The following is a 230,686-nucleotide window of genomic DNA, read 5'->3' on the forward strand; positions in this document are numbered from 1 at the left end:
CCGAACTGAAAGGGCTGAAAATCATAAATGGTTCTGCATCCCTTCAGAGGGACGCTGAAGGAAATGTGGAAGTCTGGATCGATGGCAAAAAAATAGAAGCGAAACAGGTTATCATCACGGCAGGGTGCTGGGCTGGTGAACTTACCCGTCAAATTGGCATACCAATTGAAGTGAGAGGCCAAAAAGCTCAAATCGCCCATATGAAGGCAGCAGATGAGGAAACTGCTACATGGCCCGTCGTCATGCCTCCAAATGACCAATATATGCTGGCTTTTCCTAATGGAAAGATAGTGGCAGGCGCAACCCATGAAGATGAACAGGGTATGAATGGCAAGCCGACGGCAGGCGGCATAAATGAGGTATTGAATAAAGCGTTAGACATCGCACCTGCATTGAGTGATGCTGAATATATCGAGACTAGGGTCGGTTTTCGGCCATTCACTGCCGGTTTTTTGCCGGTGATTGGAAAGCTGCCGGAAGTTTCGAATGTTATATTTGCCAATGGCCTTGGCGCATCAGGTTTGACAGTTGGGCCATTTTTAGGGAAGCAGCTGGCTCATATGGCACTTGAGGAAGAAATGGAGATTGACGTATCAAACTATTTAGTTGAAAATACGCTCCATTAATTTACAGATAGAATAGTAGGGATGGAAATGAAACTGGTTTCTTGGAATGTGAACGGATTACGGGCTTGCGTGAAAAAGGGTTTTCTCGATTACTTTGCCGAAGTAAATGCAGATATTTTTTGTGTGCAAGAGACGAAATTGCAAGAAGGGCAAATTGATTTGCCGGTGGAAGGATATTATCAATATTGGAACTATGCCTTGAAAAAAGGGTATTCCGGTACAGCTGTTTTTACAAAGGAAAAACCCCTAGGGGTCTATTATGGCATTGGTGAGGAAGAGGACGAAGAGGAAGGACGCATTATAACAGCGGAATTCGAGAATTTTATTTTGGTGAATGCCTATGTTCCCAATTCGCAACGTGATTTGGCGCGTCTTCCATTCAGATTGGCTTGGGAGGATAAAATAAGGGAGCATCTGACAAAGTTAATTGAACGCAAGCCGGTCATCTATTGCGGCGATTTGAATGTGGCCCATCAGGAACTGGATATAAAGAATGTGAAATCCAATATCGGCAATTCTGGATTCACATACGAAGAACGAAGCAAGATGGACTTGTTGCTGGAAGCAGGTTTTATTGATTCATTCAGGCATTTTTATCCGGACAGAGAAGGGGCTTATACGTGGTGGTCGTACATGAATAAGGTGAGAGAACGAAATATCGGCTGGCGCATTGATTATTTTCTTGTTTCTGAACAACTACAGAAGGCGATGAAAGGTGCCGGCATCGACCACCATATTATGGGGAGCGATCATTGTCCCGTTATTCTGGAGCTGGAAATATAAAAACGGCAGACAACATATTCTAGTTGTCTGCCGTATTATTGGTTGTAAATAAGGATTAGTTATTATAGTTGTTGCCGTCTTGTTTAGCGCGGGCTTCTCCGCCTTTGCGGCCGATTTCTTCATAGAAATCACGGTCATGATTTTTAGCAGTAGCTTCTCCGCCTTTACGGCCAATTTCTTCGTAGAAATCACGGTCGTGTTTTTTAGCAGTAGCTTCTCCGCCTTTGCGGCCAATTTCTTCATAGAAACCGCGGTCGTGGTTTTTCGCAGTAGCTTCTCCACCTTTGCGGCCCGCTTCTTCAAGTGACATTTTTCCTCTGTTTTCGTTATTATTTTCGTTGTTTCTAGCCATTTTACATCGTCTCCTTTGTTTAAATTTGTTGTTGTATCTTACACTTCTTATATAGCCTGATATGAGTTTTCTAAACTACTTTTTTGCATCAAAATGACGTATAGCCTATTTGTTATTTTTGTGATGAAAAAGTTACGAAGACGTAATGTTTACCGATTGTTTTTCGAAAAATAGAAAATCATCTTCTATTTATTACCCTGTTGAAATTTCGATTTCACATGTTATACTGAAAACATTCTAAAACATCCACTCATATAATCGCGGGGATATGGCCTGCAAGTTTCTACCGATTTGCCGTAAACAAATCGACTATGAGGAAGCAATGGGAAGAAGGCGTGCCTTTTGGTATGTCCTTTATACTTCGTTCGGCTATAAGCCCGGAGGCCCTGCTCCACTCATGTCATGAATGGATGCACGGTCAACGGGCTTTTTTGTTGATTGTGAAACAAATAGGAGGAAGTATACGTGAAGAAGCTAGAAGACAAAATCAGCATGGATGGCAAAGTATTGTCAGATCAAATCTTGAAAGTCGACTCATTTTTGAATCACCAAATTGATCCTGTTCTTATGCAAGAGATCGGGAATGAATTTGCGGAAAAATTCAAAGGGGAAGGGATTACGAAGATTGTTACTTTGGAGTCCTCTGGAATTGCACCCGCGATGATGACTGGACTGGTATTAGGTGTTCCAGTAGTGTTTGCAAGAAAGAGAAAGTCTCTCACTTTGATCAACGAACTATATTCGGCTAGCGTTCACTCCTTTACTAAAGAAGAGAAAAATGAAATCTCAGTATCCAAAGATTATCTGTCGCAAGATGATCATGTCCTTTTAATAGATGACTTTCTGGCGAATGGCCAAGCTGTCGAAGGGCTTTTGTCTATTGTCGAACAGGCAGGGGCAAGTTTAGCCGGAGTTGGAATCGTGATCGAAAAAGGATTTCAGCCAGGCGGCGAGATGCTACGGAATCGCGGCATCCGTGTGGAGTCATTGGCTATTATTCAGTCGTTGGAAAATGGTAAAGTCACCTTTGCAGAGGAGTCAACTCTATGAAATCCGCGTTGCTTGGATTCCAACATTTACTTGCCATGTATGCAGGAGCGATTCTCGTTCCCTTGATTGTCGGAGATGCAATTGGCCTCACGCCAAAACAGCTGACATATTTAGTGTCAATCGATATTTTCATGTGCGGTATTGCAACATTGCTTCAAATTACGACAAACCGTTTCTTTGGAATCGGTTTGCCAGTTGTCCTCGGATGTACATTTACAGCGGTCGGTCCGATGATTTCAATCGGAGCAAAATATGATGTTTCTGCAATTTATGGGTCTGTCATCGCTTCAGGTTTGATTATTGTATTGATCAGCCGGTATTTTGGGATGCTAGTAAAGTTTTTCCCGCCGGTTGTCACAGGTTCTGTTGTAACGATCATTGGGGTGACACTCATTCCAGTTGCCATTAACAATATGGCTGGCGGTTTGGATTCACCTGATTTCGGCTCCACTGCTAATGTTTTATTGTCATTTGGCACTTTGTTATGCATTATTTTGATCTACAAATTTTCAACAGGGTTTATCCGTTCGATATCCATCTTGCTTGGGCTTGCAGCTGGAACAGTAGCGGCAATTTTCATGGGAGTAGTGGATTTTACAAATGTCCATGAGGCATCCATGTTACATGTCGTCGTACCATTTAAACTCGGTATGCCTTCATTCCATTTGCTTCCGATCATTACGATGACACTCGTGGCCATGGTTTCCCTTGTTGAATCGACGGGCACATATTTCGCATTGAGCGATATTTGTGAGAAGGAAATAACAAAAGAGGATTTGGCAAAAGGATATCGTTCGGAGGGGTTGGCATCCGTTATCGGCGGGATATTCAATGCGTTTCCGTATACGACATTTTCTCAAAATGTCGGCCTTATGCAATTATCAGGTGTGAAATCAAGAAAAATCATTTTGATTACCGCCATCATGCTAATTTCTCTAGGATTAATGCCGAAAATCGCTGCGATCACGACAGTGATTCCGACATCTGTTCTAGGCGGAGCGATGGTAGCAATGTTTGGCATGGTCATTTCACAAGGAATTAAAATGTTGAGTAAAGTGGTCATGGAGTCACAGGAAAATGCGATGATCATTGCATGTTCAGTAGGTATTGGACTTGGCGTCTCTGTCGTGCCAGATTTATTTAGCATGTTTCCTGAAGAAGTTCAAATATTAACTAGCAACGGTATTGTGACAGGAAGTTTGACAGCGATTGTTCTCAACATCCTCTTCAATATGCTGCCAGTTAAAAAGAATAAAAAAGTGACGCGCCCTGCTGTAGAAAAAGAGGCTGAAGTGGCTCATTTGCAATAAAGAGAGTTCATAACCGGAAAAGGCGAAGGAAATCAGTTGATTTCCTTCGCCTTTTGTTTTTTTTAGCTTCCTAGACTTGCTGCTTATTTGCTGCTGTCTGTATCGGTGCTAGTATCAGTATCCGTGCCAGTGTCGTCAGTTTCAGTATCTGTTCCTGTTCCGTCTGTATCAGAATCCATATCCGTATCCAAATCTACGTTCGTATCAGTGCCTGTACCATCATCAGTTTCAGCTGGCGGGTTATTTACATCCAGGTTTGTATCATCGTCGTCATCATCACCGCATGCTGCCAGCATGGAAACAGATAGTAAAGCTGCCGCGCCTAGTTTCAACCACTTCTTATCATTTGTAATTGTAAATTTCATCGTAATCTCCTCCGTAATCCTTAGTTAGTAATTGTAGTAGATGTTGCTATTCTATTGGATACCCACAATTACTAACCTTAATCATTACAAAAGTATTTCGGAAAGATTACAAACTGCAAATGCAATATTATCAGACTCTGTGTTCCTGATAGTGATCCAGTCTGACGGAATTTCTCAACTCTTCGAGAACTGTGTTGTCCATCTCTTTTTCATATGCAACGATCGAATCGAGCAATTGTTTTTTGGAACTGGCTCCAACGAGTACACTGGATACAGCTGGCTCAGTTAGGTTGAAAGCAATCGAGGCTGCGTGAATATCTTCTGTCTTCTCATTTAGCACGGTAAGTGTTTCATATAGATCATTAGCTGAATATGTGCCGAAACCATCAGACTGCTCTGCGCGTTGTAAACCATCCATCGTCAGGAAACCTTTAGCCAGCGTACCTCTCGTAATAACTGACACGCCAAAGTCCGAAATCAGCTTGAACCATTCTTCTGGACGTCTGTCGAGGAGGCTGTATTGTATCATTACAGAAACCGCAGCGCTTTTTTTGAGGAAGCGTTCAATGACATTGGGGCGTATCGATGAGATGCCGTATTGTCTAATAACCCCTTCTTTTTTTAACGTTTCCATCGCATCGATTGTATCGTCTGCATCGTCTTCCATTGTACCTCCGTGCAATTGATAGAGATCAATATAATCTGTACCGAGACGCAGCAGGCTGTCTTTAACGGCATTCATAATATGTGCTTTGGACGGGTTCCATGTCCAGCTGCTGCCATCAGAATTCATTTGATTGCCCACTTTGGTCGCCAGAATAATTTGATCCCGTCTTGATGAAAGTAAATTGCCGAGAAGCTGTTCGTTGTGGCCGCCATCATAGAGGTCGGCAGTATCGAAGAAATTTATTCCTGCCTCAAAAGCGGTCTCGATAATTTCCGTGGCTTCCCTTTTGTCTTGTGGAAGGGACATGCAGCCAAGTCCGAGTTCTGAAACATACAAATCACTATTTCCCAATCTTCTTTTTTTCATTAAAAGCACCTCCCGTTTTGTTCATGTTACAATGTCATTGTAAAAAGTAAAAGCAGCATGCTTGATGACTAAGAAAGGTTGTGAGAAACGGTGGGTCATACTGAGAAGACGGTTGCCAGCGAGACGATTTTTGAAGGAAAAGTCATTTCTCTTCGTGTGGAGGACGTAGAATTGCCTGATGGAAAGCTGGCGAAAAGGGAGCTCGTGAAACATCCTGGGGCAGTGGCTGTTTTAGCAGTTACAGCGGAAGGCAAAGTGGTCTTTGTGCGTCAGTTCAGAAAAGCGCTTGAGCGGACACTGGTAGAAATACCGGCCGGGAAAATTGAACCCGGTGAAGACAAGCGGATTACGGCTATCCGGGAATTGGAGGAAGAAACAGGGTATCGAGCAGAGCAATTCGAATACATTCAATCCTTTGCGACTTCGCCGGGATTTGCGGACGAAGTCATTCATTTATATGTAGCAACGGGTCTGCAAAAAGTTGAAAATCCGGCAGCGGGTGATGAAGATGAGTTTATTGATATTTTGGAATGTACGATAGAAGAAGCCGAACAGTTGGTGGCAGATGGGGAAGTTTTCGATGCTAAAACGCTATATGCAATTCTTTATGCGAAAAAAATGAAATAGGTGGGTTATTTAAGGTTGGACAAGCATAAGGTGTACAAATGAAACGGAGGTGCATCTCGTGGTCCGCTCCTTATCTCTCATCCATTTATTCGTCATACTGTCCATTGGTTATATCGGAGGTGCTTTGCTTTTCCGGGAAATTAGTGTAGAAGCATCAGAAAGCTTATTATATTTCCTAGATAGAAGGATCATTGATCAGGAAGCGTCTATTTTATGGACATTGCTGTCGGTTGTATTGTTTTTCGCTGTCGCTTATCTTTTCTCGATCCAGCGGAGGACTCGTCCCATTGTTTTGCTGATTGGCGCATTGAAGGGTGTTATCTTCGGATTATCATCCTCTTACTTGCTTTCAACAGGTATGGGCATGTTCCAGTATGCTGTTTGGTGGTTTCCTTTCCAATTCATCATATGCTTTCTGCTATTAATATATTGTGTGGTGCTAAGCCCTCCATATTTTGAGAGAATGCATTCCCGCAAGCGTCGGAATTTACGTCCGCTGCCTGTTTTGCTTACATTTTTTGTTTGTATTCAAATTGTGGAGGCGCTTATTTACCAAATCTTCATTAAATAGATCGTCATCCTGTCCTGGTGTTTTCCTTTCTGTTGTCACACGGATTGACCATTTGCTATAATGGTTTCAGTGTTGAGGGGGGCGTCGTATGGAAAGCCGGATAGAACGGATAAAAAAACAACTGCACGGGGCCAGCTATAAGTTGACGCCACAGCGGGAAGCGACCGTTATGGTCCTTTTGGAAAACGAAGAAGATCATTTAAGTGCAGAGGACGTATTTCTTCTAGTAAAAGAAAAAGCACCTGAAATTGGCCTTGCTACAGTTTACCGTACATTGGAATTGTTAACCGAACTGAAAATCGTCGATAAAATAAATTTTGGAGATGGGGTCTCGCGTTACGATCTGCGCCAGGAAGGTGCCTCTCGTTTTCATCATCATTTAATATGTCTTGAATGCGGTAAAGTGGACGAAATCCAAGAAGATTTATTAGGAGATGTCGAGAAGATCGTGGAAAGCCGATATGGCTTCAACGTAAAAGATCATTGGCTTACATTCCACGGCATATGTAAAAGATGCCGAACTGCAGGCCCCGACAAAAAGAAGTGATATGGGATGGCGCTATGCTATCCCTTTTGTCGTTTCGTTCTGTATTTCCCTTAGCGTATACATAGTGGACAAGGCTCTTGTTTTCCACTGGAGCAAGTAAAGCTCCGTGTGTGCGACTCGAGGACAAGCCTTCATTTACTTTAAGAAAAAAGGAGGGATACCATTGGAAACAGCCGGAGCCATTTTGAAAGATGCCAGATTTGCTCTAGAGGACTATTTACATTTCCTGCGGGTAGAAAGGCAGCTTGCGAAAAACACTCTCGTATCCTATCAACGAGATTTGTTGGATTATATCCTCCATTTGGAAGGGCAGGGGTACGAATCAATTGAGCAGATTGACCGGGCAGTTATCCTTCTTTATCTTCAGAAGCTAAAAGACCTTGGAAAGTCAACAAGAACCATATCGCGACATATTTCTTCAATCCGCTCCTTTCATCAATTTCTCGTAAGGGAGAAAGTATCGACGCATGACCCTACTGTCCATTTAGAAATGCCGAAATTGGAACAGAAATTGCCTCGTGTTCTTTCAATATCTGAAATTGATGCGCTAATCAATTCACCTGACTCCTCGAAACCACTGGGAAAACGGGATGTCGCTCTACTCGAATTGATGTATGGGACAGGAATGCGGGTCAGCGAATTGATTGGACTCAATATGGAAGATCTACATTTGTCCATGGGGTTTGTCAGGATCTTCGGGAAAGGTTCAAAGGAGAGAATTGTCCCGCTGGGGGCAGGAGCGATCCGGGCTTGCCAAATGTATGTGGAGACGGCTCGCCCTGAGTTATTGAAGGGGAAAAAGGCCGATGCACTGTTTTTGAACATGCGGGGCACACGGTTGACCCGCCAAGGCTGTTGGAAGATACTAAAGGGCCATGCAGCAGAGGCAGGTATCCAGCAAGAACTGACCCCCCATATATTACGTCACTCGTTCGCGACTCATTTAATTGAAAATGGGGCTGATCTGCGGGCGGTGCAGGAAATGTTAGGTCATTCGGATATATCAACGACACAAATCTACACACATGTCAGCAGGGCTAGATTGAAGGATGTCTACGTCAAGTACCATCCGCGTGCCTAAAATAATCTATGGGTGGATGAAGCGATGCTTTTAGGAGAAGGATATATTCGTTATGAAAGCGATTTAACGTGAAATAGGTGGGCAGTATGTATTTACTGAGGAGGATGTTATTATATGGAAAACAAGAAATTTGGAAGAATACACCTGATCGTACTTGACTCTGTCGGTATCGGAGAAGCGCCAGATGCCGCGGAATTTGGAGACGTTGGAGCAGATACGCTCGGTCATATCGCGGAGCGGATGGGCGGATTAAATATGCCTAATATGGCTGAAATGGGATTATCCAATATTAAAGAGATTGAAGGGGTTCCAGCAGTGGAATCGCCTACTGCTTTCTATGGAAAGATGCAGGAGGCTTCTGTCGGCAAAGATACGATGACAGGTCACTGGGAATTGATGGGTCTCAATATCGATAAGCCGTTTAAAGTCTATCCGGAAGGCTTCCCGGAACAACTCATCAACGAGCTAGAAGAAAGAACAGGCCGCAAGGTGATCGGAAACAAACCGGCAAGCGGTACGGCTATTATAGATGAGCTTGGTGAGGAGCATATGAAGACAGGGGCAATTATTGTTTACACATCGGCTGACCCTGTGCTGCAAATAGCTGCCCATGAGGAAATAATACCAATTGAAGAACAGTACCGCATTTGTGAAATTGCAAGGGAACTGACACTGCGACCAGAATTCCTGGTTGGACGCATCATTGCCCGCCCGTTCGTTGGCCAGCCGGGTAATTTTACTCGGACTTCCAATCGGCATGATTATGCACTGAAACCGTTTGGCCGGACTGTGATGAATGAACTGAAGGATGCAGGTTATGACGTCATAGCAGTGGGAAAAATCTCTGATATTTTTAATGGCGAAGGCGTGACGAGAGCTGTCCGTACAACTAGCAATATGGATGGCGTCGATAAGCTCGTGGAAGAAATGAAGCAGGACTTCAGTGGACTGAGCTTCACGAATTTAGTTGACTTTGATGCGTTATTCGGCCACCGGAGAGATCCGATCGGCTATGGCAATGCGTTGCAGGATTTCGATGCCCGGATGCCGGAAATTCTCGGTGCGCTCCGGGAAAATGACTTGTTAATCATTACTGCGGACCATGGCAATGACCCCGTCCATAGCGGCACTGACCATACGAGAGAATATGTGCCTTTATTAGTCTATTCGCCTTCCTTTGCTTCAGGCGGCGAATTGCCGCTACGTAACACTTTCTCGGATGTCGGGGCGACGATTGCGGAGAATTTTGGCGTCAAACTGCCTGAGTTCGGTGAAAGCTTCTTATCTTCATTAATTGAAAAGGTGTGATTTGATTGTTCAGGATGGTGGATATTATTGAAAGGAAACGAAATGGAGAAGTCCTTTCAAAAGAAGAGATTACATTTTTTGTGACAGGCTATACGAATGGTTCCATTCCAGATTATCAGGCGAGCGCTTTTTTGATGGCGATTTACTTCTCGGGAATGAATGCCGAAGAGCAAGGCTACTTAACGATGGCGATGGTCGAATCAGGCGACCAGATTGATTTGTCTGCAATTGAAGGAATCAAAGTCGACAAGCATTCAACTGGCGGTGTTGGAGATACGACGACGCTGATCCTTGCACCGTTAGTAGCGGCATGCGGTGTTCCGGTAGCCAAGATGAGCGGACGTGGACTTGGCCATACTGGCGGGACGCTAGATAAACTGGAGTCGATTGAAGGATTCCATATTGAGCTGACAGAAGAACAATTTGTCAACCAGGTAAATCAATTGAAACTGGCGGTGATCGGGCAAAGCGGCAATCTGACACCGGCAGATAAGAAACTATATGCCCTTCGGGACGTCACTGCGACTGTGGAAAGTATTGCACTAATTGCCAGTTCAATCATGAGCAAGAAAATCGCAGCGGGAGCCGACGCGATTGTTTTAGACGTCAAGACAGGCGAAGGCGCTTTTATGAAAACGTTGGAAGACGCTGAGAAGCTTGCCTCCGCCATGGTTGCGATTGGAAAGCAAGTGGGCAGAGAGACGATGGCGGTCATCTCGGATATGAATCAGCCCCTCGGCTATGCGATCGGCAATGCGCTGGAAGTGAAAGAAGCGATCGATACGCTAAAAGGGGAAGGACCGGATGATTTGACGGAACTATGCGTCACTCTCGGTTCCAAAATGATCATGGCAGGCGGAAAAGCATCTTCCATGGAAGAAGCGAAAACAATGCTGGAGAAAGTCATTGAAGACGGCTCAGCTCTTAAACTTTTTAGCGAAATGATTGCAGCACAAGGCGGCAATCCTGAAATTGTACACAATCCGGATCTAATGCCGAAAGCGGACTACCAAATTGAAGTGCCTGCACCTGCAGCCGGTTATATTACCAAGATGGAAGCAGACGAAATCGGTGTTGCGGCGATGCTACTGGGTGCCGGTAGAGCAACAAAAGAAGATGAAATTGACTTGGCAGTTGGAATTGTCTTAAATAAAAAGATTGGTGATCAAGTGGAAAAAGGGGAACCTCTTGCGGTCATCCATTCCAACCGGACAGATGTCACAGCTTCACTTGAGATGCTTCAAAAGCATATTCATATCGGCCAGGAGCAAGTGGATAAACCAACATTAATATATAAAACGATTATAAACTAAAGAATAATTGGAAACTGTGAAGACACATTGTGTGTTTCACAGTTTTTCTTTTTGTACAAAAATCCACGCTTCGACACCAATCTCATTTATTGCATACTGCCAATTGCTGCAAATGAATGGAGTTTCATGGCCGCATTATTGTTTCTAAATAGCGGCTGCCAGCTGCAGACATTCAATAAGTTCCAATTTCTTTCCCAACATGTGTAAAAGATTTAGGAAATGGACATGCTTGAATACGTAACAGATTCGTGTCGAAATTTAGAAGGTTGGAAAGTAGTATGACTAGTTCTGTCACGTGGAAGGATTTCGCCTGACGGATGTTGAATGTTCCGCTACAGGGAGGGATTCAGCATGGCTGAGATTAATACTATTGATGGAATTGTTGTGGTTACATTATCTGGAGAGTTGGACAATCATGAAGCAAACCGGATCCGTTCGACGATCTCCTCTTCGATTTATGCCGGACAAGTAAGAGCGATTATCTGGAACTTGGAAAGGTTAGCATTCATGGATAGCGCGGGGATCGGCCTGATTCTCGGAAGAATGCGGGACCTGGTGCCGTATAACGGAGAGACCGTCATTCTGAATCCGTCAGCCACGATGGAGAAAATATTCAATTTTTCCGGTTTAGGTTCAATGATCAGACATTGCACGGTGGAGACTGCACTAGGTGAAATCGGAGGGGTTTTACATGAGAAATGAAATGACATTATCTTTTGTCGCAATTGAAGAAAACGAGGCGCTGGCTCGAATGGCGATGACCTGTTTCATAACGCCGCTTGATCCGACTCTTGAAGAGATTTCAGAGTTTAAGACTATCGTATCGGAAGCGGTGACCAATGCGATTATTCATGGGTATGAATGTGATGGCACGAGCTTGGTGACAATCCATGCAGTGATGGATGAAAACAAAGTGACAATGACCGTGCAAGATGAAGGCAACGGAATATTTGATGTAGAGCAGGCGATGGAGCCTATGTTCACGACCAAGCCAATGATGGAAAGATCCGGAATGGGTTTTACGATCATGGAAAGCTTCTCGGATCAATTAACAGTCGAATCTACGGTTGGGCATGGAACTGTAGTGAAGTTCGAAAAAACATTTTCTCCGGTGACGGAAGCAAGCAGTATGAGGTGACCTATGGACGTTTCCCTTGAAAAACAAGACACGCTGCTGACTCAGGAAAAAATGAGGTTGCTCATCCAAGAATCACAAAATGGCAATAAAGATGCACGTCGGCTGATGGTGGAAGGAAATACGAGGCTCGTCTGGTCTATTGTCCAGCGCTTTGCTTCTCGAGGAGCAGATTTGGAAGACCTGTTTCAAATTGGCTGTATCGGACTCATGAAATCGATCGATAAATTCGACCTCTCGTATGATGTAAAATTTTCTACGTATGCCGTGCCAATGATAGTTGGAGAGATCCAGCGTTTTCTTCGTGATGATGGAATGGTGAAAGTGAGCCGATCCATCCGGGAGCTCAGTTTTAAAATACGGCATGCGACGGATAATTTCATAAAAAACCATGGAAAATCACCATCCATTTCCGATATCGCGGAAGTGCTCGATGTTACAGTTGACGAAGTTATTCTAGCTTCGGATGCACTGCGAGATCCGGCGTCGCTTCATGAACAATTATATGAAAATGAAGGGGACAGCCTCACGTTGATGGATCAATTGCGTGACGACCGCTCTGAGCGCGTCTTTGACCATATTCCACTGCGTGATGTCGTTTCCAAATTGAGCAAGCGGGATCAAACGATCATTTACATGCGTTATTACTTGGACTATACACAAAGTGATATTGCTGAACGGATCGGAATTTCACAAGTGCAGGTATCCCGCCTGGAAAAGAAAATCCTGGCCCAGTTAAAAAATTGGATGGGACCAGTACTTTCTCAGTCGGAGGAGCCAGAATTAAAAGTGAGGGCAGACTAAAGAATGTCAAAATTATTCGAATCGACTAAAGAAGGCGAGCAGTGGTTCCAGGAATTGTTTGGCGTAGAAGAGACATATGACGCCACAGCAAAAACGGTTCATCTTTGGGGAATGAAAACATTAATATTTTATATTAATGGCCTTGTTGACGGTTCGATTATTACCACTCTTTTAACAGAGATGCAGCAAAATTATGAGACGGGAGAAGCCCATCGGGAAGATCCAAAAGGATTTTTAACTTATTTTCCGTACCATGCATTGACAGATGCCAAAGACCGCGATGAATTTTTGACTGCTATTTTGAGTGGCCAAGTGGGCTTTGTCATGCCAGATGGATTCGCATTTATTGGAGATATCCGAAGTTATCCCGGCCGACAGCCAGAAGAGCCGGATACCGAAAAAGTAATCCGTGGATCGAGAGACGGATTTACGGAGAATATCGTATTAAACACCGCTTTAATCCGGAGAAGGCTGCGAACGGAAAATCTCCGTTTCGAGATGCATCATACATCTGCAAATGGCAAGACCGATATCGCTATCGCTTTCATTAAGGGTGCGGTAAGTGAAGAGCATCTGAATTACGTAAGAGAACGGTTGGACAAAGTGAAACATGACGGGCTGACTATGACAGATAAGGAATTGGAGGAGTTTTTGTTTAAACAAAGATTTCATCCAATGCCATTTGTCCGTTACACGGAACGTCCCGATATTTGTTCAGCCCATTTGCTGGAAGGCCATATCGCCATTATTGTGGATACATCTCCTTCCGTCATAATGGTGCCGATCACTTTATTTCATCACTTACAGCACGCGGAGGAATACCGGCAAGCACCGTTCATTGGAACATTTGTCCGATGGCTGCGGTTAATTGGTACGGCAGCCAGTCTGTTCCTTCTGCCTTTTTGGTACTTATTAGCCAGCAGGCAGCATTATTTGCCTGCCGCCTTAAACTATATTGGACCGAATGATGCAGGGGAAATTCCCTTGTTCGTACAAATACTTATTGCTGACGTAGGAATCGAAATATTACGGATGGCAGCCATTCATACTCCTTCTCCAATGACAACGGCCATGGGATTGGTCGCTGCCATTGTAATTGGACAAGTGGCTATCGATGTCGGTTTATTTACGGCAGAAGTGGTCCTTTATGTGGCTGTCTGTGCCATCCTGACGTTTGCGATTCCTTCTTATGAATTGAGTATAACGACGAAAATATTCCGCTTGTTCCTCTTAATATGCACCGCCATATTTGGCGCTCCAGGATTCTTCCTTGGAGTCGCGGTTGTCTTTTATTACTTATGCTCTTTGCATCCAATGCGCATGCCATACATGTGGCCGCTTGTCCCATTCTTCCCGAATGCGATGAAACGGGTGCTGATCCGATATCCGATGACGAACGATGCGCCAAGGCCGTTCATTACCGATTCTCCGAATCGAAATAGGCTATCGTAGATTGCTTCTTCCCTCTCTATTATGGTAAAGTTTCTCTATGGTTTACTAAGGAGAAACGAAAAGACGGGAGGAATGTGATATGCATCTTTACGGAACGCAATCTGTTAATGAAAAAGGACATTTGACGATTGGCGGGGTTGATACAGTGGACGCTGCTCATACGTATGGCACCCCGCTCGTCATCTATGATATTGAATTGTTTAAGGAACGGGCGGCCGCATTCATTGATTCGTTCAAGAAAATGGGGATTCCTGCGCAAGTTGCTTATGCGAGTAAAGCATTTTCATCTATCGCGATCTATGAAATTGCTGCTGAACTCGGCCTCTCACTAGACGTGGTATCGGGCGGAGAACTGTATACTGCAGTGGCGGCTGATTTTCCACGGCAACGGATTCATTTTCACGGCAACAACAAGAGCTACACAGAACTGCAATTTGCATTTGACGAAAAGATCGGCTGCATCGTCGTCGATAATTTTTCAGAGATTGAATTGCTGAAGGAAATTGCGGAGTCCAGACAACAAAATATGAATGTTTTGTTGCGCGTAACGCCTGGCATCCATGCATCCACACATGATTATATTACGACTGGGCAAGAAGACTCTAAATTTGGTTTCGATTTGAATAATGGACAGGCAGAGGATGCATTTTTGCAGCTGTACAATCATCCCTATCTTACGATGTTAGGCATGCACTGCCACATTGGTTCTCAAATTTTTGAAACAGATGCATTTCGTCTGGCGGCGGAAGCATTGATGAATAAGATGGTCGAGTGGCGGGAGCGTTTTAAGTTCATTTGTCCCGTATTAAACCTCGGCGGCGGTTTCGGCATCCGTTATACGGAGGAAGATGCGCCACTGCATCCTTCTCAATATGTTGAAGAGATGGAATCCGTCATTCTTTCTATGACAAGGAAGCATCAGTACCCGCTTCCGGAAGTCTGGATTGAACCGGGGCGTTCTTTAGTCGGGGATGCAGGTACAACACTCTATACGGCAGGAAGCCGAAAAGAAGTACCAAATGTCCGCACTTATGTGGCAGTGGATGGCGGCATGTCCGACAACATCCGGCCTGCGTTGTACGGTGCGAAATATTCAGCAGCAACGGCGAATAAAATGCTGGAGCCGCACACCGATAAAGTTACGATTGCCGGGAAATGTTGTGAATCAGGAGATAAGCTGATTGAAGATGCATATCTTGCTGAGCTGGAGGAAGGCGATCTGGTAGCAGTATTTTGTACAGGCGCCTACACGTATTCGATGGCAAGCAATTACAATCGTCTTCAACGGCCGGCAATTATCTTCTGTGAGAATGGGGAACATCAGCTTGTTGTGCGCCGGGAGACTTATGAAGATATTATCCGATTGGATATTCCACTTCAGAAGGTTGGGCGTGAGGAGAGAATATGAGACGCCGTAATGTCATGCTTTTTCTTTTCATCATTTTGGCAGCGGCCATATGGGGTGTCGTGTACTGGTACTTTATTGCCCCTTTTGCCGGACCGAATAAATGAACGTTCTCGCTCATTGAAAAACCTTTGCCATTCTTGTACGATAAAATGAACTTAATAAATTCCATAATCTGTTTGTAGGCATCCTGTAAAACATCTTAGAAAGGGGTTGCATGATACGAAGCGGATCCTGCAGCACTCTTCCTGCCATTCGGCGTAAGGGTGAGTATAGTTCGTGTTCGGTCATTTCTGTTGACCCCCGATTGCTGACCGGGGTTTATTTTATCTGTAGAAAAACAAAGGATTTTTGAAAAGAAGGGATTCAATTGATACTTTTACGGTATAAAAAAGCATATGAGAAAATCGCCATGGGATTACTGTCCTATATGCCGGGTGAGAAATCCGTGAAAAAATTGCAGGAAACGATGCAACAATATGAAACGGATGAACAATCCCAGTTATTTCTATTGAAAGATCATGACGATTATATCGGTGTGATAGGGATTGAATTGGAAGATGACGCCTACACGGTCAAGCATCTTTCTGTCAATCCATCCTACCGGGGAGAAGGAATTGGCACAGCAATGGTGTCCAAGCTGCATGAACTTTTTCCGGATTTGGAATGCAAAAGCACTGAGCAGACAGAACGATTCATGAAAAAGTGTATGGAAAAGGAAGGAGCAGATTAATTTCTGCCCCTTTTCTTTTTTTGTCTGCTTATGAGAATATCAGTCCTGTCTCTTAGCATATGTTTATGAATGATAGCATTGCTGTTTGCAGACAACAGATCCATTTGAGATGCAGCCGACGTAGTACTTGTGAGCAGCGTGCCGGAGTGCAGAAGAAGTGGAAATGCGCTAAAAGGTTTTTCCGCGCGAACGGACTCGATCGAATGCTTCAGATCGTGCAAAAGCTGTTCAAAATCAATTTCTCGGCGGAATAAAGGAGGGAATGCGAGCATTCGTCTTTCTGCTTTGACGAGTGTGCGGATAGCCCCCTTGAAATTGCCCCGCCGCCAATGATATAAACCGGTTGCCAGAAGGATGAAAGCGGTGAGGGGATGCTCTTTGTCAGCTCCAGGAATGGATTTCCAATATTCCTCAAGTACTTCATGACATTCAAAGTAATCTTGATTCCGGTTGAAATAAACAATAAAATGTATAAACAGTGGATGATGGTATGGGTGCATTGTACTTCTCCCTTCCGGTACATCTATCAATTTCGTAATTAGGGTGGGATGGGCATATGGCCTATAAAGTGAAGCTGGAGGTTTTTGAAGGGCCTCTTGATCTATTATTGCATTTAATCAACCGACTTGAAATAGATATCTATGATATCCCGATGGCGGAATTGACGAACCAATACATCGAACACATACATACGATGCGAGTCCTTCAATTGGATGAATTAAGTGAATACCTAGTATTAGCAGCGACATTGATTGAAATCAAGAGTAAAATGCTTTTGCCGGTCCACGAGGAAGATGGACTGGACGAACATCAGGATTTCGAGTTTGAAGAAGATCCGCGGGAAGAATTGGTTGCCCGGCTGATGGAGTATAAGAAATATAAGGAAGCGGCAAATCAATTAAAGGAATCTGCTGACGAACGGGCTATTCATTTCACGAAAATGCCCGAAGATCTATCTAATTACGGGGAAGTGGCTGCTCCTCCACCAGATGAACAGCTGAATGTGTTTGATCTGATTGGAGCGTTTCAGAAAATGCTACAACGGAAACGGCTGCGGGTGCCGCTTACCGCCAGTATCAGCAAGGCGGAGTTATCCGTAGATGAGAAAATGGATGACATTGTCGCCATACTGAAGAAAAAAGGCGGGACTTGCTATTTTGATGAACTATTTGTTGAAGGGGATCTGACGGATCTGGTCGTTTCTTTTCTGTCCTTGCTCGAGTTGATGAAGCGAATGGACGTGCTAGTTTGGCAGAATGAAAACTTTCAGCAATTAACAATTTCTTTTGGACAGGAGGGCAGCGGAAATGAATGAAGACGAAGTGATGCTCGGAAGAATTGAAAGTTTACTATTTGTTGCCGGTGATGATGGGCTAGCACCCGATCAAATAGCAGCAATTATTGATTCCACGAAAGCGAACGCAGAAACGCTGCTCGATCAATTGCAGGATCGATATGAAAATCGCCAGGATGCTGGGATCACCTTGCGGAAATATGGAGGGAGGTACAGATTAGTCACAAAAGGAGAATTTGCAGGCGACATCACCAAGATGCTTGAAAATCCTTCCCCTAAATCCATGACACAAGCTTCAATGGAAGTGCTGGCCATCATCGCTTATAAACAGCCTGTCACCCGTGTGGAAATAGATGATTTGCGCGGGGTCAAGTCAGAAGGCCCGTTGCAGACACTGGTTGCCAAAGGGCTCATTATGGAAAAAGGGAGACTGGAAGGGAGCGGCCGTCCAATTCTCTATGGGACGACCGAGCTGTTTCTGGACCGTTTCGGACTGGAGTCGATCGACGGCCTGCCGCCGCTGACCGAAGTAGAGGAAGGGGAGCAGGAAGATACCGATTTATTCATGACGAAATTCCAAGAAGCGTTTAATATGCAAGAAGATGAAGGGGGAATCATTGATTGAGGCGAGCATTTGCTGTCGTGCTTTTTCTAGTTGTTCTTTTTGCTGCAACACCGAAGGAAGCGGCCTCTGGGCAGGCGTGGGCGGTCATTGACGCAGAGACGGGAAGACTATTGCAAGGCCACAACGAGAATGCGAGATTGCCGATTGCGAGTTTGACAAAAATTTGGACTGCCTTCACGTTTGTCGAAAGCGGGGCTTCGGGCGATATTACCATTTCACCGGAAGCAGCTTCTGCCGAGGGCTCGTCCATCTATACAGTACAAGGGGCCAAGATGCCAAGTGAAGCATTGCTGCACGGACTTATGCTAAGGTCAGGCAATGACGCGGCCTATGCCCTTGCGGAACATGCGGGGGGATCGTTGGAGGGCTTTGTCGATATGATGAATGAAAAAGCCCTTTATTATGGGCTGAAGGATACGAAATTTATGAATCCATCAGGTCTTCACCATGATGAACATCTATCAACAGCTTATGACACAGCAAAAATGCTTTATTTCGCCATGCAAAATGATGAATTCAGGAAAATCGCCTCTTCCAAGTCCTATATTTACAAGGGAAAGGATGGGGATGTTCGGAGCTGGAGCAACAAACATCGCCTCATTCATACTAATCCCGATGTTATAGCGGGAAAGACCGGCTTTACGAAAGTGGCAGGCCGTACATTGGCCACTTACTTCGAGAGGGATGGAAAGAAAATAATTATCGTAACTTTGAATGATGGAGACGACTGGAAGGATCATACGGATCTCGCCAATCAGACATTCAAAGATTATGATTTAGTGACGGTCGCCAAGAAAGGGAAATATTCCATACTGCCAGGCGTTGAAGGAGAATTGGATGAACCGATCAAAGTACTTTTATCGCCAGATGAAAAAGAACGGATCACTCATTTTGTCAGGATCCCTCGCGGTAAAGAGAAAATCAGCACCGGCTCATGGACAGTTTCCTTTGATCATCAGCCAATCATCACAACCGATATTACTATTCATCAATAATAATAAAATGAACATCTAATCAATATTACTTACTTAAATACGTCATAATTATGACAAATTCCGTAAGACTGCCTTCTTTAGGTCAGTCTTCTTTTCATTTTCATGGAAGTGTGACATAATTTTTTGAGGAAAGAAGGAAGGTGACGAAGTTTGGAAAGACTACAAAAAGTATTGGCACAGGCAGGAGTTGCTTCTCGCAGAAAAGCGGAGACACTCATACTGGAAGGTAAAGTGAAAGTGAACGGAGTTGTCATTAGGGAACTGGGTACGAAGGTTTCCAAATCCGATTCAGTTGAAGTGGAAGGCGTAGAGCTGGTTAAAGAACGTAATGTTTATTATTTGCTTTATAAACCTCGCGGCTATATCTCGACGGTTGAAGATGACAAAGGAAGAAAGACGGTACTGGACTTGCTTCCTCAAGTCGAGGAACGTATTTTCCCTGTCGGCAGGCTGGATTATGATACATCCGGTGTCATTCTGCTCACGAATGACGGGGAGTTTTCGTACTTGATGACGCATCCGAAATTTAAAATCCATAAGACATATGTCGCAAAGGTAAAAGGCATCCCGAACCGGGAACTGCTGAAAAAACTGGAGCGGGGCATTGAACTCGAAGACGGAATGACAGCCCCAGCGAAGGTGAAGATGCAATCGGTAGACAAAAAAACAGGTACCGCCATTGTTGAAATTACCATTCATGAAGGCAGAAACCGGCAAGTGCGCCGCATGTTCGATGCAATCGGCTGCCCGGTTCTGAAGTTGAAGAGGGAGTCATTTGGCACGTTGACGACATATGGCATGAATGCGGGCGAAGCACGCGAATTGACCACCCATGAAGTGAAACAGCTGCGGGTCCTGGCGGAGACAGGCAAAATCGGTAACTGAGTTTCCCTAAATGTTCACAAAGCTATCACGACTTCAACTTTTTTAACATGTTTCATTTGTTATAATCGAATTTAGAACTCATTTATCGTTAGGAGGCTGAACAGTGGCCAAGGCGAATAAAAAAACGAAACGCTTGATCATCAGAGCTGTCGTCCTCATATTGCTGGCATCTGCAATAATTTTTTCCATTGTTTCAAAAGACAAAGTGAAAGTACTGGAAGTAGGGGACAAAGCACCTGACTTTGAGCTCGTTGACTTGGAAGGCAATAAACACCGCCTGTCTGACTATGAAGGACAAGGAGTGTTCCTGAATTTCTGGGGAACTTGGTGTCCTCCTTGTAAAAAAGAGATGCCATTTATTGAAGATTATTACAAGGAATTTAAGGACAAAGGGGTTCACGTGTTATCCGTTAATGTCGGAGAACCAAAACTGAAGGTGGAATCATTCCGTAATCAATACGATTTGACATTCCCAGTCTTGATTGACAAAACAAAAGATGTGAAGGAAGCATACAATATCCAGCCGCTTCCAACGACTTTCTTGATCGATAAAAACGGCAAGATCGTCAAAATTCTAAAGAGTGAAATGTCCAAGGAGGAAATCAAGTCGTATATGGAAAGTATCCAACCCTGATAAGGAGTACGTTAGCTATGAGTAAAATCAAATGTCAATGCGGCCATGAAAACCCATTCGGCACTATCTTATGTGAGTCTTGTGGCCGGCCATTGACCGAAGAAGCAGAAAAAAGTCAAGTTGTCGATATGAGATATGAAGGATCGGCCAGGAGATCTCAGACGTATAACAAGTCGATCATTGATAAGATCTGGAATTTTTTCTCGAGCGTCAAAGTTGGGGTCAGTATTATTGTTGCGGTATTAGTAACCTCTGCAATCGGTACCATTTTTCCTCAGAAGCTATATGCGCCAGTCACTTCGGTCAACGCCACGGACGCCGAATACCTGGCTTATTATGAAAAAACGTATAGTATTTTCGGGACACTCTATTACAAGCTTGGATTTTATGATATGTACAACAGCTGGTGGTTTAAAATCCTTATCGGCATGCTGGGAACATCCATCATCATCGCAAGTGTAGACCGTGTCGTTCCGCTTTATAAATCGTTAAAAAAGCAAAGGACGAAACGTCATGTGTCCTTTATGAAACGCCAACGGATCTTTGGTGAAGGCAAAGCAGCCAATCCAGATGAGTCATTGAAAAAAGCAGAAGCTGCCCTGAAGGAAATGAAATATAACGTCAAGACGGAAGACGGAGCCATTCTCGCTGAGAAGAACCGTTTTTCACGCTGGGGCCCATACGTAAATCATACCGGACTTATTATTTTCTTGTTTGGCGTCTTATTACGGGGAATTCCAGGTTTCTATGTGGATGAAACGATGTGGATCCGTGAAGGGGAACTCCGAAATATTACCGGTGCGCCAGGCTATTTCTTGAAAAGCAATGATTTTAAATTAGAAACGTATACGAAAGAAGATGCTAATGCTGTCTTTGGGGAAGCTCTGGATCGCAATGGACCGATCGTGAAAAACTTCCAGACAGACGTAACACTGTATAAAGAAAAAGAAGGTTCCTTGCCTGGTTCTGAGGACTTGGAGTTTGTAAAGGACTATTCGATTGTGGTTAATAAGCCGCTTAAGTTTGATGGTTACAATGTTTTCCAAATGGATTATCGATTAAGTGAGTTGAAATCCATGACGATGCAATTGATTGAGAAATCGACTGATAAGTCATTCGGGCAGTTTACAATCGATTTGGATGATCCAAAAGGAACGTATGAGTTAGATAACGGCGCGAAGGTTGAATTACTGGAGTATTATGCCGATTACGACGGTATTAAAGACGGTGAACCAGTTTCCAAATCACCGATTCCGAATAACCCTGCATTTATCTTTAAGATGACAACGCCTGAAAAGCCAAAGGGAGAAAAAAGTTTTGTTGCGATTCAACAAACATTGGAAACCGAAGAAAATGCGTATAAAGTAAAATTTGTAAGCGCAGATACTCGTGATATTTCGGGCTTTACAATACGCAAGGACAAAACATTATATATCCTGCTATTAGGCGGAATCATTTTTATGATTGGTGTCATTATGGGTTCTTATTGGAATCACCGGAGAATTTGGATTCAAAAAGGGGCAGATCAGCAACTCTTAGTGGCGGCCCATACGAATAAGAACTGGTTTTCTCTGAAAAAGGAATTAAACGTCGTGAAAGATACATCAGAGTTGCCTGCTTATGTGGATCGACAAGACAAAGAGTCGAAAGATGAGCGACAGGAAGGAGCTGAATCATAATGGGATTAGCTAATATAAGTGCAACTTTGCTTGAAATTTCCTTTATAGCATATTTAATTGCGACCGCTTTCTTCGGAGGAGCGGTCAAGGGAGCAAAATCGGAGGCTTCCTATAAGAACAATAGATGGGGGACCATCGGAATCTTCATAACGATCATCGGATTCCTGACACATGTCGGCTATTTCATTACGAGATGGATAGCAGGGGGACATGCCCCGGTTAGTAATATGTTTGAATTTACTACAGCGTTTGGAATGATGTTGGTCGGTGCTTTCATCCTAATCTTTTTCTTGTACCGCACACCGTCTCTCGGACTTTTTGCTTTGCCGATTGCGATTTTAATCATCGCTTATGCTAGCATGTTCCCGAAGGAAGTAACGCCTTTGATTCCTGCTTTGCAAAGTCATTGGCTAACGATTCACGTTATTACTGCAGCGCTTGGTGAATCCATCTTGGCTATCAGTGCCGTTGCAGGTTTGATTTACTTGCTGAAGAACATTGATATGTCTAAGAAGTCCAGACAACGTTTCTGGATCGAGTTTGTCATGTTTGTCATTATGTTAGTTATTGGATTTGTCTTATCTTCGAGTACATTCAAATTGGCCGGCTATGAAGCCGAATTTGATTACATCGATAAAAACGACAAACCTGCTTCCATCGTATACAATTATCCGCCGCTTTTCGGGATGAATGAATCGGTAGCCAAATCGCCTGATACGATGAAACCATGGGTGGAATTACCGGCTATTCTAAATGGTAAAACATTAACTACATTTGTTTGGTCTCTGTTCATTGGTTCTATCCTCTATGGGCTGCTCCGTCTAATTGTAAGGAAACGGCTTGCCGAGTTCGTCCAGCCGCTTGCGAAGAGAGCTAACTCACAACTCATGGATGAAATCGGGTATCGTTCTGTTTTAATCGGTTTCCCAGTGTTTACTTTGGGAGCGTTAATCTTTGCGATGATCTGGGCACATGAAGCTTGGTCAAGATTCTGGGGTTGGGACCCGAAAGAAGTATGGGCCCTCATCACTTGGCTGTTTTACGCAGCATTCCTCCATCTCCGCTTATCCCGCGGATGGGAAGGAAAAAATTCAGCTTGGCTGGCGGTGATCGGTTTCATCATCATCATGTTCAACCTGATCTTCGTAAACTTCATTCTCGCCGGATTGCATTCCTACGCGAAATGAGTAAAAGGACTGTGCAGTGTAAAAACTGCACAGTCCTTTCAGACTGTAGACAAACTCGAGAAATTACGGAGTTTGCCTACAGTCTTTTTTCTTTTACAATGGAAGTAATAATAGAAAATGTTGATTTCCGCTACGACTAGACGCTTTCCGCGGGCACGGCTTCAGCCAATCGAACAGCGAAGGGTTCGATTTGCCTTAATTTCTGGGTTTTACAGAAATTAAGGCAGCACTTATGCTCCAAACGCTTTGCTTTTTGTCGCAAAAGCCGTTCTTCGTGACGGCTTTCGCTGCGCTCCGTCCAGGGTCTTCAGCTCGTGCTGTTCCCCCAGGAGTCGCCAGCCTCCGCTTCAATCAACAGTGTCTCTATAATAATGGTGAGGTGATGGATATGATGACGAAGAATCAGATGAATCAACGCGAACAGTTAGACATACTGACCATTGAACAGTTGGTGCCTCATGATCATCTGGTCCGTAAACTGGATGCGGCCATTGATTTTTCGTTCATCTATCCATTAGTTGAAGACCTGTACTCGACAGTGGGAAGACCTAGTATCGACCCTGTTGTGCTGATCAAGATGACATTCATTCAATATACTTTCGGCATCCGATCCATGCGCCAGACGATCAAGGAAATTGAAACGAACATGGCATACCGTTGGTTTCTCGGCTTGGGCTTCCATACAGAGGTGCCCCATTTCTCCACATTCGGAAAGAACTATATCCGTCGTTTTGCAGATACGGATTTATTTGAACAGATCTTTTATCGGGTACTGAAGGAAGTGGCAGATCGTGGGCTTCTCAGCCCGGAACACGTCTTCATCCATTCCACCCATGTAAAAGCGAGCGCAAACAAGAGGAAATTCGAAAAGAAAGTCGTTCGTAAAGAAACGCGTGCTTATGAGAAGAAGCTCCAGATGGAGCTCAACATGGACAGGGAGGAGAAAGGGAAGAAACCGTTCCCTCTGGATAAGTTTGAAAAGGAAGAGTACAAGGAGATAAAAGAGTCCACAACAGACCCGGAGAGCGGCTACTATGTAAAGGACGAACGGACCAAGCAGTTCGCCTATTCTTTCCACGCAGCCACGGATGAAAAGGGATTCGTACTTGCCAATATGGTGACCCCAGGTAATGTTCACGACAGTCATCTACTTGAGCCGCTGGTACGGAAAATCATACTCGAGGGGATGCGACCTGTAGCTGTTGCCGCCGATGCAGCCTACAAGACACCTGCGATTGCGAACTTCCTACTTGAGAATCAGATACTTCCCGTGCTTCCTTATAAGCGGCCGATGACCAAGAATGGTTTCTTCCGAAAAAACGAGTATGTCTATGACGAATACTATGACTGCTATATTTGTCCGGACGGACAAGTCCTACCATACCGGACGACCACAAAAGAGGGGTACCGTCAGTACGCCTCGACACCATCTATTTGTGCATCGTGCCCGGTGATCAGTCAATGTGCACAAAGTAAGAATCAGCAGAAAATCATTCAACGACATATCTGGCAGGATTACCTAGATGTAGCCGAAGATTTGAGACATCACCATGAGATCAAAGAAATATACGGGAAGCGCAAAGAGACGATTGAACGTGTCTTTGCAGACGCCAAAGAAAAGCATGGCATGCGGTGGACAACCCTACGGGGGCTAAAAAAATTGTCCATGCAGGCGATGCTGACTTTTGCTGCCTTGAATCTTAAGAAGTTGGCCAGCTGGACATGGAAAACGCCAGCCATGGCGTAATCAGAAGGAAATTAGAACAGTAGTAGGGCTCATTCTCGCAAAAAACATTAAAAAAACAGGAAAAGGGTTGGAAATCAATTTGATTTCCAACCCTTTTGTCTACAGTCCTTTTTTATAATGAAAGAACCAATAAAAATTTGATTTCCGCTAAGACTGGATGCTTTCTGCGGGCAAGGTTTCAGCCAATCGAACAGCTCTTGCTCCAAACGCTCTACTTTTTGTCGCAAAAGCCGTCCTTCGTAACGGCTTTCGCTATGCACCGACCAGGGTTCCCGCTGAAGTAGCCAGCATTCGCTCTAATCAAAGGTTTTTTTAAATAATAAATGCAGTGATCAGGCATGGATCTGTTTGAGCACATTTTCTATCGGTTGTAAAAGGAGATTGATTACCAAGGTGTGCTAAAGTCAGTAAGTCTCATAAGGTTGAGGTCAATGTATGTATACATTTCTCAAGGTTGCATTTCTCCTTATTCAATTACAACATTTTGTATAATATTGAATCTGCCGAAGCTTTGTAACTGGATATGCTAATAGCAATTCAAATAAACAAGTATTTGCAAGGTTTATTTAGTTATTCATAAGCACCTGTTGCTTGGAGTGGAGGCGCTCGACTCCTGCGGGAATAGCATGAGCCTTGAGACCCCGCAGGAAGCGAAGCGGACGAGGAGACTCAAGCCATGCCCGCGGAAAGCGAGCGCCGAAACGGAAAGCAACAGCCTGTACATATCCTCAGTATTGAAAAAATAGCGTATAAACTATCTATAAATATAACCGTCTATCTGCAGTTGAAATAAGAATCTCCCGGGATTAATTCCCCTGTAGAAGAAAACCCGGATTTTAACTACAGCCTTTACAGTAAAAAGCAGACACAGCACAAAGTTTACCCCCCTGCTTGATAGGCAGTAATCAAAAAAGGGTTATATACCGAATGTCCGCCGTTAGAAAGGAACACTATCAAATCTTGTTCACACCTTGTAGCACAACGGTTGTCCGAAGCTTTTCTTTTTCCTTCGTGACTTGTACAATGGAGATAGCAGCAAGATGAAAGGGGTTTTAGCCAGTGGAAGAAAATGTTAGGTTATTAGTCGTCGATGACGAGGAAAGAATTCGCCGTCTTTTAAATATGTATCTATCGAGAGAAGGCTTTCAAATCGATGAAGCGATGGACGGGGCGGAAGCTCTTGAAAAATTTGAAGAGAATCGTTATGACTGTATATTGCTAGATGTGATGATGCCTGAAAAGGATGGCTTTGAGGTATTGCAGGAAATTCGGGATAAAAAGGACCAGACACCAATCATCTTATTAACAGCGAAAGGGGAAGAGTCCGACAGGGTAACCGGATTTGAGACGGGGGCCGATGACTATATTGTCAAACCGTTCAGTCCTAGAGAAGTGGTGCTTCGTGTCAAAGCGATTTTGCGCAGATCGAGTTTCCAAAACGCAACTTCTTCTTCGACCGCGTCCAAGGATCTTGTCGTTTTCCCTCAGCTGACGATCGACCACGATGCACATCGGGTAACAGCAGAAGGAAACGAAGTGAACTTGACGCCGAAAGAGTATGAGCTTCTCTATTTCTTGGCGAAGGCGCCTGATAAAGTCTTTGATCGGGAACAATTGCTGAAAGAAGTTTGGCATTATGAATTTTTCGGTGATCTTCGTACGGTCGATACGCATGTGAAGCGCCTGCGCGAAAAACTGAGCAGAGTATCTGAGCGTGCCGCAAAAATGATTGTGACCGTTTGGGGCGTCGGCTACAAATTCGAGGTACCAAATGATTAAGATATGGAATTCAATCGTCGGGAAGCTATGGGCAACCATATTGCTTCTCGTTTCATTTGTATTATTCATTGTGACCGTTCTGCTCCTTGAATTCCTTGATAACTTTCATACAAAGCAAGCGGAGGATTCGCTTAGAAGGGAAGCAGCCACTATTGGGAAAATCATTGTAGATCACGATGATGAAACTGCGATGCGGCTGATCATACAGGATGTGCTCGGAGATGAAACAAATGCGTTGATCGTTGATTCCAACAAGGACGTCCTTTATTCGTTTCATAACGGCTTGAATGAAGAACGCATTGAACGAAAGATTTTAGATGAGCCGAATTTATTTCAATCGGGACAAAAGGATGGGAAGTCCGTTAAGGAAATGATTCTGCCCTCCTTACGGGAGCAAGATGTGATGGAGAAGTTTCTTGTATTGACATATCCCTATTATGAAACGGGAAATGTCAAGCAATCGATTGTTCTCTATCAGAGCCTGGATGCCGTTCACCGAACGACAAAAAGCACAACCCATATTGTTTTCTTATCAGCGTTTATCGCTTTTGTTTTGACGACATTCTTCGCTTTTTTCCTATCTACCCGGATTACTTCCCCGTTAAGAGGTATGAAACAGGCGGCATTTGAATTATCCAAAGGGAACTTTGACACCCGGCTGCCGGTCTTGCAAAACGATGAAATTGGGCAATTGGCAACCGCTTTCAACCAGATGGGGAAACAATTAAAATTCCAAGTAGAATTGATTAAACAGGAGAAAGGCCAGCTTTCCAGTATCCTTACTTCCATGACAGACGCTGTCATTTCGTTCAATAGCGATTATTCGATCCTGCTCCATAACCCGCAGGCAGAGCGAATTTTGCAGAAATGGTACCAGGCTGCAAATGATTCCACCAAGATCTTACCGCCTGAGATTGTTCATATGCTGGAACATGTTATCACGTTTGCCGAGGAAGTAGAAGAAGAATTAGAGCTGAACGGCCAATTTTATGGGGTTTCCATCAGTCCTCTTTATAGTGAGAACAGTATTCGAGGAGCTGTCGCCGTGTTCCGGGATATGACAGACCAGCACAAGCTTGATAAACTCCGTTCCGATTTTATCGCCAATGTATCGCATGAATTGAGAACACCGATTTCCATGCTGCAAGGGTATAGTGAAGCGATTCTGGACGGAGTCACTTCCAGTGATGAGGAACGGAATGAAATTATGCAGATCATCCACGATGAATCCAAGCGGATGAGCAGATTGGTAACTGATCTGCTCGATTTGGCAAGGATGGAATCAGGGCATATGCGGCTCTACAAATCTCCTGTCGATGTTGTTCATTTCTTGGAACGGATCGTCAATAAGTTCATGCAGGTGGCGAGGGATGCGAACGTGTCGCTCACGCTCCAACCGGTGGAGGAAATTGAAATAGTTGCAGACGAGGACCGGCTGGAACAAGTATTCACCAATTTAATTGATAATGCCATTCGCCACACGCCGGATGGAGGAGAAGTTACGATCTGTGTCGAAAAAGGGAAAGATATAATTGAAATTGCGGTTTCCGATACAGGAAGCGGCATTCCAAAGGAAGATCTGCCTTATATTTTCGAACGATTTTATAAGGCGGATAAAGCCCGTACTAGAGGGAAGGGCGGTACCGGCCTCGGCCTTGCGATTGCGAAGAATATTATCGACTCGCACGGTGGAGAAATCAGTGCAGAACTTGGACCGACTCACGGGACGATCTTCCGATGTGTGTTACCGATTGATCCGGAAGAAGTGTAATGTTTTATTCAAAGATGAAACGGATGAAACTTTTCATCTTGAATTACGACTAATGTATTGAACGGGGGGATTTTGTGGATGACTCCGTTTTCCACAGGCTATATGATCAATACCATCAAGACGTCTTCAATTTTTTAATCTATTTGACCGGTGATCGATCCCAATCAGAGGATTTGATGCATGAGGTTTATATTCGTGTATTGAAAGCGTACGCAGGCTTTGAGGGGAAGAGTACAGAAAAAACCTGGCTCTTTTCCATTGCCAAAAACGTCGCTATCGACCATTTTCGCAAGAAGACTGTCCGTCAAAAACATGTTTTTGATACGTTCGATTGGGAAAAGAGCGAATTGATGTCTTCTGCCCGGTCCCCAGTTGAAATTGCCGAGATGAATGAGGAAATGAAACAAATGCTTAACGCTTTGGACACTTGCACGGGAGATCAAAAGATGGTTATCGTCATGAGATATTTTCAAGATTTCTCGATTGCAGAAACGGCGGAGGCGCTTGGCTGGACAGAAGGAAAAGTAAAAACGACGCAGCACAGGGCGATTAAAACTTTGCAGAAGAAGTTACAAGCTCTTTCGGCAGAAGGGGGAAGATGAATGGCGAACAATAATTGGAACGACGACAAACTAGAAAAACTCCTTCATTCCATGCCGAAAATGGAAGACCATCGATCTGCTGAAGACATTTTAGCCCGGTTAAAGAAAGATGAGCGACTGATAGAACCCAAACCACGGAAACGAAAAGTACGTAAATGGGTGCCAGCATTCATTGCCATTGCTGCCATGCTTGTCGTCGGTTTGTTAATACCTTCCATGCTTAGGCAAAACGAAGGAGCACTGAACAGTGAAACGGAGCAGGCAGAAGTCGAGCTCTTCAATCAGAAACGTTCGATGGATATGTCAGACGATCAAGGGCAAACCAGTGAAGCGGCTATGGATAGTGCGGAAAAAGCAGATAAGCTTTATACAATGGCCTCTGCGATGGATAGCCATATAATGTTGCCAGATGAAATGGTTAATCAATACCCGTTCCATATCGGCCTCATCCATTCGGCTAATGTGATTCCTGTTACCGTTCTACTACCAACAGAACAGGTGGAGAACGACATGAAGGACAAAAAACCTGACAGTGTCGCCTTGTATAATCAGTACGCAGCAAAAGTGCCTGAAAGCGAACTTGGGTTTGATGACTATCATCCATACAAAGGAAAGATTTATGAGTCTGGCGATACGGTATTAAATGAAGTGCCGGCCGATCACGGCTATGATCTTGCGGAAGCGACGATTGCTAACTATTTCGATTCAGCGAAGGAGACATTTACAGATAAGAAGTTCTTCCAAGTCGTGGATGAAACAGGCAAGCCGTCTGAACTCGGTCCAGTTGGAAAGGCAGCGCCAGTGCCTCTCGACAGGAAATTGCCATATTTTAAATACCTAATGCCATCAGGTGGGGTCTATCTGATTCCATATGAAAATGGTGACACCAGTACAGTATCCGATGCGCTGCTTGCCATGAAAGATCCACAAAATGATATTGTTGAGAGTGTTGTACCTGCTCAATTGGACTACGATGTTGCAATGGAAAAAGACGTTGCCATCATTTCGTTTACTAAACAGCTTGATTTCGATTCGATTGATCATGCGGTTTTAAATGAAATGATTGAAGGGTTCATGCTGACAGGAAGCAATTTCAATGTATCCATTCAACTGGACAATACCATTCAAAGTCAATTTGGAAAGTATGATCTTACAAAACCGTTGCCTATTCCGGTTGGTGCCAATCCAATTATACTGCCTGAGTAACAGCTTGAGATGATCTTGTAAACTGGAATGTTTACAAGATCATTTTTTTTGTATACAATAGTGATGTAATAAAATATTGATTCATCTTCGGGGCAGGGTGCAATTCCCGACCGGCGGAAATGGAAGGTCACTTCCTAGCCCGCGAGCGTAACAGCTGATTCCGGTGAGATTCCGGAGCCGACAGTATAGTCTGGATGGGAGAAGGTGAAGGTATGGCCGTCTTTTTGTGTTGTCCGCAAAAAGAGAGGTTATTTAAGTATGGGTCCAAGTCATTTTTTGATTTTTGGATACCTTTATTTAAACTCGCCTTCCCCTGAAGCAAACGCTTTAGGGGATTTTTTATGACAACACAATATTCGGTTCAGCCTTTCCTCTTTTTGAAGTGAATCGCAAAAGGAGAGAGGAACAAATGAGCAACAAAAAATTGCGAAAGATGATTCTCATCGCAATGCTTGGGAGCATTTCGACTGTATTGATGCAGTTGAATTTCCCATTGCCAGCATTACCACCATTCTTGAAGGTCGATTTCAGTGAAATTCCCGCTGTATTGGCAATCATGACAATGGGGCCGATAGCGGGTATTTCGGTAGAGTTATTGAAAAATGTGTTGTATTGGTTTATGTCCGGAAGTCCTACTGGAGTTCCAGTTGGTGAAATTGCCAACTTCACAACAGGCGTCCTGTTCATTATGCCAATATACTATATTTTTAAAAGAGTACAATCGACAAAAGGTTTGACAGCCGGACTTATTATTGGAACGGTTTCCATGGCTGTCGGCATGAGTGTATTGAATTATGCGGTCTTTTTGCCAATGTATTCGTATTTCTTAAATATGCCACCATACGTGGGAGATGCCATGTTCGATGTCATCGTCAAAGGCATTTTACCATTCAATCTTATAAAAGGCGCTTTGTTGATGGTTGTTTTCCTGCTCTTGTATAAGAGCCTGCATAAATGGATTTCCAAGCAACAGCATCAATTAATGGCGTAAAACAAACAAGCCGGCGAACTGGATCATACCAGTTTGCCGGTTGTTTTTTTCATAAAAAATTCGAAAGCTCCTGGAAGCTTTCGAATATCTTATCAGTCCTCGTATTTCAATGGATCGCCTTCAAACGGTGCGTCCGCCACTTTAATGGAATCGGTCGGGCATCCGTCAAATGCATCTTCCATATCCTCCAGCAGTTCTTCTGGAACTTCTGTATTCCCCATGTTATCATCAAGAATAACGTATGCGATTCCTTCATCATCGTAGTCATAGATGTCTGGTGCTGCTGCGCCGCATGCACCACATGCAATACATGTATCTTGATCAACAATTGTATATTTTTTGCAAGTAGACATTGATGTTCTCTCCTCTTTTCTCCGCGCTAACTATCATTGCTCCCATACCATTCTAAATCTGTTTCGGGTAGTTTTCAACAATAAAACATCTTAAAAGGGGAAATGGGCATGGAGTTATCTTTACTCATCTTGTTCATGGTGTCAAAAATGAATGGCGAACGCTCGAAAAATGCATGTTTGCATATCTTGCGTGGAAAAAGATCCGGTCAAACATTACAAGACGTCCAATATTTTAATTTGAAGCCGTTCTTTTCAATCCTTTCTAAATTGGATGCGGAAACATATGAAACTCAGCTTCATAGGTTACTTGCAGACTACTATGTAAAGGAAGCTGACGGAAGGCTCTATGTTACCAAAACAGGCTTTCAAAAGGTGAATGAACTGGATCCTTGCTATTTTAACGGATGGGATTATCGTGGAAATGAAATCGTGTTCTTTAATCGGCTGGCACTCGCCATTCAAACGATTTCTTATTTCAAGGAAGGGATCAAGTCGTTCATGCCAATCCAGACTGATCGGGAAGTTCAAATTTTCGTCAAAGGAATGGCACGGCATCTCCCGCTTGAGAATAAAGAGTTTCCAAGTAAGATTGGCGTCGAGTTAAAGAAAGCACTTCTGGCAAGCGGGATGAAAGATATGCAAAAACTGATACTAGTGAGTCGGCTGTCGGGCTTTTCTATTACAGGAAGGACATGGGATCAGTTAGCTGAAGAATTACAGATGTCGCCTCTATCCGTCTATTTGGAGTTTATCGAGGGGTTGCATAGACTGCTGGATGTCATCCATGGAGAACATGCATATCCATTTTTATTACAAGCAGCTGAAGGAGTAAAAAGTTCATTATACTTGACCGACTCTGCCTATCAAACGAGACAGCTATTTGCGAAAGGGATGAACGCCGAGCAGATTGCAACAGTCCGGAGGCTGAAAATGAGTACAATAGAGGATCATTTTGTGGAAATGGCCATTAATGATAAGACTTTCCCATTAACAGACTTTGTTACATCCAAACAGGTGAATGAGGTAGTTTTAAAAGTAGAGGAATTGGGGACTAGAAGATTACGAATGTTAAAACAAGAGTTTGGCGAATTGAGTTATTTTCAACTTCGCCTCATACTAGGCTCCAAGTTGGGAGGCGGAAAATGACAGACCTGCAGAATTTGCTGTATGAGAAATTTGGCTACCGTGATTTTCGGCCTGGACAGGAAAACGTGATCCGATCGGTATTGCAAGGTAAGGACACAATCGCTATCTTGCCGACCGGAACAGGCAAGTCGCTTTGTTACCAACTGCCTTCGTATTTGTTAAACGGCAGCACGCTCATTATATCTCCGCTTGTTTCATTGATGGAGGATCAAGCGTCTTCCATGAGGAGGAATGGTGAGAAAAGAGTAGCGGCCTTGAACTCATTTTTATCATTTCAAGACAAGAACCGGATCCTCTCCCAAATCCATTTGTATAAGTTCATTTTCGTTTCACCTGAGATGTTATTGCAACGAAAGGTGGAAGAGCGTCTGAAACAGCTGGATTTGTCCTTTATAGTAGTGGACGAAGCTCATTGCATCTCTCAATGGGGGTTTGATTTCCGTCCAGACTACTTGCGGATGGGAGAGGTGCTCGGGAGAAAACGGCCGCCTGTTTTGGCACTTACGGCGACTGCAGATCGAAAGGTCATAGATGACATTGCAAAGTATTTACATATGGAAATGCCGGTTGTGGAGAGGCATTCCCTGGACAGGCCCAATATTACTTATGTCGTAGAGCAAATAGCATCTGATGAAAAAACCGCTTGGATTGAAAACCGAGTGGAACAGACGGCCGGACCTGGCATTATCTATGTTGCTTCAAGAAAGAGAGCGGATGAATTGGCATCGACTCTATCCGGAAAAGGGTTTTCCGCAGCTGCGTATCACGCAGGCAAGGAGCAGGTGGACCGGTCGCTTATCCAAGAGCAATATATCCGGGGCGAGGTGGAATGGATTTGTGCTACCAATGCATTTGGCATGGGAATCCATAAGGATGATATTCGCCAAGTAATACATGAACACCTTCCAAACACGATGGCATCGTACATTCAAGAAGTAGGAAGGGCAGGACGGGATGGGAAGCCTGCATGCGCTGTTCTTCTGTATGCTCCAGATGATGAAAACATCACGAGGTTCATTATTCAAAATGATATGCCCGACCGGATCAGTGTCCAAAACTATACCGAGTGGCTCCAAGCAGGTAAAAGTCCAACAGAAGCCGCTGCAATGGCAGGTATGTCAGAAACGGCACAACGGGTCGTCGACTTTTATCTATCACAGATGCCAGTTGAGGAAGTATGCACAAGGCTGGACGAATTAAGGCAGAATAAAGAGATAGATTTACAAAAGATGCTAGAGATTGTCCACTACCAAGTGTGTATTCGAAAAAAGATATTGAACGCCTTCGGAGAAGGGTATGACAACAGCCGGGAACAGTGTTGCTCCATATGTGGCTTGACTGAAATGGATTGGCTGCGGAAAGTGGCTCCAACAGAACCGCAACGTAAAATGACCTATGCGTGGGAAGAAAGAATTGACGTTCTTCTAGGAATATAAGACTCTTGTACATTTACATTTACGACATGATTCGTCATAATATAAAGAAGAGCATGAGGCGATAGGAGAAATTGTCGATGAAAAATAATGATTATCAATATGAATTTGAAGAGCATAGAAAAGAAATTGAAATGGACAAGGAATCGATTTCCGAACTGCCGTCACGTTCAGAAGTTCATGGAAGAGGCAGACGTTCTAAAAAGAAGTCCAATTTCACTTTGATCAATACGATCTTAGGTGTCTTTACATTAATTCCAATTGTCATTTTTGGCTATGTTATTTATAATTTCTACAATCAAGATGACAAATCCAATACTGCACAAATTGAAGATAATGGTTTTCAGTACGATGTGCATTCGCCATCTCCTGGAAGCGGTGATTCGTCCAAGCCAGCTGGAGCTGAGGATGAGGATAAAGAAGATGGCAATACTGACTCAAAAGGTCAAGCAGATGGCGACAAGGAATCTGGACAAAACCAAGCTTCTAAAGATCAGACTGCCGAAAAGCCTGTAAAACAGGAAACGCCGAAACCGGAAAAACAGCCTGAAAAGAAGCCTGAGAAAAAACCTGAGAAAAAGCAGGAAAATACCCAAGTTGCCAGTCAACAATCCGGCAAGGTCCATATTGTAAAGAAAGACGAGACCCTATACAGAATTTCGGTCAATTATTACGGCTCGGATATCGGTGTTGAAAAAATCAAGCAAGCGAACGGACTTTCTTCTAATGAAATACGGGTCGGGCAAAAACTGATCATTCCGTAATGCCGTTGCATTTACTAGTTGTAAGCAGCGTGAAGTGAAAACTCGAAAGGGGCAAAGTCGAAACCGCTTTGCCTCTTTCTTATGGCAGGTGTGAAATGAAGCGATTATTGAAAGGAACCGGCATTTTTACACTGGCGGTGAGCGGCATGGCCTTTTGGATGTTCATGACGGCACGCCAGAGAAATGTAAGGCTTCACATAATGGATATTGCCGGGGGAACCCATCGACAGAAAAAATTATCTGTTTTTTTTATTTCTGATATTCATCGGCGGGTGATCGATAACCGTTTAATCAAGAAAATTAAGAAGCATGGGGATATTGATGTTGTTATCATTGGAGGGGATTTGGCCGAAAATGGGGTCCCCATCAAACGTGTTCAACAGAATGTCGAAAAATTGGCCGCTTTAGGCAAGGCCGTCTATTACATTTGGGGCAACAATGACAGGGAAGTTGGAGAAGAGGCCATACGTCAAATTTTTGAAGCATGCCATGGCCATATTCTGGACAATGAGAATGCTCCGATTCCCGGACATCCAGATTGGATCATTGCCGGAACAGATGACCCTTCCAGCAAAAATGTCGATATTAATGCAGCGCTGCGAGGACTTGATCAAGACAAGTATTCCTTATGGGTCACGCATACCCCCTCATTATTCCGTAAAGTCAGGGAACAGACGAATCCGACTGTCCTGCTGGCAGGACATACACATGGCGGACAAATTCGTCTGGGGCCTTTCGGACTGCATGACAAAGGGGTTTTTACGATAGATGGCCAAACAGCCCAGCTTATTAGCAATGGGTATGGCACGTCCCTGCTTCCACTGCGATTTGGCGCACCTCCCGAATGTCATATTTTACACATACATTATGGACTGAAAGATGGTAACTGAAGGAGTTGTCAAACATGGTCATAAAAAAAGATGCAATTATTGTCGGGGGAGGTCCATGCGGATTATCTGCGGCTATCGAGTTGCAAAAAATTGGATTGGATATCGTCATTATTGAAAAAGGGAATATAGTAGAGTCAATCTACCGGTACCCTACACATCAAACTTTCTTCAGTTCGAGCATTAAGCTGTCAATTGGTGATATTCCGTTCATTACAGCGAAAGAGAAGCCGAAACGTTTGGATGCACTTGTGTACTATCGGACGGTTGCTGAATTAACGAATTTGCCGATTAACAGTAATGAGACTGTGGAACGCATTCAGAAGGTCGGGGAAGGATTTAAGGTTTTTACGAGTTGTGGCGAGTATGCTTCCGATTATGTTGTCGTGGCGACCGGCTACTATGATAATCCAAATCAGCTGGGAATACCCGGAGAAGAATTGCCGAATGTCTTCCATTACTTTAAAGAAGGGCACCCGTATTTTCGAAAGAAAGTGGTCGTCATTGGCGGTAAGAATTCAGCTGTGGATGCAGCGCTGGAACTTCAAAGGGCAGGCGCAGAAGTCACGGTCGTTTATCGGGGCGACACATATTCACCAAGTGTGAAACCGTGGATTTTACCTGGTTTTGATAGCCTTGTAAGGAATGGATTAATTCAAATGCACTTTAATTCTTCGGTAATAGAGATTACTGAGGATACGGTCACAATCGAAAAAGAGGGAGAGCAATTTGTCATCGATAACGAATATGTCTTCGCGATGATCGGGTATCATCCGGATCATGATTTCTTGCGGCGTGCAGGCATTCAAATTGAAGATGCAAGCGGTCGACCTCTTTTTGACCCGGTCACCATGGAAACGACTGTCGATGGGTTATATATTGCAGGCGTCATCGCAGCCGGAAACAATGCCAATGAGATTTTCATTGAGAACGGTAGAGAACATGGCGGGCTTATCGCAAGAGATATTCAATCAAAAAGAGATGCCGGTAACATGTAATCTGCATCTAAGGATGGATTAGTAAAATAATTGTAAACACACATCTTGTTCCAATGGAAACATGATATAATGGCGGGAAAGGGGGCCCGGTCATGATTATTTTGCTTACTGTGGCAATAGCGCCTGGCTTGGCGCTTTTCAGTTATCTTTATTTACGTAAACAAATCGCTACAGAGCCATCCAAGACGTTATTTCACACATTCATATACGGCGCCGTCATGACTTTCCCGATCCTGTTTATGCAACATGTTTTTGAGGAAGAACATGTATTTTCTAATGAATTCATTCGAAATGCGGTGTTTACAAGTTGGCTTGAGGAATTTTTCAAATGGTTGATCTTGCTGATCGCCATCTTCAGGCATGTTGAATTTGAAGATGCGTATGACGGCATTTTATATGGGGCGAGTGTTTCCTTAGGGTTTGCGACTGTCGAGAACATCCTGTATTTGCTCACATTCGGTCTGGATACCGCCTTTTTGCGTGCATTACTGCCTGTATCAAGCCATGCGTTATTCGGCGTCGTAATGGGCTATTATTTCGGAAGAGCCAAATTTACAACGCGTTCTAATAAAAATGGCATGCTACTCTTTGCACTGTTTGCTCCGTTCATGCTTCACTTCATATACAATGGCATACTGGCCGTTAACGATTTCTCCTTATACTTGATCATTCCGTTTATGCTGTTCCTCTGGTGGTTCGGTTTGACGAGAGTAAAATACGCTCATACGTTTGCTATGCAGCAGTTCCGGAAAAAAGCTCAACTTTAGTAATGAACCTGGTTGTCTTCTGACAATCAGGTCTTTTTTTATTCCCTCATAATTTGATTAATTTTGGACCACACTGACAGAAAGGAGGAATCACCAGTGAAAAAAAGCATTTTAAAAACTATTGCTCTCTTCATGCTGATCATGGCTCTCTGTGGTTCATCGATGGACTCATCTCGCGCGTTCACAGCACGGGACTTGGGGAGGGGCTCAACGGGTGACGATGTAATTGAGTTACAAGCTAGGCTTCAGTATATCGGCTTTTATAAAGGAACGATAGACGGGAAGTTTGGTTATGGCACTTATTGGGCGCTCCGTAATTTCCAAGATAGCTATGGACTGCCTATCGACGGAATCGCAGGAGCTAACACGAAAAAGAAACTTACTTCTGTTTCAGAGTACAACGAGAAATTCGTAATGGACAATTTAGCAAAGGGCAATCAATTTACGCATTACGGAGGGACCCCGCTTTCCGCTCAAGTAAAACAAGGGGGAGGCAAAACCGAAAAAGCCCATCTTCCCTCTAAATACTCAGAGCAAGATTTGAAGCTGATGGCTAATGCGGTGTACGGAGAGGCCAGAGGTGAACCGTACGAAGGCCAGGTTGCCGTGGCGGCAGTTATCCTAAATCGTGTCGAGCATCCCGATTTTCCAAACACAGTTGGCGGCGTCATCTTCCAGCCGGGAGCCTTTACAGCTGTCTCTGATGGACAAATTTGGCTGACGCCGAATGAACGGGCAAAGGAAGCTGTACTTGATGCGCTCAACGGCTGGGATCCGAGTGAGAACTCGATCTATTACTTTAACCCGATCACAGCGACGAGTAAGTGGATATGGTCCAGGCCTCAAGTCAAGAAGATCGGCCTGCATATATTCTGTCACTGATCGCACTTCATTTTAAAGGAGGTTTGGCATATTGCTGAGATCAAGTGTTTCGGCGAATTGCATAGTATATGAAAAAAATAATATTTGTATTATCATTTGCGCTCGTCGCTTTGGCTGTCTTTTCGTATGATAAGGCAAAAGAAAATGACAAACTCGCTCTCGCTTTAAGCGGACAGTACGCAAAGCGGATGTCGGATGCTTCGGAAAAACTGGATGAATTGAATATAGCGATAGAAAAGTCTTTGCTTTTCAATGAATCCGATGGTTCAAAAAAAGCACGGGAGGATATTTGGCGACTGACTTCTGATATTCGGGGCTCGATTGATTCCCTTCCGTTGGATGCGAGTTTTTCCACTGCATGGAGTAATTATTTAAGCAGAGTCGGCAGTTATGCAAAAGAGGCGGACCGTTTGTCGAATTCAGGCGATTTCGAAAAGGTGATGGGCAAAGCATCTAAAAATCTGCAGCTGATGTCTACGGATTGGCAAGTTGCTACAGCAGGTCTGGTGGATGGCCGCTATTCTATGAATGAATGGGTTGAGCGGTTGGATGCGAAGAATTCAGATGTTGATTGGTCGCAAAAAGGGAATTCAGTAAAGCAATATACAGAGAGTGATTTCCCGTTAACAGCGAGCGAATCGGATGCCATGAAGAAAAAGGACTTGCAAAACATTACTGATCCAGAAGTTTCAAAAGATGAAGCGGTTTCGATATTCAAACAAGTGTTTCCGCAGGTGACAAACGATGTGATTGGCGTGGAGAAAAGCCAGCCCGGTGCACCGTATCCATTTTACCATATCCGTTTTGCATCGAATCAGACTGTCGGTTATATTGACATTACAGAAAAAGGCGGACATGTTCTATCCTACTTGGCAGATCGGCCAGTCGGAGAACCTGCTGTTTCATTTGATGATATTAAACAGAGAACCGAGGAATTTCTTGAAAAGGCGGGCTACCGGGATGTCGTATTTGAGGAAGCCAGAGAAAATTCAAATGCCTGGCATTTTGTCTATGTAAGAGTCGAGCCTCTTCACAAGGCGAAAGTTTTCTCAGATGTCATCCACATCAAAGCGGCTAAAGATACTGGCGAAATCGTTGGATTAAATGCAGCGGAGTATATCCGAAAGGAAAAACTTGAGGATCAGCCAATCGTGAAAATTAACTGGAAAACCTTCTTCCATAATGGTGTCAAAGTAGAGAAAGAAGAACTGGCATATGTTGAAAATGAGCAACTAAAGCAAAGGCTGGCTTATTTCTTAACTGTCACCAAGGAAGACGAAACTGGCATCGGCACGTACCAAGTTCTCGTAGATACAGAAACGAAAGAAGTCATCAAGACAGAAAAACTTTTCTGATTTTCAACAATTGATCATTGGAAAACGCACCTCACCGTGACATAATAAAAGAAGCATGAGTAAATGGTAGGTGTTGATGGAAATGAGACTTTCGATCGGTTCATCGATTATTATCGATAAAGATCATACGGAGAATAGTGATAAGTATAAAAGCAAGGTAGTTGACCTAGGACAGGATTATTTCATGATTGATTATCCGATTCATATGGAGACAGACCGTACTGCTTTTTTCATGGATGGAACACAGCTCTTGGTGACATTTATAGACCAGCAAAAAATGTCGTATGCCTTTCGAACTGAAGTAAAAGGCAGGGTAAATCGGGGGATACCGATGTTGCAGCTCTCCTATCCAGGTGACCATGAGCTGGTCAAAATCCAGCGCAGAGAATACGTCCGAGTGGAAACGCCGATTGATGTAGCAGTTAATGACGGCCGTGGTTTCGATCAATATGTTGCGGAAGATATCAGTGCTGGAGGAATTGCACTGCATCTTGGACAAAAAGAAGAATTTGAAGAAAATCAACAACTTTCTTTGTTTATTGCACTCCCTTTTCTCAATGACGACATCTATTATGTGCGTACAGAAGCGATAGCTGTCCGGACTTGGGATAAAGACGGCAGAAGGCTGGCTTCGCTGCAATTTGTCGAAACGATGGATGCAGACCGTCAGCATATTATCCGTTTTTGTTTTGAACGGCAATTACAAAGAAGGAAAGAAGCATTATAACCTTTATAGAGTTGGAAGAAACAGTGGGGAAAGTCCTTTTTGAAGGGACTTTTCCCACTTCGTTATGTTACAATGTTTTCGAATTGAATTCGGGGGTAGAAGATATGTCAAAAGGGATAAAGATTGCAATTGATGGACCTGCAGCTGCAGGGAAGAGCACAATTGCCAAACGTATAGCAGAAAAAATGGATTTTACGTACATTGACACGGGTGCCATGTACCGTGCATTAACACATAAAGCACTTGTCAATGACATAAATATTACTAGTGATCATGAACTGACTTCACTTTTGGAGCAGACGGAAATTCGCCTTCAGCCATCTCCTGCTGGCCAGATCGTTTTTATCGACGGCTTGGATTGCACAGAGGAAATTCGCTCTCCTCGGGTTACAGCGAATGTATCAGAAGTTGCTGCACACGAAAATGTCCGCCATCTTATGGTCGATAAACAGCGGAAGCTCGCACTTGCAACAGGTGTTGTCATGGATGGACGGGATATCGGGACAGCCGTTTTACCGGATGCCGAACTGAAAGTATTCATGACGGCATCTGTAGAGGAACGTGCTTTACGGCGCCATTTGGAAGACGAGAAACGTGGAATCCATACACCTGTAGAACTATTGAAGGCACAGATTGCCGAACGGGACAGGGCTGACAGCGAGCGAGTAGTCTCGCCGCTCAAAAAGGCAGAAGACGCCGTCGTCATCGATACAACTTCTATGACAATAGATGAAGTTGTAGAAGAGATCATCGGGCTCGCTGAAAAGAGGATGAAGAAATGAACTTATATCCTTTCGGCAAATTTCTCGTTAGCACGATCTTTTTCCCTTTATACCGGATCCAGGTGATCGGTAAAGAAAATTTTCCAGACGAGGGCGGGGTGTTGCTTTGCGCGAATCATATAGATAATTTTGATCCGCCGGTTGTGGGCATCACTTGTCCTCGCACCGTTCACTTTATGGCGAAGGAAGAGTTATTTAAGGTCCCGGTCTTAAAAAGTATTCTTCCCAGCGTTAATGCGTATCCCGTCAAAAGAGGAATGAGTGATCGGGAAGCGTTTCGCACGACATTGAAGTTATTGAAAGAAGGAAAAGTTGTCGGTTTATTTCCGGAAGGGACGAGGAGCAAGACAGGTGAACTTGGCAAAGGGCTAGCAGGCGCCGGCTTCTTCGCATTAAAAGGAAATGCAGTGGTCGTGCCTTGCGCTATCGTAGGATCGTACAAGCCGTTTAAACGTTTGAAGGTCATATATGGAAAGCCGCTCGATATGACCGAATACCGGGAAAGAAAAGCGTCTGCCGATGAAGTGACAGAAGTGATCATGGATGCCATTCGGCAATTGCTCGAAAAAAATAAATAAAATGGCAAGGGTAATTTTTTGTTTTTACTCACCGATTCGAATAATATAGAAGTAGGATTCATTATGGAGGAGGACTACATATGACTGAAGAGATGAATTTGGATGCAATGAACGGATACAAAGAAGGTGACCGTGTCACTGGCAAGGTGACAAAGATCGAAGATAAATCCGTAACTGTAGAAATTTCAGGCGCTCCATTTGATGGCGTCATCCCGATCAGCGAGTTGTCCAGTCTTCATATCGAAAAAGCGGGAGATGCTGTTTCGGTTGGGGATGAACTTGAACTCATCATCACGAAAGTGGAAGAGGATAACTATGTACTTTCAAAGCGTAAAGTAGATGCGGAAGATGCATGGGGAGATCTTGAGGAAAAATTCAACAACAATGAAACAATCGAAACAGAAGTGAAAGATGTCGTCAAAGGCGGTTTGGTTGTCGACCTTGGGGTCAGAGGATTCATTCCTGCTTCCTTGGTAGAGGATCACTTCGTTGAGACATTTGACGATTATAAAGGGCGCACGATGACGTTTAAAATTGTTGAAATGGATAAGGAAAAGAACCGTTTGATCCTTTCCCATCGCGCAGTTCTTCAAGAAGAAAAGTCTCAGAAAAAAGAGGAAGTGCTCGATGATCTGAAAGAAGGAGACGTGCTGGAAGGAACTGTTCAGCGCATCGCCTCATTCGGAGCATTCGTCGATATCGGCGGTGTGGATGGATTGGTCCATATCTCACAATTATCGCATGAGCATATTGAAAAAGTATCTGATGTATTGAAAGAGGGAGACAAGGTGAAGGTCAAGGTCCTTTCTGTGGACCGCGATTCTGAGCGGATTTCCTTATCAATCAAGGACACGCTGCCTGGACCATGGGAAGATATTGAGGAGAAGGCTCCAGTCGGCTCCGTATTCGAAGGCACAGTGAAGCGGCTCGTTTCCTATGGCGCATTTGTTGAAGTGTTGCCAGGCGTCGAAGGCCTTGTCCATATTTCCCGTATTTCACATGAGCATATCGGTACACCGCATGAAGTGTTGGAAGAAGGCCAAAAGGTGAAAGTGAAAGTCCTTGATGTAAACGCAGATGAGAAACGCCTCTCCTTAAGCATTAAAGATTTAATTGAAAAGGAAGAGGAAGAATCATATGGCGATTATGAAATGAAAGAGGAAACAGGCTTCTCCTTGAGTGATGTCATCGGTGATCAACTGAAGAAATTCTCAGAATAACGAATGGAAATCCCATTTGGACACAAAATGTGAATAACATTCTGGATGATGATGGTGCTTTTATAGGCATCATCATCTTTTTTCTGTATAATGTCTAGAGATAGAGTCGGAAGGATGTTTTAATTATGACGAAACCAACAGTGGCGATTGTCGGCAGACCAAATGTCGGGAAATCGACAATCTTCAATCGGATAGTAGGAGAGCGGATATCAATCGTGGAAGACGTGTCTGGCGTGACACGCGACCGTATCTACAGCTCTGCAGACTGGTTGGCACATGAATTTAATTTAATTGATACAGGCGGCATCGATATCGGCGATGAACCGTTCTTAGAGCAAATTCGCCTGCAAGCGGAAATTGCGATTGATGAGGCAGATGTCATCATTTTCCTTACAAACGGACGCGATGGCGTAACAGATGCGGACGAACAAGTCGCTAAAATGTTATATAAGACAAAAAAGCCTGTTGTATTGGCAGTCAATAAAATCGACAACCCAGATATGAGGGAAATGATTTATGACTTCTATTCATTAGGATTTGGTGATCCGTATCCGATTTCTGGATCTCACGGGATTGGTCTTGGGGATTTGCTTGACGCTGTTGCAGCCAGCTTCCCGGATCCCACGGAAGAGCAGGAGGACGATGATGTCATTCGCTTCTCGCTGATTGGGCGCCCGAATGTCGGCAAATCCTCTCTTGTCAACGCATTGCTCGGAGAGGAACGAGTCATTGTCAGTGACGTGGCTGGAACAACTCGGGATGCCATCGATACTTCGTATGAATATGAGGGACAGAAGTATAAGATTATCGATACGGCAGGCATGCGTAAAAAAGGAAAAGTATACGAGAGCACAGAGAAATACAGTGTATTGCGTGCATTGAAGGCGATTGACCGATCGGATGTCGTCCTTATCGTCTTGAATGGCGAAGAAGGATTGCGTGAACAGGACAAGCGTATTGCAGGCTATGCAGAAGAAGCGGGCAAAGGTGTTATGTTTGTTGTGAACAAATGGGATGCGGTCGAGAAAGACGAAAAGACAATGAACCGTTTCACGGAGGATATCCGAAAAGAGTTCCAATTTCTTGAGTATGCGCCAGTTGCCTATGTATCAGCTAAAACGAAGCAGCGTGTACGCACTTTGTTCGATACGATCAAATTGATTAGTGAAAATCATGCACTTCGCATCCAATCCAGCGTACTCAATGAGGTAATAGAGGATGCTGTTGCCAGGAATCCTGCACCATCCGACAAAGGCCGCAGACTGCGTATATACTATGTCACACAAGTGGCGGTCAAGCCTCCCGTCTTTGTCGTTTTTGTAAACGAACCCGAATTGATGCATTTTTCATATGAACGATTTTTACAAAACAGGCTTCGGGAAGCTTTCGGATTCGAGGGTACTCCGATCCGGTTGATTACAAGAGCACGAAGCTAATGGTTCATATGGTTGAGAGGATGGTTTGAATGGAAAAAGTTTCTGTAATCGGTGCGGGCAGCTGGGGAACTGCGCTCGCTTTTGTCTTAGCCGATAATGGACATGATTGTTTAATCTGGGCAAGAAGAGAAGAACAGGCAACTGAAATTAATGAGCGCCACACAAATGAGCGCTATGTGCCTGGCATTTCTTTGCCCACTGCATTGCAAGCGACTTCAGATTTGAAAAAAGCGGTCCGCCATGCTGAAATTCTAATCATTGCAGTGCCGACAAAAGGGATACGCGGAATCTGTGAGGAAATTAATGGCATGGTGGAACAATCTAAATTGTTTGTCCATGTTTCAAAAGGTATTGAGCCGAACTCCTTAAAACGTATTTCTGAGATGCTTGAAGAAGAAATCAATCCTGAGAATCGGCAGGCGATTGTTGTATTATCCGGACCAAGCCATGCGGAAGAAGTGGTCTTGCGACACCCTACGACGGTCACTGCCGCCTCGGATAATCTGGAAGCTGCGGAAAAAGTGCAAGACCTTTTCATGAATCATCATTTCAGGGTCTATACAAATAATGATATGCTCGGTGTTGAGCTTGGAGCCGCTTTGAAAAATGTCATCGCTTTGGCTGCAGGGATCACTGACGGCTTAGGCTATGGGGACAACGCAAAGGCGGCTCTCATAACAAGAGGGCTTGCAGAAATCACACGCCTTGGTGTCAAGATGGGGGCCAATCCTTTGACGTTCTCTGGCTTAACAGGGCTTGGCGATTTAATTGTCACCTGTACGAGCGTGCATTCACGAAATTGGAAAGCCGGTCATATGCTCGGCGAAGGCAAGACGCTTGAGGAAGTCACTTCTGGTATGGGAATGGTTATCGAAGGAGTGCGCACGACGAAAGCGGCACATCAGCTGGCGCAGCAAATGGACGTTTCCATGCCGTTGACAGAAGCCTTATATACAGTGCTGTTTGAAGATACTCCGGCTAAAGAAGCGGTTGATAAACTGATGAACCGGATGAAAAAACAAGAAATTGAAGACATTTTCGGGTGAAGCTCGGATGTCGCAATAATTGGGGAAATAGATTTTACTGGATGAAAGGATGAATCACCTTGTCCTCACTGGATAAAATGTGGCTGTCGTTCTATGCAATGGGTTTCATGGCCATTTCCATGGGTCTCATTTTTGTAAGCCGGCATAAGCTTTCCAATCGGCTGCTGAAGTTTTTATTTGCAATTGTAGCGTATGCTTTACTGATCTTCTCATTTTTCGCAATGATTTATCTCGTGTTCAGCGGTCCTACCGGAGGTGCGCGATGAAGAATTTATCAAAAGGGATTCTATTGACAGCAATCGTAACAGTTACTGTTCTATTATCAGGCTGTATGTATCCTGGAGATGAAAAGGCCGCCAAAGAGAATCCGTACGAGGAGCAGCTGCAGTCTGTCCAAAAAGCGGTAGAATCCTATCAGAATAATAATGGTGGATTATTGCCGATTAAGACGCGTGAGCAAGAAACGGATCTCTACATCAAGTATCCTGTTGAGTTTTCGAAGCTGGCTCCCGCTTATATGGAGAAAATTCCATCCAATGCCTATGAGGTTGGAGGCATCTATCAATATGTGCTGACGGATGTGGAAGAGAATCCTACCGTGAAATTGGTTGATTTACGAGTAGCGGAACGAATCCGTGAATTGAATTTGCGAAAACAGATTTTAGGTAAAATATTTTTCAAAGATGAAGTCGGAGAATTTGTATTCGAAATCGATTATGAAAAAATGGGCTACGACGAGCCGATTCAAATTCCAAGCCCTTACTCCGATGCACAATTACCTCTCGTCGTCGGAGGGGATGGCAACTTTTATATCGACTATTCCATCGACTTAGGACGTATTATTGAAAATGAAAAACCGGATATCAAACCAGGCGAAGATATTCGTCATTTGTTATCCGACCATTATCCAGTATTGCCTGCCTATTCGCTTCCATACACGGTGAATGAAGAGAATCAAGTCATCTTTTTGCGCAAAAAAAAATAGGTTGATAAAACGTTTCGTGCTTTTAGCATGAAACGTTTTTCTTTTACATAAACTAGAATGCGCAAAAAAAGGAGGGCTACGTATGAAAGAGGAGTTGTATGAAAATCTGGCTAGACGTACGGATGGGGATATCTATATAGGAGTGGTCGGCCCTGTTCGTGTGGGGAAATCGACGTTTGTGAAAAGGGTGATGGAAGAAGTCGTCATACCGAACATGCTCGATGCGGGAGATCGTGCGAGAGCACAGGATGAGTTGCCACAAAGCTCTCCTGGCCCTATTATTATGACATCAGAGCCGAAATTCGTTCCTGCCCAGGGAACGGCAGTGTCCATTGGGGATGGAGAACTGACATTTCAAGTAAGATTAGCAGATTGTGTCGGCTATGTCATTGATGGCGTAAGAGGGTATGAGGATGAAGATGGGCCTAAATACGTCCATACCCCGTGGCACAATGAGCCGATTCCATTTGAGGAAGCTGCGCGGATCGGTACGGATAAAGTAATACGTGATCACTCAACAATTGGCATTTTGGTGACAACAGATGGGACAGTCAATAATATTCCCAGGGCTGCGGCGGAGGTTGCAGAAGAAGAGATTGTCGCGAAGCTGAAGGATATCGGGAAACCGTTTGTCATCGTACTGAATTCGAAAATGCCTGCACATGACCGCACGGTCGCTCTGAAAGAGCAATTGATTGAACGTCATGGCGTTCCAGTTATTGCAATCAGTGCAGATCAGCTAAATGCCCAGGAGATTCAGCTGATTTTGAAGGAAGCGCTTTTCGAGTTCCCGATTACGCATATCGACTTGCAGAAACCGGATTGGATGGATGTGCTCGGTGCTGATCATGAACTGAACTCCTCAATTGATAATGTAATCAACGAAGGGTTTCTGGAAGTATCGAAGATTCGTAAAGTACAAGAACTGGCGGAACGCCTAAAAGATGAAAAATATGTACGGCATGCAGAAGTGGTTGAAGTCGACGCCGGCAAAGGGCGGGCTACTGTTAACATTGAAATGGACGAACAGGCATTCCAAGAAGTTTGCGAATCAATTATGCAGCGTGAAATGAGAACGAAAAAGGATTGGCTTGTCTTCGTGCAGGATGCAGTGAAAGCGAAAAAATCCTACGATATGTATGCAGAGGCCATCGAGACAGCCAAACAGACAGGGTATGGTGTTGCGCTTCCAACCATTGCCGACTTCCAGCCGTCTCCGCCGGAATTGATTAAACAGGATAATTTCTACGGGGTACGGATGAAAGCGTCCGCGCCTTCGCTCCATATTATCCGTATTGATATGGATGCTGAGTTCTCTCCGTTAATCGGTTCGGAGTTCCACAGTCATCATTTGCTCAAGGAACTGAAGAACGCCTATTTGCACGACCGGGATGCCCTGTGGCAAACACAGTTATTCGGGACGCCTCTCCATGAGGTAATGAAGGAAAGCATTCGGTTCAAAACTTCCTCTGTTCCGCCTAATGCCCGAAAACGATTGCGGGAAACGATTGAGCAGATGGTCAATAATGGAAACAAGGGCATGATTACATTTATCGTCTAACATGAAGGAAAATGCTGAATTGTAACGTTTTTAAATGGGAAAAACATACAAAAAGACGTAAAAAGATCCGTTTCTCACGGGTCTTTTTGCTATTTTGGACAATTTAACCGAAAGTAGCGGGATAAGGCTAAGAATATTGTTGCACCGCGGTTTTTAGTATGTTACTCTTTTTACAGTGTTGAAAGAACAGCGGAGGGCGGCGTTTTGCTGTGACAGGCGTTATATAAATTGAAGGCGCTTTATTCCGGATGTTTATGATCAACGGACCTGTAGAGCTGTCACCCGTAGCTGGACAAGCAATAACATTTCCTTTGAGAGGAGGTGAATAGTGTGAATAAGACAGAATTGATCAACTCAGTTGCTGAAACTGCAGGTTTGACGAAAAAGGATGCTACTAAGGCAGTGGAAGCTGTATTCGATACAATCCAATCGGCACTTGCAAAAGGTGATAAGGTACAATTGATCGGTTTTGGTAACTTCGAAGTGCGTGAGCGTGCAGCTCGTAAAGGCCGTAACCCACAATCTGGTGAAGAAATCGAAATCGCAGCAAGCAAAGTTCCTGCATTCAAAGCAGGTAAAGCACTTAAAGACGCTGTAAAGTGATCTTTTAGTTTACATAGGAGTCCGTTCCTTCTGCTCGTTCAGCGAGCAAAAAGGACGGGCTCCTTTTATGTGTCTGTCTTCGGATTTTCGATGAAACCCTGAACTGTACGGAAATGAGGTAGTATGCTACTATCTTTTAAGGGAAGTATTAGTTTGTGTTGAGGAGGATGCGTAGTATGAGGGAAGTGGATCACGAAAAAATAGAAAATGCTGTGACGATGATCCTGGAAGCAATCGGTGAAGATCCTTCTCGCGAAGGGCTGCTTGAGACGCCTAAACGGGTGGCCAAAATGTATGCCGAAGTTTTTGAAGGTCTGAATAAAGATCCGAGACAATATTTTGAAACTGTATTTCATGAAAATCACGATGAAGTCGTGTTAGTGAAAGATATTCCTTTTCACTCGATGTGCGAGCATCATCTTGTTCCGTTTTTCGGACATGCCCATATCGCATACATACCTAGAAATGGAGTTGTCGCAGGGTTAAGCAAACTGGCACGTGCAGTAGAAACGACAGCCAGAAGACCGCAGCTCCAGGAAAGAATTACATCAACTGTGGCAAACGCTATGATGGAAATGCTGAATCCGATCGGAGTGTACGTCATTATCGAAGCGGAACATATGTGCATGACGATGCGTGGCATAAAAAAGCCGGGTGCTAAGACGGTTACGACCGTGGCAAAGGGTATTTACGAACATGATGATGTGAAAAGAGCCGAAATTCTGTCGCTGATCAAATCGGTTTGACGCCTTTGCGATACACTTTGTTTGTATGATATGATATACCTTACATGAATGGGGAGTGGTAATATGACGCAGCCTGACTTTATTATCATAAAAGCGAAAGAGGACGGTGTGAACGTCATTGGTCTGACGAGGGGGAACGATACGAAGTTTCACCATACGGAGAAACTCGACAAAGGTGAAGTGATGATTGCACAATTCACCGAACATACGTCGGCAATGAAAATTCGCGGGAAAGCCGAAATTCATTCAGCACACGGAGTTGTATCCAGTGAGGGGAAAGAGTGAATTAGACTTGACTGATTCGCACGACCGTCTATGAATGGAGATTCGAAGATGGAAAGAGCAGACATGCAATATGTAAAAGAATATGTAAACGAAGTGGAACAATCCATCTACGAACCGACTGTCTATCGACATTTTTCTGGAACGATAGTAGATGAAAAAAAAGCATTTTTCCTGTTGCTCCCTCTATTGAACGGAGAGGCGTGGTCCAGTCATCTCCAAACATCGGCCATTGCGGTAGGAGCGGTCCATGCAGCATTTGATGTCCACGATCGGATTGATGTTATGGATGCGACGCCGAAAAGCCAGCAGCTGCTCGTGCTTTCCGGAGATCATTTTAGCGGTATCTATTACCGTTTACTTGCATCACTTCCGGATTTTCCGTTTATTAGATCGTTGTCTAGTACAATCGGCCTGATTAATGAAACGAAGACGAATATGATGAAAAAACCGCCCGTCGGATCGGATCAAGTAATCCACAAGATCGCAATCATTGAAGCGGGCTGTATTATTGATTTTTATCAACGATATGGTTTTACTCCATATATGGAAATCGTAAAATTGGTCTTGCCGCTAGTATGGATTGGAGAGCGACTAAGCGGAACAGTCGGTGTTCAGGAACGGGTAATCGGCCAAAATATACATGAGCCGGATATGGAGCGTGCCTATAGTGAATTGATTCAACGGGCAGAGCATGCGCTGGAAAATGCATCTTTCCTCTCCATATCCATAAAAAATAAAATAACCGAAATGATAATTCCTTTCGCTGAGCATGCCGATTCGAATAGGAGATGAATGACGAGTGACGACATCAAAGGAACAAAAAGTGCATCATGTATTTGAAAAAATTTCGGGCGAATATGACAAGATGAATTCGGTCATTAGTTTCAACCAACATAAAAAATGGCGCCAGGACATCATGGCACGCATGAATGTCGAACCGGGTTCTGCGGCTTTGGATGTTTGCTGCGGTACGGCTGACTGGACCATTGCCTTAGCAGAGGCGGCGGGTCCAAACGGACAAGTCATCGGTTTGGATTTCAGCGAAGGCATGCTGGCAAATGCCAAACCGAAAGTAGATCATTATCCAACGATCCAATTGCTGCATGGGAACGCAATGAAGCTGCCATTTCCCGACAATACTTTCGATTATGTGACAATTGGCTTCGGTTTGCGCAATGTGCCTGATTATCCAACGGTGCTGGCCGAAATGAGACGTGTGCTGAAACCTGGAGGCATGGCAGCATGCCTGGAGACCTCACAGTCCGAAATTCCGGTATACCGTCAAGTATTCCGTTTTTATTTTAAAGCGATCATGCCGATGCTCGGCAAATTGTTCGCTAAAAGCTACAATGAATACTCATGGCTGCAGGAGTCGGCAGATGATTTCCCTGGCGTAAAAGAGCTTGCACAGCTGTTTGTGGATGCCGGATTTAGGGAAGTCTCGTATAAAAAATATAGCGGTGGTGCCGCTGCAGGACATATCGCCTATAAATAATGAGTGCAGGGAAGGTAATCGTTTTGGAGAAATTGAAGTTATTATCGCTTTATGCAGACTTCCGGAAGGATCTCGCTTATATTGAAAAGGAACTTGAGAAATCCGTCGATTCCTCTTCGCCGATTATCAGGCAAGCGTCCCTCCACCTGTTACGGGCAGGTGGCAAGCGAATCCGGCCGATTTTTGTCATCCTTGCATCCAAATTCGGCGATTACTCATTGGAACGTGTTTCAAAAGTGGCCGTTTCACTTGAGTTGATTCATATGGCCTCGCTTGTCCATGACGATGTTATTGATAATTCCGACATGCGACGCGGTTTTGAGACGGTGAAATCTAAATGGGATAATCGGATCGCCATGTACACGGGAGATTTCATCTTTTCAAAAGCGCTCATTTCCATCGGTGAAATCGAGCATGCAGGCGTACACCGCCTGTTGGCCGAAACGATGCTGGAAATTTGCAAAGGCGAGATCATTCAAATTGATTACCAGCAGAAATTAGATCAATCATTGCGTGACTATTTGCGACGCATCAAAAGGAAAACAGCGCTGCTGCTCTCCTCAAGTTGTGAATTGGGGGCGCTCGTGTCCGGTGCGGATTCTTCTCTCGTAAGGAAAATGCGCCGTTTCGGCTACTTTGCCGGGATGGCCTATCAAATCGTAGATGACATACTAGACATCACTGCTACCGACGAGCAGCTGGGCAAACCGGCCGGAAGCGACCTGATGAACGGCCATGTCACCTTGCCGATCCTATACATAAAAGATGATCCGGATTTCAAACCATACATGCTGAAATCGTTTGACGGCTCGTTAACCGAACCAGAACGAGGCGAAATGCTTTCTTATATCCGAAATTCCGGAGCAATCGAAAGAGCGCAAGCGATAAGCGACACGTATCTTTCAAAGGCTGTAGCTGAGCTGGAAGCATTGCCGGACGGGGATGCCAAGAAAGCCTTGCTTCAAATCGCCTCCTTCATAGGAAAGAGAAATTATTGACAATTATGCTGGCAGTTGAAAGATTGTGATCGTGGTGGTACGATCAGTAAGGAGAAAATCCGATACATACACAAAGGAGTGTTATCAATGGAAAGAACATTTTTAATGGTTAAGCCTGATGGCGTACAACGTAATCTAATCGGTGAAATCGTTAGCCGTTTCGAAAAGAAAGGCTTCACATTGGTCGGCGGTAAACTTATGCAAATTTCACAAGAGCTTGCTGAACAACATTACGGAGAACACAAAGAGCGCCCATTCTTCGGCGAACTAGTTGATTTCATCACTTCTGGTCCAGTTTTCGCAATGGTATGGGAAGGCGAGAACGTCATCTCAACAGCTCGTCTTATGATGGGAGCTACAAACCCGAAAGAATCTGCACCAGGAACAGTTCGCGGCGACTTCGCTGTAACAGTCGGCAAAAACATCATCCACGGTTCTGATTCACCAGAATCTGCTGTCCGTGAAATCGGCTTGTTCTTCAAAGACGAAGAGCTAGTTTCTTATGACAAATCCATGACTAGCTGGATCAACTAATTACTTTTCAAAAACAGCCTGGCGGCTTATTGCGCTATGGCTGTTTTTTTTGTTGACTGGTTTTTGAGGTGGCTGATTGCTCGTGATTTGGAGGCGAGAGATGGATTTAGTGTTTGTGCGAGTTATATCGGATGCTGACGGTTGTTCCCTGAGTATGGCCTACTGGCGGCGGGATATATTGGCGTTGGATTTCGACTTACTGGCGTTCAGCGGGATAATCTGGCGTTCGTTTCGCTTTACTGGCGTTTGGCGGGAGTTATTGGCGTTCGTTTCGATTTATTGGCGTTCAGGAGGAGTTATTGGCGTTCGTTTCGATTTATTGGCGTTCAGGAGGAGTTATTGGCGTTCGTTTCGATTTATTGGCGTTCAGCCAGAGTTAATGGCGTTCGTTTCGCTTTACTGGCGTTCAGCGGTAAATACTATCATTCATTCCAATCAACCACTCATCGCCATCCAACTCAGTTAATTAATCACCATATTCTGTTCCCATCCCTAGTGATCCCAGATTATTTTGGCGCATTGCCAATACTATTTGGCGCCTATCCAGTTTAATTTGGCGCACATTCCGGTAACACGGAGTGCCTTTCGACAAACGGCTGCATCCAGCCAGCCCCCACACCTTGCATAAGTAAAACCTGTTAAAAGTTTAGACACATGCGTTAACATTTCAATAAAATAAATAATATTTGCTACATATCGAGCGTCTTTTTCGATATAATAGGTACAACTTATGAACGGAGGGTCTCAGTTGGCGGATTATGATGAGTTCATCAAGAACATCAAACGAAAGACAGGTATTGATCTGTCGTTATATAAAGAGGCGCAGATGAAGAGAAGGCTCACCTCGCTATACGAGAAGAAAGGTTATCGGAATTTCTCCGATTATTACCAAGCCATACATACTGATCATGTGCTGCTGGATGAATTTCTGGATCGCATGACCATCAATGTTTCCGAGTTTTATCGGAATGGGCAGAGATGGGATGTGCTGGATAAGAAGATCATTCCAATGCTATTACAAGATAAAAAGAAGTTGAAGATTTGGAGTGCGGCTTGTTCTACTGGTGAAGAACCGTATTCGCTCGCGATGGTCATGTCCGGCCATGTTCCGCGTTCTGATATTTCCATTCTCGCAACGGATTTGGATAAAGGTGTGCTGGAACGGGCAAAAGTCGGCCTGTACTCCGATCGCTCGCTGAAAGAGGTTCCTAAACCGGTACTGCAAAATTATTTTGTGAATGAAGGACAATATTATCAAGTGAAAGATGAAATCAAACGAACGGTCTCCTTCAAACAACATAATTTATTGAATGATACATACGGCTCTGATTATGATTTGATTGTTTGCCGCAATGTAATGATTTACTTTACAGAAGAGGCAAAGGATCAAATCTATATGAATTTTTCCAAAGCATTGCGGCCAGGCGGCATCCTCTTTGTAGGAAGTACGGAACAAATATTCAACCCTTCCAAATATCATTTTGAATCGGAAGATACGTTTTTCTACAAGAAAATATAAAAGCTCAGTTTCTTCAATAAATATCATCCTATCCGGACTTTTCCGGATATTTTTTTATAATAGCCTATAGTCAAAAAACCTTTCGTTTGGTAAAGTGCTATAAACGGATACTGTATCATCCAGAGATTAGATTAGCTGAGGAGGAATTTGGAAATGAGATTTATTACTGCTGGTGAATCACATGGTCCGCAACTGACGGCCATCATTGAAGGGCTTCCTGCCCAAATGGAATTGCAAGAAGAGATGATCAATAAAGAATTGAAGAGGCGGCAAGGCGGGCATGGCCGCGGCCGCAGAATGCAAATAGAAAAAGATAAAGTCGTCATCTCATCAGGTGTGCGCCATGGGAAGACGCTTGGTTCACCTGTCACATTGACGGTCGTGAATGATGACTGGAAGCATTGGACGGGTATTATGGGCATCGAGCCTTTGCCTGAAGATGTTGACCCGCGTGATATAAAACGTCGTATCACCCGGCCGCGTCCCGGCCATGCGGACCTCGTAGGCGGCATGAAATACGGACATCGCGATTTGCGAAATGTTCTGGAACGTTCTTCTGCCCGCGAAACGACGATGCGCGTAGCTGTCGGCGCGGTTGCAAAACAATTTCTAAAAGAACTCGGCATATATACCGTTTCACATGTGACTGAAATTGGTGGTGTTAAAACGGATCCCGTTGCCTATGCCGGCCTTTCTGCTGATAAACTGCGGGAAATCGTTGAAAATGATCCAGTTTACTGTGCGGACCCATCTGCATCTGCCAAGATGGTTGAAGCAATTGATTCTATCAAAGAACGTGGAGATACACTTGGTGGTGTCGTCGAGGTAATCATCGAAGGCTGTCCTCCTGGAATTGGAAGCTATGTGCAATTTGACCGGAAGCTGGATGGCAAACTGGCTGGTGCGATGATGAGCATCAATGCGTTCAAAGGGGTCGAAATCGGTCTCGGATTCGAAATGGCGAAAATCCCAGGAAGTGAAGTGCATGATGAAATCGCATGGAGTGAGGAAGAGGGATACTACCGAAAATCCAATCGTCTTGGCGGCTTGGAAGGCGGAATGTCCACTGGCATGCCGATCGTTATTCGTGGCGTGATGAAGCCGATCCCGACGTTATATAAACCGCTGGAAAGTGTCGATATCGAAACGAAGGAACCATTTGTTGCGACAATTGAGCGTTCTGATCCTTGTGCAGTTCCCGCTGCATCTGTCGTAGCAGAGCATGTGATCGCAACGGAATTGGCGAAAGCGATTATGGAGGAATTCCGTTCGTTCACGATGGAAGGGCTCAAGAAAGAGCTGGACGAGTACAGAGAATATGTAAAGGGGTTTTAATATGGCGAAATTAACAATTAAAATTCCTGGACATATATATGACGTTCATATCAGCGAGCAAGCGTATGACCTACTTTCTACGACCTATGCTGATCAACTGAAAAAAGCGGACAAAATCGGCATCATTGCAGATGAAAAAGTGGCTGGCCTTCACTTAGAGAAATTAACAGCCTCCATTCAATCTTTAGGAGTGAACCCCGTCGTCAAGATTGTTCCGGAAGGGGAGGCAAGTAAAACGCCGGCTGTCTTTTTTGATTGCCATAGCTTTTTGCTTCAAAATCACTTTACGCGTAATTCTCTGCTTATAGCATTTGGAGGAGGGGCCTGCGGAGATTTGACCGGTTTTGTTGCTGCCACTTTCATGCGTGGAATTGCTTATATCCAATGTCCTACAACCATTTTGGCGCATGATAGTGCGGTTGGAGGAAAGACGGCCATCAATATGGCAGAAGGGAAGAACATGGTTGGGTCATTCCACCAGCCGGCAGCCGTCTTGTTCCACACACCGATTTTGCAAACATTGCCTGCAAGGGAAATCCGTTCGGGCATGGCGGAATTGCTCAAGCACGCCCTCATTTCTAATGCTTCGTGGTCGGAAGAGCTTCTAGAGAACCCACAGTTTGTTTCCCCTTCGGCAGAATGGCTTTCTGTTGAATTGATGAAAGGGATCGAAGTGAAAGCAAACATTGTGGAGGAAGACCAGTTTGAGCATTCAACGAGAAAGTTTTTGAACTTCGGCCATACATTCGGCCATGGCGTGGAGGCAGTTTGCGGCTTCGGCGGGCTGAGCCACGGGGAATGTGTCATGATCGGCATGGCGTACAGTCTAATCCTTAGCGAGCGTCATGGGTTACAGCCGGCTGGCATGGCGGATCGTCTGATCGAATTTGCACAACGTAACGGTTACACGTTCGAACCAATCCATCAGCATCCATTTACACAATTCATGGACTATATGGCGAAAGATAAAAAAGCAACATACGGTCAGTTGAACTTCGTCCTTCTTCAGGAAATTGGCAAACCGTATGTAAAACCTATTGCAGCAGAAGAATGTGAGTTGGTATTTGAAGAGTTGAAGAATAGAACGGGGGCAGGCAGGAATGACAGTTAGAGGAGTCAGAGGAGCGACAACAGTTCATTGCGATGATATAGATGCGATATTGAAAGAGACAGAAGCACTTGCTCTAGAAATGGCGAATGCGAATCAGTTCCCACCGGAAGATATTGTATCTGTCATTGTTTCCACGACGCCAGATATAAAATCCGTATTTCCGGCAAAGGCGATACGATCCATCGATGGATGGAAATACGTCCCTGTCATGTGTACGCATGAAATGGACGTGCCAGGCTCTATGCCGCAATGTATCAGAATATTGATGCATGTCAATTTGGAAACACCTCAAAAAGATATCCGGCATATTTATCATAATGATGCAATAAAGCTTCGTCCGGATTTACAGACGAATTAACTGGAGGGATACATATGAAGTGGAAGACAGTATTGGAAGAGATGAGACCGTATAAACCGGGAAGATCAATTGATGATGTGAAACGTGCGTATGGACTGACCAATATAGTGAAACTGGCGTCCAATGAAAACCCTTATGGCACGTCTCAGCAAGTTTTGGATTACTTGGACCAAAATCCGCTTCAATATGAAATCTATCCTGACGGCCATTCCAGCCGACTGCGCAAAACGCTGGCGGAAAAACATGGTGTATCTGAAGAGTCCATCCTATTCGGCAATGGTTCGGATGAAATCATTTCGATTATTTGCAGAGCTTTATTGGATGAAGGTAAACATACGATTATGGCAACACCAACATTTCCCCAGTATGCTCACAATGCCAAAATCGAAGGGGCGTCCCTAACCGAAATCCCATTGCTAGATGGACAGCATGATTTGGATGCTTTTTTGGATGCTGTTACGAAAGACACGGCAGTCATCTGGATTTGCAATCCAAACAATCCGACAGGAAATCTAATGCCTGCTGACAAAGTTGCAGATTTCTTAAAGAAAGTGCCGGAAGATGTGCTCGTCGTTTTGGATGAAGCCTATTTTGAATATATTACAGATGAGCAACATGTCGATTCGATCTCGCTGCTAGAGCAATATAAAAATATTATTGTGCTGCGCACGTTTTCAAAAGCATATGGGCTGGCTTCCATGCGTCTTGGCTATGGAATCGCAGATCCGGCAGTTGTAACGCCGTTAAATAAAGTGAGAAATCCATTTAACAATAACTCGCTTGCAGTTGCAGTAGCTGAAGTGGCGGTAATGGATGAGGAATTTATTGAGAAATGCCGTTCATTAAATGATCAACAGAGGAATCGGTTTGCGAAATTTGCGGAACAACATGATCTTCACATGTTTGATTCTCAAACTAATTTTGTGTTGATACAAGTGCCGGCAGATGCAGATGAGGCATCTGAATTCTTTCTCCAGCAAGGTTATATTGTGCGGAGTGGCAATGCATTGGGCACGCCTGGATATATTAGGGTAACAATCGGCACCGAACAACAAAATGACGGGTTTTTTGAGGCATTCGATGAGCTCCTGAAAAAAGGTGGTTCTCATGAAGCGTAACGTTGCAATCATTGGTTTAGGGCTGATCGGAGGATCACTGGGATTGGCCCTGAAAAGGAATCCGGAACTATATATTACCGGGTTTGACCGTTCGTATAAAACCGCAGATGAAGCCTATCGTCGAGGAATTATTGATATGATCGCACCATCTGCCGAGTCCGCTTGCGAACAAGCGGATTTTGTCTTTTTCGCAACACCGGTAAATACTACTGTTTCTATGATGAAGGAAGCGAGAGGTTGGGCATTTAAGGAAAATGTCATCATCACGGATACCGGAAGCACGAAGTTTCCAATCATGGAAGCGGCAAAAGAATTAGAGGATAGAGGCATTGTAGTCATTGGTGGACACCCGATGGCAGGCTCGCATAAAAGTGGCGTGAGTGCGGCAAAAGCACATTTATTTGAAAATGCCTATTATATACTGACTCCGCGTGAGACGACGGATTCTTCCAAAGTGGATTCTCTAAAGGATCTCTTAGCATCGACCAAAGGAAAAGTCGTTGTGCTTGAAGCGGAACAGCATGATCGGATGACGGCTATTGTCAGTCATTTCCCGCATATTGTTGCTTCATCAATGGTTGGACTGCTTGCAAAACAGGAAGCAGGACAACCTTTTGTGAAAAATTTGGCGGCAGGCGGCTTCAGGGATTTGACGAGAATTGCCTCCGCAGATCCAATTATGTGGAGAGATATCACAATACAGAACAGAGATGAGCTTTTACATCAGCTCGATGGCTGGATGAAAGAAATGGAAGATGTCCGATCCATGCTTACTTCAAATGAACCCGAACGGATTTTTGATTTTTTTGCAGAAGCAAAACAATATCGGGATCATTTGCCTTCTACAAAGGAAGGTGCAGTTCAAGGTGCCTTATACATGCCGTTTGATCTGCATATCGATGTGCCTGACCATCCAGGTGTGATTTCGGAGATCACTAAAATCCTTGCAGACGAGCGGATCAGTTTGACGAATATCCGGATTGTCGAGACCCGGACGGACGTGTACGGTATATTAGTCGTCAGTTTCCAAACTGCTGAGGATCGTAAGAAAGCGAGACAAGTACTTTCAAAAGCAACAGATTATAGTATGCATATCATTTGAGAAGAGGGGTCGTCAATATGGAGACGAAAACAGTGGAGTTCACGAATCCAACGTTACGTGGAGAGCTGAAGGTACCAGGAGATAAATCGATTTCCCATCGTGCCGTCATGTTAGGTTCAATTGCAGCTGGCAAAACAACAATAGCTGGTTTTCTCCCGGGAGAAGATTGTCTTTGCACAATTGATATTTTTGGCAAATTAGGAGTGACGATCGAGAGAGAAGGGGACCAGGTTTTCATCGACAGTCCAGGTATTGATGGCTGGAAAACACCGGACGGACCGCTCTATGCAGGGAATTCCGGAACGACGGCCCGTCTTATGCTCGGAATATTGGCAGGATCAAAAGTGGAGTCTACTTTGACCGGGGATGCCTATTTATCAAAGCGTCCGATGAAAAGAGTGATTGCACCACTTGAAAAAATGGGAGCACGCATTACAGGTGAAGGAGACGCTAATTATTTACCTTTGACAATTACTGGCCATCAGTTGAAAAGCATACAGTATGAAATGCCAATTGCGAGCGCTCAAGTGAAGTCAGGCATTTTATTTGGAGCGCTACAAGCTGAAGGGGAAACATGCGTAATTGAAAAGACAGGTTCACGGGATCATACAGAACGGATGCTCCGCCAGTTCGGAGCAGAGATTGAGACGAATGACAAAGAAATCCGGTTAAAAGGGAAGCAAGCATTGAAAAGCTGTGATGTTATCGTTCCTGGTGATATTTCGTCTGCCGCATTCTTCATGGCCGCTGCTGCGATTGTACAGGAAAGTGAGATATCCTTCATCAACGTTGGTTTAAATCCATCCCGCACAGGAATGATAGATGTGATGAGACAGATGGGCGCGACAGTTGAAATTGTTGACCAAAAAGGGGAAAATGGTGAACCGTACGGAACGGTCATTGTGAAAAGCGCCAAACTTCATGGAACTGAAATCGGAGGAGACATGATTCCCCGATTAATCGATGAGTTGCCGATTATTGCTTTGATGGCGACACAAGCAACTGGCAAGACAGTTATCAAAGATGCAGAAGAATTGCGTGTAAAAGAAACGGATCGGATTGCAGCCGTCACCTCCGAACTGAAGAAGCTGGGAGCCACAGTCGAGGAAACGGAAGACGGCATGATCATTACCGGACCGAGCAAGTTGTATGGGGCAACACTTCAATCCTATGGCGATCACCGTATTGGCATGATGTCGGCCATTGCTGCTCTTGTTTCGGAAGGTCCGGTTCAAATTGAGGATCCTTCTTGCATCGCGGTCTCTTATCCAAACTTCTTTGATGACTTATACCGATTGTCCGGCCGTTCCTAAAAAGTGCGATGTCCCGCATGTATACAAAGCGAAAGAACAGGTGAAAATATGGGTCAGTTAGAGAATTTAATGCAGGCAGCCAGAGAAGGCAATCTAGAAGATCTGCGGCTGCAGATTGAACAGATAATCAGTATGTTTCAGCAAGGAACCGAGGAACCAGAAAATCTCTATGATTTGGCTGGGATGATGATGGACTATGGATATGTGGAATTGGCTGATACATTATACGAAGAATTGCTTCAACTGATGCCTGAAGAAGGGCAATTGAAAATCGACCGGGCGGAAACACTCTTGGAAATGGGTAAGGAAGATGAGGCGTTATTACTTTTAACTTCCATCACACCCGATGAGGATGAATATGTCCAAGCCTTATTGTCTCTAGCGGATTACTACCAAATGTCTGGCATGTCCGAAGCCGCGGTAATGAAAGTGAAAGAGGCATTAGCCCTTATGCCGGATGAACCGGTACTTCGTTTTGCCTACGCTGAATTATTATTGGACGGCGGGAAATATGTCGAGTCGGCATCCCTCTATTCTGGTTTGAATGACGAAGGGGTCAACGATATCGGTGGAATCCGAATCGTTTCCAGATTGGCTGAAACCTATAGTGCCGGTGCTGCATATGAAGAAGCGATTCCCTATTATGAACAGCTGCTTAAAGACTCATCGGCACCTGATGATCTATTCGGAGCGGCCTACGCTTATTTCCAAGCAGATCAGCCAAAACGGTCCACTCAATTGATGGAACAATTACTTGAGCTCGATCCTGACTATTTCTCTGCCTATATGCTGGCAGGCCAATCTTATGCCAGGTTAGGTGACGACCAGAAGGCGTATGAATTATTTGTACGAGGTATCACTAGAGATGAATTTGATAAAGAACTGAGATTGGCAGCAGGAAAATCCGCATTGAAACTTGGGAAGACTGATGAAGCGGAAGAGCACCTAAGTGAAGCCTTAGCGTTAGACCCGGAATATATCGATGCGCTAATCGCTTTAGCTTCTTTATACAATGAGCAAGAAAAAGATGAAGAACTTCTTTCACTATTGGCCGAAACGGACGAAGCACAAATGGATCTGCCGATGTTAACAGCTTTTAAAGCATATGCTTTGGAGCGGGTGGAACAATTCGATGATGCATACGTATCTTATAGTGAGGCATATGTTGGAATGAAAGATGATCCGATTTTTCTTGATCGGTACGCACATTTCCTTTTAGAAGAAGGAAAACGGAGCGAAGCCATCGAAATAGTAAAGCAACTAGTAGCAATCGAACACCATGATGAATGGGACGCATTTCTTGAATTGTCAAATGACGAGGAGGTGTGATATGACAGCCATGATTCCTGTCGCTGCCAAAAAGGATTTTGTACGGTGGTTTCTAAAGCGCTACAAATTAAAGCGCCGGGAATGTGTTTGGATTTTGAATTATCTTCTAAGCCATGAACAGCTTCTTCAAAACGTCCACTTTACTGACGAAGCACATTATTGTCCAAGAGCAATGGTGATCTCCACGACCAATTCAGAAAGTATTCCGTTTCGTTTCTATAAAGGAAACTTGATGACGGCTGATGCCGAGAAGTCGTTTCATGATTTACGTCTCCATCCGGAAGAAAAAATGTTTATTCAATTAAACTTTCCAAACAGTCATGCGTGCCCTCAATATGCGATGGTGCGGGAAGAGAACCCGTACCTTCCCGATGATTTGCAGGTCAGTGAACGAGACCGAAAAATTGCGGAACAGCTCCTGGAAGAAAGCGCTGCAACCATGTCATTGGAAATGTTAATGAGAAGAGTGGATGAAGCACTCGATGAGAACGACCGCGAGCGGTTCCTCGTCCTGTCTTCTATGTTGAATGAAATGAAAACTTCCAAACAATAATGACCCCATCCACCGATGGGGTCATTTGACTTGATGGAACCATTAGCAATCCTTGGATACTTTGTGAAGGACGGTATTGTCTGGCTCATGTTATGATGGGCATGAACAACTGATATTAGGGAGAGATAGTCTATGAATTGGACCGGAAAAGATATGGATACATATTTACAGCAAAAAGAATACATCGATACGCTTGTTATTCCCCTGATTAAGGTCGAACCGGCATTGGAAAAGATGAAGATGAGTGCATCAGCTGCAGAGTTCACCATGTTGCTGTCTTCGATGATCGAGACTCAATTCAAGGGACGGATGATGTTCGCCCCTCCGTTTTCCTATACTTCATCGACAGTTATTACTGAATTGAAGGCAGATTTACTAGACTCTTTTAAGGAGTCGCCATTTAAACATATCTTCTTTCTGACAACCGATCCTGCATGGGTTTCTTCTGAGGACAATGGACAAGTAATCTGGCTGCCTTCGATTCCTGTGGAAAGTATGGATGTCCAGCTTCGCCAAACGATCTTGGAGGACCAATTGCGGCAAGTTTTGCCGAAGTTCACTGAAAAATGGGCTTCTGCTTAACGTTTTCCACGCCAGTTGTGATATGCTTGAAAAAAGTGAATTCAACTTGAATTTCAAGCAGTTGTAGAATTGCGTTAATGATTGTTTGATGACATTTCAGTCTTGCCATTTTTCAAAATTCATCATTTGTTCACAAACTGTTTTTCCTGTCGAATGCATGATTGAATTTACGGCAATATTGATATATCATAGATATGTCCTAGTATTACAATTAGCAATAGTATGTCCGTTGGACTGATTTTGGAGTTAGAGGAGGGAAACTGATGAGCAGCAAAGTGTCAAGACGCCAATTCCTAAGCTATTCCTTGATGGGCGTCGGTGGATTCATGGTTTCGGCAGCAGTGATGCCGATGGTCCGCTTTGCGATCGATCCGGTATTGCAAGCGAAAACTGACGGGGATTTTATTGCAACCTCGCAAAAAGTGGATGAATTGACTGAAGTGCCAGTGCGTGTCGATTTTACGATCAAAGATCGGAAAGATGCATGGTACAAATCCGACGTCTCGAATACCGCTTGGGTCTATAAAGAAGGCGATACAGTCATCGCGCTTTCTCCTGTCTGTAAGCATCTTGGATGCACAGTGAACTGGGAAGGGGACAATCATAAGAACGAATTTTTCTGCCCTTGCCACGCTGGACGTTACGAGAAAAATGGAAAGAACGTAGCTGGAACTCCGCCGCTAGGTCCGCTTGATGAATTTCAAGTCCAAGAAGTGGATGGCTTCGTTTATCTTGGAAAAACTGTTCCAAACACATTAGTTTAAAATGTAAGGGGGTACGACCGAAGTGCTAAATAAAATTTATGATTGGGTTGATGAACGGTTGGATATCACCCCTATATGGCGTGATATTGCTGACCATGAAGTACCTGAGCACGTAAACCCTGCACATCATTTTTCTGCATTCATTTATTGTTTCGGAGGTTTGACATTTTTCGTAACGGTCATTCAGATCTTATCCGGTATGTTCCTTACAATGTACTACACTCCGGATATCGAAAATGCATGGAAATCCGTCTACTACCTTCAAAATGAAGTTGCATTCGGTGAAATTGTGCGTGGGATGCACCACTGGGGAGCGTCGCTTGTTATCGTTATGATGTTCCTACATACGCTGCGTGTATTCTTTACAGGTTCTTATAAGAAACCTCGTGAACTTAACTGGATCGTCGGCGTGCTTATTTTCGTCGTCATGTTAGGTCTTGGTTTCACAGGTTACTTATTGCCATGGGATATGAAAGCGTTATTCGCTACTAAAGTAGGTATCGAAATCGCAGCATCCGTTCCATTCATTGGTGAGCAGATCAAGATCCTGCTTGCGGGTGATTCAACAATCCTAGGTGCACAAACTTTGACACGTTTCTTCGCGATTCATGTATTCTTCTTGCCAGCTGCTTTGCTTGGGTTGCTTGCAGCGCACTTTATCATGATCAGAAGACAAGGTATTTCTGGACCACTATAAGATTTAGATGTTGTTTGTCTTATATTTAGAATAAGGAGGGGACAAAATGCATCGCGGAAAAGGTATGAAATTTGTTGGGGATTCCCGGATTTCTGCAAATCGGAAACCCAATGTCCCAAAAGACTACTCAGAATATCCTGGTAAAACAGAAGCTTTCTGGCCAAACTTCCTATTGAAGGAGTGGATGGTTGGAGCTGTTTTCCTTATCGGATATCTTATTGTAACGGTTGCCCATCCGTCTCCGCTTGAGCGTCAAGCCGATCCGACGGATACAACGTACATCCCTGTTCCTGACTGGTATTTCCTATTCATGTACCAGTTACTGAAGTATGAATTTGCTTCCGGACCATACAACGTCATTGGAGCTATTATCATACCAGGTCTTGCAGTTGGAGCATTGATGTTAGTTCCATTTATGGATACTTCAAAAGAGCGTCGTCCATTCAAGCGTCCGCTTCCTACTGGATTCATGCTTCTAGCTTTCGCAGCTATTTTCTATTTGACTTGGGAATCTGTCGTGAACCATGACTGGGAAAAAGCGAAAGCACAAGGTGCAATCGTGGAAGAAGTCGAATTTGACGAGAACTCAGAAGGATATCAAATTTATGCGGGATCGTCTTGTATTGGTTGTCACGGGGATGCGTTCCAAGGTGGCGTTGGACCTGCGTTGGTCAATACTGGCTTAACTGCTGATGAAATTGCAGATATTGCTCACAATGGTATTGGTACGATGCCAGCAGGACAATGGACAGGATCTGATGAAGACTTGCAAGTCCTTGCTGAATTCATCGAAGGTTTAAACAAAGAATAATTAAAAAGAGTCAGGAAACTGACTCTTTTTTTATTATCTTATGTTGATTAAATGAGCGGGATCGCGTAAACAATTGCTCTATATACATATAATGACGGTTTGGAGAGATGTCATTGACTACGCTTAAAGATATGCTGTGGCTCATATTGTCAAATAGATCGTTTTTGTGGATTTTGCTTTTCGTCAATATACTTGGTACGGTATACGGGTATGATTGGTACATGTGGCAGCTCGAAATAACAAAGCCGATTTTTTGGATCTTCGTGCCGGATAGTCCAACCGCCAGCTTGTTCTTTTGTATTGCTCTTTTTGCTTGGCTGATCGGCAAAAACTTTAAATTGATTGAAGCGCTGGCGTTAATTACGCTAGTGAAATACGGTGTTTGGGCCGTGGTCATGAATTTGCTTACATTGGCAGAAACCGGATCGATCGGATGGGCCGGCTGGATGTTGGTCGTTTCCCACTCAGCCATGGCGCTGCAGGCTATCCTCTATATCCCGTTTTACCGCTTTCAATTTAAGCATGTGGTCATCGCAGCTATTTGGACATTGCATAATGACGTCATCGACTATGTATTCGGGCAAATGCCGATTTATCATGATTTAATGCGTCATATGGACCGAATCGGCTACTTCACCTTTTGGTTGTCCATTGGCTGTATATCCATAGCCTATTATGTTTGGAAGAAAAGAACCATCCTTGTAAATGGATAGACGTAATAGTTGCGGACGGCCTTTATGCCATATAAAATAGTAGTATAGAGAAAGGGGAGGAAACGAAGATGTTTTGGATTTATCTGGGCGTCATCATGTTGCTGCCGCTTTATGCTCAGTTTAAAGTGAAAAGTACGTATAATAAATATGTAAGAATACGCTCGACTTCCGGTATGACAGGAGCGGAAGTGGCTCGCATGATATTGGATCATAATGGTCTCCATGACGTGAAAGTAGTGGAGAGCAAAGGATTCCTAAGCGATCACTACAACCCACTTACGAAAATTGTGGCGCTTTCTCCACAAAACTATCATGAAGCTTCTGTAGCGGGAACTGCTGTAGCAGCCCATGAAGTTGGCCATGCTATACAGGACAAGGAGGCATATGCTTTCCTTCGATTCCGCCATCGGTTAGCACCGGTTGCTAATATCACATCAAATGCTTCTTGGATTTTCATCATGATTGGTTTGTTTGTAACGAGCTTAAACTCTTTATTAGGTATCGGTATCCTTTTGATGGCTGTCGGTGTGCTGTTTCAAATCGTTACATTGCCGGTTGAGTTCAATGCTTCCAGCCGTGCGATGAATCAAATCGTTGAACTGGGCATTATTCGGAATGAAGAAGAGCCACATGCAAAGAAAGTGCTAAGTGCAGCGGCGATGACATATGTTGCGGCAACTGCAGTAGCTGTGCTTGAATTGCTCCGTCTCGTGTTGATTTTCACGAACCGGAACGATTAATCGCAGAAAAACCGTCCTTACGAATCGTAAAGACGGTTTTTTTGACTACTTTTCTAACGGTTGCTTCTGATCGTCGAGTGTAAATCCTTCCCCTAACACATCATGGACTTCCGTTACGGAAACAAATGCATGAGGATCGACAGAGTTGACGATATTTTTCAAACGCATTAATTCATTTTTTCCGATTACACAATATAAAATTTCACGGTCGGACTTTGTGAAATGCCCATATCCTCTGAAGACCGTGACACCTCTTTCCATATCGACAGCGATTTTAGTGGCAATCGCATCCTGATGGTCCGATATGATAAAGGCTCCCCGCGCAGCGTAGGCACCTTCCTGTACAAAATCGATCACGCGGGCCCCGACAAAGAGAGCGACGAGTGTGTACATGACAGAACGATGGTCCAGATAGACGATCCATGAAAGCAGAATGACGCCCGCGTCGAACATGAACATCGTGCGCCCCATGCTCCAGCCTCTGTATTTATGGCCAAGCCGGGCGATGATATCCACTCCGCCGGTAGTTCCGCCAAAGCGGAAGATGATTCCGAGGCCGATGCCGATAAAAACACCGGCAAACAGGGCAACAAGGAACATATCTCCTTCCAAGTGAATGTTATATTGGTATTTCATGAAAACCTTTAGAAATACCGAAACAGACACAGTACCGATAACCGTATAAATAAAAGATCGACGGCCGAGCAGCTTCCAACCGAGCAGGAACATCGGAATGTTCAAGACGAGGTTCATGATGGCGGGGTCCCATTTAAATGCAAAGAGCAAAATGAGGGTAATACCCGTAAATCCTCCCTCGGCCAACTCATGTTGAATGTTGAAATGAACCAGTCCAAAGCTGAATATGGCAGCTCCGAGGATGATGAAAATGATATTTTTTAGTTTTATGCCGGCCAACAACCCTTGTCCCGCCTTTCCTTTTGAATACTATCGATATTATTATCAATGATTCCTCAAATTTTGACAACAGTCCCCTGAATGAATACGATATCAAATGGAGGGAGTAGACGCAAATGGAACAATTGAAAACGATGAAACAATTGCAGGATGAAGTACACCAATACATAAGCGGTTTCAAGGAAGGCTATTTTCCGCCAATGGAATTGCTGGCACGCATGACCGAGGAATTAGGCGAACTTTCCAGAGAAGTGCAGCATGTGTATGGCATGAAAAAGAAAAAAGAGACGGAAGCCAAAAAATCTTTGGCTGAAGAGACGGGCGATCTGTTGTTTGTCCTCATCTGCTTTGCTAATGCGCAAGGGATTGATCTGGAAGATTCCCTTACAACAGTTTTAAATAAATTTAAACATCGAGATGCGGACCGCTGGACGAAGAAGGAGGAATTGGATTGACAATCAAAGTAGCAATTGCAGGTGCGAGGGGAAGAATGGGCACTACAGCCAGAAAAGCGATTGAGGAAGCGATGGATGCGGAGGTAGTTGCCGCTCTGGATTATAAATACGGCGGGAAATTCATCAACGGATCTTCCATTGGGGAAGGCCCGGACGGAATTCCGATCTATACCTCTTTAGCAGAATTGGCAAAAGACGTTCAACCGGATGTGTTGTTAGATGTGACGGATCCTGACGCCGTCTTTCATAATGTGAAAGAAGCTATCTCGCTTGGCATCCATCCAGTAGTAGGAACTTCTGGTTTAAGCGAGGAGGAACTGCACTCCATTTCTGAGCTGGTTGATGAAACGGGCGTTGGTGCCATCATCGCTCCTAACTTTTCAATTGGCGCTGTCTTGATGATGAAATTTGCAGCACAAGCGGCGCGATACTTAGGTGATGTCGAGATCATTGAAATGCATCATGACCGGAAATTGGACGCGCCATCCGGAACTGCGGTAAAAACTGCGAACATGATAAAAAGCATCAGACCGATCCATATCCAGGGGCATCCGGAAGAACAGGAGCACTTGGCAGGTGCAAGAGGCGGAGATGTGGAAGGCATGAAAATCCACAGCGTTCGGCTGCCTGGACTGCTTGCCCATCAGCAAGTTTTACTTGGCGGTGAAGGCGAATTACTTACGATTCGCCATGATTCATTTGACCGGAATAGTTTCATGCCGGGAATTATTATGGCCATCCGGCATGTAGCCGGCAGTACCGGCTTAATTTATGGCTTAGAAGAGATTTTAGACTAAAGCAAGCGTTCCAGCTGCTTTTGAGAGGGGTGTTGTCATTTGAGAAAATTAAAAGTGGGAGTCATCTGTTATCCTTCACTTGGTGGATCGGGTGTCGTAGCGACAGAACTAGGATTGAAAATGGCGGAACGAGGCCATGAATTACATTATATTACATCGAGCAAGCCATTCAGATTGCTGGACATTCATCCGAATATCCAGTTCCATGAAGTGAAAATAGATGGGTACGCCGTATTCAAATATCCACCGTACGACATTGCTCTTGCCAATCGGATTGCGCAAGTAATCGAGTCGGAACAGCTGGACCTTTTACACGTACACTATGCGGTGCCTCATGCGATTTCGGCTGCGCTAGCAAAGGATATGGCGAATTCGGATATCGGAGTCATTACAACATTGCATGGCACAGACGTAACTGTACTTGGCCACGATCCTGCTCTCCGAAATACGGTGCGCTATGGCATCGACAAATCCAATGTGACAACAGCCGTATCCGCGTCATTGCGGCAGGAGACGCTGGAACTGATTCAGCCAACGAGTGAAATAATCACAATTTACAATTTCATAGATGAAGAGAAATACAAGCCGGTGGATGCACCTGGACTAAAAGAGGAACTTGGGATTGGCAAAGACGACAAGGTGCTTATCCATATCTCGAACTTCAGAAAGGTAAAGCGAATCCCGGATATTATTGAAAGCTTCCGCCTGATACGCCAGAACGAAAAGGCGAAACTCCTGTTAGTCGGTGAAGGACCCGAATGGAAACCGATATTTGACTTGGTTAAAGAGCATGGGCTTTTGAAAGACGTCATCTTTACAGGGAAGCGGGATGATTTGCCGGAGCTTCTCTCAATCAGTGACGTCATGCTTCTGCTTTCTGAAAAGGAAGCATTCGGGCTTGTCCTGCTAGAAGCATTTGCATGCGGGGTCCCTGCGATCGGCACAAATATTGGCGGCATTCCGGAAGTAGTAGAAGATGGGGTGAACGGTTTTCTTGTTGAGCTTGGCGATACAGAGAGTGTTGCAGAAAAAACACTTAGCCTGTTACAGGACGCCTCATTGCACGAAGAATTTAGGCAGAATGCGTTGCAAACTGTTCCAAGGCGTTTTGATTCGGCCTCTATCGTCGAACGTTATGAAAGCCTTTATTATGAAATGGCGGGAAGGAAATGAACTATCCATTTGGGACAAGTGCCAGCAGAGGAGTCGTGTCTAAGCTGCTCACTGCCGGATATGAAGCGGTTTTTGTCGGTGGTGCGGTGAGAGATCTTTTATTAGGAAAAAAGGCATCCGATATCGACGTAGCTACGTCTGCCACTCCTGAAGAAGTGAAGGAGGTTTTTCCGAATACTGTAGATGTCGGAATTCAACATGGCACCGTTCTTGTTCTGTTTGAAGGTGAACCGATTGAAGTAACAACCTATCGAACGGAAGGTACCTATTCGGATCATCGCAGGCCAGACGAAGTGACATTTGTCAGATCACTCGAAGAAGATCTAAAACGACGTGATTTTACGATGAATGCGATGGCCTTGTCATTGGACGGGAGACTGATCGATCCTTTCGGAGGGAAACAAGACATCGACAATCGTTTAATCCGGGCAGTTGGAGCAGCAGAGGAACGATTCAAGGAAGATGCCCTCCGCATGTTCCGAGCAATCCGTTTTTCTTCCGTTCTTGGCTTTGCCATTGAAGATTCGACTTGCGGTGCAATCGGTCTTTTGGCGCAGGAGATCCAACATATCGCAGCTGAGCGGTTAAAGGCCGAGTGGGACAAGCTTTTCCTCGGCAAGGAACCGACAAGGGCATTCGAGTACATTCGTGAGACTGGTATTGGTACGCATTTGCCGGCCTATCCGGAAACGTTCAGGGCAGCCTCCTGTATGCATGGTCCTTTTCAAACCTCGATGGAAGGCTGGGCGACTTTGATGATGGCGGGTGATTTGGAACCTTTGCAGCTGACCCGTGCCTATAAAATGTCCAATACGGAAAAAACCTTTTTGCGATCCATACATGCGGTACTCCAAACGAGGGAAGCGCAATTTTATTCCAATATCGATTATTATCGATGGGGGGAGCAGGTGCTCCTTGCAGCGGAAGCAATTTATCAATGTCTGCATCCGGATAAGCCGTTCCTCGGCACGGACGAAATTCGGGAAAAGATCGCTGCATTGCCGATCCGGTCAAAACAAGAGCTGGCCGTGACAGGGACGGACCTGCTCAATTGGTCCGAAGCAAAGGGAGGCCCATGGGTCGGCGAATGGCTGGAAACAATCGAACGGGCAGTCATTCTGGGTGACTGCAGGAACGACAGTGAAGAGATAAAGGGATGGTTTCTCCATGAGTTTACGAGGCAAAGATGAAATTTTAAAACAGTTGATGATGAGTGGCGGGACACCGGTTTCTGGTCAAGACATGGCAGACCGAATGGGCGTTTCCCGTACTGCCGTTTGGAAGTATATAAAGGAATTGGAGTCCGACGGCTATCAGATCGGCTCAGTACGAAAAAAAGGATATTACTTGGTGGATACACCAGATGTTGTGAATGCAGCGGCGATTCAACGTCACTTGAAGACAAACGATTACGGCAGGCATATCCAGTATTACGAGAGCTGTCCTACGACACAGTCCATTGCCCATGAAGAAGCGCAAAATGGGGCTGCTGACGGGACGTTGATCATTGCAGAGGAGCAGACAGCCGGAAAAGGCAGAATGTCACGCCCCTGGTCTTCATCGCCACGAAAAGGGATTTGGATGAGCTTAATCATCCGGCCATCTCTCATGCCTCAGCAAGCACCGCAAATGACACTAGTGGCGGCTGTTGCCATTGTCCGGGCAATGGAAGAGGTGGCCGAAGTCCAGCCGACAATCAAATGGCCGAATGATATTTTGATAAACGGCAAGAAAATGACCGGCATCCTTACAGAATTACAGGCGGATATGGATCGAGTCAAAGCGATCATTCTTGGAATGGGCATCAACGCAAATCAGGAAGAAACTGACTTTCCCGATGAATTAAAAGAAATTGCCACGTCGCTACATTTGGTAACCGGCGAAAAGGTCGATCGGTCCCGTTTGGTTGCAGCTATCCTTTATTATTTGGAGTTATATACAAAAATGTATGTAAAGAATGGATTTGCGCCGATTAAATTACTTTGGGAGAGCTATTCCAATACAGTTGGCAAACGGGTCCGTGCCGTTATGTTGAATGAGACGATTGAGGGAACAGCGATCGGCATTTCCGAAGAAGGGCTGTTGGAGCTGAAACTGGATGATGGAACAATCCGGGGAATTTATTCCGCAGATATTCAAATGGCAAAATAACGGTATACAACGATTATGCGTTTTGTTATAGTTAGGCTGAAGGGCAGTATCATCACCGAACTGCACCTGTAACCGGCATGTCTTGAAATTTTATAAGTTCTGCCTTGATCTTGAAAAAGACAGGGACGGAGGAAACCATTACTGCTTACAACACAACCCTTCTGTCCTTTTTTGGATTGGAAGGGTTTTTATTTGTTATTGCAGACAACAGCATAGATATTCAACTTCGGTTTTCTCTAAGAGACAGTTCGAACGCATGGCCTTCAGTGTTGAACTTAATCGAGAGGGAGATGGTAGTAAATGAAGAGCACGGCAGATTTCTTGAAAATGAAGCAAAATGGAGAAAAGATCGTGATGCTGACTGCGTACGATTATCCATCTGCGCAACTTGCAGAGGAGGCGGAAATGGATGTTCTTCTCGTTGGCGATTCACTCGGCATGGTCGTTCTTGGTTACGACTCTACCGTTTCTGTGACGGTAGAAGATATGGTCCATCACGGCAAAGCGGTACGTAGAGGAGCAAGGGACACTTTCATTGTCGTCGATATGCCGTTCGGGACGTACCATGGCTCGGAAGACCGCACCCTTCAGAACGCGATGCGTCTGTTTCAGAAGACGGGTGCGAATGCACTTAAGTTGGAAGGGGCCGGCAAGGTGATTGACGGCATTCGGCTGCTCACTTCAACAGGTATTCCGGTTGTAGCGCATCTTGGCCTGCTTCCACAATCTGCCGCTGTCATTGGTGGTTATAAAGTGCAAGGAAAAACGGCTGAAGCAGCGCAACAACTGATTCGTGATGCGAAAGCTTGCGAGGAAGCAGGCGCCTGCATGATTGTCGTGGAATGCATTCCACACCAGCTTGCGGAAGAGCTTGCAAAAGCGGTGTCTGTGCCGGTCATCGGCATTGGTGCAGGAAGTGCGGTGGACGGCCAGGTGCTTGTTTTCCATGACACGGTCCAATACGGAAAGCACCATGTGCCAAAATTCGTTGAAGCGTATGCAAACATAGGTTCCGAAATAACCGATGGACTAATGGCATACAAGCGCGCTGTCAAACAAGGTGAATTTCCAACAGCCAAGCATAGTTTCACAATGAAAGAAGAAGAGCTGGCTGCCTTGTACGGTGGAAATTGAAAGAGAAGAGGACATAGACGATGGAAGTAATTACCACTAAAAACGAACTGATAAAACACCTGGATCGAAATAATCGTAACGGAAGGTCAATCGGCTTTGTGCCGACGATGGGTTTCTTGCATGAAGGACATTTATCCTTAGTTTCCAAGGCGAAAGCAGATAATGACATCGTAGTCATGAGTATCTTTGTCAATCCGGCGCAATTCGGGCCAGGGGAGGATTACGAAGCATATCCAAGGGATTTGGAGCGGGATATGGCGCTTGCCAAAGATGCGGGGGTAGATTTTTTATTCACACCGTCCGCTAACGAAATGTATCCTACCGACGGAGGAATCCGTATTCTGCCAGGCCAGCAGGCGGATGTTCTGTGCGGCGCATCGAGGCCAGGCCATTTTGATGGAGTTTTGAAAGTCCTATTAAAGCTGTTCAACATGGTGGATCCTGACCGGTCTTATTTTGGAATGAAAGACGCACAGCAGCTTGCCATTATCGAAACATTTGTCCGTGACTTTAATCTTCGGACAGAAATCGTGCGTGTTCCGACGGTGCGAGAGTCAGACGGTCTTGCCAAAAGCTCAAGAAATGTCAATTTAAGTGAAATAGAAAGAAGCGAAGCGCCGGGCATCTACAAAGCGCTGCAGCTCGGCCAACGAATGGTCGGCACAAATGCACCCCATGAAATTGAAAAGGCGATGGCCGAATTTATTACGAATGAGACATCCGGCAAAGTCGATTACGCCAAAGTGCTGTCGTATCCAAATTTAGGCGAAGCAACGGATGAGGACTCGGAAATCATCTTAGCTTGTGCTGTGAAATTCTCCAAAACAAGATTGATAGATAATATTATTATGTCAACAAAGGATGATACTTCATGTTCAGAATGATGATGAATAGCAAACTGCATCGCGCAGTTGTGACCGAAGCAAATTTAAATTACGTTGGAAGCATTACGATTGATCAGGATCTATTAGATGCAGCCGGATTGCTTCCGAACGAGAAAGTGCATATCGTCAACAATAACAATGGCGCGCGATTTGAGACGTATATCATTGCAGGTGAACGCGGCAGCGGGGTCATGTGCGTAAATGGTGCAGCAGCCCGCCTCGTCCAGCCGGGGGATATCATTATTGTCATATCGTATATTTATGTTTCGGATGAAGAAGCAAAACATCATGCGCCTACCGTCCTCATTATGGACGAAAACAATGGAATTAAAGAAAGGATTGTAGAAAAACCAAGCATGACGGTATAATGGGATGCTTAGAGGATGTCAGGCTGTGTGTAAGCCTCCAATTGACGGATTTACCTGGCAATTAGAGGCGGATTCCACAAGGCCGGTCCTCTTTTTTTAGTTTTAATACAGCAAAATCCTCTATTCAGAACCGTTTGTATGGTACAATCCGTGTAGTATCCAAACAGGAAGATGATGATGGAATGACAACACATACATATGCGGTCGTCGATTTGGAAACGACCGGCCATTCACCTTCAAGAGGCGATCGGATTATCCAGATAGCTATTGTTTTGATCGAGGATGGAAAAATAACAAGCAAGTATTCACGATTTGTTAACCCAGGCAGGGACATTCCGATCTTTATCCAACAATTGACCTCGATTACAGAGGATGATGTAAAGGATGCACCGTTGTTTGACGATATTGCATCGGAAGTGTCGGCGCTGCTCGAGGGTAAAGTTTTTATTGCCCATAATACGGACTTTGACCTGTCCTTTCTGCAAAGTGAATTTACACGATGCCGTGTAAACAAATGGTCTGGTAAAAAAATTGACACGGTTGAATTGGCGAAAATCCTATTTCCGACTTCGCCGAGTTACCGGCTCCAAGATATTGCGGAAGAACTGGGCATATCTTTGCCTGCAGCTCATCGTGCGGATGATGATGCGGAAGCGACAGCCCATTTGTTTTTAGCTTGTCTTAGCAAATTGAGAAAGCTGCCTGCATTAACATTGAAACTGCTCCATCGCAGATCATTTTCACTCCGATCTGATATTTCCATGCTGATGTACCAGGCCTTGAACGAGAGCAGTGATCAAGAACTTCCAACTCAGCTTGCTGTTTTTCGGGGAATTCCTTACAGACGAGAAAAAGCCTATTCGGTGTTTACCAAAGCTGCAGCGAAGGCTTTTCCTTACAAGGACGACAAGGCAAAGTTGGAGCTTCTGGGAAAAGTGTTCCATCCAGTGGATAAAAGGGAATCACAATTTCAATTTATGGATGCTGTTTGGGATGCCTTGGAGTGTAAACAGGAAATTGCAACTGAGGTACCGACGGGCATCGGTAAGACGATGGGCTATTTATTTCCGGCTGCCATGTATGCCGCGAAAAAGGGCAAACCCGTCGTCATTAGTACGGGAACGAATCATCTGATCGACAAAATGGCTGTTGAAGATTACGACAAGATCAGCCGGATGATGGAAGCCGATCTTCGCATTGCTGTTCTAAAAGGCAGGGAACATTATATTTCATTAGGGAAGCTGGAGGAACTGATGCGGATCATCGATGAATCATACGATGAGACATTTGCAATCATGCAAATTCTCGTCTGGCTCACCGAAACCGCTACGGGTGACTTAACAGAACTGAATGTGTCCGGAGGTGGTCAATTGTTCCTGGACAGGATCCGGAAGCAATCTTCTGTTCTCCCGCAAGATGAACAAACTGCCGATTTTCACAATCGGATGTTGGCTTCGTGTCCACATGCAGATCTGATTATCACCAATCACTCGACGCTGTTATCCGATAGCTATCGCGATAAAAAAGCATTCCAATCAATTGGAGGGTTAATAGTCGATGAAGCCCATCAGATGATACAAATCGCCAATCATTCGAATGAAACGGTCCTTTCCTATACGAATTGGAAATATGTCATCGGACAAATTAGCTCAGACGCGGAGGGACAGCTTCTTTTCGAAGTCGACCGTCTGCACAAACGTTTTGGGACATTCAGCCAATATGCTAAGGATCAGCTATTCGAATTGCATGATGCGTTCATGCATGCGTTCGATGATGCGATCCGTCTGTTGACGGAATCACCGAATGAGCAGCCTAACAGCGCCAGGAGCAATCGCATTGTGGTGCCGCTGGCTTCCTTGCAATTAGATAGCCAGCCGTTAGCGCGTGTCGCAGAATCGATGTATCAATACTATAAATTTGCGGAGTCCTACCCGAGTGCTTTATCTGCTGTCCAGGATCAGATGACAGACAAAGAAAGGGCTTATCTATCCGAATGGGCCTACTGGGTTCGGGAATTAGCGATCAAAGCAGGGGATTGGGTCGAAATTTTTCTCGATGAAAAAAGGGAGAATTTTGCGATCTGGCTGGAAAAAGATCGACGCAGCATCCCAGGCAGCTTGACTGTTGTGAAAAGCCCGATCGACGGTTCATCCCATATTAGCCAATTTATCTCTGAATTAAAGAAAGAGCATGTCGGGATTGTATGGACTTCAGGCACAATGTCTGTCCAAGAGGACAAACGTTTTGTATTACGCCAGCTCGGCATAGAAGAGAATGTTCCGCTCATGACATTTGAGGCGCCGCCTCATTTTTATGATGGTGCGAATATCTTCATTGTGAAAGATATGCCCGACATCCAGCAGGTTGCGCAAAGCGAATATGTAGAAGCCGTCGCGGATGCCATCGTTCAGACGGTTATGGCGACAGGCGGCAGGCTGTTCGCGTTATTTACCTCACTGGATATGTTAAGGCAGACGTATGAATTGATTTTGGAAAGTGAGCTGCTTTCCGAATATGCGTTAATTGCTCAGGGGGTGAGCTCTGGCAGCCGCATGAAGCTGCTGAAATCATTCCGCCAATTTGAGCAGTCCGTCCTTTTTGGGACGAATAGTTTTTGGGAAGGAGTGGACGTTCCAGGTGATGCATTATCAGCAATCATCATCGTTCGGCTCCCATTCACTTCGCCCGATGATCCAGTATTTAAAGCGAGAGCGGACAAATTGACGGATTCGGGTATTAATCCTTTTACCGGCTATGCATTGCCAGAGGCGATCATGCGATTGAGGCAGGGGTTTGGCCGTTTAGTGCGGTCTTCTGGGGAAAGAGGCTTCTTCATCATTTTGGATCGAAGGATTGAAACAAAGTCGTATGGCAGACGTTTTCTTGATTCCTTGCCTTCCGTTCCCATAAAAAAAGTGTCGCTTGAACGTATGGTGAACGAGCTCGAAGATTGTTATAATGAATAAGAATCCAAAAGAGCTTATGGATTGAATAATTAATTGCGAGATGTTTCCGAGACAGGATGTGGAAGTTTTTGCTGAATTGGATAAAATTTATAACCGCTTTTTTGCTTGCACTCGGAATCGCCATCTTTATCCTTGTTTTCTATAATGCGAACAAACCGTTTGCTACAGTCGGGGATAAAAGCGCTGAAGTCGCTTTGTCCTCAGGGAAATTGGCCACTGCCGAACGGTCCGAAACGTATAATGGAACAACTTCTCTCGTTACGGTGTATGGTAAAGATGAGGCAGGTAAAGAAAAGGCCGTCTTCATCAGCACCGATAAGGGGGAAGTGGTTGGCGAAGTCGCACTTGCAGATGGCATCTCACCCGATAAAGCAATTCAGGCAGTTAAAAAAGAATTGAAAGTGGATAAAATTCTCCATGTAACGTTAGGCTTGGAGGAAGACCACCCGATATGGGAAGTGGCATTCCGAAGCGAAAACGGCAAGTTGAATTATGTCTATGTGTTTTTTGAAAACGGACAGTGGTGGAAGCGTATCTTGAATCTTTAAGGCATAAGGGAGCGGATGAAATTGACAAAGGAATTGGCATCAAGAGTTAGTACATTAACCCCTTCAACAACATTGGCCATTACAGCGAAGGCAAAGGAAATGAAAGATGCCGGAATCGATGTGATTGGTCTTGGAGCGGGTGAACCGGATTATAATACACCGGCAAACATCCTAGAAGCGGCGTATGAGTCGATGAAAGACGGAAAGACGAAGTATACGCCTTCCGGAGGCCTTCCTGCTCTTAAGGATGCCATCATCGATAAGCTGCAAAGAGATCAAGGGCTTGCTTATGTCCGGAACGAGATCATGGTAGGCGTCGGCGCCAAGCATGTCCTCTATACATTGTTTCAAGTTATCATTAATCCTGGTGACGAAGTCATCATCCCCGTTCCGTACTGGGTCAGCTACCCGGAGCAAGTCAAACTTGCCGGCGGTGAACCTGTCTTCGTAGAAGCGGGAGCGGATGCGCACTTCAAAGTGACGGCTGAGCAAATTCGGGCAGCCATCACGGAAAAAACGAAGGCGGTCATCGTGAATTCGCCAGGAAATCCGACCGGCATGATCTACTCGGAAGAAGAGCTGAAACAAATAGCTGAAGTCTGCAAAGAGAAGGATATTTGGATCATTTCGGATGAAATTTATGAGAAGCTGATTTACGGAGATGCGAAGCACACATCGATTGCCCAGCTATCTGAAGATGCAAAACAACGGACTTTTATTATTAATGGTGTTTCCAAATCTCACTCCATGACAGGGTGGAGAATTGGTTATATTGCCGGCGATAAAGAAGTCGTTTCGGCGATGACAAACTTGGCAAGCCACTCTACATCAAATCCGACGACCACTTCCCAATATGCCACAATCGAAGCGTATAATGGGCCACAAGATGCTGTAGAGAAAATGAGACAAGATTTCGAATCACGTTTGGAAAAGGTATATCCGCAACTTGCTGCGATTCCAGGTTTTAAAGTCGTAAAACCTCAAGGTGCATTTTACTTGCTGCCTGAAGTATCGGAAGCGGTTAAGAAAACAGGCTTTTCAAATGTCGATGAATTTGCTTCCGCTTTATTGACAGAAGCAAAAGTCGCAGTCATTCCTGGTTCCGGTTTCGGTTCTCCGGATACCATCCGCCTTTCGTATGCGACATCGATCGATTTAATTGAGGAAGCAATTAAACGGATGCGTGAATTTGTTGAAAAGAACTGGAAATAATAAAGCAAACTAAAACTGCAATAGTATTTGGAGGTCCTTATGAAAACAATTATGATACACGAGATGCCTGATCATGTAGGCGAAACAGTAAAAATGGGAGCATGGCTTGCCAACAAACGTTCCAGTGGTAAAATTGCATTTTTGCAGCTGCGTGACGGCTCCGGCTTTGTCCAAGGCGTTGTAGTGAAGGAAGAAGTGGGAGAAGACATGTTCGCAAAAGCGAAGTCTTTGACGCAAGAAAGCTCCCTATATATTATCGGAGAAATAACAACGGATGAACGTTCTTCATTCGGATATGAACTGCAAGTAAAGGAAATTGAAGTGATTCATGAAGCCGTGGATTATCCGATTACACCAAAGGAACATGGCACTGAGTTCCTAATGGATCACCGCCATGTGTGGCTACGTTCCAGAAAACAACATGCTATCATGAAAATCCGTGATGAAATCATCCGTGCCACATATGAGTTCTTCCATATGAATGGTTTTGTGAAGATTGATCCGCCAATTTTGACGGGATCATCACCAGAAGGTACATCTGAATTATTCCATACTAAATATTTCGATGAAGATGCGTATCTATCCCAGTCTGGCCAGCTTTATATGGAAGCTGCTGCCATGGCGTTAGGAAAAGTATTCTCATTCGGTCCTACGTTCCGTGCCGAGAAATCAAAGACTCGCCGCCACTTGATCGAGTTTTGGATGATTGAGCCGGAAATGGCGTTTGTTGAGCATGCAGAAAGCCTTGAGGTTCAAGAACAATTTGTTACGCATATTGTCCAATCCGTTCTTCAAAACTGCCCGCTTGAACTGGAGCGGCTCGGACGCGACATTTCCAAACTTGAAAAGGTGCAAGCTCCGTTCCCACGCATTACATACGATGATGCTATTAAATTCCTTCATGAAAAAGGATTTGACGACATCCAGTGGGGCGATGATTTCGGTGCACCACATGAAACAGCAATCGCGGAACACTATGACAAGCCGGTGTTCATCATGCATTACCCGATTGGCATTAAACCATTCTATATGCAGCCGCATCCGGACCGTGATGACGTTGTCCTATGCGCCGACTTGATCGCGCCAGAAGGCTATGGCGAAATCATTGGCGGATCTGAGCGGATTCATGACTATGAATTGATGAAGCAACGGATCAAGGAGCACAATCTGGACGAAGCTGCCTACGAATGGTATTTGGATCTTAGTAAATATGGGGCGGTTCCGCACTCCGGCTTTGGACTTGGTTTGGAGCGGACGGTCGCATGGATTTCTGGCGCAGAGCACGTCAGAGAAACCATTCCGTTCCCACGTTTATTAAATCGTCTTTACCCATAATAAAGAGAGGTGTTCTGACAATGCAACAGGAAGAACGGCTCCGTACTTGGATTGAGCAGGGAAATGTAACCATTTCCCAGCTTTTTTTTCAGCGTTATAAATCACTCGGCATAAAAGATGTGGATGCCATGCTTATCCTGCAGATGCTTTCATTTCAATCGGCAGGTGTCATGTTTCCAATCCCGCCCGCATTTGCAGAGCGGATGCAGCTAACTGAAAAAGAAGTGACGGATATTCTTCAGCATCTCATGCGTCGAGGTTTTCTGGCGATCGAGCAAAGTGAGGATGAAAAAGGGGTCCTTCATGAGAAGTTCTCCCTGCTTCCACTATGGAGCCGCATCATGGAGCAAATCGCTATAGAAGAGGGACAGGCAGAAGAGCAGAATAATTGCAATGAAGAAGGAGAAATCTTTACGCTGTTTGAACAGGAATTCGGCAGGCTTCTCTCGCCGATGGAATGTGAAACCATTTCCATGTGGCTTGATCAAGATGGCCACCGAGTCGAGGTCATTCGAGCGGCACTAAAAGAAGCGGTGCTGGCGCAGAAATTGAGTTTGCGTTACATCGACCGTATTTTGTTCGAATGGAAGAAAAAGAATGTGAAATCACTGGAGGATATCGAGCGAAATGTGAAGCCGTTCCGTTCTTCGATCGGACGGCCGATGCCCAAGCGCGAGGCAACTTCGGGTAAAATTCACTTTTACAATTGGTTGGAAGAACGGGAATAGGGTGATGCTGACATGTTAACAAAAAAACAATGGGAAGTATGCCTGGACGAAATTGCCAAAATGTTCCCGGATGCCCATTGTGAGCTAGTTCATAAAAACCCTTTTGAGCTGGTCATTGCAACGCTGCTCTCCGCACAATGCACGGACGTGCTCGTCAACAGGGTGACAGCGGATCTTTTTCAGAAATATAAAAAACCAGAAGACTATCTGGCGGTACCGCTGGAAGAATTACAAAATGATATCCGGTCCATTGGTCTCTTTCGAAATAAAGCGAAAAACATCCAGGCGCTGTGCAAGCTGCTAGTAGATGAATACGGCGGAATTGTCCCGGGAGATCGCGACTTGCTAACGACCTTTCCTGGTGTAGGAAGAAAGACCGCCAATGTCGTCGTTTCCAATGCATTTGGCATTCCCGCATTAGCCGTCGATACCCATGTGGAGCGGGTAGCAAAAAGGCTCGCCATGAATCGCTGGAAAGACACGCCTCTTCAAGTAGAGGAAAAGCTCATGCGCTGGACGCCGAGAGAAAGATGGTGTGATGTCCACCACCAACTCATCTTTTTCGGACGTTATCATTGCAAGGCCCAAAAGCCGAATTGTCCCGAATGTCCACTTCTCACAATGTGCAGAGAAGGGAAGAAACGGATGAAAGAGAATGAGTGACAAGATGGAGGCTGCAAAAAGCAAGGTGGACAATGCGATAATAAAATGGTCATCGTTGCAGGAAGCCATCCAACAAGGTCGAGCGGAGAAAAATCCATCCGTCGAACAATGGATGAGACAAGCCATTCAATTATACGAAGAAATGCTCGCCGTATATTGTGGTGCAGTGGATGAAAGAAGTGCCATTGAACCGATGAACGGCAAAGAGCGGATTGATTTCGTCAAATTAAAACTGCGCACTCCACAAGCATTCCAGCAATTACAAGCGCTTTTTAAGGAAGCTGCCAAAAAGGCAGCCAGTCTCCATGCACGGAGCAAAAGAAGTGAATAGTGAGAAGACCGTCAGCAAACATGTTTGCTGTACGGTCTTTTTTTTAAGCGGATGGATGGTCCAGCATTTGATTCACAATAAAAAGAAGGGGGCTGTTCAGTTGAATCATAAACTGGACAGTTTTAAAAAATTGTTGGCCGGGAAAGAGGAGAGCGGCTGGTCAGTGGATAGGAGAGGTAAATAATATACGAGCGGTTAGCCGGGATATACGAGCGGTTGACGAAAATACGAGTTGAAGAAATTGCGGGATGGCCAGCGATATGTTGGATTGCAGGAAGGAGAGGATGTTGGAATAATCGAGCTGTAAACGAAAATACGACCAGTTGCAGATATTGTGGGGAGGCCAGAGATATAGCTCATTGCAGGACGAAGAGAATGTTGAAATAAACGAGCGGTTAACAAGCAGATACGAGCGGTACGCCGGAAGATACGAGAGGTTACAGAAATATATGAGCGGTTGGCAGGTTATACGAGCGGTTGGCCAGTGGAAACGAGAGGTTGTAGGAATATACGAGCGGTTAGCCGTGATAATCGAGCGGTTGTAAAAATTATGACTTGACGACGGACATAGCCGCAATCGATCAGTGCTCAATGGAGAACAAAAAGATAGCAGAAATACGTGAGCAGGCACTCTATGTTCAAACAAGCAGAACTATAAAAAAAATCAGGTGGAGAAAACGAAATGTTTTCTCCACCTGATGTGATTGGGCTTCGTTGATTAACTAACAAATGATCTAACAAGCAAGAACCAGTTAACAGATCATTCGCCGCTGTCCGATCCATCCTCGGTACCTGGATTTCCTCCAGTTTCGTCAGTTCCTCCCGTATTCGGGTCGCTGCCGCCTGGGTTGCCGCCAGGATTTACATTACCGCCGGTGTTGGATCCGGAATTCCCACCGCCACCGGTATTGCCATTCGTGCCGCCGTTATTACCGGTATTGCCGTTATTGCCATTATTTCCATTGTTCCCGTTGTTGCCGCTGCCGTTGTTTTCTCCTTCACCATTTTCTTGGTTGTCGGAGCCGTCTTGATTTTCATTGTAGTTTTCGTCAGGGTTTTCAGTATTATCTTCTACTTGCTCTTGAATAAAGAGGGAAGTGGAAGCTGGATCACTTACTAGTTCACCGGCGATCGCCACTACAGAAAATTCATACGTTCTTCCAGCCTCTACACCAGTTAATGTGACAGAGTGGTCAGATGTCGTTGTCAATTCCTCCGCTTTGCTTCCGTCTACGGAAACAGATACTTTAAATTGAACAGGTACATCGAGCAATTCTGGGTCTTGCGGATTATGAGACCAGCTGATAGCGATGGAATTGGAATTCGCATCATAATCTGCAGACAATCCGTTTGGCGCTTCGAGTTCAGTCACTTGTTCTTCAACGACTTCTGTCGGCTTCGTGCCTTTGACGAACAGTTCCCGGCTCGTCATACTGCTTGGCGTAGAAGCGGCTGCAAGTACAATCGGATTGGAGCCTTTAACAATGGTTGCTTCCTCAACTGAATTCGGCTGTTTGAAACGTGCTGTCTCCTTACCGGAAGACAATTCACCCATGACTGTACGGAAAAGATTTTGCGGTACATACCGTCCTTTATCATACGTCTTGATCGGTGTATTGTAGTTTTTATAACCGCCCCAAACGGCGATTGTATAATTTGTCGTATAACCTGCAAACCAAGAATCCGGAACGTCTGTATTTTTCAGGTTATGCTTATTTTTTGTATCAGACGAATAGTTAGTCGTTCCAGATTTACCCGCGATATCAAGTCCGCTGACATTTGCAGTTTTACCTGTACCTTGGGTTAGAACATCCCTCAACATATCCGTCACCATGTAGGCAGTCGAGTCTTTCATTGCATTGACTGGATCCGGCGTCATGTTACGTTCTGTCTTGCCGTCACGCATAATGATTTTCTTCACGGCATGCGGTTTTGTATAAATCCCGCCATTGCCGAACGCTGAATAAGCACCCGCAATTTGAACTGTTGAGAAATCATATTCTCCGCCGCCGATTGAATGGGCGGAATTCAATTTTTCATAAGGGAGACCCAGTTTGCGGGCAAAATCACCACTCTTTTGTGTCCCGACTTCTTCAAAGATTTTTACGGCCGGAATGTTACGAGAGCGATAGAGCGCTTCTCGGATGGTAATCGGTCCCGCATATTTTCCATCAACATTTCGAATCTGTTTGTTTGTTCCTTTGTATGTGTACGGTTCGTCGACAACGATTGTACCCGTCGACCAGCTGAAGTTTTCGATAGCCGGTCCATAGGAGAGAATAGGTTTGATAACCGATCCAGGTTGTCGCGGATTATCAGATGTTGCAAAGTTCATATTTCGCCCAGAGTAATTACGACCTCCGCCAACAGCAACAATTGCGCCTGTTTTCGTATCCAATACTGTCATGGCTGCCTGCATCTCTTCAGATTCATAAATGCTGTTGTTATTGATCGCATTTTCTACCGTTTCTTGCGCTTTCGGATCAAGGGCAGTCTGGATTTTGACGCCTTCGGAGAGCAAGCTCATCATGCCAGCTGATTCCAACTCATCTAGAACTAGATCGACGTAAGCCGGATACTTCGATTCGGCATAATCCTGACGCTGGTCATCCGGTAAAAGGTGCGCAGTGACAGGAATGGCTTTTGCAGCTTCCATTTCTTCTTTTGTAATCTTCTTATGTTTATACATAAGATGAAGAACTGTATTGCGCCGTTTTTCCGCACGCTCCGGATTTTTGAGCGGATTGTACCCATTTGGAGATTGCGGCATGCCAGCTAGCAAAGCCATATCCGAAAGCTCCAGTTCATTAAGCTCTTTGCCGTAGAAATATTCGGCTGCGGTGCCAATCCCGTAAATACGGCCGGACATCAGGATTTTATTGAAATACATTTCAAAGATTTCTTCCTTGGAATATTCTCGTTCCAATTTAAATGCAAGCCATGCTTCCTGCGCTTTCCGTTTTAATGTCTTTTCATCAGAAAGGAAAGAGTTTTTAATGACTTGCTGGGTTAATGTAGAGGCACCTTGAGATCCAAACCCGCCTCTGAAGTTAGCCAGAACCGCTCCGCCCAGCCGGTAAAAGTCCATTCCGTGATGTTTAAAGAAACGAACATCTTCGGTAGCGAGAATCGCATCCCGGAGTTCTGCCGGAATTTCGTCATACGGTACAAACTCCCGCTTTTCCGCTCCAAACTTCAGAAACACATTTCCGTCCATATCAAGCAGTTCAGACGTCAAAGGATCCTTTAATAGGGACTCATCGAGTTCCGGGGCAGTGCTTGCATAGTACGCGAACAGCACGGCGCCTCCAAGGAACAAGGCAAACCCTACTGCGATCACAGCCAGAAAGATCTTTTTAATAATATGTTTTGGCCCTTTCGACGGACCTTTTTTTCTGCCTTTTCTTTTTTCGGCAGATTGCTGCTGTCTTCGAGCAGATCTTGAATTCACATTCTCACTCATTCTATTTCCTGCCTTTCAGTTGCTTCCTTTTGAAGTCGATTTAACCACAGACGGACAGCTTGCAGATAGTCAAGCCTAGGATTAAAACCTGCTTGGATTTCTATGGACATTTCTTCCATTTCTCCAAGTGTTATAGATTTTCTTCCGCCTGCTATCTTCCTTTCCCATTTTTCTACGAAATACTCATAGGGAACGACAAAATATCGATCAAGTGAGCTGAAATGAATGAGCAAAAAGGCAATTCCGCCTTGTTCATGCACTCTTTTCATATGTTCCACTTGATGTTCATGGATATTTTGCAGCGGAAAGGAAGTCAAACTCTTTGTTTCCTTCGCTTCGAAATCGATATGTTTCCCGTTCCAAACACCATTGTAATCGGTAGTGGATGGAGTACGGAAATAGGCTTCCGTAATAACAGCTGCGCTTCTCGCAGGATAGTTCACGTTGACGACTTGGATGGGCACCGGTTTTTTATGGATGACAGCAATGCCGTGGCTTACATAATATTCATTTGTCTCATTCAACTCATCCTCCAGCGTTTTACCGCGGTTCCCGAAAGAATGATTCACTTTCCGTGGTCCATTTGATTGGCTGGAAGGTGTATATTTCCTTCCATTCGGATAGCGTATTGTCAAACTTACCACCTCGCATTACCTATCATACCACAATGATTGGACGGTTTTGTTCTTGAAAAGTTGCTGTTAAGTTCTAACTGTCGTGGAAAAAAGAATACGTGTTCGTTAGGAGTGGTGAATCGAACATGTTTTTGATAGACTGGAAGAAAAGGCTCAGATAGGATGAAAGCAAATGACAAGTATCAAATCTAGGACTGAACAGCTCCTCGTCGTCTGTGAAGAATGTTTGGAGCGGCATGCCGAAATGAGAAGGCTGGACCTGGAGCCAGATTTTTTTAATGAAGTTAAACCATATGCAGACGAGCAATTCGAATTGCTTGATACATGGAAAGATGAGATTCTAACATGGATTCGGCGGGATCGACCGAAATATATTCACTTGCAGCAAATCCTTGCGCTTGATGATATGATGAGGCAATTTATTGTCCAATCATTTTATCAGAAGACAGGGAAAAAGCGTTTCGTCCAATCCATTCAATCGGCTCGTTATACATTACAGACCGTAATCAAAGCACTAGAAGAGCGAGAGGAAGACCCATCATGAAGACGGAGAACAAGACAATTGCAGATGTAATAGAAGAGTTGAGGAAAGATCCGTCATTCGGTGAGAACATCATTCATTACCGGAAGATTGAGGGGAAAGATGCTACGTATGCAGAATTTCCCGAAAATCTGCATCCTTCTATTGTAAAGGCGCTTGAAACTAGAGGCATTCGCAAATTGTACAGCCATCAGAGAGAGGCGTTCGACCTTGCTTCACGAGGTCGCTCGATCACTGCGGTTACGCCGACCGCTTCCGGCAAATCATTATGCTATCATTTGCCAGTGCTTCAAAGCATTTTGGAAGATGAAGCATCACGAGCGCTTTATCTGTTCCCGACAAAAGCGCTGGCACAAGACCAATTAGCAGAATTGCACTCTTTAATTGAAGCAAGCGGCGAAACGATTTTAAGTTACACCTTTGACGGAGACACAGCGCCCGGTCTACGGACCAAGGTACGCAAGTCCGGACATATTGTCTTGACCAATCCGGACATGCTCCATTCCGGCATTCTTCCTCATCATACGAAGTGGGTCTCTCTCTTTGAAAACTTGAAGTATATCATCATCGATGAATTGCACACATATAAAGGAGTGTTCGGCAGCCATGTGGCGCATGTGCTCCGCCGATTAAAACGGATATGCAACTATTATGGAGCGGACCCTGTTTTCATTTGCACTTCGGCGACGATTGCCAACCCGAAGGAACTGGCAGAAACATTGACGAATACCGAGATGAAACTGATCGCAAACAACGGGGCCCCTTCCGGAACGAAGCATTTTGTTTTTTATAACCCGCCTGTCATCCATCCGACGTTCGGGATTCGGAGAAGCGCTGTATTGGAAGTGAGGGATTTGGGTGCCTTTTTATACAGGGAAGGCATTCAGACAATCATCTTCGCTAAAAGCAGGGTGCGGGTTGAAATGCTCGTTACTTATATGAAGGAATTGACGAAGAAAAAGCTGTTCGATGAAACAGTGATGGGGTACCGGGGCGGTTACTTGCCTTCCGAAAGGCGGAAAATCGAAAAAGGGCTGCGTAACGGGGACATCCGGACAGTAGTCAGCACGAATGCGCTGGAGCTTGGCATCGATATCGGCCAACTGCAGGCTTGTATTATGACCGGGTATCCGGGAAATATCGCAAGCGCCTTTCAGCAAGCAGGACGGGCGGGGAGAAGGCAGGACGATGCGTTAATCCTTTATGTAGCGCAATCCATAGCGCTTGATCAGTACATCATTGATCATCCGGACTATCTCCTCGGCCAGACGCCGGAGGAGGCGCTCATCCATCCTGACAATATGCTCATCTTAATCGATCACTTGAAATGCGCCTCTTTTGAGCTTCCGTTCTCGTTGACGGAAACGTACGGAGAATTCGAAGTGCAGGACTTGCTCGCGTTTTTGGAGAGCGAAGGAATTCTTGTCCAGACGTCTGACAAGTGGCACTGGATGACCGACCGTTTTCCTGCCAGTGAAATCAGTCTCCGGTCCGCTTCCCAGGAAAATGTCGTCATCATCGATAAGACAGTGCCGAAAGGGACGAAAGTGATTGGAGAGATGGACCGCTATAGCGCCATGACATTGCTCCATGAGGAAGCGATATATATTCACCAGGGGACCCAGTATCAAGTAGAGAAACTGGATTGGGAGGAAAAAAAGGCTTACGTGACTGAAGTAGATGTCGATTATTTTACGGATGCGAATTTGGCGGTCGAATTGAAAGTGATGAATGAGGATAAAACCGAAGCTGCCGGTGAACTGGTGACTTCTTACGGGGATATCGCCGTGCTTGCGATACCGACCATTTTCAAGAAGATTCGTTTTGACACCCACGACAACATCGGTTCCGGTCCTATCTCATTGCCGGCAGAGGAACTTCACACTTCATCGACCTGGCTCTCATTCGAAGCACCAGAAGGATGGAAAGAATCCGATTTGACAGATGCCATGACGGGCGCAGCCCAAGCGATCCACTCTTTTATCCCGATTTTCGTCAGATGCGACCGAACAGACATTCATGTCGTCCCGCAAGTGAAAGCGACGCATACAGGAAAACCGACATTTTTCATCTACGACAGTTATCCTGGCGGCATTGGACTGAGTGAAAAGCTGTATGATCGATGGGATGAGTTGCTGGATTTAGCGGCAAATCATGTCTCGTCTTGCCGTTGCGAAGCAGGGTGTCCGGTTTGTATCGGAGCACAGGAGGCCGGTGTGAAATCAGGGAAGAGGCGAGTCGTTGGATTGCTCGAGGACCTGGCTCGTAAAGAAAAAGGGAAAAACACTTCAAGTCATCTCTGAGCATCTGGACAGCCTTGTCCAGGGAATTGGGGGGATTGTAGTTGAAGCAATGGATTGTCACTTTAATATTTTTGATGTTCTTCGTCCCATATGTTTATCTTTATATTCGGCAAATCATTAAAATGAACCAAACGGTCACTTTTCCTGTCACGGAAGAAGACGTAAAGGGTATTCGGAGACAGCCGAAAGCACCTATTGCTTTGCCGATCATCTCTCATCAAAAAACAGGACTTTATTTGAATGGTATTCTCATTTGTCTTGCGCTCTTTTTGGAGAGCTTCAAAATACTTGGCTATTTTATGGATTGGACATCCCTCAGCTTTATTCTCCCTGGATTGGTCAACTATAACCAAAGTTGGAATGTCTTTGCTTTTATTGACGACGGGGTGTTATGTGGTGGAAGGTTTCTTCCATGGAAGAGAATTCAATCCTATGAATTCGAGCCGATAGACAAAGATCACCGTTATTATGGATATGTTTCTGAAGTGAACAGCGGCTATGAGCTGGAGATCAAAACAAAGTTGTCTTCAGTTAATTGTATTGTGACTTCGGAAGCAGCAAAAGAAAAGTTATCAGGGATATTGGATTCTCAATTATTGAGCATAAAATAATTATCACGTATCAGCTTTCTAATAGAGGGAGATATGTTCACTGGATGAACATAGTCTCCTTTTTTTCGTGTTTAATATATAAATTTCTTTAATTTTGTCTTCCCCTCATATGGATACCCCATATTGTGTCACCTAAGCATTCACAATAGTTTCTTAAATGACTATTTTGCATGACATTAAAGTACATCAATCCACTTCAGCTTAAGACTATAATAAATAATGGAAACATTATCTAATTGTCTTCGTTACTATATAGTATTGGAAAATAAAACAAATAAAAGGGGGGCGGGTCATGTCCTTGGAATTTATTTCTTCACAATTGCTTGTGATTGCATTATTTATCTTAATCATTCATTCAATTGAAACCTTAGTGTATTCAGTCCGTCTATCGGGAGCAAGAGTGAAACTGTTAGCATCTGCACTTTCCTTATTTAATGTGATGATTATGGTATCAAGGCTGGCGAATATGATGCAGCAACCCTTTACAGGCAGCTTGATTGATAATGCACCAAAGGAAAATGCCCTAGAATTAGTTGAAAGCCAATATCGGTTGCTAATCGGTTCTGCAACCGTTGGCACGATCATTGGTTTACTTTTGCTACCGACATTCATTGCTGTTTTTTCGAGAGCCATTATTTTTCTAGCTGAAGAACGAGGTTCAATTCCGGCGCTGTTAAAAAAGGGATTTACCTTTTCGTATATCAAACGTGCAAAAAAGCATATTCATTTCCCTAGGTTAGCATATTTGAAAGATATGAATTGGCGAGATATACCTATTCAATTATTTTGCATTAATATCTTGATCACTGCCATTTATACAATCGGTGTTTTGTCCGCACTCTATGCAGCACTGCTTGCACCTGAACGGGCAACAACTGCTGTGATGGCGTCTGGTTTAATTAATGGGATTGCTACGATTCTGCTTATCGTGTTTATTGACCCGAAGATCTCAATCCTGGCAGATGATGTCATTAACAAAAAAGGGAACTATGTTACTTTGAAAAGTGCCTCGATATTGATGGTGACATCAAGATTGGCAGGAACCCTTTTAGCGCAGGTCTTATTCATACCGGGTGCAAAGTATATTGCCTGGTTTACGCAGTTTCTTATGTAGTTTCGTAATAAGGTCGAGAGGTATTGCACAGATCCTTACACTACTAAATTAATTGGATCTACAAAGTAAAACACCCTCATCACTGCAATTAAGTAGGTTCATCATTTGTTGAACATAAATGAAAACACCTTAGCGGTTAGTGCCTGTAAAGACCCAAACAGTCTATCACCATAACTATCCTCCCGATTAGTGCCCACTTAAAACGAGTCCATCTGTTCATCTGACTTCAGTTTCGTTTCAAATAAATCAACCTGCCATTCCAATAGATTTGTCTCCAACATCCCTCTACTCTATAATGAATGATAATGTTCTATTCATTTTGAGCATTTCATTGAGGTGGTACTATTAAAATTCTACAATCTTTCATACGATATAGAGTTCCATATGATTCCGGCTTTCTGGTGGATGGCTCAGTTAGGGGGAGATTTCATGTCATACGAGCAAAAGTTGATGCAGATGAAGAAGCTGTTGAAAAAGAATGATGTGGTTAAGGAGGAAGCACCCGTTCAGCCAAGACGGATTGTGCCTCCAGCCCCTGCCTATGAAGATCAATGGCTGTCAGCAGGACTTGAAAAAGAACAAAATGACTTTGGAATCGTCTATAAACGTGTCGTCACATATGGAGCGCATCATTTGCATGGCAGTTACAAGCTGTCTGATTTGAGGCAGACAATGGCGCAATGGGGTACAGAGACCGCAAATCATCCGCTTTGTCCGGACCCTTCGAAACCGATTGTCTTTTTTGATACGGAAACGACCGGGTTGAAAGGGGCTGGAACGCTCATTTTCCTTCTCGGCTTCATGGAGGAGGCGGGGGACGGGTTCCGGTTAACGCAGTACGTGCTGCCCGGACCAGATCATGAAGCGGCCTTCCTTTACGCTTCCGGTCTTTGGGACAGAAAGCTTTCACTCGTTATGTATAACGGGAAGAGCTTCGACATGCCTCAAGTCGAGACGAGATGGACGATGAACCGCACCCATCTCCCCCCCCTCGTTAAGCATGATGCCATTGACCTTTTGCACGGATCGAGACGAATTTGGAAAGATGAGCTGGATTCCTTTAAGCTGACGGCGATTGAACAGTCGCAGCTCGGTTTTTACCGGAAAGGGGACATTCCGGGTCATATGGCGCCGATCATTTATCAGGATGCGGTGAAAAGCGGCAATGCCGAGTTGTTGATGAAAATTCTTGCCCATAATGAATGGGATATACTCTCACTCGTCACGCTGTATATCCGCTCGACTGATCTGTTGCTTCAAGAGTCACTTTCCGAGAGCGCTATTTCTGCAACGAATATCGGGAAATGGTATGCCGATCTGAAGTCGTTCGGCAAAAGTAGGGATTTCCTTGAGCGAGTAGTGGCGGAACATGGACTGCGCCATCCGCTAGCCCATTACCACTTCGGCTTCGTATTAAAAGGAGACGGCCACTTCGAGGATTCAGTGAAAGCATTTGAAGTAGCTGCAGAACATTTGCGAGGGCGGGAGCGAATTATTGCACTCAGCGAAATGGCGAAATTATTTGAACATCGAATACGAGATTTTGAGAGAGCACTGGCAAGTACAGAACGGGCTCAGCTAGTATTAAATAAAGATCCGGAGCTCAGCAGGCGCTTTCGAGAACGGATGAAAGAGGACTTTGGGAAAAGGGAAATTAGATTGCTCGGAAAAATATTTCCCGGGCAAGCGCAGTAACCGACAAAATACGGACAACCATTACTTCTTCTTAGGACATGGATGTACAAATTATGCTATAATGTCCGTACGTAATCATGAATGGAAGGGCGTCGTCGCATGGAAATAAAATTGGATTCCAAAACGATTCTTGAAAAAGAATTCAAAACAGGGATGCGTGGTTATAATCAGGAAGAGGTCGATCTGTTCCTGGATCAAGTCATACAAGACTATGAAGCATTCAAGAAAACAATTTCCGAATTGCGTGTGGAAAATGAAAGATTAAAAGAGGAGCTGGCATCGCAGCAAAAACGGCCTGCCACACAAAACACGGGTACGACAAATTTCGATATCCTTAAGCGGATTTCCAATTTGGAAAAGCATGTGTTTGGCAGCAAATTGTACGATCATGAGTAATCCCAGACAATGACATTGAAAAATAATGAAAAATGAAGTATACTAACGATACCATATGAAGAATTCAGGTAATCGCTGCAACACCTGTTGTAGAGGAAAGTCCATGCTCACACGGTTCTGAGATGACCGTAGTGTTCGTGCTCGGCGAAAAAATAAGCCGGGGCAGCGTTTTTACGCTGACGGCGGGAAGAAATCCTACGTTCCCTTTGGGAATATGGATGACATTCCCTGAAAAGTGCCACAGTGACGTAGCCGGCTTGGAAACATGCCGGGTGGAACGAGGTAAACCCCGCGAGTGAGAAACCCAAATTATGGTAGGGGCGCTCTTCGAAAGGAAATGAACGGACGAAGGGACAGACCAGGTCTGTAGATAGATGATTACCACCCTAAGTACGAGGCGAGAGCCGTTTGAGTACACGGGAACAAAACATGGCTTATCGGATATTCTATGGGATTAGTTGTATACTCAATGCCCTCCTGTACTGGAGGGCATTTTCATTTTTCATGAAATGTTTCGGCCATATGCCAGCATTCAGTTTTTTATTCAGGTGAATGAAATCGTTGGCATTACATATTCACGGACATGCTATAATAGATATTTGGCGTAGCGTGTATAATAATGACGAAGACGCTCGTGCGTCGGGAATGGAGCTGAACATGAATGAGCTTATATAATCTTGTCGCCACTTCTGCAATGGGACTTGAATCGATTGTTGCGGATGAAGTGAAGGCACTTGGATATGAAACGAAAACTGAAAACGGGAAAGTTTATTTTTCGGGTGACGCGACAGCGATCGCCAAGACGAATATGTGGCTTCGGGTCGCGGATCGCGTCCGTGTCATTGCCGGAGAGTTTACAGCCACTACGTTTGACGAGCTTTTTGAGAAGACGAAGTCAATTGAGTGGGAAAAGTTCCTGCCGGTGGATGCTGCTTTTCCTGTTGCAGGGAAATCAGTAAAATCGACGCTGTATAGTGTGCCGGACTGTCAAGCGATTGTGAAAAAAGCAGTGGTGGAACGGTTGAAAACGGCTTATAAGCGTATCGGTTTTCTTGATGAATCGGGTCCGCTTTTCAAATTGGAAGTTTCCATTTTAAAGGATAAGGTGACGATCACCATCGACTCGAGCGGGGCAGGTCTTCATAAACGGGGTTATCGTGTTGGACAAGGGGAAGCTCCGCTGAAGGAAACGATGGCTGCTGCACTCGTTAAACTGACACGCTGGAATCCAGATCGTCCGTTTGTCGATCCATTTTGCGGTTCTGGGACTATCGCTATTGAAGCTGCGATGATTGGACAGCAGATCGCACCAGGCTATAACCGGGAATTCAGCAGTGAACAATGGCCTTGGATTGATTCAGCCATTTGGGACCGCATCAAGGAAGAAGCCGAAGACTTAGCCAAGTATGACCAGCCTTTATCCATAACTGGCTCAGACGTCGATCCGAAGATGGTTAAAATCGCAAAGCAAAATGCGATGGAAGCCGGATTTATGGACATTATTGAATGGAAACACCGTGACGTGAAAGACTTGGAAGTTGAAGGATTGAATGGTGTACTAGTGGGGAACCCTCCATATGGAGAGCGACTTGGCGAAATTGAGGAAGCGGAAGAATTGGCTCGCGTTGTCGGTCATATAATGGAACAGTATCCGTCCTGGTCGGTCTATATGCTGTCTTCACTCGAAAACTTCGAGGAGATGTATGGCAAGAGGGCGACGAAAAAACGGAAACTGTTTAACGGATTCATACGTACTGATTTCTATCAATTTTGGGGTCAGCGCAAATAATGAAACATGTCTGGAAGGGGCCGTGCCTCTTCCTTTTCCTTGTACACGGAAAGGGGAAATCGAATGAACCGGAAAATACCGTTTTCATTAACAAAAGATAAATCTTTTTATGAATCACTGAATGACTGGATGGGTGACGTCCTGTACGACGAGTTGACGGAAAAAGGTTTCGAATGCCGGGACGAACAAATTTTCATGGCATTTCAGATCGAGCAGGCATTAAAAGCGAAAAAAGTGCTTCTTGCTGAAGCGGGCGTCGGAACAGGAAAGACGATTGCCTATTTGCTGCCGGCTCTTGCTTATGCCCGATATACAGGAAAGCCGGCGCTTATTTCCTGTGCAGATGAAACATTGATTGACCAGCTCGTTAAAGAAGAAGGGGATATTCGCAAGATCAGCGATGCCCTGCAGGTGGAAATTGACGTCCGGCTCGCCAAAGCCCGGGATCAATATTTATGTTTGAAACGACTGGATGAAACGGTGAATACATCCCTCGAAGATTATCCGGACGAAGTGGATGAAAGCTTGCCTTCCTTTGTCAGAGGCAATGCCTCCTTGCAATCGGTTCATCCATATGGCGAACGCTCTTCATTTCCAGAGCTGGATGATGCGCAATGGAGCACGATCAATTTTCATCCGACCCAGCAATGCGAAGCATGTGATATGCGAAACCGTTGTGGACAGATCATCCATCGGAACCATTACCGGGAAGCGACGGATCTGATCATCTGCTCGCATGACTTTTTCATGGAGCATATTTGGACAAAAGAGTCCCGAAAGCGCCAAGGCCAGCTGCCACTGTTGCCTGAAGTTTCTATGGTCGTGTTTGACGAAGGCCATCTATTGGAATATTCCGCGCAGCGCGCGCTCACGTACGAAGTGCAAAAAAGCACGCTGCTTTCCTTGCTGGAGCGAATTATGGTCGATGGCATTCGGGAGGAGACGCTTCAGTTGATGGAGAGGCTCTTTTCCACTCATGAAGATTTCTTTGACCTTTTGGAGCAGCATGCATCTTCTGAAGGTGAACGGAAAAAGATCACCAAATCGAATCGTTTGCTGCAATCCGGCAAAGATGCCATTGCCATTTCCAACAACTTGTTGGAAGAATTCGTTTTTGAAGGGGAATTGTATGTCATCCCTGAATATGACCTCAAAATGGTAGAGGAATATTTGGAGCAATACATCTACTCGATGGGCATTTTCCTTGAAGAGAGCGACGCGGTAGATTGGATGGAAGAACGAAATGGCGAACCAACACTTGTCATCATGCCGCGGCTTGTAACTGATATCTTGAGAGAGAATCTATTTAGTTCACCGATGCCGATGGTCTTCTCCTCGGCAACCTTATCGGTCGGCCAGGACTTTACGTATTTATTGGATAGTTTAGGGATCGAGGATTTTCTATCGTTCTCTGTAGAATCCCCATTTGATTATGAGGAATCGATGAAAATTGTGGCTACGGAATTGTCTGCCGAGGACAAAGCGGAAACAGCCATGAAGCTCCTCGACGATGAAGAGCAAACACTCATATTATTTAAATCTGAACAATCGATGCTGCGTTTCAGGGAACAGCTGCCGGCATCTTATCGCGAATTCATCGAATTTGAAGGAGATCGTGAACTGTCGGCTATGGTCCAAGACTTCCAGCAGAAACGAGCCCGTGTCCTCTGTTCCTATCATTTGTGGGAAGGTCTTGATATTCCTGGTGATGCGTTGACACGCGTCATTATTTATGATTTGCCTTTCCCTCCATCCGATCCGTTGTTTGATGCGAGGAGGCAACATGCGGAAGATCCTTTCAAAGAGGTCGACCTGCCATTCATGCTGCTACGCTTGCGGCAAGGAGCCGGCCGGTTAATTCGTACCTCTGAAGATTACGGTACCGTTCATGTATTCATGGAGAAGGAAGAAAAGCCGTTGCTGGAGGAAATCAGCAAAGTGTTGCCCGTTCAGGTTGAATTGGCTGTTAGATAATAAATATGCTGTCCTGACTATCAAAGGTACTTGATAGCAGGGCAGCATTTTTTATTCATTATCCACTGTCAAAATGACGTTGAGCATGGTTTCGTCTTCAAATCGGACGGGTAGTTTGAAGGCGTGTTTGAACCCATAGAATTTCGTTTCTCCACGCATGACAGTCGGGGTGGAGATGTCGATGATATAATCATCCTTTTCTAATGCCGTGCACAAGTTGCCGGCAATCATGTTGCCCAGTTCTCCCGTGAAGGATTCAATCATTTCCCCTTCGATGATCATGCCGAACATCGAGAGGCCGATTGAGCCGATCACATCAGATGTGGTGTCAATAATTAAACGTCCTTTGACTGCCCCAACGAGACCGATCAACACGCTTAGTTCTTTCTGTTCATAGGGTTGAACGGTCATCGCTGGAGCCAGGACATCAAATTTCATCGGCAAAACGGTGGTTAAAGACGAAATGGTTCCATTCAGGATCTTCTGTATATCGCTTGCTGTATCCATATAAATTCCTACCTCTCACTACGGTGTATGTATAGTGCAATAATACCATAACAAATCAAGTTGTTATAGTACATTTTTCAATATTACAGATAATTAATTTATACTAGAAAGCGTTATTGCTGTTTTACCGTTTCGCCAAAGTCTTCTGAAAAATCGTCATTGGACGGAAAAATGGTATGATAGGGAGAGACTTTAAGGAAGGATCGAAAACGAAATGTCACAGATGAATAAATACATACAACAAACCGCGTTATACGGGGAAATTTTTAAAAGAGATGAAGATGAGGAGCGATATAAGAAAGCGAAGCTCCTAGCACATAAGTTGGACAAGGGTGAATTCACCATAGGCTTTGCCGGCCATTTCTCAGCAGGAAAGTCCTCGATGATCAATGCGCTCGTCGGCAGTGATTTATTGCCTTCCGGGCCAATCCCGACAAGTGCGAATATCGTAAAAGTCGGCAAAGCGGACACTGACCATGCCATCATCCATCAAACAGATGGAGCGGCGTATTTATATGAGGGACAGCATTTTGCGGAAGCAATCAAATCTTTCAGTAAAGACGGCCGATCTGTCGCGCAGGTCGAAATCGGGTATACCGGCTCTCAGCTGCCGGAAGGGATAACCGTCATGGATACACCGGGAGTCGATTCAACGGATGATGCACATAAGTTGTCGACCGATTCCGCATTGCATCTTGCAGATCTTGTCTTCTATACGATGGACTATAACCATGTGCAATCCGAACTGAATTTCACCTTTACAAAAGAGCTGTTGAAATACAATGAAAATATGTACTTGATCATTAATCAAATCGATAAGCATCGTGATTCTGAGCTGCCTTTTGCGGCTTTCAAAAAGTCTGTTGAGGATTCCTTCGCACTATGGGGTGTGAAGCCAAAAGGGATTTTCTACACATCCTTGCGTGCAAAAGATATGCCGGATAATGATTTTTCAAAAGTACAGGAGATTGTACAAGGATCCATCGAGAATCGCCATGAGCGCATGGCGGAGAATGCGTCTCACGCGCTCCGTAAATTAATGGATGAGCATATCCTATTTCTGAAAGAGGAAATGCAAGAGCGGAAGGAAACGTATCGAGATATCGTCCTAGATGACGAGTGGAACCAACTAGAGGAACTCGAAAAGGAAGTACGCGAACAAGAAAAGGAATTGCATCTCTTATCAGGTGATGAGTTTGCCGCCAATTTCGAACAGGAACGCAAGAAACTGCTAGAAAGTGCAGCCATCACACCGTTTGAAACGAGGGAACTGTTGAGATCCTACTTGGAATCGAAATCCTCTCGTTTTAAAGTCGGGCTTTTATTCGGCGCAAAAAAGACTGCTGAAGAGAAGGCGCGGCGGAAGGAAGCATTCTTCGAAAACCTAGATACGCTCGTGCAGCCTCAAATCGGAGTCCATTTGAAAGCGTTAATGAAAAAATCGTTGAAAGAGACCGGATTGCTGAATGATGAGCGTTCGATTGAAATTGATACGATGGATTTTCAGCTTCCGATTGATGAGATTGATGCACAGCTGATTGCAACGGATGTGGTAACTGGGGAAACAGTCCTCAATGTGACAGAACATTTGAAAACAGCGATCTACTCGGCATTCCGGAAGATGACTGAGGGCTGGAAAAACGAGATGGCAGCACTTGCTTCCACAAGAGGAAATGAAAAGGCTGAATCGATGATGCATTCAATTCGCGTTTTAGATGAGAAAGTGGCAGCCATCCAGCATGTGCAAAAATTGCAGAAAGCGCTAGACAGCTTGGAAACAGAACTTGCTTCCCCTTCTGCAGAGATGGTGAAGGCGGCAGAGTCTCTGCTAAGTCAATGGAATCAACCGGAAGAGCTTCGTACGATCGACTTTACCGAAAAGGGAAAAGTGGAAGCATCGGCAGCTATTGAACAACAGGCAACAGATGTGCCTGCTGAAGAAAAAGTATCGGCAGATGGTGCGCAAGTGATCAGCCGTGCCCTTGAAGTCGCAAACGCTGTGGAATCCATTCCAGGGTTTTCTGAAACAGTTTCCTATTTGCGACATAAAGCCGATCGGCTGGATGGACAGGAATTCACGGTGGCATTATTTGGGGCGTTCAGTGCTGGGAAATCATCGTTTTCAAATGCGTTGATGGGGAATTCCATTTTACCAGTGTCGCCTAACCCGACAACTGCGGCGATCAATCGAATCCGTCCAGTCTCGGAAACAAAGAAGAACCGGACGGCAGATGTCCATTTGAAATCGGTACAGGAGATGTTCGAAGACATTTCATTTTCATTCCAGGCGTTAGATATGCCTGTGAAGGATTTGGATGATGCCTATGCCAAAACGGCGGAAATTCTGGCGAAGGAATTGCAAGAGGAAAGTCTGCACATCCATAAGACATTCATCAAGGCATTTGCTAAAGGTTATGAAACGTTCCGGAATTCACTCGGAACTACGCTGACTGTTGAAGAAGAGGAATTTACCCGCTATGTGGCGGAGGAGGAACGCAGCTGCTTCGTCCAATCTATCGATTTTTATTATGATTGCCCGCTCACAAGGGAGGGAATCACGCTCGTTGACACGCCTGGAGCGGATTCCATCAATGCCCGCCATACCGATGTGGCTTTTGAATATATTCGAAATGCGGACGCCATTTTGTTCATCACGTACTATAATCACGCGTTCGCTCGGGCGGACCGAGAGTTTCTCATTCAGCTTGGCCGTGTCAAAGATGCTTTTGAACTTGATAAAATGTTCTTCGTTGTCAACGCGATCGATTTGGCAGCGAATGAGGAAGAAGCAGAGGCTGTTAAAACATATGTTGCCGAGCAGCTGACGATGTTTGGCATCCGTCATCCGAGGGTGCACGGCATTTCGAGTTTGCGCGCATTAGAGTCTAAACTAGCTGGGCAATCGGATGAAGAGATGGCTGAATTCGAGTCGAATTTCCATCATTTCCTCCAGCATGATTTGCGGGGCATCGCCATCCAAGCGTTGCAAGAGGAAACTTCCAAAACGGTTCAGCGCGTTGCCAGCCTGATTGAACGTGTGGAGTCGAACCGCACGCGGAAAGCGGAACGGATACAGGAATTGGATAAGCTGGAGCAGGAAGTCCGGATCCAATTTGCAGACGGCTTTACTGAAGTGATCGAGCGTGCATCCCGCAATGAATTGAATGAACTGATCTATTATTTATTGCAGCGCGTGTTTTTACGATTTGGCGATTTCTTCAAAGAAGGGTACAGCCCATCGACTTTTGCCAAACATCCAACCGATCGTGCTTTGAAGCTCGCACTTGATGAAACCGTTCAAATGCTCGGCTTTGATATTACGCAAGAGCTGAAAGTAACCAACTTGAGAATGTTAAACTTCTTGAAAAAGCAGCTGATGGATCGGGAACGGGTCGAAAAACGGAAGCTGACGGAAAAAGACGCAGCACTCAGCTTGTCTCCTTATGAGTCGAGTGAAGCGGACATGCTTACTTTCACAGCACCTTTTGAAACGACTGAGAAATACAAAGCGGTAAACAAATACTTTAAAAACCAAAAAGCCTTCTTCGAAAAAGGCGATCGCGATAAATTGCGGGCGGCTCTTGAGGAAGTGCTTAAAACCGATGCATCCAATTATTTGGGGAATGAAAAGGAAAAGTTGGATCAATGGGCAGAGCGGTGGATCGAATCGGAGGCGGAAGGATTGCGTCAGCATCTATTATCCGGAAGCTTGGAACAAATCCGTTCAGAACGATCCTTGCTGGATGACACGGAACAATTGGATGAATGGCGCGCCATCTACGCGGAAATCGAATAAGGGGTGAAGGAATAATGACAGCTGTTTTTGTGACAGGCGAAAGCTTGAAAGGTCAATCTGTAAAGTGGATTGATGCACGATTTTCCTTGCAAGATCCTAACAAAGGACGCGGAGATTACGAAGCAGGACATATTAGTGGAGCCGTCTATTGGGATTTGGAGAAGGATCTCTCCGACATGTCCAAGCCTTCAGGAAGACACCCATTGCCGGATCAACAAGACTTGACGGAGTTATTTCGCAGGTCAGGTCTAGCGCTGGATGATCACATCGTCATTTATGATGAGGGAGGCAGCCCGTTTGCAGCACGTGCTTGGTGGATTCTTCAATATGCAGGCTTCACGAATGCCTCGATCTGTTTGGATGGATTTAACAAGCTGAAGGAAGACGGATTCCCGGTCGATCAGGAGATTCCGGAACAAGGACGGACAGATGTGGAGCCGACTTGGCAAGAACAATTATATGCATCCAAGGATTTTGTGAAAGAGACAGTCGATGGACATACAGGCTACACACTGCTGGACGCCCGATCGGCTGAACGATATAGAGGTGAAATGGAACCGATCGATCCAGTGGCGGGGCATATTCCAGGCGCTTTGAATTTCGATTGGGAGAAATTAAAGCAAAACGGAATGTTCGATATGCAAGCAGCTGTGAAAGAACAGCTACATGCAGTATCGAAAGCTGGCCAGCCTGTCATCGCTTACTGCGGAAGCGGCGTAACGGCTGCCCCGCTGTATGCCATGCTGAAGCATAATGGCTATGCGGATGTCCGGCTTTATGTCGGCAGCTATAGCGACTGGATTACGACAGAAGAGGTAGACAAAGAGGTGAAGTAAGTTTTGCGTTATGCAATCGTAGGTGATATCCATTCCTCCACTAAAGACTTAGAAGCCGTTCTAAAACAAGTGGCAGAAATTGCACCCGACGCCAAATTGGTCGGTACGGGTGATTTATTCGAATGTATGATCAGCAAAAGGAATATTACCGATTTCAAATATGAAAAAATGGAAGACGTCATGCAGTTACCGGAAGGCTTCCGTGAATTGTTAACATTTCCGTCCATCCGTGGGAATCAGGAAGAGCGAATTGTGTTCATTACAAAAACGGATGATCCGTTGCGCACGGAGCTGGAAAAGCTGCCGGAAACGATGCGAATCGGGGAGGCGTTTGTCATTCACGGTCATCAATGGCATTACGGGGACAATCCGTGGCAGAAGCTCTCGCCAGATTGGAAGCTCGTCTTTTTTGGCCATACGCATCGCTCGGAAATCTTCCGAAACGGCCATCCGGAATGCATTCGGTTCGGTGAGGAGTATGAAGTAGGTAGGGAACGTACCATCGTCAATGTCGGATCAGTCATTGAAAACAGGGAATGGGTTCTTTACGACGAGGATAATGCGGTGATACGTTTCATGAAAGCATAAAAAAGAGCTGCCAGGATGGCTAAAAACCATCGGGCAGCTTTTTTTCGTCACATCAAAAAATTGCCGAGTGGCATACTACCTTTGGATAGCCTGCCGTGCCAGTTCATCAGCTGCCCGATTTTCACTATCGGGAATCCATTTGATGAAAAAGTAATCAAACGTCTCAGCAATTTTCATTATTTGTGCCAAGTAGCCTTTATGGAGTTCGTTTTTTACGAATTGATTTTCAACTGCGGTCACGACAATTTTTGAGTCAGAACGGGCCGAGACGATTCCGGTTGTCAGCTTGGCTGCTTCCTCCATCCCCCGGAGAAGCGCTAAAAACTCTGCTGTATGATTATTCGTCGGTTCAATCGGTTCCGAAATCTTCAGAGCATGCCCTTCTCCTTTAATAAAGATCCCAATTCCGCTCTTCCCAGGATTCCCGGCACTCGCTCCATCCACGTATAATTCAATCATCGGCTCACCTCTTTACAATAGTTGCAATTGCTTGTGAAGCGTACTAAAATATAGGAACCCATTCGGTTTCAAATGAATATCGTATGGGCAGGCGACAAGTTTAATGTCGCAATAAAGCTGGAGGTTCTTTATGAATAAATTAACGGTCATGACTGAAATAAATGAAATGCTGGATACGTTTTGCGATGGCTGCTTCATCAAGAAACAGCTAGCCAAGGATTGTGGCAAGACAGGTGCCCATCAATTTTGCATCCAAACCTGCACAATCGGTGAACAACTAAAGTTTCTTGGAAACGAAATGAATAAATACACAGAATAAATCCCGCTGAAAGCACCTCAGCGGGATGATTGTTTTTATTCTTCGATTTTTAAGACATTCGCCGCTTGAGGCCCTCGGTTTCCTTCAATAATCTCGAAAGAAACAGATTGTCCTTCATCCAAGGTTTTAAAACCTTCTGCAACTATACCTGTATAGTGGACAAACACGTCTTCTCCAGAATCCGTTTCGATAAAACCATACCCTTTGTCATTGCTGAACCATTTTACTTTACCTTGGTACATGATTTTTCCTCCCTAGGCGTTTCGATGTCTTTACCATTATATACATGGATGACCTAACTATACATGATTCGACAGACAACGTCAATGAATTGTCTGACACCATTGAAAACTCTTTGGATGTCCAACCCTTTCCCATGTTATGATTATAAGTAGGTTGGCATTCATTGGAAAGAACAAATTGCCCAGAAATAATGCCGGCTTGTAAAAATCATTCGAAAAGGGGATTTGAATGGATCGGTTACTGGGGATATTATTAATTTGTTTAACACTGCTTACGGCTGCTATTATGTTTGGAATGGATTGGTTACTGCTGATTGTTTTCCTAATCGGCGCATTATTAGTCGTGTTCGGCGGAGAGCGAAAAGAACAGAAACAGGAATTTGTGTCGGACGAAGAGATCGAGTCTGAATTAGTGGATTCTACTAAAGACGAACACTAATACATATTGGGTGAATAAGCTCCATTAATAAGTTGAGAAAACATTACTTTATAAGTTGAAATAAATAACATATACCGTTGATTTCCTTCCGAGCGAACGCTTTCCGCGGGCACGGCTTCAGCCAATCGAACAACGAAGGGTTCGATTTGCCGTAACGCTACGCTTTTACTCGCAAACGCCGTTCTTCGTAACGACGTTCGCTGGAGTCGCCGCTCTGCACGCCAATCAACTTAATGAATAGGTAAAATAGTAAGTTTACCTTTTATAGAAAAGGAAGATATTTATGGTGATTATGTGAAAAATACCACTAAGGAGGACGACGTTGCGTAAAATAATAAACGGTGGTTTGTTGATGTTAATGGCTTTGCTGCTCACAGGGTGTGCAGAGAACCAAGGTAAATTAACGATTACACCTTATAAAATGAGTGAAAAAGAACTTGAGCTCATGAGTAAAACTGATGTGGAGCAAATTGATTTCTTTCATTTGAATGGCAGTTTGGGGAAGGATCATGATCTTCAGTTTTCAGTAGAGGTATATAAAAATGGGGAACTGGCAGGTGAATTGTTAAGGACTCACAGTGAAATTAATACCGAATTTGACAATACGCTCATTTCATTTGCCATTGAAAGATTTGAGGAAGATGAACAGCGAATCCTAAAGCTAGTTGCTGGCATTCCTTCGGGCAAAGTAACAACGAATTACGATAATAAGATGACTGCCTCCACTTCCACTAGCCTCATAAAGGAAAAAGTGCAATTGGAATTAGGTAAGCCTGTTTATTTATCTGCATGGGCTGGAACGACAAAAAATGAACTTGAAGTAATTGGCAGCTGGAATGGCGGTTTTCCTAAGGGGATGGAAGATAAAGAACTCGCCTTTTTATATAAAGTGGTATGGACTGATGAAATGACTGAATAACCACTGTATCATTGCATCTGTAAAGTTAATAACATACACATCTTTTTACTGTCATGTTCATTCAAAAAGGGGAATCAGTTGGATTGGATATTTACAAGCAATTTAACCGTTTACTGCAAGATGATAAATTAGAAGAGATTGTTGAGTTACTTTATGATTTTAAGCATTCCAAAAGATTAACGACAGATGAAATGGGCTGGGGGTATTAGAATATATCTGACGCCTATGCGCTTCAGAGAAAACCGCAGATAGTTTATGACAATCACATTCAATTTGTCAAATGGGGGAAAGAGGTGTTATTTCCTGGTTTGTTTCTGATGCGACTCAAGCTTTGACTCTTTCCTTAGGAAACTATTTCGAGGAATGGTTTGATTGGTATGTATATGCCTGTCAGCACTCTACCCGAACTGAAGAAAACAGGGGAGTTCGGTTTGAGAGTCATCGGGTTGCCATAGGGTCACTATTAAAACTGAAAAAGCTCTCTCCCATTGAAATTCCATTCAGCCATATGTACCAATTGTTACAAGAGGATCATGACTGGGAGAATCAAACCTTTGCTTCATTCACTTATCACACGCTATTGTTAGAGAAAGCTTTCTTGGCAAATGAAGAGGACCTGATACATGACGTGTCAAGAAAGATAAGAGAGCTGCTTGAAAAAGAAGTGAAGGCGATACTTAGTTCAAGTGCGAAGGATAACCAAAGCTATTTTGCTTTAGGAAGCTGGTGTGATTTGAACACCTCCCGGCAGGCGAAAGACTCTCTGGCTGTCCTTCTGTACAACTTGGGATGCACGTACCATACAATTGGCAAGTATGAAGAAAGCATTGACATGTTACGGATTGCCCTGGACAATAAGGCGACTGTTACAAATTACGGTTTGGCATTCTTCCTATCATCCATTTGGAAAGCTGGCGGAACAAGCCGAGAGGTGATTGACGCATTTCATACCTATTCATCTGATGGAACAGCAATCGATGATTTATTTCAATATGCACCTGATTTAAGCAGCGTCGTTTCTCTTTCGTAATCGTGCAGGAACATTAGCTGAAAGAGAGGAGAACACAAGGATGGTATCCAATCTTGATAAAATGCAATCCGTAGAATCGATGCAATCCACACTACGTAAACTAGAAAATTCAAAGAAGAAAATGATGCAAAAAGGAGCCAGCACCAAGTTGGTTTCAAAAAGACTTCAAGCAATCGAAATCGGCCTTGCCTTGCTTGAGTACAGGTGGGATTCCAAACCTTTTTATAGTTCCCGAGAAGATATAGTGGCTGCCCGGGAAGTATTGGATGGTTTAATGCCATCACTTCAAAGCATGTACGTGAAATCAAAACCGGGGAGTCCCCAAAAAACTCTGTTAGAACGAAGAATAAAAGCAATCGAACCATCGATAGAGATAATGAAAGAAATTCTTAATGACTCAACTATCGACAAGTTCATAGAAAATGCTGAAGAATAATAAAACCGGCATCTTAGAAATGAAAGGTGATAATCCATGGAAAAGTTACTACTACAATGTGAACAGCAGGTACGATCTATTTACGAGGAATTTGATGCAAGTCACGATTTTGATCATATCGAACGAGTAAGGAGAAATGCGGAATCGATCTGTAAAACGATGCCTGAGGCGGACAAGATGATTGTTCAGCTCGCCGTCCTTTTGCATGATATCGATGATCCGAAGTATCGGACGGATGAATCACAGACGCCTCAAGATGTTCTGTCAAGCATATGCGCAAGTTCTGAAACGATACAGCGAGTTGTCGAGACGATTGAGAGTGTGTCCTTCAGCGGTGGCCAATCCAAAGAATTGAAGTCAATTGAAGGGGCCATCGTCCGTGACGCTGACCGTCTTGATGCCATTGGAGCGATCGGAATCGCCCGGACGTTTGCCTACGGCGGGGCGAAGGGGCGCAAGCTGTATGACAAAGCAGAATCAGCACGCCTTTCCATGACGGAAGAGGAATACAGAACAAAAAACACGGCTTCTGTCACTCATTTCTATGAAAAGTTACTCTTGTTGAAAGATCTGATGGTGACGGAAGAAGGGAAGCGACTGGCAGAAGAGCGACATGCCTTTATGGTGGAGTTTCTTGACCAACTTGATCGAGAAGTCGGATTACGGTAATTTAACTTGCAGTAAGGAGAGGATAAAGTGACTTCGACAAATACCGTTTTTCATTTTGGAGATATCTTTTTTACAATCGTATTTCTATTGTTAGTCATTCTGTTTTTTGTATCACTGATACTCTTCATCCAGTCACGATCCAGAAATCAAAAAAAACAAATCATGCAGACCGAAAAGATGGAACAAAAATTAGATCGGATCATCGATTTGCTGGAACAAAATGAGAAGAAGCTAAAATAGTACTGTATTATGGCTCGGAGATGAATCCTTTCCCGATCACGGTCTTTTTGTCTGAACCAACAAATACGGAGAGTTCCCCTGAATCCGTTTCCGTGTTGTGAAATGTTACGATATAAACTTCATCCTGCTCATAGTCTTTTTCAATAAATGGCTCAATTTCTTCTGTTACCGGAACTTTCTTGACGGTCGAATCTTTTGGGCTGACAGGGATGAGCTGTTGTTCTTCTTCCGTTAAGCTCTCGAAGGCAACGAGTTCAATCGGGACTTCGTATTTTGTTCCTGCCAATTGGCAACCGGTTAACATTATAACAAGGAAAACTAATAGTAAGTGTTTTCTTTGATGGATCAACCCATTTCTCCTCCTTTTGAAATGAAATGACTTTGTAAATATATTCAACGTAAAAAAGCGGAAATCCTTCATTCCACAAGGATTCCCGCTTTTTTTAATTCCGCCATGGCGTCCGTAATTTGCTCTTTCCTGTCTGCGATAACAGTATGTAGATGAATGCCGTCTTCGGATAGATTGGATAAGTAAGATGCCTTCGCATCTTCGATCCGCCGGAGGAATTCTTTCACGTCCCGCCGGTTGCTCACCATGATTGATGCATTCAAGTCGCCGTAGACAGGGTGTTCCACTTTTACATCTTTTACTGTTACACCGTGGTCGACGAGGATGTTTAATTCTTCTTCTGTCTGTTCGGGTGAATGCCTGCAGACGAGCACTTGCTCGAATTTTAGACCTTCAGGCGATTCCAGCAAGTATATGTATCCTTGGCTCGTTGCCACAATAGGCTCGTTTTTTGCTTTCAGCAATGTTATGTCACCTACGATAACTTGGCGGCTGACATTCGTCAATTCGCCGAGCTCTTTGCCCGTCAACGGCTTATTGGAGTTTTGCAGGGTCTCTAGTAAAAATTGCCGCCTTTCGTCCCCCGTCATTTTATCATTTTGATTCATCGATTTCCCTCCTTGCCCCATAGTGTAGCACAAAAGAGATGCATTCATCACTGAGAACTTTCATGTTCTGACGTCTCAGCATAGCTTATCCATACGTTTGCTGGTGAGCTTTCTTCCTCTTCAAATAGTCTTCGTCCTCTCTGATTTTATCCCAGTAGGCTTTGAATATGTCAGCCGATTTCGCTTTTTCCGGATCAATCTGTCGCTGTTTTACCGTGCCATCCTCATTATATTTGCGTCCTCCTTTATAATTTGTATACCGCCTGGCCCGTGTATAGCCCATTTGAATGAATTTCCGAGCCATATCCATCCCGACAAAATCGTCCTGTTTCTGGTACTCCTCGAACAGCTCCATAATCTTCTCAGCCGATTCCTTGGCAATTGCAGGTGTTTTAAATCGCCAAAAGGGCAAGATTTCACTTTTATATGGTTCTACTAATAAAACCCCTTGTTCACCTTTTCCTACTCGATAAAGCTCAGGATGCTTTCGGAAATCGAGCTTGTCGTAGTCAAGATTATAATCAAACGGCATAGCAAGGCCACCTCCTCTATGTAAAAGGAATGTACCCCTTTGCTACTAGTTAAAACAAGATGTCATATTGTCAATCCACGAGAAGCATGACATAGTTAAGTACAGAGCCCTCGAAAGTGTTTCGTTTTCACAGTGTTTCTTAAGCTGGAGATTTCGATAGTTGCCCGACATAGTTGTTAATGAAAGAATTCTTCCTCTATGTTACTCAATAAGAATTTTAATTAGGTAAGAAAGGGGAGTGGCTTCCAGTGAAAGATCATACAAAAAAAGCAGTTGCTCATTCTGCATTGATACAAAACTACGTGAGTTCGTTAGATAAACAACAGCAGTTGTATAAGCGAACATTATTTGTTGTAGTTCTTTCCCAAATTTTTGGTGGCGCTGGTCTTGCTGCCGGCATTACAGTAGGAGCGCTTTTAGCCAAGAACATGCTAGGTACAGATAGTATGACTGGCCTTCCAACAGCATTATTTACATTAGGATCAGCGGGCGCAGCACTGCTCGTCGGGCGACTTTCACAGCATTATGGACGCCGTTCAGGACTGGCAGCCGGCTTTTTGATTGGAGGAGCCGGTGCAATTGGAGTCGTTCTCTCGGCATTAACCAATAATGTTTACTTATTATTTGTCTCCCTCTTAATTTATGGAGCTGGTTCAGCCACAAATCTACAAGCACGCTATGCGGGGGCGGACTTGGCGACTACCAAACAAAGAGCCAAGGCGATTAGTGTGGCCATGGTGTCGACCACATTGGGTGCAGTCGCTGGTCCAAATCTGGTAGATGTCATGGGTGGGGTTGCTGAATCAATTGGCATACCATCTCTAGCTGGCCCCTTTTTGCTGGCTGCTGCGGCTTACATATTTGCCGGTTTAATACTATTAGCTTTCCTTCGGCCGGATCCTTTGCTAATTGCGAAAGCAATCAATGAGCAAAAAGCTGCCAACGAATCCAGCAATGAGGGACAATCCAATCGTTTAACGCTAAACAAAAGGGGTGTTTTTGCCGGAGCCGCCGTTATGATATTGACTCAATTTGTTATGACAGCGATTATGACGATGACTCCCATCCATATGGGGCATCATGGACATAGTTTGCAAGCAGTAGGACTAGTGATTGGATTTCATATAGGAGCCATGTTTTTACCTTCATTAGTCACCGGGTATCTTGTTGATAAAATCGGGCGCGTAAAAATGGCCATCGGTTCTGCTGTAACGTTACTTGTTACAGGTATTTTAGCTGCAAGCGGCTCTGGCGAATCAATGGCAATGCTTGTAACCTCCCTCATTTTGCTGGGTCTTGGATGGAATTTCGGTTTAATAAGTGGTACGGCCATGATTGTGGATGCTACTTCACCGTCCAATCGGGCAAAGACGCAGGGCTCAGTAGATGTAGGAATTGCGTTATCTGGTGCGCTTGGTGGAGGATTGTCTGGAGTCATTGTAGCCCAATCAAGCTATGCTGCACTTTCAATTTTTGGCGGGGTATTAGCTTTGCTGCTAATTCCTATTGTAATTAGGGCAAGCATCGATAATAAAAAGAAATCCAGTCAATTGGACACGTCCGAGAAAACCATTTAATCTGCAGATTGAGAAAGCTCCAGAGACAGTTTAGGTATTCAAGTTCGTTCATCTAAAGTTAGAAAGAGGAAGGTATATGAAACATCCGATCATCATAATTGGAGCAGGTGTAAGCGGCCTTTGGACAGCCTCGCTGTTGACCAAACAAGGCATTGCATGCAGGCTGCTGGAAGCGAGAGACCGGATCGGCGGCAGGGTTCTAAGTATTTCAGATGCGAACAGACCAGACCTTGGCCGATTTGACCTCGGGCCGACTTGGTTTTGGCCGCAATACGAGCAGAAGATCAGTCGTCTGGTGAAGGAATTGAATGTTGTGACGTTTGTTTGATCAATATACGAAAGGTGTTTCATTGGCTGAACAGTCTCTGAATGAAGCCCCAAAACACTTTACACTACCAGAGAGCGTGAGTGCAAGGTCAGTGCGTATTAGAGGTGGCGTGCAGACTCTCATTAAAGCAATATCGGACACAATTCCGCCGGAAACTATTGAACTTGGTACAACAGTGTCGGCAATTCGGCAACAATCAGCGGGTGAATTCTCAGTTCAGACAGTGCTTGCGGATGGAACAAGTAAAGAATTTATGACAAGTGCTATCATCCTGGCGTTGCCGCCTCGAATGGTTGCTCGTCACATTGAATTTTCACCACCACTTCCACCGAAACTGTTGGCGGACCTTGCAAGAAAACCGACATGGATGGCGAGTCATGCGAAAGTAGTTGCCGTGTATGAACGTCCTTTTTGGAGAGAAGTCGGCCTCTCGGGAAACGCTACAAGCTGGGTTGGCCCATTACAGGAAATACATGATGCGTCTCCTGAAACGGGTTCAGGTGCATTGTTTGGCTTCTTTGGCTGGCCGGCAAAACAACGCCAAGAGATCGGTCAGGAGGAACTTCTCAAATTGGTAACGAGTCAACTGGTAAGACTCTTTGGACCAGTAGCTCTCAATATGAAAGCCATGCTCTATAAAGATTGGTCAACAGACGCCAACACGGCGGTTGAGGAAGACTTGGATCGTCTCCACGACTTTCCTCAATATGGGTATCCGCCCGATACAGGGATTTGGGGAAAGAACCTTATTTTTGCAGGAACCGAAACGGATCCACAGTTTGGCGGACATTTAGAAGGAGCATTGCAGGCAGCTGAGAAAGCAGTTGCTAAAATAGTGAATATAACTGATTAACTGAAGTAATCCAGTTGACCAAACTCTCATCAAGCAGTTTCCAGCTGCTTCGATGAGAGTTTTTTTATTTTAAATATCAGTTGACAATACATAGATACAAACATATACTAAGTATAGATAGTAACAAAATAAAACTAAGTAAAAGGAGAGGGAAAATTATGGCGGAGAGAATGAAGGGGTACTTGGCAGAATGGTCTGTTTTCGAAAAAGCATGGGTAGTCATTTTCACAGGCATCACAGTCTATTTGTATTTTGCTTTTCAGGATACATTACTTGGATTGATCAGTTCGATAGCTGGCATGTTGTGCGTCGTACTAGTGGCAAAAGGGAAGGTGTCAAACTATGTTTTTGGAATCATCCAGACGGTAACATACGGCTATATCGCGTATGGATATGGGTTATACGGAGAGTCGATGTTGAACTGGCTGTTTTACTTTCCGATGCAGTTTATAGGGATCTGGCTCTGGATGAAGCATTATAAGAAAAAAGAAGAGTCCGAGCAAGGTGAAAATGTGTATGTTAAGAGATTGAACTTGAAAGGTTGGATGATGGTTATCGGGGCCTTCGCAATCGGAGCATTTGTCTACGCTGAAGTGTTAACGTTGCTCGCGGCACAGCAAGTCCGGATTGACAGCATGGCAGTCGTCCTTTCGGTCATTGCTCAAATACTAATGGTTCAGCGATATGCGGAACAATGGGTGATCTGGATTTTAGTGAATCTCCTCACCATCTCATTGTGGGTGATAACAATGGTCCAGACGGGAGGCAACGATTGGAATATGGTCATTATGTGGACGGCATTTCTAGTCAACTCCGTCTATGGTTATAGAAACTGGCTGAAATTATCGAAGGTGCAAGTTGTGGTAGACAAATAATTAATGATAAGGGAGAAGATGACGATGACGAATGTAAATAATACAGCAGAGCAAAAAATAGGACACTATGGTGGGAAATTCATTCCGTTTCATAAAGGACATTTATATGCCATTACAAAAGCAGCTGCACAAGTAGACCACCTGTATGTGCTCGTCAGTTATCACGAAGAACGGGACAGAAAATTATGTGAGGATGCGGGGCTCGACTATATTGATTTTCGCAGGCGGCAGCAGTGGATTATGACTTCTGTGAAAAACATGCCGAATGTAACCGTTTTGGCAGTAGAAGATCCTTATACAGAGGATATGGAATACATGTGGCTCGAGGGCGGACGGAGAATGATTGAAATGATCCCTGAGAAAATCACACATATATTCAGTTCAGAAAGCGAGTATGACTATTGGTTCAGGAAGATTTATGGGGAGGATATTCATCATGTGGTTATTGATGAGGCGCGGGAAATTTTTCCGATCAGTGCCACGAAGATTCGGAATGAGGGAGTCTTTGCAAACTGGGATATGATTCCCGAGGCGGCGAAGCCCTATTATACGAAGAAAGTTGCTATAGTGGGAGTAGAATCATGCGGGAAATCCACGTTAACACGGAATTTGGCGCAGCTATTCGGCACTGAATATGTGGAGGAATATGGACGGACAGTCAGTGAGGAGATTGGTGACGGCAGTTCATTGCTCACGGAAGAACATTACAAGGAAATCGTCTTTGGCCATAAACATATGGAGTTCCAGAAAATCAAGAAGGCCAATAAACTACTGTTTATCGATAGCGAGGCAGTCGTTTCACAATATTACGCGAAGATGTACTTGGGGCAGGAACTGGAGTTCATCGAAGGGGTCATCCAGTCGCAGGATTATGATCTGTATTTATTTTTGGAGCCTGACGTGAAGTGGGTAGCGGATGGATATCGGACATTCAGCGATCCGGAAGTGAGAAGAAAGACGAATGAGGTGCTAAAGCAAATGTTTGATGACCGGGGAATTAAGTACGTGACGGTTAGCGGGAATTTTGAGGAACGGCTTGATCGGGCGATTGAGCATATTACAAAGCTGATAACGAAGTAGTAGGAGAAGGGTTCTCTGGGACCCTTCTTTATTTAATATAACTATTGTCTAAAAAGATTAGTATTATTAATATAACCTCGTTTATTTAAAGGAAATAAACGTGTTGTATTGGTTTTTTAGAGAGGAAATAGCGAATGCATAGAGAAGAAAGAAAAAGGCGTTTAGAAGAATTACTATCAGCAAGAAAAAAGAACGAAGAAAAATTGGAAAACGAACGGCGAATTGCGGAAATACGAGAACTGTTCCTTCCTGACGAAGAAGTGGAGATATTGGATGCCATAGAAAGCAAACAGGTTGAGATTGAGATGACCGACAGATTTCCGATTGCTTGGTATGGAAGAATTGATTGGGACAAAATGAGCAATAAAACTGTTCTAGCTTATGAAGAACTTCAATATATTACGGATATTCTCTCGGGGCACGATTTGGATCATACGTTACCAGTCTATGTTATTGTCGGAATACACGGATACCCTCTAGTGAAGACTTCCTTAACGACAACAATGAAGAGTATGGAAGAGATTATGTACATGGGACCAGATCAGTATATTTACTGTCCCTTATCTAATTATGTGATTGAGTTTTTCCATGATGATGTGATAACTTTGGGCTGGCTTTAACTTAAGTAGTAAGTTGCGCTGGTCATTGAATCCAAAATTGATTACAAGAAAGGTACATAAATGATGCCCATCATAAAATACGATATTTTTATAAATGCACCTATCCATATGTGTTTTGATCTTTCGAGAAACGTGGAGATCCACATGGAAACAACATGCAAAACAAAGGAAAGAGCGATTGCTGGTGTGACAGCGGGCCTTATGGAACAGGGTGATACCGTTACTTGGGAAGCCACCCACCTAGGAGTAAGACAACAATTAACTGCTAAGATTATTGAGATGGACAAACCATATCAATTTACGGATGTGATGGTGAAGGGAGCCTTTCATTCATTTACACATACACATGAATTTATCGAAAGTGGATCAGGAACTATTATGAAAGATACCTTCTCTTACAAATCTCCTCTTGGCATTCTGGGCGTCATAGCTGATAAATTGTTTTTGGAAAAGTATATGAGGAACTTTATTGAAAATCGCGCGAAAGAGTTAAAACGGATAGCTGAAAAAAAGTTGTAATTAAATAAAGATAGTATTAAGATGCAACTAAGTGATACTTCGGAAAGGGGTAGATGTCAATGGAAGAACGGGACTTACAGAATTTGAGTGAACGGGACTTTATCGAGCAGTATCGAAAAACGGAGAAGGACAAGTATGAAAAACCATCCGTAACAACGGATATGGCCATATTCACGGTAGCGACGGAAAAGGCGACAGATAAAAGGAAAAAGGCGGAGAAAGAATTGCAGTTGCTGCTCATTCGGCGGGGAGGTCATCCATATAAGGGAGACTGGGCGTTAGCAGGCGGCTTCATGGGGATCGATGAGGACCTGGATACAGCTGTGCAGCGGGAACTGAAAGAGGAAACGGGAGTAGACGGTGTCTATGCGGAACAACTTTACACCTGGAGTGCGGTAGATCGGGACCCTCGAATGCGTATTGTCAGCGTCAGTTATTTGGCGCTCGTCGATCAGGAGAAGTTGCCTCCTCTGCAAGCTGGCGATGATGCCGAGGAAGTAAGATGGTTTACTGTCAGGGATCAGATCGTTGATAGCCACGACGAGCTTGATGGGGAAATCATGAGGCGGACCGAAAAGATAAAACTGGAGCTACTTTCTGATGCTGTCAATATTTCGGCAATAGTGGAGAAAGTTACAGAGACGGATCAAGCGAATACGAAAACAACTACTATTATTATTGAACGAAATGGCATTGCCTTTGACCATGCTGAAATTATCCTCTACTCTCTCGAGAGGTTGCGCGGCAAAGTGAATTACACTAATATCGCTTTCAATTTGGTGGGGGATGAGTTTACACTGCCCGACTTGCAACAGGTCTATGAGGTGATCTTAGGCAGGGAATTAAACAAAGTCCAGTTTCGCAGGCATGTAGAAGACATGGTCATTGAAACAGGCAAGGAAATCAAGACAGGTGCCTACCGCCCTTCCAAGCTGTATCGGTACAATGTTGGCTGGGTGTATGATCAGTGGAAATGAAGGAAGGTTTGTATGGAAGAAGTAATAGAGAAGGCGTGGCGAGTTAATTAACTCACTGCGCTCTTTTTTTATGAAATTTGAGGAGTGGTCATGACAATTGTGGAAATAAACGATCGGTTAGCCGGCAGATACGAGAGGTTGGAAAAATAAACGATCGGTTAGCCGGCATATACGAGAGGTTGGAAAAATAAACGATCGGTTAGCCGGCAGATATGAGAGGTAGTAGAGATATACGAGCGGTTAGCCGGCAGATATGAGAGGTTGGAAAAATAAACGATCGGTTAGCCGGCAGATACGAGAGGTTGTAGAAAAATACGATCGGTTAGCCGAAGATACAAGAGGTAGTAGAGATATACGATCGGTTAGCCGGCAGATACGAGAGGTTGTAGAAATAAACGATCGGTTAGCAGGAGATACCAGAGGTTGTAGAAATAAACGATCGGTTAGCCGGCAGATATGAGAGATTGTAGAGATATACGAGCGGTTACACAGAAATGATATACGACCTGTCACAACGGAGGCAAGCCTCCTTTACCGGTAAAAATAAAAGATTTGCCATAATGATCAGAATTTATGGTAGGATAGTTTAATAGATATACATTTTTTACAGAAAGAGGGGATGGGCAAATGGGGATACTTTCAGTACAGGGTTTGACGAAAGTTTATAAGAGTCATAAAGTGCTCGATAACATTAGCTTGACCATTGATGCGCCTGGCATCTGGGCTCTTGTCGGACCAAACGGAGTGGGGAAGACGACATTTTTAAACGTTGTCACAAACATTCTACCAGCAAATTCAGGGACGGTTGAATTGGTGGGAAAGACGAATAAAGACTCATCGGTTTTCAAGGAAGTTGCTTTTCTCCAGGATAATACGGTGTTGTTTGATTATTTAACAGGATATGACCACTTGAAATATATTAGTGACGTACAAAAGATGCCCAAAGATAGAGTGAAGGAAGTCGCGGAGTATGTGGGCATGGAAGGCTATTTGAAGAAAACTGTTGGCAATTATTCACTTGGAATGAAACAGCATTTGCTGCTGGCGATGTCGCTTATCAACCAACCAAAGCTCCTGCTTCTAGATGAGCCGTTGAATGGCTTGGATCCGACAAGTGCCATATTAATGAGGAAAATCCTCTTGGAGCTTGCCGACAGTGGCACAACCATTCTTCTGTCGTCCCATAATTTAGCTGAAATTGATCGTGTTACTAAGCAAATACTGTTCCTAAAAGAAGGAAAACTGACGCAAGTTGATATGCATCAATTTGAGGATACATACTATGACATTTTGATTTCTGATCAGGAGCGTGCCAAGCGGGTGCTACTGGATAGTGGATATCAAGTTAATGAGGAAATCGGAAAGAGAGGCATCCGTCTTCATTTGGAAAGTGAACAGCTTGATGAGGTGATTGATTTGATCAAGTCGGAAGGGTTGCAAATTCTCGACATCCAAAAAGAAAAAACAGGATCAGAGAAATTATACAAAGAGATTTTTTCAGGAGCACCGTATGAAAAAAATCTTGTTTGAATGGAAAAAAATCAATCGTCTCAAAGTGTTCCCTATTTTTTTGCAACTGACATTCGTCTTTGTATTCGGCATATTTTTTTATAACCATATGTCACAGGGACAAATTGAAGTTAAGAAGATCGAATATTTTACAGAGCTGCAAAATGACTTGGAACAACAGCTTCTCAATGCAGAACAGCAGATGAAAAAGGGCAAGACCCAGAGTCTAAAAGCACAATTGCATTTTGGTGCCGAGCTTTCCACAAGATTGCAAGAATTGATTTATGCCATCAGAAGTCAGGACTGGCAAAACGAATTGCAGACAGAGATCGCAGTCTATGTATCAGCTATGGAATACACAAAGTTTGATGGCTCCTACTTTGGGGTCAGCATGGTCGACATGGAAAATACGATAAAATTGAATGAGGAGCTCCTGAAGAGGAACCTACGGAAGGAAGATTTTGATTTATCGATTCAAACCTCGATCTTTATGAAAAAAGTAATTTCGTTAGTTATGAATCCTGTCGGCTTTGTCATGTTGCTGTTTGTGTTAGGTCTTATCGTAACGAGAGAATTTGATGATAATAGCATCCGTCAAGTATTGACCTTGCCCATGACGAGAATCCAATATATGTTCATCAAATTTGCAACCATTATCAGTGGCGGTATCCTTTGGCTGGCCATCATTTTTGGTACTTCTTATGGGTTAGGTGAACTGCTTGGCCGATCAAAAGGGAATATTTTTCAATATCCAATTTATACGAGCCAAGATACATTTATCAGTTCTGGAGACTATTTAGTAGAAGCAGCCTTGTATGGTTTCAGCTTTATGGCATTCTCAGTTGGCTTGTTTCTCTTCATAGCGTACCTTTTTCAAAATACAATCGTTGCGTTCTCTGCACTGCTTTTTATCATTGCGGGCGGCTGGCTCATTGATAGTTACGGATTCCAAAGTCTTTATAATCCATTTACATATCAAATGGTAGACCAGGCTATATTAAGGACGCCGCAGTTTTTCCCTGGTGGCATTGCCGTGCTGTGCGTGGCACTAACACTTATGCTGGCAGCTACAATGATGCTTAACCGAAAGCGAGGAATGTGAGATGAAGCACTTTCTCTTTGAATGTAAAAAAATGATCAAAAAGAGATCGATATGGATCGCCCTGATTCTTTCGGTTGTGGCGATGTCCGGCTACTATTTCTTTAACTATTCCGTTGCGGAGCGCTTGCATATGACTCGCATGTTTGACTTGGAAAATAGCCAGATCGAGTTTCCCGAAAAGATTGCGGAAGACCGTCTTGCGCTGGAAGCAGCCGAAAAGGCAGGAGATAGTGCGAAGGCTCTTGATTTACAGCTGAGTATTGATATCTATGAAAAGATGCTTGCTGACAAAAAGTTTGATTTGGATCATATTACAGCTGGTAACTGGGCGGCCATTGTCCAAAAGCGATACGAACAGTTGGACCGTGATGTTGCCATTTCAAAGAGTCAGAACTATCCAGTGCATTCTATGATGGATCAGAAGGTCTCGATGTTCACTGTGAGGGCCACTGCTGAGGAAATGAGGTTGCTGGCTGAATCGGGAGATGAACCCTTTGTACAAATGAATACAATTACACCTTTCCATCCGACATTTTATGATCGATTTACAGGAAAGACGTTGGAATTATGGGAAGATACCACGAAACGCTATGGAATGCCTGGTTTTTATTTCTTATACCAAATCATACCTGCGTTTGTAATTCCATTTATTATTTTGATCGGGTGCTTTGTTTTCGGAAACAATGTGTCTTCCGAAGCGACCAAAAAGCGAAAAGGGCTGAACCTGTATGCCGTCCTGCCAGTTAATCGGCCCAAATTGTTTTTTGCTAAGTTTGGCAGCGGCTTGTTATTTACTCTTCTATTTGTTTTTTTGATTTTATGCGTACCGCTCCTTTCAAGCCTTTTCACAGCAGGTGTAGGCAGCTTGCAATTTCCTGTATTGATATACGATGGGCCGGGCGAAAGCCTGCTTGGATTAAAGAGTGCAAATATATTAAACGAATGGACAGATGAATTTCATTTTACTACGCTCGGGAACTACTTGGGGATGGTTCTGCTGATGACAGCGGCTCTCGTATTCTTGATGTATTCCGTCTATTTTCTGCTGTCGCTTTTTTTCAAAAACCCGAGTGTAAACGCTGCACTGCTGCTAATTGCCACTTTTTTCGGTATGACTGTGTTGCCAAAGTCGCCGTTTAATCCGTTTACCTATGTAGATTTGCATCGAGTCATTACCGGTGAATTTGCCGTCGCCCAGTTTAACGAGTCGATCCAGATAACGAATGGTCTGATGTTAGTAGGGGCATTGGGACTAGTATTGACTGTTTTAAGTTATGTGCGGTTCAGGCGTTATGTTGTGGAGTAAGCTGGGGAGACGGCATGTGAATAAAATAAGGTATTGCCAATAAGCAATGGAAAGTGTTGGGAGGGGAATGGTGATTTGGTTAAAACAGTGACTTTTTCGTTCGATAGTACCAAGTATCCTGGAGTAGCAGAGACAGAAACCTTTACATTGGATCAGTTAGGAATTGACTTGAATATGGATAAAAAAGAAATAGAGACGGAGTTGTAGCGTCTACTGGAGATGTGGGTTTGGCACAAACTGAATATCTCGTACAGTATAGTCTGGGATTCATAACAAAATTGACGATCTGTAGGTGCGTATCAAAAAATGTGTTACACAATCTATGACGAAATTGATGACTGGAGGTGATAGAAAAGTGAATCCTACAAAGATAATAAAGAAGATACTTCCTGTTTTTCTTATTTGTTGCCTGTTAACGGGAGTATTTCTCATTAAGACAAAGGCACAGACAATGAAGGGCGATGGGGTCACTTTTAGCGAGTATTTTCACCCGTACGATGGTCTCAAAGAAAGAGAACACCTTCGCTACTATGACCTTGCTGCAAGCGATGAGGTAACCTCTCCTTTATATGAGCAAATGAAGAGGGCCATCAATCAAATAGATACGGATCGACTGCCTTTTGAATTGAAAAAGGAAACGGGGTATCTCGTTACATCCACTACTAAATATGGTGAGCGGCTAAACCAAGTTCAAATCGGTTTTTTTAATCAGGATGATGCAAGACCAGGAGATTTTTTTATCATTTCAGCAACTGAAAGTGATCGGAATCCTTTGGAAGGAGTAACGATAGACGACAACCTTGATACTGTAGGCAACGAGCTCAAAAAAGCTGAACTCTTAAAGGGTGTGCCAATGTACCAGCAGATTCTCACTACGAATAGTGCATTGTTATACAGATATTATGACCTTGATGAAACGGAGAATCAGATCAGAATTGTCGGTACACAAGCAAATGAGTTTTATGCTTATTATGATGGATACATTTATCATGTTGGCTATTCGATCGATAGAGAAAAGAATGACAGTGACATGCAAGAAAAGATGTTCAACTTGGTCCGGGAGTATATTTTAGCAATTTCTGAATAAAAATGATTCGTAGTATTTCATTTGATAATTTTAAAGAGACACTCTTATGAGTGACTCGATACCATTAGATCATTCATTCAATAAGTGCATTGGATATAAGGAAAAGTTATATAAGGTTGCCGGCGGATCAAACTGTTTTGTAAGCTATTGCCAGAAATATTGTCCTTGGTGTACTTGTTTCATATTTAAATTAAATAGCCCAATCCCGTTTTAAACAATAGGGGATTGGGCTTTTCTCATCAATCGTTTACATCGTTTGAATCTTATACTTTTTAATCTCAGGAGGAATCGGGCACACATATTCCTCGCCGCCGCGCTGTTCAATCAATTCGGCTTTCGCTTTTTCCAAAATATCTGGATTATGAAGGACGTGGATCGCTGTTGCGGCCATGACCTTTCCTGCGTGGAGCATACCTTTATGTGCAACAGATGTCTTTCCAGTGGACACGACCTGCCATGTATGAAGTGGAGTTCCAATTGGTTCACATCCGACTAAAGCTTGAACTGTCGGCACGACCCAGCTCACGTCGCCGACATCGCTTGTGCCTGGCATTACTCCATTAGAAGGGATGAACGGATCTATGACATCTGCCAAGTCTTTTCCTTTTAGTTCTTTATTGACTTGCACATCTTTTCTTTTATCCGCTTCTGAAAGGGTCGCGCGGATGGCTTTAGCGAATTCCAATTCCTTTTCGTCGTATTGAGGCACTCCTAGAGCGACAAAGTTATCATACATGACCTTTTCCAACGTATTGTTTGGCAGGATATCGGAGGCAGCCGAAGCAAAATCGATTTCTACTTCGGTGCCCGTCATGAGTGCCGCCCCTCTCGCGATGTCGCAGACACGTTGATAAATTTCCTCCGCTTGGGCAACACGCGGAGCCCGAACGAAGTAGAGTACGTCTGCCTTCTCTTGGACGACATTCGGTGAGTATCCGCCTGTATTCGTAACGGCATAATGGATCCTTGCTTCCGGGATGACATGTTCCCGCAAATAGTTGACACCTACATTCATCAGCTCGACAGCATCGAGTGCACTTCTACCGAGGTGGGGGCTATCCGCTGCATGGGCGCTTCTTCCTTTGAAGCGATAAGAAACTTCATAGCAAGCGAGAGAGGACATCGACCATACGGCATGGCGCGACCACGGGTGCCAGCATACGGCAAAATCCACATCATCAAACAAGCCTGCTCGTACCATGAAAGTTTTTCCGCTGCCGATTTCCTCTCCAGGGCAGCCATAATATCGGACCGTTCCTTCCAGGTTGTTCTCCTCCAAGTAGTGACGGATCGCAATGGCGGCTGCCAATGCTCCGGTTCCGAGAAGGTTATGTCCACACCCATGGCCGTTTCCGCCTACTTCGACCGGATTGTAACTCGTTTCCGCTCCAGCTTGGCTCAAACCAGATAAGGCATCGAATTCGCCCAATACTGCAATGACCGGTTCTCCTTTGCCAAAGCTGCCGATAAAAGCGGTTTCGATATCGCCCACGCCTTTCTCAACAGCAAATCCTTCCTCTTCTAACGTTATACATAGTAAGTCGGCGGATTGAAACTCAACAAAGCCTGTTTCTGCGTATTCCCAAATCCGGTCACTGACAGAAATTAATTTCTCCCGTTTCTCTTCAATTATATTGGACAACATTTCGCGGTAGTTCATGATCATTCACCTCTGTAGAAGATTTGTTAAATAAATGGCGGTTTTGCACCTCCATGGACTATTCCTTTTCAAATTAAAACGGACCATATTGAATGGCTTGTGCAATCACTAAGAAAATCAACACGACGGCCACTTGGATTAGAACATACGGCAAAACCCATTTCACCCATTTGGAATAGGGGATGCCCATCATTCCTAGCGCCGCAAGCAGCAAGCCGCCTGTCGGAATGATCAAGTTCGATACGCCTCCGCCCATCACGGTCGCAAAGGCGGCGGTTTGTCTAGTCACCCCGACCAAGTCTGCAAGAGGGGCCATAATCGGCATGACCAGGGAGGAATGTCCGCTTCCAGATGGAACGATAAAGTGGATAAAGAAATTCGCTGCTCCCATACCTACCGCCGTAACACTTGGCGGAAGTCCTTCCAGTAGACCGGAAGTTACATATAAAATTGTATCCAAGAGTCCGCCTGCTGTAAGGACAACTAAAATGGTACTTGCCACACCGATGATCAAAGCGCCGGGAACCATTTCTGCGCATCCTTTTAGAAAAGCGTCTGTCATGTCGTTTCCTGAAAGCTTGCCGATGAGTCCCATGATGATGGCGCCTAATAAGAAAATTCCCACAATCTCACCGATATACCAGCCAAGGCTGATGACTCCATAAATAAGGGCGATGAAACAGCCCAAAAAGACAAAAAGTGAGATGGCATGTCTTTTGCTGATTTTGTAATTCGTATCAAATGTAATGCTTTCATTTGGATTAAATCTGCCATATTCGGCCAGTTCAGGGTTTTTCTCGATTTTATTGACATGCCGCAATATAAAGAGGACCGTCAAAATGTAGAAGATGACATAAATGGCAATACGCAAGCCGATTCCTGAATACAGAGGAAGTTCGGCAACAGATTGGGCCACCCCAATCGTGAAGGGATTGGTGATTCCTGAAGTGAATCCAGCGCCGATCATTCCTAGTACGACGATGGCAAGGCCTGTCAACGCATCAAATCCGAGGGCAATGGCCATTGGAACAACGATTGTAATGTAAACCAAGGTATCCTCAGCTGCTCCGATCAGCGTGCCGAGCAATGAAAAAATGAGTACCATCACAGGAATGATCAATTTTTTACGGGCACCGAACTTCTGAGCAGTAAATCGGATCAGCGCATCAATAGAACCTGTCGCTTGCATTATGCCGAGAGCGCCGCCGATGAGCAAGACGAATAGGATAATTGGAGCGGCGTTCACCATACCCTGGTGAAACGAGTTGAACATCTCGAGCAATCCAACGGGTGTTCGATCGACAAATTCAAATTTGGACGGGTCAATCAATGTTCGGCCATTTTCCTCAAATCTGGCGTATTTTCCCGCAGGAACGATATAGGTTAACACTGTAATGGCAGCAATGATGAGAAACATCAGAACGTAAGCACTGATTCCACTTTTTTTCTTTGGCTTCTTTTCTTCGCTGTTTGCATTCTTTAAAGGTTTGGCCATGCTCATCTGTAACACTCCCTAATCATTTGGTTTTTAACGTCTGCTGTGAACTATCCCTTCCTCCAACTAGTAGCGAAAGTCTTACCCGAGTATTCAAATAGACCCCCAATTAATTGAATTCTGAAAATATAATTGTCAACGCTTTCATTTTATCCTGAATTAGGGCGGATGATATTCAAAATAGGAATACTGCATATTATGATTCTGAATAAGTTCGGTTATAATATTTTAGAGTGATGTATCGTATAATTGGAGCTTTAGAACGTTGAAGGACAGGTGAGACTTCGTGGAGATTAGACATTTGCAGACATTTCAAATTGTAGTGGAAGAACAGAATCTGATCCAGGCCGCTATGCGTCTCAATTACTCACAACCGACGGTGACCAAACACCTGCAGCAATTGGAAGAGGAAATCGGCTTGCCGCTATTCGAGAAAGTGGACAATCGCCGGAAGCTGACGAAAGCCGGAGAATTTCTTTATGAGCATTCGAAGAATATCCTCAATGAACTCTTCATCCTTCAAATTGGAATGGAAGATTTAAAAGGAGAAAAACAAACGATTCGGGTTTGTGGCTTAGATGAATACTGCGATCGTTTTTTCCTGCCATTCATTCGAAGCTTTCAAAAAAAGAATCCCAATGTTTTATTTGATGTACAAGCAATCAACAGCAGTGACGATTCCTTGCAAGCGGTTATCCTCGATGAGTCGGACCTCGCAATTGTTGCCGGAAGACCGCTTAACACAGACATTACCTCTCAAATTATTGATTATGATGACCTGGTCCTCTTCGCTTCAAGCGATGTGGCTGCTGACCCAGCTAGGACAGAGGAGTACTTGGCGAAGTACCCGGTACTTGTCGATCATAACGCTCCCTTTATCAAGTTCGAAATCTTGAAAAAAGGAACCAATTTTTCAAACACTGTTCAATGCAACAGTGATGAAGCAATTAAAAATGCGGTGCTGCAGCATGAATACCTGGGCATCATCGGAACCGGCCGAATTAAAGAAGAAATCCGTTCTGGTGCTGTTACAGTTCTGGAAACGTATGCATCCAACAATCCGGTCAAACTCATTGTGCTGTCAAAAAAACTCGGCAACCCTGTTTTTCAAGACTTTTTCACTTCGTTTGGCAAGGCATTTCGGCTGTAATTTATCGATAGAGCCAGTTACATCTACATAAAAGCTAAGAGCAGAGATATATAAGGAGTCTTAGAATGGTAAGGCAACTGAATGTAAAGGGGAAATCTGAATGGAAGAGGAACTTTCGCAAAAAGTAAAAGATGAACTTGCAGATCGGTTAGGATTAGGGAAAACCGAACCCGTGAAAAGTAACCTGTTTCAAGGTGACTTCGGTTTTAGTATTGATTTTTCACTACTCATTCCGTTATTGCTACTAGTCGTAATAGCTGTTTTTCTAATTAAACGCAAAAAAAAGAGCAGTACTTAATTGGTGCATTCCCACACGATGGGTTTGCGCCTTTTTCATATGGATGGTTGAAGTAGGATAGTCGTTGTTCATTTGGGCAAGATACGGATGACCACTTTATGTAGGAGGATTGGCGTGAGAACCAGAATTTCATGTTTGCTGGCATTCCTTATATTTCAATTTTCGACGATGGCCAGTGCGGATGCTCCATTCACAGCTGCATTTATCCGCGATCATCAGCTTTGGATCAAAGAAGGGGATCAAGAAACGCAACTGACGAAGGATGGGTATATCTATTCACCGAAATGGTCGTATGACGGCCGCTTCATTGGCTATATTGATGGCGACGAAAAAGGGGAGAAGTCGGATTTATATATTTACGATAGGAAGGAAAAAGAAAGCTACCAATCGTATGCGCAAGTAGTCACCTCAGATTTTAAATGGGCCCCGAATAAAAATCAGATCGCTTATACGAATTATGGGATTTTGGATGTCACAAAAACCAAAAACGGGCGTCCGCAAGGATTTGAAAATGTCGCATTAGGTGTTAGTGACTTTGAATGGTTTCCAAACGGCAAGGAATTTATTGTTTCATCCAATTCAAACTTGCTTCCGACAGGATGGACGCCCGTTCCGCTATTTCGCATTCAGGCAGACGCAAATCTTTCGAAGGATAAAATAAAACCCTTCTATACAATTCCTACGAATGAGTCTGATTTGTTCGGGATTAGCGCCGAAGCCTTTAAATGGAGTCCAGATGGAGAGTGGGTTAGCTTTTTAGTGATACCGACTGCTTCCTGGGCGATGGACAGCAATACATTAAGTGTTTTGTCTTCACAAGGAACTAATTTTCAAGCTGTCGGGAAAATGTTGTCGTTTCAAGAGTGGTTTAAATGGTCTCCATCGGCCAATGAGCTCGCCTATATTTCAGGGGAAGGCCGATTCTTTGTGGAAAACAAGAATACGACGGTTTCAGAAATTCCAATTGCCAAGCAGCAGCAAGAATACACTCCTAAAGGCTTTGTGGATCTTGGTCTTGATTGGTTCTCCAAAGATTTGATTATTGTTGCCCGCGCGAAGGAGAATAAAGAGTGGAAAGAAGGGCCTGTCCCAACAATGTACACCTCCCTCTTTACGATCAACATCAGAACAGGTAAGCAGCATCAACTCACATTTCCCGGTGAAAATGAAATAGACGAACAACCTCAAGTCGTTGGCTCTTACGTGACCTGGTTTAGAAAGAAGTCGGGGCAAACAAAAGGGGATGTGTGGGTGAAGAATGGCCTGTCGGGTCAGGAGTTCATTTGGCTGAAAAATGTCGATGCGGCTCCCACTTTCTTTACACCAAAGCAAAAATGAGAACAGGGTGCAATTCCTCAGGGAGTTGCATCTTTTTTATTACAAAACTTTCCTGTGGAATTATTGACAAAAAAGGCGCCTTTGCTTTTCAATGAAGTAAAAGACATGTAGGGGGTGTTTGTTTGGGTTACATCATTGAATCCGTTCCGGGATGGGCTGGGATCCTTTCTACGATTCTCGTTATTCTTTGGTTTTATTTTACTTTGACGTTTTTTCAATATGTAAAAGCCGGCGACATGCGTCTTGCTAAACAGTCCAAGGCAGCGGCAGTTGGGTGTCTTGCGCTTGGTTTATTGATTCCTGCTTTCTACAGTTTGTAATAAGGGGAGGGAAAGTGGAGCTTATCAATCAAATGTGAGTATACAATCTATATTCTATTCGTATAGTACTGTTAAAAAGGAAGTGCCCCGGATACGAAAAGGCAAAATCGCTTTACTTGGAGCTATCATGCTTGTCAGTGCAGGGATTCTTTTGATTAAGGAGATCCGCATGACTTCCTCTTACGATTCCTCGATGCGTTCCGCCATACTAGCAGAGCATAATAAGAATTTGCAAGATGCTGAAGAAATCTCTACTTTGCTTTTCCGAGAGGATGGTCCGTTACAAGCGCGATAGACGATGGGTTAAAAGAAAGAGGTTTTGAATATCAAATGTTGCTTGCGGTCTATTCAAAAGACGATATTCGGGTCAAATATATACTGATAAATCAAGAGGCAACTGCAGCCGCAGTGAAAGAAATCCAAACGGTTTTTTTCGAATCAGTAAGCCATTATGATCTTTCCGCCAGCGCATTCACTCTTAAATTCGGAGTTGAAGAGGATGGATGGATGGATTGGTGAAAGGTATTCCTAAACGGAAGAAGGCTAACGAGCTGGCAATCAAGCCTGCTCGTTTTTAGCATACTCAAAAACGCGGTTGTCTGTCGAATCGAAAAAATCCGTGTATAATGGAATGATTATATGAATTGGAGGAATTCGAATGAACGATTTACAGCTGACGATTGAACTGACCAAGCATCCAAAAGAGAAGCCGGCAACCGACCAGCTCGCATTCGGCACCGTCTTTACGGATCATCTGTTTACGATGGATTATACAGCGGGCAGAGGATGGCATGATGCGAAAATCAAACCATATGAACCGATTAGCCTGGATCCGGCAGCTATTGTCTTTCATTATGGACAAACTGTATTCGAAGGGTTGAAAGCCTATGTGACGGAGGACCAAGACGTGGTTCTGTTTAGACCGGAAGAAAACTTGAAACGCCTGAACCGATCGAATGATCGACTTTGCATGCCTGAAATTGATGAGAAATTTGCGCTTAATGCATTGAAAGAACTCATTCGAGTCGATAAGGATTGGATACCGAATAAGGAAGGCACATCTTTATACATACGGCCGTTTATCTTTGCCACGCAGCCTTATTTAGGTGTCGCACCTTCTGCGACCTATACGTTCATGATCATCCTGTCGCCTGTCGGGGCGTATTATAAAGAAGGGATGAATCCGGTGAAGATTGCGGTTGAATCCGAATTTGTCCGTGCGGTTGCGGGCGGTACAGGTAGCGCCAAAACGGCAGGAAACTATGCCGGCGCGATGAAAGCGCAAGAAATTGCTGAAGCAAACGGCTACTCCCAAGTGCTGTGGCTGGATGGGAAAGAACGCCATTATATCGAGGAAGTCGGGGCGATGAATGTCTTCTTTAAAATAGACGGTGAAATTGTCACTCCTTCCTTGAACGGCAGTATTTTGGAAGGTGTAACGCGAAAATCCGTCATCGAATTGCTTCGTCATTGGGATGTCCCGGTGAGTGAACGTAAACTCTCTATGGAAGAATTGCATGCGGCTTCCCAGGCAGGGACGTTAGAAGAGGCTTTCGGTTCAGGTACAGCTGCTGTCATTTCTCCGATTGGCGAGCTTTTCTGGAAAGGCGAGAAAATGACGATTAACAACGGAGAAATCGGGCCTTTATCGCAACGGATTTACGATACGATCACCGGCATCCAAACGGGTAAACTGGAGGATCCATTCGGCTGGCGCGTGAATCTGTCTGAGTAAAGGTAGTTTCATTCTACGTGAAAGGTGGCTGATGTATGGAAGTAGCCATTCGAAAACTGACCACAATTGAAGAAGTGCATTTGATTAAGCCGCTGGAAGAGAAAGTGTGGCAATCTGCGTCCGTCCCGCTTCACCAGCTCTATACGGCCATTCAAAATGGCGGCTTGCTCATCGGCGCGTTTGATGAGGACCGCCTGATTGGATTTTCATACAGCTTTCCGGGTTTTCGGAATGGATCTGTCTTTTTATGTTCTCACATGCTTGGGATTGATCCGGATTATCGTTCCCAAGGCATTGGAAGAAAGTTGAAGGAGAGGCAGCTGATTGAAGCCGAGCAAATGGGCTATGAGTTAATCGTCTGGACTTATGATCCGCTGGAAAGCCGCAATGCCTATTTAAATTTGGCGAAGCTGCATGGAATCTGTTCCACTTATCTTGAAAATTGGTACGGGGAGATGGCGGACGGTTTGAATCAAGGCTTGCCATCGGATCGTTTCAAAGTGGAATGGTGGGTCCGGAGCGAGCGGGTGCAGTCGGCTTGGACGCCGGATGAAATTCAATTCGAGCGTCCTTGCAGCATTTCTTATACAGCGAGCGGCCAACCGCAAATTAGGGAAGTTGCGGGGCAGTTTCGCTCAGGTGCGGACGGCTACGAAATTCCAGTTCCGTCCAATATTCAACATTTGAAGAAGACAGAACCTTCGCTTGCGTATGATTGGCGGATGCAGCTGCGGGCGATTTTTCAGCAGCTGTTTGCGGATGGTTATGCGGCTGTCGGTGTCAGGCGTTCGGACAATGAGGAAGGCATCTGTTATTATCAATTGGTTCGCCGAGGAACGATACCTTTGTGATGAAACGGGGGGAGTAGCATGGACATTCGAGAAATTATTGTCAGACGGATGAAAATGAAGATGAAACAGCCGTTTACGACAAGTTTCGGCACAATGCAGGACAAGCATTTTTTATTGATTGAAATAAAAGACGGATCCGGCCGCAGCGGATGGGGCGAATCGGTTGCATTCGATGCGCCTTGGTATAGTGAGGAGACGGTCGAAACGAATTGGCATATGATTCGTGACTTTCTCATTCCGATTTTGCTGGATGCCGATCTTGCGCATCCTGATGAAGTGAGTGGACTCTTTTCACCAATTCGGAAAAACAATATGGCGAAAGCGGCAGTCGAAGGTGCTGTTTGGGATTTGTACGCAAAGCAGCAGGGCATGCCACTGGCCAAAGCATTAGGCGGCACCCGCCAGCAGATCGAGGTCGGCATCAGCATCGGCATACAGCAAAGCGTTGAGGAGCTGACGGAAGTCGTCCGGCACCATTTGCAGGAAGGCTACAAGCGCATTAAGGTGAAAATAAAACCCGGCAAGGAAATTGAGATTCTGTCGGTACTCCGGCAATCCTTCCCGGACATTGCCTTAATGGCAGATGCTAATTCTGCGTATACATTTGCGGATACAGCGCTTTTACAGCGCCTTGATGAGTTCAATCTTATGATGATTGAACAGCCGCTCGCTTCGGATGACATTATTGATCATGCGATTTTGCAAAAAGAGCTAAAAACACCGATTTGCCTTGACGAAAGCATTCATTCTTTGGAAGATGCGCGCAAGGCGGTGGAGCTTGGCAGCACGAAAATCATCAATATTAAAATCGGCCGTGTCGGCGGTTTGACAGAGGCGAAAAAGATTCATGATTACTGCATGGAACAAGGAATTCCGGTCTGGTGTGGAGGCATGCTCGAGGCTGGAATTGGCCGAGCGCATAACATCGCTCTCACCTCCTTGCCGAATTTTATTCTTCCAGGCGATACGGCTGCTTCTTCTCGCTATTGGGAAAAGGATATTATCCAGCCGGAGGTCGTCATGGAGGACGGCTACATCAACGTGCCGGACGGTCCCGGCATTGGCTATGAGCCGGATATCGCAACTATTGACCGTTTCATGACTGATAGGTGGACATTTGGGAAGAGGGAATAAGTGGGTACATGTGCTTTCTCCTCAGGGTTTGAGACGCCGCGGAGCTGCGGCGTTTCTCTCCCATTTGGAAGGCTGCCTCTAGTAGTGGTACAAGTTTTCTGCAACTTGTAGCGGCACTCTCCTGCACAAGCCTCTGCAACCTCATCTATTGAATTTCCGTCTAATGGATTGATGAAGCAGCCATTTTCCAGTAGAATGAACATAGGTTTTGTAGAGAGGGAGTTTTTCGTGAAAAAATTAGTTAAATCCTTGACGATCGGCACGCTCGTTCTGCTCCTTGCCGCTTGCAATTCCAGCGGAGCGACAGAAAAAATGACGGCTGAACGTCTATTGGACAAGTCAAAGAAGGAAATGGCGTCATCTTTGGACGCGGTCCATTCACATATCGTCTATGATGATTATAAAGTGACGGTTCATGATGGGGATTTTGAAAATCCTGAAAAAAGCGGCGCCAAATTCGATATTCAAACAGATGCTTTCTTGAATCCTATGAAAATACATCAAGAGACACTTGTACAGCCCCGAGGTATCAAATCATACAAAATGAATCTCTATCGTTTGGGCGATCGGAATTTTGTTTCCGATGAAAACAGTAAAGAGTGGGAGGAAGCGTCCTCGGAATCACTCGAAAAATTATTTGGCACTCTCGTTTCCCGTTCCAACCCGACGCTCGATCTTTCCCTGTTTGATGAATTCAAGGATGATTTCATCCTGGAACCCATCGAATACGGGTATGCATTGACATTAAGTTTGAATCGGAAGCAATTCGAGAAATTTAAACAGCTCGTACCGGATCTCGGACCTCAGGAAGACGGCTTCCTGATCATTTATAAAATGGATTTAGTTATCACATTCAATAAGAGCACTTCTTATGTGACGAGCTTTAAAATGTCTGCGGATATGCGGTCATTCCGCGATGGTACTTCCTATCGAGCGAGACAAAAATTGAATGCTACATATAGCTATTTTAATGATATCGATCCTTTCAAAGTACCCGACCAGCTTCAATAACCGAACGTCTTTCCTCTCTTGAGGGAAGGCGTTTTTTTATGGGAAAATATGATGTTTTTCTTCCATATCCCATGTTTTACAGAGCTGGAAATAAAAAACCTTGAATACGGACAAGTGTTCGGGGTATATTATAAAGAGAACGATTGTTCGTAGGAGGGATGCGTGATGTATGAAAATTTACCGAACCGGCAGATCGTCTGCCTGGACATGAGAAGTTTTTATGCGAGCTGCGCGGCGGCCATCGAAGGGCTGGATGTCATGGAGACGCCGATTGCGGTGGTAGGGAATATGGAACGCAAGGGCGGTGTCATCCTTGCCGCCTCTCCGCCCTTGAAAAAAGAATTCGGCATCAAGACTGGCATGCGATTATTTGAAATTCCGGATGATCCGAGCATCCGGTTAATTGAGCCGAAAATGGGATTTTATCTGGATGTGTCCATGGCCATTACGCGCCATTTGAATCGCTTTGTTCCGAAAGAAGCCATTCATGTATACAGCGTCGATGAAAGTTTTGTCGATTTGACAGGTACGGAGCGGCTGTGGGGGCCGCTGGAGGATACGGTGCAGCGCATCCAAGACGAGCTGGCTGAGCAATTCCAGCTGCCGTCCGCCTGCGGCATCGGACCGAATATGCTGCTGTCAAAGCTCGCCTTGGATTTGGAAGCGAAAAAGACGGGCATTGCCCGCTGGACATACGAGGACGTACCCGAAAAGCTTTGGCCGATCGCGCCGCTCAGCAAAATGTGGGGCATCGGCGGCCGGCTGGAAAAGACGTTAAACAATATGGGCATCTTCTCTGTCGGCGATCTGGCCCATGCCTCTTTGGAGCAGCTGGAGAAAAAATTCGGCATCATGGGAAATCAATTATACCATCATGCCCACGGACTCGATTTTTCAAGCGTCGATACAGCTCCGCTCGTCGAAGGACAGATCAGCTATGGGAAAGGCCAGATGCTGTTTAGGGACTATGAAAAGCGTGAAGATGTGCTGGCGGTCCTGCTCGAAATGTGCGAGGATGTCGCCAAGCGGGCCCGGGAGGCGGGAAAAGCGGGGCGTACCGTTCACCTGTCTGTCGCTTATTCCAAGCGTTCGCTTGGTGGCGGATTCAGCCGCTCGGCTTCGGTGAGTGAATCGATCAATGACACGATGGGGATCTATCGGATATGCACGGAGCTGTTTGACCGTTTCCATGACGGACGTGCGGTTCGGCGGCTGGGCATCAGCTTGACGAATTTGGAGGATGAGCACTCCATGCAGCTCAGTTTTTTCGATGAACGGAAATGGCGGGATCGCAAGCTCGGTGCCACGATGGATACGCTGCGCAATAAATACGGTTCCACTGCGGTATTGCGGGCGGTGTCCTATACAGAGGCGGGAACAGCGGTCCATCGGGCCAAACTCATCGGCGGGCATTATAGATAGAAAGACCGTCCGGAAAGCTGCCGGACGGCCGAAGTGTCAATTCATTTGCAGGTGGCGGCGATATCTCCATGCACAGAGAGCCGAAAGGGTAAGCAAAGCGGCGGCCAGCATATACACAAAACGTGCACCAGCCCATTCCACAATTGCCCCGAAAGCCAAGGATCCCGCAGCGAACAAAATGGATACGATGGTTTGCTGCACGGCATAGATGGCAGGCAATTCTTCCGCCGAAGCCGCTTTTTGCAAACACGTATCAATTGAAATGCCTTTCCACTGCTGAAATACGCCCGTGCATCCGACGAGAACAAGGGCGAACCACGGCCAGGCTGTCATCCCAAAAAGAGCGGTCAGCAGGCTGATGCCGAAAGAGGACACCAAAATGGTCCGTTGCAAGGAACTTTCGATACGTGATGCAAAACGTGCACACAGGATGCCGCCCGCCAGCATGCCGATGAAGAAGGCTGTGTTGATATATCCCCACCAAGCCTCGTTTTTGGCGAGCACTTCCGTCACAAACACATAGAGGATGGAGGCGATCCAGACGACGTTAGCCAGTGCTTCCAGCGCAATGAGAATGTGCAGTGTCCGATATAAAGGGCGCTTCCATACAAGACGCCAGCCTGCCGTCAATTCACCCGTGGCCTTTTCTTCCCCTTTGGGCAGAGTAAATTTGACAGGATCAGAAATTCCGGCAAGCAGGGCGATGGCAAATAGATACAGCGTGCCTGTCAACAGTATCGCGATTGGGCCCGTGGTCAACGCGACAATGCCTCCGCCTACAGCCCAGGCGCCTAAATTGACGGTTTCGGACACGACAGAGAAGAAACTGTTGGCCTTCACCAATTCCTCCTTTGGCACAAGCCGCGGCAACATGGCATGGCTTGCGGGAGCCGCCCAGCCGTCAAGAAACGCGATGGCAAACGCAAAGCTTAACAAGACAGCCACACTTGTCGCTCCGGAGGCGTAGAACGCCAGTGACCAAAGCACGATTGTTTTCAATGCTTGGGACGCGACGAGCAATCTTTTTAGCGGAAAGCGGTTCATCAGAAGCGGAGAAAGGAAGCCGCTTCCAAAGCGTCCCATCATATTGACGAATGGAACGAGAGCGAGCACGAACGGCGAATTGGACTGCCCATATAAAATGGCAATCAGCCCCACGATGTAGAATATGTCACCGCAATCGGCAATCGCCTGGCCCATCCATAAAAAACGGAAAGATCGATGTTTCATTCATTTGCAGCCCCTTTTCAATCAAATTGGTTCTTTGATGAAAAGAGAAGACTTACACTGCTTTTCCTACCTCCTTTTCTATTAGGCAAGGCGCTTGTCAATGAATGATAAAAGTACTTTCCAAATGCGTAGCAACAGACAGTCGGAAAGGGGTTGCAGGAATGAAAGACATCGGTTAGTCCCGTTGCGATTTTTTTAGGTCGGCCAGATCCTCTTCTAGCTTTTCAATTTTCTCCATTAAGCCGGAGGAATGAATGGCGCTGCGGACGACCCAGAGCAGGACAAAAGAAAAGAGGACAAAAGCGAAAATTATGGTCAGGATGAAGGTTGTCACATCCAGCGGCATGATGGGCACCTCTCTTTCTATTATTCATTATCATATCATATGACTGCCAATTACAGGAAGGAGCTAACAACAATGATTCGGGATCGAGGAAACATTAAATGGACAGCTATGATGCTTCCAGAGCATATTCAGCAGTTGCGGGATTGGCAGGCAGAAGATGGAAAGCTGGTAAGGGACACGCCGGATGAGCAACAGCTGGAGGAATGGGATTATAAGATTAGCAACGCAATGGAAGAGGGGACGCCGGTCTCTATTGAGTTTTGGCAGGGGGAAGATGTCAAAAAGGCGCAAGGGTTCATCCAGAAGACCGACAGCCTGCAAGGGGTGCTTCAAATCGGCATGGAACCAGGGAAGGCACATTGCGTGCCGTTTGTCGATATAAAAAGTATTTCAGAAATCGAATAATTTAAGTTTCGTACCTTTTCTATTGTTCAGACTTTTGGTAGACTATTTGAGGACAACATAGAAAGAGAGAGAAAAGGGTAGGGGGAGTCATGTGAAAGTTTTAGTTCAGCTAAGCTGGTTTTTTAAGCAGCGTAGGAAGCAGTACGGTCTCGGCATTGCTGCGCTTGTATTCGTTTCCTTGCTGCAGTTGCTGCCACCGAAGATCATCGGTTTTATTGTCGATGATATTACAAAAGGGACGTTAAGCTCTTCCGAACTGATCAAATGGCTGATCATCTTGGCAGCGGCAGGCGTGCTAATGTACATATCGCGCTATTATTGGCGTGTCATGATTTTCGGATCCGCCGTCCTGCTATCGAGGACGATGCGGGAAAAATTATTTAATCATTTTACGAGGATGTCACCGTCGTTTTATCAAAAACGCCGAGTCGGGGATTTAATGGCACATGCGACAAATGACATCAATGCTGTACAACAGACAGCCGGGATGGGGATCTTGACACTCGTCGACTCGATTTCGACTGGCGGTTTCGTTATTTTGACGATGGCCTTGACGATCAACTGGAAATTGACTGTGATCGCATTAATTCCATTTCCGTTCATGATTTTCCTGACAAGTTACTATGGACGGCTGCTCCGAAAGAAATTCCGTTTTGCCCAGGAAGCTTTTTCAAGCTTGAATGATAAGACGCAGGAAAGCATTTCGGGCATCAAGGTAATCAAGACATTTGGACAGCAAAAGGAAGACATCCAGGATTTTACGGAGCTATCAACGGATGTAGTAGAAAAAAACATGAGAGTGGCCAAAATCGATGCATTATTTGATCCGACGATCACTGGAATTTTCGCAATTTCCTATATACTTTCGTTCTTTTTCGGAACGAAACTTATCATTGCGGGAGATATGTCAATCGGGGATATGGTGGCATTCAGTACATACCTTGGGCTGTTGATATGGCCCATGCTTGCGTTCGGCTTCCTATTCAATATCGTGGAACGCGGGAACGCCTCGTACAGCCGCATTTCAGAGCTTCTCTCCATTACGCCTGAAATTCAAGACGTGGCAGGCGCGATTGCTGATCGGCCTGAAGGTGATTTGCATTTTGATATCGATGAATTCACGTTTCCGGAGGATGAAGCACCCGCCTTGCGTAATGTGCATTTTACATTGAGACGGGGAGAGACACTCGGGATTGTCGGCAAGACCGGATCAGGGAAGACCGCCATCTTGAAGCTTTTACTACGGGAGTTTGAAGGATACAAAGGAAGCATCGTGTACGGCGGACATCCAATCAACCAATACAAACAGCAAAGTTTACGGAGTTCCATTGGATACGTGCCGCAAGACCACTTCCTCTTTTCGACGACTGTGGCAGAAAATATCGCATTCACCAATCCAAAGGTTGACCGTGAGAAAGTTTACGAAGCAGCACGGCTCGCCTACATCCATGAGGATATTTTGGGATTTGCAGAAGGCTATGAAACCGTCGTCGGAGAACGTGGTGTTTCCCTGTCGGGTGGACAGAAACAGCGGATTTCCATTGCCCGCGCCCTGATCATGCAGCCCGAGTTATTGATTTTGGACGATTCGTTATCAGCAGTAGATGCAAAGACAGAGGAAGCCATTCTGGAGGCATTGAAGCAGACACGTACCGGTGAAACGACAATCATTACGTCTCACCGCCTGAGTGCCATCCAACACGCCCATAAAATCATCGTCTTGGAAGAAGGGACTATTATCGAGGCTGGTACTCATGATGAATTGATTGCACTAGGGGGCAAGTATAAAGAAATGTATGACTTGCAGCAACTCGAAGTGCTCGTTGAACAAGGGGGTGAGGAATAATGTCCATTGAAAAACAGCCAAAACTGACAGCGAAGGATCAGTGGATCGTATTCAAGCGTTTATTGAGATACGCTATTCCTCATAAGGCAAGTATTACGGTCGCACTGGTACTGCTCGTCTTGACAGTCACAGGAAGCATTGTAGGACCGTTGCTCATCCAATCATTTATCGATAATTATTTGACGCCGCTCGATTTTCCGAAGAAAGAAGTTATGGCACTGGCGCTTATTTATATCGGGCTTCAATTGTTCATAGTCGTTGTCTCGTATTTCCAATCGCTACGGTTCCAGGCGATTGCCTTGAAGGTCATTCAGCAAATGCGGATTGATGTATTTACAAAAGTGCAAGGACTCGGCATGCGCTACTTTGACAAAACACCTGCAGGCAGTATCGTATCACGGGTAACAAACGACACCGAGTCGATCAAGGAAATGTTTGTCAGTGTAATCGTTACGTTCCTGCAAGCGATTTTTGTCATCATTGGCGTTTACTTTGCGCTGTTCTCCCTTAATGTCAAACTTGCGTTCATGTCTATGGCATTGCTGCCGTTATTTATGATCATCGTTATTGTCTATCGCCGTTACAGTGCGGATTTCTATCAAGACATCCGTGAGCGGCTCAGCCAATTGAATGCCAAAATAGCGGAGTCGCTGTCTGGCATGGGTATGATTCAGGCGTTCCGGCAAGAGGAACGGCTGGCGAAGGAATTCGATGATATCAATGAAGGGCATTACCGGGCCGGCATGCGGAATATTAAGTTCGACAGCGTGTTGCTTGGACCATTCATCGATTTGCTGTACGCTATTGCGATCGTTTTCGTCCTCGGCTATTTCGGTTTTATGTCTTTAGAAAGTGCCGTTGATGTAGGGATCATCTATGCGTTCACTACGTTAATCGGCCGGTTGTTCCAGCCAGTTCAGCAAGTGATGCAGCGTCTATCCATTTTCCAGCAAGCGCTTGTTTCTGCATCCCGCGTATTCAAATTGATGGATGATACGGATATGGAACCGAGCCAGACGGATCAAGCGAAGCAACCGATCCAAGAAGGGACTATCGAATTTCGCGATGTCACGTTTTCCTATGACGGCAAAAATAATGTGCTGAAGAATATTTCATTCACCGCAAACGCAGGGGAAACGGTCGCCCTCGTCGGCCATACCGGAAGCGGAAAGAGCTCCATCATCAACTTGCTTATGCGTTTCTATGAGTATAATCAAGGGGAAATCCTGGTGGACGGCATCTCGCTGAAAGACTATCCGAAAGAGGAGCTCCGCCAAAAGGTCGGTCTCGTCTTGCAAGATCCGTTCCTGTTCTACGGGGATATTGAAAGCAATATCCGTCTTCACAACAAGGAAATGTCAGGAGAAGAAGTACGTGCGGCAGCGGAATTTGTCCATGCCAACGAATTTATCGAAAAACTGCCGGATAAATACTCGCAAAAAGTGACAGAACGCGGATCAACGTTCTCCAGCGGTCAACGTCAGCTCGTCGCCTTCGCTCGCACAATCGCAACAAATCCAAAAATACTTGTCCTGGACGAAGCGACTGCTAATATCGATACGGAAACCGAAGTCGCGATTCAAGCAAGCTTGGAAAAAATGCGGAAAGGGCGGACGACCATTGCGATCGCCCACCGATTGAGTACGATCCAGGATGCGGAACTAATCTTAGTGCTGCACCAGGGGGAAATCGTAGAACGAGGCAATCATCAGCAGCTCCTCGCACAAAAAGGGCTCTATTACATGATGTACCAATTGCAAAACGGATTGCTGGATGATGCGATCTAAATAGTAAGTACCTAGAAAGACATACTTCAGGCGGTAAGCAAACTCAACTAAGAATTTGCTTGCCGCCTTTTCTTTTTGGTGTGAGCAAAGTGGAATGCTGTAGCGGGAATGTTCCGGGCACGGGAAGCAAGTGGCTAATGGCTTCATTTTGTATGCAGTGCACTGATATGGCGTGGTTGTCTTGTCATTTGGCGCAAAAGGTAAGAAGGTACGGATATGCGAGTGAGGTATGGTTTTCCGGCAAGGAGAGCCAAACTAGGGAAAGCAAAAAAGAGGTTACTTTCTCGCTTCCATGCAAACATCATATCCGAATGTCATAAACTGTTCACAGGTAAAATCAACGTATTTCGGCTATGGATTTGGTACGATGGGGAGAGAAAAGTGAAGGGGAGAGAAGGATGACTACTGATTTGAATGTGTTTCTGGCGTTCGGCGCCGGATTTTTGAGTTTCATTTCACCGTGTGTGCTGCCTTTGTATCCAGCATTTATATCGTATATTACAGGCATGTCGATCGATGAATTGAAAGGCGATTCCAAGCGGATGAGCCGAAATGGAATGCTTCACACGATCTTTTTCCTGCTTGGATTCTCGGTCGTTTTTGTCTTCCTTGGGTTCAGCACATCGCTCGTTGGCAACTTTTTTGTGCAGTACAAGGATATACTACGGCAAGCGGGCGCCATCTTTATCGTCTTGTTTGGGCTAATGGTCATCGGGTTGTTCAAGCCTGATTTCTTAATGAAAGAACGACGTCTGCAATTCAAAAACAGACCGGCCGGCTTCTTGGGAACGGCTTTGATCGGCCTTGCATTTTCAGCGGGCTGGCAGCCATGCATGGGGCCAATTATTGGAGCGATTATTGGACTGGCTGCAGCCAATCCAGGCTCCAGCATGTTATATATGATGATGTATGTATTAGGGTTCGCTATCCCGTTCTTTATTTTATCATTTTTCATTACCCGTCTTGGATGGATCAAACGGCATAGTAATTTGATGATGAAAATTGGCGGTTATGTTATGATTGCTTTCGGATTTTTGTTGTTTTTCGATGGAATCACGTATCTCACCAGCTTGCTGAGTCCGATTTTTGGTGATTTCCAAGGTTTTTGATTGGATAGGAGGAACAACCGATGAATGAAATCGGATCATATGAGCAATGGAACGAAATTATAGAAAAAGAGCCGCAACTCCTTCTTTTCGTCAAAACGGATCACTGTTCCGTTTGTGATGGGCTCTTTCCGCAAGTGGAAGCACTTGTAGATCAATACCCGTTTCCTTTCTTTCAAGTGAATGCGGCACGTGTACCAGAAATCGCGGGGCAATTATCGTTATTTACCGCTCCCGTTGTATTGCTTTATCATCACGGTAAAGAAATGGCGCGCTTCGCCCGTTTTGTTCAAATGGATCAGCTGACACGCCGCATGCAGGAGCTCGTGGAACGGGGGAAGGAAGATGCTTAAGCTTCAGGAATGGATTGACTATGTTTTCAACACGATTCCGTCAGTTTATTTAATTGTCGGCTCAACGGTTATCTTTCTTTTTATGGGGACCATGGCATTTATTGTCCGAACCAGAGCAGCTAAGCGGCCGATTTCCGCCAAGCGGATCATTCTGCCGCCGCTCTTCATGTCGACAGGCGCATTGATGTTCCTATTCGAAGAATTCCGTGTGCCGCTTCCACAAGTGTTGGAAGCAGTGGCAGTTGGTTTGTTGTTTTCTCTCATTTTGATTAAAACAACGAACTTTGAGAAGAAGGATGGATTGTTGTATGTGAAGAAGTCCAAAGCATTCATTGTCATTCTTTTAAGCCTGCTCGTCATCCGTCTGGTGGCCAAGCTCATATTGAGCAGCTCCATTGATGTGGGTGAATTGGGTGGGATGTTCTTCCTGCTGGCATTTGCAATGATTCTTCCTTGGCGCATCGGTATGCTGATTAAATATGTAAGAATTCGAAACCGAACAGCAGATTGATTTTCAGAAACAAAAATCGTCCCTTCTCATAAATGAAGAGGGGACGATTTTTTTAGCTCAATATTTGATTTGTAGAGAATTCACTATTCTATCTGTTAGAATCAAAACTCAGTCGGTTTCTTTTCTCCAACTTCGATATCCTATAAGCTCTATGAAACCATAAGAGACTATCATTGATAAAATAGGGACAACATAATGCTTGGGTGGCCCAAATAAAAAAATTACAACCATGAGGCCTGTGATGAAAAGGAAAGTGTTTACGAAATACGATTTTTTCCGGGATTTAAAATAGAGTAATACATTATTCATTGTTCACCTTCGAGTATGTTATTGATTGATAATATCAAGATAGGGGTGGCGGAATCAAATAGCAATATTTACATGCATCAGAAAATCAACAGTGTGCCCCATGCAAAAGAAAAGAGGCAGTCCAGAACATCGTGGATCGACGTTCTGGACTGCCTTTCTGCTTATTCGAATAAGTGCTCATACGGCTTCATATCCACTTCCATGGATGTCAATTTCTTAATCAGGAATTTATGATCCCGCTTAGGCGTGGCCACAATATATCCCCGGATAATATGGTCAAAATCAATTGTCTTCGCACGATCTTCCAAAGCAATCTGTCCGATTTTGGAAGCGATTTTCTGTTTGGCTACATCGCGGAACAATTCTGGAACAGGACTAACAAGCTCATTCAGAAGCTTTTTGGCATCCTCATTCCAAAGATGAAGGGATTCATTAACATAATGTTCTTCCCAATCAAGCGTCGATTTGCCATCCTCTTTCGGAAACACCTTCAAGAATTTACGGAACATGAAGTAGCCGCCGATGCCAAATAAACCGACTAGGACGATACACCAGAATACGATGAACCACATAAACCAATCCTGCATTTGTCTTCACCTCTTCCTCACTTCCCCTATTATAAAAGGAATTGAGAAAAATTTCATTAACAATGTATTCTTTTCCTTTGCCTGTTTCTATATAACAGGTGAAGGGAGGTGGAGCACATGGCAACAATGGAATTTAGAGGCGCTATCGGAAAGGTATTTTTTGACGGAGGGCTGACGGAGGATGGCAAGTTAATTCGCAAGGCTAAGTCTTACCGCCATATCGCGCAAGGGGTGAACGCGACAAATCTGTACAACGCCTTATCCCAACTGGCGCAGTTTTCGGAGCGAGCAGTCGTGGGAATGGAGAAGGTCGAAACATCGGAAGTCGTCAATTAAAACGAAAAGGAGAGGGTAAGAAATGAGCAGGACATTGCAACTTACATTTGAAACAGCAGCAGGGAAAACATCCATGCTGACGGTGGACGAGCCGCGGAGTGATATTACGTCCGAGCAAATCCAAGCCGCCATGCAGCAAATTATCGCATCCGGAGCATTTGAAGTGGATGGCTCGCCGTTATCCGCACCGAAGAGTGCACGCATTGTAGAAAGAACCGTAACCGAATTCACAACTGCGTAACTGATAGCAGTCCGCCCGCCAGTCTCATGCTGGCGGGTTTTTAACTTAGAAAAAGGAGGGCATGATGAATGGAAACCTGGTTGAATTTCATACAAGAGATCGGATTCCCGGTATTCGTATCGTTTTATCTGTTGCATCGTCTTGAGCTGAAATTGGAAGCGATCCACGATGTGCTCGTCACATTAAAGATGAAGTGAACTTCACAAAAACGTCATTCTTTTGCCATACAACGAAGTTTGGCAACCTTGTTTGAATATTTATCTTCATCTATGATAAAGTTATAAAGAATGTGAAGGAGTCTCGATATGCTTAAAAAAGTATTGTTTTCCGCAATGTTGACCGGCTTGCTATTTATTGCGGCATGCTCAAGCGGTTTCAAGCCGGACCACGAATATTCGATCCAGCCATTCGAATACACGAATCAAGACGGGGAAACCGTCTCATTGGATGATTTGAAAGGCGAGGTCTGGCTCGCACAATTTATTTTTACTAATTGTACTTCGGTTTGCCCACCCATGATGTCGAACATGGGCGATTTACAGGGCATGTTAAAAGAAGAAGGCGTGGAAGATTATAAAATCGTCTCGTTCAGTGTCGATCCAGATCATGATACGCCTGAAAAGTTAAAGCAATATTTGGAGCAATTCGGTATGCCGGACGAATCCAAATGGATCATGCTGACAGGATATGACTTGAGTGAGATCGAAAAGATTTCAGTTGCTTCTTTTAAAATGCCGGTAGCTGAAATTAAGAACTCAGATCAAGTCCTGCACGGTTCACGCTTCGGACTAGTCAATCAGGATGGAAAAGTTGTCAAAACATATGCTGGCTATGAAGATGTCCCATACGATCAAATTGTTAAAGATATGAAAGCGCTCATTAAGCAAGGAGCTGAGTAAGCGGAAAGGGTGAGAGAGTGAAGAAAAAGCGAAAGCCGAATAAAGGATTATCCATAAAGACGAAAGCGATTCTTATCGTGCTTCTCGTCCCGGTGGCTGTCACTTTGTTCACTCTCACTGCGATTATCTGGACAGGCATTCAAAATCCCGAGCTGATCAAAAAGTCAGCAAGCGGGCTGATGGATTTCCAAGACCGTCATACGGCCACAGTCATCCCGGAAGAGTATATACCGATTTACAAAGCAGCTGCAGAAGAGTATAGCATCCCATGGACGCTGCTTGCGGCCCATCACCGGGTGGAGACTCGTTTTTCAACGATGGATCCACTTGTATCTCCGGCCGGAGCAGAAGGCCATATGCAGTTCATGCCTTGCACCTTTGTCGGGTGGGGATACCCGGGCTGCCATGGACTGGGCAAGGGGAGTATCCCAGAGGAAGATAAAACCGATCCCGCTGTCATTAAGAAATATGGAGGCTATGGGGTGGACGCGAATGGCGACGGCATCGCGGATCCGTTTGACATTGAAGACGCCATTTTCAGTGCGGCAAATTACTTATCAAAAAGTGGAGCAGCAGACGGTGATATTGAAAAAGCGATTTTCCATTACAATCATAGTGATAAGTACGTGGAAGACGTTCTGTGGTTTTTCAATGAATTTGAATCTCAGCGACTCGCCAGAGCAGATGACACAGGCGATCCATCCAGTAAAAAGTGAGCAAGCCTTACCGGCTGGCTCACTTTTTAATTGAAAAAACCCGTTATCCACTCAGGATAACGGGCTCAACCAATCATAGTGCTATTACGAAGCTCTACGCATGGATTTCATAATGAGGCTCACAATAAATACCAAGATGATCGCACCTAACAGGGCCGGCAAGATATAGAAATCAGATACTTTCGGTCCCCAGTTTCCTAACAGCATGCCACCGATCCAAGCACCAATGATACCAGCAATAATGTTACCGATGATGCCTCCTGGGATATCTTTTCCTAGGATAAGGCCAGCTAGCCAACCAATTACGCCTCCAATAATTAAGAACCAAATAAAGCTCATGTAATCCATCTCCTTTTCAAAAGTTATGATTGCCTCTGTAGTATTTGTAATATCCGTTATTTCGATACCTCAAACATCCCGCCAAAAAAAGTTGATAGTAAAGTAAATGAAAGCCAAGGGAATTGCCTATAAAAGCCTTCTAAGTAGAGGACATTGACGACAGAGTAATGTTTGTTTAAATGTAGGGATGAGAAATGAAAGCTTCGGCACTTTTGAGACAATCTACATTTGTTCGGTCAGCTTAACGCAGATTTGAAGGACTAGAGTGAGAGGAGAAGTATTAGTTTTAAAAGTAAAGAAGAAGCCGTTACGAAAGGCTTCATCACTACATTGTCTTATTTTCGAGCACCGGCTCATTGATCTTCGGAACTTTTGTCTACACTTTCGAAATTAACTGACGAAACTTTTGACACGCGCACCTTTTGGCCTTCTTTCAACTGAACGTGGCTTTTGGAGTTTGTTAACCCGCCGCCGAACAGTTCAAAGAGAAGAGGGTCTTTTCCTTGTTCGAAAATATGGACAAAACCATAACCGTCCGGGGTGGTTATTGTATAGTTTCCGGGTTCAATGTCCAACCCAACGTCCCAAATTCCGGTTGTCAACTCGGTGGAAAGCTCGGTCTTAACGGGCTGTATTATTACTACATTATAGCCGCCGTCCAATACGACGGAAAAGGTTGGGTCGATATCGACGGTTACTGTTGGCACACCTGCTTTTTCCCCGACGATTTCATGGACGAGCAAGTTATCATCTTGATCGTAAATATAAATTTTCCCTGTCGGATGTCCCGTCAATGTATATCTTCCCGACCCGATATTTATCGTTGCTCCCTTTTTTGTCGGCATTGGTCCGTATATTCTTCTTGCTTCTTTATTGCTCCGATCCGCTGTTGTGAAAATGGCGGTATGAACCGTTCCGCTGATTTCATCTCTTGACGTTCCGCTGATCTCGAAGTTGTCTACATAGGCGCTTCTCATTTCTGAATTCGTCCCTTGAAGATTATGGCACCCTGTTAACATGAGTAAGCAAATAAAAATTCCAAATAAGATTGCCTTGGAATCAAGCCGTTTTCGCATAATATTTTTCATAATAAAACTTCACCTTCCCTAATGGCGAGATTCTCATTACAACCGTATACTTGAGCATCCATGCATTTCAATTGTTCCGATTCACGGATAACTCCTCAAATAGGTCCTTTTGTTCCAGGATTTCAGCCAACATCCGGTGAATTCATCATATTCCCCAGCTTTTCAATTAGTCTTTACTGGAGTAGTTTCCACTTTTCGGAAATACATGAGTTTATTCCTGGCGTATAAAATGGAGAAGATAAGCAAATTAAGAACGACGAGCCAACTATACGCATGCTTGAAATCAAGTTTTTCAATCCCATATTCCTTAGCTGCCTCTCCGCTTAGAACGGCTCCGATATCAATGATTGTTAATGGATAAAGCCAAATCGTTTCCACTCTAGTAGCTAACAGAAGTTGAGGGGATAGCAAGACAAATAAGATTATGACGATTGCTGCGTACAAGTTTTTCGTTACGAGATTAACGAATAGGAATGTGAGCAAAAGTAAGAGAGCGATTAATCCGAATGCCGCCAGCATGTAAAACAAATAGTGTAGCCCGGATACTGCGACAAAATTTGCGTCCTGATAAATGAGTACAGGCGACCTGAAATCACCCAAACCCGTTTTTCTCGCTACATAATAACTGCCTATTACGATACTTACGCACAGAAAGAGCATGATTTGTATGAAATGGACGCCTACCTTGCTAATTGCCTTCTGCATGAACGAAATAGGAAATCCGGACATGACGGACGGATGTTGTTGATCGTTTAAAAGCATACTGCTTCCGGCCAGCAAGACGAGCATACAAAATAATGTTCCGCTCAGTAGATTTAATGCGACCGGTATGTAATTGCTCGCTTTAAATGGATCTTGTATGAGGGATAGTTCATGCTCTTTGTGATACTGATAAAGTGCATTTTCTTTTAGAATTTCATCAATAGGAACAATATGATCTCGCTTAATCCCTTTATTTCCTCGTGAATGCAAATCAAGTCTCAATTCATTCAGCTTAAGCCCTGTATCAAAAAACTTATGAAAGTTTGCACCAGCCCCAAAATACCCGTCTACGTTTCCTTCGTTCCGTAAATAAATCCTTTGCCAGTTAATCAACCCGATTTGCTCGGTTAAGATGGACATAATTTCTTTTCCTTCTTCCGTTTCCCAAACAGAACCAGGGAATGTATCGAAAAGCTCAAGGAACTTTGCGGCTTCTTCATCTTTTTTTTCGTTAATTTCAACAATATCCAATTGACTATAATGCGAATAATAGAGTGGAAAAAAGAAAACCAGCGCAAGACCTAACAACCAATTCTTTTTATTTACTAACAATAATTTCAATTCAAATAAAAAATAATTCCAGAACATATTCTTCCTCCTTTCCCGTTTTTACCGTGCTAAATAGAATCGCCGTTTATTTATGAACAGGGAAACAAGAAACAGGATGACCTCGATGGCAAGGTATGTTATAAAAAGAACGAGGATACCCTTTGCATAGTAAATCGTCTCCGTGTTCAGCAAAAAATTCTTTTCCCCATCCACGATTTTCCCAAAATCAAAATACGTCTGCGGGAACAAACTGATGTCCTTGCCGAACAACTCCCTTGTCGAGCGAGTATAATAAAGCCGCTCTGAGAACAAGATCAAACTGCTACAAAATAGAACAATCCATTCGTTCTTAAACAATAAGCTCAATAGCATATTTAACCTTACGAACAAGATGATGAGCAGCGGCAGGACGACTAATGTCTTCCCTAAATAAGAGGCCAGGGTAATAACACCAAAATTCTCGGATGTAGACGTTTGTTGGTCAATCAGTATCGGGATATTCAAATCAAAATGCCCGAATCCAAATTGTACGGTCATGAGGAGCAAGCAGGTAACAATCAAGCTAAGAATAAACGCCATAGAATATAGAAATGTTGACAGGGATTTCAAATTAATCTGGCGATACCAAGATAAGGGCAAGCCTTGAAGGATCGACTGATGTTTTCTGTCCCTAGATAAGTTGTCGCAACTAAAATAAATGACGCAAAATAAAAAGAGGTACATTCCATAATTTTGAAAGAAATTCTGCAATGTTTGCAACCCTGTCTTCTCATACAGTAAACCAAATGTAATGGAGTGATCTTTGTTTAGATAATCCTCATACTTCATCATCGTTTGTCGGTACGCATGCTCCCGATCTTTAGCAGGAAATGGTGCCGTTTGAAATAAAAAACGATCTTCTAAATATACATCTGGATTATTTTGTAAATAAAAGGTCCTTATATGGAGCATGCGTTCAAAGTCCCGGTCTTCAAAAGACTGCAACATCGCCGTATACAGATCATGCTCATGTGAAAGTATTGCATAAGCAGGAGTGCCTCTCTGATGCAAAGAATCATATCTTCTAGTATTAATAACAAGGCCGGTATTCCCGATGCTTTCCCGTAGTTCTAACTGCTCGTTCAAATAAGCGAGGTATTCCTCCGTCTCCTTTTTATTAAAGGCTTCCTTTGTATTGGCGTACGGCCAAATAATCAAACAATAGCTGAACAATAATACAGCCACGAAGAACACAAATGGGATTGTCCGTCTGTTTTTTGCTGTAATTAGAAATTCATGTTTTAAATAATTCCAGTTCATCACAGCTTCCCCTCTTTAAAATGTATATTTTAATTTATTTACCATTTCTGAATGCTCAATCCATTTCTACTATACTTTAAGAATGTTGAGAGTACAAGAGTGCACGATCTAGATTTACCGTTTAATTGGAATATTTGTAACCTCTTAAAGGATGTATGCTGGAAATCTTTATAACCATGACTTTACTGCACGTTTAATGGAATTTATATGAAATCACGAAGTTTTTTGCATAGAGAGGAATGCTGACCGTCTAATTTGACATACTAGGATGGACTACATGAAAAAGGATGGGATGCGGCATGTCAATGGATTGGTTTGATCGGGTATGTGAGGAATTGCAAGATCACCTGGAATCCATTTGTGATCAATATGGTGAAGTGGGGCATATGACAATTGTCAGAGCGGCCAAGCATCCCAGAATTGAATTTTTCCTTGAGACCGAAGAGGATTTGCGCGAATACTTCTTCACGCTGTTTTATGATCCATGCAATGAAGAGTTTTACATTACTACAATCGAGTTCGATACAGATCGGCTCTCCAAAGTGGTCCTTCCGGATATCGAGGATATCATTGATGAAGTGCATGAAACCTTCCATGATTTTCTTGACGACGAGGAATGGGAAGAAGAGGACGGCGAGGAATTTTTAGATGAGTACGAGGTCGAGGTTGAATGGAAAACAGGAGAAGTCGTGGCCTATACGAATGAAGATGATGTAGAAGTGCTTTATCAATTCGGTCTTATTGAGGAAACAGGGGACGGCATCATTCGGCGAATCAATCGCTTTGAAACGGCAGATCGTGAACTTGTAGAAGATGATTCCTATTTCATCTTCAGTCAAGAGGAGGCCATTACGATCATATCGCTAATAGCCTCGCATATGGATTCACTTAAAAAATTTGATCTTTAAACTGGAGAAGGGCGGGTTCCTATTGAGGAAAACGCCCTTTCCTTATCAATCAGCGAACGATTGACGCACCAAGTGTCTTTTCAAAATGCCGAAGAGCCCATTCATGCCCGGCTGCGTCAAAGCTTGCCACTCCGCGCTCATGAATGACGATGTTGTAACTTAAATTATAGGCATCAACCGCAGTGTGCAGAATACAAATGTCCGTACATACGCCAACCAGATGTATTTCCTGAATACCGCGCGAGCGCAGCTGAATATCCAGATCGGTTCCCGCAAAAGCGCTATAGCGAGTCTTGTCCATCCAGATCATTTCTTCTTTTCGTTTCGCGAATAATTCATTCAACTTGCCATACGGATGTCTTCCGGAAGTGCCTCTAATATTATGAGGCGGAAATAGCCTGGATTCCGGGTGATAAGGATCATTCTTCTCATGCACATCGACGGGCATGATGACAACCTGTCCCTCGTCTAAAAAAGACTCAGTTAATGCAGTGATGTAGTTCTCCAAATCAATTCCCGGCTGGCCACATGTCAGCGCTCCGTCCTCTGCAACAAAATCATTTGTATAATCAATTACGAGCAACGCTTTTTTCACTGATCCCACTCCTTACTGTGTCATTACACCTATCATGCCATATTTGATGGAAGAATTCACTAGTCTTTATTATTCCTTATTACATAGTTAGTATTTTTTCTTAGAAAAAGGGGTATTGTCCCTGAAATGCGGAACAAAGCGGACAAGAAGGCCATCACTTTTTCTTATGGAAGACTATAATTTTAAAGTATTTTACTTATGAACGTTGCTATATTATGATGGAGTAGAGAAAAGATGCTCGTTTACGGCCTTTTCAGTAGATAAAGGGAGGAATTCACCAATGGCGAAAAGTAATTTGCATAACAGCCGCCAATCGTTCGAAGTGAACGGAAAGACGTATAACTATTATCGTCTGAAAGCACTCGAAGAAGCTGGCATCGCAAATGTATCCAGACTGCCTTATTCAGTCAAGGTGCTACTTGAATCCGTTTTGCGTCAGCATGACGGCTATGTGATCAAAGATGAACATGTTGAAAATCTTGCGAAATGGGGAAAAGATGCGGATAAGGATGCGGAAGTGCCATTCAAGCCATCCCGCGTCATTCTTCAAGACTTCACCGGTGTACCGGTTGTCGTTGACCTTGCATCCCTTCGCTCCGCGATGGCAGAAATGGGTGGAGACCCTGACAAAATCAACCCGGAAATTCCGGTTGACCTTGTTATCGACCACTCTGTGCAAGTTGACCAATATGGTACAAACGAAGCGCTTCAAAAGAACATGGAGCTTGAGTTCGAACGCAATGCAGAGCGTTATCAGTTCCTTAGCTGGGCACAAAAAGCGTACGATAACTACCGTGCGGTTCCACCGGCAACAGGTATCGTCCACCAAGTAAACTTGGAGTACCTTGCAAGCGTTGTCCATGCGATTGAAAATGAAGACGGCACATTTGAAACTTATCCAGATACACTTGTCGGTACGGATTCCCATACGACAATGATCAATGGTATCGGTGTACTTGGTTGGGGCGTAGGCGGTATCGAGGCAGAAGCAGGAATGCTTGGCCAGCCATCATACTTCCCAATTCCAGAAGTAATCGGTGTGAAACTTACTGGAGAACTTCCAAACGGTACGACTGCAACCGACCTTGCGCTTAAAGTGACACAAACACTTCGTGCACATGGCGTAGTAGGCAAATTCGTCGAGTTCTTCGGACCTGGCGTTTCCAAATTGCCACTTGCAGACCGTGGTACAATTGCAAACATGGCTCCTGAATATGGCGCAACTTGCGGCTTCTTCCCAGTTGACGAAGAATCGCTTGATTACATGCGTCTGACAGGCCGTGACGAAGAACATATCCAAGTCGTTCAAAAGTACTTGGAAGAGAACGACATGTTCTTCACAGCGGACAAAGAAGAACCAACGTATACAGAAGTAATCGAAATCGACTTGACGAAAATCGAAGCGAATCTTGCAGGTCCGAAACGTCCACAAGATTTGATTCCTCTTTCTGACCTACAACGTTCTTTCAAAGACTCTGTTGTGGCACCAGAAGGGAACCAAGGTTTCGGTTTGAATCCGAAAGAATTCGACAAGTCAGGAACGGTTGAGTTTGAAGACGGCCGTACAGTTGGTATGAAAACGGGCGACCTTGCTATTGCAGCAATTACGTCTTGTACAAACACTTCCAACCCATACGTTATGCTTGGTGCTGGACTTGTGGCGAAGAAAGCTGTCGAAAAAGGTCTTACACCTCCGGCATACGTGAAAACTTCACTCGCACCAGGATCAAAAGTCGTTACAGGCTACTTGAAAGATTCCGGATTGCTTCCATACATGGAACAAATCGGATTTAACTTGGTTGGTTACGGCTGTACAACATGTATCGGTAACTCCGGTCCATTATTGCCTGAAATCGAGAAGACAATTGTAGATAACGATCTGCTTGTATCTTCTGTACTTTCCGGTAACCGTAACTTCGAAGGACGGATTCACCCGCTTGTAAAAGCGAACTACCTGGCTTCACCGCCACTAGTTGTTGCTTATGCACTTGCTGGTACTGTCGATATCGACTTCGAAAAAGACCCAATCGGCAAAGCAAACGATGGTACAGATGTATACTTCAAAGACATCTGGCCAACAACGGAAGAAGTGAAAGAAGTCGTTAAAGCGACAGTAACACCTGAACTCTTCCGTAAAGAATATGCTCGTGTCTTCACAGAAAACGAAGCATGGAATGCAATCGAAACAACAGACGATTCCTTGTATGATTTCGATGAAAACTCGACATATATCCAAAACCCGCCATTCTTCGAAGGTCTTTCGAAAGAACCAGGCGATATCAAAACATTGTCCGGACTTCGCGTTGTCGGGAAGTTTGGCGATTCCATTACAACGGACCATATTTCTCCGGCAGGTGCGATCGGTAAAGATACACCAGCAGGAAAATACTTGCGTGAGCGCGGCGTAGAGCCTCGTTACTTCAACTCGTACGGTTCCCGCCGTGGTAACCACGAAGTCATGATGCGCGGTACATTCGCGAACATCCGGATCCGTAACCAAATCGCAAAAGGTACAGAAGGCGGCTTCACAACATATTGGCCAACAAAAGAAATCATGCCAATCTATGATGCAGCTATGAAATACCAAGCGGATGGTACAGGTCTTGCAATCATCGCTGGTAAAGATTACGGTATGGGATCTTCCCGTGACTGGGCTGCTAAAGGTACTTCCTTGCTCGGCATCAAAACAGTCATCGCGGAAAGCTACGAGCGGATCCACCGTTCGAACCTTGTCATGATGGGTGTGCTTCCACTTCAATTCTTGAACGGTGACAGCGCGGAATCCCTTGGTCTTACAGGCGAAGAGGAAATCAGCGTCAACATCGCGGAAGGCGTAAAACCACGCGACATCCTAAAAGTGACTGCGACTGCAAAAGACGGCTCCGTCAAAGAATTCGACGTATTAGCGCGTTTCGACTCCGAAGTCGAAATTGACTACTACCGTCACGGCGGAATCCTTCAAATGGTCCTTCGCGACAAAATGAAAAACAACTAATCATAGAAAAAGGGTGTCCGGAAAACCGGGCACCCTTTTTTTCATGCAGAATCAGATTTTGACGTCTATTTCGAGATGTTCTCTAGCTCAAAAGACTCTTCGAAGCCGTTCCATTTCACATTCACGGTAATCTGCTCATCAGCGGAAACAGTCCCAGAGGATTCTCCTTTGGAAGTAAACGATACTTCCGTTGGTGGATCGGAAAACTTTTTAGTCACACTAAAACTTTCTAAATCCGTTTCAAAAGAATACGTAATTTCATCTGTGGAAGCGAGTTCTTCCGGTAGCCCCTTGTAAGTGACAGTAAAAACATAGTTTGAATCCCCCTTGGAAGATTGATCTTCAGTGCCTTTAAAAAAGATTTCCGCCTCCCAATGTTCACTCTCGCCAGAAAATTTATATTCATAGCCGTATATGTTGCAAGCGGATAATATCATCACTGACAGAAGAATCGGTGCGAGTGCTTTTAGGGCTTTATTCAATCGTACCGCCTCCAATTTGAAAATTATTTACTATTATTATACACATAAAAGTTTGGAGAGTTGAAATAATATAGTATTAATTTTGAAAGAATGTAGTCTTGCGCCGAGGGATGAATGTAAAAAACAGCATGTTGCCGGCAAAAATGACTCCTATGGCAATCATTCTTCTTATATGGTAGCATCAGAAAAATGGAGGAAATACGGAAATATTGATAAGACTGAAAATACTAGAAAGATAGGGGATTAACTAATGATTGAACTAGCCACTTTTGGATTGTTATTAAATCCTATTTTTGCGATAGTCTTTTGCATCAACCTAGTAGCTGCTATGAAAAAAGTGAAGCGGGAGGAAGATACCGCTCGCAATACGTTTTGGATGTCAATGTCTCTCGGATATATTATTTTTTCACTTACAACGATTCTCATGGCCAGTTCGTAAGGCAATCGATGTTATTTATTTGCAATCGTAGCTGCTGTTTTGTATCTGGTAACATTATGATCTGAATAAAAAAAGACGAACGCCGATGCATTTGTCTCTTTTTAGAGGCGTTCGACGATGTGATAACAGTAGAAAAGCTAAAAGTAAATATAAAAACCATCTCAAATACTTAAAAGTGAAAAGTGGTTAATTACCAAACACACAGTCCATCCTTAATGTTTTTCGTCTTGGATTTCATCTTCTATTAGTTTAATGAGTGTTGATGATTCTTCAAAGGTCATCGTTTGGGCCTTGCCTTTATATTCTATGTGATGGCTGTAGATGACAATCCCACCTCCAGGGTAATACCCGAAATTACTTATGTAAATTACAAAGAGTGGTTCTTCGCCAATATCAATGGAAGTCATTATATTATCTGATTTTAAATTTTCCAAAGCAGAGGAAAATTCTTTGATAAAATCCTTATCATCGGTCACCGTTTGATTATTTGTTTCATATTCAATTAATTCTATACTCTCGATGTTCTTATAAGTAATTTCTTTCTCTGAGAATAACTGTTCCATAGACTCTCCTGTATTTCGTGTGAAAACAACAACTAAAGTGATGGCAATAATCACAATAACAGCCACGGCCATAACCCTATTTTTCATTTATACCCTCCTCCCAATAGTTTTTTGTGAATCTGTTTATATTCTTCATCCTACAATCAACTTTACCGATTAACTGGAGTTTTATCATTAATATTCCTATCATCCATTTTCCTACAATATATATTTTCCTGCAATTCAACCAATAATCTTTGGAAACAACAAACTTTGCAAAAACAACCTTTTAGTAAGAGTGATGACTCTCTACATGCTCTAGTCCGCTAACAAGATGTCTACAGTTTTTGCTTTTTTCACATCAGAAGCATACCAAGTTTTAAGTTGTTCAAAATCTGCAACTGGTAAATCCGCGGTGACGAGGCGGATTTGATTAATTGAAATCCAATCGTATTCCAATATTGGCCATGTCGGGTCATCCATAAATTGTTTCGTGTCTTTTTCAGATGTAAACGGAATACTTTCCAACTTAGCCAAATCAACAGAAACGAGAATATGCCGGATGATTTGGCCGCCTTCATTATAAGCATATCGAATGAGTACTTTATCTTGATCAGGAGCCAGCTGATAATCTTGAAAGATCCCATTTCGTAATGGCAATGAGTCTATTTCGCGGTTATGTTCTTTGATTAGTAAACTGTCACATTGCTTATTGCCGCAGCTGTACTGCAGTAGAAAGTAACGTTCTTCTGTGTCTGTTTCGATCTCTTCGTAATGAGTGCGCTCGATTTCCGATTTAGGATCGGTCTGTTCACTTACATAAGATTGAAAAGCCGGAAGGTCCTTTACCGGTATTTCCAAATCTGCCATAGTCAGAACACGGGAATTTGATTCAACTGAAGCGAGTGCCGCCTCGGGGGCTCTTGAAACCTTTTATCTGGTATGGAACCAGTGGGAAAGTAGTAGACCTACCAAGATGCCGAGAGCAAAAAGGATAATCTTCTTTTTCATTGCTGTCTCCTTTCAAAACATCAAATCTATCATTCCATCGTAACACATATCTAAAAAGGAGATAAGTGTGTTTTCAGAATTGGTAATGCTATAATGAAAAGGATATGATATACATTTATTCTGGCAGGGGTGGGTGGAAATGAGAAAACAGATCAGTCAGGCAGATAAAGTGCGACTGCGTCAGCGAAAACATATCGCTTTCAGGATGAATCTATTGTTTTTCTGTATCTTTTTCCTATTTTCGTTACTAATCTTCCGTCTTGGTTATTTGCAAATAGTCAAAGGCAAAGACTACACCCTCTTACTAGAACTGAAAGAGGAAATACCAGTCAATACAAGTGTCCCGAGAGGAAGAATTTACGACCGAAACGGCAATGTGCTGGTTGATAATGAACCGAAAAACGCTATTACTTATACAAAAACGACGTCTACGACTTCCAAGGAAATGCTGGAAATAGCCAGAGATCTCGCCCAATTGATTGAGCAGGATACAAAACGAATCACTCTTGGTGATAAGCGGGATTTTTGGATTTTGCTGAATCCAAAGAAGGCAGAGAAGAAGGTCACGGCCGAAGAAATTGAAGCGTTACGCAAAAAGCATGACACATGGACAGAGAAAGAAATCCAAAAAGAAATCAATCAAATGACCCGTGATCGTATCACGGATAAAGAGCTTGATTCCTTTACAAAAAAAGATCTCGAGGTTCTGGCGATTTATCGTGAAATGATGTCAGGCTATGCCTATTCTCCTCAAATTATTAAGAGTGATAATGTGACAGAAATTGAATTTGCAAGGGTTTCCGAGAGATTAAACGATTTACCGGGAGTCGATACGACGACTGATTGGGATCGTATAAAGGTTTCGGATAATACATTGATCGGTTCTACGACAACCCCTTTGCAAGGAATTCCCCGTACGCGACTCGATTATTTTTTGGCAAGGGATTATTCACGGAATGACCGAGTTGGGATCAGTTATTTAGAACAATCTTATGAGGAATTGTTACGGGGACAAAAGACGGTTGTGAAAAATGTCAAAGACCGAACGGGACGTGTTGTGGAGACCGTCACCGTTCGGGAAGGAGAACCCGGGAAGGACCTTGTTTTGACGCTGGATAGTGAACTCCATGAAGCCCTGGAGAAAATTGTGTCAGACAAATTGCTCACCTGGAAGCAAGTAAGGACATCTGGTCTATTGGACCGTGCTTTTCTTGTCATGATGGACCCAAATAACGGAGAAGTTCTGGCTCTTATTGGCAAGCAGCTCGTACAAGACAAAGACACAGGAAAATGGGTTGTACAAGATTATGCCTTTGGTACGTTTACGTCCGCCTATGAAGTAGGCTCGACGGTTAAGCTGGCGACGGTACTGACTGGCTATAGCGAAAATGTCTTGCGCATCGGTGAGGTGAAAATCGACGAACCCATTTATATCGCCGGTTCATCTGTTAAACAATCTCTATTTAACCGAGGGGGCAATCGAGTAGCAATCAATGACATTGAAGCCTTAGGGAAATCCTCTAACGTGTACATGTTCAAAATAGCGATATCACTTGGAGATGCTGTATATCGTCCTAATAAGCCATTACCTATTAACATAGAAGGGTTCGACCGGCTTCGTGAATCGTATGCCTCATTTGGATTAGGCGTGAAAACAGGAATCGATTTACCGGGCGAGTATCCAGGATATCCGGGGACTGAAACGATATCCGGGAAACTTCTTGATTTATCGATTGGTCAGTTTGATACGTATACACCGTTGCAAATGGCTCAATATGTATCCACTGTAGCGAATGGCGGTTACCGGATTGCGCCCAGGATCGTAAAAGAAATCAGGGAACCGTCACCGGATGGATCCGTCTTTGGTGCGTTAGTGCAGGAAACAGAGGCAGTTGTGCTGAATCGAGTGAAGAATTCAGATGAGGAAATCGAACAAGTGAAAAAAGGAATGCTTTATACGTACGGACCGAGAGGAACGGCACCCAATTTGTTTGCGAATGCAGAGTATACGGCAGCTGGAAAGACCGGGACCGCCCAATCTGCCTATTATGACGGGACCGATCGAAGCAAGTACGGAACAAAGACGGTTAACTTAACACATGTTGGGTTTGCGCCGTTCGATACGCCTGAAATCGCGTTTTCCATCGTCATTCCCAACGCCTCAACAGACCGGAGCGATTATACTTCTAAATGGAGCAATGATTTAGCGAGGGAGGCATTGGATATTTATTTTGATTTAAAAAAGAGAAGAATACAGGAAGAGCAGCCAGTTACGACTGATTTGCCTATTAGAAGGAAGCTAGAACAAGAAGGAGATAAAAATTGACTTGCTTATGGAGAAACAAGTAAATGTTTTGAACCATGGAATACTCGCTGTGCATGAGGTTATGTTAAGAGGGGAGCGGTGGATGAGCGCCCTCCCTTTATTATATTTGTTCATTCATTTAAAGGGTTTGGAAACTAACTGTTGAATAGGATAGAAGTACAATAGAGGAAAGTGTGATGAAATGATTGAAAATAAAAGAGCCCTTCTCTTTTCCGCAATTCTCTTGGCTGTGTGCATCTATATGATGTTGCCGTATCCAGATAACCAATTAATTGATGCAACCGCCACATTTATGTCGTTTCCCATTAAGACTTCGCAAGGCTTTCGACTCATTGGAATAGCAGGATCAATCCTCTTCGTCCTCGCACTCGTGTTACTGGCAAAAGGATTAAAGAAGTATCACGTCCAAACCATTCTGCTCGTCATTCTGCTTTTTACTTTTTCACCAAAATATCTCCTTGCATTTTATCAAGATACGTTGGCAAGCGGAATTAATGCGGTTAGTTATGATGGTGAAGGGACATGTCAATTTGAAGAAAGATCCGAAGCGTTGCTCGAAGGAACATGTAGTATTGTACTGAAGAATCGAAGCAATGAGCCAGTATCGTTTGCATTGGAATTTTTTGATTCAAACGATTTTGATGATGGCATTCGAATGGAATCGCTCATGAATACAAATGGGCCATACCCGATAACGATTGATGCGAAGCAAGAGCGGCGGGTGAATCTGACAGAACTGCTGGATGTATCGGATATCCCGCAACGCATCACGAATGGATCATCGAATCGGGTGCATATTCGACTGATAGAACCGGGTAAATCTCGAAATTTATAGTAAGATAAACAGGAATATATGAGATTACTAGAAGAGGTGATGGGAATGAATACAGATCAACGAGCGTTACTTATTGTGGATGTGCAAAATGCATTCAAAGACGAAAAGTGGGGGAACGAAATAATGAACAGGCGGAAGAAAATATACGTAAACTTCTTTGGCATTGGAGAGAAAAGGAGAGTACCGTCATCCATGTTCAGCATACATCGGATCATCCCGACTCCTTATTCCATCCAAGTCATGAAGGACACTCAATTCAATCGATTGTTGAACCAATTCTAGGCGAAACCATTATAACTAAGAAGGTCAATAGCAGCTTTATTGGCACAAACTTAGAGGAGATCCTAAGAGAGAAAGGGATAACAGGGATCGTCATCACGGGGTTAACAACTCCTCATTGCGTCGCGACGACAACGAGAATGAGTGGAAATCTAGGTTTTGATACAATTCTCATATCGGATGCGACGGCTGCATTCGGATTGCGAGACCAAAATGGAGTTTATTTTGATGCAGAAACCATACATAACGTTTCACTCGCCACACTGCACGAGGAATTTGCAGCCATCCTGACAACAGAACAAATGCTGGGGTGGGAGGGATGACAAAAGGGTTGATTCATCATATTGAGCTATTTGTGTCTGATTTGAAGAAAACGATCGACTTTTGGGGCTGGTTTCTTGAGGAATTGGGTTATGAAACTTATCAAGAATGGGAGCTTGGCCGTAGCTGGAAATTGGATCATTCGTATATCGTCTTTGTGCAAGCGGAGGAACGATTTCTGGACATTCCATACCATCGATGCCGTGTCGGATTAAATCATTTGGCTTTCCATGCAAGCTCCCGCGAACAGGTTGATAACATGACAAGTGTGCTAAAACAAAAAGGCATCCCCATTTTATACGAAAAGCGCCATCCCTTTGCGGGCGGAGAGACACATTATGCCGTTTATTTTGAAGATCCTGACCGGATAAAAGTTGAGTTGGTTGCTCCCTTGTCAGTCGATATTGTTTAAAAATGAGTAGTAATTATAACATGGCATACTTCGTGAGACTGAACATTTCTTGTAGTTATTCAAATGGTTCTGTGTAAAAGCTACTAGTAGAAAGGAGAGCGAATGATGAACGTTCCTTATTTTGCACAATGGGAATCCCGTGATTTAGTTGCAGACTTTTTAACAGGAAAACTGGATTCAGCTGAAGATCCTCTATGGGCATTATCGGGTGCAGACACTCCGGAAGAGTATGCGTTTTGGAGCCCCAATGTTTGTGGAATGGCCTGTTTAAAAATGCATTTAGCGCATACCAAAGACCAAGTAGTACCGATTTTAGAACTTATGAAAGAATGCAAGGACTACGGAGGATACAAAATAGATGATGAAAAAGAAGTAAGCGGCTTATATTATCATCCATTTGTATCTTATGTAAAAGACAAATTTGGGCTATCTGCAGAAGTTAAAGAAAATATCTCAGTAAACGAGATGTGTGATCTCATAGAAGATGGTCATGTATTCCTTGCATCTGTTCATCCAAGTATCAGAAATCCAGATGCAATTCCTCCTAAAAAAGGCGGGCATCTGGTGTATGTTTTCGCGAAAGATGCTCTCGACAACAAGATAATTTTTCATAATCCTTCAGGACATACGCCTGCGAGTCAGGAAGATGTATCATTGGAGATGGATGTTTTTGACCGTTATTTTGCCCAGCGCGGGATACTCATTAAGATAGAGTCAGAATAAGTTTTTTTGTTATTCAGTTTCGCTATGTTAAAGAAAAAGGTTTATTTATCGTAAAAGATTAACGCAATGGTTTTATAGTCGTTCTTCAAATAAGAGGTTGGTTAGTGGAAAAAGGAATTTGTCTGAAACTTCAATAAATTATTAACGACTAATAAGAAAAGGAGGTGGAAAGGATATGAAGTTGAAATTTTTATATTTAGCAATACCGACATTTTTAATATTGTCGGTATTTGGTTGTTCGTATAATCAAAATGTGGGGACTATCACAGAAACAGATAGTTATGAAAAAGCTAAAGAAGTTGCTTGGGAGTTTATCGAAGAAAAAGGTTGGAATGACAAAGCTAAAGAAAGTTGGAAAAGTGCAAAAGTGAAGAAAGTAATTGCTGATAATAGTTATGAATTGTGGGATAAAACTTATGAAGGAAAAGAGATAGTAACCGTTCTTTTTGAAGATGAAGAGAATGTTGGAGTTGATACACCTTTAATACTTGTTACCCCCGATTTTAATGAAGTAATTGGCTATAAGGCACGAAATTTTACTTTACACGGGGGTGAAGAATTAGCGGTATACTTGTCTGACATCGAACAAATGAATATCGGTGCCGAAATGCCCCAACTTTTATATGCCGATAACAAAATAGTGGTTATGCAGGGTACATTTGGAGTAGTCGTATATAATATGCAAGATTCCGTAGTTACTAATCGAATTTCATATGAACAAATTAAGTCATATGGCATCTCAATGATGGTGGCATCTGTATCGCAAGATGGTACAACAATCTTTATTGGAAATGATGATATGTCTATGTCGTCTAATGAATTTATATATACTCATCAATACGATATTAGTACGAGATTAATCAAAAAAACCACACAACAACCATCAAATTTGTATAGACCTAAATCTATTGAATTGCCTGGCTATCATGAGCAATACGACGATTTACAATATGGTACGAGTCACAATATTGTAGAATTAGATAATTCATTTATCTATCTACGCTCTTCATACTGGGAAATGAAATACCTACAAATTGTTAATTGCCCGTATGAAGAAGGTGAAAACAAAGTTTTTGATGTGTTCTAATGAGAATTATATCCTTAGCATCTGTTTACCAATCGGATGCGATTATGGAATAAGACGCTCTTTTCTTCATTTGAAAAACGAACAGTAAAATACATGAGTAAGAGTAGATGAAACATATTTCTTAGAAAGCTATAAAGGACGAAGAGTTATTTACAATCGCAAACCAAGAAAACGTGGCGGTTCTGCTACCAAAAGAGGTATTTCCAATGAACAAGTCTGTGTATTGTCGCTAGGAGACCGAAACGAAACCATGTTCTGCGTTGCTGTATCATCGTGGAGAATTTGCTATCTGAACAAGTGTTTCTTTTGCATTATGATCAAGGGATAAGAATAGTAAACGAATCTTTCTCGTAAGGCACTTACATGTTCTCTATCAAGATAAAGAGCTTTGTATCCATTTTTCAACGTTACCATTTCTTTTGGAGAATTAACGCCTGGTCAATCCATTTTTGCTGTAATACTAAGAGGATAATGTGTATGCCCTGAATATCAGATATATAGTCGGCTGAGATATCCCTTCCTTTCTAAAACCGCCAAAAGAATGAGTATATGCGATCTGAGGTAGGCGTACTGGCAGTATTCATTTTCTTCTCAAGTGCCTTTTCGCTTTTTTTATAGCTTTATTCACTTCCGTAAACTCTCCACTTTCTAAATAAAGGCCCTCTAAACCTTCTTGTGTGTGAGCATTCTCCAGAAAAACAAATAAAAACGTTATTAAAAACAATAGCGTTAGCTTCATAAAGAACCCCTCCTTTGACTACAAATATTGTTTGCAGTGTTGAGGAAGTTATTATAACAATGTCCAAGGTTAATAGTACTATTAGCCAAATGAAAGGAGAAAACAAGAAAGTGATTTATGTGAATGTAAGGGGGATCATCGTAAAAGAAACACCAGCAGGCGAGGAAGTGTTAATTCAACGGCGTGTGAAGGAGCATGAAAAAGGGAGGCCATTTGAATTGCCTGGAGGAAGAATCGAGCAGTTCGAATCACTGCTTGATTGTTTAAAAAGGGAGTTGAAAGAAGAAACCGGATTGGACATAGAGAATATTCTCGATCCGATTGATCTAGTGGAGACAGTAGCGAAGGATGGTTTTAAAGTCGAATGTATGAGACCTTTTGCTGTCTATCAGACAATAGATGGACCTGTCGATTCCATGGGTGTTTATTTTCGATGTAAAGCAAAAGGCAGTCTTTTGGAAAAAGGTGATGAAACGGACATGATTGGCTGGGTCAGCCTTGAAAGACTGCGATCCCTTTTAGAGCAAGATGAATTTTGCGGAGTAGACAAAGCAGGGGTTGAGTTTTACCTTACTGACTACAATCGAAGAAATGCGCAGTCATTACCCAAAGTTGAATGAACAGCATTTCCTTTACCTCTTTTGTATAATGGACAAAGAGGTGATCCTATTGTTTATTGCAGAAAAGCAAATTGAAATCAGATACGCGGAGACGGATCAAATGGGTGTCGTCTATCATGCGAATTACTTAGTCTGGATGGAAATTGGGCGGACCCGGTTGATTAGCGAGCTGGGCTTTACATATGCCGGTTTGGAAGAACAGGGTTATCTTTCACCGGTCATTGATTTATCCATTCAATATAAAGCGGCGATGCGTTATGGGCAGGTTGCGACGGTCCGAACTTGGGTGGAATCGCACGGGAAATTGCGTACGGTGTATGGTTATGAAATCCTTCATGAGGATGGAACCGTGGCGGCGACCGCAACTTCTGAACATATTTTAGTGAAAAAAGACAGCTTCCGGCCGGTTGCGCTCAGTAAAATCGATCCTGTCTGGGATGCCAAATATACTGAAATTCAACGGGTAGTAGACTGATGGCGTTCGGGATTGACCGTAAGGAGCTGATGGCCTGGAAAGAGGCAGTCGAAAACGGGCACATCGCTTTTTTGACTCATTATTGGCTGGACGACCGCTTTCCTGGTTGCAAGACGGTAACGAAAGTGGGCTGTTCTGACCTTTCGAAGCTGATCCGCTGGGGCGAGAGGTACGGCCTGAAGCCTGAGTGGATTGATCACCGGAAGGACTATCCACATTACGATTTATTTGGCAAGCAGGAACGGACGATTCTGGAGCAAGAAGGCAAGATAGAACAGCTTCATCGTTTTTATCCAGAAATAGACAAAATATAATCATTGTAAATATCGGCGAAGGCACTGTCATTATGATAGTGTCTTTTTTCTTGCCGATAGACTTCGAACGTTAGGTAGGCTGAAGGCATAGTATACAGGGAACTGAGAAAGGAGCAGTAGCTGTATGACATCGATTGTTTTTATCGAAAGCGTACAATTCGGTGCAGCGAAAGATGCGTTGGAAGCATCAAAGCAGCTGGGATACACTCCTATTCTTCTCACGGAAAAACGATCGATTGCGAATAGGGCGCACGAATGGGTCAGTACAGACTTGATCTATCACGTAAAACTTACAGAAACGCAAATACGGGATGTATTGGATCATCTGCGCAAAGAGGGACACCACTTGCAGGCTGTTATCAGTTTCGTCGATCCGTATGTGTCCTTGGCTGCCCGATTGTCGAATGAATATTGTCAAACTGGCTTATCCGCCGATGCACTTGGCTATATGGAGAATAAATTCCATACGAGACATGCGCTGGCATCGTTGGGGGTTAACCCGATTTATAGTGATATTACAGAGAAGCATCAGCCAGCAGTTTCTTTTCCGGCAGTCATTAAATCATCCTTTTCAAAGGGATCCCGTGACGTCTACTATGTCCAGACAGCAGAAGAGATGGCTACAGCCCGCAATAAGCTGACAACGAGACATAAAGACACAGTCATACTGATAGAAGCATTCATGGAAGGAATTCAGTACATTGTAGAAGTGATTGTCCGAGAAAACAAGCCTCATATTGTGGCAGTTGCCGAACAAGATGTAACAAGTGACGGAAAGTTTATCGTTACCGGCTATTCCATCGGAAAAGTCCTTTCAAGGAAAGAGTATGATGAACTGCTACAATTGGTCGGAAAAATTACAGAAGCATTACACATAACCAATGCCGCCTTTCATTTAGAAATGCGTCTGACATCACAGGGTTGGAAATTGATTGAACTGAACCCCAGGATGGCTGGGTTTACAATGAATCAAATGATTAGTGAAGCGTATGGAATTAACCTAGCAAAGGAAACTGTCCGCTTGTACGCCGGTGAAATGCCGAACTTAACGAAAACAAAAGAAGATGCCGTCTATACATATTGTATGACAACGGATCTATGCGGCATCTTCCGGGGCGTTTCTGGTTTAGAGGAAGCGGCGGCTCAACCTGGCGTCAAAGCCGCGCAGCTGCTTGTAAAAACAGGAGATATTGTCGGTCCTGCAATGTCGATGGGCCAGCGGTATGGCTATGTAATGGCGTCCAGCGACAGTGTGGAGCTGGCGAGGGAACGGGCAATGGAAGCGGCTCGCCTCATTGCGTTTTATATAGAAGAAATTTGATCACCTGGCTGGAAGGAGAGGAAACGATTGGTACAGTGCTCGATATGTTCCGCTTTACAAGAGCTGAAAAGGGAGCAGGAATTGTTAACTTGTCAACAAACGCAATTTCGATTTATTAAACGATTGAAGGACTACGATTGCATCCCATTCACGTTATCGACTGCCAATCGTCGTTTTCATGCCTTCCACCTGGGGAAGCCGACTCCATTTTTTTCGTTGCAATCGTTTGACGAGGAGACCGGCTGCGTGGTGTTGACACTTCTTGAACCGCTGGATATGGAAGGGAATCACGCCTTTCCGGCCGATCAATTTTTTACGCTTCGAAAAACGGATAGCTGCGTGACCATTGTACCCTGCTGTTTTTGCAGTATTGAGGCTCTTCCATTGGAGTGCGTCGGGCGTCCCTTGCCGATCCGGGAGCAAAAAGGATAAAAGATATTGTCAACTACACACTTGTCCGTTGCCAACCTGTCTTTGTTTGAATGTATTAGAGATAGATTATGCATTTACGCAAAGGAGATTCGGAATCATGACAATAATAGGGATGCTGCACCATCGTAAAGATCCGCGCACTGTCATCAAATCATACGCCTATGCAGCTGTGGCGAAAGCGGAAGGCGCCACATTTTTTTATTTTTCACCCGGTGAAGTGAATTTCGTGAATCGTTCTATCCGGGGACAAGTGTATGAAAATGGAGAATGGCTGGAAAGGGTCATGCCATTTCCCGATGTCATTTATAATGCCGGGAGCCCGGAAAAATTAGCTAAATCCAAAACGGTGCTTACCAAGTTGAAAAGTGAGATTCCATTTACAACTCATTCCATCGGCAATAAGTGGAGCGTCGCCAACCGTCTGAAGGAAGGGAAGGAGTTTGCCAATTATTTAATTCCATCCGAAATTGTAAAAGATGTGGATCAGTTACTGAAATTCATGACCGCTTTTCAGCGAATTGTATTTAAGCCGGTCGAGGGCAGGAAAGGCAAAGGGATTTATTTTATTGAAAAGAAAGATCATCGCTATACGGTCACTTTTAATACGACGATGCAATGGTATACGGAGCAGCAGCTTGCAAAATTCATTGAAACCAAGCTGAAAACAGAACCTTTCATCTTGCAGCCGTATATCCAATCAGTGACCAAATCTGGGCAAGTGTTCGATTTCCGACTGCACGTGCAGAAAAACGGAGAGGGCGAATGGGTGATCACGACCATTTATCCCCGTGTAGCCCCGCATGGATCGATTATCGCAAACATCAACAATGGCGGCTATACCAATTACCTGGATCCTTTTTTAGAACAGGAATTCGGCTCCGAGGCCTTTAATATACGAAAGACGCTGGAGTTTTTTTCGTTATCACTAGCAAGGCATCTGGATGAATTACAGATGGTTCAGTTTGGCGAGATGATTGACGAAATTGGTGTGGACATCGGCATGGATGAAAACCGGAAGCTGTGGATCTACGAAGTGAACTGGCGTCCCGGATGCCCGCCTGCATTTTATTTGGAGTTGGATGTAGTAATTAACGGGATTCGCTATGCCATGTACATTGCTGAAAATCAACGAAAAATGAAGGAGCAAATCCGAGAAGTAAAGCGCAGGAACTTGAATAAGGAAGGTGTAATGCCAGTCATCGGTATTACCGGTAGCGCAGGCAAGACGACAACGAAAGCGTTTGTCGCTTCCATCCTGTCGAAGAAGTGGAATGTGTTCGAGTCGAAGGATTATTGGAATACGACCGAACATACGAAGCAGCACGCCGCGTTACTCACTCCTTCCCACGATGCGGCTGTACTGGAATATGGGATGGCGTATCCTGGCGTCATTACAGAGCATTGCAGCATTATCCAACCGACGATCAGCATAGTTACGAATATCGGGCATGCGCATATTGGTAATTTTAACGGAGATCCCCGCGGCATCGCAAAAGCCAAGTCCGAAATCATTCATGGCATGGATCAGCATGGTATCTTGATTGTCAATGCGGATGATAAGAATTCGAGGTTTTTGGAGACGCAAAAATTCAAAGGCAAGATTTATACAGTCGGCATTCATACCGAAAAGGCTCATTACCGTGCGTATGATCTTCAATACTCCGAGCAAGGCATGTCATTTAAAATGAAATTGCAAGGGCAAAAGATGGAGTTTTTTATACCGATTTTAGGGGAGCATCATGTGTACAATGCATTGAATGCGATTGCGGTAGCCGATTTGCTTGGGTTTACAGCGCTTGAAATTAAACTTGGCCTGCTGTTCCGAAAACCACCGCGCCGGTTGACCCTCTATGATTTAAAGGACGGCATTACGGTCATTGACGATACGGTCCATTCCCATCCGGAAGGCGTGAAGGCGGCCCTCGACGTACTCGATAATATTGCAAAGCATCGGAAAGTGGCGATTATCGGCCAGATGCGTGAGCTTGGTGATCTGCGTGAAGCGGAATATGAGAAGGTCGGTCAATATGTGAAAAAGCTAGGGATTGATCTTTTTATCACGTATGGTTTTCGTACCGAAGAGATGGGAGCTGCTGCGAAAAAAGCCGGCTTTCCAGCACAAAATATTCATCATTTCACCGATCGAGAAAAGCTGCATGACTTGCTGAAGAAACTCGTCCGCAAGAACGATACGATTCTTGTCAAAGGAGCGAGCAAAACGAATATGTTTGATACTGTTAAATTTCTGGATCAGCAATTTAAACAGTAAGAAGAACTGCCGTTTCCCGACGTATGGGGAACGGTTTTTTCATGCCATAAAAAAACGAGGAAAAGTTGAGCTTTCACTTTTCCTCGGACAAATGAAATGTAATTTCTTTCGCAGCATCTTCAGCATTCCGCCTCGCTTGGAGTAATGTATCCCCTGTAGCGATAATGTATGCGTAACGGTGACCCATGGATAGTGGTGGAATGAGCACGGTTCCTTTTCGCGGCTTTACATACACTTCCAGGACTCCTGGTGCTTTCCGCGCCCTCGCTTTGCCTGTCACTTTTTCAAGCTTTCCTTTTTCCAAAACAATAACGTAGTGAGTGTAAATATGCTGTTTCCGTGAAGGGGTGATGTTCGGGACACCACCTGTGTAGAGCCGAATGGTTTCCTTCACTAAATTGAAACCGAATGCGGCTTCGAGCATTTTATTCATAGCGCCTCCTGAAATCCGGGGATTAATTTCGATTAATTTCCATCCTTTCGGCGAACGCCGTAATTCGAGATGCATCGCTCCGTTTTGCAGACCGAAGCGTTTCACTATCGATTTAATGATTTGTTCAACTTGTGTTTTCATCAATTCTGGCACATCGACCATCACGCCATAGCCTGTAATAATAAAACGTTTTCCTGCCGTCACTTCCTGTTTCATAAAGCCGGCAATCTTCACCGCCCCTTTGTGAACGAGCGCTTCTACTAAATACTGTTCTCCTTCAATGTATTCCTCCAAAATAATAGGATCCTCAGGAGAGTTGTCATGCAATTTGTTCATATGCCTGGCGAGCTGTTTACTGTTCTTTGCCAACAGTACATCTTTAGAGCCGGTGGAATGTGGGGATTTGACGATGACTGGATAACCAAGCTTCATCGAGTCTGTTGAATATGCGTCCCATTCTTCGGGCTGGATAATGAAATGCTTCGGGGTAAACGGATAATTTTGCAGTAACTCTCTCGTTGCCGCTTTATTTTCCATTGTTGTTACAGCCATTGTCGAAGCGACATTTGTGCAAAATTCATCCTGTAATTCAGATGCAATATGCACGTACGAATCGACAAAGCTAAGAATCGATTTGATAGCCAGACCACGATCGGACAGCTCCGCAATTTTCTTCTTCATCGCTTGGATATCCGTCGTCTCAATTTGAACCATCTCATGCACATCTTTGTACTCTTCCCGCTGCCGCAACTGCTTTTCATTACTTGTAAAGAGTACTGTAAAATAACCGAGGTCCCCGGCCGCCCGGATTGCCTCACGGCTTGATCCGGATTTGTTTGTTCCAATAAAAATGATTGTTTTCAAAAAGTCCACTCCTTAACTGATCAAGCGAAAACCATTCCTTTCTATCGTATGTCGGATTGTGCTGGGTACATGGTCAAGTATCTTGATGTCTGAAGGTTTTCATTGTATTAAAAAAGGTGTTAGTCCAAGCATCCGAAGGACGTTTGCATATACTGAAACATGCGAAAGGAGTGAAATACAACGATGAAACCGTTAACCGTGGGCCAAATCAGAAAGAGGCTGGGGGGCGAATTAATTCAAGGCTCGGATCAGATGATCGTCAAGCATGGCGCATATCGAATCAAGCAGCTAAAGCATCCGCATACCATCTTATTCATGCGAAAAAATATCGTCGATTGGGCGAAGCTGAAAGACTATTTTCCACTCGTCCTTGTGACGGATTCGGAGGAAGGAAACAATACACATCTCGCCGATTTGACAATTATCCGAGTTGCTGATGCCAATGATGCTTATTGGTCTTTTGTCGATTACTATCGATCTTTGCTGGATCTCCCGGTCATCGCCATTACAGGGACATCCGGAAAAACGACGACTAAAGAAATGATCCGGCATATATTATCAGCTCGAAAGAAGATCGCCAGCACGAACAGCAGCAATAATTCCCGAACAGCGCATCTGCATTATTTACTCAGCATGGATGAAGATACCGAAGCGGCCGTATTTGAAACGGCTGTCGGCGCTCCTGGAGATATTTTAAATGCGGGCAGATATTTTAAACCGACCATCGGCATCATCACCAATATCGGGGAACATCACTTGAACTATTGCACGACGTTGGAAAGTTATATTGAAGCAAAATGTGAATTGTTTACCGCAGTCGGAGAGACAGGATCGATGATTTTGAATATGGACGACCCGACCATCCGCAAAGTAAATCGAAACTACAAAGGGAAAATCATCACTGTCGGAATCAATGGAGCTTACGACTATATCGCGAAAGATGTCCAATTTACAGATGGTGGCATGCGATTCTATTTAGACCATGGCGGTGAGAGGCATTCCATTTTTGTGCCGGGATATGGATACCATCAAGTGAGCAATGCTTTGGCAGCTATAGCGGCCGTCCATCAAATCGGCATGTCACTTCGCGAGGCGGCAAACGGTCTGAAGACCTTCTCGCCATTGAACAAGCAATTACAAGTTCAAGAAGGCATCAAAGGATCGATCTTAATTGATGATACGTGGAGTCTAACGACCACCTCTTTGCAAGCTGCACTGAATGTATTAAATGAAATCGGGCGGGGAAAGAAAAAAATTGCGATCATTGGCACCATCACCGACCTTGGTTCCTGGGGATATATCATTCATAAAAATGCAGGGGATATGCTCGCCAATAGTGGAATCGATATCCTCGTAACAATCGGAAAGCATGCGCGAATTATGGCGCAAACCGTAGCAAAAACAAGAAAAAAACAGAAGATCATGGCTTTTAATAATCATATCCGCGCAATTGAATTCATACAGGACTTGATAGATGATCAGTCTGTCGTCCTTGTTAAAGGCGATATGTATAGCAAGTCGGTCAATTTGGTTGCAGCCTCACTAAAGAAGAAAAGCTGATCAACCCTTATTGAACTCCCATGATGGACAAACACCAAGCCGCTATCGCAGGGCTGTTAATATTCTACAGTATAAAAGTGAAGGGAGGGATTTCTAATGGGTATTGTTTGCCCTTGTGGCGTACGCGTCAATGCAGTGTCGCAACATAATCGGGTCAAATTTGAAGGTGTACCCGGCACCGTCTGCGGGACGATCACCTATACCGCAAATGTCTGTGTGTCCACACCTGGTAGTTCACGGCTAACGGTGCGTTTTGTTGACACCGAAAATAACGGTGCACGGAATTTTACGTTCCATGCAACATCCTTTAAGCAAGTGACATGCTGCGGAGGAGACTATCGCTGTGATGTGACGGTCAAAGGCACAGGCGTCATCAATGGAATCACGTATGGCTTTCAAGCCATCTTCAGTGATTATTCCAAAATGGCAAAAGCCGATGTCGTGAAAGAATTCGAGATTTACGATTTCTTTGACCAATTGGGGGCTGCTCCAGTCAAGCAAGGTTCCATTGAGGCTCGCGGCTGTAAGTAAGTCAAAGAACTGATTGGGAAACTTGCTTGATTCGGAAAGTGGTGAAGCGAATGTGGAGAATGACAGAGCATGTTAAGTCGCTGACAACCTATTTTAAGTCCGAGACAATAAAAGTCCGGCAGATTGATGAGCGTTACATCGTCACCATGCATCGGGATCAAGTGGAGTTGCCGTGGCAAATCGCGTCCATCATTGAGATGGAGGGCGCTGCGGCACCTCACGTTTTCGTTCGTTGGCGGTTTGCCAGAAATCGAACAACACTGCAACAGTTTGCAGAGCAGTCTGCAGATAGGTATAAGGAGTGCCAAACCGTTGTCCTGAACGTTACATGCACTTCAGATGGCAGAGTGGAGCTGGAACAAAAACGACTTCATTTCCGCAATAGCAAATGGAGCCAATATACATTATTGAGAAATAAAATCAGGTTGCAGCCATACTTGCCGCCGACAGAAATCTATACAGCTGGTACTGCCCAACAATTCCTCGAACGGTATAAGGAAATCCTCTTGAAACCGTGTATCGGCCAGGAAGGGAGAGGCATCATTCAGATTATCCGTCAGACAGATGATCGTATTGATCTCCATCAATGGGATGAGATCCATAGCTGCAGCTCTTTCGCTGAAGCATTGGAGATGTTGCCGCAAGCAGAGCTCGCTAAAAAACCGTATATTGTTCAGCAGAAATTGAGATTAGCAGAAATTGAGGCTTGCCCATTCGATATACGCGTCGTCGTCCAAAGAAATCAAAATCATTGGATGGTTACGGGGATGCTCGTTAAAGTGGCGGCTTCGGATTTTTTTGTGACTAATGTTGCGAAAGAATTGATGACATTTGAAGAAGCCATACCACAATCTTCTGTTGCCCGATTCGGAATACGGAGAGTGAAGGATCGAATCCAAAGGCTGTGTCTTGCAGCCGCTAAGCACTTGGAGCAAGTCAGCCCCGAGCCAGACATCATTGGTTTTGATATTGGCATCACTCAATGTGGAAGTATATATATCCTGGAAGGGAATTATGTCCCAGATTTGTCTATGTTCCATGCACTTGAAGACAAAGAGATGTACCGGACGATTATGCAGCTCAGAAGACAGAGATGAAATGAACTCTTGCAACTAGGGAAGGGAGGTAACCTATGAAACCATTAGACGTGCGAACCATCAAGAGGCTTCTAAAGGCAGAGCATATATATGGACCTGTCAATTGGAAAGTGCAGCATGTGATCTACTATAAGCGCCATGATTTCACCCGTACACATACAATGATGTTCATCCATCGAAATGAGACGGTCAACTGGAATGAAATCCGTTCCAAAGCTCCCGTCTTACTCATTACAGATAAACCGGCAGATCAAATGAAAAAAGACATCCAGGGTGTAACAGTTTTACAAGTTCCGAGCCTCGTTCAGGCATATTGGGCGTTCATCAATTATTACCGTAGCTTGTTTTCCATTCCTGTTGTCACCATTACAGGCACTTGCGGGAAAACGACCACAAAGGACATGATCCGCCACATCATGAGTGCGAAATATCATGTTGTCGCTTCGGTCAGCAGCAAGAATGAACCGCGGCGCTCCTTCCCTTATTTAATGCAAATGGACGAACAGACAGATGTAGCTGTGTTCGAACACGGTCTCGGCAACTCAGGGAACATTAAACACCAATGTATGATTTATAAACCGACTATCGGCATACTGACAAATATCGGCGTCCATCATTTAGACGGGTGCAATGATCTCGATGGCTATATCCGTGCGAAAGGCGAAATTGTAGAAGGCATCTCTAAAGGTGGCACGCTCATATTAAACAAGGATGACGAGAACACAAAAAAAGTCGGTCTTTCCACGTTTAAAGGCAATAAAATCATTTATATTAGCATCCAGGAAGAAGCGGATTATCAAGCAACCGATATACGGTACGCAGAGGGAGGCATGTCCTTTACGCTGATCCATGCGGGTGATTCCTATAAAGCATTTGTGCCAGGCTACGGAACACATCAAGTGTACAATGCATTGGCAGCGATTGCGGCGACAACTGAAATGGGACTGGCTGAGCGAGATGCCATCTATCAGCTGGCAACCTTCTCGAATCCCGAGCGGCATATGCAATTCTTTGAAGGGGTTTCTGGAAGCACCATCATTGACGATACGTGGACCATCAATCCGACGTCTATCAAAGCGGCATTGCAGGTAGTAAAAGAACTGGGCAGAGAGAAAAAAATTATTTTTGTCGTCGGCGATATTAACCGTCTCGGCCGTTTTGAGAAAAAATATCATCGGGAAATCGGAGATCTTATTGCCGAACAGCCGATTGATTTATTGATCACTATCGGCAGCAAGGCGGAGGAAATCGGCCGCCAGGCGAAACGGGCAGGCAGCCAGGCAGAAATTCGAATGCTCAAGCAGGTGGAAGGTGTGGAGAAAATTGTCGCTCCTCTGTTAGATCAAAATACAATTGTTCTGATTAAAGGACCCATGTCAAGTAAAGGTCTGATCGAGTTCGCCAAAGGATTGAGGAAGAAATAATCTAGCTCAAAACTTCTCTAGTTTATCCTGCAAAACACGAAAAAAGCAAAGGCGAAGGAAACCGTCAAGTTTTCCTTCGCCTTTTTGGCAAGAGTTATGATCATGGAGCGATAGTAGACCATAAAGCATATTGGCGGCTACGGCACCTCTGGATCCCGGAAGCCGGGTTCAGCCCTTAATTCGGATCAGTTGCCTGAGATGAAGCGTTTCGCTGTAATATAGTGCGAGTTATAATAGTCGACAAGCAGGACACGGGATTGGACACCAGAGGACGTTGGAATAATAATGCGGTATTCACCGGCATAGATCCCGACCAAGCTAGGCGTTTTCGATCCTTTCACACTATTAAAGAATACTAAATCACCTTTTTTCAAGTTGGCGCGTGAGACCGTTGTACCTTTGGCCATCAAAGCCGATAGAGACGTAGCCGGAAGGGTGATGTTCTGTTTTTTATAAACATAATTGATATATCCAAGGCTCGTAAATTTCATCGCACTTGGATTCGTCACGCTGCCGATTGTCGCCTTATCACGCAGTTGATATGCCGATTCAACAATTTTATCTCCCTTTGTTGCAGGTGATGAAGACATTAAACCCGGTAGGACGCGACGAGCCGCAACGTAGTTATCTTTGTAATAGGGTTTGCTATTCATATCTGTAATAACAATCTTCTGCTTAGGATCGGCCATTTGAATGACTTTGTTATTGCCAATATACATGACAACATGGTCCGGGTCTGTACCTGTTTTCTTTGATTTAAAGAAGAGGAGATCGCCTTTTTTCCATTGTCCTTTTGCCACGTATGTCCCTTGTTTCATCATATAATCCTCGTTATACGTACCAAGGTCAACGCCGTTTTTCTCAAATACATACATAAGAAATGAAGCGCAAGAAAACTTATATGGATATGTATCTTTATATTGTGTATTGCTGTAAGTCGCTTTGCCAATGAGGCTTTTCGCTGTTGCTATCAATTGATCAGCTTTCGCATTTACAGCCGCTGTAGTAGGTTGCGATGCAAGAGTAGCAGCAGCTACCGGCTCCGGATTAACTGCCGGGATGGCTAATGAGCTAAGAGTGACTGTGGCGGCTAATGCAGCCGATATAATTTTTTTATTCATAATTTCCTCCTTGTATGTATGCAAAGTTTCGGAACGCCTTTACAGTATCATAGAAAAATTGAAAGGTTGTCAGGAAATTAATCCCGTGGAATTTTACCAGTTCGTACAAACGCTCTTATAACAGCAGGTTTCACGTTTCTTTACATTTGCATTACAAAGGTTACAACTGGAATGTTCAGGTATTTACCATGCAGGCAACCAATTGTTGGAGTGAAGGAAAGGGGAGAGGAAGAGTAATTGGTGTGATATAATAATATTATGTAAAGTAAATTATGGGGAAAGAAAAAAAGCGCAAGAGGCTTACGCTTTTTCATAGGAGAAGTGCAGTTCATTCAATTGTGGATCAACCGTTACATGCAGGTCGTGCCCTGAAAAATACCACTCATCACGCTTTTCGATGTAAAAAAGGACGCCGTCTTGCTTCGTTTCCACGCCGATTTCATCATGGCCTTCTTTTCTTATGCCTAATGAGAATCCTTCATGCAATGGGCTCGCACCGCCATAGCGTGCAAAGAATTTGATTTCATCACCTGGTTCCACACCCATTTCCTCATGGAACCATTCCAAAGCTTCCTCTGATAAAACGATTTTCATTCAGCATCCCGCCTTTCGGTTTGTCCTATTGTATTACAACCACTTCACCTTTGGCTCGGTTCCTGCTTTGATTCTCGTTATATTTGCGCGGTGGCGGTAAAAAATAAATATGGCCATAAGCCCGACAATGATCATCAAGTAGATATCCTTTGTCATGAAATAGTAGATGACCGTATAAATGAAAGCAACGGCTGCTACGATCATAGAGGATAATGAAACCATTTTCGTGATCTTTAAGGCGATCAGGAAGGTCAAAAGGACAATGAGGAAAATTGGCCAATTGTAGCCTAATAGAATCCCGCCGGAAGTGGCCACTGCCTTTCCTCCTTTGAAGCGAGCGAATACAGGAAAGATATGCCCGATCACCGCCATGAACCCGATCACGAGCGGATGGATGTTCACATCACTGAAGTAAGGAAGTAATGGAAGCAGGACAGCTGCGGTACCTTTCAATATGTCGAGAACGGTGACGATCAAACCTGCTGTTTTGCCTAACACACGAAAAGTGTTGGTCGCCCCTAAGTTGCCGCTTCCATGCTCGCGGACATCTGTTTTGAAAAATAATTTGCCTATCCAAAGGGCGGAAGGGATAGAGCCGAGCAGATACGCAAGAAGTAGTAAAATAGCTGTTTCCATAATGGTCCCCTTTACATAATTCCGTTACTGTTAGTTTAGCAGAACGTCAGGAAGGGGACAATGAGATTTACAAATGTGTCTTTCCTGTTAAGAAAAGAATGTAGTCAAGTTGTTGCCAATTGGACGGAAATTCCTCTTGTCATTGCATATTACAGCGTTGTTCTATACAATAAATTGAGCGAGCTACATGAAAACGTTGATTTGACAAGCTTTTCTTGTAGCGTTACGATATATAAAAAAGAGAACATTTGTTTTGATGGGGGTTGCAATTTGACGAAGAATCAAGAAGTGTATACGTATGATGATGATTCGATCAGTGTATTGGAAGGTCTTGATGCGGTACGGAAACGTCCAGGGATGTATATCGGATCCACTGATGCACGAGGGCTTCATCATCTCGTTTATGAAATTGTAGATAATGCAGTGGATGAAGCATTGGCGGGTTACGGGAATGAAGTCGACGTCATGCTTCACAAAGACGGCAGCGTCAGTGTGCGGGATTATGGGCGTGGTATGCCTACCGGAATGCACAAAATGGGGAAGCCGACGACAGAAGTCATTTTCACCGTCTTGCATGCCGGGGGAAAGTTTGGACAAGGCGGATATAAAACAAGTGGTGGTTTGCACGGGGTCGGAGCTTCAGTCGTCAACGCGCTTTCCGAATGGTTGGAAGTAACCATTTATCGTGATGGCAAGAAATTTCGCCAACGATTTGAAAATGGCGGCAAGCCAGCTACCACGCTGGAGGAAATCGGAACGTCCAAGGAAAAAGGGACATTGATTCATTTCAAACCGGACCCGACCATCTTCTCCACAATCAAATACCAATACGATACATTGGCTGAGCGCTTACGGGAATCAGCGTTTCTCCTGAAAGGCTTGAAAATTGTCCTGGCGGAAGAAGGCACCGATAAAAAGGATGTATTCCATTATGAGTCAGGGATTAAGGCATTCGTCTCTTATTTGAACGAGGAAAAAGATACCCTTCATGAGGTGGCCTATCTAGAAGGCGTTGCCGAAGGGATCGAGGTCGAGTTCGCATTTCAATTCAGCGACGGTTATTCCGAAACCATCCTGTCCTTCGTTAATAACGTCCGGACAAAAGATGGCGGTACGCATGAAACGGGTGCAAAAACTGCGATGACCCGTGTGTTTAACGAATATGCCAGAAAGACTGGCATTTTGAAAGAAAAGGATAAGAACTTGGATGGTTCTGATATCCGGGAAGGAATTTCAGCTGTCGTTTCGGTTCGTATTCCGGAAGAAATTCTCCAGTTCGAAGGACAGACGAAGGGCAAGCTTGGGACAAGCGAAGCACGGACGGCAACGGACGGCATCATTTCACAGCAGCTCCTTTATTTCCTTGAGGAAAACGCTGAATTGAGCGCCAACTTGATCCGCAAAGCAATCCGCGCGCAGCAAGCAAGAGAAGCTGCACGGAAGGCACGTGAAGATGCTCGATCCGGAAAGAAACGAAAGAAATCAGATACGCTCCTATCCGGCAAGCTGACACCTGCCCAATCCAGAAATGCGTCGAAAAACGAATTATACTTGGTCGAGGGAGACTCGGCGGGCGGTTCTGCAAAGCAAGGACGAGACCGTACTTTTCAAGCGATTTTGCCGCTTCGGGGTAAAGTCATCAATACGGAAAAGGCGAAGCTCGAAGATATTATGAAAAACGAGGAGATCAACACGATTATCCACGCAATCGGCGGCGGAGTCGGGGCCGATTTCCATATTGACGATATCGCATACGACAAAGTGATCATTATGACCGATGCCGATACGGACGGAGCGCATATCCAAGTTCTGCTCCTCACGTTCTTCTACCGGTATATGAAGCCGCTTATTGAAGCAGGAAAAGTATATATTGCACTGCCTCCGCTTTACAAAGTGTTTAAAGGGACAGGCAAAAGCGAGAAAGTCGAGTATGCATGGACTGAGGCGGACTTAAATGCCGCCATTAAGAAGATCGGCAAAGGCTATATGCTCCAGCGCTACAAAGGTCTCGGTGAGATGAATGCGGAACAGCTTTGGGAAACGACGATGAATCCTGAAACACGCACATTGATCCGGGTGACGATTGAAGACGGCGCCCAATCGGAACGCCGTGTGACGACGTTAATGGGTGATAAAGTTGAACCACGCCGCCGATGGATTGAAAGCAATGTTGATTTCGGCGTAGAAGACCAAAATATATTGGAAAATGAATTTCTCCATGAGGGGGACTCTGAATGACAGCAACAGAACGTTACCAAGACCTTCCACTGGAAGAAGTCATCGGGGACCGATTTGGACGGTACAGTAAATATATTATCCAAGACCGGGCATTGCCCGATGCACGTGACGGGCTGAAGCCCGTTCAGCGGCGTATCCTGTATGCGATGTTCCATGAAGGGAATACGCATGATAAAGCATTCCGAAAATCGGCGAAAACAGTCGGGAATGTCATCGGGAATTACCACCCTCATGGCGATTCGTCCGTCTATGACGCAATGGTCCGGATGAGCCAGGATTGGAAACTGCGTCATCTGATGGTGGAGATGCACGGAAATAATGGTTCTGTTGACGGCGATCCAGCTGCCGCCATGCGTTATACGGAAGCAAGACTTTCCGCAATTGCCGGCGAGATGCTGCGCGATATCGGGAAAAATACAGTGGATTTTATTCCAAACTTCGATGATACAGAGCCTGAGCCAACTGTATTGCCCGCCCGATTCCCGAACCTTTTGGTGAATGGCTCGACAGGAATTTCAGCGGGATATGCGACAGATATTCCGCCTCATGCGCTTCATGAAGTAATTGATGCTGTGTTGATGCGGATGGACAATCCAGACGTTTCGGTAGAAGAATTAATGACCGTATTAAAAGGACCTGATTTTCCGACAGGCGGCATCATCCAAGGAACCGACGGCATTAAAACAGCTTATGAAACGGGTAAAGGCAGATTCGTTATACGGGCCAAGTATGAAATCGAATCGTTGAAGGCAGGGAAATCCCAAATTGTTGTGACGGAAATCCCGTACGATGTGAACAAGGCAAACCTAGTGAAAAAGATGGATGAATTACGTCTGGATCGTAAATTGGACGGAATCGCGGACGTCCGGGATGAATCGGACCGTACCGGCTTGCGCATTGTTATTGAACTGAAGAAGGATATTGACGGCAATGGGATCATGCAATATCTATTGAAGAACACAGACCTTCAAATTACGTACAATTTCAATATGGTGGCGATTTCAAACAGACGTCCGATGCTGATGTCTCTTCCGATGCTGCTGGATGCCTATATTGATCATCAAAAAGATGTTGTGACGCGGCGCTCGGAGTACGATATTCAAAAAGCAAAAGACCGTCTGCATATTGTGGAAGGTCTCATGAAGGCATTGTCCATCTTGGATGAAGTGATCAAAACAATCCGTGCTTCCAAAGATAAACGGGATGCAAAGAACAATCTCATCGCTCAGTTTGGATTTACTGAAGTTCAGGCGGAAGCGATCGTCTCCTTGCAGCTATATCGTTTGACGAATACGGATATTACGGAACTGCAGCGTGAAGATGAATCCCTTCGTAAATTAATCGATCAATTGGATGCAATCCTGAAAAGCGATCGCAAACTTTCTTCTGTCATTAAGAAGGAATTGCTAGAAATCCGCAAGCAGTTCGCAGAGCCTAGACTCTCTGTCATTGAAGAGAAGATTGAAAGTATTAAAGTGGATCTCGACATCCTTGTGCCAAGTGAAGAGGTTGTTGTATCTGTTACAAAGGACGGGTATGTGAAGCGTACAAGCATGCGGTCCTACTCGGCTTCTAATGGCGCAGGCCAGGAGATGAAAGAGTCGGATTTCAGTCTGATGGAATCTGTCATGAATACACAGCACCATTTGCTGCTCTTCACGTCACACGGCAATTATATCTATCAGCCTGTCCATGAGTTACCGGACATCCGCTGGAAGGATCTTGGACAGCATATTTCGAGTATCATTTCGCTTGAATCAGGTGAAGAGGTTGCTGCGGTGCTTGGCTTTGATTCTTTTGAAGCCAATGTTTCGGTACTTACCGTTTCAGAGCAAGGAAATATCAAAATTTCACAGCTGGCAGATTTCCAAGTACAACGCTACTCACGTACCTTCAAGGCGATGAACGTCAAGAAGGGCGATCGCCTGGTAGATGCCCGAATTGTCCAAGGAAACGAAGATGTTATTCTAATCACCCAGCAAGCATACGGCTTGCGATTCTCTCTAACAGAGCTTTCCCAAACCGGCGTCCGAACGGCCGGTGTGAAGGGGATCAATTTGAAGCCGGATGATATTGTCGTCTCTATTGAAACCGTTACAGATCAGGGAGAGTCAATCGTGATTGCTACGCAACGCGGCGCAGTGAAACGGATGGCATTAAAAGAACTCGAAACAGCGGGCAGGGCACAGCGAGGACTCGTTGTCTTGAAAGAGCTAAAGAGCCATCCTCACCGAATTATAGGTACAGCATTAGCAAAAACGGATGATCAACTCATACTGATGACTGCTCAAGGCAAGAAAATACCGTTTGCAGCCGGTACGCTTCGGCTGGTCGATCGCTATTCGAACGGCAGCTTCATTACAGACGAACAAAAAGATGGTCAAGCCGTCCGTCTGTACAAAGAACCTAAAGTTCAATTCGATTAATTGGAGTCACGGGCTAAAGGCCCGTGACTTTTTCATTGAATTCGATTATAATAATTCGAGAATCGAAATAGTTAAGGCTGGGGTGGGAATATGTGGAGGAATCGCAATGTCTGGATCATCTTGTCAGGGGAGATGATTGCAGGACTGGGCCTATGGACGGGAATAATAGGGAATTTGGAATTCATGCAGGAGAAAGTACCGTCTGATTTTGTGAAAGCTCTCATTTTATCAGTCGGGTTATTAGCAGGTATTTTGGCAGGACCGCTCGCAGGAAGAATTATTGACCAGTCCAGGAAAAAGACCGTCCTGATCGTATCAGGGATTGGCCGGCTGGCAAGTGTATTGCTCATGCTGCTGGCTTTGCAAACCGGTTCAATTGCTTGGATGATCGCGTTTGTTATTGGGATTCAATTGTCGGCCACTTTTTATTTTCCGGCCTTGCAATCCGCCATACCGTTAGTCGTCAAAGAGCAGGATTTGCTGACGATGAATGGCATGCATATGAATGTCGCTACAATTGCCCGTGTGGCAGGGACTGCGCTGGCAGGCGTCATGCTCGTCTATTGGTCGCTGTCGTCTCTCTACTTCATTTCACTCATCGCTTATGGAATTTTACTCCTCTTTACATTGTCATTGAAAATTGACGAAGAAAAGAGCAATGGAAAGGCAGCCGGAGCCAGTCCTCAAAATAGCGGCTTCATGGAAGTATTTCCGGTGTTAAAAAAGTTTCCAGCCGTCGGCATGACATTAGTTATGACGCTCATACCCTTGCTGTTTTTAGGATCATTTAACCTAATTGTCATCAATGTTAGTGAAATACAGCAGATGGCCTCCATCAAAGGACTGATTTATACGTTTGAAGGGGTCGCTTTCATGCTTGGTTCGGTAGTCATCAAACTAATAGCCAAGCGCTGGAGTACGACGCAAATCTTATTCTTTTTTGCAATGATCGTCGGCTTGTCTGAATTCATGTTGTTTTTTGCAGATCATTTATTCATGATTTTAAGTTCTTTTGCCGTTTTAGGGTTTTCGCTCGGCTGTTTTTTCCCTACCGCAATGGTCATCTTCCAAAAACGGATGCCAAAAGAGTACCACGGACGCTTTTTCTCATTCCGAAATATGCTCGAACGTGTCGTATTCCAAGTCGTTTTATTAACGGCAGGAGCATTTTTGGACTTAATTGGCTTGCAAACTATGATGATCACTTTCAGTATCATCAGCATCACGTTGACAGGACTATTTTTCTTTATGATGAAAAAACGGAAGATTATATTGGAACAGCAACCGGTTGAACCGGTGGTAGCCGCAGAGAGTGTATAACTCTTTGCGGTTTTTTTCTATTGGATTAGGAGTAAGGTTTGAGTCATTTATTCCTAATTGGTTTCATATTTGGTTGATATTACAAAACACATAGTGTTACACTTTAGGAAAGTTGATATTCGCAATGTGAAGAATTATAGAGATGATCAAGGTTATCTAAGCTAAATAACAATAAACAAAGCACAAACTAATCTGCAATTTGATCTGTCAGTTTTGATATTTAATCCGAGCATAATAAACTCGTTCCTTAACCCCGAAGTGGAGGACTTTATAATGATCGTCACGCTGCCAAAAGATAGTTATGATAAGATAATTAAACTTCTAGTTAGCCAATATGAAATGAATGAGAATGTATTAAATGCAGTTATAAACGGGATGAATCGAGGCATTATTTATGTGGATCAAGTAGAAGAGCCGCGAACCGCGATTGTCTATGCCGTCGGATTAGAGTACTTCTTGCTTGGAGATCCAGAAAATGAGGCGTTTAACAGCCATCTGGGTTATTTTATTTCTACACAATTATAGCAAGATAGTATGGATTTATGTGGCGGGACTTGGTTTATCGCCCGCATCTTTGATGAGAGATGGAAAAAGACATTAGAGATAGTAGTGAATGGACGAAGTTATTTCGTCGGCTACAGTGTCTATTATGAATTGGATTCCAATCAAATCAAAAAGGGAGTAAAGCACTCTCTGCAAATTTTGGAGGACGAGTACTCGATTGTTAAGATTACAGAGGGATTAATTCACACACACGAGAATTTACGTGACGAATTGACTGAGTACTGGTCATCGGCGGAAACTTTTAATCAATACGGTTTAGGATATGCTGTTTTATCAAATGAAAAGGTGATAAGTGCTTGCTATTCCTGTTGCGTGAATGGCGACCGACACGAGGTGTATGTTGCAACATTCGATAAGAATGCAAGAAATAAAGGATTGGCAACGCTCCTGGGTCAACGATACATTCGCGAGTGCCTGGAGCGTGGGTTTAGTGTATATTGGGCGACTGATGAATCAAATGAACCTTCCAAACGGGTTGCAGAAAAATTGGGGTTTAATTATTCACATCGATTGATGTCGTTTGAATTTGAATTCTAATCAAGGCATGACGAATTTGAGATATTTGAACTGAGAGGAGCGAGGATCTATATGGCACAAAATAAGGGAAAGTTACAGAGCTGCTCTATGCAAAGTTTGCACTATGAACAACGGCGGTTGTTTGTATAGGGCCAGGATCCATTTCCGCCAAAGAAGTATTCTAAGATGTAGTGCTGACTTTGCTACCTTAAATAATATATTTTAAGGAGCAAATGGAACATGAAATATTTGAACGCAGAGAGTATATTACCAAAAGAACTCGTAGAGGAATTACAGAAATATGTAAATGGAGAAATGGTTTACGTCCCAATTGCAAAGGATTCACATAAGAAATGGGGCGAGCGTTCGGGTATTAAAAAACAATTAAATGCTAGAAACCATGCCATCCGACAACAATTTTCTCATGGAGTCACGATTGAACAACTTTCCAACCAATTTTTTCTCTCTCATGACAGCATTAAGAAAATAGTTTATACAAAAAAATAGAATGGTTTTGTCACACTGTGCTAAATCTGGTGTGACTTTTTATGTAAAGAACAGTTACGAATCATTTATTATCTATCATTCAATTGCCTGTTTCTATTACAATGACGACAGATACAAATCCAACTAGGTAAAGGAGAAGGCTATGAAATTAGAAGTTCGCTTAACTGAAAAGTGTGATGCTTACATTATTAAAAACTTATATCCCTTATACTTATATGATCTTTCTGGGCACTATGAAAGGATCCCTAATGTCCATGGAATCTATGAGGAAAGTAACGATATTAAAACGTTGCAAGATCAGTATGACATCCAAAATATTTGGTGGGAAAAGAAGGACGTACTTTTTCCTTTTCTAATTTTAGCAGAGGGAACGCCGGCAGGTTTTATCCTCATTGCAACCCCGCCTTATTGCAATAAAGGAATTGATTTTTTTGTTAATGAATTCTTTTTAATTCAATCATTACGGGGGAAGGGGATTGCGGAAAAAGCAGCCCATATAGTCTTTGATCAATTTAAAGGAAAATGGGAGCTATTTACTAACCCGCTTGAGAAAAACATTGGTGGACAGAAATTTTGGAGAAAGTGTTTGTCCAATTATACAAATGGAGCGTTCACTGAGATAAACGGCGAAACGTTTAATGGATACCAGACAATTTTTCGATTTAATAATCGGGAAAGTAAATTAAATTAGCACATGTATTACAGAGATTATCAGTCCAAAAAACGCACATTTGAGTGCGTTTTTCTTGTTTCTCTCTATCTGCTTAATACAAACTATCGGGAATGTTCATTGGCATTTATCTTATCGCTATTCTTCTTTCTTTTGAAGATCACGTAAATCGCATTACAAGCTACTACGAAGCCAACGATGGAGAGATACCAGAGTGCGAATGTGAGATTTAGTTCACGATTAACGACAAAGATACCAATAAAAGTCCCAATAAGTGCTGTTATGGCAATTCTGCTAACTATCCAGTCTGTATTTGAGAGTATTTTCATTTCAACGCGCTCCTTCCATTATCAATATTCTTCATGCTGTTTTACATCCATTACATCTGTACCTCCCCCTGCTTTAACTTACAGTACGAACCATTTACTCTATTGTAACACTTAACTTATATATTATTAAAATTATTCAATTATTACCGACTGAAGTTATGGTGATTGACTGCAATACACACATTAAATAATCTGATATAATTGGAGTATGAAATAAAATAATTCCAATTAACTCTACAATTAACAGTAACCCCAGATGTAAGGGGATGATAATCTCAAGAAAGTGATTAGTACATGCATAATAACTAAAATCAACTCCTGGAAACGGTTGAAAGGGGATGGAAATTGAATAAAAAGGTTAGTGATATTTGGATTGATTGCTACTGCGGTGTTACTTGGGGGATGTGAAAAAGAAGAGCAGGCGGATGCGGACACGAATGTTGACTTGGTGGAGAAAGAGATGGTCGAAGAGGCAGAACAAGTAGAAACAGCTGCCGATGAGTATTGGTCTCAGGCGATCGATTCAGAGCTTTGTCAAACAATCGGAGAATGCCGTGATTTGGGGGACGAATATGGAAGTGAGTTTTTTTATGATTTCTTAGGTGGGCTCAATGCGTCTAACCGAATGTCGTCTTTAAATATATACACGGAAGAAGATAAGTCTGTTTTGGCTACAAATACATGGGAAGAGGAAGTTCCCATTGTCGCACGTTATGAAATCAAAGAAGAACAATTTGTTTTGACAAAAGGCGAAGAAGAAAGTATGTTCACAGGCATAGCTGACCTTGTTCTTGCTATATTCAATAGAAATACAATAAATGTGGAAATGATTGATTTTCAAGAGGATATTTATACGCATGTAAATACTTATGAAGATAAATTGTATATACCTTCTAATTTGGTAAAGCAGTGGCTTCAATCTCATACTTTACCCATACTAGTTCATGAATATGGGCATCTTGTGTCATGGAATGAAGCGGATTTTGTCATTTCGGATACCTGTCCAGCAGAACAATTTTATTTCAAGCCGCATGGTGGGGAATGTTATAACCCTGACAGTTATATGAACCACTTTTATCAAACCTATTGGAAGAACTATGAGGAGCAATGGCTACAGGGCGGATATGAGTCTGTAGAAGATAGGATTGCATTTTATGAAGAGCAAAAAGAGTCATTTATTACGATCTACGCCAGTTTAAATCCCTATGAAGATATTGCGGAGTCTTTCGCATTCTTTATGTTAACGCCATATAATACCGATCCTCAAACGGTAGCAGAAGAAAAAGTGAATTTCTTTTATCAGTTTCCGGAGCTGGTGGAGTATCGAACTTTTGTAATAAAGACGTTAAAAGATCGAAAAGATGAGATGTTATCTTTTTGGTAACTACTAACTTATATTAGCACACCTATAATCAACTCAGTAAAACTACTTAACCCTATATCGTTGATTACTATGTAATTAACGATTAGGGTTTTTTTATAACCTAATTTGCCTATGCCAAGTGGATAAAGTTAATAGAAAACTGGGATCTTCATTAATTTGAACCCAATATGATTTGATAATCGTCTAATTGCTGAATTGGAGAAGGATGGAAGGGGGGATAGAAGATTGAAAAAAGAAGAAAAAGACTTTATGTTAGAAAAACTGATGATTCGATATGGAGATGAATTGGTAAGATTAGCGTTTTCCTATGTGAAAGATAGTGAGAGTGCGAAGGATATGGTGCAAAATTCGTTTATCAAATGCTATAACAATCTGGAGTCATTTCGGAAAGATTCTCAATTAAAAACATGGCTCTATCGAATAGTAATTAACGAATGTAAGGATTATTTAAAGAGTTGGAATTACAAAAAGGTGCAGGTGAAAAGTTTTATTAATGAAACAACAAAGTCCATATTACCATCTTTAGAGAGGATAGTTATTGATAAACAAAATAATAAAAGACTAAAGGATACGATCTTTTCTCTTCCTAAGATTTATCGGGAAGTCGTTTATTTGTATTACTATGAATCCTTAAGTACAGAGGAAATTTCTATAGTTTTAGACGTTTCAGTTGATACTATAAAAACTCGATTAAGAAGAGCAAAGCAAAGATTGGAGCCATTGATAAGGGAGGCGGAACTTCATGAAAGGTAAATTCATTGAAGAAAAAATCACGGCAGATCAAGAATTACGTTTTACAAGCGCTGATCGTAAGAAAGTATTTCGGAAGATTGCTGAACTTGAAAAGAATGTTAACAAGAAACCAGTTGGAATTTCCACGAGAATTTTTGCGCCGCTTACCATTTCTTTATTAGTAGTAGGTTTATGTGTTTTATTGTTTATACCATTATTTTCGTCTGTAAGCGTTTTTCCTATGAAGAAAGACCTGGCAGCAAGTGAATCAGTGTCTAAGGAAGACGAAGTCATCACCACCCTTATATCTGTTAAAGATGAAACGAGTAGAATACCTATTAACATTTTATTTACTTATAATAAAGACAAAGAAAAGGTGAAAGTGTTATCTATTCCACGAGATACTTATGTTCCAATAGAGAATAAGGATGGTACGATAATATACGATAAAATGACCTTTGCTTATATGGAGGGGGCTGGGGCAGAGAGTGTAAAGAATACTGTGTCTGAACTATTTGATTTACCAATTGACTATTATGCGGTTATCGATTTAGATACTTTCTCACAAGCGATTAATTCTGTAAGTGGAATAGATCATGAACTTGAGGAAGAAATTAGAGTTAGAGCTATTTCTCAAGCGGCATTCGAATTCCAAAAGGGAATAAATCGGTTGAATGGAGAAGAGGTTTTAGCATTATTAATGGATGCAACAGTTAGGAAAAACTTGGATGATGAAGACTTATTGAACATCATAAATGTAGTGATGGATAAAACTAAAAATGAAATTTCACGGATACAAAAAAATCATTCAGTCGAAGGAAATATCCCATTTGAGCCGTTTTTTAACGGTAAAAGAGAAATTCCCACCATACAGTCTGTATCGTTATTCAAAGGGATAAATGATGTTATGATTAATAAAAAATACTATATTACATTCGATAAAGCTTTTCTACACTCTGTAACGGAAGAGTTAACTCATTTTGACTAAACAGAGATTGCCATCTGACTTAAGTGAGTAATACCTATAGTTAATATATGTTATTTGATTCGAGTTCAAAACGATACAAGGGAAGGAGCTCGACTGTAAAAATTAAGGATAGATTGCGAAGCATCCACGAGGGGGATATTATGAGAATTTTAAAAGGGAAAATAGCAATTGTAACAGGAGCAAGTCGTTCTCAAGGGATTGGAGCTGCAATTTGTTTAATGCTCGCAGAAGCGGGTGCTGATATCTTTTTTACGCATTGGTGCAATTATGATGAAAGTGAGGGGAATGGTTCGGAAAGTGATTTTCCAAATCAATTACGTAAGAACATCAATAATTCAGGAGTACGCTGTGAACATATGGCGGCGGATCTATCAGAGCTGGAAACGCCAAATGCCATTCTGAATAGGTGTGAAGAACAACTTGGAACGCCAAGTGTACTGATAAATAACGCAGCATATGACAAACTAGTTGATTTTCGAAACATCGATGCACAAGTCCTGGATGATCACTATATGGTGAACAATAGAGGAACAATCTTATTAAGCACGGAATTTGCCAAAAGGTTTGAGAAAGCCTTCCCGGAAAAAAGTGGAGGAAGGATTATTAACCTTGTCTCGAAAGGCCCAGATCCCAATAATCTAGCCTATATTGCCTCAAAAGGCATGTTAATTGCAATAACTGAACCGTTGTCAGTTGGACTTGCTTCTCTTGGTATTACGGTAAATTCAGTTGATCCTGGACCGACTGATTCAGGTTGGATGGATAATGAAACAAAGGTAAACTTATCACGTCTTTTCCCTACAGGAAAAGTGGGAACGCCGGAAGATGCTGCGAGGTTAATAAAATTTCTAGCGAGTGACGAATCTGGATGGATAACTGGACAAGTTATTAAATCTGAAGGCGGTTTTGTTGGGAGATAAAGTATGGCAATTAACACACATTTTCTTAAATGTGGGGGAGGGAAGTATTTAATGAAAGCGTTACGTTCTCTCTGTTGTCTCGTCACATTCTCAGTTTTTGTGGTTGGTCTTTTCGGTTGTTCTAGTAGTGCTGACTGGAATTCATCATTTGTTGTATGGAAAGGTGATATGTATGAAGTCAGCAATGAATATGTAGAGGAAATAGATGAAGAAATCGGGCAGGTAACTAAGTATTCGGATAAGGAAGGGACATTCTCAGGAAACTTCTCAAACAAGTACAAAAAAGGGACTAGTTTTTTTTCAATAAAAGATATTAATACGGATGAAGCAATTGCTATTGAGGAAGATGGAAAATATCGTAAAGCTATTAACAGTGGAAAGTATGGGAGAAGTAATGATTAGCAATCAGGTTCGGTTAACTAGAAAAATATTACAAATACAAACCAGCAGGGAGGAGAAAAATGAAATTAAAAACAACGGTTGGAATATTCATTTTGGCATGTGCCATCATAGGAATTGTACTATTTGGCTTAATGCAAAAAGAACGGTACAGTACAGTGGCGGTGATGGACTCCTTATGGGATAAATATAATGTTCAAAGTACAATGATCGGTGACACTGACCCTGTGCTAGATGTGTCAGTTTACGATGAAAAAGACATAACAGAGGTTGAAAGTTATTTAAAAAAACAACTTATCCAAGGAAGATTTAGCACACTTCAAACTTGTTGTGTATCAGTATTCAGAAAACACGTGGGAATTTATGAAGAATGCACAGGAAAAGCGAAAATCGGTTTATAAATGACTAGATATTTTTAGATCAAAAGCCAAATTCCTGCTGAAAATAAATTGGAGTTTGGCTTTTGATAATCAATATTCTAATGTTAAATTGGTTTTTGAAATCAAGATATATATTGACTTAAAGATGATATGCTGTCTATGTAAAAAATATATTTTATCTCAATGTTTCAAGTATACTTATCAATGATACTCAACTTCCTATAATTTATATTATGTAAACTAAAAATAAAAAGAAAAAAAGAGGCCTACTACGTATCGCCTATCATACCAGTCGCCTCAATAATTATGAAATCTAGTGCTGTATTCAATTACATCATTGATGTTCAAATTATTTTCCTTTGCACATCTACGAACACGCTCAAGTAGTGTTTTCTTGTAAGTTGTTTTATATTGCACTCGATCTTTTGGTCGACATGATTTTTCGTAAGTGATAACTCCATTTGTTTTATGCAGCATTTCCTCTAGACAATCTTCTAGTATGTGATTAATATGCATTTCACGTTCGGCTGCTATGTTTTTTAGCTCCAGCAAAATTGCATTGCTAATCGTTGTTCTAAATCTCAATCTGCCATGTATCGTCTCATATGGCTTAGCAATTGGTTTGCCGTTAGCATGTAATAACATCCGATCTTTTTTGGACCGTACACATAAGTCGGTTGAGCTCGAATATACAATTTCCGCCAAATTAATTATTTGTACTTTTCCACTAACAGCTATTCTGAAGTATGGACGTTTCAAGTCGCTAAATCGCATTTCACACGTCGGCATAAGATCCCAAGCTCTAAAAACATCAATAAGAGATTTGGCGAATGACTCGCTAGCTGTGGTGATATTCATTTGATATCCTTCTTTTTGAACCCATCCATCTCCATCAATAACTCCGCGTACAAAAGCTGGAAGAAATTCAACTGGAATATCAGAAAATCTAACACTTCTTGATTTATTCGGCGTGATTCCAAGCTTTTCAAGATCAGATTTTATCACTTTCGAATTAATAATCAACATATGTGTTTTTCGAGTGCCTGTTGGCTCCGCAATTACTTCAGCAGCTTCCATGAGAGTTGCCACCTTTTGCAAAATCGTGACATCTTTTTGAGCCAGATAAACAGAGTGTAAATCTTTATTAACATGTCCATCAGTCATAAAAAGACCCAGTACCCACGCCATTTCATGTGTCCACCTCTTAAAGAAATCCTCATTAACCTGATGAATTCTCGGACGACCTGTTGGACGCATTTGGATTCCATGTTTACTCAGCACATTCCGTATCGCCCTATCCGAAAGACCTACAAGCTGGCACATCTCTTTGTAACTCATACCGCTTTCATACAGTTCAATTATTCTTTGGTCTGTTATCCCTTTAATCCTTGTCATATCACTCTTCCTTTAGTTATTGTTATTTCTATTATATAGAATACATGTTCGTATTACTAGCTAAATAAACTGTAAAGTTGCAATTTGATACATACATCTTTCTGATTACAGAGAGATGTTGTGAAACACAAAAAATAAGTACCCAAGGACAATCGTATCACTAAAAAGGGTCTATCTCCCCTTTTTCCATGCCTAGGCCATTTAATGGATTGGCAGCCTCTATTTTTCTATGTTACGGTTATTCCGCACAATTGTACAAATCTTCGGGGCAAGGTGAAATTCCTTACCGGCGGTGATCGAGCGTATGGCTCGTCAGTCCGTGACCCGTTTTCCACTTGGAAACGGTGGAGCTGGTGTAACTCCGGCACCGACAGTATAGTCTGGATGGGAGAAGTTTTTGTATCGATTGCTGCATGCCCTTAATGATCTGCCCTTTCTAATTTGAGAGGGGGAATGACATGGAACATAATGATTATATGAAGCTTGCAGTCCAGTTGGCACGCACCGCCACTGGGCAAACCTCTCCGAACCCAATTGTCGGGGCTGTTTGTGTTGCCAATGGACAAGTTGTCGGTACTGGCTTTCATATGAAGGCTGGAACGCCGCATGCCGAAGTCCACGCACTGCGAATGGCAGGAAAATTGGCTGAAGGCGCCGACCTTTATGTGACTTTGGAGCCTTGCGCCCATACTGGCCAAACGCCTCCATGCACTGAGGCCATTATTGCGAGCGGTATACGCCGTGTTTTCGTAGCATCGATTGACCCGAATCCGGCCGTCAGCGGCAAAGGCATCGGGCTTCTTCGAGATGCAGGTATTGAAGTAACGATGATTCCGAACGAAGAGGCAGATTTCAGTAACCGGGCATTTTTTCATTATATTCAACATCAAAAGCCGTACGTCACGCTAAAGGCTGCCGCCACATTGGATGGCCGATTAGCAACGCAGCATGGGGACAGCAAATGGATCACATCTGAGCAAGCAAGACTGGATGTCCATTACCTCCGCCACACCCATGACGCAATACTGGTTGGCGTACAAACTATTCTTCAAGATAACCCTTTCCTCACCACCCGTTTGCCCCATGGTGGAAAGAATCCAATTCGAATTATTTTAGATCGACGTCTCCGGACGCCAAAAACCGCGCATGTCATAACAGACGGCGCATCACAAACGATCCTTTTTACACTGGCTAACGCAAAAGGCATGGACTCTTTTAACGAATTCCCGCTTGTTCGTGTAGAAGCAATTCCCGAACATGCAGACTTTCTGACAGAAGTATTGGTTCGTCTTGCCAAAATGGGGATCATGACTGTCCTTGTAGAAGGCGGCAGCCACGTCCATTCAAGTTTTATCGACCAGGGACTTGCACATGAACTTTACTTGTATATAGCGCCAAAGTTAGTAGGCAATGGCCCTTCCCTATTCGAAAATAACGAAAGATCGTCTATCTCCGAATCTGAGATTGTGCATATCCTTTCGACGAAACAAATCGGAACTGATATCCGATTGCACGCCATCTTTTCAAAGGAGGTGTCACCTCCTTGTTCACTGGGATAGTAGAAGAAATTGGCGTCTTACAAGAAATAAAAAGAGGCACTCATTCTATGCAATTGGCAATCCATTGCAAAAAAGTGCTGGAAGACGTACACAAAGGAGATAGCATCGCAGTGGACGGTGTTTGTCTTACGGTTGTTGAATTTACATCCACCTTTTTCAGAGCAGATGTCATGCCGGAAACATTTGCTTCCACTACCCTTTCGTCAATGAAAACTGGCACCCAGGTGAATCTGGAACGTGCCATTTCAGCAAATGGACGTTTTGGCGGCCATTTTGTCTCCGGCCATGTGGATCAGGTCGGTGAAATTGTATCAATCAAGCCTGCATCGAATGCGGTCTATTTGGAGATTCGTACGCAGCATGAGCTGCTGCCTTACATTATGGAAAAAGGATCAATTACAATTGACGGCACATCACTTACTATATTTGCAGTTAGGGACGATACGTTTACGATCTCTTTAATTCCTGCAACACAAAAGGATTCACAAATCGGCCGAAAAAAGGTCGGATCCAATGTAAATATCGAATGCGACATGCTCGTTAAATATATGGATCAATTACTCTTCAAACGACATCACGAGACACCGGGAGGCGGCTTGTCAATGGACGTGTTAGCCGCTAACGGATTTCTAAAGTGAGGACAAGATGCCAATGTATACAACAGTTGAAATAGCAATTGATGAATTGAAACGCGGTAAACCGATTATCGTTGTTGATGATGAAGACCGCGAGAATGAAGGCGATTTTGTAGCGCTTGCTGAATTTGCCACACCTGAAATGATCAATTTCATGGCAACAGAAGGACGTGGATTAATTTGTGTACCTGTTGCAGAGTCACTGGCGCAACAGCTTGGATTAGCTCCTATGGTTCAAAGAAATACAGACACCCACGGGACCGCTTTCACGGTAAGTATAGATCATGTTGGCTCCCATACCGGTATCTCTGCTTTTGAACGGTCGAAGACGATCATGAAGATGATAGAACCACATGCTTCCCTTTCTGATTTCAGACAACCGGGACATATCTTTCCGCTCATTGCGAACAATGGCGGTGTCCTGCTAAGGGCTGGCCATACAGAGGCAGCGGTCGATTTGGCAATGCTTGCCGGTTCAAAAAAAGCGGGTGTCATTTGTGAAATTATGAACGAAGATGGATCGATGGCTCGTGGAAACCAGCTAACTGAACTTGCTCAACGCTTCGATCTCGTGATTCTGACGATCGAACAATTGATCGCCTACCGTAAAAAACAAGACAAACTCATTGAACGCATTGTCGATATCGACTTGCCCACATCGTTCGGCCACTTTAAAGCGACAGCGTATGTCGAAACATTGACGGGCCGTGAACATGTAGCGCTGGTAAAAGGCAAACCAGATGAGGTGGATGCCCCTCTCGTCCGTATCCATTCTGAATGTATGACCGGAGACATTTTCGGATCCTACCGATGTGATTGCGGTACCCAGCTGCAAGCTGCTCTTCGCCAGATCGAAGACGCTGGGACAGGCATTTTGCTTTATATGCGTCAGGAAGGCCGCGGCATTGGACTTGTGAATAAATTCAAGGCGTATCAATTACAGGAACAAGGCATGGATACGGTAGAAGCGAATGAGAAGCTTGGCTTCAAAGATGATGAACGGGATTATTTCCAATGTGCACAAATACTAAAGAATTTAGGGGTTACAAAGATTAATCTGATGACAAACAACCCTCGGAAAATAAATGCCTTAGCCACATACGGAATTACGGTTGACGAGCGTATCTCAATCGAATTGCCTGTACGGAAAGAAAACAGCGTCTACATGGAAACGAAAAAACAAAAACTAGGTCATTTGCTGAAAGCTTGAGGAGGAATTTGAAATGGGTACAACATATGAAGGCCATTTAATAGGAACCGGATTAAAAATAGCAATTGTTGTTTCACGCTTTAATGAATTCATCACTGGAAAACTGTTGAGCGGTGCGGAAGATGCACTGCGAAGACACGGTGTAGAACAAGAAGATGTGGACGTCGCTTGGGTGCCAGGTGCGTTCGAAATACCCCTTGTCGCAAAACAGTTGGCTGCTTCCAAAAAGTATGACGCCATTATTGCGTTAGGTACAGTTATCAGAGGGTCTACTCCCCACTTCGACTACGTATGCAATGAAGTGGCAAAAGGGATTTCCTCAATTAATCTATCGGAAGGGGTCCCAGTGATTTTTGGGGTCATTACGACCGATTCCATTGAACAAGCGGTTGAGAGAGCTGGCACGAAAGTCGGAAACAAAGGCTGGGATGCTGGCACCTCGGCCATTGAAATGGGTAATCTGATGAAACAGGTAGCAAAACAGTAAGGTGAAATTCTAAAGAAAGAAGACAGTCATTTCACATGGAAACGGCTGTCTTCTTTATCTATTTTCTTATCGTTTTTCAATTGAAATAAACACGATCAGTTTGTTGCAGCTCGTCTATCGAGGAAACACCGATTCCAAACATAGCCATCTTTAATTCCAGCTCGATCGTTTGCATGACTCGTAGTACTTCATCAACCGATTCTGTTGCTTCTTTCAAAATCGATTTCCCGAAACCAACGAGATCTGCGCCGAGAGCAATTGCCTTTGCTGCGTCTAACCCCGTGTGCATGCCGCCACTGCCGATGACAGTTTGTGCATCTCCTGCATGCTGACGGACAGCTACGATGCTTTCTGCCGTCGGGATGCCCCACCCGCTGAATGTCTCAGCCGCCTTGCGTTTTATTGCATCGTCCGACCTGAATTTCTCCACCTGGCTCCAGGACGTGCCGCCGGCGCCTGCAACGTCAATGAATTGAACCCCTGCATCGCATAATCTCTTTGCTGTTTCCCCGTCAATTCCCCATCCGACTTCTTTTACGCCGACGGGCACGGACAACGATTTGCATAAGAGCTCAATTTTTTGAAGCAGCGATTTAAAATTCGTATTGCCATCCGATTGGATCACTTCCTGGATGCTGTTTAGATGAAGGACTAGCGCATCTGCTTCGCTCATTTCAATAATCCGCATGCATTCTTCCTCACCAAATCCATAGTTAAGCTGAACGGCCCCGAGATTCGCGATAATCGGCACATTTGGCGCGTACTTTCTTACCTGAAAGGATTCTCTGTGCTGTTCACTTTCGATTAACGCACGCATGGAGCCTAATGCTAGTATCCAGCCTTGCTCTTCCGCAGCGATTGCCAAATTTCGGTTAATGGTCTCGGCAAACGCAGCGCCGCCTGTCATGGAGCTAATAAGGAATGGTTTTGCGCATGGTCGATTCACAAAAGAACTACTTAATTGAATCGATTCAAAATCCAATTCCGGTAATGCATTATGTATGAACCCGACCCGTTCGAACCCGGTCGTAATGTTTGTGCCTGTCACTTTCTCGTTTAAGGTGATGCTAATATGTTCCGACTTTCGTTTATGGATTGCCTCTGTCACATCTCTTCCGCCTTCCCGCCACCCATTCATTTCTGGCCCACTATCAGTATAGGCGATTGCCTGCTTTTATTCACCTAAATGACTTGTTACTGTTCTCGTTTAAAAACATAACTCACTTTCTCATATCCCATTTTTTCTTCATAGAAACGATGAGCCTCTGTTCTCCCTAGTCCCGAAGATAAAGCAACAGTGCCATAGCCCATTTCATGAGATAATTCTTGTATAAAATCCAGCAGCATTTCTCCATAGCCATGGGAGCGGAAAGAAGCGTCCGTCACAAGGTCACAAATCCAAATATAATTGCCATAATAAAGTGTAGTCATCGGCATCCAGCCGATGATCGAAACGATTTGGCCATCGATGAGCAACGCGTGCTGCCGGTAGCTCATTTTTTCTTGTGCTTCCAAAACAAGTGGGAGATACGATTCCTCTGATAGATGAGTCCGCAGTTGACGCATAACCGGGAACCCTTTTAGCAACTCCTCTACTGACTGCAGTTCGAAGATCCGTTCGTTCACTGTTATCATACCCCTTCTGAATCGCTTGCCGTTGTTCATTGATCGGTAAACATACAAAGCGACGAGAAAACGTGTCGTTTATCCGTCGCTTTGTTCTGTCTTTTATTATCCGTTAAAAAGCTTGATGTCGAGCTCCGGTTACATTACACGCCCATCTTTCTGCGGGATTGCGATACTTTTTTCGCTTGCTGGCTTTTCATTTTCGGTGTTTGCTGAATCGAGTTTCCTGTGGAACGGTTTGGATTGGCTTTGTTTTTCTTCGCTTCCAACTGCTGTTTCACAGCGTCTTTTAAACTCATCTTTGTTTTTTCTTGATTGTTTGGGGTAGTTGACATACGGGCTTCCTCCCTCGTGCTTGGTTAATAGATTTTACCATTGATTGAAATCCTCTGTCCAGTCAAAAAAGGAAATAGCATGTAAATTCAGTCAGAAAGTTGCCTCTTGCTTTTCTCTCTCAGCAGCAGCCAAATGATTAAAAACATGCCAAGGGCAACAGCTTCAAGGGAGACAATATACCAAGGATAAGGACCTAAATAATCAAGTAAACTTCCATTCACTGGTTTGCGTGACAAGAACATATAATTGCCTTCCACTCTTTTATTAATGAAGAGGATGAAGGGCAAAAGAATATTTAACATCAGCAATGCCTGAAAGACGCCGCGCAAGGTCGGCGAATAACCTCGCACCCAGACAAAGTACAAGCCGGTCAGGATGATTCCCATATGCGTAACGAAAAAGTGAAAAAATCGGAAGTGAGGGAAATTCAAGTCTAATACCGGAGTAATCAATGCTTGAAGTGCCCCAGCGATGCCTGCAAAGATGACGAAATTCGCAATCGAACGCTTGCCGGACCAAAGCAAGATAATAGTCGCGAGCAATGAAATGCTGCACAGTTCTACTGGTAATGAATCCTGCAGCCGCCACCTTCCTGTCCCGGCCATCCATAAATGAAATCCAACTTCAAGAGCAAATAAAACGATAGCGAACGAACGTTCCGCCCCTCGCAAATTCGTCACTCGATCCCGCAAACGATGCCTACTTGCAAATAGGCACCCGACCAAAATGAAGAAAATGATGATTACACTAATATGCACTGCGGAAAACATCGTAAATTCATTCGTTTGCAAAATCTTCACCCTCACCTGCAATTGATCTTACCTACTAGACGCTTTTCCTGCACGGAAGTTCTCAAACACGAAATCTCAATCGGTATCATATGCTAAAGAAGATTCCGTGATAGGAGGAATTCCTATGGCTTTCTATCCATATCCCTTTGTGCCTTATACTGTGCAGCGTGTTCCACATCCAAATCTCGTTGCTTATACCCCTGCACACATGGCCATACAGCCACCGGGTGGTCAGCGAGATCCCTTCCCGCCAGTCGATATAAAGCAATTCAACTTATCCGCTCGCAGGTTCCGTGAGATTATGAAGCAGGCCGATCTGTTTACTGGCAAAGTGATTGCGTCAGATGAATTTGCTCGACAGCTGAAAGAAGCGGCACAGGCTTCAAACCAAGGGGAAGTTGACCGACTCATCCGTTCTACAGGCGTCACCATCTCGTACCAGCTGCTTTACACACCAGACGGCCTTCGGATTGATTTTGCGAACAATGATTCGCAAAGCAGCTGCTGTCGTCTGCGCATGAACTTAGGCTGGTAATAAAGTTAGTACCGTCGTAAAGTACTGGATATTCAATGCTGAATAGCTATGTAAATGGCTGAAGGATTGCAGTACTGCTAGCGGCAATGTAATAAAAAAGACCTCCATTCCTGCAAAATCAGTTGGAGGTCTTTGTCGTTTCGCACACAGAATTATAGCTATTTTCAATTTATCGTTCCTTCTCCCATTCGTCAATCAACTTTCCACGTTTTAAATGCAGAATTCGATCCCCTAGTTTCTCTGCCTCTTGCCGATCGTGAGTGACAATCAGGAAAGGCACGCCTTTCCACAATTGGTGAAGCCGAAGCAATTCATCTTGGCACTGAAGCCGTGTCTCTTCGTCGAGTGCGGATAACGGTTCGTCAAGGAGCAGCAATGAGGGTTCAGTGGCAAGAGCCCGGGCAAGCGCGACACGCTGTTTTTCGCCGCCCGATATTTGGTGTGGGTACTTCTTGATTAAATGATGGATACCTAATACATCAAGCAGCTGTTGAATAATGTCCCTTTTGTTCGGGCGGTCTTTTTTCGGCACCCCGTACCAAATATTTTTTTCCACAGACATGTGAGGAAACAACGCATAGTCTTGAAACAGATAACCGACCTTCCTTTTTTGGACCGGAATCGATTTCCCTTCGCCATACAATAATCTGCCTCCTAAATGAATGCTTCCATTGTCCGGCTGATCCAGTCCCGCCAAACAATTTAAAATGGTTGTCTTGCCTGATCCAGAGGGGCCAAATAGGACAACTATCTCATGATCTGCAGTAAATGTTACATCCAACTCGAAATGGGAGAGCTTTTTTTGTATCTGTACGTCCAACACTTGTTTCACCTGCCCTTCTCATTTGCAAACCGTCTCATATTTCGTTTGCTCCACCAATTCAGCCAGGTGATCGTACTGAAACCGAGCGCCACAATTATGATGACCCAGAAAGTGGCTTGTTCCATATGCCCCGACTCGACAGCAAAATAAATCGCCATTGGAATCGTATCTGTTTTTCCCGGTATGTAGCCTGCGAGCATGAGCGTCGCTCCGAATTCTCCCAGTCCTCTTGCAAATGACAGGACAAGTCCCGCAAGCAGTCCGGGCCATGCAAGCGGGAAGGCGATCGTCCAAAAGACACGCCAATTAGAGGCCCCCATTGTCCTGGCGGCATTTTCCAGGCGTCCGTCCACATTCTCGAATGCCGCAGCAGCGCTTTGATACATTAAGGGGAAGGAGACGACAACGGAAGCGATGACAGCTCCAATCCAGGAAAAGACGATTTGAACGTCAAACCACTGGAGCAGCCATTTGCCCAGCCATCCATTCTTCCCGAATAATAACAGCAGACCGAAACCGACAACAGTTGGCGGCAGGACGAGCGGCAGTAAAAAGAAAGATTCGATGATACTCTTACCGAAGAATTGCTTTCTTGCAAATAAATGAGCAAAAAAGATGCCTGTAATGAAAACAATTGTCGTAGAAATTGCCGCCACTTTTAGCGATAAGATCAAAGGTGTGTAATCCGCGGGTGCCAACACCAGCACCTCCCCTCTTATTGAAAACCGTATTTACGAAGGACTGCTTGGCCTTCTTCCCCCTGTAGAAAGTCAAGAAATGCCTGTGCTTGATCTGCGTGTTTTGTTTCTGAGATGACCGCTCCAGGATACACGATAGGCGTGTGCCAGGATTCATCAGCGGACGCGAGCACTTTCACCTGCTTAGAAATAGCCGCATCACTGGAATAAACAATGCCGTAATCCGCGTTGCCCATTTCCACATGGGTCAGCACTTGCCGGACATCCGACCCGTAGACAAGTTTGCCTTGAAGCGGCTTCCATAGTCCGAGCCTATCAAGCACTTCTTTGGAATAGCGGCCGGCCGGCACGCTTTCCGGATCCCCAATCGCAAAATGTTGCAACGTAGAAGGATTCATATCTTCAAATGAGACGGCACTGTCTTTCGCATCCTCGTTTGCAATCAATACCAATGTATTTTTCGTGAAATTGATCCGGCTGTCTGGATCAATCAAATCGGACTTCTCCAGCCTGTCCATATCCTGTTCGCTGGCAGATAAAAAAATATCGGCAGGTGCTCCATTTTCAATTTGAGTTGCCAGTTTACCGGAACTGCCAAAATTAAAATTCACTTTAATATCTGTATGTTCATTTTCAAATGTCGTTTGCAATTCTGTCAAGGCGTCTGTCAAACTTGCAGCGGCGGATACCATGATTTCGCTCCGCTCTGATGCTGCTCGATCGTTTTCTACGGTATCTTTGCCGCAAGCCCCCAGCCATATAAAACAGCAACTCATGAATAAGAAAAACAGAATTCTTCGCATTATATCCCACTCCCTATCATTATATGTAACTACAACACATCATTTATAACATATTATATCTAATTATATCTACTTATAATTAAATGAATTTACATATTATTAGACTGTTCTCTTTGCTTTTGCATAGGAAATGATAGAGAATGAGATTATACACCAGTTTTTCATAGGGCCGGAAGGAGGATGGGAGAATGAACAATCACACGGCTTCCTATACGACAGAAGAAATTGCGGAGATGTTAAAGGTTTCTAAACTGACGGTATATGATTTAATTAAAAAAGGGGATTTGCGGGCCTACCGTGTCGGTAGACAAATGAGGGTAGATGAAGAAGATCTGGACGCTTATAAAGAAAGCTCGAAAAGTGGCCAGGCGGAGCGAAAACATCAGCCACAGGAAATTGTGAAGGCACCGGCCGCTCCTCCCGTTTCAGCGATCCCAGTCTCCCCCCTTCCGCGAACCACCCATCAATTGATCATAAGCGGCCAGGATATTAGCCTTGATCTGCTCGCAAATGCTATTGAGAAAGGAACAAGCGGCTACCGTCCGCTGCGCTCTTTTTCGGGCAGTTTGAACAGTCTTGTGTCCATGTACCGCGGAGAGGCCGATGTCGTCAGCCTCCATTTATTCGATGGTGATACGGGCACCTACAATATTCCATATGTAAAACGATTGCTCGTTGGCCATTCGTATATGGTTGTCAATCTGCTGTTCCGCACTGCCGGCTTTTATGTACAAAAAGGAAATCCGAAAGGCTTGAGCGGATGGCGTGATTTTAAGACACCCGGTCTGACGATTGCCAATCGGGAAAAAGGCTCGGGCTCCAGAGTGTTACTCGATGAGAAGCTGCGGATGGAGGGGATTTCAGGAAAGTCGATCCTCGGATACGAAAAGGAAGAGCTGAATCATTTTGCTGTTGCCGCAAAAGTTGCTGCGGGACAAGCCGATGTCGGGGTTGGCATTGAAAAAGCGGCATTGTTGACCGGGGTAGATTTCGTGCCGCTCATTCAGGAACAGTATGATATCGTCATGTTGAAGACGGACGAAAATGCAGCGCTGCGCGAATCACTTCATTCCATTTTGCAGTCAGAAAGCTTTCGTAGTGAACTGGAATCCTTAGGCGGCTACGATTTATCCGCCATGGGCAGAATCATCTATGAGACAGAATAAAAAAGGAAGCACGGTGGCTAGGATTCTCCACCACGTGCTTCCTTATTTTAATTTGATTCTTTTTTCACATCTTCATAATACATCGTTTCATCATATTCAAACTTGTTATAACGCAACTTATACAATTTAAATAGATGCGTCAATACGACTTTTATCAAAGCGTAGCCCGGTATACCAAGAATTACTCCCGGCACACCGAATAAGGAACCGGCCGACAAGAGGACGAAAATAATCGTAATCGGATGGATCTTCAATGATTTCCCCATGATTTGCGGCGAAATGAACTTTCCATCCACTAATTGAACAATCGTCCATACGACGGCTAATTTCACGAGCATGAAGGGTGATGTAACAATGGCGATAATGACTGCAGGTGTGATCGCGATAATCGGACCCAAATAAGGTACGACACTCGTAAACATGGCAAGCACGCCAAGCAAAAACGCATATTTCATGCCGATGATTTGGAAACCGATCGACACCATGATACCGATGCAGATAGCGACAAGAATTTGACCTTGAATATAGGCGCTGATCTGGTGGTCCGCATCCTTAAAGATCGCTTCCGCATCATCCCGAAACCGTGGCGGCAGCAATTTTTTAATGAATGCCGGCAGCTTTTCCCCGTCCTTTAGTAAATAGAACAGAATGAACGGGACAGTGGCAATCGCGAGGATAAAGCCAGTCAGCATGGAAATAAATGAAGTGATGCCGGTCGCGATGCCGCCTATCATTTCAGTGACCATTCGGCCGAGATCGCCAAGTCCCTTATCCAGCAGTGTATTAACGTTGAAATTCGACCCCTCGTAGTAGGATGAGAAGATTGAAGTTCGCAAAAATGCGTCCAATTTGATGACCATCTGCTGAAAATAAGTCGGAAACTCATCGACCAGGTTGGCAAACTGTCCTTTTAAAAACGGAAAAACGAGAACGACGAGCAATGTAATGAGCCCGATGAGACCGATAAAGATAATGAGGATGCCCCATACTCTCGGAATGCGAAGCCGTTCCAGCAACCGTAAAATGGGCCGTAAAATATAATAGGCGATCGTCGCCAGGATGATCGGCAAAACAACGGTAGAGAAAAATACTTTAATCGGGTAAAACACAAACGAGACTTTACTGAAGACAAGAATAATCAGACCAATGAGCAAAAGAAGGCCGAGTACATACAATGTGCTGCGGCCTCCTAAAAATGCAATGATCCGATGGGTGCCTGCTTGGCGGCTTGGTTGAGCTTTATTTTGATCGTTCAACATTCCATCTGCCCTCTCCTTGTTTATTCCTATTGCTGAAGAAACTCAGCGATCGCATCTTTATTTTTCTGCAAATCGAGTTCGATTACGGAACCTGCGTGTGCATAGGAGTTAAACGAATAGGAGCCTTCCACCGGTACAGTCATCGTGTCAATTTTTGCTCCGCGATTCATAAGGACGGTAAGGGCTCGTGTAAGTTCATCCTTCGTGCTTAAGTCCGTTTGAATAAAACCGGAAACGGAACCTGCAAGTTTTGGCACATGCAGCAGCATCCCTGGACGCATCGCCTCTTCTTTGACTGCAGAGATCACTTTCTGCTGCCTTGCCACCCTGCCGAAATCGCCTTCCGCATCTGCACGGAAACGTGCATAGCCAAGCAACTCCTTGCCATTTAACTGATGGGTTCCTGGCGTAAGCGTTACGCCAATTTTCTCTGACATCTCTTTCTCCACATCCATCTCAATGCCGTCTGGGAAGGCAGTATCGATGATCGACTCAAAATTATCAAAATCGATGATCGCATAATGGTGGATCGGCAGATCGAACATGCCTGAAATCGTATCCTTCGCTGTCTGCACGCCACCTAAATAATAGGCCGTGTTCAGCTTGTAAGATTTATACCCGGGTATATCAGCGTAAATGTCCCGCATAAACGAAATAAGACGCATCTTTCCCTCTTTTTTATCCCAAGACAGTACCATCATCGTGTCTGTACGTGAGCGTCCGCTGCCATCATCATCTATACCAAGCAGGAGAAAATTCTCGACAGAAGGTTTTTTTGGATCCGCAAGATCCCCTTTGAAAGGCCCTGGATCAATTTCATGTCCCTTTGCGAGCGATTTACCTGCATTGAATTGCAAATAGGAGTAACAGCTTGCTATGAGGAGGAATAAGATAAACAGCGTCAGAATGACCCTGCCGATGCGGAGCTTCTTCCTCCTTCTTCTCCGTGGTAAAGGCCCTTCATATTGTTCTTCCATTCAATTGACTCCTCCGAACTATAATTTCAGTATGTAAAGTAGGACGAATGAGGGTTGGACGGGTTCCGTCTTTAAAATAGTATAGCATGTCGCATGCCTACAAGGCATTTATCACTTCCCGAACACATCCATCTGCATACCATAATAGAAAAGGAGGTGTTGAATATGGGAAATGAATACTGCGGAGGAGGATACGGCTCGTCTTTCGTGCTAATTGTTGTCCTATTTATTTTGTTGATCATCGTGGGTGCCGCTTACATCTGTTAATCGGAGACCATTTATTCAAATACCGCCTTTTCTTGCAAGGACGCATGGTGCGTCCTTGTTTTCGTATGTAAAAATGAGCGCAGCTGTAGAAACATGGTACAATAAAAATAGAATTGAGTTATGGGAGGTTGGTTGCATGTCGACAGAAACAACATGGGAGAAGGCAACATTTGCAGGCGGCTGTTTTTGGTGCATGGTCAAGCCTTTTAAAGAATGGGATGGCATCATTGATGTTGTTTCAGGCTATATGGGCGGTCATTTGGAAAACCCTACATATGAAGACGTAAAAGGCGGCGAGTCCGGACATTTGGAAGTAGTGGAAATCACTTTCGATCCTGCCGTTTTCCCTTATGAGCAATTGCTGGATGTGTATTGGCAGCAAGTGGACCCGACAGATGCGGGCGGTCAATTCCATGACCGGGGCCATTCCTATACCACTGCTATCTTCTTTCATACGGAAGAACAGAAGAAACTGGCCGAACAGTCGAAGGATGCTTTGCAGAACAGCGGCCGTTTTAACAAACCTATCGTGACACCGATCCGCCCTGCGGAACGTTTTTATCGGGCGGAAGAATATCACCAGGATTATTACCGAAAAGAAAAGAACCATTATGAAGAAGATCGGGCCAAGTCAGGCCGGGATGAATTCATTGCGGAACATTGGGAGAAATAATGGAAAGAGCAGGGAGCCGATCTACCGGCCCCTGCTCTTTTTACATTTGCTCTTGTTTCTTGCCGTTTCCAATTAAGAAGGCTAAGACGATCATAAGAAGGAAGAAAGCAGCTATGATGAGCAGTGTATTTTGATGGTTGCTCGTCAAATCATAGAGAACGCCAATCAACAAAGGCAAAAGCCCGGCCATAATAAAACCACCTGTCTGCATCATGGCAGTCCAACTGTTGGTTTCGGCGGCCGTTTCTGTTTCATCCAATGGAAGAAGCAGAGCAATTGGGAATAACCCGCCAAGAGGGATGCCGAGGACAAAAGCGCCCACCCATGTCAGCGACGTGCTGCCCGTTCCGATAAATCCTATTGCAATTAAACCAAACAGAAGAATCGTCAGCAGCCAAAACCGACGTGCCGGGAAACGAGCGATCAACAACGGGAACAGTAAATTGAACAGGATTTGGATGATCGTCATCATGCTGAGCATGGAGCTTGCTTGAAGCAAAGTGAAACCATTGTCCGTTACTACAGGAACGAACCAAGTAACAATCGAGAAAAATGTCGATGCCTGCAATCCAAAAAACAAGAGTAGAATCCAGGCTCTCGGAGATTTCCAAGGTGAACTTCCGGCGGCTTGGACGTTCTCTTTCGTTTGCTGGCGTACGCGTATTTCCCCTTTTGTTGCCACCAGCCAAAATAGGATGCCGAGTAAAGCCAGAATGGACCAAATCCCGAGCGCCATCCGATGTGATGCTGTTGACTCATAGACAAATGCGGTCAGGCCAGCACTTAAGGAAGCGCCAACCCCCATGCCAAATGAGTATACACTTATGACAGAAGCGGCGCGTTCAGGAAATTTCTGTTTAATCATCGCGGAAAGCAACGGTCCGATGATGGCAATGGAAATGCCGATTCCGAAAGCGGTCAGCAGCAAAATACTATAGCTGTCGTTCACTCCCCTAACTGCAGTGAGAAGACCGATTACAAAAAGCATCAATAAAACAGAATTGGCAAGCCCGAGCTTTCGATTCAGAACAGGTGCAAAAGAGGCAAATATCCCCATACAGAGAACCGGCAGCGAGGTGAGCAAGCTGACTTGCGCATTGGAAAGATCTAAATGATCCCGGATCGTGTCCAGCATTGGACCGATAGAAGTGATGGCAGGCCTCATATTGATGGCTACCATAAAAATACCTAGAATAATAACGATGGTCTGTGTTCTTTTTGTCATTCTGGGAGTGCTCCTTCATCTTACGAACTTGTGTTTCCATCCTCTCCCACGTATAATTACACGTGAAAGGATGATAGAAATGAAGATTGATCATTGGGCTTATGCCCGCAAATACCAAATCAAATGTGTTTTTGATAAATACCCTTCAACTGTCTTCCTGTTTCGAAGAGTCGCTGATTATTATTTCATATTTTCGTCTTCAGGAATAGATGTGAATGAAATCCCGTCCCCAAAAGATTACGTCCGGATGGAATACTTGCTTAACAAAGAGCTGGGCACGCTGCAAGCCTATCGTAACCGCAAGAGGCTAAGAAATTCAACGATCTCCTCCTGATGAATTTTTCTGACGAAAAGCGCTGGAATTCAATGCCCCTCGTTCCCTATTCCCCTTGGTTCATGCTATAATAGGAGCATTGTGAAATTAGGAGGATTATTTATGATAGCAGTAAGTAATGTCAGTCTTCAATTTGGTGATCGCAAACTTTTTGAAGATGTCAATATACAGTTCAACCCAGGCCATTGCTACGGCTTGATCGGAGCGAACGGTGCAGGTAAATCAACATTTTTGAAAGTCTTGTCTGGCGAAATTGAGCCGCAAACAGGAAATGTCATTATGAACAAAGATGAGCGGTTAGCCGTCCTGAAACAGAACCACTTCGAATATGAAGAAAACGAAGTACTTGATACAGTCATCATGGGCCATAAGAAACTGTATGACATCATGACAGAGAAGAACGCAATTTACATGAAAGAAGATTTCTCAGACGAGGACGGCATGCGTGCTGCCGAGTTGGAAGGTGAATTTGCTGAGCTAAATGGATGGGAAGCTGAGTCGGAAGCTGCCATTCTCCTTCAAGGACTAGGCATACCCGAAAGCATGCACCATGTAAAATTGTCCGAGTTAACTGGTTCAGATAAAGTGAAAGTTCTCTTGGCGCAAGCTTTATTCGGCAAGCCGGATGTCCTTTTGCTGGATGAGCCGACGAACCATCTTGACTTGAAAGCGATTCAGTGGCTCGAAGAGTTTTTAATCAACTTTGAAAACACAGTCATCGTCGTATCCCATGACCGTCACTTCCTGAATAAAGTATGTACGCAAATTGCCGATTTAGATTTCTCTAAAATCCAGCTCTATCCGGGCAACTATGATTTCTGGTATGAATCGAGCCAATTGGCCCTTAAGATGGCACAGGATCAAAACAAAAAGAAAGAAGAAAAGATCAAGGAACTTCAAGCATTCGTTGCCCGTTTTAGTGCGAACGCATCCAAATCGAAACAAGCGACATCGCGCAAGAAAGCCTTGGATAAAATTCAATTGGATGACATCAGACCATCTTCCCGCCGGTATCCTTTCGTTAATTTCCAAATCGGACGTGAAATCGGGAACGATGTGCTTTCCGTACAAGGTATTTCCAAGTCGAAAGAAGGCAAACAGCTTCTAAAGGATGCTACTTTTACAATGGGTAAAGAGGATAAGATCATTCTTCTAGGCAATCCGCTTGCCAAAACAGCGCTTCTTGAAATTTTGGCAGAAGAGGATCAGCCAGATGAAGGCTCCATCAAATGGGGCGTCACGACATCTCGTGCCTACTTCCCTCTTGACAACAGCGAGTTTTTCGAGGGTTCGGAAGAGACTCTTGTGGAATGGCTGCGCCAATACTCCCCTGAGGATCAAACAGAGACTTTCTTGCGTGGATTCCTCGGACGCATGCTGTTCTCTGGTGAAGAAGTGAAGAAGAAACCTTCCGTTCTTTCCGGTGGCGAAAAAGTGCGCTGCATGCTCTCAAAAATGATGCTGACGAGCGCCAATGTTCTTTTGCTTGACGAACCGATGAACCACTTGGATCTTGAATCCATTCAAGCGTTAAACAATGGATTGATCGCATTCAAAGGTGCAATGGTCTTCACGTCACATGACCAGCAGTTCATTCAGACAGTTGCCAATCGGATTATCGAAATCCGTGAGGACGGCACTATTTTCGATAAAATGATGCAATATGATGAATACCTAGAGTGGAAAGATCAACAAGTTGTTTCGAATTAATTGTCCTGTAAAACCGTTTTCCTTCATTGGAAAGCGGTTTTTCTTTTGTAGTAGGATAATCGGTACTCGTTCGGGCATTCTAAACAAAAAGGAGTGGAATGCATGAAAAAAGCTGCTATTTTCCTGACAGCCTTCTTGTTCGCGATTATCATGGCAGGCTGTTCTTCAGGAAAAGAGAATACAGTCCCAAACAACTCAGGTAATTCTGGCAAGCCCCTCAAGTCAAATGAGTCGTCACAGGGAGTGCAGAAAGTGGATAAAGGCTTGCTTGATTATTTTCTAGCAGACGGAGCTAAAGCCCATTTCCGAGGGGAAGGCCAGAATTTTTCTGAGCTTGATGTTCAGTTTGCGATGCCATACGAAAATTATGTCATAGTTCATGAAAGCAACGGCCAGGCGATTGTCCGTTATGTTTATCAAATCGGCGAAAAACAAATCACAACTCTCAGCTATGATTTAGTTGATTCCACAACTGACTTCCCTACCTTGGATGAAATAAAAAAGATGGAACCTGTCGGCGTCTATCTTCACAAACCGTTTGAGAAAGGGCAGCTATTTGGTCAATGGGAAATTGTTGAAACCGGTGTCCCAGTCGAAACATATTTCAAGAAATTCGACAACGCATTCGTCCTCCAATCGACAGAGCCGATCATTGGCGCAGAAAACAAGGCGTATATCGTGAAGAAGTATTTTGTGGAAGGTTTCGGTGAAGTGAAGCGGGAATCCATCATGAAAACGACGGATGGGGAACGTCTAGTCATGACCTCAACATTAGAATCCGTCTCACAACCGTAAAAAAGAGGCAGCCTTTTGAGGCGCCTCTTGGTTTGACAGATTATTGTTTTACAACGTTAGCTGCTTGAAGTCCACGGTTGCCTTCTACTACTTCAAATTCAACGTGTTGACCTTCGTCTAGAGATTTGAATCCGTCTCCCTGAATTGCGGAGAAGTGTACGAATACATCATCTTCGCCTTCTACTTCGATAAATCCGAAGCCTTTTTCAGAGTTGAACCACTTTACCGTACCTTGTTTCATCCTACTACCTCCAAATAATAAATACTTAACTAATACGTGAACTCCCTACAATGAAAAAATTCACATATTACAAAAAGTACCGATGAGCACCGATCACTTTTTGTAATACGTGAATACGTTTCATTCGGTCAATCTCACTCTATTGTTACTGTAACTATACCATATTTTTCAATAAAGTCAACATAACATTATTAACTATTCGAATTGTTGCTCAAAACTTCACCGCACGGATTGCCGTCTTGCAGTATTATGATCCCATGGTACAGTTGTAAGCATTCATCGCACCCTTCACAATATACCCTCTCTGATTCTGACCAAAACGCAAAAAAACAATTTTTTCTTTTTTCATTAAATGTATGCTCATTCTCAAGTTTGTTATATAAATCACGAAAATACGTGTTGGCTTCTTCCTTTGACTCAAACGACTGAGATGTCACGACCATGCTTCTCCAATCGTCGAACATCCACCACGGCTCATAATCCGCTTTCATATAGATGACTTCATACATTCCAGATCCCCCCCAATCGCCATATGCCGTGAATGTCCCCCATTTTAGCAAATTCCTTCTCGTTATCCAAGCGTTTCATATTGACCATTCAAAAGGAATGTTTTCCTGATAGGAATCAGGTATAATTGTACTAAGCGGATGAAACTTTCCTTTCCTTGAAACGTATTTACTATATATACAGAAGGAGGCCTGAATGCGCCATGCAAGAAGTAAAACAATTTTTCATTCGACATTTCATTACCGCACCAGTCAGTTTTGGTTCCTGGCTCATCTTCCTTTTGGGAGTTGGCATGAATTTCTTTGCTGCAACAGGCCTGATGATTGCCATTTATCTCGGAGGCACATTTACAATCAAACAAATTCAACTCTCATCCAACGTTAAAAAACTCGGCATGTCGAGATCTGAATATCAGCATATAAAGACACAGATTGCAGAGGCCAAGGGAAAAATCAAGAGATTGAACAGCCTGTATGGTCAGGTACGATCCGTTCAAGCATTTAAACAAGTATATGAAATGAACAATCTGGCGAAACGGATCTTATCCATTGTACGCAGCAACCCTCAAAAGTTTTACCATGTGGAGCGTTTCTTCTATTCACATTTAGATTCTGCTGTAGAATTGACTTCCAAATATTCCATGCTTGTGAATCAGCCGCTGAAGGACCAAGAATTGCGGGTGGCGCTCCAGCATACGAGAGAAACGTTAAATGACGTCAATAAACAATTAGAGCAAGATTTACGAAGCGCCCTGGCGACGGATATTGAGCAGCTTCAGTTGGAACTCGACTATGTCGATGTAACGATGAATCATAATAAGCCGTTGCTACATATGAAAGGAGACTTGCCTCATGACAGAAAACAAATCAACGATCGATGAAGTGAAATCATTTGATGACCTATTGGAAAACCCATTTAACGAACCATTGCTGCCAAAAGAAATGCAGATGGAAACACCTGCCGCATCCACTTCTGTAAAACTGATGGACCGCCTTTCACCAGAAGAGCAGGAAAAGGCAAAACAATTGGCTGCACAGATTCCTGTAGGCAATTATGAAGCGATCATTACGTATGGTGCAAATGCGCAAAACGAATTATCCCGCTTCTCTCATAAGATGCTGGACCACGTGCAAAGCAAGGATATCGGTCCGGTTGGAGATGTACTAAGTGATTTGATGGGGAAACTTTCTGAAATCGACCCTGAGGATTTGAGCGATAAAAAGAAGTCTGGCCTCAGCCGTTTATTTAGCAAGGCGACACGTTCCATTCAAGAGATGATGACAAAGTATCAAAAATTGAGCACACAAATCGATCGAATTGGAGTACAATTGGAGCATTCCAAGCGGGGCTTGCTGGAAGACGTCCACATGCTGGAAAGTTTGTACGAGCAAAATAAAACTTACTTCCAAGCCTTGAACGTCTACATTGCTGCAGCAGAACTGAAACGGGATGAAATCGCGAATGTGACCATTCCAGAATTGCGAAGAAAAGCAGAAGCATCCAACGACCAAATGGCATTTCAAGAAGTGAATGACATGGCACAGTTTCTTGATCGACTGGAAAAGAGATTGTATGATTTGCAGCTATCCCGCCAAATCACCATTCAAAGCGCACCGCAAATCCGTATGATTCAGCAAACGAACCAGACGCTTGCAGAGAAGATCCAATCATCGATCATGACATCGATTCCGCTTTGGAAAAACCAGATTGCCATCGCTCTTACATTGAACCGTCAGCGTAAAGCCGTTGAATCGCAGCGGCTTGTAACGAAAACAACAAATGATCTCCTTCTGAAAAACTCGGAAATGTTGAAGGTTAATTCTATCGAGACAGCTAAAGAGAACGAACGAGGCATTATCGAAATTGATACACTGAAGAAAACACAGGAAAACTTAATTCAAACAATTGAAGAAACACTTGTCATTCAAGCGGATGGCCGTGCGAAGCGGAAAGCTGCTGAAGTAGAAATTGCGAGAATGGAAGAAGAATTAAAACAGAGACTTCTCTCCGTTCATGAAAGAACACAAAACCGCCCTTCATAAGGCGGTTTTTTTCTATGGTTCTTATTTGACGACAATGGCAAGCAGTTTGCGAAGTATGCGCAGTGTTTGATCCGCAAAGCTTTCCACCGAATGGGCGGAAGCTGTCTTATTGCCAAACATGCTGCTGAACAGTTCCCTTTGATCATCTGTCGGCTCTTCGGTGGACAGGAAAAGATGAATGACAGATATCCCCTGTTTCTCCGCTTCCAGTACGGCTTCCCTCGTGTCGAGAATGCCATTTCGATCATATCCAAAAGCAGATGGTTCCCCATCTGAAAAGACAAGTAGAAATTTATGCTTTTCGGTACGCAACATTAATCTTTTTTTCATCCACCGAATGGCAAAACCATCTCGGTTGTCTTCATTCGCTTCAAACGATAAGATCGACAGCCCGTTGTCTTTATTGCGTTCTTGGAATGTATGCATCATGCCGAATTTATTCAGCTGGGATTCCTTTGACGCTTCTTCGGCATCTTCATAATAGGAAGATATTTCATGTTGTATTTTCAACGTTCTCAGGACGTCGTGAAATAACAACACCGCCATTTTGGTTTCATCCAATTTATCGAGCATGGAAGCTGATCCATCAACGAGCAGCCCGAAGACTGCGTCCAAGTTGGCCGAAGGTGCCTGTTTCCGATAAAAGGGTTTCGGTCTTTCATCAACAAGCATGGTCGTCAATTTCGAGGACAATCGGCCTTTCAGAAGCCGTTCTCTCCTGGATTCGGTTTTTAATTCAATCCGCTTCCTAATTTCTTCTGTTAATGCCCGGACAATCGGCTTTTGCCTTTCCCGCCAGGCAAGAAGTTTTTCTATATTTTCTTTAGTCGGATTTCCTTCGATCCGTTCCTCCTCGTACACGACATGCGTATGTTCGCGGCCAAATTCATGTCCGGCAGCGTATCGCTGTGCGGTCTGCCGATCTTCTTTCTCGTTGTCTTGCCATTGCTCGCTTTCATTGCCGGTAGACCGTCCATGGCCAGTTTCCTCGATAGCTGCCCCGGCATTTCCTTCCGCCGCGTTTGTCCCATCCCCCTTACCAGAACGGCCATGCTCCAATTCGTATTCCAGATGGATTCCTGACTCATCTACGGATTCCCGATGCCATGTACGGAACAGTTCATCGATCGTATCTTTAACTTGGTCATCTCCCTGCTCGGCGTCTTGCATTCCTTCATGATAATGAAACGTAGCCGTTTCTTCTGTAACTGAGTCACCGAGAGCGTAATATTGGTGAACCAAATCCCTTTCAAGTGCATCCTCTACAAAGAACATCACACGCTCCGCCAAATAGGTGCTTTCTTCTGTGCTTGTGCTGTCATATGCCTGGCCGATCATTAGGAGCAGCGGTCCCAAGTCAAGCAGCCCTTCCCCATTCCAGCTTTGATCGGCATAGATCCCGTCATAAAGGGAAATGAATAATTTATTTAGCAGCGCATCCGCAAAGAAACTCTTTTGGACATTGGAAGCCAGGCTGTCACGATGGAAAGCGATCATCGCTTCACGCCTTGCTTCAAAAGCGACCGCCGTACCTGGCCGCTCCTTTTGAATCTTTTCAATTAACCTGAATTCCTCAAGCATAAGCAGAAGTTCCGAACAGAGATGCGGAAACTGATGAGTCCGGTATTCCTTCTGATACTTCAGCCACTTTTGCACTGAAAAGTCCTTCCAAAATCCCGAAGTTAACAAGTACAGATCGGATAACCTGCCCAGATGTGTCATCTGTTCCGTTCGATGCCGCCAAAATACACTCATGGAGACAGCCCCTTCACGAGGCCGAAACTCCATTAATTTCCGCTCAGTCAATTCTAGATAAGGGGCATCCGCCAATGCACGACCCAAGCGTTCATAAAGTAATAGCTGATTGGCATCTATCGTTTCATCATTGAATTGGATGAACCGTTTCACCATGGATGTGAGCCTTCTTCCAACGAAGGAGGAATCCATGTGTCCACAAGTTCCATTACGAGTTTTTGTTCCATGGAATCTTCCAGTTTTTCAGCGATTGCATATTGAATGGCCCTTTTTTCCGGAATATGAACTGACAGCTGGACGGCATCCAACAAACTCCTGACCGAAGCGGCCTCATCCGACAAGAGTCCATTCATAACTTGTTTCTTCAAATCACCGTGGATGGAAAGAAACACCTGCAGTTTTTTAGTTTGCACTTCAGGATAAGTTGATACAAGAAGTGAATTCAATTGTTGATCACTTAAATATGGAATTGAAAAAGAGACGAAGCGGTTTTTTAGTGCTTCATTCATTGGAGAAGTACCTACATAGCCTTCATTAATCGCTGCGATAACAGAGAAGTTGTCATGTGCCTGGATGACTTCCCCGGTCAACGGATTTGTCAGCATTCTGCGATGATCCAAGACGCTATGCAAGATAGGCAACGTTTCTGGTTTCGCCATGTTAATCTCATCTATGTACAAGATATGCCCCTTTTTCATTGCTTGGACGACAGGCCCTTCCACGAATTCAATATGGGTTTGTCCTTCTCTTGTAACGATGGTCTTAAAGCCAAGTAACGACTCGGCATCCAGATCCACTGAGCAATTGACGTTTTGCATCGGCTGGTGGAAATAGTGGGAAACACTTTGCGCTAACTTGGTTTTCCCTGATCCGGATGGCCCTTTTAATAGGACAGGCTTCTTTAGCGTTACAGCAATCAGTATATCATCCCACAAATAAGGGGTTGGTGAGACATAGCCGCCTTCCTGGATCAGCCGTTGATCTTCCTGCGCATACTCAGTCTGGCTGCGCCGCTCCTGTTCTTTTTCAATAAACTCTATCATGCTCTAGCCTCCCTGCTAAAGAAACCGATACATCATAAAAGAGATGTACCGGTTATTAAGTAAAGACAATGCAATTATTCAAAATAAGTTTTGTAGTAGCCGCCAACTTTCCCGCTGTTGTCAATAATGAACAGAAATTCATCCGTTTCATTCTTCACTTCATACTCTTTGCCCGGGGTCAGCATATTGGTTACTACATATTTCTCCGCATCCGCATGTTTGCAGACGACTGTTCGAATCGTTGGAGCCGTTAGCCAATTAGTAAATGACATGAAAGTTCCCTCCTTTATTGAATGGAAAAAAATCGGTCCGACATAAGGCGGACCGATCAATGTAACTTGATGCTAATTAAGATCCAAGCAGAAGGTCTTCTGGATTTTCAATTAGTTCTTTTACCATTTTCAAGAAGCCAACGGAATCTTTACCGTCAATCACACGGTGGTCATATGATAATGCAACATACATCATCGGACGGATTTCAATGTTATCCCCTACAGCAACCGGACGTTTTTGGATGGAGTGCATGCCTAGAATACCGACTTGCGTACCATTCAAGATTGGTGTGGAGAGCAAGGAACCGAACACTCCGCCGTTTGTGATTGTAAATGAACCGCCAGCCATATCGCCAAGAGTCAATTTGTTATCACGTGCTTTTTTAGCAAGCTCACCAATTGTATCTTCGATTTCCGCAAAGTTTTTGCGGTCCGCATCACGGACGATCGGAACAACAAGGCCGCCTTCTGTAGAAACGGCAATACCGATATCATAGTAATGCTTCATAATGAGATCGTCTCCGTCGATTTCGGAGTTGACATATGGATATTTCTTAAGTGCCGCAACAACAGCTTTCGTGAAGAAAGACATGAAGCCAAGGCGGACATCATTCTTTTCAAAGAACTCATCTTTCTTGCGTTTACGAAGTTCCATTACCGCTGTCATGTCGATTTCGTTGAAGGTAGTCAACATGGCAGTGGATTGCTTCACTTCTAGCAAGCGTTTAGCGATTGTTTGACGGCGGCGCGTCATTTTTTCGCGTGTTTCACGGCCGTCTTGAGCCGGTGCAGCAGCTGGCGCTTTAGCAGGTGCTGGCGCAGCAGCTTTTGGTGCAGTTCCGTGTGCTTGAACATCTTGTGCACGCACGCGTCCCATTGGATCGACTGGCGATACTGAAGCTAGATCGATGCCTTTTTCGCGCGCCAATTTGCGGGCTGCAGGGCTTGCAATCGTACGATCAGATGAATTTTCTTCTGTCGCCGCAGCTGCTGCCGGTGCTGGAGTTTCAGCACTTGCTTCTTTTGCAGCAGGTGCTTCTTCCGCTTTTGGAGCTGGAGCGGCTTGGGCTGGTGCCCCGGAGCCTGCTCCAACAATAGCGATCACTTGACCGACTTCAACTGTATCACCTTCTGCAGCAAGAAGCTCCTGGATGACGCCAGCTTCTTCAGAAATGACTTCGACGTTGACTTTATCTGTTTCCAGTTCAACGATGAATTCGCCTTGTTCTACACTTTCTCCTGGCTGTTTTAGCCATTTCGCAATTGTTCCCTCAGTAATCGACTCCGCAAGTTCTGGTACTCTGATCTCTGCCACAATAAATTCCTCCTCTGTTCTACCGTTATTCCGGTGTAAAGCTAGCAACTACAGATTTTATTTTTTAAGAGCTTCTTCGATGATCCGGTTCTGCTCTTTCTTGTGGGATTCGCCGTCTCCTTCGGATGGGCTCGCACGGTGGATTCGTCCTACATAAGAAATAGCCTTGCCTTCCGCGATCTCTTGCAAGTAAGGATAAGCAAATGACCAAGATCCCATGTTTTTCGGTTCTTCCTGAACCCAGACAAGCTCCTTCGCTTTCGGGAAACGTGCCACGATCTCTGCAATTTTTTCAGCAGGGAATGGATACAATTGTTCCACCCGGACGATATGCAAGTGATCGAAACCTTCTCCGTCTTTCACTTGTTCAGCCAGATCAATTGCCATTTTTCCGCTCGCGAATAGAATTTTCTTCACTTTTTCAGGCTTCGTGCCAGTTCCAGGCTGTTCAAGAACGGTTTTGAAATGGCCGTCTGACAAGTCGGATACTTCTGCTCCAACGAGCGGATGACGAAGCAATGATTTCGGAGACACGATGACAAGCGGTCTTTCCGCATCAGTTCCAAGCATTTTCGCTTGGCGGCGCAGGATATGGAAATAGTTTGCTGCGCTTGATAAGTTAGCAACTGTCCAGTTGTTCTCTGCACATAGCTGCAAATAACGCTCCAAACGTGCACTGGAGTGTTCAGGACCTTGCCCTTCATACGCATGAGGAAGCAAGATGACTAATCCTGATTGCTGGCCCCACTTGGAATAGCTGGAAGATACGAACTGGTCGAACATGACTTGCGCCATATTAGCGAAATCGCCGTATTGTGCTTCCCAAATGCTGAGTGCCTTGTCTTTTTCCAAGTTATAACCGAATTCGTAACCGACAACCGCAAATTCAGTCAATGGGCTGTTGTACGCGACGAATGAAGCATTTGCTCCGCTGATGTGATGAAGAGGCACAAATTCCTCTCCTGTTTTTTCGTCGTGCAAGACAAGATGACGATGTGCGAATGTTCCACGCTGAACGTCCTGTCCTGTCAGACGGATTGGATTGCCGTCTTGAATAATAGAACCGAATGCCAATTGCTCAGCATGCGCCCAATCCACTTTCGATTTTCCTTTGAAAGGTTCTTCGCGACGCTTTAAAATTCGATCCAGCTTGCTGAATACCGTGAAATTGTCTGGGTATGTAAGAAGTTCTTCATTCATTCGTTGAAGTCTTTCCTCCTGCACCCCTGTTTCTACATCTCTCGGCATGCCGGCCAAAACGGATTCAGGTGTAGCGTTTGAAGGCTTCTTGACGTCTGCGGAATGATTTTTCACGTTATCATAAGCGGCTTGCATCAATGCATAGACATCAGCATCCATCTTGTCGACCGCTTCTTTTGTCATCAGATTGGCTTCAACCAATTCAGCACCGTACAACTGGCGTGCAGTCGGATGCTTATGAATGACATGGTACATCATCGGGTTCGTCACTAATGGTTCATCCATTTCGTTATGGCCGTAACGACGATATCCGATCAAGTCGATTAAAATATCTTTTTCAAACTTCTGACGGTATTCGAACGCCAGTGCAGCTGCTGCAATTACTGCTTCAGGATGATCTGCATTGACATGAAGCACAGGTACTTCAAAGCCTTTTGCCGGATCAGATGCATACAAAGTAGAACGGGAATCATACGACTCTGTCGTAAAACCGATCGTATTGTTCGCGATCACATGGACAGTACCACCAGTACGATATCCTCTTACACGGCTGTAGTTGAATGTTTCCGGTACAATACCTTGACCAGGGAAAGCAGCGTCACCATGGATCATGACACCATATGCAGCATTCATATCCTGCTCTGGCATACCCGGATGGTCTGTGTTTTCCTGCGCGGCTCTTGTTTGTCCCGCAACAACAGGATTCACGACTTCCAAGTGTGAAGGGTTGTAAGCAAGGAAACGCTCTGTGCCTGACTTCCCTTTATAAAGTGCACCCAAATGATATTTCACATCGCCAAACCAACCGCGGGACGTTTCAACTGAACCGTCTTCCGGTAGGAATTCTAGTGAAGGCACACCTGCAAATTCTGCAAACATCATTTCATATGGTTTATTTAAAATATGGGTAAGAACGTTCAAACGTCCTCGGTGAGCCATGCCGATAAGTACTTTCTTCGTTTTGGCTTCCTCCGATTTACGCATTAATTCATCAAGGAACACGACAAGTGTATCGAGACCTTCAATGGAAAAACGTTTTGCACCGACAAATGTCCGGTGGATGAACTTTTCGAACCCTTCAATTTTTGTCAAACGTTCTAGCAGTTCTTTTTTCTCATCATTCGATAAGTTGACTGCCACTTCGTTGTTTTCGATTTTGGATTGAATCCAATTTCGTTCCTCATCATCTACGATGTGGGCAAATTCATACGCAATTTTACCTGTGTACAAATCTTTCAGATAGTTGACTGCGTCCAAACCGTTTTCGACAGTTGCAGGAACGTTTTTCAAGAACAAAGAAGCCGGCAAAGCCCGCAGATCATTCTCAGTCAGGCCGTATTTAGCAAGCTCTAGTCTTGAAGCGTCGCGTGGATGGTCCTTTAACGGGTAAATATCAGCCGCTAAATGGCCATGCGTGCGAATCGCTTCTATTAATGCATAGGCTGCCAATGCTTTGCTGAAGTCTCCGGAAGGAATACTTGCAGAAGCTGATACAGCCACATCTCCGCTCTCCATAACTGGAGCGCCGTAGGTCTTGAACATTTCCGCTAATTGCGGATCAACCGCTTCAGGGGATGTCTTAAATTGCTCATACATCTCCATAACATACCCAAGGTTCGGCCCCGAGAATACCGAGTATGGTGAACGATGGGAACCAACATTGTTCGACATGTAAAATGACCTCCACATTTGCCTGTAGGCATATTGTGCTTTTATTGTTTATCCGTATTAATAATACCATTCAAAACAGTCAACTGAAAGGGTTTAATACTAAGATATACATATTTATACCGTCACCAAGGATACACCTGTTTCTTTATTCTTGCAACTGTTCTTTCAAACAGCCAGGCACCTTTAATAAGCAGTTCCAGCTAATTTTTATACGACAGGATCAAATCCACCATCGATTCAGGGGATTTCGTCTGATTATACTTTTTCATATTGGCCAACAATACATCCTTCTCTGAAGCCAAATTAGAAATCAAATCAGAGAGCCGCGCCTTTTCCAGTTCTTCTTCTGTGATCACGTGAGCAACACCTAATGATTTGAACAATGAAGCATTCAATAGCTGGTCTCCCCTGCTCTTGGCAGCAGACAACGGAACAAGGAGCATCGGTTTTTGAACAGCAAGCATTTCAAAAATTGCGTTCGATCCGGCTCTCGACACAGCAAAATCGGACGCAGCGAGCAAATGCGGCAATGCATCCGTAACATATTCAAATTGCGTATAGCCTTCTACGTGCTCCATCGCAGTGTCTTTATGACCTTTTCCACAAAGATGTATGACTTCAAACCTCTCTGCAATCCAGTCCAGTTCTTTTCGGACCGCTTCGTTCAGCACAACAGACCCTTGACTGCCTCCCATCACGAGAATGACCGGCTTTTCTCCAGTCAAACCAGCTATTCGCAAGCCTTCCTTTCGATCGCCCCGAAATAACTCAGGACGAATGACGGGACCTGTGCATGTCGATTTTGCAGCTGGCACGTACTTCAGCGTTTCTTCAAAAACAGTGAAAATATGGTTTGACATCGGAAGGGCTAATTTATTGGCCAGCCCCGGTGTAACGTCTGATTCATGCACTACAACAGGCACTTTTGCCATTCTGGCCGCCATGACCACGGGAACGGAAACAAAACCTCCCTTCGAGAAGACGATGTCCGGTTTGAGTTTCCTGAGGATTGAGAAAGCCTGCATGACCCCGGCCCCGACTTTAAATGGATCTGTAAAATTTTTCATTGAAAAATATCTTCGGAGCTTGCCACTCTGTATGGCATGATAGGTTACTTCGGGACGCCCCTGTCCGATCAGCTCCTTTTCGATACCATCGTACGAACCGATATAATGGACTTCATAGCCTCTTTCGAGGAATTCTGGAATCAGGGCTTCGTTCACTGATACGTGTCCTGCTGTACCTCCGCCCGTTAATACAACAATAGGCCGCTTCATTTGGCCGTTCACCTCAATTATCAAGTAAATGCTTATTCGTACTTCCATGCTATTATAGCAAAAAAAACATGATACAATAGTAGTCGATTGACGCTTTCTCCATTTAACGACTTAAAAACTATCATTGCCACTGACAAAGGGGGATTCCAATTGGCAGAATCCATCACACTTAAGAAAAAGACAGGCATCTTTGCTAAAATCGTCCTGCCGATCCTTATAACGCAAGTCGCACTCTATTTGATGACATTCTTCGATATTTTGATGACTGGGCGTTACGATACATACCATCTGGCTGGCGTCACAATCGGCTCCTCCTTCTGGGTTCCGGTTTATACCGGGCTTTCCGGCATCCTGCTTGGATTGACGCCTATTATCGCCCAATTGATCGGCGGAAGAAAGGAAGAGGAAGTCCGGCCGAATGTCCAGCAAGGTTTATACGTTTCCATTTTGCTGGCGGTACTCGTCTTCGTCGTAATCCAATTCGGCGTTCGTCCAATGTTACATCATATGCCGCTTGATGGGCCGGTTAGGATAGTAGCAGCTGAATACTTGACCGGAATGAGTGTTGGTCTGATTCCATTATTCATGTATACGGTCTTGCGTTCATTCTTCGATGCGTTAGGTGCGACACGGGTGTCAATGTTTATCATCCTATTATCTGCACCCATTAACATTGTTCTAAACTATTTACTCATCTATGGCAATTTCGGCTTTCCTGAACTGGGAGGCGCTGGCGCTGGCTATGCCTCTGGAATTACATATTGGATCGTATTAGCCATTGCTTTTTTTATTGCATGGAAACGCAAGCCCTTCCATGGCTTTTCCCTTTTCAGCAGCTGGCAACACGTCTCCTGGAAAAAAATTATCGAAATCCTCAAAATCGGGGTGCCAATCGGGCTTTCCATTTTTGTTGAAACAAGCATTTTCTCGGTTGTTACCCTATTCATGAGCAAATATTCTACGGAAGTTATTTCATCCCATCAAATTGCGCTGAACTTTACTTCCTTGCTGTATATGGTTCCGTTGAGCATTTCTATGGGAGCCACGATTTTAGTGGGACAGTCTGCAGGAGCATCGCGATATCAGGATGCCAAGCAATACAGCTATCTTGGAATTGGTCTTGCGATTACGTTCAGCTTCTTATCCATCGCCATTCTGCTTCTATTCCGTGAACAGATTGCTTCTCTTTATACGACAGACATGGCGATCATTAAATTATCTATGCAGTTCTTCCTGTTTGCGGCACTGTTCCAACTATCTGATGCTGTACAAGCTCCAATTCAAGGTGCACTGCGGGGCTATAAGGATGTCAATGTGTCGTTTGTGATGGGCATTGTCTCATTTTGGCTCATCGGTTTACCTGTTGGCTATGTAACTGCGACATTCACTACCTTAGGGCCACTTGGCTACTGGGTCGGACTCATAGCCGGTTTGACGGTTGGTGCCATCATTTTAAGTATCAGGCTACGCATAATGCAGCGTCGATTTTCTACAATCTGAGAAGGTCATTCCCTACAGCCGGGAATGGCCTTTTCATTTATAGATATGTAATGCGTCAGCATATGGATATGGTACGCATGGAAAAACGGATGGTCCGTATCGTGCTGGTAGATTAAATGTTTCTATTCATCTTCTCTTCCAACAGCCGTTTGCCTATCATCTTTGACAATGCTTATAGATAGTAATGGTTTGGTCTGCAATACAGATTACGATAAGTACAAACAAAAACAGGTGAAGGAAAACAAATTGTTTTCCCTTCACCTGTTTATGCGTTTGTACTCTATTATTTTTGAATGAACTGTTGTGTCCAATAGTTGCCGTTTGCATCATACCCGATACCGATATGCGTAAAGCCTGGTGTAAGAATGTTTTGTCTGTGGCCAGGTGATTCCATCCACGCTTTAACAACCTCTTCAGCTGAGCGTTGCCCCATTGCGATATTCTCAGCTGCCGAACGATACGAAATGCCGAACGATTTCATTTGATCAAATGGAGAACCGTATGTTGGGCTATTATGATCAAAATACTTTTTAGATGCCATATCCGCAGATTTAGCACGTGCCGATTTCATCAATGTATCATCCATTGCCAACGGCTTCAAACCTGCTTTTTGTCTTTCTGCATTCGTCAGGTCAAGCACTGCTTTTTCAATTGCAGAAGCAGATGTTGCAGTTGGTGGTATTTGTGGTTTATTAGTAACAGTAGAATCCGTGTTTTGATTCGGTTTGCTAGGAACTGTAGTCTCTGGCTTTTCAACCGGTTTTGTCTGTTCCACCGGCTTGCTTGGTGTGGTCGGTTTTTGTTGTTCTACTGGCTTGTTTGGTTTTTGCGGTTGAACCGGCTTATTGAAAACTGGTTTGTTCCCTTGGAATCCCGAGAAATAGTTTTCCCATTGATTTTTATAGTTATTGAGGAATTCTTGTGCTTCTTTTTGGCTGGAGAAGCTATATGCATTGTTACCTTCATATACATAACATTTGATATCCTCATTTGTTGGAGCCTTCTCGTTATTATAGTAAGAAGCCTCAGCATTGTGGTTGTTCGACATAAGTAGAGCCGAACCGAGCAAGATGACTGCCATCGATTTTTTCATCTTATAACTCCTCCCTTCGTAAACTATCATAACGTAAGGAAGGAAACGAGAATCCCCAACACTTGCCAACCTATCCAGTTCCGTCAAAAATACGTGCACGAAGGGAAATGAAAACGTCCAGATTGGTCATGATTGGATGTCTCTCATATTATTACAAGCTTGATGGGGTTGACAATAGGTGTATTCAGGCGTACCCGGGGCGGTATTCTATCTGCTGAACCCCTTCTCCAATTACAACGACACGAGGCGGTACTTTCACATACTCTGGCAGCCAATGGACTAATCCGTACGCATATTGGAATAAATAAGGGTGTCCGGATCCTTTGATCGGGACATAGCCTTTCATCCGGTAAACCGTCTCCGGAAGTGACTTCACCCACTCTTCGAAATCTGCTTGATCTACTGGCTCATCGAACGTTATCAGTTTTGAGCTAAGCGGAATGCCTTTCCCCGAGACAATTTCTGTGTCCTTTTCGAATTGGATCGCATTTAGCGTTTTTTCAATGAAAGCAAAGGGAATTTTGGCGTTAACTGTCTGTATAATCTGTGCGGTGCTGTTCAATTGGGATAACTCAACTGTTGCGCTGGCAAGCTCCGATTCGGTCACTAGATCAGCTTTATTCGCTAAAATCAAACTCGCATGTCTGATCTGTTCTATGAAAAGTGAACGAATCCTAGGTGACAAGCTCTCCCGTTCAATCCATCGTTTCACGTCTGCCACCGTAATAATCCCCTGGATCCGGAGTTGATCTGCGAATAAAGGCGAGTACACTGCATCTAAAGCTTCTACTGGATGGGCGGCGCCGGATGTCTCGATGAAGATGACATCGATATGATCATAGTCCTCCAATAGTCCCTGCAACTGGGCTTCTGTCTTTTCTGAACCTGTGCAGCATATGCACCCGTTTAGCAATTCTTTTAATGGAATCTCTCCCTCTTGGTCAACCCGGTCGGAATCAAACCCGAGAGAACCGAATTCATTCATTAGCACGGCAGGTTGTTTGCCTTGCTTTTTCACTTCTTGAATTGCGTTCAATAACAGCGAAGTTTTGCCACTGCCTAGAAAGCCACTGAAAAGATATACGTCGATCATTTGGATGCCTCCTGTTTCAATAATATTAAAGCTAAATGAAAAAGGCAGAAAGGCACTTTCGCGGGCGGTCGCCTACGAGAGTCGCCTCTCTGCCGATTGGTGTCGTTTTACTGCAATGAACTGCAATCCAACGGTATAGATGAATGAAGTTTTTACTTCTTCAATTCTTCTAGTACGACCTCTTTTGCCTTCTGCAATTGCGGGTCATCCGTCTTGATTTTTTCACGCAGCTTGTTCATCAAGCCGAATGTCGTTTCTCCAGTAAGAACGCCTGTAACCTTCAAAGAAAGGTCTTTTTGCAATTGCTGTACAGCTTGCTCGGTCTTCGTGTCAAACAGGCCATCAACTTCGCCTGGATCATAACCAACCGCTTCAAGCATTTCTTCTGCTGATTGAACGACAGGAGAAACCATACCTGTCCTCATCTCTTCAGAAGGATCTAAATAAGGCAATGAAGCATAAGACGGATACGGCACTTCGATATCCGGTTCAATTCCCTTGTTATGGATCCAATTTCCGTCAGGTGTTAACCATTTCGCAGTCGTTAATTTTAAATTGGAACCATCTTTCATATCTTTCGGTGTCTGGACAGTTCCTTTACCATACGTTTTAATACCAACCAATTTAATACGGGCAGATTCCTTCATAGCACCTGCCAGAATTTCCGAAGCAGATGCACTGCCATCGTCCACCACAAGTGCTACAGGAACCTTTACTTTTCTACCATCAGAAGCGACATATACTTCTGGCATGGCATCTTTCCCTTCATATTGGAAGAGATTTTTCCCTTCTTCAACGAAAAGGTCGGAAATGTCAATAGCCGTGCTTAGCATGCCGCCAGGATTTTGACGCACATCTACGACAAGTCCTTTCATTCCCTCTTTCTCCATCTCATCAAGGGCTGTAAGCAGCTCATCATACGTATGCTCTGAGAAACTAGTGATTTGGATATGAGCAATACCATTATCCAACATCTCAGCATACACCGTTTCGATTGGAATAATATCCCGTTCGATTTTCACGTCAAATGGTTCTGCGGACTCTCCACGGCGAACAGATAAGGTGACAGTCGTCCCCTTCTCACCACGGATCAACAGTACAGCTTCAGATGAAGACATCCCCTGAATGCTTTTGCCATCCACTGCCATAATGAGGTCATTCGGCAGAAGGCCAGCACGTTCAGCGGGCGAGTTTTTAATTGGTGAAACAACTTTAATATAACCATTCGCTTCCTGAATTTCAGCACCAATTCCTTCAAAGCTAGAAGAAATGCTTTCATTCAATTGCTGGGCTTCCTGTTCATTCAAGTAATCGGAGAATGGATCACCTAGGGACTCAATCATGCCATTGATGGCCCCATCGATCATTTTCTCTTCATCTACATTATCATAGTAGTTCTTTTTCACTTCATCGTAAGCGTCATAGAATTTCTTAAATTCTTTACGCTCGCTCACCGTAGCGTTTTGAGGGTTGACAACTTCCACCACTTTTTCTTCGCCTGTCGTCAGTGCAAAAAAAGTGACTGCCGCACTGGCGAGTACCAAACCGAAAATCAGCATGACCAATGTGAATGGTTTTAGTCGAATATATCGGTTGGCCGGTGGCTGATATTCTTTCTGTTCCTCGTTGCCAGGGGTATTCTTTTCATTTTCTTCCATACAAGTCCCCCTCTTTCCTTCCAGCATTTTAGCATAAAGTCAAATACTGTTGATTCAATCCAAAAAAAGACCGCTTAGATGCAGCGAGCGGTCCTTCGATGCCACATTATTGAATTGCTGCATCCAATGCGACTTCAATCATGTCGTTGAATGTGGTTTGACGCTCTTCCGAGGAAGTCGCTTCACCTGTCAGTATGTGGTCGCTGACTGTCAAGACAGCAAGAGCTTGACGGCCGTATTTGGCAGCAAGTGTATAGAGTGCAGCTGTTTCCATTTCTACAGCCAACACACCATATTTCGCTAATTTTTCATGCTCAGCATGCTCATTGTAGAAGAAATCTTCCGTGAAGACATTGCCCACTTTCAGATTCAATCCTTTTTCAAGTCCTGCTTGGTAGGCTTTCAAAAGAAGATCGAAGTTCGCAGTCGGTGCATAGTCAACACCATTAAAGAACGTACGGTTGATCGGAGAGTTTGTTGTTGCACTTTGCGCGATAATGACGTCACGGACTTTAACGTCTTTTTGAATAGCGCCGCATGTTCCAACACGGATCAATTTTTGTACATCAAATTCTTGCATCAGTTCCGTTATGTAAATGGAAATGGATGGAACACCCATACCTGTACCTTGAACTGAAATTCGTTTTCCTTTGTATGTTCCTGTGAAACCGAACATATTACGTACTTCGTTATATTGAGTGACATCCTCTAGGAATGTTTCTGCGATATATTTTGCACGCAGAGGATCCCCTGGCAACAAAATTGTATCTGCTATTTCGCCTTTTTTTGCATTGATATGTATGCTCATATCGTCACGCCTCACTTTCAGTTTTACTTTTCTCATCATACAGTTAAACGGCCTATTATGCAATAATAGACCATTTAACGGCTCTGTTCCTGATAGCGTTCAAACAGCTCATCAAACACTGTGATCGGCATCTGCCCATCGGCTTTTTCTTCGAGATAACGAGAAAGCCTGTCAAACGAGCTCTCTTGCTTCGGAAAGCTGTGGTCAAGGAACATTGCTTCGGCAAATACCGCTTTCGCATCATCCTTTGGTCCTCCTCTGAAGGTTAGGACGAAATGATAGAAGGAACGATCCATTGTAGCAGCCCCTTACTTTGTAAACAATTTTTTGTATTCGCCATAGCCTTCCTCATCCAGCTGGTCAAACGGAACAAAACGTAAGGCGGCGGAATTGATGCAGTAGCGCAAACCCGCAGGTCCCGGACCGTCAGGAAAAACATGGCCTAAATGAGAGTCTGCTGTTTTGCTGCGCACTTCGGTGCGTCTCATGCCATGGCTTTGATCAAAATGCTCCGTCACTTCTTGTTCCTCAATAGGTTTTGTGAAGCTTGGCCATCCGCAACCCGCATCATACTTATCGGTTGAACTGAAAAGTGGTTTTCCGGAGACAACATCAACATAGATGCCGTCTTCGAACTGATCGTTATATTCATTTTGAAATGGCGGTTCTGTCCCATTTTCCTGTGTGACATAATATTGCATCTCAGTCAGTTTGTTTTTCAAATCCTCTTTCATGATGGATCCCCCCAAGTATCTTTTTTGTACTGTTCGCGTCCAGAGCCGACGGCATAACGATTATAGTGGGAAGGATTTTTCATATAATAATCCTGATGCCCTTCCTCCGCGGGATAAAATGGTTTCGCAGGTTTAATATCTGTCGCAATCGGTTTATTGAACTTGCCCAACATTTCCAATTCCCGTTTTGATTGCTCGGCAACTTTTTGTTGTTCTTCGGAATGCGTGTAAATAGCGGTTCGGTATGATTCTCCGCGATCATAAAACTGGCCGCCTGCATCTGTCGGATCAATCTGCCGCCAAAAGATATCGACTAATTGTTTGTAACTGATCACTTCATTGTCAAACGTGATTTCTACCGCTTCCCGGTGACCTGTTGTATTCGTGCAAACCATTTCGTATGTCGGGTTCTCGATGTCGCCTCCCGTATAGCCGGACACAACAGAGTGAACCCCTTCATAACGATCAAACGGTTTAACCATGCACCAGAAACATCCGCCTGCAAATGTAGCTTTCTCTATAGCCAAGTCCATCTCCTCCTTTGTCGTCAATCCGGAATGATGACTTCCAATTCAATATTATCCTCTGCCAGGTTGAAAGTCTTTGCTTTCAGCTGTATTTTGCCCGAGATCGGTATTTCGGAAAGATTAATAAAAATTTCCTCTTCTTTTGGGCGTACGATAATCCAATCCGGCAATTTAACGGAGTCCTTTAGAAATTTCAGGATGGTAGCCGGCTGAATATTTAGATTCCCAATCTCCATGGAAGATTGCTTCAATATCAAATTGCCATCTTCCCTGACAACTGGGTCAAAATGCATCGTAACGGGCAATTTAAATGAAAATACTGTCGCTTCGGAATGCAGGACTACATCATCTCCTACCTGCATAGTGACAGGCATCGTGTCCTGTTTGACCGCTTTGCTGATAAAACCGTTGGCGATCCCTTCTAAATCTTCCTTTGTCGCTTTTACAGTTAATTTATTGCCAGCAGAATTATATGTTTGGACTTTGGGCAAAGGTTCCGAATCCTCGACATTCCCAAGAAACCAGATTAGCCCGACCAATAAAGCCGCAATCGCCCCTAACAATGTAAAAAAAGCGATTTTCCAAAAATTCAAGCGTCATCACTCCCCAAAATCCAATTTCCCTTCTGACAGCTCAGCCAAACCGCATTTCTGAATAGATGCTTCATAGCGGGCCGCCATCGTATCGTAGCCTTTTGCATTCGGATGAAAGAAGTCGGTATGGTAAACTAAATCTTCGTTTGAATCAAATAGATCGATTACAGGGACAAAGCATGCTTTTTCATCCAAAATCGCCTGAACTTCGATGGCTTCATTCCAATCCTCTATGATTGTCTCAAACTCATTTGGTTCATCCGTCACAATAGAAAAAGGATTATACAGTCCAGCGATAACGATGATCGCATCTCCATTCAATCCGCGTATGATTTTAAAGACTTCATCTAAACGATTTTCAAATTCACCAAGTTCAGCATAAAATGGTTTCATCTTTAATTTGAAAATGTTGGCTTTGACGACCTTCATAATATCATTGCCGCCAATCGTCAAATAGATAACATCCGCTTTTTTTATTTCTGATTGAACTTCTGGGTCTTCCAACTGTTCAATCAGCTGGTCGCTTCTTCTTCCTCGTTTCGCAAGATTATTGCTCTCAATTTCTTTAACGCCTTTCCATCTCTCCATGTCTCTTGTCATCCGGCCAAAATAGCCATCTTTTTTTCGTTCATCTCCAACACCTTCCGTCAACGAGTCTCCTAAACCGACTACATAGACCGTTTCAGGAATGAAATAGTCCGGTACATACCAGTCGGTGAAGGCGGGATCCATCCTTCCGAAGAAAGGAGCACCGCCTTCCAGATTCTCATCAGCTTGGCAGCCGGCCAATAAACACGAGAAGATGACCATGAAGATAATGTACCTTCTCATAAACACAGTTCCTCATTTCTGTTTGTAAGTGAAACTAGTCCTTTCAAGAGTTGTCGGGGCGATTTTACATACGATAATGGCATGCAGCATGCCGGGCTGCCCTAAATATGACTCGTGAAGCATCAGTCGGTATAATACATAAAACCGATTGCCCCTTCACCTGTATGCGTGCTAATGATCGGTGTTGTGAATGACAATTTCACGTCTTTCCATCCCGATTCCTCGATGATTCGTTTTAAAGGTTCTGCCATCGCTAACCCGTTTGCATGTGAGATACCAATTGCTTTTATAATTTTTCCGGCAGTTTCTTCTTTAAATGACTTTACTAATTGGGAGACGACTTGTTTATGGCTTCTCGCTTTTGACACCGGCGTATAGACGCCATCCTGCAGGCTGGCAATCGGCTTTATATTAAGCAAGGAACCGATCATCGCCTTTCCTTTCCCGATTCTGCCGCCTTTTACGAGATTATCCAGCATGTCGACGACAACAAAAAGCGTCGTGTTTTTTCGAACAACAGAGAGCCGTTCTTCAATTTCTTGGACCGAACGCCCCTCCTTTGCCATTTTCGCTGCTTCGACCACTTGAAAAGTCAAAGCATGTGAAATATACATAGAGTCAATGACTGTCACGGATGAATCAGTCATCTGCGCTGCTGCTTCGGCAGATTTTACCGTTCCGCTCATACCTCCAGTCATATGGATGGAAATGATTTCGCTCCCATCTGCGCCAAGCCTGTCATACAGCTCTTTAAAAACGCCGGCTGCTGGCTGTGAACTTTTCGGAAGATCTTCTGCTTCCCGCATGAGGTCAAGAAAAGATTCCGGTTGGAGATCAACCCCATCTTGATATGTCTTCCCTTCAATCTGAATGGTTAATGGTACTACGTGGATATCGTACTGATCCACATACTCCTCGATGAGATCCGCAGTGGAATCTGTCACGATATGAATCTTCTTCATGTATTACACTTCCCTTTTCATATTGGCAACGTTCTTCTTATTTTAGTATAGTAAAACGAAAGGGGGTCATCTTTATGACTGAGGCTTTTGATTATAAAAACGACAAAGAAGAATTATGGAATGCAATCACCCATGGGATTGGGTTTGCTGTCAGCATACCGGCGCTCGTTTTCCTCATTCTCTCAGGCGTTGAAAAGGGAGAAGCCATTGCCGTAGTAAGCTTTGCAATATTCGGCGTTTCCATGCTCCTTTTATTCCTTATGAGCACACTGCTACACAGTATGCCTAAAAAGCACAAACGTCTTTTCTCCATCTTCGATCATTCTGCCATCTATATCCTGATTGCCGGAACGTACACACCATATTTGCTTGTTACAATCCAAGGCACGCTGGGATGGACATTGTTCGGCATCATTTGGGGACTGGCGGCAGCCGGCATATTGTTCAAGGTGTTTTTCATTCACCGCTTCGAATATGTATCGCTCGTCTTCTATATCGTCATGGGATGGCTCATTATTTTCGCCATTAAACCCCTCTATCAAAACATTCCACTCCCAGGTTTCATCCTGCTTGTTGCAGGGGGAATCCTTTATACTGCAGGCGCTTATTTTTACGCTGCCCGGAACATTCCATACAATCATGCAATTTGGCATTTGTTTGTGCTGGCAGGCAGCGCATCCATGTATTTTAGCGTCTTATTATATTGTTAATGCTTGAACGCCTTCGAATCGTCGGAGGCGTTTCTGTATGCTTATGATTCCTCTGTATTTTCCCGGTCATAAATAAAATAAGAAAACGGTGTGGAATCTTCCATAAAATGATCTTCGGATTCAGAGACGAGCTTCCAGCCGGAACCGTAGGCAGGAAAATAGGTGTCCCC

At 44.0% G+C, this 230,686-nt stretch carries 248 protein-coding genes, 1 other RNA gene, 2 pseudogenes and 3 riboswitches (2 of these 254 running past the window's edge); of the genes and pseudogenes, 189 read left to right on the forward strand and 62 right to left on the reverse strand.

What is annotated here, in order from left to right; genetic code table 11:
• Both ACSW3C_RS04360 and ACSW3C_RS04365 read left to right on the forward strand, forming a co-directional pair.
• Positions 1-626 carry the 3' portion of an NAD(P)/FAD-dependent oxidoreductase gene (locus tag ACSW3C_RS04360; RefSeq protein WP_486561080.1) on the forward strand. It extends 487 nt beyond the left edge of the window, so 626 of the gene's 1,113 nt are visible here — the last part of the coding sequence; its start codon lies off the left edge, out of view; the stop codon is at positions 624-626.
• A 27-nt stretch (positions 627-653) separates the two neighbouring features.
• Positions 654-1,409 carry an exodeoxyribonuclease III gene (locus ACSW3C_RS04365; protein WP_486561081.1) on the forward strand — a complete coding sequence of 252 codons (756 nt, stop codon included), beginning with the start codon at positions 654-656 and terminating at the stop codon, positions 1,407-1,409.
• A gap of 55 nt (positions 1,410-1,464) precedes the next feature.
• Here ACSW3C_RS04365 and ACSW3C_RS04370 read toward each other — a convergent pair whose 3' ends face one another.
• A complete protein-coding gene (locus tag ACSW3C_RS04370; RefSeq protein ID WP_486561082.1) occupies positions 1,465-1,761 on the reverse strand; it encodes a KGG domain-containing protein in 297 nt (98 codons plus the stop codon).
• A 230-nt stretch (positions 1,762-1,991) separates the two neighbouring features.
• A riboswitch (purine riboswitch) is annotated at positions 1,992-2,093 on the forward strand.
• Positions 2,094-2,226: 133 nt separating this feature from the next.
• Between ACSW3C_RS04370 and ACSW3C_RS04375 the strand changes: the two genes are divergently transcribed.
• Together ACSW3C_RS04375 and ACSW3C_RS04380 are read left to right on the forward strand one after the other, a co-directional pair.
• Positions 2,227-2,811, forward strand: coding sequence for a xanthine phosphoribosyltransferase (locus ACSW3C_RS04375; RefSeq protein WP_486561083.1), 585 nt, complete (start codon positions 2,227-2,229; stop codon positions 2,809-2,811).
• Positions 2,808-4,121, forward strand: coding sequence for a nucleobase:cation symporter-2 family protein (locus ACSW3C_RS04380; RefSeq protein WP_486561084.1), 1,314 nt, complete (start codon positions 2,808-2,810; stop codon positions 4,119-4,121). Before ACSW3C_RS04375 ends, ACSW3C_RS04380 begins: the two co-directional genes overlap by 4 nt.
• An 83-nt stretch (positions 4,122-4,204) precedes the next feature.
• Here ACSW3C_RS04380 and ACSW3C_RS04385 read toward each other — a convergent pair whose 3' ends face one another.
• Positions 4,205-4,486, reverse strand: a complete 282-nt coding sequence (locus ACSW3C_RS04385) for a hypothetical protein (RefSeq protein WP_486561085.1) — start codon at positions 4,484-4,486, stop codon at positions 4,205-4,207.
• A gap of 130 nt (positions 4,487-4,616) precedes the next feature.
• Positions 4,617-5,519 carry an aldo/keto reductase gene (locus ACSW3C_RS04390; RefSeq protein ID WP_486561086.1) on the reverse strand — a complete coding sequence of 301 codons (903 nt, stop codon included), beginning with the start codon at positions 5,517-5,519 and terminating at the stop codon, positions 4,617-4,619.
• A 90-nt stretch (positions 5,520-5,609) separates the two neighbouring features.
• On the opposite strand from ACSW3C_RS04390, the gene ACSW3C_RS04395 reads away from it, so the two are divergent.
• The 12 genes from ACSW3C_RS04395 (at position 5,610) to ACSW3C_RS04450 (ending at position 16,495) form a co-directional block, all read left to right on the forward strand.
• A complete protein-coding gene (locus tag ACSW3C_RS04395; RefSeq protein WP_486561087.1) occupies positions 5,610-6,146 on the forward strand; it encodes an NUDIX hydrolase in 537 nt (178 codons plus the stop codon).
• A gap of 58 nt (positions 6,147-6,204) precedes the next feature.
• Positions 6,205-6,717, forward strand: coding sequence for a hypothetical protein (locus ACSW3C_RS04400; protein ID WP_486561088.1), 513 nt, complete (start codon positions 6,205-6,207; stop codon positions 6,715-6,717).
• Between the two features lie 88 nt (positions 6,718-6,805).
• Positions 6,806-7,264, forward strand: coding sequence for a ferric iron uptake transcriptional regulator (fur, locus tag ACSW3C_RS04405; RefSeq protein WP_184206555.1), 459 nt, complete (start codon positions 6,806-6,808; stop codon positions 7,262-7,264).
• Between the two features lie 184 nt (positions 7,265-7,448).
• Positions 7,449-8,345, forward strand: coding sequence for a site-specific tyrosine recombinase XerD (xerD, locus tag ACSW3C_RS04410; RefSeq protein ID WP_486561506.1), 897 nt, complete (start codon positions 7,449-7,451; stop codon positions 8,343-8,345).
• A 114-nt stretch (positions 8,346-8,459) separates the two neighbouring features.
• Positions 8,460-9,653, forward strand: coding sequence for a phosphopentomutase (deoB, locus tag ACSW3C_RS04415; RefSeq protein WP_486561089.1), 1,194 nt, complete (start codon positions 8,460-8,462; stop codon positions 9,651-9,653).
• A gap of 14 nt (positions 9,654-9,667) precedes the next feature.
• Positions 9,668-10,966 (forward strand): pyrimidine-nucleoside phosphorylase, encoded by a 1,299-nt coding sequence (locus tag ACSW3C_RS04420; RefSeq protein ID WP_486561507.1) that lies wholly within the window; start codon positions 9,668-9,670, stop codon positions 10,964-10,966.
• A 351-nt stretch (positions 10,967-11,317) separates the two neighbouring features.
• Positions 11,318-11,668 (forward strand): STAS domain-containing protein, encoded by a 351-nt coding sequence (locus tag ACSW3C_RS04425; RefSeq protein ID WP_248511122.1) that lies wholly within the window; start codon positions 11,318-11,320, stop codon positions 11,666-11,668.
• A complete protein-coding gene (gene spoIIAB / locus ACSW3C_RS04430; protein ID WP_486561090.1) occupies positions 11,658-12,104 on the forward strand; it encodes an anti-sigma F factor in 447 nt (148 codons plus the stop codon). Before ACSW3C_RS04425 ends, spoIIAB begins: the two co-directional genes overlap by 11 nt.
• A gap of 3 nt (positions 12,105-12,107) precedes the next feature.
• Positions 12,108-12,905, forward strand: a complete 798-nt coding sequence (locus ACSW3C_RS04435) for a SigF/SigG family RNA polymerase sporulation sigma factor (RefSeq protein WP_486561091.1) — start codon at positions 12,108-12,110, stop codon at positions 12,903-12,905.
• Between the two features lie 3 nt (positions 12,906-12,908).
• Positions 12,909-14,357: a spore germination protein gene (locus ACSW3C_RS04440; RefSeq protein WP_486561092.1), complete on the forward strand. Its 1,449-nt coding sequence runs from the start codon at positions 12,909-12,911 to the stop codon at positions 14,355-14,357.
• Between the two features lie 79 nt (positions 14,358-14,436).
• Complete coding sequence (gene lysA, locus ACSW3C_RS04445; RefSeq protein WP_486561093.1) at positions 14,437-15,765, forward strand: diaminopimelate decarboxylase; 1,329 nt, start codon at positions 14,437-14,439, stop codon at positions 15,763-15,765.
• Positions 15,766-16,135: 370 nt separating this feature from the next.
• Entirely contained in the window at positions 16,136-16,495 is a 360-nt protein-coding gene (locus ACSW3C_RS04450) for a GNAT family N-acetyltransferase (protein WP_486561508.1), read from the forward strand.
• Here the strand turns inward: ACSW3C_RS04450 and ACSW3C_RS04455 are convergent.
• A complete protein-coding gene (locus ACSW3C_RS04455) occupies positions 16,492-16,995 on the reverse strand; it encodes a DUF309 domain-containing protein (RefSeq protein ID WP_486561094.1) in 504 nt (167 codons plus the stop codon). The genes ACSW3C_RS04450 and ACSW3C_RS04455 overlap by 4 nt on opposite strands.
• A gap of 56 nt (positions 16,996-17,051) precedes the next feature.
• On the opposite strand from ACSW3C_RS04455, the gene ACSW3C_RS04460 reads away from it, so the two are divergent.
• From ACSW3C_RS04460 to ACSW3C_RS04520, 13 genes are all read left to right on the forward strand, one after another.
• The gene (locus ACSW3C_RS04460; protein WP_486561095.1) at positions 17,052-17,810 is read left to right on the forward strand and encodes a segregation/condensation protein A; all 759 of its coding nucleotides are present in this window, start codon (positions 17,052-17,054) and stop codon (positions 17,808-17,810) included.
• Positions 17,803-18,414, forward strand: a complete 612-nt coding sequence (scpB, locus tag ACSW3C_RS04465) for an SMC-Scp complex subunit ScpB (RefSeq protein ID WP_486561096.1) — start codon at positions 17,803-17,805, stop codon at positions 18,412-18,414. Before ACSW3C_RS04460 ends, scpB begins: the two co-directional genes overlap by 8 nt.
• Positions 18,411-19,409, forward strand: a complete 999-nt coding sequence (locus ACSW3C_RS04470; RefSeq protein ID WP_486561097.1) for a D-alanyl-D-alanine carboxypeptidase family protein — start codon at positions 18,411-18,413, stop codon at positions 19,407-19,409. Before scpB ends, ACSW3C_RS04470 begins: the two co-directional genes overlap by 4 nt.
• A gap of 150 nt (positions 19,410-19,559) precedes the next feature.
• Positions 19,560-20,294: a pseudouridine synthase gene (locus ACSW3C_RS04475; RefSeq protein ID WP_486561098.1), complete on the forward strand. Its 735-nt coding sequence runs from the start codon at positions 19,560-19,562 to the stop codon at positions 20,292-20,294.
• A gap of 103 nt (positions 20,295-20,397) precedes the next feature.
• Positions 20,398-20,928 (forward strand): thiol-disulfide oxidoreductase ResA, encoded by a 531-nt coding sequence (resA, locus tag ACSW3C_RS04480; protein ID WP_486561099.1) that lies wholly within the window; start codon positions 20,398-20,400, stop codon positions 20,926-20,928.
• Between the two features lie 17 nt (positions 20,929-20,945).
• Entirely contained in the window at positions 20,946-22,607 is a 1,662-nt protein-coding gene (locus ACSW3C_RS04485) for a cytochrome c biogenesis ResB family protein (protein ID WP_486561100.1), read from the forward strand.
• Positions 22,607-23,794 carry a c-type cytochrome biogenesis protein CcsB gene (gene ccsB, locus ACSW3C_RS04490; protein ID WP_486561101.1) on the forward strand — a complete coding sequence of 396 codons (1,188 nt, stop codon included), beginning with the start codon at positions 22,607-22,609 and terminating at the stop codon, positions 23,792-23,794. Before ACSW3C_RS04485 ends, ccsB begins: the two co-directional genes overlap by 1 nt.
• Positions 23,795-24,182: 388 nt before the next feature.
• Positions 24,183-25,541, forward strand: a complete 1,359-nt coding sequence (locus ACSW3C_RS04495) for an IS1182 family transposase (RefSeq protein WP_486561102.1) — start codon at positions 24,183-24,185, stop codon at positions 25,539-25,541.
• Between the two features lie 1,059 nt (positions 25,542-26,600).
• A complete protein-coding gene (locus ACSW3C_RS04500; protein ID WP_238083838.1) occupies positions 26,601-27,320 on the forward strand; it encodes a response regulator transcription factor in 720 nt (239 codons plus the stop codon).
• Positions 27,313-29,091, forward strand: coding sequence for an ATP-binding protein (locus tag ACSW3C_RS04505; protein ID WP_486561103.1), 1,779 nt, complete (start codon positions 27,313-27,315; stop codon positions 29,089-29,091). Before ACSW3C_RS04500 ends, ACSW3C_RS04505 begins: the two co-directional genes overlap by 8 nt.
• A 74-nt stretch (positions 29,092-29,165) precedes the next feature.
• Complete coding sequence (locus ACSW3C_RS04510) at positions 29,166-29,693, forward strand: RNA polymerase sigma factor SigX (RefSeq protein ID WP_486561104.1); 528 nt, start codon at positions 29,166-29,168, stop codon at positions 29,691-29,693.
• Positions 29,694-30,899 (forward strand): hypothetical protein, encoded by a 1,206-nt coding sequence (locus ACSW3C_RS04515; protein ID WP_486561105.1) that lies wholly within the window; start codon positions 29,694-29,696, stop codon positions 30,897-30,899.
• Between the two features lie 79 nt (positions 30,900-30,978).
• A riboswitch (FMN riboswitch) is annotated at positions 30,979-31,109 on the forward strand.
• A 199-nt stretch (positions 31,110-31,308) separates the two neighbouring features.
• Positions 31,309-31,890: an ECF transporter S component gene (locus ACSW3C_RS04520; RefSeq protein WP_238083830.1), complete on the forward strand. Its 582-nt coding sequence runs from the start codon at positions 31,309-31,311 to the stop codon at positions 31,888-31,890.
• Positions 31,891-31,982: 92 nt separating this feature from the next.
• Here ACSW3C_RS04520 and ACSW3C_RS04525 read toward each other — a convergent pair whose 3' ends face one another.
• The gene (locus tag ACSW3C_RS04525) at positions 31,983-32,243 is read right to left on the reverse strand and encodes a ferredoxin (RefSeq protein ID WP_238083827.1); all 261 of its coding nucleotides are present in this window, start codon (positions 32,241-32,243) and stop codon (positions 31,983-31,985) included.
• A 108-nt stretch (positions 32,244-32,351) separates the two neighbouring features.
• Between ACSW3C_RS04525 and ACSW3C_RS04530 the strand changes: the two genes are divergently transcribed.
• From ACSW3C_RS04530 to ACSW3C_RS04725, 40 genes are all read left to right on the forward strand, one after another.
• Positions 32,352-33,389, forward strand: coding sequence for a YpbB family protein (locus ACSW3C_RS04530; protein ID WP_486561106.1), 1,038 nt, complete (start codon positions 32,352-32,354; stop codon positions 33,387-33,389).
• Complete coding sequence (locus tag ACSW3C_RS04535; RefSeq protein ID WP_486561107.1) at positions 33,386-34,825, forward strand: RecQ family ATP-dependent DNA helicase; 1,440 nt, start codon at positions 33,386-33,388, stop codon at positions 34,823-34,825. The genes ACSW3C_RS04530 and ACSW3C_RS04535 overlap by 4 nt, the downstream gene beginning before the upstream one ends.
• A 77-nt stretch (positions 34,826-34,902) precedes the next feature.
• Positions 34,903-35,586 carry a LysM peptidoglycan-binding domain-containing protein gene (locus ACSW3C_RS04540; RefSeq protein WP_486561108.1) on the forward strand — a complete coding sequence of 228 codons (684 nt, stop codon included), beginning with the start codon at positions 34,903-34,905 and terminating at the stop codon, positions 35,584-35,586.
• 95 nt (positions 35,587-35,681) lie between these two features.
• Positions 35,682-36,476: a metallophosphoesterase gene (locus tag ACSW3C_RS04545; protein WP_486561109.1), complete on the forward strand. Its 795-nt coding sequence runs from the start codon at positions 35,682-35,684 to the stop codon at positions 36,474-36,476.
• 14 nt (positions 36,477-36,490) lie between these two features.
• Positions 36,491-37,471 (forward strand): YpdA family putative bacillithiol disulfide reductase, encoded by a 981-nt coding sequence (locus ACSW3C_RS04550; RefSeq protein WP_486561110.1) that lies wholly within the window; start codon positions 36,491-36,493, stop codon positions 37,469-37,471.
• A 92-nt stretch (positions 37,472-37,563) separates the two neighbouring features.
• Positions 37,564-38,238 (forward strand): glutamic-type intramembrane protease PrsW, encoded by a 675-nt coding sequence (prsW, locus tag ACSW3C_RS04555; RefSeq protein WP_238083794.1) that lies wholly within the window; start codon positions 37,564-37,566, stop codon positions 38,236-38,238.
• Positions 38,239-38,379: 141 nt separating this feature from the next.
• Complete coding sequence (gene sleB, locus ACSW3C_RS04560) at positions 38,380-39,120, forward strand: spore cortex-lytic enzyme (protein ID WP_486561510.1); 741 nt, start codon at positions 38,380-38,382, stop codon at positions 39,118-39,120.
• A gap of 68 nt (positions 39,121-39,188) precedes the next feature.
• On the forward strand, positions 39,189-40,475 hold the full coding sequence (locus ACSW3C_RS04565; RefSeq protein ID WP_486561111.1) for a PepSY1/2 domain-containing protein: 1,287 nt from the start codon (positions 39,189-39,191) through the stop codon (positions 40,473-40,475).
• Between the two features lie 82 nt (positions 40,476-40,557).
• Positions 40,558-41,202: a flagellar brake protein gene (locus ACSW3C_RS04570; protein WP_486561112.1), complete on the forward strand. Its 645-nt coding sequence runs from the start codon at positions 40,558-40,560 to the stop codon at positions 41,200-41,202.
• Between the two features lie 104 nt (positions 41,203-41,306).
• Positions 41,307-41,984, forward strand: a complete 678-nt coding sequence (gene cmk, locus ACSW3C_RS04575; protein ID WP_486561113.1) for a (d)CMP kinase — start codon at positions 41,307-41,309, stop codon at positions 41,982-41,984.
• A complete protein-coding gene (locus ACSW3C_RS04580) occupies positions 41,981-42,562 on the forward strand; it encodes a lysophospholipid acyltransferase family protein (protein ID WP_486561114.1) in 582 nt (193 codons plus the stop codon). Before cmk ends, ACSW3C_RS04580 begins: the two co-directional genes overlap by 4 nt.
• An 80-nt stretch (positions 42,563-42,642) precedes the next feature.
• Positions 42,643-43,782 (forward strand): 30S ribosomal protein S1, encoded by a 1,140-nt coding sequence (rpsA, locus tag ACSW3C_RS04585; protein WP_486561115.1) that lies wholly within the window; start codon positions 42,643-42,645, stop codon positions 43,780-43,782.
• A 125-nt stretch (positions 43,783-43,907) separates the two neighbouring features.
• The gene (gene der / locus ACSW3C_RS04590; protein WP_486561116.1) at positions 43,908-45,218 is read left to right on the forward strand and encodes a ribosome biogenesis GTPase Der; all 1,311 of its coding nucleotides are present in this window, start codon (positions 43,908-43,910) and stop codon (positions 45,216-45,218) included.
• 29 nt (positions 45,219-45,247) lie between these two features.
• Positions 45,248-46,264 carry an NAD(P)H-dependent glycerol-3-phosphate dehydrogenase gene (locus tag ACSW3C_RS04595; RefSeq protein WP_486561117.1) on the forward strand — a complete coding sequence of 339 codons (1,017 nt, stop codon included), beginning with the start codon at positions 45,248-45,250 and terminating at the stop codon, positions 46,262-46,264.
• A 59-nt stretch (positions 46,265-46,323) separates the two neighbouring features.
• Entirely contained in the window at positions 46,324-46,530 is a 207-nt protein-coding gene (locus tag ACSW3C_RS04600) for a DUF2768 domain-containing protein (protein ID WP_238083776.1), read from the forward strand.
• On the forward strand, positions 46,527-47,249 hold the full coding sequence (locus ACSW3C_RS04605; RefSeq protein ID WP_486561118.1) for a hypothetical protein: 723 nt from the start codon (positions 46,527-46,529) through the stop codon (positions 47,247-47,249). The genes ACSW3C_RS04600 and ACSW3C_RS04605 overlap by 4 nt, the downstream gene beginning before the upstream one ends.
• 82 nt (positions 47,250-47,331) lie before the next feature.
• Entirely contained in the window at positions 47,332-48,810 is a 1,479-nt protein-coding gene (spoIVA, locus tag ACSW3C_RS04610) for a stage IV sporulation protein A (protein ID WP_248511055.1), read from the forward strand.
• Positions 48,811-49,140: 330 nt separating this feature from the next.
• Positions 49,141-49,413 (forward strand): HU family DNA-binding protein, encoded by a 273-nt coding sequence (locus ACSW3C_RS04615; RefSeq protein ID WP_184206482.1) that lies wholly within the window; start codon positions 49,141-49,143, stop codon positions 49,411-49,413.
• Positions 49,414-49,589: 176 nt separating this feature from the next.
• Positions 49,590-50,159, forward strand: coding sequence for a GTP cyclohydrolase I FolE (gene folE, locus ACSW3C_RS04620; protein ID WP_238083770.1), 570 nt, complete (start codon positions 49,590-49,592; stop codon positions 50,157-50,159).
• A gap of 63 nt (positions 50,160-50,222) precedes the next feature.
• A complete protein-coding gene (gene mtrB, locus ACSW3C_RS04625; RefSeq protein ID WP_238083768.1) occupies positions 50,223-50,444 on the forward strand; it encodes a trp RNA-binding attenuation protein MtrB in 222 nt (73 codons plus the stop codon).
• Between the two features lie 48 nt (positions 50,445-50,492).
• Entirely contained in the window at positions 50,493-51,236 is a 744-nt protein-coding gene (locus ACSW3C_RS04630) for a heptaprenyl diphosphate synthase component 1 (protein ID WP_486561119.1), read from the forward strand.
• 7 nt (positions 51,237-51,243) lie between these two features.
• On the forward strand, positions 51,244-51,939 hold the full coding sequence (locus tag ACSW3C_RS04635) for a demethylmenaquinone methyltransferase (RefSeq protein ID WP_486561120.1): 696 nt from the start codon (positions 51,244-51,246) through the stop codon (positions 51,937-51,939).
• Positions 51,940-51,962: 23 nt separating this feature from the next.
• Positions 51,963-52,937: a polyprenyl synthetase family protein gene (locus tag ACSW3C_RS04640; RefSeq protein ID WP_486561121.1), complete on the forward strand. Its 975-nt coding sequence runs from the start codon at positions 51,963-51,965 to the stop codon at positions 52,935-52,937.
• Positions 52,938-53,024: 87 nt separating this feature from the next.
• Complete coding sequence (ndk, locus tag ACSW3C_RS04645; protein WP_238083759.1) at positions 53,025-53,471, forward strand: nucleoside-diphosphate kinase; 447 nt, start codon at positions 53,025-53,027, stop codon at positions 53,469-53,471.
• Positions 53,472-53,571: 100 nt separating this feature from the next.
• Positions 53,572-53,937 carry a hypothetical protein gene (locus tag ACSW3C_RS04650; protein ID WP_486561122.1) on the forward strand — a complete coding sequence of 122 codons (366 nt, stop codon included), beginning with the start codon at positions 53,572-53,574 and terminating at the stop codon, positions 53,935-53,937.
• A 282-nt stretch (positions 53,938-54,219) separates the two neighbouring features.
• Positions 54,220-54,990, forward strand: coding sequence for a CheR family methyltransferase (locus tag ACSW3C_RS04655; protein ID WP_486561123.1), 771 nt, complete (start codon positions 54,220-54,222; stop codon positions 54,988-54,990).
• Between the two features lie 153 nt (positions 54,991-55,143).
• Complete coding sequence (gene aroC, locus ACSW3C_RS04660) at positions 55,144-56,325, forward strand: chorismate synthase (protein WP_486561124.1); 1,182 nt, start codon at positions 55,144-55,146, stop codon at positions 56,323-56,325.
• Position 56,326: 1 nt separating this feature from the next.
• Entirely contained in the window at positions 56,327-57,436 is a 1,110-nt protein-coding gene (gene aroB, locus ACSW3C_RS04665; protein WP_486561125.1) for a 3-dehydroquinate synthase, read from the forward strand.
• On the forward strand, positions 57,426-57,794 hold the full coding sequence (aroH, locus tag ACSW3C_RS04670; protein ID WP_486561126.1) for a chorismate mutase: 369 nt from the start codon (positions 57,426-57,428) through the stop codon (positions 57,792-57,794). The genes aroB and aroH overlap by 11 nt, the downstream gene beginning before the upstream one ends.
• Positions 57,795-57,808: 14 nt before the next feature.
• Positions 57,809-58,912, forward strand: a complete 1,104-nt coding sequence (gene hisC, locus ACSW3C_RS04675) for a histidinol-phosphate transaminase (protein ID WP_486561127.1) — start codon at positions 57,809-57,811, stop codon at positions 58,910-58,912.
• Positions 58,902-60,014: a prephenate dehydrogenase gene (locus ACSW3C_RS04680; protein WP_486561128.1), complete on the forward strand. Its 1,113-nt coding sequence runs from the start codon at positions 58,902-58,904 to the stop codon at positions 60,012-60,014. Before hisC ends, ACSW3C_RS04680 begins: the two co-directional genes overlap by 11 nt.
• A 17-nt stretch (positions 60,015-60,031) precedes the next feature.
• Positions 60,032-61,327 (forward strand): 3-phosphoshikimate 1-carboxyvinyltransferase, encoded by a 1,296-nt coding sequence (aroA, locus tag ACSW3C_RS04685; RefSeq protein ID WP_486561129.1) that lies wholly within the window; start codon positions 60,032-60,034, stop codon positions 61,325-61,327.
• A gap of 48 nt (positions 61,328-61,375) precedes the next feature.
• Positions 61,376-62,656 carry a tetratricopeptide repeat protein gene (locus tag ACSW3C_RS04690; protein ID WP_486561130.1) on the forward strand — a complete coding sequence of 427 codons (1,281 nt, stop codon included), beginning with the start codon at positions 61,376-61,378 and terminating at the stop codon, positions 62,654-62,656.
• A 1-nt stretch (position 62,657) separates the two neighbouring features.
• On the forward strand, positions 62,658-63,209 hold the full coding sequence (locus ACSW3C_RS04695; RefSeq protein WP_238083740.1) for a ReoY family proteolytic degradation factor: 552 nt from the start codon (positions 62,658-62,660) through the stop codon (positions 63,207-63,209).
• Positions 63,210-63,341: 132 nt separating this feature from the next.
• The gene (locus tag ACSW3C_RS04700) at positions 63,342-63,791 is read left to right on the forward strand and encodes a YpiF family protein (RefSeq protein WP_486561131.1); all 450 of its coding nucleotides are present in this window, start codon (positions 63,342-63,344) and stop codon (positions 63,789-63,791) included.
• Between the two features lie 260 nt (positions 63,792-64,051).
• Positions 64,052-64,555 (forward strand): QcrA and Rieske domain-containing protein, encoded by a 504-nt coding sequence (locus ACSW3C_RS04705; RefSeq protein WP_486561511.1) that lies wholly within the window; start codon positions 64,052-64,054, stop codon positions 64,553-64,555.
• 22 nt (positions 64,556-64,577) lie between these two features.
• Positions 64,578-65,252 carry a menaquinol-cytochrome c reductase cytochrome b subunit gene (gene qcrB, locus ACSW3C_RS04710; protein WP_184206442.1) on the forward strand — a complete coding sequence of 225 codons (675 nt, stop codon included), beginning with the start codon at positions 64,578-64,580 and terminating at the stop codon, positions 65,250-65,252.
• Between the two features lie 46 nt (positions 65,253-65,298).
• Positions 65,299-66,063: a c-type cytochrome gene (locus tag ACSW3C_RS04715; RefSeq protein WP_486561132.1), complete on the forward strand. Its 765-nt coding sequence runs from the start codon at positions 65,299-65,301 to the stop codon at positions 66,061-66,063.
• A gap of 107 nt (positions 66,064-66,170) precedes the next feature.
• Positions 66,171-66,776 (forward strand): lipoprotein heptaprenylglyceryl N-acetyltransferase LhaT, encoded by a 606-nt coding sequence (lhaT, locus tag ACSW3C_RS04720; RefSeq protein WP_486561133.1) that lies wholly within the window; start codon positions 66,171-66,173, stop codon positions 66,774-66,776.
• Positions 66,777-66,844: 68 nt separating this feature from the next.
• On the forward strand, positions 66,845-67,516 hold the full coding sequence (locus tag ACSW3C_RS04725; RefSeq protein ID WP_486561134.1) for a zinc metallopeptidase: 672 nt from the start codon (positions 66,845-66,847) through the stop codon (positions 67,514-67,516).
• A 45-nt stretch (positions 67,517-67,561) separates the two neighbouring features.
• Here the strand turns inward: ACSW3C_RS04725 and ACSW3C_RS04730 are convergent, their stop codons facing one another.
• Positions 67,562-68,434, reverse strand: a complete 873-nt coding sequence (locus ACSW3C_RS04730; RefSeq protein WP_486561135.1) for a YitT family protein — start codon at positions 68,432-68,434, stop codon at positions 67,562-67,564.
• Between the two features lie 113 nt (positions 68,435-68,547).
• On the opposite strand from ACSW3C_RS04730, the gene ACSW3C_RS04735 reads away from it, so the two are divergent.
• The 17 genes from ACSW3C_RS04735 to ACSW3C_RS04815 all read left to right on the forward strand — a co-directional run bounded on the left by ACSW3C_RS04735 (position 68,548) and on the right by ACSW3C_RS04815 (position 83,721).
• Complete coding sequence (locus tag ACSW3C_RS04735) at positions 68,548-68,886, forward strand: nucleotide pyrophosphohydrolase (protein ID WP_486561136.1); 339 nt, start codon at positions 68,548-68,550, stop codon at positions 68,884-68,886.
• A complete protein-coding gene (dapB, locus tag ACSW3C_RS04740) occupies positions 68,883-69,683 on the forward strand; it encodes a 4-hydroxy-tetrahydrodipicolinate reductase (protein WP_486561137.1) in 801 nt (266 codons plus the stop codon). Before ACSW3C_RS04735 ends, dapB begins: the two co-directional genes overlap by 4 nt.
• Positions 69,684-69,722: 39 nt before the next feature.
• Positions 69,723-70,856, forward strand: a complete 1,134-nt coding sequence (bshA, locus tag ACSW3C_RS04745) for an N-acetyl-alpha-D-glucosaminyl L-malate synthase BshA (RefSeq protein WP_486561138.1) — start codon at positions 69,723-69,725, stop codon at positions 70,854-70,856.
• Positions 70,853-72,046 (forward strand): CCA tRNA nucleotidyltransferase, encoded by a 1,194-nt coding sequence (locus ACSW3C_RS04750; RefSeq protein ID WP_486561139.1) that lies wholly within the window; start codon positions 70,853-70,855, stop codon positions 72,044-72,046. Before bshA ends, ACSW3C_RS04750 begins: the two co-directional genes overlap by 4 nt.
• Entirely contained in the window at positions 72,024-73,007 is a 984-nt protein-coding gene (locus ACSW3C_RS04755; protein WP_486561140.1) for a biotin--[acetyl-CoA-carboxylase] ligase, read from the forward strand. The genes ACSW3C_RS04750 and ACSW3C_RS04755 overlap by 23 nt, the downstream gene beginning before the upstream one ends.
• Positions 73,008-73,307: 300 nt before the next feature.
• Positions 73,308-74,141, forward strand: a complete 834-nt coding sequence (gene panB, locus ACSW3C_RS04760; RefSeq protein ID WP_486561141.1) for a 3-methyl-2-oxobutanoate hydroxymethyltransferase — start codon at positions 73,308-73,310, stop codon at positions 74,139-74,141.
• Between the two features lie 20 nt (positions 74,142-74,161).
• The gene (panC, locus tag ACSW3C_RS04765) at positions 74,162-75,025 is read left to right on the forward strand and encodes a pantoate--beta-alanine ligase (protein ID WP_486561142.1); all 864 of its coding nucleotides are present in this window, start codon (positions 74,162-74,164) and stop codon (positions 75,023-75,025) included.
• Positions 75,013-75,393, forward strand: coding sequence for an aspartate 1-decarboxylase (gene panD / locus ACSW3C_RS04770; RefSeq protein WP_486561143.1), 381 nt, complete (start codon positions 75,013-75,015; stop codon positions 75,391-75,393). The genes panC and panD overlap by 13 nt, the downstream gene beginning before the upstream one ends.
• A 182-nt stretch (positions 75,394-75,575) precedes the next feature.
• Complete coding sequence (dinG, locus tag ACSW3C_RS04775) at positions 75,576-78,359, forward strand: ATP-dependent DNA helicase DinG (RefSeq protein ID WP_486561144.1); 2,784 nt, start codon at positions 75,576-75,578, stop codon at positions 78,357-78,359.
• A 68-nt stretch (positions 78,360-78,427) separates the two neighbouring features.
• Positions 78,428-78,907: a cell wall elongation regulator TseB-like domain-containing protein gene (locus ACSW3C_RS04780; RefSeq protein WP_486561145.1), complete on the forward strand. Its 480-nt coding sequence runs from the start codon at positions 78,428-78,430 to the stop codon at positions 78,905-78,907.
• Between the two features lie 21 nt (positions 78,908-78,928).
• Positions 78,929-80,119 (forward strand): pyridoxal phosphate-dependent aminotransferase, encoded by a 1,191-nt coding sequence (locus ACSW3C_RS04785; RefSeq protein ID WP_486561146.1) that lies wholly within the window; start codon positions 78,929-78,931, stop codon positions 80,117-80,119.
• A 39-nt stretch (positions 80,120-80,158) separates the two neighbouring features.
• Entirely contained in the window at positions 80,159-81,454 is a 1,296-nt protein-coding gene (gene asnS / locus ACSW3C_RS04790) for an asparagine--tRNA ligase (RefSeq protein WP_486561147.1), read from the forward strand.
• Positions 81,455-81,474: 20 nt separating this feature from the next.
• The gene (locus ACSW3C_RS04795) at positions 81,475-82,182 is read left to right on the forward strand and encodes a DnaD domain-containing protein (RefSeq protein ID WP_238083703.1); all 708 of its coding nucleotides are present in this window, start codon (positions 81,475-81,477) and stop codon (positions 82,180-82,182) included.
• 12 nt (positions 82,183-82,194) lie between these two features.
• Complete coding sequence (gene nth, locus ACSW3C_RS04800) at positions 82,195-82,845, forward strand: endonuclease III (RefSeq protein ID WP_486561148.1); 651 nt, start codon at positions 82,195-82,197, stop codon at positions 82,843-82,845.
• Entirely contained in the window at positions 82,838-83,176 is a 339-nt protein-coding gene (locus ACSW3C_RS04805) for a YpoC family protein (protein ID WP_486561149.1), read from the forward strand. Before nth ends, ACSW3C_RS04805 begins: the two co-directional genes overlap by 8 nt.
• Positions 83,169-83,360, forward strand: coding sequence for a hypothetical protein (locus tag ACSW3C_RS04810; protein WP_486561150.1), 192 nt, complete (start codon positions 83,169-83,171; stop codon positions 83,358-83,360). The genes ACSW3C_RS04805 and ACSW3C_RS04810 overlap by 8 nt, the downstream gene beginning before the upstream one ends.
• 175 nt (positions 83,361-83,535) lie before the next feature.
• Positions 83,536-83,721, forward strand: a complete 186-nt coding sequence (locus ACSW3C_RS04815) for a hypothetical protein (RefSeq protein ID WP_486561151.1) — start codon at positions 83,536-83,538, stop codon at positions 83,719-83,721.
• A gap of 215 nt (positions 83,722-83,936) precedes the next feature.
• Here ACSW3C_RS04815 and ACSW3C_RS04820 read toward each other — a convergent pair whose 3' ends face one another.
• Positions 83,937-86,639, reverse strand: a complete 2,703-nt coding sequence (locus tag ACSW3C_RS04820) for a PBP1A family penicillin-binding protein (protein ID WP_486561152.1) — start codon at positions 86,637-86,639, stop codon at positions 83,937-83,939.
• Positions 86,636-87,274 carry a Holliday junction resolvase RecU gene (recU, locus tag ACSW3C_RS04825; protein ID WP_486561153.1) on the reverse strand — a complete coding sequence of 213 codons (639 nt, stop codon included), beginning with the start codon at positions 87,272-87,274 and terminating at the stop codon, positions 86,636-86,638. Before recU ends, ACSW3C_RS04820 begins: the two co-directional genes overlap by 4 nt.
• 172 nt (positions 87,275-87,446) lie before the next feature.
• Between recU and ACSW3C_RS04830 the strand changes: the two genes are divergently transcribed.
• From ACSW3C_RS04830 to ACSW3C_RS04870, 9 genes are all read left to right on the forward strand, one after another.
• Positions 87,447-87,818 (forward strand): YppE family protein, encoded by a 372-nt coding sequence (locus tag ACSW3C_RS04830; protein ID WP_486561154.1) that lies wholly within the window; start codon positions 87,447-87,449, stop codon positions 87,816-87,818.
• Complete coding sequence (locus tag ACSW3C_RS04835; RefSeq protein WP_486561155.1) at positions 87,815-90,118, forward strand: DEAD/DEAH box helicase; 2,304 nt, start codon at positions 87,815-87,817, stop codon at positions 90,116-90,118. Before ACSW3C_RS04830 ends, ACSW3C_RS04835 begins: the two co-directional genes overlap by 4 nt.
• A 41-nt stretch (positions 90,119-90,159) precedes the next feature.
• The gene (locus tag ACSW3C_RS04840; protein ID WP_486561156.1) at positions 90,160-90,729 is read left to right on the forward strand and encodes a hypothetical protein; all 570 of its coding nucleotides are present in this window, start codon (positions 90,160-90,162) and stop codon (positions 90,727-90,729) included.
• A 292-nt stretch (positions 90,730-91,021) separates the two neighbouring features.
• Positions 91,022-91,843, forward strand: coding sequence for a lipid II flippase Amj family protein (locus ACSW3C_RS04845; protein WP_486561157.1), 822 nt, complete (start codon positions 91,022-91,024; stop codon positions 91,841-91,843).
• A 429-nt stretch (positions 91,844-92,272) separates the two neighbouring features.
• A complete protein-coding gene (locus tag ACSW3C_RS04850; RefSeq protein WP_486561158.1) occupies positions 92,273-93,538 on the forward strand; it encodes a ribonuclease H-like domain-containing protein in 1,266 nt (421 codons plus the stop codon).
• Between the two features lie 99 nt (positions 93,539-93,637).
• The gene (gene gpsB, locus ACSW3C_RS04855; protein WP_207961772.1) at positions 93,638-93,934 is read left to right on the forward strand and encodes a cell division regulator GpsB; all 297 of its coding nucleotides are present in this window, start codon (positions 93,638-93,640) and stop codon (positions 93,932-93,934) included.
• A 60-nt stretch (positions 93,935-93,994) separates the two neighbouring features.
• An RNA gene (gene rnpB / locus ACSW3C_RS04860) (RNase P RNA component class B) lies at positions 93,995-94,376 on the forward strand.
• A gap of 219 nt (positions 94,377-94,595) precedes the next feature.
• The gene (locus ACSW3C_RS04865) at positions 94,596-95,723 is read left to right on the forward strand and encodes a THUMP domain-containing class I SAM-dependent RNA methyltransferase (protein ID WP_486561159.1); all 1,128 of its coding nucleotides are present in this window, start codon (positions 94,596-94,598) and stop codon (positions 95,721-95,723) included.
• Positions 95,724-95,786: 63 nt separating this feature from the next.
• Positions 95,787-97,697, forward strand: coding sequence for an ATP-dependent DNA helicase (locus ACSW3C_RS04870; protein WP_486561160.1), 1,911 nt, complete (start codon positions 95,787-95,789; stop codon positions 97,695-97,697).
• A gap of 51 nt (positions 97,698-97,748) precedes the next feature.
• Here ACSW3C_RS04870 and ACSW3C_RS04875 read toward each other — a convergent pair whose 3' ends face one another.
• The gene (locus ACSW3C_RS04875) at positions 97,749-98,204 is read right to left on the reverse strand and encodes a chemotaxis protein CheX (protein WP_486561161.1); all 456 of its coding nucleotides are present in this window, start codon (positions 98,202-98,204) and stop codon (positions 97,749-97,751) included.
• A gap of 214 nt (positions 98,205-98,418) precedes the next feature.
• Here ACSW3C_RS04875 and ACSW3C_RS04880 point away from each other — a divergent pair, with 214 nt between their 5' ends.
• From ACSW3C_RS04880 to ACSW3C_RS04890, 3 genes are read left to right on the forward strand one after another with little or no spacing between them, the layout of a single operon-like run.
• On the forward strand, positions 98,419-102,000 hold the full coding sequence (locus ACSW3C_RS04880) for a dynamin family protein (protein WP_486561162.1): 3,582 nt from the start codon (positions 98,419-98,421) through the stop codon (positions 101,998-102,000).
• Positions 102,001-102,014: 14 nt separating this feature from the next.
• Complete coding sequence (locus tag ACSW3C_RS04885; RefSeq protein ID WP_486561163.1) at positions 102,015-102,836, forward strand: sulfurtransferase; 822 nt, start codon at positions 102,015-102,017, stop codon at positions 102,834-102,836.
• Positions 102,837-102,839: 3 nt separating this feature from the next.
• Positions 102,840-103,424: a metallophosphoesterase family protein gene (locus ACSW3C_RS04890; protein WP_486561164.1), complete on the forward strand. Its 585-nt coding sequence runs from the start codon at positions 102,840-102,842 to the stop codon at positions 103,422-103,424.
• 75 nt (positions 103,425-103,499) lie between these two features.
• Here the strand turns inward: ACSW3C_RS04890 and ACSW3C_RS04895 are convergent, their stop codons facing one another.
• Complete coding sequence (locus ACSW3C_RS04895; RefSeq protein ID WP_486561165.1) at positions 103,500-103,883, reverse strand: ribonuclease HI family protein; 384 nt, start codon at positions 103,881-103,883, stop codon at positions 103,500-103,502.
• 130 nt (positions 103,884-104,013) lie between these two features.
• On the opposite strand from ACSW3C_RS04895, the gene ACSW3C_RS04900 reads away from it, so the two are divergent.
• Positions 104,014-104,202, forward strand: a complete 189-nt coding sequence (locus tag ACSW3C_RS04900) for a zinc-finger domain-containing protein (protein ID WP_486561166.1) — start codon at positions 104,014-104,016, stop codon at positions 104,200-104,202.
• A gap of 35 nt (positions 104,203-104,237) precedes the next feature.
• Here the strand turns inward: ACSW3C_RS04900 and ACSW3C_RS04905 are convergent, their stop codons facing one another.
• The gene (locus ACSW3C_RS04905) at positions 104,238-104,444 is read right to left on the reverse strand and encodes a cold-shock protein (RefSeq protein ID WP_238080159.1); all 207 of its coding nucleotides are present in this window, start codon (positions 104,442-104,444) and stop codon (positions 104,238-104,240) included.
• 229 nt (positions 104,445-104,673) lie between these two features.
• Between ACSW3C_RS04905 and ACSW3C_RS04910 the strand changes: the two genes are divergently transcribed.
• From ACSW3C_RS04910 to ACSW3C_RS04940, 7 genes are all read left to right on the forward strand, one after another.
• Positions 104,674-104,883, forward strand: a complete 210-nt coding sequence (locus tag ACSW3C_RS04910) for a hypothetical protein (protein WP_486561167.1) — start codon at positions 104,674-104,676, stop codon at positions 104,881-104,883.
• Positions 104,884-105,205: 322 nt separating this feature from the next.
• Entirely contained in the window at positions 105,206-105,802 is a 597-nt protein-coding gene (locus ACSW3C_RS04915; RefSeq protein ID WP_486561168.1) for a hypothetical protein, read from the forward strand.
• An 83-nt stretch (positions 105,803-105,885) separates the two neighbouring features.
• Positions 105,886-106,011, forward strand: a complete 126-nt coding sequence (locus tag ACSW3C_RS04920; RefSeq protein WP_486561169.1) for a hypothetical protein — start codon at positions 105,886-105,888, stop codon at positions 106,009-106,011.
• Between the two features lie 389 nt (positions 106,012-106,400).
• On the forward strand, positions 106,401-106,832 hold the full coding sequence (locus ACSW3C_RS04925; RefSeq protein ID WP_486561170.1) for a hypothetical protein: 432 nt from the start codon (positions 106,401-106,403) through the stop codon (positions 106,830-106,832).
• Between the two features lie 40 nt (positions 106,833-106,872).
• On the forward strand, positions 106,873-107,268 hold the full coding sequence (locus tag ACSW3C_RS04930) for a hypothetical protein (RefSeq protein WP_486561171.1): 396 nt from the start codon (positions 106,873-106,875) through the stop codon (positions 107,266-107,268).
• A 36-nt stretch (positions 107,269-107,304) separates the two neighbouring features.
• Positions 107,305-107,937, forward strand: coding sequence for an HD domain-containing protein (locus tag ACSW3C_RS04935; RefSeq protein ID WP_486561172.1), 633 nt, complete (start codon positions 107,305-107,307; stop codon positions 107,935-107,937).
• A 27-nt stretch (positions 107,938-107,964) separates the two neighbouring features.
• Positions 107,965-108,177, forward strand: coding sequence for a DUF4083 family protein (locus tag ACSW3C_RS04940; RefSeq protein WP_486561173.1), 213 nt, complete (start codon positions 107,965-107,967; stop codon positions 108,175-108,177).
• 7 nt (positions 108,178-108,184) lie between these two features.
• Here the strand turns inward: ACSW3C_RS04940 and ACSW3C_RS04945 are convergent, their stop codons facing one another.
• The 3 genes from ACSW3C_RS04945 to ACSW3C_RS04955 all read right to left on the reverse strand — a co-directional run bounded on the left by ACSW3C_RS04945 (position 108,185) and on the right by ACSW3C_RS04955 (position 109,666).
• The gene (locus ACSW3C_RS04945) at positions 108,185-108,526 is read right to left on the reverse strand and encodes a hypothetical protein (protein ID WP_486561174.1); all 342 of its coding nucleotides are present in this window, start codon (positions 108,524-108,526) and stop codon (positions 108,185-108,187) included.
• A gap of 68 nt (positions 108,527-108,594) precedes the next feature.
• Positions 108,595-109,134: a 3H domain-containing protein gene (locus tag ACSW3C_RS04950; protein ID WP_486561175.1), complete on the reverse strand. Its 540-nt coding sequence runs from the start codon at positions 109,132-109,134 to the stop codon at positions 108,595-108,597.
• A gap of 85 nt (positions 109,135-109,219) precedes the next feature.
• Positions 109,220-109,666 (reverse strand): DUF4385 domain-containing protein, encoded by a 447-nt coding sequence (locus ACSW3C_RS04955; protein ID WP_486561176.1) that lies wholly within the window; start codon positions 109,664-109,666, stop codon positions 109,220-109,222.
• A gap of 248 nt (positions 109,667-109,914) precedes the next feature.
• On the opposite strand from ACSW3C_RS04955, the gene ACSW3C_RS04960 reads away from it, so the two are divergent.
• From ACSW3C_RS04960 to ACSW3C_RS05020, 13 genes are all read left to right on the forward strand, one after another.
• Entirely contained in the window at positions 109,915-111,243 is a 1,329-nt protein-coding gene (locus ACSW3C_RS04960) for an MFS transporter (RefSeq protein ID WP_486561177.1), read from the forward strand.
• Positions 111,244-111,319: 76 nt separating this feature from the next.
• Positions 111,320-111,571 (forward strand): NAD(P)-binding protein, encoded by a 252-nt coding sequence (locus ACSW3C_RS04965; RefSeq protein WP_486561178.1) that lies wholly within the window; start codon positions 111,320-111,322, stop codon positions 111,569-111,571.
• 91 nt (positions 111,572-111,662) lie between these two features.
• Positions 111,663-112,424, forward strand: a complete 762-nt coding sequence (locus ACSW3C_RS04970; protein WP_486561179.1) for a flavin monoamine oxidase family protein — start codon at positions 111,663-111,665, stop codon at positions 112,422-112,424.
• 158 nt (positions 112,425-112,582) lie between these two features.
• A complete protein-coding gene (gene pnuC / locus ACSW3C_RS04975) occupies positions 112,583-113,299 on the forward strand; it encodes a nicotinamide riboside transporter PnuC (RefSeq protein ID WP_486561180.1) in 717 nt (238 codons plus the stop codon).
• A 24-nt stretch (positions 113,300-113,323) separates the two neighbouring features.
• Positions 113,324-114,379, forward strand: a complete 1,056-nt coding sequence (gene nadR, locus ACSW3C_RS04980) for a multifunctional transcriptional regulator/nicotinamide-nucleotide adenylyltransferase/ribosylnicotinamide kinase NadR (RefSeq protein WP_486561181.1) — start codon at positions 113,324-113,326, stop codon at positions 114,377-114,379.
• A 134-nt stretch (positions 114,380-114,513) separates the two neighbouring features.
• On the forward strand, positions 114,514-114,999 hold the full coding sequence (locus ACSW3C_RS04985) for a CDI toxin immunity protein (protein WP_486561182.1): 486 nt from the start codon (positions 114,514-114,516) through the stop codon (positions 114,997-114,999).
• Positions 115,000-115,062: 63 nt separating this feature from the next.
• Complete coding sequence (locus ACSW3C_RS04990; RefSeq protein WP_486561513.1) at positions 115,063-115,518, forward strand: SRPBCC family protein; 456 nt, start codon at positions 115,063-115,065, stop codon at positions 115,516-115,518.
• Positions 115,519-115,577: 59 nt separating this feature from the next.
• On the forward strand, positions 115,578-116,495 hold the full coding sequence (locus ACSW3C_RS04995) for an NUDIX hydrolase (RefSeq protein ID WP_486561183.1): 918 nt from the start codon (positions 115,578-115,580) through the stop codon (positions 116,493-116,495).
• 627 nt (positions 116,496-117,122) lie between these two features.
• Positions 117,123-118,025 carry an ABC transporter ATP-binding protein gene (locus tag ACSW3C_RS05000; RefSeq protein WP_486561184.1) on the forward strand — a complete coding sequence of 301 codons (903 nt, stop codon included), beginning with the start codon at positions 117,123-117,125 and terminating at the stop codon, positions 118,023-118,025.
• Positions 118,006-119,106, forward strand: coding sequence for an ABC transporter permease subunit (locus ACSW3C_RS05005; RefSeq protein WP_486561185.1), 1,101 nt, complete (start codon positions 118,006-118,008; stop codon positions 119,104-119,106). The genes ACSW3C_RS05000 and ACSW3C_RS05005 overlap by 20 nt, the downstream gene beginning before the upstream one ends.
• Before the next feature lie 31 nt (positions 119,107-119,137).
• Complete coding sequence (locus tag ACSW3C_RS05010; protein WP_486561186.1) at positions 119,138-120,412, forward strand: ABC transporter permease subunit; 1,275 nt, start codon at positions 119,138-119,140, stop codon at positions 120,410-120,412.
• A 75-nt stretch (positions 120,413-120,487) separates the two neighbouring features.
• Positions 120,488-120,619, forward strand: a complete 132-nt coding sequence (locus tag ACSW3C_RS05015; RefSeq protein ID WP_486561187.1) for a hypothetical protein — start codon at positions 120,488-120,490, stop codon at positions 120,617-120,619.
• 148 nt (positions 120,620-120,767) lie between these two features.
• Positions 120,768-121,499: a hypothetical protein gene (locus ACSW3C_RS05020; protein WP_486561188.1), complete on the forward strand. Its 732-nt coding sequence runs from the start codon at positions 120,768-120,770 to the stop codon at positions 121,497-121,499.
• Positions 121,500-121,746: 247 nt separating this feature from the next.
• Here ACSW3C_RS05020 and ACSW3C_RS05025 read toward each other — a convergent pair whose 3' ends face one another.
• Positions 121,747-123,159, reverse strand: a complete 1,413-nt coding sequence (locus tag ACSW3C_RS05025) for a M20 family metallopeptidase (protein WP_486561189.1) — start codon at positions 123,157-123,159, stop codon at positions 121,747-121,749.
• A gap of 73 nt (positions 123,160-123,232) precedes the next feature.
• Entirely contained in the window at positions 123,233-124,660 is a 1,428-nt protein-coding gene (locus tag ACSW3C_RS05030) for a YfcC family protein (RefSeq protein ID WP_486561190.1), read from the reverse strand.
• A 280-nt stretch (positions 124,661-124,940) separates the two neighbouring features.
• On the opposite strand from ACSW3C_RS05030, the gene ACSW3C_RS05035 reads away from it, so the two are divergent.
• From ACSW3C_RS05035 to ACSW3C_RS05085, 11 genes are all read left to right on the forward strand, one after another.
• On the forward strand, positions 124,941-125,804 hold the full coding sequence (locus ACSW3C_RS05035) for a LysR family transcriptional regulator (protein WP_486561191.1): 864 nt from the start codon (positions 124,941-124,943) through the stop codon (positions 125,802-125,804).
• Positions 125,805-125,904: 100 nt separating this feature from the next.
• Positions 125,905-126,102, forward strand: a complete 198-nt coding sequence (locus ACSW3C_RS05040; RefSeq protein ID WP_486561192.1) for a hypothetical protein — start codon at positions 125,905-125,907, stop codon at positions 126,100-126,102.
• 114 nt (positions 126,103-126,216) lie between these two features.
• A complete protein-coding gene (locus ACSW3C_RS05045) occupies positions 126,217-127,440 on the forward strand; it encodes a TolB family protein (RefSeq protein ID WP_486561193.1) in 1,224 nt (407 codons plus the stop codon).
• 122 nt (positions 127,441-127,562) lie between these two features.
• Complete coding sequence (locus ACSW3C_RS05050) at positions 127,563-127,760, forward strand: hypothetical protein (RefSeq protein ID WP_486561194.1); 198 nt, start codon at positions 127,563-127,565, stop codon at positions 127,758-127,760.
• 34 nt (positions 127,761-127,794) lie between these two features.
• Complete coding sequence (locus ACSW3C_RS05055; protein WP_486561195.1) at positions 127,795-128,055, forward strand: hypothetical protein; 261 nt, start codon at positions 127,795-127,797, stop codon at positions 128,053-128,055.
• A gap of 35 nt (positions 128,056-128,090) precedes the next feature.
• Positions 128,091-128,279 (forward strand): hypothetical protein, encoded by a 189-nt coding sequence (locus ACSW3C_RS05060; protein ID WP_486561197.1) that lies wholly within the window; start codon positions 128,091-128,093, stop codon positions 128,277-128,279.
• 139 nt (positions 128,280-128,418) lie between these two features.
• A complete protein-coding gene (locus ACSW3C_RS05065) occupies positions 128,419-129,495 on the forward strand; it encodes a branched-chain amino acid aminotransferase (RefSeq protein ID WP_486561199.1) in 1,077 nt (358 codons plus the stop codon).
• Positions 129,496-129,530: 35 nt separating this feature from the next.
• Positions 129,531-130,346 carry a GNAT family N-acetyltransferase gene (locus tag ACSW3C_RS05070; RefSeq protein ID WP_486561200.1) on the forward strand — a complete coding sequence of 272 codons (816 nt, stop codon included), beginning with the start codon at positions 129,531-129,533 and terminating at the stop codon, positions 130,344-130,346.
• A gap of 18 nt (positions 130,347-130,364) precedes the next feature.
• The gene (gene menC, locus ACSW3C_RS05075; protein ID WP_486561202.1) at positions 130,365-131,480 is read left to right on the forward strand and encodes an o-succinylbenzoate synthase; all 1,116 of its coding nucleotides are present in this window, start codon (positions 130,365-130,367) and stop codon (positions 131,478-131,480) included.
• 228 nt (positions 131,481-131,708) lie between these two features.
• Positions 131,709-132,491 (forward strand): DUF6612 family protein, encoded by a 783-nt coding sequence (locus tag ACSW3C_RS05080; RefSeq protein WP_486561203.1) that lies wholly within the window; start codon positions 131,709-131,711, stop codon positions 132,489-132,491.
• 165 nt (positions 132,492-132,656) lie between these two features.
• Complete coding sequence (locus tag ACSW3C_RS05085; protein ID WP_486561205.1) at positions 132,657-133,913, forward strand: Y-family DNA polymerase; 1,257 nt, start codon at positions 132,657-132,659, stop codon at positions 133,911-133,913.
• Positions 133,914-133,949: 36 nt separating this feature from the next.
• On the opposite strand, the gene ACSW3C_RS05090 is transcribed toward ACSW3C_RS05085, so the two are convergent.
• Complete coding sequence (locus ACSW3C_RS05090) at positions 133,950-135,143, reverse strand: MFS transporter (RefSeq protein ID WP_486561207.1); 1,194 nt, start codon at positions 135,141-135,143, stop codon at positions 133,950-133,952.
• Between the two features lie 175 nt (positions 135,144-135,318).
• The gene (locus ACSW3C_RS05095) at positions 135,319-135,489 is read right to left on the reverse strand and encodes a hypothetical protein (protein ID WP_486561209.1); all 171 of its coding nucleotides are present in this window, start codon (positions 135,487-135,489) and stop codon (positions 135,319-135,321) included.
• 72 nt (positions 135,490-135,561) lie between these two features.
• On the opposite strand from ACSW3C_RS05095, the gene ACSW3C_RS05100 reads away from it, so the two are divergent.
• The 6 genes from ACSW3C_RS05100 (at position 135,562) to ACSW3C_RS05125 (ending at position 141,497) form a co-directional block, all read left to right on the forward strand.
• Positions 135,562-135,894, forward strand: coding sequence for a YolD-like family protein (locus ACSW3C_RS05100; protein WP_486561210.1), 333 nt, complete (start codon positions 135,562-135,564; stop codon positions 135,892-135,894).
• A gap of 91 nt (positions 135,895-135,985) precedes the next feature.
• Entirely contained in the window at positions 135,986-137,740 is a 1,755-nt protein-coding gene (locus tag ACSW3C_RS05105; protein WP_486561212.1) for an ABC transporter ATP-binding protein, read from the forward strand.
• 5 nt (positions 137,741-137,745) lie between these two features.
• Complete coding sequence (locus ACSW3C_RS05110) at positions 137,746-139,527, forward strand: ABC transporter ATP-binding protein (RefSeq protein WP_486561515.1); 1,782 nt, start codon at positions 137,746-137,748, stop codon at positions 139,525-139,527.
• 398 nt (positions 139,528-139,925) lie between these two features.
• Positions 139,926-140,636 carry a cytochrome c biogenesis CcdA family protein gene (locus tag ACSW3C_RS05115; protein WP_486561214.1) on the forward strand — a complete coding sequence of 237 codons (711 nt, stop codon included), beginning with the start codon at positions 139,926-139,928 and terminating at the stop codon, positions 140,634-140,636.
• Between the two features lie 20 nt (positions 140,637-140,656).
• Positions 140,657-140,986 (forward strand): thioredoxin family protein, encoded by a 330-nt coding sequence (locus ACSW3C_RS05120; protein ID WP_486561216.1) that lies wholly within the window; start codon positions 140,657-140,659, stop codon positions 140,984-140,986.
• Positions 140,979-141,497: a CcdC family protein gene (locus ACSW3C_RS05125; protein ID WP_486561218.1), complete on the forward strand. Its 519-nt coding sequence runs from the start codon at positions 140,979-140,981 to the stop codon at positions 141,495-141,497. The genes ACSW3C_RS05120 and ACSW3C_RS05125 overlap by 8 nt, the downstream gene beginning before the upstream one ends.
• Before the next feature lie 470 nt (positions 141,498-141,967).
• Here the strand turns inward: ACSW3C_RS05125 and ACSW3C_RS05130 are convergent, their stop codons facing one another.
• A complete protein-coding gene (locus ACSW3C_RS05130) occupies positions 141,968-142,393 on the reverse strand; it encodes a DUF2621 domain-containing protein (RefSeq protein WP_248513798.1) in 426 nt (141 codons plus the stop codon).
• A gap of 117 nt (positions 142,394-142,510) precedes the next feature.
• Here ACSW3C_RS05130 and ACSW3C_RS05135 point away from each other — a divergent pair, with 117 nt between their 5' ends.
• From ACSW3C_RS05135 to ACSW3C_RS05155, 5 genes are all read left to right on the forward strand, one after another.
• The gene (locus tag ACSW3C_RS05135) at positions 142,511-142,729 is read left to right on the forward strand and encodes a DUF1659 domain-containing protein (RefSeq protein ID WP_486561220.1); all 219 of its coding nucleotides are present in this window, start codon (positions 142,511-142,513) and stop codon (positions 142,727-142,729) included.
• A 22-nt stretch (positions 142,730-142,751) separates the two neighbouring features.
• The gene (locus ACSW3C_RS05140; RefSeq protein ID WP_486561222.1) at positions 142,752-142,970 is read left to right on the forward strand and encodes a DUF2922 domain-containing protein; all 219 of its coding nucleotides are present in this window, start codon (positions 142,752-142,754) and stop codon (positions 142,968-142,970) included.
• Positions 142,971-143,038: 68 nt separating this feature from the next.
• Positions 143,039-143,167, forward strand: coding sequence for a YvrJ family protein (locus ACSW3C_RS05145; RefSeq protein WP_486561223.1), 129 nt, complete (start codon positions 143,039-143,041; stop codon positions 143,165-143,167).
• A 108-nt stretch (positions 143,168-143,275) separates the two neighbouring features.
• Positions 143,276-143,869, forward strand: coding sequence for an SCO family protein (locus ACSW3C_RS05150; protein ID WP_486561225.1), 594 nt, complete (start codon positions 143,276-143,278; stop codon positions 143,867-143,869).
• Between the two features lie 17 nt (positions 143,870-143,886).
• Positions 143,887-144,585 (forward strand): lytic transglycosylase domain-containing protein, encoded by a 699-nt coding sequence (locus ACSW3C_RS05155; protein ID WP_486561226.1) that lies wholly within the window; start codon positions 143,887-143,889, stop codon positions 144,583-144,585.
• An 84-nt stretch (positions 144,586-144,669) separates the two neighbouring features.
• Here the strand turns inward: ACSW3C_RS05155 and ACSW3C_RS05160 are convergent, their stop codons facing one another.
• The 4 genes from ACSW3C_RS05160 to ACSW3C_RS05175 all read right to left on the reverse strand — a co-directional run bounded on the left by ACSW3C_RS05160 (position 144,670) and on the right by ACSW3C_RS05175 (position 148,622).
• Positions 144,670-144,924, reverse strand: a complete 255-nt coding sequence (locus tag ACSW3C_RS05160; protein WP_486561228.1) for a GlsB/YeaQ/YmgE family stress response membrane protein — start codon at positions 144,922-144,924, stop codon at positions 144,670-144,672.
• A gap of 353 nt (positions 144,925-145,277) precedes the next feature.
• A complete protein-coding gene (locus ACSW3C_RS05165) occupies positions 145,278-146,012 on the reverse strand; it encodes a hypothetical protein (RefSeq protein ID WP_486561229.1) in 735 nt (244 codons plus the stop codon).
• Positions 146,013-146,174: 162 nt separating this feature from the next.
• Entirely contained in the window at positions 146,175-147,362 is a 1,188-nt protein-coding gene (locus ACSW3C_RS05170) for a hypothetical protein (protein ID WP_486561231.1), read from the reverse strand.
• Positions 147,363-147,383: 21 nt separating this feature from the next.
• Positions 147,384-148,622, reverse strand: coding sequence for a hypothetical protein (locus tag ACSW3C_RS05175; protein WP_486561233.1), 1,239 nt, complete (start codon positions 148,620-148,622; stop codon positions 147,384-147,386).
• Between the two features lie 299 nt (positions 148,623-148,921).
• Here ACSW3C_RS05175 and ACSW3C_RS05180 point away from each other — a divergent pair, with 299 nt between their 5' ends.
• The gene (locus ACSW3C_RS05180) at positions 148,922-149,530 is read left to right on the forward strand and encodes a hypothetical protein (protein WP_486561234.1); all 609 of its coding nucleotides are present in this window, start codon (positions 148,922-148,924) and stop codon (positions 149,528-149,530) included.
• A 49-nt stretch (positions 149,531-149,579) separates the two neighbouring features.
• Here the strand turns inward: ACSW3C_RS05180 and ACSW3C_RS05185 are convergent, their stop codons facing one another.
• The gene (locus tag ACSW3C_RS05185; protein ID WP_486561236.1) at positions 149,580-150,125 is read right to left on the reverse strand and encodes a cysteine hydrolase family protein; all 546 of its coding nucleotides are present in this window, start codon (positions 150,123-150,125) and stop codon (positions 149,580-149,582) included.
• 280 nt (positions 150,126-150,405) lie between these two features.
• Here ACSW3C_RS05185 and acnA point away from each other — a divergent pair, with 280 nt between their 5' ends.
• On the forward strand, positions 150,406-153,120 hold the full coding sequence (gene acnA, locus ACSW3C_RS05190; protein ID WP_486561237.1) for an aconitate hydratase AcnA: 2,715 nt from the start codon (positions 150,406-150,408) through the stop codon (positions 153,118-153,120).
• Positions 153,121-153,185: 65 nt separating this feature from the next.
• On the opposite strand, the gene ACSW3C_RS05195 is transcribed toward acnA, so the two are convergent.
• A complete protein-coding gene (locus ACSW3C_RS05195; protein ID WP_486561239.1) occupies positions 153,186-153,602 on the reverse strand; it encodes a hypothetical protein in 417 nt (138 codons plus the stop codon).
• A 250-nt stretch (positions 153,603-153,852) separates the two neighbouring features.
• On the opposite strand from ACSW3C_RS05195, the gene ACSW3C_RS05200 reads away from it, so the two are divergent.
• Positions 153,853-154,041, forward strand: a complete 189-nt coding sequence (locus ACSW3C_RS05200) for a hypothetical protein (RefSeq protein ID WP_486561240.1) — start codon at positions 153,853-153,855, stop codon at positions 154,039-154,041.
• A 212-nt stretch (positions 154,042-154,253) separates the two neighbouring features.
• Here ACSW3C_RS05200 and ACSW3C_RS05205 read toward each other — a convergent pair whose 3' ends face one another.
• Positions 154,254-154,691, reverse strand: coding sequence for a hypothetical protein (locus ACSW3C_RS05205; RefSeq protein ID WP_486561242.1), 438 nt, complete (start codon positions 154,689-154,691; stop codon positions 154,254-154,256).
• A 210-nt stretch (positions 154,692-154,901) separates the two neighbouring features.
• Positions 154,902-155,453 (reverse strand): hypothetical protein, encoded by a 552-nt coding sequence (locus ACSW3C_RS05210; RefSeq protein ID WP_486561243.1) that lies wholly within the window; start codon positions 155,451-155,453, stop codon positions 154,902-154,904.
• Positions 155,454-155,733: 280 nt separating this feature from the next.
• Here ACSW3C_RS05210 and ACSW3C_RS05215 point away from each other — a divergent pair, with 280 nt between their 5' ends.
• The 7 genes and pseudogenes from ACSW3C_RS05215 to ACSW3C_RS05245 form a co-directional block, all read left to right on the forward strand.
• Positions 155,734-157,920 carry a peptidoglycan D,D-transpeptidase FtsI family protein gene (locus ACSW3C_RS05215; RefSeq protein ID WP_486561244.1) on the forward strand — a complete coding sequence of 729 codons (2,187 nt, stop codon included), beginning with the start codon at positions 155,734-155,736 and terminating at the stop codon, positions 157,918-157,920.
• Positions 157,921-158,101: 181 nt separating this feature from the next.
• A complete protein-coding gene (locus tag ACSW3C_RS05220) occupies positions 158,102-158,755 on the forward strand; it encodes a hypothetical protein (RefSeq protein WP_486561245.1) in 654 nt (217 codons plus the stop codon).
• A 45-nt stretch (positions 158,756-158,800) separates the two neighbouring features.
• Positions 158,801-159,357: pseudogene (locus ACSW3C_RS05225) on the forward strand (cysteine hydrolase family protein).
• Positions 159,354-159,767, forward strand: coding sequence for a VOC family protein (locus ACSW3C_RS05230; RefSeq protein WP_486561246.1), 414 nt, complete (start codon positions 159,354-159,356; stop codon positions 159,765-159,767). Before ACSW3C_RS05225 ends, ACSW3C_RS05230 begins: the two are co-directional and overlap by 4 nt.
• Before the next feature lie 105 nt (positions 159,768-159,872).
• Complete coding sequence (locus tag ACSW3C_RS05235) at positions 159,873-160,490, forward strand: C39 family peptidase (protein WP_486561247.1); 618 nt, start codon at positions 159,873-159,875, stop codon at positions 160,488-160,490.
• A 175-nt stretch (positions 160,491-160,665) separates the two neighbouring features.
• Entirely contained in the window at positions 160,666-161,577 is a 912-nt protein-coding gene (locus tag ACSW3C_RS05240; protein WP_486561249.1) for a hypothetical protein, read from the forward strand.
• Between the two features lie 97 nt (positions 161,578-161,674).
• Positions 161,675-161,827, forward strand: a pseudogene (locus tag ACSW3C_RS05245) (IS1595-like element ISSpps1 family transposase); the annotation flags it as partial.
• A gap of 330 nt (positions 161,828-162,157) precedes the next feature.
• Here ACSW3C_RS05245 and ACSW3C_RS05250 read toward each other — a convergent pair.
• Positions 162,158-162,316: a hypothetical protein gene (locus tag ACSW3C_RS05250; protein WP_486561250.1), complete on the reverse strand. Its 159-nt coding sequence runs from the start codon at positions 162,314-162,316 to the stop codon at positions 162,158-162,160.
• Between the two features lie 59 nt (positions 162,317-162,375).
• On the opposite strand from ACSW3C_RS05250, the gene ACSW3C_RS05255 reads away from it, so the two are divergent.
• The 6 genes from ACSW3C_RS05255 to ACSW3C_RS05280 all read left to right on the forward strand — a co-directional run bounded on the left by ACSW3C_RS05255 (position 162,376) and on the right by ACSW3C_RS05280 (position 167,747).
• Complete coding sequence (locus tag ACSW3C_RS05255; RefSeq protein WP_486561251.1) at positions 162,376-162,936, forward strand: NUDIX hydrolase; 561 nt, start codon at positions 162,376-162,378, stop codon at positions 162,934-162,936.
• Positions 162,937-162,985: 49 nt separating this feature from the next.
• Positions 162,986-163,411, forward strand: coding sequence for an acyl-CoA thioesterase (locus ACSW3C_RS05260; protein ID WP_486561252.1), 426 nt, complete (start codon positions 162,986-162,988; stop codon positions 163,409-163,411).
• On the forward strand, positions 163,411-163,725 hold the full coding sequence (locus ACSW3C_RS05265) for a hypothetical protein (protein ID WP_486561253.1): 315 nt from the start codon (positions 163,411-163,413) through the stop codon (positions 163,723-163,725). Before ACSW3C_RS05260 ends, ACSW3C_RS05265 begins: the two co-directional genes overlap by 1 nt.
• A gap of 124 nt (positions 163,726-163,849) precedes the next feature.
• Entirely contained in the window at positions 163,850-165,046 is a 1,197-nt protein-coding gene (locus ACSW3C_RS05270; RefSeq protein ID WP_486561254.1) for an ATP-grasp domain-containing protein, read from the forward strand.
• A gap of 81 nt (positions 165,047-165,127) precedes the next feature.
• Complete coding sequence (locus ACSW3C_RS05275) at positions 165,128-165,478, forward strand: hypothetical protein (protein ID WP_486561256.1); 351 nt, start codon at positions 165,128-165,130, stop codon at positions 165,476-165,478.
• 97 nt (positions 165,479-165,575) lie between these two features.
• Positions 165,576-167,747 carry a YheC/YheD family protein gene (locus ACSW3C_RS05280; protein WP_486561258.1) on the forward strand — a complete coding sequence of 724 codons (2,172 nt, stop codon included), beginning with the start codon at positions 165,576-165,578 and terminating at the stop codon, positions 167,745-167,747.
• 73 nt (positions 167,748-167,820) lie between these two features.
• Here the strand turns inward: ACSW3C_RS05280 and ACSW3C_RS05285 are convergent, their stop codons facing one another.
• On the reverse strand, positions 167,821-169,053 hold the full coding sequence (locus tag ACSW3C_RS05285) for an ATP-grasp domain-containing protein (protein ID WP_486561259.1): 1,233 nt from the start codon (positions 169,051-169,053) through the stop codon (positions 167,821-167,823).
• A 174-nt stretch (positions 169,054-169,227) separates the two neighbouring features.
• Between ACSW3C_RS05285 and ACSW3C_RS05290 the strand changes: the two genes are divergently transcribed.
• The 4 genes from ACSW3C_RS05290 (at position 169,228) to ACSW3C_RS05305 (ending at position 173,656) form a co-directional block, all read left to right on the forward strand.
• A complete protein-coding gene (locus ACSW3C_RS05290) occupies positions 169,228-170,604 on the forward strand; it encodes a Mur ligase family protein (RefSeq protein ID WP_486561261.1) in 1,377 nt (458 codons plus the stop codon).
• A gap of 96 nt (positions 170,605-170,700) precedes the next feature.
• Positions 170,701-171,135: a hypothetical protein gene (locus tag ACSW3C_RS05295; RefSeq protein ID WP_486561263.1), complete on the forward strand. Its 435-nt coding sequence runs from the start codon at positions 170,701-170,703 to the stop codon at positions 171,133-171,135.
• A gap of 50 nt (positions 171,136-171,185) precedes the next feature.
• Positions 171,186-172,232 (forward strand): YheC/YheD family protein, encoded by a 1,047-nt coding sequence (locus ACSW3C_RS05300; RefSeq protein WP_486561265.1) that lies wholly within the window; start codon positions 171,186-171,188, stop codon positions 172,230-172,232.
• Positions 172,233-172,267: 35 nt separating this feature from the next.
• Entirely contained in the window at positions 172,268-173,656 is a 1,389-nt protein-coding gene (locus tag ACSW3C_RS05305) for a Mur ligase family protein (protein ID WP_486561266.1), read from the forward strand.
• Between the two features lie 185 nt (positions 173,657-173,841).
• Here the strand turns inward: ACSW3C_RS05305 and ACSW3C_RS05310 are convergent, their stop codons facing one another.
• The 3 genes from ACSW3C_RS05310 to plsY all read right to left on the reverse strand — a co-directional run bounded on the left by ACSW3C_RS05310 (position 173,842) and on the right by plsY (position 176,007).
• Positions 173,842-174,777, reverse strand: coding sequence for a C40 family peptidase (locus ACSW3C_RS05310; protein WP_486561267.1), 936 nt, complete (start codon positions 174,775-174,777; stop codon positions 173,842-173,844).
• 300 nt (positions 174,778-175,077) lie between these two features.
• A complete protein-coding gene (locus ACSW3C_RS05315) occupies positions 175,078-175,371 on the reverse strand; it encodes a HesB/YadR/YfhF family protein (RefSeq protein WP_486561269.1) in 294 nt (97 codons plus the stop codon).
• Positions 175,372-175,404: 33 nt separating this feature from the next.
• Complete coding sequence (gene plsY / locus ACSW3C_RS05320) at positions 175,405-176,007, reverse strand: glycerol-3-phosphate 1-O-acyltransferase PlsY (protein WP_486561270.1); 603 nt, start codon at positions 176,005-176,007, stop codon at positions 175,405-175,407.
• A 270-nt stretch (positions 176,008-176,277) separates the two neighbouring features.
• Between plsY and parE the strand changes: the two genes are divergently transcribed.
• The 13 genes from parE (at position 176,278) to ACSW3C_RS05385 (ending at position 189,401) form a co-directional block, all read left to right on the forward strand.
• Complete coding sequence (gene parE / locus ACSW3C_RS05325; RefSeq protein ID WP_486561272.1) at positions 176,278-178,245, forward strand: DNA topoisomerase IV subunit B; 1,968 nt, start codon at positions 176,278-176,280, stop codon at positions 178,243-178,245.
• Positions 178,242-180,671 (forward strand): DNA topoisomerase IV subunit A, encoded by a 2,430-nt coding sequence (gene parC / locus ACSW3C_RS05330; protein WP_486561274.1) that lies wholly within the window; start codon positions 178,242-178,244, stop codon positions 180,669-180,671. The genes parE and parC overlap by 4 nt, the downstream gene beginning before the upstream one ends.
• A 90-nt stretch (positions 180,672-180,761) precedes the next feature.
• The gene (locus tag ACSW3C_RS05335) at positions 180,762-181,991 is read left to right on the forward strand and encodes an MFS transporter (RefSeq protein ID WP_486561276.1); all 1,230 of its coding nucleotides are present in this window, start codon (positions 180,762-180,764) and stop codon (positions 181,989-181,991) included.
• Between the two features lie 273 nt (positions 181,992-182,264).
• Positions 182,265-182,516 carry a hypothetical protein gene (locus tag ACSW3C_RS05340; protein WP_486561278.1) on the forward strand — a complete coding sequence of 84 codons (252 nt, stop codon included), beginning with the start codon at positions 182,265-182,267 and terminating at the stop codon, positions 182,514-182,516.
• A 9-nt stretch (positions 182,517-182,525) separates the two neighbouring features.
• Complete coding sequence (locus ACSW3C_RS05345; protein ID WP_486561280.1) at positions 182,526-183,092, forward strand: GNAT family N-acetyltransferase; 567 nt, start codon at positions 182,526-182,528, stop codon at positions 183,090-183,092.
• 219 nt (positions 183,093-183,311) lie between these two features.
• Positions 183,312-183,578: a CD3324 family protein gene (locus tag ACSW3C_RS05350; protein ID WP_486561282.1), complete on the forward strand. Its 267-nt coding sequence runs from the start codon at positions 183,312-183,314 to the stop codon at positions 183,576-183,578.
• Between the two features lie 142 nt (positions 183,579-183,720).
• Entirely contained in the window at positions 183,721-184,269 is a 549-nt protein-coding gene (locus tag ACSW3C_RS05355; protein ID WP_486561284.1) for a GNAT family N-acetyltransferase, read from the forward strand.
• 681 nt (positions 184,270-184,950) lie between these two features.
• Positions 184,951-185,961: a hypothetical protein gene (locus tag ACSW3C_RS05360; RefSeq protein WP_486561287.1), complete on the forward strand. Its 1,011-nt coding sequence runs from the start codon at positions 184,951-184,953 to the stop codon at positions 185,959-185,961.
• Between the two features lie 225 nt (positions 185,962-186,186).
• Positions 186,187-186,714: a sigma-70 family RNA polymerase sigma factor gene (locus ACSW3C_RS05365; RefSeq protein WP_486561288.1), complete on the forward strand. Its 528-nt coding sequence runs from the start codon at positions 186,187-186,189 to the stop codon at positions 186,712-186,714.
• Positions 186,704-187,681: an LCP family protein gene (locus tag ACSW3C_RS05370; RefSeq protein WP_486561290.1), complete on the forward strand. Its 978-nt coding sequence runs from the start codon at positions 186,704-186,706 to the stop codon at positions 187,679-187,681. Before ACSW3C_RS05365 ends, ACSW3C_RS05370 begins: the two co-directional genes overlap by 11 nt.
• A 140-nt stretch (positions 187,682-187,821) precedes the next feature.
• Positions 187,822-188,601 (forward strand): SDR family oxidoreductase, encoded by a 780-nt coding sequence (locus ACSW3C_RS05375; protein ID WP_486561292.1) that lies wholly within the window; start codon positions 187,822-187,824, stop codon positions 188,599-188,601.
• Positions 188,602-188,652: 51 nt separating this feature from the next.
• Positions 188,653-189,003 carry a hypothetical protein gene (locus tag ACSW3C_RS05380; protein ID WP_486561293.1) on the forward strand — a complete coding sequence of 117 codons (351 nt, stop codon included), beginning with the start codon at positions 188,653-188,655 and terminating at the stop codon, positions 189,001-189,003.
• 59 nt (positions 189,004-189,062) lie between these two features.
• Positions 189,063-189,401 (forward strand): YolC/YozM family protein, encoded by a 339-nt coding sequence (locus ACSW3C_RS05385; RefSeq protein ID WP_486561294.1) that lies wholly within the window; start codon positions 189,063-189,065, stop codon positions 189,399-189,401.
• 276 nt (positions 189,402-189,677) lie between these two features.
• Here the strand turns inward: ACSW3C_RS05385 and ACSW3C_RS05390 are convergent, their stop codons facing one another.
• Positions 189,678-190,775: an LAGLIDADG family homing endonuclease gene (locus ACSW3C_RS05390; RefSeq protein WP_486561295.1), complete on the reverse strand. Its 1,098-nt coding sequence runs from the start codon at positions 190,773-190,775 to the stop codon at positions 189,678-189,680.
• Positions 190,776-191,030: 255 nt separating this feature from the next.
• Positions 191,031-191,175, forward strand: a riboswitch (FMN riboswitch).
• A gap of 58 nt (positions 191,176-191,233) precedes the next feature.
• Between ACSW3C_RS05390 and ribD the strand changes: the two genes are divergently transcribed.
• The 4 genes from ribD to ribH are packed head-to-tail and all read left to right on the forward strand — an operon-like array spanning position 191,234 to position 194,666.
• The gene (gene ribD, locus ACSW3C_RS05395; RefSeq protein WP_486561296.1) at positions 191,234-192,334 is read left to right on the forward strand and encodes a bifunctional diaminohydroxyphosphoribosylaminopyrimidine deaminase/5-amino-6-(5-phosphoribosylamino)uracil reductase RibD; all 1,101 of its coding nucleotides are present in this window, start codon (positions 191,234-191,236) and stop codon (positions 192,332-192,334) included.
• Complete coding sequence (gene ribE, locus ACSW3C_RS05400) at positions 192,319-192,972, forward strand: riboflavin synthase (protein WP_486561297.1); 654 nt, start codon at positions 192,319-192,321, stop codon at positions 192,970-192,972. Before ribD ends, ribE begins: the two co-directional genes overlap by 16 nt.
• A 13-nt stretch (positions 192,973-192,985) precedes the next feature.
• Complete coding sequence (locus ACSW3C_RS05405) at positions 192,986-194,179, forward strand: bifunctional 3,4-dihydroxy-2-butanone-4-phosphate synthase/GTP cyclohydrolase II (protein ID WP_486561299.1); 1,194 nt, start codon at positions 192,986-192,988, stop codon at positions 194,177-194,179.
• Between the two features lie 13 nt (positions 194,180-194,192).
• Positions 194,193-194,666, forward strand: a complete 474-nt coding sequence (gene ribH, locus ACSW3C_RS05410; RefSeq protein WP_486561301.1) for a 6,7-dimethyl-8-ribityllumazine synthase — start codon at positions 194,193-194,195, stop codon at positions 194,664-194,666.
• Positions 194,667-194,742: 76 nt separating this feature from the next.
• Here ribH and fni read toward each other — a convergent pair whose 3' ends face one another.
• The 4 genes from fni to ACSW3C_RS05430 form a co-directional block, all read right to left on the reverse strand.
• Positions 194,743-195,774, reverse strand: coding sequence for a type 2 isopentenyl-diphosphate Delta-isomerase (fni, locus tag ACSW3C_RS05415; protein ID WP_486561516.1), 1,032 nt, complete (start codon positions 195,772-195,774; stop codon positions 194,743-194,745).
• A gap of 86 nt (positions 195,775-195,860) precedes the next feature.
• Entirely contained in the window at positions 195,861-196,301 is a 441-nt protein-coding gene (locus ACSW3C_RS05420; RefSeq protein ID WP_486561302.1) for a GNAT family N-acetyltransferase, read from the reverse strand.
• Positions 196,302-196,435: 134 nt separating this feature from the next.
• Positions 196,436-196,627, reverse strand: a complete 192-nt coding sequence (locus tag ACSW3C_RS05425) for a hypothetical protein (RefSeq protein ID WP_486561303.1) — start codon at positions 196,625-196,627, stop codon at positions 196,436-196,438.
• An 87-nt stretch (positions 196,628-196,714) separates the two neighbouring features.
• Entirely contained in the window at positions 196,715-197,419 is a 705-nt protein-coding gene (locus tag ACSW3C_RS05430) for a YwaF family protein (protein WP_486561305.1), read from the reverse strand.
• A gap of 124 nt (positions 197,420-197,543) precedes the next feature.
• Here ACSW3C_RS05430 and ACSW3C_RS05435 point away from each other — a divergent pair, with 124 nt between their 5' ends.
• Positions 197,544-197,954, forward strand: a complete 411-nt coding sequence (locus ACSW3C_RS05435) for a YuzC family spore coat inner layer protein (RefSeq protein WP_486561307.1) — start codon at positions 197,544-197,546, stop codon at positions 197,952-197,954.
• 169 nt (positions 197,955-198,123) lie between these two features.
• Here the strand turns inward: ACSW3C_RS05435 and ACSW3C_RS05440 are convergent, their stop codons facing one another.
• From ACSW3C_RS05440 to modA, 3 genes are read right to left on the reverse strand one after another with little or no spacing between them, the layout of a single operon-like run.
• Positions 198,124-198,777 (reverse strand): ATP-binding cassette domain-containing protein, encoded by a 654-nt coding sequence (locus tag ACSW3C_RS05440; protein WP_486561517.1) that lies wholly within the window; start codon positions 198,775-198,777, stop codon positions 198,124-198,126.
• A gap of 5 nt (positions 198,778-198,782) precedes the next feature.
• Positions 198,783-199,475: a molybdate ABC transporter permease subunit gene (gene modB, locus ACSW3C_RS05445; protein ID WP_486561308.1), complete on the reverse strand. Its 693-nt coding sequence runs from the start codon at positions 199,473-199,475 to the stop codon at positions 198,783-198,785.
• Positions 199,476-199,492: 17 nt separating this feature from the next.
• Positions 199,493-200,278: a molybdate ABC transporter substrate-binding protein gene (gene modA / locus ACSW3C_RS05450; protein ID WP_486561310.1), complete on the reverse strand. Its 786-nt coding sequence runs from the start codon at positions 200,276-200,278 to the stop codon at positions 199,493-199,495.
• Between the two features lie 188 nt (positions 200,279-200,466).
• Between modA and ACSW3C_RS05455 the strand changes: the two genes are divergently transcribed.
• Positions 200,467-201,444: a substrate-binding domain-containing protein gene (locus ACSW3C_RS05455; protein ID WP_486561312.1), complete on the forward strand. Its 978-nt coding sequence runs from the start codon at positions 200,467-200,469 to the stop codon at positions 201,442-201,444.
• Positions 201,445-201,491: 47 nt separating this feature from the next.
• Here the strand turns inward: ACSW3C_RS05455 and ACSW3C_RS05460 are convergent, their stop codons facing one another.
• Positions 201,492-202,703, reverse strand: coding sequence for an AI-2E family transporter (locus ACSW3C_RS05460; protein WP_486561314.1), 1,212 nt, complete (start codon positions 202,701-202,703; stop codon positions 201,492-201,494).
• 26 nt (positions 202,704-202,729) lie between these two features.
• Positions 202,730-203,680 (reverse strand): LCP family protein, encoded by a 951-nt coding sequence (locus tag ACSW3C_RS05465; RefSeq protein ID WP_486561315.1) that lies wholly within the window; start codon positions 203,678-203,680, stop codon positions 202,730-202,732.
• 165 nt (positions 203,681-203,845) lie between these two features.
• Here ACSW3C_RS05465 and ACSW3C_RS05470 point away from each other — a divergent pair, with 165 nt between their 5' ends.
• Together ACSW3C_RS05470 and msrA (ACSW3C_RS05475) are read left to right on the forward strand one after the other, a co-directional pair.
• Positions 203,846-203,947, forward strand: a complete 102-nt coding sequence (locus ACSW3C_RS05470) for a YjcZ family sporulation protein (RefSeq protein WP_238081428.1) — start codon at positions 203,846-203,848, stop codon at positions 203,945-203,947.
• A 136-nt stretch (positions 203,948-204,083) separates the two neighbouring features.
• The gene (gene msrA, locus ACSW3C_RS05475) at positions 204,084-204,620 is read left to right on the forward strand and encodes a peptide-methionine (S)-S-oxide reductase MsrA (protein WP_486561317.1); all 537 of its coding nucleotides are present in this window, start codon (positions 204,084-204,086) and stop codon (positions 204,618-204,620) included.
• Positions 204,621-204,660: 40 nt separating this feature from the next.
• Here msrA (ACSW3C_RS05475) and ACSW3C_RS05480 read toward each other — a convergent pair whose 3' ends face one another.
• On the reverse strand, positions 204,661-205,845 hold the full coding sequence (locus ACSW3C_RS05480) for an MFS transporter (protein WP_486561318.1): 1,185 nt from the start codon (positions 205,843-205,845) through the stop codon (positions 204,661-204,663).
• Positions 205,846-205,924: 79 nt separating this feature from the next.
• Here ACSW3C_RS05480 and ACSW3C_RS05485 point away from each other — a divergent pair, with 79 nt between their 5' ends.
• From ACSW3C_RS05485 to ACSW3C_RS05495, 3 genes are all read left to right on the forward strand, one after another.
• The gene (locus tag ACSW3C_RS05485; protein WP_238081434.1) at positions 205,925-206,179 is read left to right on the forward strand and encodes a hypothetical protein; all 255 of its coding nucleotides are present in this window, start codon (positions 205,925-205,927) and stop codon (positions 206,177-206,179) included.
• A gap of 102 nt (positions 206,180-206,281) precedes the next feature.
• Positions 206,282-207,889, forward strand: coding sequence for an ABC-F family ATP-binding cassette domain-containing protein (locus tag ACSW3C_RS05490; protein ID WP_486561320.1), 1,608 nt, complete (start codon positions 206,282-206,284; stop codon positions 207,887-207,889).
• Between the two features lie 102 nt (positions 207,890-207,991).
• Positions 207,992-208,684, forward strand: coding sequence for a hypothetical protein (locus ACSW3C_RS05495; protein WP_486561322.1), 693 nt, complete (start codon positions 207,992-207,994; stop codon positions 208,682-208,684).
• 40 nt (positions 208,685-208,724) lie between these two features.
• Here ACSW3C_RS05495 and ACSW3C_RS05500 read toward each other — a convergent pair whose 3' ends face one another.
• Positions 208,725-208,925 (reverse strand): cold-shock protein, encoded by a 201-nt coding sequence (locus tag ACSW3C_RS05500; RefSeq protein ID WP_238081440.1) that lies wholly within the window; start codon positions 208,923-208,925, stop codon positions 208,725-208,727.
• 191 nt (positions 208,926-209,116) lie between these two features.
• A complete protein-coding gene (locus ACSW3C_RS05505; RefSeq protein WP_486561323.1) occupies positions 209,117-209,434 on the reverse strand; it encodes a DUF1033 family protein in 318 nt (105 codons plus the stop codon).
• 200 nt (positions 209,435-209,634) lie between these two features.
• On the opposite strand from ACSW3C_RS05505, the gene ACSW3C_RS05510 reads away from it, so the two are divergent.
• Positions 209,635-210,312, forward strand: coding sequence for a 5-bromo-4-chloroindolyl phosphate hydrolysis family protein (locus ACSW3C_RS05510; protein WP_486561325.1), 678 nt, complete (start codon positions 209,635-209,637; stop codon positions 210,310-210,312).
• Positions 210,284-211,474, forward strand: coding sequence for a toxic anion resistance protein (locus tag ACSW3C_RS05515; protein ID WP_486561327.1), 1,191 nt, complete (start codon positions 210,284-210,286; stop codon positions 211,472-211,474). The genes ACSW3C_RS05510 and ACSW3C_RS05515 overlap by 29 nt, the downstream gene beginning before the upstream one ends.
• Positions 211,475-211,495: 21 nt before the next feature.
• On the opposite strand, the gene ACSW3C_RS05520 is transcribed toward ACSW3C_RS05515, so the two are convergent.
• From ACSW3C_RS05520 to ACSW3C_RS05545, 6 genes are all read right to left on the reverse strand, one after another.
• Positions 211,496-213,385 carry a vWA domain-containing protein gene (locus ACSW3C_RS05520; protein WP_486561329.1) on the reverse strand — a complete coding sequence of 630 codons (1,890 nt, stop codon included), beginning with the start codon at positions 213,383-213,385 and terminating at the stop codon, positions 211,496-211,498.
• Positions 213,379-214,272 (reverse strand): ATP-binding protein, encoded by an 894-nt coding sequence (locus ACSW3C_RS05525; protein ID WP_486561331.1) that lies wholly within the window; start codon positions 214,270-214,272, stop codon positions 213,379-213,381. Before ACSW3C_RS05525 ends, ACSW3C_RS05520 begins: the two co-directional genes overlap by 7 nt.
• A gap of 74 nt (positions 214,273-214,346) precedes the next feature.
• Entirely contained in the window at positions 214,347-214,544 is a 198-nt protein-coding gene (locus ACSW3C_RS05530; protein ID WP_486561332.1) for a DUF6501 family protein, read from the reverse strand.
• Positions 214,545-214,620: 76 nt separating this feature from the next.
• Positions 214,621-215,859 (reverse strand): 2-oxoglutarate dehydrogenase complex dihydrolipoyllysine-residue succinyltransferase, encoded by a 1,239-nt coding sequence (odhB, locus tag ACSW3C_RS05535; RefSeq protein WP_486561333.1) that lies wholly within the window; start codon positions 215,857-215,859, stop codon positions 214,621-214,623.
• A gap of 57 nt (positions 215,860-215,916) precedes the next feature.
• Positions 215,917-218,730 carry a 2-oxoglutarate dehydrogenase E1 component gene (locus ACSW3C_RS05540; RefSeq protein WP_486561334.1) on the reverse strand — a complete coding sequence of 938 codons (2,814 nt, stop codon included), beginning with the start codon at positions 218,728-218,730 and terminating at the stop codon, positions 215,917-215,919.
• Between the two features lie 200 nt (positions 218,731-218,930).
• Positions 218,931-220,007 carry an undecaprenyldiphospho-muramoylpentapeptide beta-N-acetylglucosaminyltransferase gene (locus ACSW3C_RS05545; RefSeq protein ID WP_486561335.1) on the reverse strand — a complete coding sequence of 359 codons (1,077 nt, stop codon included), beginning with the start codon at positions 220,005-220,007 and terminating at the stop codon, positions 218,931-218,933.
• 150 nt (positions 220,008-220,157) lie between these two features.
• On the opposite strand from ACSW3C_RS05545, the gene ACSW3C_RS05550 reads away from it, so the two are divergent.
• The gene (locus tag ACSW3C_RS05550) at positions 220,158-221,507 is read left to right on the forward strand and encodes an MATE family efflux transporter (RefSeq protein ID WP_486561336.1); all 1,350 of its coding nucleotides are present in this window, start codon (positions 220,158-220,160) and stop codon (positions 221,505-221,507) included.
• 283 nt (positions 221,508-221,790) lie between these two features.
• Here ACSW3C_RS05550 and ACSW3C_RS05555 read toward each other — a convergent pair whose 3' ends face one another.
• The 10 genes from ACSW3C_RS05555 to ACSW3C_RS05600 all read right to left on the reverse strand — a co-directional run bounded on the left by ACSW3C_RS05555 (position 221,791) and on the right by ACSW3C_RS05600 (position 229,806).
• Positions 221,791-222,600 (reverse strand): CAP domain-containing protein, encoded by an 810-nt coding sequence (locus ACSW3C_RS05555; RefSeq protein ID WP_486561337.1) that lies wholly within the window; start codon positions 222,598-222,600, stop codon positions 221,791-221,793.
• A gap of 184 nt (positions 222,601-222,784) precedes the next feature.
• Positions 222,785-223,693 (reverse strand): CobW family GTP-binding protein, encoded by a 909-nt coding sequence (locus ACSW3C_RS05560; protein WP_486561338.1) that lies wholly within the window; start codon positions 223,691-223,693, stop codon positions 222,785-222,787.
• Between the two features lie 152 nt (positions 223,694-223,845).
• Positions 223,846-225,351 (reverse strand): lmo1851 family serine protease, encoded by a 1,506-nt coding sequence (locus ACSW3C_RS05565; protein WP_486561340.1) that lies wholly within the window; start codon positions 225,349-225,351, stop codon positions 223,846-223,848.
• A 106-nt stretch (positions 225,352-225,457) separates the two neighbouring features.
• Positions 225,458-226,159: a purine-nucleoside phosphorylase gene (gene deoD, locus ACSW3C_RS05570; RefSeq protein ID WP_486561341.1), complete on the reverse strand. Its 702-nt coding sequence runs from the start codon at positions 226,157-226,159 to the stop codon at positions 225,458-225,460.
• A gap of 74 nt (positions 226,160-226,233) precedes the next feature.
• Positions 226,234-226,455, reverse strand: coding sequence for a YozE family protein (locus tag ACSW3C_RS05575; RefSeq protein ID WP_486561343.1), 222 nt, complete (start codon positions 226,453-226,455; stop codon positions 226,234-226,236).
• Between the two features lie 12 nt (positions 226,456-226,467).
• A complete protein-coding gene (msrB, locus tag ACSW3C_RS05580) occupies positions 226,468-226,893 on the reverse strand; it encodes a peptide-methionine (R)-S-oxide reductase MsrB (protein ID WP_486561345.1) in 426 nt (141 codons plus the stop codon).
• Positions 226,890-227,420 carry a peptide-methionine (S)-S-oxide reductase MsrA gene (msrA, locus tag ACSW3C_RS05585; RefSeq protein WP_486561346.1) on the reverse strand — a complete coding sequence of 177 codons (531 nt, stop codon included), beginning with the start codon at positions 227,418-227,420 and terminating at the stop codon, positions 226,890-226,892. The genes msrB and msrA (ACSW3C_RS05585) overlap by 4 nt, the downstream gene beginning before the upstream one ends.
• Before the next feature lie 20 nt (positions 227,421-227,440).
• Positions 227,441-228,013 carry a YpmS family protein gene (locus ACSW3C_RS05590; RefSeq protein WP_486561347.1) on the reverse strand — a complete coding sequence of 191 codons (573 nt, stop codon included), beginning with the start codon at positions 228,011-228,013 and terminating at the stop codon, positions 227,441-227,443.
• A gap of 6 nt (positions 228,014-228,019) precedes the next feature.
• On the reverse strand, positions 228,020-228,844 hold the full coding sequence (locus tag ACSW3C_RS05595) for a GDSL-type esterase/lipase family protein (RefSeq protein WP_486561348.1): 825 nt from the start codon (positions 228,842-228,844) through the stop codon (positions 228,020-228,022).
• Positions 228,845-228,966: 122 nt separating this feature from the next.
• The gene (locus ACSW3C_RS05600) at positions 228,967-229,806 is read right to left on the reverse strand and encodes a DegV family protein (RefSeq protein WP_486561350.1); all 840 of its coding nucleotides are present in this window, start codon (positions 229,804-229,806) and stop codon (positions 228,967-228,969) included.
• A gap of 74 nt (positions 229,807-229,880) precedes the next feature.
• On the opposite strand from ACSW3C_RS05600, the gene trhA reads away from it, so the two are divergent.
• The gene (gene trhA, locus ACSW3C_RS05605; RefSeq protein ID WP_486561352.1) at positions 229,881-230,516 is read left to right on the forward strand and encodes a PAQR family membrane homeostasis protein TrhA; all 636 of its coding nucleotides are present in this window, start codon (positions 229,881-229,883) and stop codon (positions 230,514-230,516) included.
• 41 nt (positions 230,517-230,557) lie between these two features.
• On the opposite strand, the gene ACSW3C_RS05610 is transcribed toward trhA, so the two are convergent.
• Positions 230,558-230,686: the 3' end of a dihydrofolate reductase gene (locus ACSW3C_RS05610; protein ID WP_486561354.1), read on the reverse strand. It continues 366 nt past the right edge of the window; the window shows 129 of its 495 coding nt (coding positions 367-495); its start codon lies off the right edge, out of view — the gene reads right to left on this strand; its stop codon occupies positions 230,558-230,560.

Source organism: Sporosarcina sp. AD_1, from assembly GCF_057373025.1.

What these genes read in the sequence shown, in the direction of transcription:
- ACSW3C_RS04365 (WP_486561081.1), top strand. Translation starts at nt 654, where the DNA reads ATGAAACTGGTTTCTTGGAATGTGAACGGATTACGGGCTTGCGTGAAA.
- ACSW3C_RS04370 (WP_486561082.1), bottom strand. Translation starts at nt 1,761, where the DNA reads ATGGCTAGAAACAACGAAAATAATAACGAAAACAGAGGAAAAATGTCA.
- ACSW3C_RS04380 (WP_486561084.1), top strand. Translation starts at nt 2,808, where the DNA reads ATGAAATCCGCGTTGCTTGGATTCCAACATTTACTTGCCATGTATGCA.
- ACSW3C_RS04385 (WP_486561085.1), bottom strand. Translation starts at nt 4,486, where the DNA reads ATGAAATTTACAATTACAAATGATAAGAAGTGGTTGAAACTAGGCGCG.
- ACSW3C_RS04390 (WP_486561086.1), bottom strand. Translation starts at nt 5,519, where the DNA reads ATGAAAAAAAGAAGATTGGGAAATAGTGATTTGTATGTTTCAGAACTC.
- fur (WP_184206555.1), top strand. Translation starts at nt 6,806, where the DNA reads ATGGAAAGCCGGATAGAACGGATAAAAAAACAACTGCACGGGGCCAGC.
- deoB (WP_486561089.1), top strand. Translation starts at nt 8,460, where the DNA reads ATGGAAAACAAGAAATTTGGAAGAATACACCTGATCGTACTTGACTCT.
- ACSW3C_RS04420 (WP_486561507.1), top strand. Translation starts at nt 9,668, where the DNA reads ATGGTGGATATTATTGAAAGGAAACGAAATGGAGAAGTCCTTTCAAAA.
- ACSW3C_RS04425 (WP_248511122.1), top strand. Translation starts at nt 11,318, where the DNA reads ATGGCTGAGATTAATACTATTGATGGAATTGTTGTGGTTACATTATCT.
- spoIIAB (WP_486561090.1), top strand. Translation starts at nt 11,658, where the DNA reads ATGAGAAATGAAATGACATTATCTTTTGTCGCAATTGAAGAAAACGAG.
- ACSW3C_RS04435 (WP_486561091.1), top strand. Translation starts at nt 12,108, where the DNA reads ATGGACGTTTCCCTTGAAAAACAAGACACGCTGCTGACTCAGGAAAAA.
- ACSW3C_RS04440 (WP_486561092.1), top strand. Translation starts at nt 12,909, where the DNA reads ATGTCAAAATTATTCGAATCGACTAAAGAAGGCGAGCAGTGGTTCCAG.
- lysA (WP_486561093.1), top strand. Translation starts at nt 14,437, where the DNA reads ATGCATCTTTACGGAACGCAATCTGTTAATGAAAAAGGACATTTGACG.
- ACSW3C_RS04455 (WP_486561094.1), bottom strand. Translation starts at nt 16,995, where the DNA reads ATGCACCCATACCATCATCCACTGTTTATACATTTTATTGTTTATTTC.
- ACSW3C_RS04460 (WP_486561095.1), top strand. Translation starts at nt 17,052, where the DNA reads ATGGCCTATAAAGTGAAGCTGGAGGTTTTTGAAGGGCCTCTTGATCTA.
- scpB (WP_486561096.1), top strand. Translation starts at nt 17,803, where the DNA reads ATGAATGAAGACGAAGTGATGCTCGGAAGAATTGAAAGTTTACTATTT.
- ACSW3C_RS04485 (WP_486561100.1), top strand. Translation starts at nt 20,946, where the DNA reads ATGAGTAAAATCAAATGTCAATGCGGCCATGAAAACCCATTCGGCACT.
- ccsB (WP_486561101.1), top strand. Translation starts at nt 22,607, where the DNA reads ATGGGATTAGCTAATATAAGTGCAACTTTGCTTGAAATTTCCTTTATA.
- ACSW3C_RS04495 (WP_486561102.1), top strand. Translation starts at nt 24,183, where the DNA reads ATGATGACGAAGAATCAGATGAATCAACGCGAACAGTTAGACATACTG.
- ACSW3C_RS04505 (WP_486561103.1), top strand. Translation starts at nt 27,313, where the DNA reads ATGATTAAGATATGGAATTCAATCGTCGGGAAGCTATGGGCAACCATA.
- ACSW3C_RS04515 (WP_486561105.1), top strand. Translation starts at nt 29,694, where the DNA reads ATGGCGAACAATAATTGGAACGACGACAAACTAGAAAAACTCCTTCAT.
- ACSW3C_RS04520 (WP_238083830.1), top strand. Translation starts at nt 31,309, where the DNA reads ATGAGCAACAAAAAATTGCGAAAGATGATTCTCATCGCAATGCTTGGG.
- ACSW3C_RS04525 (WP_238083827.1), bottom strand. Translation starts at nt 32,243, where the DNA reads ATGTCTACTTGCAAAAAATATACAATTGTTGATCAAGATACATGTATT.
- ACSW3C_RS04530 (WP_486561106.1), top strand. Translation starts at nt 32,352, where the DNA reads ATGGAGTTATCTTTACTCATCTTGTTCATGGTGTCAAAAATGAATGGC.
- ACSW3C_RS04535 (WP_486561107.1), top strand. Translation starts at nt 33,386, where the DNA reads ATGACAGACCTGCAGAATTTGCTGTATGAGAAATTTGGCTACCGTGAT.
- ACSW3C_RS04540 (WP_486561108.1), top strand. Translation starts at nt 34,903, where the DNA reads ATGAAAAATAATGATTATCAATATGAATTTGAAGAGCATAGAAAAGAA.
- ACSW3C_RS04545 (WP_486561109.1), top strand. Translation starts at nt 35,682, where the DNA reads ATGAAGCGATTATTGAAAGGAACCGGCATTTTTACACTGGCGGTGAGC.
- ACSW3C_RS04550 (WP_486561110.1), top strand. Translation starts at nt 36,491, where the DNA reads ATGGTCATAAAAAAAGATGCAATTATTGTCGGGGGAGGTCCATGCGGA.
- prsW (WP_238083794.1), top strand. Translation starts at nt 37,564, where the DNA reads ATGATTATTTTGCTTACTGTGGCAATAGCGCCTGGCTTGGCGCTTTTC.
- sleB (WP_486561510.1), top strand. Translation starts at nt 38,380, where the DNA reads ATGGCTCTCTGTGGTTCATCGATGGACTCATCTCGCGCGTTCACAGCA.
- ACSW3C_RS04565 (WP_486561111.1), top strand. Translation starts at nt 39,189, where the DNA reads ATGAAAAAAATAATATTTGTATTATCATTTGCGCTCGTCGCTTTGGCT.
- ACSW3C_RS04570 (WP_486561112.1), top strand. Translation starts at nt 40,558, where the DNA reads ATGAGACTTTCGATCGGTTCATCGATTATTATCGATAAAGATCATACG.
- cmk (WP_486561113.1), top strand. Translation starts at nt 41,307, where the DNA reads ATGTCAAAAGGGATAAAGATTGCAATTGATGGACCTGCAGCTGCAGGG.
- ACSW3C_RS04580 (WP_486561114.1), top strand. Translation starts at nt 41,981, where the DNA reads ATGAACTTATATCCTTTCGGCAAATTTCTCGTTAGCACGATCTTTTTC.
- rpsA (WP_486561115.1), top strand. Translation starts at nt 42,643, where the DNA reads ATGACTGAAGAGATGAATTTGGATGCAATGAACGGATACAAAGAAGGT.
- der (WP_486561116.1), top strand. Translation starts at nt 43,908, where the DNA reads ATGACGAAACCAACAGTGGCGATTGTCGGCAGACCAAATGTCGGGAAA.
- ACSW3C_RS04595 (WP_486561117.1), top strand. Translation starts at nt 45,248, where the DNA reads ATGGAAAAAGTTTCTGTAATCGGTGCGGGCAGCTGGGGAACTGCGCTC.
- ACSW3C_RS04605 (WP_486561118.1), top strand. Translation starts at nt 46,527, where the DNA reads ATGAAGAATTTATCAAAAGGGATTCTATTGACAGCAATCGTAACAGTT.
- spoIVA (WP_248511055.1), top strand. Translation starts at nt 47,332, where the DNA reads ATGAAAGAGGAGTTGTATGAAAATCTGGCTAGACGTACGGATGGGGAT.
- folE (WP_238083770.1), top strand. Translation starts at nt 49,590, where the DNA reads ATGAGGGAAGTGGATCACGAAAAAATAGAAAATGCTGTGACGATGATC.
- mtrB (WP_238083768.1), top strand. Translation starts at nt 50,223, where the DNA reads ATGACGCAGCCTGACTTTATTATCATAAAAGCGAAAGAGGACGGTGTG.
- ACSW3C_RS04630 (WP_486561119.1), top strand. Translation starts at nt 50,493, where the DNA reads ATGGAAAGAGCAGACATGCAATATGTAAAAGAATATGTAAACGAAGTG.
- ndk (WP_238083759.1), top strand. Translation starts at nt 53,025, where the DNA reads ATGGAAAGAACATTTTTAATGGTTAAGCCTGATGGCGTACAACGTAAT.
- ACSW3C_RS04650 (WP_486561122.1), top strand. Translation starts at nt 53,572, where the DNA reads ATGGATTTAGTGTTTGTGCGAGTTATATCGGATGCTGACGGTTGTTCC.
- aroC (WP_486561124.1), top strand. Translation starts at nt 55,144, where the DNA reads ATGAGATTTATTACTGCTGGTGAATCACATGGTCCGCAACTGACGGCC.
- aroB (WP_486561125.1), top strand. Translation starts at nt 56,327, where the DNA reads ATGGCGAAATTAACAATTAAAATTCCTGGACATATATATGACGTTCAT.
- aroH (WP_486561126.1), top strand. Translation starts at nt 57,426, where the DNA reads ATGACAGTTAGAGGAGTCAGAGGAGCGACAACAGTTCATTGCGATGAT.
- hisC (WP_486561127.1), top strand. Translation starts at nt 57,809, where the DNA reads ATGAAGTGGAAGACAGTATTGGAAGAGATGAGACCGTATAAACCGGGA.
- ACSW3C_RS04680 (WP_486561128.1), top strand. Translation starts at nt 58,902, where the DNA reads ATGAAGCGTAACGTTGCAATCATTGGTTTAGGGCTGATCGGAGGATCA.
- aroA (WP_486561129.1), top strand. Translation starts at nt 60,032, where the DNA reads ATGGAGACGAAAACAGTGGAGTTCACGAATCCAACGTTACGTGGAGAG.
- ACSW3C_RS04690 (WP_486561130.1), top strand. Translation starts at nt 61,376, where the DNA reads ATGGGTCAGTTAGAGAATTTAATGCAGGCAGCCAGAGAAGGCAATCTA.
- ACSW3C_RS04695 (WP_238083740.1), top strand. Translation starts at nt 62,658, where the DNA reads ATGACAGCCATGATTCCTGTCGCTGCCAAAAAGGATTTTGTACGGTGG.
- ACSW3C_RS04700 (WP_486561131.1), top strand. Translation starts at nt 63,342, where the DNA reads ATGAATTGGACCGGAAAAGATATGGATACATATTTACAGCAAAAAGAA.
- ACSW3C_RS04715 (WP_486561132.1), top strand. Translation starts at nt 65,299, where the DNA reads ATGCATCGCGGAAAAGGTATGAAATTTGTTGGGGATTCCCGGATTTCT.
- lhaT (WP_486561133.1), top strand. Translation starts at nt 66,171, where the DNA reads ATGTCATTGACTACGCTTAAAGATATGCTGTGGCTCATATTGTCAAAT.
- ACSW3C_RS04725 (WP_486561134.1), top strand. Translation starts at nt 66,845, where the DNA reads ATGTTTTGGATTTATCTGGGCGTCATCATGTTGCTGCCGCTTTATGCT.
- ACSW3C_RS04735 (WP_486561136.1), top strand. Translation starts at nt 68,548, where the DNA reads ATGGAACAATTGAAAACGATGAAACAATTGCAGGATGAAGTACACCAA.
- ACSW3C_RS04750 (WP_486561139.1), top strand. Translation starts at nt 70,853, where the DNA reads ATGAACTATCCATTTGGGACAAGTGCCAGCAGAGGAGTCGTGTCTAAG.
- ACSW3C_RS04755 (WP_486561140.1), top strand. Translation starts at nt 72,024, where the DNA reads ATGAGTTTACGAGGCAAAGATGAAATTTTAAAACAGTTGATGATGAGT.
- panB (WP_486561141.1), top strand. Translation starts at nt 73,308, where the DNA reads ATGAAGAGCACGGCAGATTTCTTGAAAATGAAGCAAAATGGAGAAAAG.
- panC (WP_486561142.1), top strand. Translation starts at nt 74,162, where the DNA reads ATGGAAGTAATTACCACTAAAAACGAACTGATAAAACACCTGGATCGA.
- panD (WP_486561143.1), top strand. Translation starts at nt 75,013, where the DNA reads ATGTTCAGAATGATGATGAATAGCAAACTGCATCGCGCAGTTGTGACC.
- dinG (WP_486561144.1), top strand. Translation starts at nt 75,576, where the DNA reads ATGACAACACATACATATGCGGTCGTCGATTTGGAAACGACCGGCCAT.
- asnS (WP_486561147.1), top strand. Translation starts at nt 80,159, where the DNA reads ATGAAAACAATTATGATACACGAGATGCCTGATCATGTAGGCGAAACA.
- ACSW3C_RS04795 (WP_238083703.1), top strand. Translation starts at nt 81,475, where the DNA reads ATGCAACAGGAAGAACGGCTCCGTACTTGGATTGAGCAGGGAAATGTA.
- nth (WP_486561148.1), top strand. Translation starts at nt 82,195, where the DNA reads ATGTTAACAAAAAAACAATGGGAAGTATGCCTGGACGAAATTGCCAAA.
- ACSW3C_RS04805 (WP_486561149.1), top strand. Translation starts at nt 82,838, where the DNA reads ATGAGTGACAAGATGGAGGCTGCAAAAAGCAAGGTGGACAATGCGATA.
- ACSW3C_RS04820 (WP_486561152.1), bottom strand. Translation starts at nt 86,639, where the DNA reads ATGAGTGAGAATGTGAATTCAAGATCTGCTCGAAGACAGCAGCAATCT.
- ACSW3C_RS04830 (WP_486561154.1), top strand. Translation starts at nt 87,447, where the DNA reads ATGACAAGTATCAAATCTAGGACTGAACAGCTCCTCGTCGTCTGTGAA.
- ACSW3C_RS04835 (WP_486561155.1), top strand. Translation starts at nt 87,815, where the DNA reads ATGAAGACGGAGAACAAGACAATTGCAGATGTAATAGAAGAGTTGAGG.
- ACSW3C_RS04845 (WP_486561157.1), top strand. Translation starts at nt 91,022, where the DNA reads ATGTCCTTGGAATTTATTTCTTCACAATTGCTTGTGATTGCATTATTT.
- ACSW3C_RS04850 (WP_486561158.1), top strand. Translation starts at nt 92,273, where the DNA reads ATGTCATACGAGCAAAAGTTGATGCAGATGAAGAAGCTGTTGAAAAAG.
- gpsB (WP_207961772.1), top strand. Translation starts at nt 93,638, where the DNA reads ATGGAAATAAAATTGGATTCCAAAACGATTCTTGAAAAAGAATTCAAA.
- ACSW3C_RS04865 (WP_486561159.1), top strand. Translation starts at nt 94,596, where the DNA reads ATGAGCTTATATAATCTTGTCGCCACTTCTGCAATGGGACTTGAATCG.
- ACSW3C_RS04870 (WP_486561160.1), top strand. Translation starts at nt 95,787, where the DNA reads ATGAACCGGAAAATACCGTTTTCATTAACAAAAGATAAATCTTTTTAT.
- ACSW3C_RS04875 (WP_486561161.1), bottom strand. Translation starts at nt 98,204, where the DNA reads ATGGATACAGCAAGCGATATACAGAAGATCCTGAATGGAACCATTTCG.
- ACSW3C_RS04880 (WP_486561162.1), top strand. Translation starts at nt 98,419, where the DNA reads ATGTCACAGATGAATAAATACATACAACAAACCGCGTTATACGGGGAA.
- ACSW3C_RS04885 (WP_486561163.1), top strand. Translation starts at nt 102,015, where the DNA reads ATGACAGCTGTTTTTGTGACAGGCGAAAGCTTGAAAGGTCAATCTGTA.
- ACSW3C_RS04895 (WP_486561165.1), bottom strand. Translation starts at nt 103,883, where the DNA reads ATGATTGAATTATACGTGGATGGAGCGAGTGCCGGGAATCCTGGGAAG.
- ACSW3C_RS04900 (WP_486561166.1), top strand. Translation starts at nt 104,014, where the DNA reads ATGAATAAATTAACGGTCATGACTGAAATAAATGAAATGCTGGATACG.
- ACSW3C_RS04905 (WP_238080159.1), bottom strand. Translation starts at nt 104,444, where the DNA reads ATGTACCAAGGTAAAGTAAAATGGTTCAGCAATGACAAAGGGTATGGT.
- ACSW3C_RS04910 (WP_486561167.1), top strand. Translation starts at nt 104,674, where the DNA reads ATGGATCGGTTACTGGGGATATTATTAATTTGTTTAACACTGCTTACG.
- ACSW3C_RS04930 (WP_486561171.1), top strand. Translation starts at nt 106,873, where the DNA reads ATGGTATCCAATCTTGATAAAATGCAATCCGTAGAATCGATGCAATCC.
- ACSW3C_RS04935 (WP_486561172.1), top strand. Translation starts at nt 107,305, where the DNA reads ATGGAAAAGTTACTACTACAATGTGAACAGCAGGTACGATCTATTTAC.
- ACSW3C_RS04950 (WP_486561175.1), bottom strand. Translation starts at nt 109,134, where the DNA reads ATGAATCAAAATGATAAAATGACGGGGGACGAAAGGCGGCAATTTTTA.
- ACSW3C_RS04955 (WP_486561176.1), bottom strand. Translation starts at nt 109,666, where the DNA reads ATGCCGTTTGATTATAATCTTGACTACGACAAGCTCGATTTCCGAAAG.
- ACSW3C_RS04965 (WP_486561178.1), top strand. Translation starts at nt 111,320, where the DNA reads ATGAAACATCCGATCATCATAATTGGAGCAGGTGTAAGCGGCCTTTGG.
- pnuC (WP_486561180.1), top strand. Translation starts at nt 112,583, where the DNA reads ATGGCGGAGAGAATGAAGGGGTACTTGGCAGAATGGTCTGTTTTCGAA.
- nadR (WP_486561181.1), top strand. Translation starts at nt 113,324, where the DNA reads ATGACGAATGTAAATAATACAGCAGAGCAAAAAATAGGACACTATGGT.
- ACSW3C_RS04985 (WP_486561182.1), top strand. Translation starts at nt 114,514, where the DNA reads ATGCATAGAGAAGAAAGAAAAAGGCGTTTAGAAGAATTACTATCAGCA.
- ACSW3C_RS04990 (WP_486561513.1), top strand. Translation starts at nt 115,063, where the DNA reads ATGCCCATCATAAAATACGATATTTTTATAAATGCACCTATCCATATG.
- ACSW3C_RS04995 (WP_486561183.1), top strand. Translation starts at nt 115,578, where the DNA reads ATGGAAGAACGGGACTTACAGAATTTGAGTGAACGGGACTTTATCGAG.
- ACSW3C_RS05000 (WP_486561184.1), top strand. Translation starts at nt 117,123, where the DNA reads ATGGGGATACTTTCAGTACAGGGTTTGACGAAAGTTTATAAGAGTCAT.
- ACSW3C_RS05005 (WP_486561185.1), top strand. Translation starts at nt 118,006, where the DNA reads ATGAAAAAAATCTTGTTTGAATGGAAAAAAATCAATCGTCTCAAAGTG.
- ACSW3C_RS05010 (WP_486561186.1), top strand. Translation starts at nt 119,138, where the DNA reads ATGATCAAAAAGAGATCGATATGGATCGCCCTGATTCTTTCGGTTGTG.
- ACSW3C_RS05025 (WP_486561189.1), bottom strand. Translation starts at nt 123,159, where the DNA reads ATGAACTACCGCGAAATGTTGTCCAATATAATTGAAGAGAAACGGGAG.
- ACSW3C_RS05030 (WP_486561190.1), bottom strand. Translation starts at nt 124,660, where the DNA reads ATGAGCATGGCCAAACCTTTAAAGAATGCAAACAGCGAAGAAAAGAAG.
- ACSW3C_RS05040 (WP_486561192.1), top strand. Translation starts at nt 125,905, where the DNA reads ATGGAAGAGGAACTTTCGCAAAAAGTAAAAGATGAACTTGCAGATCGG.
- ACSW3C_RS05060 (WP_486561197.1), top strand. Translation starts at nt 128,091, where the DNA reads ATGTTGCTTGCGGTCTATTCAAAAGACGATATTCGGGTCAAATATATA.
- ACSW3C_RS05065 (WP_486561199.1), top strand. Translation starts at nt 128,419, where the DNA reads ATGAACGATTTACAGCTGACGATTGAACTGACCAAGCATCCAAAAGAG.
- ACSW3C_RS05070 (WP_486561200.1), top strand. Translation starts at nt 129,531, where the DNA reads ATGGAAGTAGCCATTCGAAAACTGACCACAATTGAAGAAGTGCATTTG.
- menC (WP_486561202.1), top strand. Translation starts at nt 130,365, where the DNA reads ATGGACATTCGAGAAATTATTGTCAGACGGATGAAAATGAAGATGAAA.
- ACSW3C_RS05085 (WP_486561205.1), top strand. Translation starts at nt 132,657, where the DNA reads ATGTATGAAAATTTACCGAACCGGCAGATCGTCTGCCTGGACATGAGA.
- ACSW3C_RS05090 (WP_486561207.1), bottom strand. Translation starts at nt 135,143, where the DNA reads ATGAAACATCGATCTTTCCGTTTTTTATGGATGGGCCAGGCGATTGCC.
- ACSW3C_RS05095 (WP_486561209.1), bottom strand. Translation starts at nt 135,489, where the DNA reads ATGCCGCTGGATGTGACAACCTTCATCCTGACCATAATTTTCGCTTTT.
- ACSW3C_RS05100 (WP_486561210.1), top strand. Translation starts at nt 135,562, where the DNA reads ATGATTCGGGATCGAGGAAACATTAAATGGACAGCTATGATGCTTCCA.
- ACSW3C_RS05115 (WP_486561214.1), top strand. Translation starts at nt 139,926, where the DNA reads ATGACTACTGATTTGAATGTGTTTCTGGCGTTCGGCGCCGGATTTTTG.
- ACSW3C_RS05120 (WP_486561216.1), top strand. Translation starts at nt 140,657, where the DNA reads ATGAATGAAATCGGATCATATGAGCAATGGAACGAAATTATAGAAAAA.
- ACSW3C_RS05125 (WP_486561218.1), top strand. Translation starts at nt 140,979, where the DNA reads ATGCTTAAGCTTCAGGAATGGATTGACTATGTTTTCAACACGATTCCG.
- ACSW3C_RS05130 (WP_248513798.1), bottom strand. Translation starts at nt 142,393, where the DNA reads ATGCAGGATTGGTTTATGTGGTTCATCGTATTCTGGTGTATCGTCCTA.
- ACSW3C_RS05135 (WP_486561220.1), top strand. Translation starts at nt 142,511, where the DNA reads ATGGCAACAATGGAATTTAGAGGCGCTATCGGAAAGGTATTTTTTGAC.
- ACSW3C_RS05140 (WP_486561222.1), top strand. Translation starts at nt 142,752, where the DNA reads ATGAGCAGGACATTGCAACTTACATTTGAAACAGCAGCAGGGAAAACA.
- ACSW3C_RS05145 (WP_486561223.1), top strand. Translation starts at nt 143,039, where the DNA reads ATGGAAACCTGGTTGAATTTCATACAAGAGATCGGATTCCCGGTATTC.
- ACSW3C_RS05150 (WP_486561225.1), top strand. Translation starts at nt 143,276, where the DNA reads ATGCTTAAAAAAGTATTGTTTTCCGCAATGTTGACCGGCTTGCTATTT.
- ACSW3C_RS05160 (WP_486561228.1), bottom strand. Translation starts at nt 144,924, where the DNA reads ATGAGCTTTATTTGGTTCTTAATTATTGGAGGCGTAATTGGTTGGCTA.
- ACSW3C_RS05165 (WP_486561229.1), bottom strand. Translation starts at nt 146,012, where the DNA reads ATGAAAAATATTATGCGAAAACGGCTTGATTCCAAGGCAATCTTATTT.
- ACSW3C_RS05170 (WP_486561231.1), bottom strand. Translation starts at nt 147,362, where the DNA reads ATGTTCTGGAATTATTTTTTATTTGAATTGAAATTATTGTTAGTAAAT.
- ACSW3C_RS05175 (WP_486561233.1), bottom strand. Translation starts at nt 148,622, where the DNA reads ATGAACTGGAATTATTTAAAACATGAATTTCTAATTACAGCAAAAAAC.
- ACSW3C_RS05180 (WP_486561234.1), top strand. Translation starts at nt 148,922, where the DNA reads ATGTCAATGGATTGGTTTGATCGGGTATGTGAGGAATTGCAAGATCAC.
- acnA (WP_486561237.1), top strand. Translation starts at nt 150,406, where the DNA reads ATGGCGAAAAGTAATTTGCATAACAGCCGCCAATCGTTCGAAGTGAAC.
- ACSW3C_RS05200 (WP_486561240.1), top strand. Translation starts at nt 153,853, where the DNA reads ATGATTGAACTAGCCACTTTTGGATTGTTATTAAATCCTATTTTTGCG.
- ACSW3C_RS05205 (WP_486561242.1), bottom strand. Translation starts at nt 154,691, where the DNA reads ATGAAAAATAGGGTTATGGCCGTGGCTGTTATTGTGATTATTGCCATC.
- ACSW3C_RS05210 (WP_486561243.1), bottom strand. Translation starts at nt 155,453, where the DNA reads ATGGCAGATTTGGAAATACCGGTAAAGGACCTTCCGGCTTTTCAATCT.
- ACSW3C_RS05215 (WP_486561244.1), top strand. Translation starts at nt 155,734, where the DNA reads ATGAGAAAACAGATCAGTCAGGCAGATAAAGTGCGACTGCGTCAGCGA.
- ACSW3C_RS05220 (WP_486561245.1), top strand. Translation starts at nt 158,102, where the DNA reads ATGATTGAAAATAAAAGAGCCCTTCTCTTTTCCGCAATTCTCTTGGCT.
- ACSW3C_RS05230 (WP_486561246.1), top strand. Translation starts at nt 159,354, where the DNA reads ATGACAAAAGGGTTGATTCATCATATTGAGCTATTTGTGTCTGATTTG.
- ACSW3C_RS05235 (WP_486561247.1), top strand. Translation starts at nt 159,873, where the DNA reads ATGAACGTTCCTTATTTTGCACAATGGGAATCCCGTGATTTAGTTGCA.
- ACSW3C_RS05240 (WP_486561249.1), top strand. Translation starts at nt 160,666, where the DNA reads ATGAAGTTGAAATTTTTATATTTAGCAATACCGACATTTTTAATATTG.
- ACSW3C_RS05250 (WP_486561250.1), bottom strand. Translation starts at nt 162,316, where the DNA reads ATGAAGCTAACGCTATTGTTTTTAATAACGTTTTTATTTGTTTTTCTG.
- ACSW3C_RS05255 (WP_486561251.1), top strand. Translation starts at nt 162,376, where the DNA reads ATGTCCAAGGTTAATAGTACTATTAGCCAAATGAAAGGAGAAAACAAG.
- ACSW3C_RS05265 (WP_486561253.1), top strand. Translation starts at nt 163,411, where the DNA reads ATGGCGTTCGGGATTGACCGTAAGGAGCTGATGGCCTGGAAAGAGGCA.
- ACSW3C_RS05270 (WP_486561254.1), top strand. Translation starts at nt 163,850, where the DNA reads ATGACATCGATTGTTTTTATCGAAAGCGTACAATTCGGTGCAGCGAAA.
- ACSW3C_RS05280 (WP_486561258.1), top strand. Translation starts at nt 165,576, where the DNA reads ATGACAATAATAGGGATGCTGCACCATCGTAAAGATCCGCGCACTGTC.
- ACSW3C_RS05290 (WP_486561261.1), top strand. Translation starts at nt 169,228, where the DNA reads ATGAAACCGTTAACCGTGGGCCAAATCAGAAAGAGGCTGGGGGGCGAA.
- ACSW3C_RS05295 (WP_486561263.1), top strand. Translation starts at nt 170,701, where the DNA reads ATGGGTATTGTTTGCCCTTGTGGCGTACGCGTCAATGCAGTGTCGCAA.
- ACSW3C_RS05300 (WP_486561265.1), top strand. Translation starts at nt 171,186, where the DNA reads ATGTGGAGAATGACAGAGCATGTTAAGTCGCTGACAACCTATTTTAAG.
- ACSW3C_RS05305 (WP_486561266.1), top strand. Translation starts at nt 172,268, where the DNA reads ATGAAACCATTAGACGTGCGAACCATCAAGAGGCTTCTAAAGGCAGAG.
- ACSW3C_RS05310 (WP_486561267.1), bottom strand. Translation starts at nt 174,777, where the DNA reads ATGAATAAAAAAATTATATCGGCTGCATTAGCCGCCACAGTCACTCTT.
- ACSW3C_RS05315 (WP_486561269.1), bottom strand. Translation starts at nt 175,371, where the DNA reads ATGAAAATCGTTTTATCAGAGGAAGCTTTGGAATGGTTCCATGAGGAA.
- plsY (WP_486561270.1), bottom strand. Translation starts at nt 176,007, where the DNA reads ATGGAAACAGCTATTTTACTACTTCTTGCGTATCTGCTCGGCTCTATC.
- parC (WP_486561274.1), top strand. Translation starts at nt 178,242, where the DNA reads ATGACAGCAACAGAACGTTACCAAGACCTTCCACTGGAAGAAGTCATC.
- ACSW3C_RS05335 (WP_486561276.1), top strand. Translation starts at nt 180,762, where the DNA reads ATGTGGAGGAATCGCAATGTCTGGATCATCTTGTCAGGGGAGATGATT.
- ACSW3C_RS05340 (WP_486561278.1), top strand. Translation starts at nt 182,265, where the DNA reads ATGATCGTCACGCTGCCAAAAGATAGTTATGATAAGATAATTAAACTT.
- ACSW3C_RS05345 (WP_486561280.1), top strand. Translation starts at nt 182,526, where the DNA reads ATGGATTTATGTGGCGGGACTTGGTTTATCGCCCGCATCTTTGATGAG.
- ACSW3C_RS05350 (WP_486561282.1), top strand. Translation starts at nt 183,312, where the DNA reads ATGAAATATTTGAACGCAGAGAGTATATTACCAAAAGAACTCGTAGAG.
- ACSW3C_RS05355 (WP_486561284.1), top strand. Translation starts at nt 183,721, where the DNA reads ATGAAATTAGAAGTTCGCTTAACTGAAAAGTGTGATGCTTACATTATT.
- ACSW3C_RS05370 (WP_486561290.1), top strand. Translation starts at nt 186,704, where the DNA reads ATGAAAGGTAAATTCATTGAAGAAAAAATCACGGCAGATCAAGAATTA.
- ACSW3C_RS05375 (WP_486561292.1), top strand. Translation starts at nt 187,822, where the DNA reads ATGAGAATTTTAAAAGGGAAAATAGCAATTGTAACAGGAGCAAGTCGT.
- ACSW3C_RS05380 (WP_486561293.1), top strand. Translation starts at nt 188,653, where the DNA reads ATGAAAGCGTTACGTTCTCTCTGTTGTCTCGTCACATTCTCAGTTTTT.
- ACSW3C_RS05385 (WP_486561294.1), top strand. Translation starts at nt 189,063, where the DNA reads ATGAAATTAAAAACAACGGTTGGAATATTCATTTTGGCATGTGCCATC.
- ACSW3C_RS05390 (WP_486561295.1), bottom strand. Translation starts at nt 190,775, where the DNA reads ATGACAAGGATTAAAGGGATAACAGACCAAAGAATAATTGAACTGTAT.
- ribD (WP_486561296.1), top strand. Translation starts at nt 191,234, where the DNA reads ATGGAACATAATGATTATATGAAGCTTGCAGTCCAGTTGGCACGCACC.
- ACSW3C_RS05405 (WP_486561299.1), top strand. Translation starts at nt 192,986, where the DNA reads ATGTATACAACAGTTGAAATAGCAATTGATGAATTGAAACGCGGTAAA.
- ribH (WP_486561301.1), top strand. Translation starts at nt 194,193, where the DNA reads ATGGGTACAACATATGAAGGCCATTTAATAGGAACCGGATTAAAAATA.
- ACSW3C_RS05420 (WP_486561302.1), bottom strand. Translation starts at nt 196,301, where the DNA reads ATGATAACAGTGAACGAACGGATCTTCGAACTGCAGTCAGTAGAGGAG.
- ACSW3C_RS05425 (WP_486561303.1), bottom strand. Translation starts at nt 196,627, where the DNA reads ATGTCAACTACCCCAAACAATCAAGAAAAAACAAAGATGAGTTTAAAA.
- ACSW3C_RS05435 (WP_486561307.1), top strand. Translation starts at nt 197,544, where the DNA reads ATGGCTTTCTATCCATATCCCTTTGTGCCTTATACTGTGCAGCGTGTT.
- modA (WP_486561310.1), bottom strand. Translation starts at nt 200,278, where the DNA reads ATGCGAAGAATTCTGTTTTTCTTATTCATGAGTTGCTGTTTTATATGG.
- ACSW3C_RS05455 (WP_486561312.1), top strand. Translation starts at nt 200,467, where the DNA reads ATGAACAATCACACGGCTTCCTATACGACAGAAGAAATTGCGGAGATG.
- ACSW3C_RS05460 (WP_486561314.1), bottom strand. Translation starts at nt 202,703, where the DNA reads ATGTTGAACGATCAAAATAAAGCTCAACCAAGCCGCCAAGCAGGCACC.
- ACSW3C_RS05465 (WP_486561315.1), bottom strand. Translation starts at nt 203,680, where the DNA reads ATGGAAGAACAATATGAAGGGCCTTTACCACGGAGAAGAAGGAGGAAG.
- ACSW3C_RS05470 (WP_238081428.1), top strand. Translation starts at nt 203,846, where the DNA reads ATGGGAAATGAATACTGCGGAGGAGGATACGGCTCGTCTTTCGTGCTA.
- msrA (WP_486561317.1), top strand. Translation starts at nt 204,084, where the DNA reads ATGTCGACAGAAACAACATGGGAGAAGGCAACATTTGCAGGCGGCTGT.
- ACSW3C_RS05480 (WP_486561318.1), bottom strand. Translation starts at nt 205,845, where the DNA reads ATGACAAAAAGAACACAGACCATCGTTATTATTCTAGGTATTTTTATG.
- ACSW3C_RS05485 (WP_238081434.1), top strand. Translation starts at nt 205,925, where the DNA reads ATGAAGATTGATCATTGGGCTTATGCCCGCAAATACCAAATCAAATGT.
- ACSW3C_RS05490 (WP_486561320.1), top strand. Translation starts at nt 206,282, where the DNA reads ATGATAGCAGTAAGTAATGTCAGTCTTCAATTTGGTGATCGCAAACTT.
- ACSW3C_RS05495 (WP_486561322.1), top strand. Translation starts at nt 207,992, where the DNA reads ATGAAAAAAGCTGCTATTTTCCTGACAGCCTTCTTGTTCGCGATTATC.
- ACSW3C_RS05500 (WP_238081440.1), bottom strand. Translation starts at nt 208,925, where the DNA reads ATGAAACAAGGTACGGTAAAGTGGTTCAACTCTGAAAAAGGCTTCGGA.
- ACSW3C_RS05505 (WP_486561323.1), bottom strand. Translation starts at nt 209,434, where the DNA reads ATGTATGAAGTCATCTATATGAAAGCGGATTATGAGCCGTGGTGGATG.
- ACSW3C_RS05510 (WP_486561325.1), top strand. Translation starts at nt 209,635, where the DNA reads ATGCAAGAAGTAAAACAATTTTTCATTCGACATTTCATTACCGCACCA.
- ACSW3C_RS05515 (WP_486561327.1), top strand. Translation starts at nt 210,284, where the DNA reads ATGACAGAAAACAAATCAACGATCGATGAAGTGAAATCATTTGATGAC.
- ACSW3C_RS05520 (WP_486561329.1), bottom strand. Translation starts at nt 213,385, where the DNA reads ATGGTGAAACGGTTCATCCAATTCAATGATGAAACGATAGATGCCAAT.
- ACSW3C_RS05525 (WP_486561331.1), bottom strand. Translation starts at nt 214,272, where the DNA reads ATGATAGAGTTTATTGAAAAAGAACAGGAGCGGCGCAGCCAGACTGAG.
- ACSW3C_RS05530 (WP_486561332.1), bottom strand. Translation starts at nt 214,544, where the DNA reads ATGTCATTTACTAATTGGCTAACGGCTCCAACGATTCGAACAGTCGTC.
- ACSW3C_RS05540 (WP_486561334.1), bottom strand. Translation starts at nt 218,730, where the DNA reads ATGTCGAACAATGTTGGTTCCCATCGTTCACCATACTCGGTATTCTCG.
- ACSW3C_RS05545 (WP_486561335.1), bottom strand. Translation starts at nt 220,007, where the DNA reads ATGAAGCGGCCTATTGTTGTATTAACGGGCGGAGGTACAGCAGGACAC.
- ACSW3C_RS05555 (WP_486561337.1), bottom strand. Translation starts at nt 222,600, where the DNA reads ATGAAAAAATCGATGGCAGTCATCTTGCTCGGTTCGGCTCTACTTATG.
- ACSW3C_RS05560 (WP_486561338.1), bottom strand. Translation starts at nt 223,693, where the DNA reads ATGATCGACGTATATCTTTTCAGTGGCTTTCTAGGCAGTGGCAAAACT.
- ACSW3C_RS05565 (WP_486561340.1), bottom strand. Translation starts at nt 225,351, where the DNA reads ATGGAAGAAAATGAAAAGAATACCCCTGGCAACGAGGAACAGAAAGAA.
- deoD (WP_486561341.1), bottom strand. Translation starts at nt 226,159, where the DNA reads ATGAGCATACATATCAATGCAAAAAAAGGCGAAATAGCAGATACAATT.
- ACSW3C_RS05575 (WP_486561343.1), bottom strand. Translation starts at nt 226,455, where the DNA reads ATGGATCGTTCCTTCTATCATTTCGTCCTAACCTTCAGAGGAGGACCA.
- msrB (WP_486561345.1), bottom strand. Translation starts at nt 226,893, where the DNA reads ATGAAAGAGGATTTGAAAAACAAACTGACTGAGATGCAATATTATGTC.
- ACSW3C_RS05595 (WP_486561348.1), bottom strand. Translation starts at nt 228,844, where the DNA reads ATGAGAAGGTACATTATCTTCATGGTCATCTTCTCGTGTTTATTGGCC.
- ACSW3C_RS05600 (WP_486561350.1), bottom strand. Translation starts at nt 229,806, where the DNA reads ATGAAGAAGATTCATATCGTGACAGATTCCACTGCGGATCTCATCGAG.
- trhA (WP_486561352.1), top strand. Translation starts at nt 229,881, where the DNA reads ATGACTGAGGCTTTTGATTATAAAAACGACAAAGAAGAATTATGGAAT.